Consider the following 208,585-nt stretch of genomic DNA (forward strand, 5'->3'; position numbering starts at 1 on the left):
CGGTGGCCGCTGCTGTGGCCCTAGAGAACCTGCGTATTCTTGAAGAAGAAAACGTATTGGATCACGTCCGGAACGTGGCTGCGCCCTATCTCAAGGAGAAATGGGAAGCGCTGACGGACCACCCACTGGTCGGAGAAGCGAAGATTGTCGGTATGATGGGGTCCATTGCCCTGACACCGAATAAAGAAACGCGCGCAGCCTTCGACTCCGATGCAGGCACTGTTGGCTTCATCTGTCGTGAGCGTTGCTTTGCCAACAATCTGGTGATGCGTCATGTAGGCGACCGGATGATTATCTCGCCGCCGCTGGTGATCACACCGGAAGAAATCGACACGCTGATCGCACGAGCGACCAAATCACTGGACGAGTGTTATGCCGAACTTCAGGCACAAGACCTGCTGAAATCTGCAACTTGATCACTCAGTTTGGTGATTCGAATTCATCACAAGGGGCCCTGCGTGGCCCCTTTTTTATGCATTCGTCTAAAAAAAACCTCGCCAGCCCTGTTGTACTCACCGGTAAAATTACCCCAATATGACGCAAAAGAGCTAGTTTGGGTCGCAAAACTACCGGGTGCATCGAGTGATCGTCCCAGAGTGTTAAGAAACCCACTGCGAAGCTGAACCGGACATATGCGTGCCGGTTGCACAGTGGAACGGCACTGTGCTTACACTAAGTCATCAAGAGCGGAGCAAATCCGCCACAAATAAGAACATAAACGGGGAGCCTGATTTGGCCGATGCGTCGAATACTGACGCGTTCGTTGAATTCGAACGCGTGCAAAAGAGCTATGACGGTGAGACACTCGTCGTCAAAGATCTAAACCTCACCATGCCCAAGGGCGAATTCCTGACCATGCTGGGACCGTCGGGGTCGGGAAAGACAACATGTCTGATGATGCTGGCAGGTTTTGAAACCGCCACTCACGGCGACATCCGGCTGGGCGGGGTGTCGATCAACAACATTCCACCGCACAAACGTGGCATCGGGATGGTGTTCCAGAATTACGCCCTGTTTCCACATATGACGATTGCCGAGAACCTCAGCTTCCCGCTCGAGGTACGCAAACTGGGCAAGTCCGAGCGCGAAGCAAAAGTCAAACGCGCGCTCGATATGGTGGAGATGGGGGACTTCGGAGGCCGCCGCCCAGCGCAGCTCTCCGGTGGTCAGCAACAGCGTGTCGCCCTTGCACGCGCGCTGGTGTTTGAACCCGAATTGGTGCTGATGGACGAGCCTCTCGGGGCGCTCGACAAGCAGCTGCGTGAAAAAATGCAGTTCGAAATCACCCACTTGGCGCACCAGTTGGGGATCACCACAGTTTATGTGACCCACGACCAAACCGAAGCGCTGACCATGTCGGACCGCGTTGCCGTGTTCAACGATGGTCGCATTCAGCAGCTCGCACCGCCGGACCAATTGTATGAAGAGCCTGCGAACAGTTTCGTGGCGCAGTTCATCGGCGAGAACAACACGCTTGAAGGTGTGATCAAGGAAATTGGCGAAGGCCGTGCCTTGGTGCAGCTCGATGGTGGTGAGTTGATTGATGCCATGCCCATCAACGTGTCCGAGGTCGGTCAGCGCACCCGTGTGTCGATCCGCCCGGAACGTGTGGAATATAATAAGGAACGCCTGCAGGAAGGCGTACATACGCTCAAGGCCGAAGTGTTGGAGTTCATCTATATGGGTGACATCTTCCGCACTCGCCTGCGTGTGGCGGGCAATGATGAGTTCATCATCAAGACCCGGAACGCCCCTGATCAGGTTCGTCTTCAGCCCGGCCAGCAGATTGAAATCGGCTGGCTGCCCGAAGACTGCCGCGCTCTGGACGCTTGATCGCGTCCGGCAGCGCATCGGAACCCCCGGCGAAAAAAAACGGATCGGGGGACCCACATCGGAAACTCAAACTAAAAGATTCAGTGTCTCAACAAGGAGAATACACTATGAAATTGCGTAACCTGTCGGCTCTGGCCGCCACGACCGCACTCTGCGCGCCGATGGCTTTGGCTGCGGATATGGCGAATGAAATGACCCTGGTGTCCTGGGGCGGTGCCTACCAGCAGAGCCAATTGAAAGCTTACGTTGAGCCTTATCTGGAAATGAATCCCGACGTGACCGTTGTCTGGGATGAGAGCTCTGCTGAAGCCACCGCAAAGCTGCGGGCGATGTCCGAAGCGGGTAACGTCACCTGGGATCTGGTTGACGTCGTCGCTTCTGATGCGATGCGCCTGTGCGACGAAGGTCTGGCGATGGAAATCGACCCGGACGAAGACCTCGCTGCGGCTCCCGACGGAACCTCTGCGTCTGACGACTTCGGTGACCTGCTTGTCTCTGACTGCTTTGTTCCGCAGATCGTTTACTCCACCACATTCGGCTACCGCACCGATTTGGTAGGTGACACGGCGCCCAGCTCCGTTTGCGACGTGTTCGACCTCGAAGCCTTCCCGGGCAAGCGTGCGCTGCAGAAGCGTCCGATCGACAACATGGAATGGGCTTTGTTCTGCGACGGCGTTGCCAAGGACGAGATCTATGACGTTCTGGGCACCGACGAAGGCGTGGCCCGTGCGCTCGCCAAGCTCGACACCATCAAAGACAGCGTTGTCTGGTGGACTGCTGGTGCGGAAACCCCGCAGCTGCTGGCCGATGGCGAAGTCGTCATGGGCTCCACCTTCAACGGCCGTCTGTTCTCTGCGATTGCTGAGCAGGACCAGCCCATCGGCATGCTTTGGGACATGCAGTCGTTCGATCTGGATGGCTGGATCGTACCGGAAGGCCTGCCGGAAGATCGTAAAGCGCGCGTGATGGACTTCCTGAAGTTCGCCACAGACACCCAGCGTCTGGCCGATCAGGCGAAATACATCTCCTACGGTCCTGCGCGTGCATCCTCTGCACCGCTGGTGGGTAAGCACGAAGAACTGGGTATCGACATGGCACCGCATATGCCGACCGACCCGGCCAACGCGACCAACGTGCACATCTATGACTACGAGTGGTGGGCAGACAACCGCGACGATATGGACGCAAAGTTCCAGGCGTGGCTGGCTCAATAATCTCTCGCACGTAATGTGAGTACGGATCCGGGAGGGGGCCGGGCATTCTGGCCCTCTCTCCACCAAAGATAAAAATAATACCCGCACCAACACCCCGGGGGGCTCCCTTAAATGAGCGACACAACCGATACCGGACCGGTCCTTGCTGCAGATGGCACGCCGCTAAAGCGTAGCCTCGCACGGGCGCTCCGGATGCAGAAGATGCGCGCGCTGGCCTTGATCGCACCGCTCCTTCTCTTTGTTCTGCTGACATTCATTCTCCCGATCGGCGACATGTTGTTCCGATCAGTTGAGAACAGCATCGTCTCTGAGACGCTGCCGCGCACAACCGCAGCGGTGCAAACCTATGACGCTGACGGCGGCGAGGCACCGCCAGAGTCGACGTTTGACGCTTTGGCCTACGATCTGGTTGTCGCCGCCGAAAAGAAGGTCCACACCCGTGTCGGATCGCGTCTGAACTATGAGAACGCGGGTATCTCCTCGCTGTTTCGCAAGGCAGGCCGCAAAGTCGATGACATGGGCGAGGTCTATCTGGACCAATTCGTTGAGCTAGACCCGGCGTGGGAAGAACCGCAGGCGCTGATTGCGCTTTTTGCAGATCCAAGCTGGGCTGCATCGGCCGGTGGCGAAGATGAACCCCGGTTTGAGTATTCTTCCGCTGCGGCCGAGGTTCTGCCCGGCGCGACGGATGCTTATACTGCGTGGGCGCGCACTATTCAGACAGAAGATCAGGACAGCCCGACCAAAGAGGAGCCATGGGCGCCGGTCTATATGGCGCTGTACCATGATCTCGCGGACAACCCCGATGCTGCCTCTGCGTTTGAAGGAGACACTGCTGCACGTCTTGCAGCTGCCGCAGCAGCGATCCAGTCGCCCGAGTGGCAAACCATGTCTACCCGCGATGCATTTGTGGACATTGACGAGGATTGGGCAGATCCGGAAGTTTGGCGCACCATCAAGACCTACTCCAGCAAGTACACGAACGGTTACTTCCTGAATGCAGCTGATTTTCAGAAAGGCCATGACGGTCCTGAACTGCGCCCTGAGCTCCAGCGCATCTACGGTACATTGTTCCTGCGCACCATGATCATGTCGCTTGCTATCACGGTCAGCTGTATCGTGCTTGGCTATCCGGTGGCATGGATTTTGGCGAATCTGCCGTCGCGCACCGCGAACGTTCTCATGATCTTGGTGCTGCTGCCGTTCTGGACCTCACTATTGGTGCGGACATCGGCGTGGAAAGTCATGTTGCAGCAACAGGGTGTTATCAATGACGTTCTGGTTTGGCTGGGCATCGTAGCAGACAATGACCGTCTGGTGATGATCAACAACCAATTCGGTACCATTGTGGCGATGACCCACATCCTGCTGCCGTTTATGATCCTGCCGATGTATTCGGTGATGCAGACAATTAACCCGTCTTATTTGCGGGCTGCAAAATCGCTGGGGGCGACCAATTGGACGGCTTTCTGGCGGGTGTACTTTCCGCAGTCGGTACCGGGCATCGGGGCGGGTTCAATCCTCGTCTTCATTCTGGCCATCGGTTACTACATCACGCCGGAACTGGTCGGTGGTACGAAGGGCGTGTTCATCTCGAACCGGATCGCCTTCCACATCTCGCAGTCTCTTAACTGGGGTCTTGCGGCGGCACTGGGCACGATCCTCCTCGTGGTGGTTCTGCTGCTCTACTGGGCCTACGACAAGATCGTCGGCATCGACAATGTGAAGCTGGGATAAGAAAACATGGCACTTACACCTGTTCAAAACCAAACTCCCGCTTTCACCGCCGCAGTGGCGGCCGGCGCTGGGGCCTTCTTTGGCCTCTTCGTCGGCACGGCTCAGGGATCGGGCTTTCTGGGCCTGATTATCGGGGCGGTCCTTCTGGGCGTCCTCGGCTTTGTCTTCACGTCGCTCACCGCACAGGAAAAACCGATCCGCTGGGCTGTTCTGGCCGTCTTTGCGGTAGCAGGATTTTTCGTCGGCGGGTTTCCTGCTCTGGTGATTGGCGCGCTTTTTGGGTGGTTCACGGGCTGGTTCATCTTCTGGCTCGCAACCTCGCGCTACCGCGCCACTCTTGCTCCCTATCTGACACCGGGGCAGGTGTTGTGGCACTACAGCTTTCGGGTGATTTGTGGCGCGATCTTCGTGTTCCTGATCACGCCAATCCTCGTGGTGATGCCGCTGTCGTTCAACGCGGAGAACTTCTTTACCTTCACGCCCGAGATGCTGCGGTTTGATCCCGAAGGTTATTCGCTGAAGCACTATCGTGACTTCTTCACCAACGCGGACTGGCAACAGGCGCTTTGGAATTCGCTTTCGATTGCTCCGATGGCGACGCTTCTGTCGGTGGGCTTTGGTACTCTGGCCGCCATCGGCCTGAGCCAGCCGCATGTGCCCTTCCGTCGTGCGATTATGGCGATCCTGATCTCACCGATGATCGTGCCACTGATCATCTCTGCTGCGGGCATGTACTTCTTCTACAGCCGCATCGGTTTGCAGGGCACGTATTTTGGCGTTGTGTTGGCGCACGCCGCGCTGGGCATTCCCTTTGTGATCATCACTGTGACCGCGACGCTTGTGGGCTTTGATCGCTCTCTGACACGTGCGGCCGCAAACATGGGGGCTGGTCCTGTCACCACGTTTTTCCGGGTGCAGATGCCGCTCATCCTGCCGGGTGTGATCTCTGGCGGTCTGTTTGCATTCATCACCTCCTTCGACGAGGTGGTTGTGGTGCTCTTTGTTGGCTCTGCTGGGCAGAAAACGCTGCCATGGCAGATGTTTACTGGTTTGCGCGAACAGATCTCTCCCACAATCCTTGCGGTGGCGACTATTCTGGTTGTGATCTCGATCTGCCTGCTTACGACAGTGGAAATGCTGCGGCGGCGCAGTGAGCGACTGCGCGGCATGAGCCCGAGCTGACCTACCTCACGACAAGAAAGAAGCCCCGCCATCGAGCGGGGCTTTTTTCGTATCGCGCCGGATTGGGGTGTTACCGGAGCTTTTCCAACAGGGTCAGCGAGGCATAACCATCTGGCATCAGTCCCTTTGCGCTCTGATAGGCGCGCACGGCGGCCACTGTATTGGGGCCTATGCGGCCATCAACGCCATCCGTGCTAAATCCGGCGCGTGTCAGACGTTGTTGCAACTCTTTACGCTCCGAGAACGTTAGCGCCCGGTCGCCGCGTGGCCAGCTGCCTTTGATCTTCTCGCCACCTTTCAGCCGATCACTCAAGTGACCGACACCGATGACATAGGCATCCGCCGTGTTGTATCGCTCGATCACCGAGAAGTTCTTGAAAATCATGAAGGCTGCGCCCTTGCCACCTGCAGGCAGCAGGATTGACGCGTCGCCGTGATTTTCCACGGGCTGCCCATTCATCGCGCGCACGCCGAGTTTTACCCAGTCCGCCGGACTCTTTTTGATTTTGCGATTGGCGAGTGTAAAATCAAAATCGCGCGGCAAAACGACTTCGACTCCCCATGGCTGGCCTGTGACCCATCCGAATTTTTTCAGATAAGCAGCGGTGGAGGCCAGTGCGTCGGTGGGCGTGTCCGACCAGATGTCACGTTTGCCGTCACCGGTGAAATCCACCGCATAGTCGAGGTAGGATGTGGGCATAAATTGCGTGTGCCCCATCGCTCCCGCCCAGCTGCCGGTCATGGATCGTGGGTCCACATCTCCCGCCTGCAGGATCTTTAGCGCGGCAATCAGTTGTTGCTCAAAGAAAGCACCGCGCCGCCCGTCATAAGCCAGCGTTGCCAACGAGCGGATGATATCCATGTCCCCTCGGAAAGTGCCGTAACTGCTTTCCAATCCCCAGACCGCAACAACGATCTCCTTGTCGACACCATAGTGTTTCTCGATCTGTTGTAGCTTGGCTTGGTGGTCACGTAGCGCCTTACTGCCATTGCTGACCCGGCTGTCCGAGGCCGCACTGTCGAGGTATTCCCAGATTGTCTTGCTGAATTCAGACTGGTTACGATCGCGCTTGATGACAGAGGGGTCATAGGTCACCCCTTCAAACGCGCGCCGGAGTGTCGATGCGCTGATGCCCTGCGCTTGCGCGCGCACCTGGAACTCCTTGATCCACGCCGGAAAGCCTGCGCTACCACTGGTTTCACCCGCAGTCGCAAGCGCCTTCTCGGCAGCCGTCGCCACATTCGTACGGGCGACAGGTCGCAACGTGGTTGCCGAGGCAAGCTGTATCGGAGCTGCCGCATCACTACTGTCTACTGCAGGGCGCTCCAACGGTCGTGGTGTGCCCTGCAATTCGATCTTGTTTTCAGTCGCTGCCAGCGCCGCACCTGCGGGTAAAACGGCCCCGAGCCACAGCGCTGTCCTTATCCAGCTGCGCATAATCAACCTCAACACCTGCTCTGTTTCTTGTCTCAACTGTAACGCGAGAGGCGTCGGTGCAAAAGCGCTCTGATGCGACAGCGCCTACCTCAGCATAGCCTCGCCGGTCAGCTGTAGGTCTGATTGCGCAAATGTTCGAGTGCCTCGCGGTAGAGTCTGACGCGGTGGGGCCGAAAGGAGGTCTCAGTCACCACCAATGCGCGCATGCGGTCCAGACGAAACACACGGAAGTCCTGCCGTAACAGGCACCATGCGATCAGGACTGAGGACTTGTCGAAATAGACAAGCCCAAGCGGTTTTACCTGCCTTTGGGTCGCGTCGCCTTTGGCATCCACATAATCAAACCCAACTTGGCGCTCATCCCATGTTGCCTGCCTTAGCACTGCGGCGTCCACCATCGGGGTGAGGGGAGGGGCAAAGCTATGTGCCGAAAGTACAGCGTGTTGCAGCCTGTCGGCCTGACTTTGCGGCAGGCGGGCGCGAAGCTTTCTGAGGGCGGTCCGGGCTGCCTCTGCCAGATCGGGATCACCCTTTTGTTGAACCTCGCACAGACCCAAGACCAGGGCCTCCAGCTCTGTGGCTCCAAATCCGAGCGGTGGCAGAGTCGCATCCTCAATCAGAGTGAACCCAAATCCTGCGGCCCCGTCGATCACGGCACCCAAAGCCCGAAGCGTATCGATATCGCGGTGAATGGTCCGACCCGAAACGCCAAGATCCCGTGCGAGTTGCTCCGCTGTCACTGGTGGTGGCAGCTGGCGCAGGGTCTGCATCAGACGAAAGAGGCGTTCTGTCTTGGTCATCTGTTAAGTGTGCCGTCTCCTAATGACAAAATCTGTCAATAGGCCCGTGTAGCACATCCTCATCACATCCCAAATGGAGAGAGATGATGTTGACCCTATTAACCCACGGTGGTGGCGACGGTTTTTACAGCTACAGCATGTTTTGTACAAAAGCGGCGCTGCTGCTGCAGATGTCTGGTGAAGATTGGCAACGGCAGGATGTGCACAACCCTGCTGAACTCGCACGGATGCCCCATACAAAACTGCCGGTGGTGCGTGATGACACCAGCACATTGATCCCGGACAGCGAAGGTATCCGTCGTTTCCTTGAGGACCGGGGCGCAGAGTTCGATGCAGGGCTCAGTGCTGTCCAAAAGGGTCAATCACGCGCGCTCATCCGCATGGTGGACGAGTCGCTGTGGTTGCAGCTTATGTGTGCCCGTTGGCTCGAAGATGACGGCTGGGCGGGGATGCTGCAGACGGTTTTTGCCGGTGTGCCGGAAGAACCAGTAAATGGTTTTCGCGCCAAAGTTTTGGACGGTCTGCACTTCACGGGGCATTCGCGGTTCGACCGGGCGGAGCGTTTGAAGCGGCTGGAGCAGGATTTAACGGCGATTGAGAGTATCTTGGGCGATCAGCGTTTCTTGTTTGGAGATCAGATGACCGCCGCCGATTGTTCTACCGCGCCGATGATTGAGGCCCTGTCCCGTGCACCTGCTGCGCCGCAGGCAGTAGAGGTGACGCAGCGCCACGGTAAACTCTTGGCCTATGTTTCCCGCGTGATGGAGCAGGGCGCGCTGACACTCCCGCAGGCGGCGTAAGTTTGGCGCAGTTGATGACACCTGATAGGGGCCGGGGGCGCTCCCGCGCGTCGCCTTTGCATTGAAATACAAGGGCGCCCCTTGGCCGGGCAGGCCGCGCCGAAGGCGCGGCCTGCCCCCCGGCGATCCGCAAAGCGGAGCGCAATACCTCAGGTGCGAATCGCAGACACGGGCAACGCGAGCCGGTTACTTGCGTTTTCGGGTCACCTTGCGTTTTACCTTGGCTGCCTTGTGCTTTGATTTTGCGGCCTTGCTGCGAGACACGGTACGGCCCGCCGGGCTACGTCGGCGGCCGCCTTTGCCAGCATCGCCGCGCCCTTTTGGCAGTTCCGCATCTTCAAGGGCCAGCAATTCCAGCTCCAACCCGCCGGTCACCGGTGCAGCTTGGGTCAGGCGCACCGTTACCCGTTGGCCGATGGCGATGATCAATCCGGTGTCAGATCCCATCAATGTGCCAGCCTGTGCGTCAAAATGGAAATACTCCCGTCCGATTGAGCGCACTGGCACCAGCCCGTCGGCCCCGGTTTCATCCAGTTTCACAAAGGCGCCAAAGCGGGCGATGCCCGAGATTCGACCGGTGAATTCATTGCCCACGCGTTCCGCCAGATAGGATGCAAGATAGCGGTCCGTGGTATCACGCTCCGCCAGCATCGAGCGCCGCTCGGTCGCGGAAATATGGGTCGCGGTGTCCTCCAGCCGCTCGATCTCGTCAACCGAAAGCCCGTCTTTGCCCCAGCCATGGGCCGTTATCAGGGCGCGGTGCACGATCAGGTCAGCATAGCGGCGGATCGGTGAAGTAAAATGCGCATAGTTGCGCAGCGCGAGACCAAAATGGCCGAAATTCTCCGGGTAGTAATAGGCCTGCTGCATCGACCGCAGCGTGGAGATGTTAATCAGCTCCGCATCATCGGTCCCCGCCGCGGCATTCAGCAATGCGTTCAGGTGCCGCGTTTGCAGCACTTGTCCTTTAGCAAGGTTCAGACCCGCCGCCAGCGCCGTGTCGCGCAGCGCGTCCAGTTTGTCCTGAGCGGGTTCTTCATGCACCCGGAACAACAGCGGCTGGCGCTTTTTGATCAGGGTTTCGGCGGCAGCCACATTGGCCAGCACCATGAATTCTTCGATCAGCCGGTGCGCATCGAGGCGGTCGCGGAAATTGACCGAGGCAACCTTGCCTTTGTCGTCGAGCACGATCTTGCGCTCTGGCAGGTCGAGATCCAGTGGCTGGCGCGCAGCACGGGCGGCTTTTAACGCTTCGTAGGCGGCATAAAGTGGTTTTATGACGTCTTCCAGGAACGGCTCCGTGCGCGCGGTGACGCGACCATCCATGGCATCTTGCACCTCGCCGTAGTGCAAGGAGGCCTGCGATTTCATCAGGCCGCGTACAAACCGGTGCGCGATCTTGTTGCCCTCGGCGTCGATCTGCATGCGCACTGCCAGACAGGGACGTGGCACCCCCTCGTGCAGAGAGCAGAGATCGCCCGAAAGCCGGTCTGGCAACATCGGTACCACCCGATCAGGGAAGTAGCTGGAATTGCCGCGTTTGCGTGCTTCGCGGTCCAGTGCCGAACCGGGTGTCACATATGCCGCGACATCGGCGATCGCGACCCAGATCACATGGCCACCTGGGTTCTTGGGGTCCTCATCCGCATGGGCAAAGCAGGCGTCGTCGTGGTCGCGGGCATCGGCAGGATCGATGGTAATCAGCGGCAGGTCGCGCAGATCTTCGCGCCCCTTGAGGCCCATTGGCTTGGCGCTGTCAGCCTCGGCAACAACCGCATCGGGGAAGTGATCGGGAATGCCATGCTGGTGGATTGCGATCAGCGACACCGCCTTGGGAGCGGACGGATCGCCGAGCCGTTCGACAATACGCGCTTTGGGCAAACCCATGCGGGCCTTTGGTCCGGCAAGCTCTGCTTCGACCAATTCGCCGTCCTTCGCGCCATGCGTGTTTGCTTCGGGCACTTGCCACTCGTTGGAACCCGCCTTGTCGATGGGAACAATGCGCCCACCTTCTGACCCCTGGCGATAAATACCCAGAATGCGCTTCGGGTTGGTCCCGATACGCCGGATCAGACGGGCCTCATAGTTGTGATCCTCTTCTTGCACCACGGTCAGGCGTGCAAGGATACGGTCGCCTTCACCCAAAGCCGGATCAGACGCACGTGGGATTACCATCACGATAGGTTCAACCCCTTCGCCGTGCCATTCCAGCGGCTGGGCAAAGAGGTCGCCATTGTCATCAGGGGCTTTGACAAGCAGGACTGTAACCGGCGGCAAACGATCCGGATCGGTGTAACTGCGCTTGCGTTTTTCCAGATGCCCTTCGGCCTCCAATTCCTTCAGAACGCGCTTGAGGTCGATCCGCTCAGCGCCCTTGATGCCAAAAGCCTTGGCAATGTCACGTTTAGAAGTCTGGGTCGGGTGGGCGGAGATCCATTCCAGAATCTCGGCCTTTGTGGGTATACGCGCCATAGCTCTGCCGTAGCATGGCGCGCAGGGGACGTCATGCTCAAAAGATCAAACACTTTCTGGGTATACGCACTCCGAGCCTTTGACCCGGTGCAGTCGGATGAAAGCCCTATAAGGGCTTCACCATATCCCGGTGATCTATGCCCGCATCGAGATAAACAGGTCCGTAGACCTCAAATCCAAGTTTCTCATAAAAGCCAATGGCATGCGTCTGCGCACCGAGTTTGGCTCGGGTGATCCCAGCTTGGTTTCGGGCAACATTGACACAGGCCTCAATCAGTTTTGCACCAAGCCCTGTACCGCGCGCAGTTTTTACCACACAGACCCGCCCGATCTTGGCGGTGTCATCCTGAAACACGATCCGTGCGGTTCCCACGGGAGTGTCATCCTGCAACGCCAACAGATGCGTAGCGGTGTCATCCAGCGCGTCACGTTCTTCTTCGACCGGAACGCCTTGCTCATCCACAAAAACCTCAAACCGCAGCTTCAGACAGGCTTCGAGATCCTGCGTCACGTCAATCGAAAGGCTCATGCGAAATAATCCGTCAAAATGCGAGTGTAGATAGATTTCAGCTGGTGGATTTGCGCCACTTCGACGTTCTCATCCACCTGATGCATGGTTTTGCCCACAAGGCCAAACTCCACCACCGGGCAGTGCGCCTTGACGAAACGCGCGTCGGATGTGCCGCCGGTGGTCGATAGTTCTGGCACTTGGTTGGTTTCGGTCTGCACTGCCTTTGAGACTAGTTCCGACAGATCGCCGGGAGGGGTGATAAAACTCTCGCCAGAGATCTGGACCTTCATTTCGACCTTGAGGCCAAACTCTTCGGCTATTTTGTCTGCTTCGCTTTGTAGCCAGTCAGTGAGCGATGCGCCCGAGTGGAGATCATTGAAGCGGATATTGACTGCTGCTCGGCCTTGGGCGGGGATCACATTGGTTGCAGGATTGCCGGTATCAATGGTGACGATGGCCAGTGTTGAAGCGTCAAAATGCTCGGATCCCTCGTCAAGTTGATGACTACCGAGCCGATCCATCAGGCGCGACAGGCCATTCAGCGGATTGTTGGCGCGGTGTGGATAGGCTGAATGGCCTTGCACGCCGGTTACCGTGAACCATGCGGTCATAGAGCCACGGCGGCCGATTTTGATCATCTCCCCCATGTGGTTCGGGCAGGTGGGTTCACCCACCAGACAGACGGACATTTTTTCGCCTGCCTGATCCATGTAATCGAGCAAAGCGGTGGTTCCATCTACGGCGTCGCCTTCTTCATCGCCGGTGATGATCAGAACGACCGCGCCGTCGGGCGGTGTCTCGCGCACAAAGTCGATGGCGGCGGCGGCAAAGGCGGCAACGCCCGACTTCATGTCGGTGGTGCCCCGTCCATACATCACCCCCTCCACGACTTCGGCGCCAAACGGGTCATGAGTCCACGCGGCGGCGTCACCGACAGGAACGACATCGGTGTGGCCATTAAAGCCGAATGTCTTTGCGTGGCCTTTGTCGCCCCAGCGTGCAAAGAGGTTGGAGACCTCTCCCCGGTCCACCCGCGTACAGGCGAAGCCTGCGCTGCTTAGCAGGCGTTCCAGCAGCACCAGAGCGCCGCCCTCAGTGGGGGTGACCGAAGGGCAGCGCACAAGGTCTGCGGTCAACTGGACGGGATCGATGGCGGTCATGCGGGGTCCTCCTGAAATATCGAAGATGACCTAGCGCGAATTGACGTAGAGGTGCAATTGCCATCGCTATGTGCTGGAACCTGTGGCGGAAATGCTCGTGTGGTCGTATCCCAAACAATCGCGCTCCTGACAGGACCGCTAGGGCGTGCTAGCATGGGCGGAATAACAGACCGAGGCATGGAACGGGACGGCGACAAGATCGCCCGGACGTGCGACGAGCAGGATTACAAAACGAACAGATGTGCGCCGTTGAATCTCCGATTCACCGATGAAACTTGCCGCATCCTTTCTGACCTGCGCCGCGCGGCGTCCCTGACCGGGAACATCGGAACTGAAACTGAGGGACGCCCCGGGCACCAAAAAGGCCGATTAACGTGCCGCCCGGGGCACGACATTGACGCGCGGCGAGGTGCATAATGGCAGGTGACAGACGGCAAGATGACGGCGCCCCCAAGGGTACGCAAGAATGAGCTGGCTGGGCCTGTGGCATCGCGAGGCGCAGTATTTTGACCCGGCCGGGCTGACACCGCAGGGGGAGCATAGCTGCCTTTTGCTGCGCGAAGCTGATGCGCTTTTGGCGCGCGGTGCGCTCGTGCTTGAGGTCAGCCTGCCCGAGCTTCGTAAACCCGAACCCCTGATCCTGTTTGAGCGGGGTGGCGACTGGCCGATGCGCTTTCAGCTGTCGGCAGTTCCGGGTGGCGGTATCAATTTGGTGCTGGAGCAATATGGCGCGGTTTTGCACAAGACAGTAAATCCCACCAAGCGAGGGCGGGCAGACCGGGTGCGTCTGACCTATAACTGGGACGCTCCGGCGTTTTGTGGTCAGTTGGCGCTTGAGTGGCCAGAGGGGGGACGCGCAGAGATTGCGGATATTCCATCACCGCGTCCATGGCGACTCGCGGATGTGCAAGCTCTGCTAGAGGGAGCTCCGCAAAGCTATATTGCGCCGGGTGTTGAATATATCGCGCTGTCGTCAAAGCCAGAGCCGGTTGGCCCCATGCCGGGGCTGTTTGCCGACACGCCCGTCGAGACGGAAACCGGTCTGCGCCCAATCGGGGAGGTGCGCCGGGGGGATCTCTTGCGCTGTGCCAATGGTGATTTGGTTCCCGTGTTGCATATGATCGAGCGTGAAGTGCCTGCATACGGCAGTTTTTGCCCTGTCAGGCTGCGTGCGCCTTACTTTGGCCTAATGCAGGATATCACTGCTGCGCCTTTCCAACGGATGGTGCTGACAGGGTCGGAGGTTGAATATCTCTTTGGCTGCGAGGCAGTGCTCGCTCCGGCGGAAATGCTTGCGGCAACGCGAACTGCCAGTCGGGTGACACCGTCGGGGCCGCTGGTCACATACATTCAGGTTGTTCTACCGGGACATGAGGTTCCGGTCGCCGCAGGTTTGGGGGTGGAGAGCCTGTTTTTGGGCCGCATCCGGCGCGACCGCTCCGCGCTTGCTGCGAGTCTTTTGTCAGACTTGGATCGCAATGCGCTTCCTGAGCATGCCCAGCCTCGGTACCCTGTCGTGCGCGCGTTTGATGCCGCAATCCTTGCAGAACATCGCACCGCCTGAGCACTGGGGGCTTGAAAAATCGCCCACAGCCCCTCTAAGGCAGACTCACTGTTTATAGCGAGATCCGCTCCATGACCCTGCGTTCCTTCTGGTTCTGTTTCATCACCTTGTTGATGACCCTGCCCGCCCTGCCGCTCCGTGCACAGGAAGTGGTGGTGAATACTGTGACGCGTCCGCCATTTTCGATGCCAGTTGGCGGGCAAGAGGCGGGGTTCACAATGGACCTTCTGCGCGAGGTTTCACGTCGACTGGGATGGGATACTCAGATTAACCGGGTCGACAGTTTTGCTCAGATGCTAGAAGAGGTTGAGCGCGGCGAAGCGGATATGGCTGCAGCCAATATCTCAATCACTGCGAGCCGTGAGGCTGTGATGGATTTCAGCCAGCCAATTTTTGAAAGCGGTCTGCAGATCATGCTTCATCAGGAGGACGTATCTGAACCGAGCCTGATGTCAGCACTGCTGTCGTGGGATCTCTTTGCAGCCATTGGTATCGCCTTTGTGCTCTTGTTGGTGGGCGGCATGCTGATGTGGGTGTTTGAACGCCGCGCACAGCCCTATTTCGATCGACCGCTCAAGGATGCATGGTTTCCATCCTTTTGGTGGGCGCTCAATCTGGTGGTCAACGGTGGCTTCGAAGAACGTGTGCCGCGCAGCTTTCTGGGCCGCATCTTCGGCGTTCTTTTGGTCTTGTCTTCGCTGTTCGTGGTTTCGGTTTTTGTGGCCAAGATCACTGCTGCGATGACGGTTGAGGCGATCAACGGGTCGGTGAACTCGGTCAATGACCTCTATGGCAAACGGGTTGGAACCATTCAGGGATCAACCGCCGCCGGGTTCCTGGACCGTCGTGAAATCGACTATGTTGCCTTTCCGGGGCTCGACAAAATGCTGGAGGATTTCGAGCAGGGTGAAACACGGATCGTTGTGTTCGACGCACCGGTGCTCAATCACTATGTGAGAACCGATGGGGCCGGGATTGGGCATGTGATGGGGCGCAAGTTCCTGACCGAATACTATGGCATCATTTTCCCGCAGGGGTCCGAAATGGTGGAGCCGTTCAACCGCGCACTGCTTGAGATGCAGGAAGACGGTAGCTACGAGACGATCTATCGTAAGTGGTTCGGGCGCAGATCCTGATCTCGCATGACCTGCGGGTCCGTTACGCTGGCGCACCCAGCGTAACTTGTATTTGATAGCTGTGTTGTGTTCCGTCAGTGCGGCGCGTTGCTGTCGTCGATAGCGCTCAGCTCATCGCCAAAAAACGGCGTCATCTGAGCGACGATCACAGCATTCTCATCCAAAGCGCGTTGCATGAGATCGCGTTCTTCCTGAGGGATATCATGCCCTTCGGCTTCACGCTCGGCAATGGTGCCATAGCCGGTCACATCCAGCGGAGCAGTATCTGCCTGCTTGAGGATCGCAACGGTTTCGCGCACGGCTTCGGCTTCATCAACGCCTGAGGCATATACCATGAGGGCAGCGCCGGTGGCGTCCTGCGGCAGGCCATCGCCCTCTTTGCGGCCGATTTGAACAAGCAAGGTATAGACCTGCTGACGGGAGGGCTTTTTCTGTGTCATGGGCCTGAATTAGACGGGAGCGCCGGGTAAGGTCAAACCAATTTGTTTACAAATCGACAGGGAATTTGCCACAATTTGACCACCTTTCAGAGTCAAATTCGCCACGCGCTAATTTTGCGCAGGGTGAAGACGTAAATTTTGGGTGAGAGCGTTATGCCAACGGCTCAAGAACTACCAATTGATACCAGTGCTAGCGCTGAACAAATGGCTGAGGCCATTTTTGGCAACGGCATTGAAATCGAGTCAGCTAGCTATACCGGTGCGAGCAGCGCATCCGGTATTTATAGCAATGGCGATACAATTGCTCCGGGGGTAACCCCCTCGGATACCGGTGTAATCCTGTCTACTGGACGGGCAACCGACTTTACCAACAGTTCGGGCAGCACCAATACGAATACCTCGTCGGGGCGATCGACAAGTCACGGCACCGCAGGGGATTCGGACTTAGACGCGATTGCAGGTGGCACCACATATGACGCCGCCGTGTTTGAGGCAGACTTCGTACCCGAAGGCTCAAACCTGACGATGCAATTTGTTTTTTCGTCGGAAGAATACCTCGAATATGTCAATTCTGGGTATAACGATGCGGTCTCGGTCTGGGTCAATGGTGTCGAGGCGCAGTTGGTGGTGGGTGATGGCAACGTCACCATCAACAACATCAACAATACGTCCAATCAGGATCTCTATGTTGATAACCCGGCTGGTTCTGATCCGTATAACACCGAGATGGACGGGTTTACCGTTACTCTAAAGCTGACAGCGCCGGTAAACCCCGGGGTCACAAACCACATCAAGATTGCCATCGCTGACGGTGGCGATGCGTCTTATGATTCCAACCTCTTGATTGCAGGAGACTCGGTTCAGACTGCACTGGTCGCTGGTGACGATGAGGTGACGGTACAGGAAGGCGATTCCACCACCCTCGACGTGCTGTCGAACGACGATCAAAGCAACGGCGCGCAGCTTACGATCACCCATATTAACAACCAGCCGGTGACGGCAGGCAGCTCGGTAACGCTGGCGAATGGTGAAATTATCACCCTAAACGCTGATGGCACTCTCGAGATCACCGGTCAGGCAGATGTGGATGAGGACGAAACCTCGGTTTTCACCTACACAGTTGCAGATGACGAAGGAAACACCGACGTCGGGTTTGTCGATCTGACAACCACCCCCTGTTTCGTCGCCGGGACGTTGATCGACACATCTGATGGGCCTGTAGCGGTCGAAGAACTTGAAGTCGGTATGACGGTTCTAACCCGCGACAATGGTGGCCAGAAGCTGCGCTGGATCGGACGCAGTACGCGCACAGCTTTCGGCAAGCACGCTCCGGTGCGTATCGCTGCCAATGCGTTGGGCCGTCATGACGCAATTGAGCTTTCACCCAGTCATCGCGTGTTGCTGTGTTCGGCAACGGCCGAGATGCTCTTTGGACAGGAAGAGGTGCTGGTTCCGGCACATCATCTAATCAACGACAAAACCATTCAGCGCCGCGCGGATGGGCAGATTGTGACCTACTTCCATCTCCTGTTCGATCAGCATGAAATCATCCGCGGCAACGGTCTGGAAAGCGAAAGCTACCATCCGGGTGCCGCCAGTCTTGGCGGGTTGGATGCCGAGACGCGGGCAGAGTTTTTCGATCTGATGGGCGACAAATGGCAAACTTATCAGAACATGAAACGCCCGACGCTCAAATCATATGAAACGCGTGCGTTGCTTGGAGAGGGTTAGTAACGGCTGCGCATGCGGTAGCCGGGATGAAAGCTCATTCGGGCGAAGGTCACGGGCTGCTCTTGAAACCAGGTGGAACGCTCCATCTGAAACAGTGAAGTGCCCGTGGCGCAGGCCATATAATCCGCAATTTTAGCGTCCGCTGCGCTGGCAAAGAAGCTAACCTCCGCATTGGAGAACGGCACCGCAGCCAGCAGCCACTCACCCGGAGGCGTTTCGGAAAAATCTGCCGTTTCACTGTCAGGAACTGCAGCAATATTGATCCAGCGATCCTCAAAATGAAAGGGCTGGCCGTCCGCGTAATGCATCACTTCCATGTGCAAAACCCGCGTGTCGACAGGCAAGTTCATTTGAGAGCTGAGCCACCCGGGCGCAGCCTGTATTTTGCGGGACACCAGCGCATAGCGATAGGTGGCGTTGCGCTCCTCCACAAGACGGCGGGTGGTGGCGATTTCCAGTTTGGCTTGTTTGACCGGGAGCGTCGCAACACGCGTGCCGCTCTTGCGCTTGCGATCAAGAATGCCGCGGTCTGCAAGTTCGCGTAGTGCGCGGTTGACAGTGGCACGAGCGCAGCCAAACTCTTCTGCCAGATCGGCCTCGGTCGGCAGGAGCGCGCCCTGATCCCAGACCCTTGCCTCAATCCGGCGCATAACCTCGTCACGCACATCCTGAAAGCTGGTTTTCTTCTGTTGTTGCACTTCAGGGCTCCGCGCTGAATAATAACTCTGGCTAAATGCCATTATGTCTGCATTAAATCGCACTTGTAAAGGAGAGCCCATGCGCTTTGACGCTGCGCAGATCGAACCGATGCCATGGAAGAACAGTGGCGGCACCACGCGAGAGCTTGCGGTGCGCGAAGGGGCGGACGGCCTAATCTGGCGTCTGAGCCTTGCGGAGATTGCGCAAAATGGGCCGTTTTCTGCGTTTCCTGGGCTGTGGCGTGTCCATACCATCATCGCAGGCCAAGGGCTGCGTTTGCACAGCACAGACGCAGAGCGAGAGGCCAAGCCGTTGATACCGCTGGAGTTTGACGGAGGTTTGGCATTGGAGGCACAGTTGATTGATGGCCCGTGCCGCGCCGTGAACGTGATCCTTGACCCTCGGTACGTGCAGGTGAAAGCACAGGTGCATCAAGGGGCCTTTGCAGGGCAGGCGGGTGATCTGGCCTTTGTGATCGACGGCGCGTTGCACCTTGGCTCGGATCACTTCGTCGCCGCGCAAGGCTGCGAGCTGGAGGCACCGGCCCAAGGTGTAGTCGAGGGCACGGTGCTGCATGTTCAGATCAAAGCTTTGCGAGAAGCGATGTGATTGCCGTTCGGTAGGTTTTGACGATGGCGTCACGGGCGATGTGGCGCCCTTCTTGCACCATGTGACGACCAGCCGCCCAGACATCGGTGATGGTCTGGTCGTCAGCGGCAAAACACAACCCATCCAGAATTTGCGCCTCTGGCAAGCCAAACAGGGCGGGATGGTTGCGGTCAATTGCCACGAGATCCGCAAGCGCGCCAACCTCCAGCCGTCCGGCGTTGCGGCCAAGCGCCTGTGCCCCACCCTGGGCCGCGCCCAGATAGAGCGTTTCACCGACGGAGCCTTCGTGGGGAACCAGCACGTTGCGCGCCAGATCGCGGAGGCGTTGTGAGTATTCAAGCGTGCGCAACTCTTCTACCAATGAGATCCGCACGTTAGAATCGGAGCCAACGCCAAAGCGCCCGGCCTCCGCCAGAAACTCCGGTCCATTGAAGGGGCCATCGCCGAGGTTTGCCTCTGTCACGGGGCAGAGGCCCGCCACTGCGCCGGATCTTGCCATCCGCCGGGTCTCCTCGTCCGTCATATGGGTGGCGTGGATCAGGCACCATTGGTCATCGACGGGTGCATTCGCGAGCAGCCATTCCACCGGGCGCGCGCCGAGCCATGCCTTGATCTCGGCCACCTCGCGCGGTTGTTCGGCGATGTGGATGTGGATGGGGTTTCCGGCGGCGACCGGCAACACCGCAGCAAGATCCTCGGGGCAGGTGGCCCGCAAGGAATGCGGCGCGATACCGACGCGCGTGTCGCCCCCGAGCTCTTGCGCCGCATCGCGGGCCTCGGTGACAAGACGCGAAAAACGCTCAACATCATTGCCAAACCGCAGCTGCCCGCCCGCAAGTGGCTGTTTTTCCGCACCGCCGTAGGTGTAGAGCACGGGCAGATGTGTGAGGCCGATGCCGGTGTGTTGAGCGCCCGCCATCACCCGCTGGCTGAGTTCGGTGAGGCTCTCATAGGGCGCACCGCCGGGCTGATGATGGACATAGTGGAATTCACCCACAGAAGCATAGCCAGCCTCCAGCATCTCCATGAAGGTCAGCGCCGCCACGGCCTCGTATTGTTCGGGGGTGAGGTGGTCGAGGAAGCGATACATCAGCTCCCGCCATGTCCAGAAACTGTCCTGCCCACCCGCGCGGTACTCCGTGCGGCCAGCCATGGCGCGCTGAAAGCTATGTGAATGCAAGTTCGCAAGCGCCGGCAGCAAGACATCAACGCGCGTATCGCCGGGTGCGGCGGTGGCCGCGCTCTCAATACGTGTGATGCTGCCGCCTTCAACGGTCAGGCGCACGTCCTGAACCCAGCCCTCGGGCAGGCAGGCGGTTGCGGCAAAAATTGTCTGCATCTGGCCCTCTTATGTATAGACATAATGAGAATAAGCGCATACCGTTTATGGAGCAAGAGGATTCTGAGGGGGCGAGATGCGCGACAAATACGTGTTGAGTGGAGCCAGGCTGGCAACGATGGAGCCGGGCGCGCCATATGGGATGATCGAAGCGGGGGCGGTCGCCATCGATCGCGCTGCAATCGTCTGGTGCGGTCCTGAAGACTCCCTTCCCGCGGAGTATAAGAATTGGCCGCATGAGGATCTGGGCGGACGGCTGGTGACGCCGGGGCTGATCGATTGCCATACGCATATTGTCTTTGGCGGTGACCGCGCGGGCGAGTTTGAGATGCGCCTCAATGGGGCGAGCTATGAGGAAGTCGCAAAGGCGGGTGGCGGTATCGTATCCACGGTGACGGCGACTCGGTCGGCGGATCTGGACGCACTTGTTGCTGGTGCGCTGCCCCGTCTGGATGCGCTGCTTGCTGAGGGGGTGACCTCGGTCGAGGTAAAATCCGGCTATGGGCTTGATCGCGACACCGAGCTTAACATGCTGCGCGCGGCGCGCCGTTTGGGCGAACTGCGGGATGTAACGGTCAAGACCACCTTCCTCGGCGCGCATGCGGTCCCGGCGGAGTATGCGGATCGTGCGGATGAATATCTGGATGAGGTCTGCCTGCCGACCTTGCGCGCTGCATATGCCGAGGGACTGGTGGATGCGGTGGATGGCTTCTGTGAGGGCATCGCCTTTTCTGCCGAACAGATGGCGCGTGTCTTTGATGTTGCAGCCGAGCTGGGTCTGCCGGTGAAGCTCCACGCTGAACAGTTGTCCCATCAAGGGGGCAGCAAGCTGGCGGCGGACCGCGGCGCCTTGTCCGTCGATCACGTGGAATACGCGACCGAGGAAGACGCCCGAGCGATGGCGGCCTCCGGGTCTGTTGCCGTGCTCTTGCCCGGTGCTTTCTACACGATCCGGGAAACGCAATTGCCACCGATGGAGCATTTCCGCGCCCATGGCGTGCCCATTGCTTTGGCGACCGATTGTAACCCCGGTTCCTCACCGCTGACCTCGTTGCTCCTGACGCTCAACATGGGCTGCACCCTGTTCCGGCTGACACCCGAAGAGGCATTGGCAGGGGTAACGACACATGCGGCCCGCGCGCTGGGCCTCTCGGATCGGGGACGTATCGCGCCAGGTCTGCGCGCAGATCTTGTGGTCTGGGACGTCGCCCGCCCGGCAGAGCTAGCCTATCGCATTGGATTTAACCCGCTGCATGCCCGCGTCATCGGCGGCAAACTGGAGGTTCGCACATGATTGAGATGATCCCCGGCACCGTAACCCTCGCCACGTTGGAGCAGATCTGGCGCAATGGCACCCCCGCACGTCTGGCAGCCTCTGCCCGCGCAGGTGTCGAAGCGGCAGCCGCGATGGTGGCCGAGGCAGCGGCAGGTGAGGCGCCCGTCTATGGCATCAACACCGGATTTGGCAAACTGGCCTCGACCAAGATCGCATCCGAAGATACCGCGACACTTCAGCGGAACCTGATCCTCAGCCATTCCTGCGGCGTCGGTGAGCCATTGGCCGAAGACAAAGTGCGGTTGATGATGGTGTTGAAGCTCTTGTCGCTTGGACGCGGTGCCTCAGGTGTGCGCTGGTTGGTGATCAATCAAATCGAGGAGATGCTGGCCCGTGGCGTGACCCCGGTTGTGCCGTCGCAAGGATCTGTGGGCGCATCGGGCGACCTTGCTCCGCTGGCGCATATGACGGCGGCAATGATTGGTGAGGGTGAGGCGACGTTTGAAGGCGAACGTCTGTCCGGAGCCGAAGCGCTGAAACGCGCCGGCCTGCACCCTATCGTGTTGGGGCCGAAAGAAGGCCTCGGCCTGATCAACGGAACGCAGTTCTCGACCGCTTGCGCGCTGGCTGGGCTGTTTCAGGCGCTGGATCTGGCGCGGGCATCCATGGCAATTGCGTCTCTGACGACCGATGCGATCATGGGTTCTACCGCACCGCTGGTGGCCGACATCCACACGCTGCGTGGTCATGCGGGGCAGATCGATGTGGCGCAGGTGATGCGCGACATCATGGATGGGTCGGAAATTCGGGAAAGCCACCGTGAGGGCGACACCCGCGTACAAGATCCCTATTGCATCCGCTGTCAGCCGCAGGTGGTGGGCGCGGCGCTTGACGTGCTGCGCATGGCTGCGCGCACGCTGGAGATTGAGGCCAACGCAGTGACCGATAACCCGCTGGTGCTGGTCGAGGCCGGACGAATTGTTTCGGGCGGCAACTTCCACGCCGAATATGTGGGTTTTGCCGCCGATCAGATTGCGCTCGCCGTGGCAGAGATAGGCGCGATTGCGCAGCGCCGGGTGGCCTTGATGGTCGATCCGACCCTGAGCCACGATCTGCCGCCCTTCCTGACGCCGAACCCCGGCCTGAACTCCGGTTTCATGATCGCGGAGGTCACCACCGCCGCGCTGATGAGCGAGAACAAGCATCTGGCTAACCCCTGCGTGACCGATTCCACGCCGACTTCTGCCAACCAGGAAGATCATGTATCGATGGCGGCCCACGGCGCGCTGCGCCTAGCGAAGATGACAGCGAACCTCTCGGTGATCCTCGGCGTGGAAATGCTCTGCGCCGCGCAGGGTGTGGAGGCGCGCGCGCCGCTCAAAACCTCCGCCCGGTTGCAGGATTTGCTGACCATGCTGCGCGGTGAAATCCCCAGCCTGGGCGAAGACCGCTACCTCGCGCCTGAGATCGAAGCCGCCAGCGCCGTGGTGCGCGCCGGTCGCGTGGCCGAGGCCGCAGGTGTGGAGGTCGCGATATGATCGAGGTCACGCAAGGTTCCTCACCGCTGGTCCTTGGTCTGCCGCATACGGGGACCGAGGTGCCTGCAGAGGTTGCCAAGGATCTGAACGACCGTGGTCTTGGTCTTGCCGATACGGACTGGCATATTCACGACCTTTATGCGGATCTGGTGGAGGGTGTGACCACCGTGCGCACCCCCATCCATCGCTATGTGATCGACGTGAACCGTGATCCCGCAGGCGTCAGCCTCTATCCCGGTCAGAACACCACCACGCTGGTGCCGCTGACAGACTTTGATGGCAACCCGATCTGGACTCGTGAGCCGGATGAGACGGAAATCGCCCGCCGCCGCGAGACCTATCACGCGCCCTATCATGCCGCGCTCACGGCAGAGATGGAGCGGGTTGCAGGCATCCACGGCTTTGCCATTCTGTATGATTGCCACTCGATCCGGGGTGACATTCCGTTCCTGTTTGATGGCCGCCTGCCGGATTTCAACGTCGGTACCAACCTCGGCACCACCTGCGCGCGCGATCTTGAGGTGATGGTCTTCAATCACTGTCAGCGTGCAGAAGGGTATTCTTCTGTGCTGAACGGTCGTTTCAAGGGGGGCTGGACCACGCGCCACTATGGCCGTCCCAATGAGGGCTGGCACGCGATCCAGATGGAACTCGCCCAAGCCACCTATTGCGACGAGACCCCGCCTTGGAGCTATGACCCCGCACGCGCCGACCGGCTGCGCACACATCTGACCCAAATTCTCACCGATCTGACTGAATGGAGGCCCGCATGAGCGATCCCCGCAAGAACACCCGCGACATCTATCCGGCCACTGGCACCGAGATCACCGCAAAGTCCTGGCTGACCGAGGCACCAATCCGGATGCTGATGAACAACCTGCACCCTGATGTGGCTGAAAATCCGCATGAGTTGGTGGTCTACGGCGGCATTGGCCGCGCCGCACGCACCTGGAAGGATTTCGACCTGATCGTCGAAACGCTAAAGAATCTGGATGAAGATCAGACCTTGATGGTGCAGTCGGGTAAGCCTGTTGGCGTTTTCCAGACCCACAAGGACGCGCCCCGCGTGCTGATCGCCAACTCGAACCTGGTGCCGCATTGGGCCAATTGGGACCACTTCAACGAGCTCGATAAAAAAGGCCTGATGATGTACGGCCAGATGACCGCCGGGTCCTGGATCTACATCGGCACCCAAGGCATCGTGCAGGGCACCTATGAGACCTTCGCCGAGGCAGGTCGTCAGCACTATGGTGGCGATCTCACGGGTAAATGGATTTTGACCGGCGGCCTCGGCGGCATGGGCGGCGCGCAGCCGCTGGCGGCTGTTTTTGCTGGTGCCTGCTGTCTGGCGGTGGAGTGTAACCCTGACTCGATCGATTTCCGCCTGCGGACCAAATACCTCGACGAAAAGGCCGAGACGCTGGACGAGGCGCTGGAGATGATCGACCGCTGGACCAAGGCGGGCGAGGCGAAATCCGTGGGCCTGTTGGGCAATGCGGCGGATGTCTTTGCCGAACTGGTGGAGCGCGCCAAAGCGGGCGGCATGCGCCCCGATATCGTCACAGACCAGACCTCTGCACATGACCCGGTCAATGGCTACCTGCCGCAGGGCTGGACCATGGCAGAGTGGAAAGAGAAACGCGAGACCGACAAAAAGGCAGTCGAGAAAGCCGCGCGTGCCTCGATGCGGGCGCAAGTTGAGGCGATGGTGGCGTTCCACGATATGGGCGTCCCAACAGTCGACTACGGCAACAATATCCGTCAGATGGCGCTGGAAGAGGGCTTTGAGAACGCCTTTGCCTTCCCCGGTTTTGTGCCCGCCTATATCCGCCCGCTGTTCTGCCAGGGCATCGGCCCGTTCCGCTGGTGTGCGCTGTCGGGTGATCCCGAGGACATCAAGAAGACCGACGCCAAGATGAAGGAGCTGTTCCCCGAGAACGAGCACCTGCATCGCTGGCTCGACATGGCGGATGAGCGGATCGCCTTCCAAGGCCTGCCGGCGCGGATCTGCTGGATTGGTCTGGGCGACCGCCACAAGGCTGGCCTCGCGTTCAACGAGATGGTGCGCAATGGCGAGTTGTCCGCGCCGGTTGTGATTGGCCGCGACCACCTCGACTCTGGTTCTGTGGCATCGCCGAACCGTGAAACTGAGGCGATGATGGATGGTTCTGACGCGGTGTCGGATTGGCCGCTGTTGAATGCACTGCTGAACACCGCATCTGGTGCGACATGGGTGTCGCTGCACCACGGCGGCGGCGTCGGCATGGGCTTTTCGCAGCACTCCGGTGTGGTGATCTGCTGTGACGGGACCGAGGACGCAGATCGTCGCATCGGTCGGGTTCTGTGGAACGATCCGGCCACCGGTGTCATGCGTCATGCGGATGCGGGATACGAGATCGCCAAAGACTGCGCCAAAGAGCATGGTTTGAACCTCCCCGGCATCCTCGGATGATAAGACTGTCGCAAGAGGGATCACCCTCTTGCGCATATGCATGAGGCTTGTACTCGTGCGCTCAAAGAGGGGTCTGAGTTGCCAGCCACCAGGTTGTGCCACTCGGCCCCTTTATGCCGCCACGGATATCGTCGCTGCCCCGTTTGCGAAGTGGCTCCTGAATGATCTCTCCTCCAGCAGCGACGGCGCGATCAAATGTGGTCTGCACGTCAGGGACGTAAAGATGCACATGTGCGTCATTGTCATCGGCATCAGGTAAGCCACCGATCATGATGATACTGTCATCAATCCGCACTTCGGCGTGCATTAAACTGCCATCCTGATGATCATAGCGGCGTAATAAATGCGCGTGAAACACCGTTTGCAGAAATGATATCGTGCCTTCCGGGTCGTGGCAGACGAGGTAGGGGCTTAGCGAGGGGTAGTCTGTGGGTTTCCAAGACTCGGACATTGGTGTGCCTCCTTCAGCCTATTTCAGCCGGGCGGTTATTGACGGCCCACTCAATAATCTACCGTAACTTTAATAATATTCTACAGAAACAATAATTTGAGAAATAAAAAAACAGGCAGCCGAAGCTGCCTGCCATATCACTTGCTTGTGATGGGTCCGCTTTTGATGCGGATTTAGTCGCGCAGAAGCTCGTTGATACCGGTCTTGGAGCGAGTCTTTTCGTCCACGCGCTTCACGATCACGGCGCAATAGAGATTGACGCCATTCTTGGATGGCATGGAACCTGCGACCACGACGGAATAGGGCGGTACTTCGCCGTACATTACTTCGCCGGTTTCGCGGTCAACGATCTTGGTGGACTGGCCGATAAAGACCCCCATGCCGAGCACGGAACCTTCGCGCACGATCACACCTTCGACCACTTCAGAACGCGCGCCGATAAAGCAGTTGTCCTCAATGATGGTGGGACCAGCCTGCATCGGTTCCAGAACGCCGCCGATACCGACACCGCCAGAGAGGTGCACGCCTTTGCCGATCTGCGCGCAGGAGCCGACTGTGGCCCAGGTATCAACCATGGTGCCTTCGTCGACATAGGCGCCGAGATTCACGAAAGACGGCATCAGTACCACACCGGGAGCAATATAGGCGGATTTGCGGACGATGCAGTTCGGCACCGCGCGGAAGCCTGCGGATTGCCAGTCAGACGCCTCCCAGCCCTTAAACTTGCTGTCGACCTTGTCCCACCAGCCAGAGCCCTGCGGGCCGCCGGATTGCTCTTCCATGTCTTTCAGACGAAAGCCCAGCAATACGGCTTTTTTTGCCCACTGGTTCACGTGCCAGTCACCGCTGTCCTGTTTTTCCGCCACACGCAGTTTGCCGCTGTCGAGTGCGGCGAGTGTTGCCTCAATGGCGTCGCGGGTTTCGCCTTTGGTGGCGGGGGTGATGGTGTCACGGGCCTCCCAGGCGGCCTCGATTGCGGTTTCCAGCTGCGCGTTGGACATGTGTTCCGGCTCCGGGTTTTTGTTGGATTCGGGCGCTTATAGCCGCAAAAGCCAGATGCGTCATGCCCTGAACACGCCCATACGCGCGGGCGAAGCGGCAGGTAAGCAGATGTGTGGGGGCTATCTTTAGCTGACCCGCCGCAGGTGGCGGCGCAGGATATCGCAGGCCAGTGTCAAATCCTGTGCCCTGACAGCCTCCAGTAGAGCTGCATGATCGCTGTCTGGGCGCGATACCCAACGGTCACGCCAATAGGCAAAGAGATGCCGGGCCGCAGTGATATGAAGGTCTTCGATCGATGACAGCAGTCGTGGCATCGCACAAGGCACGAGCAATGCAAAATGAAACCGGCGATTGCAGCGATCCCAAGTGATCATGTCACGCGCGGCGTCGCAGGCGATGCGGGCTGCGTCCACTTCTGCCAACGTCTGATCATCATGGCGGGGCAGGGCATGCGTCAGAGCCAGAACCTCCAAGGCAACCCGCATTTCGATCACTTCTCGGATCTCTGTCGGTTCCAGCTCGGTGACACGCATGCCCTTGTGGGGCACTGATTTTGCAAGCCCTTTTGCTTCCAGTCGCAAGAAAGCTTCGCGTACCGGCACATGGCTCACTTCATAATCGCGCGCGATATGGTCCTGCCGCAGTTTCTCACCCGCGGGCAGATCGCCGGTCACGATCCGTTCCATCAAGGCGCGAAATATCTTGTCGACTGCGGTTTCACTCATGTCCGTTCGATAGGGGGCGATGACCAATGCCGCAAGACTTTCCGGCCCTTAGGTGAAGGAGACATCAAGTTGTGTGGCGGGATCGCTTAGGGGTTCAGGGTCAATATTGCCACCGCACAAGAGCACCGCGACTTTTTCACCACGTGCGGGCAGATACGCGCCGCACATCAATGCGGCCAGAGCCGTGGCCCCTGCAGGCTCCACCAGCAGGCGATGATCGCGCCAGAGCGCATGTTGTGCCGCTTCAATGGCGGCATCCGGAACAATTACGCTAGGCGTGCGCGCGTTGTGAGCAAGATCAAAACAGATATCGCCGATCCGCCGAGCGCCCAGCGCATTGGCGGCAATACCACTAACATCAACATTTGTGGGCTTACCTGCCATCAGGGCTGCTTTTAGTGCGCAGGACGTAGCAGGTTCCACCGCAACCACTTTGCGACGGTTCTCAAACCACCCCAATGCGCCTCCAATGAGACCGCCGCCACCAACCGCGATCAGCACGGTGTCTGCATCTAGCCCTTGCTCTTCCCATTCCGCAAAAAGAGTACCCTGTCCCGCGACCGTCGCGGGCGCATCATAAGCATGGATCTGCATGGCACCTGTCTGCAATTCCCAATCCTGTGCGGCCTCCAGCGCATTTGCATAGGCTCCGGGAACAACCTCCAGATCCGCACCTGTCGAGCGGATCAGGTCGATCTTTGTCTGTCCGGCAATTTCCGGCACGTAGATCTTGGCATTGTGCCCTAATGCCCGCGCAGCAAAGGCGACGGCCGCGCCATGATTGCCGCCAGATGCTGCAACCAGACCGGCCTCGGGGACGGGATTTGACAGCAACGTATTGAATGCGCCGCGTGCCTTAAAGCTGCCCGCATGTTGAAGATGTTCGAGCTTCAACTCTACCGGAAAGGCGAGGCCGAAGCTCTGCACCGAGACGGTTGGGGTTTCCACCACATGCGCGGCAATTCTGTTGTGCGCGCCGGAAATCTGGGTTGTCCAATCCATCGTCGTACCTCGTCTCAGTGCGTTTGCGGCGAACCCTAGGGAAATGCTCGCAGGAGGCAAGGGGATAGATGACAGGATTTGAGCGCTGGCCTGAGCAAGGCGCTCGGGCTATGACAGGGTCTGACCTTTTGGATCAAAGAACAGGCAAGATTTGATATGAGTGACGACCGCAATAGCCGTTTCCCCGATGCCCGCGCAGACCGTAGCCGCGCCGAACATGTACCCGTTACGCCGCAGACCCAGTCGCCAGTCTATCAGCTAGCCTTCGCGGATGAGGGTTTTTTGTGCCGTGAGGAACTGCGCCCAGTGCGGTTGCAGTTGGAACTGTTGAAGCCGCAGCTGATGCTTGATGAAAAAGGCATCGAGAGCACCGTCGTGATGTTCGGCGGCGCTCGCATACCGGCCCCTCGCGACAAGGATAAGGCGCGTACTCAGACGCTCGCGGATCTTAGTCATTTCTATGATGAGGCACGCGAGTTCGCGCGCAAGATGACCGAGAAGTCCAAGGCTTCTGGCGGGCGTCGTCATGTTGTTGTGACAGGGGGCGGACCCGGTGTGATGGAGGCTGGAAACCGTGGCGCGGTAGATGCCGAAGGTGAATCCATCGGGCTCAATATCGTGTTGCCACACGAGCAGGCTCCGAATGAATTTGTCACACCTGAACTTTGCTTCAACTTCCACTATTTTGCGATCCGCAAGATGCATTTCCTGATGCGGGCGGAGGCGATCTGCGTCTTTCCGGGTGGATTTGGCACCCTAGATGAGCTGTTTGAGGCGCTGACGCTGATCCAGACCGGTCGCATGGAACCGGTGCCGTTCCTGCTCTTTGGTCGCAGTTTCTGGGAGAAGATCATCAATTGGGAGGCGCTGGCGGATGCGGGCACTATCTCCGAGCAGGATCTTGATCTGTTTAAATTTGTCGAAAGTGCAGATGAGGCGATTGAGGCGATTGATGCATGGAACCCGGTCCCTGCACGTCAAAACTTGCCCGGTCGCGAGCGCTAAGCGTCACCGCTATACCTGAAATTTGGTCGCAAGAGCAGCGACAGACGACCGCGCGCCGGGCCCATGGGGCCCGGCGCGCGGGTCCGCCCGAAAGGGCGGAAACCTATGGCCAAAAGTCGTTTTCCCTTGTGGGTGGGATGGGAACGTTTGTGGGAACGTCGGGAGCGCGTTAGACCATAAGAATTTGGAAAACCTGACGACCGATCAGTTCATATCCGCAGGCAAAATACCGACGGCTTCACCGCGCGGCAGACGTGTCAGCACCTGTGCACCGTCTTCGTCGCGGATGGCATATCCATAGCCACGCAGGCGAAATTGCCATTCACGCGGGCTCAGTGCTTTACGCCGTTCCTCACGCACCAACGAGAGAATACCATCATCCATTTGCGCGATCTGCTGTCCAATCATCATTCTGCCCTTTGCTCTATTTGCTGTCCGGAGATTGTTTCCGTGTACTGTTTCTGATTCTGAGACTGTCGGCCTCAGGTGGCGCAAATTTTGCTAAAATTGGGAAAGAATAAGGCGCTACGATTATTCGCAGCGCCTCGAAGGATCTCAGTTGTGTTGGCAAGGCTCAGCTTTGGCCCATGCCCGCCTCGGCTTCGATCTGTTTACGACTCTTGCGAGCGCGTTCGGTGGCGGATTTCAACTGACCGCAGGCCGCCATGATGTCATCACCACGCGTCTTGCGGATCGGTGAGGCGTAACCGGCCTGATAGATGATGTTCGCGAAGGCCCGGATACGGTTGTTTGACGACCGTTTGTAGGGCGCTCCGGGCCACTCATTGAAGGGAATGAGGTTGATCTTTGCCGGGATGTTGTAGCGTTTGATATGCTCCAACAGCCGGTGCGCATCCTCATCAGAGTCATTCACCCCATCCAGCATCACATACTCAAAGGTGATCCGCTCGGAGTTCGACACTTTGGGATAATTCGCCAAGGACTGCAAAAGCTCATCAATGTTCCAGCGCCGGTTGATTGGCACCAGCACATCGCGCACCTCATCGGTGGTGGCGTGGAACGAGATCGCCAACAAGCAGCCAATCTCTTCCGCGGTACGGGCGATTTCGGGCACCACGCCTGAGGTCGACAGGGTAATGCGACGGCGTGACAGCGATATCCCTTCGGGGTCCATCGCAATCTTCATCGCATCACGCACGTTTTCAAAATTATAGAGAGGCTCGCCCATGCCCATCAGCACAATGTTGGACAACAGACGAGTCTCGTCTTTGGGCGCGCCGGGCGTCGGCCATTCCTCCAGATCATCACGCGCCATCATCACCTGACCGATGATCTCAGCGGGCGTCAGATTGCGCACCAGCTTCTGGGTGCCAGTGTGACAGAAGGAACAGGTCAGCGTACATCCCACCTGCGACGAAATACACAGCGTCCCGCGATCATCTTCTGGGATGTAGACCACTTCGACCTCATGGCCGCCATTGATCCGCACCAGATATTTTCGGGTGCCATCGGTTGAGACTTGTTTGGACACAACCTCAGGAATGCGGATCTCGAATGTTTCCTCAAGCTGGGCGCGATACGCCTTGGCGAGGTTGGTCATCTCAGAGAAATCACGCACGCCCCACTGATAAATCCACTGCCAGATCTGTCCGACCCGCATCTTCGCCTGTTTTTCCGGCGTGCCATGCTCCATCAGCACTTCCCGCATGCGGTCACGGGTCAGGCCGACAAGGTTTATCTTGCCACCTTCCGGCTCCTTGCGAGGCAGGGTCAGAACATCTTGGGTGATCGGCGCTGAGGCTGTCATGAGACGGGTCTCGCTGGCTTGTGTCAAAACGGGGCTGGATGCGGCTCTATATAGGAGATCGGCCCAAGATCAAAAGGATTCTCGTTCAACCCTGCTATGCATGGGGCAACAGGCACGTATCTCTTCTAACCCAAAATATCCCGGAGCGCGAGGCAGCGCCTCGCAAAAGAAAACGGCGAAGCCCGCGCTTCGCCGCCTCATGTAGGTGTTGATCGCTTGCGCCTCAGCCGGAACAGCGCTTTTCTGCGTCTTCAATCGCTGCAGTGAAGCCAAGCAAAGAGAAGGTATCTTTGGTTTGCGTCCCCCGCGAGGATCGTGCGGTTAGCGATGCATCTGATCCCCGCTTCATCGCGGTGATGATCTTGGCATCATCGGTCGGCGTTGCAGGCCATGCCCATTCCCCTTCGGTGAACAGCTCAAATTCGGAATCACCGATTTTCATATTCACCGTAGAACCGGGGGCGAAAGGATAGCCTCCGGTAAAGGTAACCTGACCTTTGTTGCCGCCATCCGGGCGATAAAACACAAACAGTCGAATTTCACTGCGACGCACGGCGACCACGCGGCCATCGCGGGTGTTTACCGTTTCTTTCGGTGCCGAGACGCCTATGCACTCGCGCGGAGAGGTCTCTTCAAAGACGCTCCAATCCACATGCGCACCCACGCGGTTATCTGTCGTTGCTTGCTGTGCGCTTGCGGTGGTGGCCATGCCAGCCAGCATAAGCGCGCCTGCTAAGCGACGGAGTTTCAATGCCATACGTCCCGCCTCCAAGACTGTCTTCCTCAATTGTCTCCGGGCCTTGTGTGCGGTGTTTTGCACACCGTCTGTGCCCATGCCTCATGATCCTTGACACAAGCATATTAGCGGAACGAGGGCCATGCGCAATTGCTGGGTTTGGCAGGTTTTTGCCGCCTTTTCCTTGAAAAGCCGGGGTTTTGAATGTCTGCTGCGATTAAAATTCCTAAAAACAAAGAGCCAAGCCTATGACCAGCCCGATCGCCCCTGCACCTTTTACCGAAATTTGGCGGGGTAGCCTGCTCGAAAGCCAGCACCTCGGCCATGCCGTGATCTGCAACGGCAAAGGGGAGGTTGTGCGCGTTTGGGGCAACCCGGAACAGGTGATCTATCCACGCAGTTCCTGCAAAATGGTACAGGCACTTCCGCTTTTGACCTCGGGGGCTGCGGCGCGCTACGGGTTGACGCGCGAGCAGCTCGCGCTGGCTTGTGCCTCTCATAACGGCGCGCGCATCCACATTGACCGGGTCAGCAATTGGCTTGAACAATTGGACCTCAGTGAGGGTGACCTGCGTTGTGGCGCACAGAAACCGCGTGATAGTGAAGTGCTGCATAGTCTTATCAAACATGACGACAGCCCGTGCCAAATCCACAACAACTGCTCGGGGAAGCACGCAGGTTTCCTAACGCTCTCTCAGCACTTGGGAGCGGGATCTGAGTATGTGGAGATCGACCACCCGGTACAGCAGGCCTGCCAAGAGGCGTTTGAAGAAGCCACCGGCGAGACCAGCCCCACATATGGCATAGACGGGTGCTCTGCGCCTAATTTTGCATGCAGCATTACAGGACTTGCGCGCGCCATGGGCTGGTTTGCTTCGGCACATACCCGCAACGGGCGCGCTGATGATGCGGCGGTACAGTTGCGCGAAGCCATGGCACTGCATCCGGAGTTGGTGGCTGGCGAAGGTCGCGCCTGCACGGCCTTGATGCGGGATATGGGCGGTAAGGTCTCCGTAAAAACAGGGGCGGAGGGCGTGTTTGTTGCCATCCTCCCCGAGCAAGAGCTGGGGATTGCACTGAAAGTCGTGGATGGCACCACGCGCGCGGCTGAGAACGCGATCACAACCCTACTGGTGAGCCTTGGCGCGCTCGATGGCAACAGCCCCTCGGCGAAGTCCTATATGAGTGCGCCAATTACCAATTGGAACGGCATCCACTGTGGGGAAATGCGACCCGCCGCTGGCCTGCAGTTCTAACTGTCCAGATTTTGCAGGTTACAGAAGATCCCAGATCAGTTTCAGGGCAAGGGTGACGGTCGTCAGAACCAACAGCGGCTTGATCACCTTTGCCCCCTGTTTTTGGGCAAGTCCCGCTCCAACTCGCGCACCTGCGATCTGAGCAAGACCCATGGCGAGGCCGGTGAACCACCACGGTGTTGCCACAACCGCAAAAGCCGCCAGTGCGCCCGCGTTTGATGCGAAGTTCAACAGCTTTGTGTGCGCGGTCGCCTTGAGCACTCCGTAGCCTGCAAGCCCCACAAAGGCGAGCATATAGAAACTGCCCGCACCGGGACCGAGCAAACCGTCATAGGCTGCACAGAGGGGCACCAGGGTGGCCGCAAAGACTGCAGGCGACAAACGGCGTGCGCGGTCCACATCGTTCAGCCCCTTCTTGGTGGCAAAAAACACTGCGATTCCGATCAAAAGGACCGGCAGGGCATAGCGGATCAGATCGACCGGCAGCACCGACACCAAAAGCGCCCCGCCGATGGAGGCGAAAAACGCGATTACCGCAGGTTTCCATTGTGTACCAAGGTCCACATGGCCGCCGCGGGCATAGGTGATCGCCGCCGTGGCCGCGCCAAACAGCCCCTGGATCTTGTTGGTTGCAAGCGCCGTGACCGGGTTGGCGCCTGCAATGAGCAGGACGGGCACTGTGATGAGCCCGCCGCCACCGGCGACCGCGTCAATAAAACCAGCGGCAAAGCCCGCTGCCATCAACAGCAGCAGCACCTCGAAGGTGACTTCGAACATTTAATTATCCTTTGAAATCGTCCCGGCTGTAGCCCTGCACATACAAAAGAGCCGTCAGATCGCCGTGATTGATGCGGATGTTGCACTCTGCCGCGACCGAGGGTTTGGCGTGCAGCGCCACGCCAGCCCCCGCACGGGTCAACATGCCAAGATCATTGGCCCCATCACCAACCGCAATCACGTCTGCCTCAGAAATACCAAGGCGCGCAGTGATTTGTTCCAGCGCTTCGACCTTGGCCTCGCGGCCAAGAATCGGGTGGCCCACCTCGCCTGTCAGCGTGCCCTCTGCGACGATCAGAGTATTGGCGCGGTTTTCGTCAAATCCCAGTTCCGCCGCGACACGCGCGGTAAAGGCGGTAAATCCCCCAGAAACCAGCGCCGCATATGCCCCATCGGCTTTCATCGTCGCCAAGAGTGCGCGGCCCCCCGGCATAAAGGTGATGCGGTTGTCCAGAACCTCAGAGATCACAGATTCGGAAAGGCCCTTGAGCAATCCCACACGCTCGGTCAGCGCGCCCTCGAAATCCAATTCGCCATTCATCGCGCGGGCGGTGATGTCTTTGACCCGTGCGCCAACACCGGCTTCATCCGCCAGCTCGTCGATGCACTCCTGCTGGATCATGGTCGAGTCCATGTCTGCCAGAAGCATCTTCTTGCGCCGTCCCTCAGTGAATTGCAGCACCAGATCGACGCTCATGCCTTGCAGATCGTTCCAGACCTCCCATTGATTGTCGGGAAGCGCTTCCAGCGTGAACTCCGCCGCAATGCCGGGGTTCAGCCAATGGGCCTTACCCCCGCCCCAAGCGTTCCTCAGCGACTCGACGAGTGAAGGTTCCAGCGTCGGATTGGCAGGGTTCACGAGCAGGGTGGCGACATGCATGGGTGTTCTCCGTTCAAGGCGGGTTGTCTTCTCTTAACGAGGGCTTACCCGTGGCACCAGCCCGGAGGGGCAAGGGGCATAAAAGTTTCCGATTGGCGTCATTCGGGGTCGCAAAATTTTCCCAAAGCGGCGCAAACGGTCGATTTTCCCAGTTGCGCGGAATCGCACCCCCGCATATCGCTGTCGGTGGGACACCCCTCCCCAACGAGGGGCGCTTATCTGGAAGGGTAGCATTTATGGCTATTGCACAACCGGCATCGCGGCCGGCCAATCCGCGTTTTTCTTCTGGCCCCTGCGCCAAACCCCCCACCTATGATCTGTCCAAACTCGCTGGCGCGCCTCTGGGTCGCAGCCACCGCGCTGCTGTTGGCAAGGAAAAGCTCCTCGCCGCCATCGAAGGCACCCGCGAGGTTCTGGGCATTCCCGCAGACTACAAGATCGGCATCGTGCCTGCGTCCGACACTGGCGCGGTCGAGATGGCGATGTGGAACCTGCTGGGTGAGCGCAAAGTTGAGATGCTCGCCTGGGAAAGCTTTGGCGCAGGCTGGGTCACCGATGTGGTGAAGCAGCTGAAAATCGACGCTGAGGTCAAGACCGCCGACTATGGCGACATCGTCGATCTCGCGACGGTGGACCCCGATAATGATGTGGTTTTCACATGGAACGGCACCACCTCCGGCGTGCGGGTTCCCAATGGCGACTGGATCAATAACGACCGCGAAGGTCTGACAATATGTGACGCGACCTCTGCGGCCTTCGCGCAGGAACTGCCATGGCAGAAGCTGGATGTGACGACCTTCTCCTGGCAAAAGGTGCTGGGCGGCGAAGCGGCACATGGCGTGATCGTCCTCAGCCCCCGCGCAGTCGAGCGCCTGGAGAGCTATACGCCCGCATGGCCGCTGCCGAAAATCTTCCGCCTGACCAAGGGTGGCAAACTGATCGACGGTATTTTCACCGGTGCAACTATCAACACGCCGTCGATGCTGGCGGTTGAGGACTATCTGTTCGCGCTCGATTGGGCGCGGTCGGTGGGCGGCCTTGAGGGGTTGATTGGTCGGGCCAATGCCAATGCCAATGCGATCCACGCCTTTGCCTATGCCAACGACTGGATTGAAAACCTCGCCAATGATCCGGCGACGCGCTCCAACACCTCTGTGTGTCTGAAGTTCACCGACAAGCGGATCAAGGACGGTGCGAGCTTTGCCAAGGCTGTGGCCAAGCGGCTGGAGGCCGAGGGCATCGCCTACGATATCGGTGCTTACCGGGACGCGCCTGCCGGTCTGCGGATCTGGTGTGGCGGCACGGTCCAGACGGCCGACATCGAGGCCATGCTGCCGTGGCTCGCATGGGCCTTTGAGGCCGAGATCGCCGCGCAAGGCTAAAGGATAGCGTCTGGGCGTCAGCCCAGGCTGCACCCAACCACTCCCGCTATTCCAGGCCGCCCCTCGGCCCCCGCAGACAAAGGACCAATGCAAATGGCCCCCAAAGTACTCATCTCCGACAAACTCTCGGACGCCGCCGTTCAGATCTTCCGTGACCGCGGCATTGACGTGGATTTCCTGCCCGACGTGGGCAAGGACAAAGAAAAGCTGGCTGAAATCATCGGCCAATATGATGGCCTCGCGATCCGCTCCGCCACCAAAGTGACGCCGACCATTCTGGAAAACGCCACCAACCTCAAGGTGATTGGCCGTGCCGGGATCGGCACCGACAACATCGACAAGGAAGCTGCGTCGAAGAAGGGTGTGATCGTCATGAACACTCCCTTCGGCAACATGATCACCACCGCCGAACATGCGATTGCGATGATGTTCGCCGTTGCGCGACAGGTCCCCGAGGCCTCTGCCTCGACCCATGCGGGCAAGTGGGAAAAGTCCAAATTCATGGGCGTTGAGCTGACCGGCAAGACCCTCGGCGTGATTGGCGCTGGCAACATTGGTGGCATCGTCTGCGACCGCGCCCGGGGCCTGAAGATGAAGGTTGTGGCCTATGATCCGTTCCTATCCGAGGAAAAGGCCAAGAAGATGCAGGTCGAAAAGGTCGAACTGGACGAACTGCTCGCGCGCGCCGATTTCATCACTCTCCATGTGCCGCTGACCGAGCAGACCAAGAATATCCTGAGCCGCGAAAACATCTCCAAAACCAAGAAGGGCGTGCGCATCATCAACTGTGCCCGTGGTGGTCTGGTGGACGAAGATGCACTGGCCGAAGCACTGACCTCGGGTCATGTTGCAGGGGCGGCCTTTGATGTGTTCTCTGTGGAACCGGCTAAGGAAAACCCTCTGTTCAACCTGCCCAATGTAGTTTGCACACCGCACCTTGGGGCCGCAACAACTGAGGCGCAGGAAAACGTGGCGCTGCAAGTCGCGGACCAGATGGCAAACTATCTGCTGACCGGTGCGGTGGAAAACGCACTCAACATGCCATCAGTGACTGCTGAAGAAGCCAAAGTTATGGGTCCGTGGATCAAACTGGCTGACCATCTCGGTGCTTTTGCAGGCCAGATGACGGATGAGCCGATCACTGCGATCAATGTGCTCTATGATGGTGTCGCGGCAGACATGAACCTCGATGCGCTGAACTGTTCGGTGGTCGCGGGCATCATGAAAAAGGTGAACCCTGATGTGAACATGGTCTCCGCGCCTGTGGTTGCCAAAGAACGCGGTATCCAGATATCCACCACCAATCAGGACAAATCCGGCTCGTTCGATGGTTACATCAAGGTGACCGTGGTGACGGCCAAACGCGAGCGTTCCGTCGCGGGCACCGTCTTCTCCGATGGCAAGCCGCGCTTCATCCAGATCAAGGGCATCAATATCGACGCCGAAGTGGGCGCGCACATGCTCTACACCACCAACAAGGACGTTCCGGGCATCATCGGTACCTTGGGGCAGACCCTTGGTGATATGGATGTGAACATCGCCAACTTTACGCTGGGCCGGAATGAGGTTGGCGGCGAGGCAATCGCGCTTCTTTATGTGGATGCAGAAGTTCCAGCCGATGCACGCGCGAAACTGGCGGAGACTGGGTATTTCACCCAGATCAAACCGCTGGCATTCGACGTCGCCTGAACCGGGTGATTTGAAAAGAATGCGGGCTCATCGAAGGATGGGCCCGTTTTTTGTATTAAATACCTGTTTTTACTTGCCCTGACGCGCCCGCGCGCCATTGTGGCGGCAAATGGCCTCGGACGCATTTACTCCGGTGCGATGACCGCCTCTGACTGCAGACAACCGAAAGACGCCTCTCCTATGACCAAACCTATCTACGCAATCGGTGACATTCACGGACAGACCGAACAGCTTGAGCGCGCGTTGGAGCTGATCACCGTGGATGGTGGTGCTGAGGCGGAGGTGGTCTTTGTGGGCGACTATGTGGACCGCGGTCCTGACAGCCGGGGTGTTATTGATCGTTTGATGCAAGGTCAGGCCGACGGCCGCAATTGGACCTGCCTCAAGGGCAATCATGACCGTATGTTTACCTGGTTTATGGAAGATTTTCCGCGAGAAGACCCGCATCTTCCGGTTGAGCTCTATTATTTACAGGAACGCATCGGCGGCGCGCAGACGCTGGCCTCCTATGGTGTGGACTGCGGCCCGAGTGATCGTAAATCCCGTGTGCATGAGGCCGCACGCGCGGCAGTTCCTGCTCAACATTTGGCTTGGATCGATTCGTTGCCTCTGTCCCATCAGGCAGGTGAGCAGTTCTTTGTGCATGCAGGTATTCGCCCGGGTGTGCCACTGAAGGAGCAGACCGAGCACGATATGCTATGGATTCGGCAGGGGTTTCTTGAGAACACCGAGAGCCACCCGCATCTGATCGTACATGGGCACACTGCAGAGAAATGTCCGGTTCATTATGGCAATCGTGTCGATATTGACTGTGGGGCAGGGTACGGGCGTACCCTCGTGCCCGTGGTGTTCGAAGGGGATAAGGCATGGTGCCTGACCTCCGAGGGGCGCAAACCACTGGAACCTCGCCAGTCATAGGGCACGGCACACGCCAGAAGCGATTTTGCGAGAGAATTGTTGTTACGACACCCGTAAAGGTTGTATAACGATGTGCGTGGCTAACGCGCTGTTCCTTTGTAGCCCCCTGCAAGCAGGATCCCCTGTCTTCAGCGGCGTTTAGTTATGCTTCACGTTGTCCTTACTGTGGCAGGCACCCCGGATCGGGGTTGCCTGCCTCTTTTCGTTTGAACGCGGACTAACGCCCAGTCCAATCCAACACGACCTTACCGCTTTGGCCTGACTTCATGGCTGTAAAGCCCTGCCCGAAATCATCAACAGAAAAGCGGTGAGTGATTACTTTGCTTACATCGAGACCGTTTTGCAGCATGGCGATCATCTTGTACCAGGTTTCGAACATCTCGCGGCCATAGACGCCTTTGATAGTGATCGCCTTAAAGACGATGCGCGACCAATCGACCGGGGATTTGCCCGGTGGAATCCCAAGAAGTGCGATCTTGCCACCCATCACTAGGGCCTCAACCATTTGGTCCAGCGCCTGCTGGTTGCCGGACATCTCAAGCCCGACGTCAAAGCCTTCTTTCAGACCCAGCTCGTGCTTCACGTCATTCAGGTCTTCCTTGGCCACGTTGACGGTACGCACCCGCGCGACCTGTTCCGCCAATGCCAGACGGTCACCGTTCACATCCGTGATGACCACATGTCGCGCCCCGGCGTGGCGGGCGACGGCTGCTGCCATAATGCCGATGGGGCCTGCGCCGGTGATCAGCACATCTTCACCCAGCAAATCAAAGCTCAGCGCGGTATGCACGGCATTGCCCAGCGGGTCGAGGATCGCGCCAATTTCATCCGGAATGTCGTCAGGCAGGGGCACCACATTAAACGCGGGAAGGCGCAGATATTGCGCAAATGCGCCTTGCTCGTTGACCCCGATCCCGCGGGTGCCCGGATCAAGGTGAAACTTGCCAGAGCGTGACTGACGGCTCTCGGTGCCGATCAGATGCCCCTCGCCCGAGCAACGCTGCCCGACCGAGAGCCCGGTCACGTTCCGCCCCAGCTCCACGATCTCGCCTGCGAATTCATGGCCGGTAATCATCGGCACGGGCACGGTATGTGCGGCCCAATCGTCCCAGTTCCAGATGTGAATGTCGGTGCCGCAAATGCCGGTTTTGTTGACCTTGATCAGAACATCATCCGGCCCGATGTCCGGTACCGGCGCCTGCACCATCCAGAGACCCTCTTCGGGTTTGGATTTTTCAAGGGCTTTCATTGTGTTGGGCAGCATGTCAGATCACTCCACAGGCTTTGCCCGCACGCTCAAACGCGCCGAGGGCTCGGGTTAATTCTTCACGGGTCAGTGCGGCATTCATCTGGGTGCGGATGCGGGCCTGGCCCTTGGGCACGACGGGAAAGAAGAAGCCGGAGACATAGACGCCTTCGTCAAAGAGTTTGGTTGCCATGGCTTGTGCGAGCTTGGCGTCTCCCAGCATCACCGGGATGATCGGGTGTTCGCCGGGCAGCAGGTCGAACCCCAGTTCGGTCAGGCCCTCACGCCAGAATTTAGCGTTCTCGAACAGCTGCTTGCGGAGATCCTCGCCCTCTTCAACCAGACGAATTGCTTCCAGTCCCGCCGCCACGACCGCAGGCGGCAACGAGTTTGAAAACAGATAGGGCCGTGCGCGCTGACGCAACAGGTCAATCACCGGTTGCGGTCCGGCGATATAGCCGCCAATCGCACCGCCCAGCGCCTTGCCCAGTGTGCCGGTCAGGATGTCGACGTCGACACCAAAATGATCCGGCGTGCCGGCCCCATGCGGCCCCATGAACCCCGTCGCATGACAGTCATCGACCATAACCACCGCATCATAACGGTCGGCTATTTCGCGGATTGCAGGCAGGTTGGCCAGATAACCATCCATGGAAAACACGCCATCGGTGGCCACCATGACGTGGCGTGCACCAGCTGCACGGGCGTCTTTCAGCTTGGCCTCCAGATCTGCCATGTCGTTGTTGGCATAGCGGTAGCGCTGCGCCTTGCAGAGGCGGATGCCGTCGATGATGGAAGCGTGGTTCAGACTGTCGGAGACAATCGCATCCTCTGGCCCAAGCAAGGGTTCGAACAGCCCGCCATTGGCGTCAAAACAGGCGGCAAACAGGATCGAATCGTCCTTGCCCAGGAATTTTGCAATGCGCTGCTCCAGCTCGCGGTGCAGATCCAGCGTGCCGCAGATGAAACGGACCGAAGCCATACCATAGCCCTTGTCGTCCATCACAGTCTTTGCAGCGGCAATCAGATCTGGATGATCGGCCAAGCCAAGATAGTTGTTGGCACAGAGGTTGATGACCGCGCGGTCGCCCACCCGGATCTCGCCGCCCTGAGGCGAGGTGATCATTCGTTCGTGCTTGTAAAGACCATCGGCTTCGATCTGCGTCAGGGTTTCGCTGATGTGGCTGAGGAAAGCATTGGACATGAGCACGACTCCGGTTGTTTTCCGAAGTCTGTCATAGTGGACATGTGTCCGTAAAGGTGGAATTTCACCTTTGCGGAAAAAAATCCGTGATTGCGGAATTTATATCTTCTAACTGAAAATATCCCGGGGTGAATTGGCCGCGAGGCCAAGAGGGGCCGCGCCCCTCAACTGTTCTTCACAATCAGGAATACACGCGCAGCGCCGTCCGGGGCGGCAATCGCGTGCGAAACATCGGCCGCATAGCGGGCTGTATCTCCCGGCGAGAGGCGATCCTCAGCCGTACCGGAGGTCAAGACAACCGTTCCCTCCAAGACCGTCAGTTGCTCCCGAGTGCCGGGCGCATGGGGTTGGCTGATCAAGGCCCCTCCAGCAGCAAAGCTGATGTCATAGACCTCATGCCCGCCGACATCTTCAGGCGGAGACAGGATGGCGATGGTGCATTGCGCGGCCTTGCTGTCGATCACCGGCACATCCCGCGCGCGCAGAACATCGATGCGGTCCACCGTTTCGCTGGCCTCCAACAGTCCGGCGAAATCCACCTGAAGCGCGCGGGTGAGATTCCAAAGTGTTGCGATCGTGGGAGAGCTCTCCCCCCGTTCGATCTGGCTCACCATTGAGCGGCTGACTCCGGAAAGGTTCGCCACCGCCTCTAGGCTCAACCCTTGTGCCCGGCGTGCCTCTTTCAGGCGGGCGGGCAAAAGGGTCAGGATATCGTCTGTTGTGTCCGTCATGACGGAAGTAGTGGCGCGCGCCGCAGTGGCTGTCAATGACGGGACGTCCTGCGGGACAGGTTTATGCTGCGGGTGCATACTGGCGCAAACGGACATGAGGAGTGAGACATGACGGATATCGTGATTTTGGACGGCGCGCGCACGGCGATTGGTGCCTTTGGTGGCGCATTGGCACAAACTGCGCCGATCGATCTGGGCGCGACGGTGGCCAAGGCAGCAATGGAGCGTTCCGGTGTTGAGCCTGCGCAAATCGGCACCGTGGTCTACGGCCATGTCATCAACACCGAGCCGCGCGACATGTATTTGTCGCGGGTGGCCGCGATGCAGGCAGGTATTCCCGAAACCACACCGGCGATGAATGTGAACCGGCTGTGTGGATCGGGCGCGCAAGCAATTGTTTCGGGCATTCAGGCCTTGATGCTGGGAGACGCGGAGTTCGCGCTTACGGGTGGTTCCGAGAACATGTCGCGCAGTCCTTTCATCACGCCTTCGACCCGCTGGGGGCAAAAAATGGGCGATGTGAAATCGCTCGACATGATGCTGGGCGCGCTCAATTGCCCCTTTGGGACTGGCCATATGGGGGTGACGGCAGAGAATGTCGCAGACGAGCATGAGATCACCCGTGAACAGATGGACGAATTTGCCATGGCCAGCCAGACCCGCGCTGCAGCGGCGATTGAGGCGAGCTATTTCCAAAGCCAGATTGTACCGGTCGAGGTAAAAATCAAACGCGATATGGTGCCGTTTGAAGTGGACGAGCACCCCAAAGCCACCTCTCTGGAAGCGCTCGCAGGCCTGCGCCCGGTGTTTCAGAAGGATGGCCGTGTCACGGCGGGCAATGCGTCGGGGATCAACGATGGCGCAGCGGCACTGGTGCTGGCAACCGGTGAGGCGGCGGAGAAGGCCGGTCTGAAACCCAAGGCACGCGTTCTGGGGTATGCCCATGCGGGCGTGCGGCCCGAGGTAATGGGCGTTGGTCCGATTCCGGCGGTGGAGCAGCTGCTGAAGCGCATCGATATGACCGTCGGGGATTTCGATCTCATCGAGTCAAACGAGGCCTTTGCAGCACAGGCACTGGCGGTGAACAAAGTGCTCGGGCTGGACGCCGCCAAAGTGAACCCCAATGGCGGTGCGATCGCATTGGGGCATCCGGTGGGGGCAACCGGAGCCATCATTACCGTCAAGGCGCTGTATGAGCTGGAACGCACGGGCGGTCGCCGGGCGATCATCACCATGTGTATCGGTGGTGGTCAGGGTATTGCACTGGCAGTCGAGCGTCTTTGACCTGATCGGGCGGAGGGGCGTTGCCCCTCTGCGCTGGCGCGCATTCACCCCAGGATATTTTAGGTTAGAAGAGGGTGCTGATATCGTCGGCACCCTCTTTTGTTATATTGCATGCGTGATGATGAGAGTGGCGAGGACACCAACAGCTGCGCCCGCGGCTGCGGCACGTTTCCAAGGGCGACGAGCAGATTTGTCTTCAGGTTCCTGCGCCTGGGCGATCAGGGCACGTTCCACCAAAGTCGGCAGGCGCGGGCCAAAGCGGGCCAAGACCAGCGCGGTCTTGCCCAGATCAGACGCGATAGCGCGGGGACCGATGGAGGATTTGATGTAGTCCTCCACCACCGGTTTTGCGACATCCCAGATGTTGATGCGCGGATCGAGCGAGCGGGCGACGCCTTCGACCACCACCATGGTGCGCTGCAACAGGATCAACTCGGTACGGGTTTCCATGCCGAAGCGTTCTGTCACCTCAAAGAGGTAATTCAAGAGCCGCCCCATGGAGATATGAGTGGCGTCCATGCCAAAGATTGGCTCGCCTACTGCACGCAGGGCGCGGGCGAACTCGTCCACATCCTGCGTGGCGGGTACATAGCCTGCCTCGAAATGGACCTCGGCCACGCGTTGATAGTCGCGTTTGATGAAACCATAGAGGATCTCGGCATAGACCCGGCGAGTATAAAGGTCGATATGGCCCATGATGCCAAAATCATAGGCAATGATGTCGCCATTGGCGGCGACCTTCATATTGCCTTGGTGCATGTCAGCATGGAAATACCCGTCGCGCAGCGCATGGTTCAGGAACAGGGACAAAACCCGTTCACCCAGCGCGTGACGGTCGTGGCCCGCGGCGTCCAGCGCGTCATTGTCGCCAATCGGCAACCCGTCGGCCCAGCCCAGTGTCATTACCCGGCGGGCCGAGTAATTCCACAGCACTGGCGGAAGTTGGAAGCCCGCGTCATTGGAGGTGTTATCCGCGAACTCTGAGGCGGCCGCACTTTCAAGGCGCAGATCCAATTCGCCACGGACAACGCCATCGAAGTGGGTGATCACATCCATGGGGCGCAGACGTTTGGCGCCGGGTGCGAAAAGTTCAGCAATGCGGGCGGCAAAGTAGAATGCATCCACATCCTTGCGGAAGGCACGCTCAACACCGGGGCGCAAAACCTTGACGGCGACGTCCTGACCGGTCTCTGTCAGGCGGGCGCGATGGACCTGCGCGATGGAAGCCGCAGCGATAGGTTCGGAGAATTCCGTGAAAATCTCATCGACCGGGCGGCCCAGTTCCTTGGCGACCTCTGCCATGGCGACTTCGCGCGGGAAGGGGGGGAGTTTGTCCTGCAAGACACGCAACTGCCGCGCCATATCCTCGCCAACCACGTCGGGGCGGGTTGAGAGCACCTGACCGAATTTAATGTAGGCGGGTCCCAATGCAGTGATCGCGCGGGTTGCCGGTGGCATGGATGGGTCGCCCTTGTAGCCTAGCCACTGGAAAGGCCAGCCAAGTGTATAGGCCACCATGCGCAAAGGGGCTGGCGCGTCAAAGGCGTCGAGTACCACATTCATGGCGCCAGTGCGCACCATAGTCGCGCCTGTGCGGATCAGGCGGATGATATTGTGAGGTCCGCGCATCGATCAGATCTTCCAGCCCGAGTGCAGAGCGGCAATGCCCATCGACATGTTGCGGTATTTGGCATTTTCAAACCCGGCCTGTTTTACCATTCCGAGGAATGTGTCTTGATCCGGGAAGTTGCGGATCGATTCCACGAGATATTGATAACTGTCATAGTCACCTGCGATCATCTGCCCCATTCGCGGGATCACGTTGAAGCTATAGAGATCATAGAGTTTTTGCAGCCCGTCGTTGGGCAATTGGCTGAACTCCAGCACCATCAGGCGTCCGCCGGGTTTCAGGACGCGGTAGGCTTCGTTCAGGGCTTCTTGCGGGCGGGTCACATTCCGAATTCCGAAAGAAATAGTATAGACGTCGAAGGTGTTATCTTTGAACGGCAGCGCCATTGCGTCGCCGGTCACCCAGTCCAAACTCTCGGCCATTTGTTCGGCCTCTGCCCGTTTGCGACCCTCTTCCAGCATCGGTGTGGTCAGATCAAGCACGGTGGAGTGACCGTAGCCTGCACGTTTTAGGAAACGGAAGGAGATGTCGCCGGTGCCGCCCGCCACATCCAGCAGACGCTGACCGGGGCGCGGCGCGAGCCAGTCCATCATTGCATCCTTCCAGATTCGGTGGATGCCGACGCTCATCACATCGTTCATGATGTCATATTTCGAGGCAACGGAGTTGAAGACCCCCTGAACCCGGCCTGCCTTTTCGTGCTCCGGCACGGTTTCAAAGCCGAAATGGGTGGTGCTGTCAGATTTCTCGGTCATTGGCCTTGTCGTCCTCGCAGTTTCGCACTTGTTATAGAGCGCTCACGGGGCGGCACAATGCGCCCTTCTGTCAGGGGAGTCCTCTAATGCCTGAATTGCCCGAGGTCGAGACGGTGATGCGGGGCCTGCAACCCTCTATGGAGGGGGAGGTCATCACCCGCGCCGATGTGAACCGGCCCGATTTGCGCTGGCCTTTTCCGGATCGTATGGCGGACCGGCTATCGGGGCGCAGGGTGCTGTCGATGCGACGGCGGTCGAAATACATCCTTGCTGACCTTGATAGCGGCGAGACGCTCTTGGTTCACCTTGGTATGTCAGGGCGGATGACGGTATCGGGTGACCCGCTTGGCCAGTTTGTGCATGCGCATCCGCAAATCGCCAAACATGATCATGTGGTCTTTCACATGGAAAATGGCGCGCGGGTCACTTTTAATGATCCTCGCCGCTTTGGTGCGATGGACCTGCTGGATACGGCGACAGCCGACAGTCACAAGCTGCTTGCGGTGCTGGGACCGGAGCCTTTGGGGAACGATTTCCATGAAAATCACCTTGTCACAGCCTTCAAGGGCCGCAAGACGCCCGTGAAATCCGCGCTGCTCGATCAGGGAATCATCGCGGGCCTTGGCAATATCTATGTCTGTGAGACGCTTTTCCGTGCGGGCATTTCGCCACGTCGCGAAGTTGGAAAAATCAGCGCGCCGCGCGTTGCAGCGCTGGTTCCTATCATTCGTCAAGTGTTGCTAGACGCGATTGCAGCGGGGGGATCGTCGCTCAAGGATTTTCGCCAAGCCAATGGCGAACTTGGATATTTTCAACATACCTTTGATGTATACGGGCGCGAAGGAGAGCCTTGCCGACGGGCTGGCTGTGGGGGGACAGTCTCTCGAATCACCCAATCCGGGCGGTCGTCCTTCTACTGTGGCAAATGCCAAAGATAGCTTGAAAGCGAGAGCCGCCGTGATAATGACTCTGGTTCAGGAGAAACAACCGAAAGCGAATTGTCATGGCCTATGAGACGATCAACGTCGATACTCAGGACCACGTCTGCCTCATCAAGCTGAACCGGCCTGAAGCGTTGAACGCGCTCAATTCCGTCCTTCTGGGCGAGTTGTGTGCCGCTTTGGAAGAAGCGGACGCCAGCGACAAAGTGCGCTGCATCGTGCTGACCGGCTCGGAAAAAGCCTTTGCAGCGGGCGCCGACATCAAAGAGATGTCGGAGATGAGCTATGTCGACGTATTCACGTCGAATCTTTTTGCCGACACCAATGATCGGATTTCGGCCATCCGCAAACCGATTATCGCGGCTGTATCCGGCTACGCGCTGGGCGGGGGCTGCGAGGTTGCCATGATGTGTGATTTCATCATCGCAGCAGAAACCGCAAAGTTCGGCCAACCCGAGATCAACCTCGGTGTGATCGCAGGCATGGGCGGTACTCAGCGCCTGACCCGGTTTGTCGGGAAGTCGAAGTCGATGGATATGAATCTGACGGGCCGCTTCATGACTGCCGAAGAGGCGGAGCGGGCTGGTCTGGTGTCGCGCGTGGTTCCGGCCAAGAAACTGATCGAAGAGGCGATGGCCGCGGCCAATAAGATCGCCGAGAAATCAGTTCTGACCTCGATTGCCGCCAAGGAGGCAGTCAATCGCGCGTATGAATTGCCGCTGAGCGAGGGCATGCTCTTTGAACGGCGGGTCTTCCATTCCATGTTTGCAACGGAAGACCAGAAGGAAGGTATGGCAGCTTTCCTAGAAAAGCGCGAAGCGCAGTTCCGGGACAAGTAACCAGATTTGGTGAGGCTCTGTGCCGATGCAAATGACGTCGCACGGGCCCCACTGATATCTAAAATACTATGGCCTCCGGTTAGATAGCGAAGTTTGAAAACGGGCCCGCGGGCCCGTTTTTTGCATTCTCCTCGGCGAGACACTCCAAGAAACGGTGTTTCAAGGGATCGCTTGCGCTTTGTGCGCGAATCCAGTAATGACCACCGTCATACATGCGCGTGCAGCCCGCTTAGGCTAGAATCACGACCGGTGATCCGATCCGGGTTCGGCTGGCATTCGCCATAATTGAACACTACGAACTCGAAGATAAGGTCACCACACCATGGCAAACACTCCTCAGGCTAAGAAGCGCGCACGTCAGAACGAAAAGCGCTTTGCCATCAACAAAGCTCGTCGTTCGCGCATCCGCACCTACCTGCGTAAAGTCGAAGAAGCCATCGCATCCGGCGACAAAGAAGCTGCAACCGCAGCTCTGCGTGCGGCTCAGCCCGAACTGATGCGCGGCGTGACCAAAGGCGTTTACCACAAAAACACCGCGTCCCGTAAAATCTCCCGCCTGTCTGCGCGGGTGAAAGCGCTGGGCTAACGCTCTTCTTACGCTGGCCAGTCCGGCGATTCTGATGTCGCGCCACTAGCGGCGTTGATCCAGATTTCAACATGAAAAAGCACCGCTGATGGCGGTGCTTTTTTGTTTGAAGGATTCCGGTCACTTCTGACGAGTCGCAGAGATTCTTTGTCGTCCAAGCCCGAGTCAACATCATAGTTTCGTTGCCGCTCTATGTCCGAAATTGCTACCACTGTTGCAGCGATTCATTCGCTGGGGGGACAGGCTGCTCGCGACAACTCTGACGGGCATTAGAGTTGTTATAGCCGGTGATCTGCGCGCTGCGCGTGGCACCGGAACAATGAAGTATAAGGCGTAGTGCGCCGCGCACTTCACGTTAGGCATCTGTCTCATTCAGTGAATTAAGGGCGAACGTTTTTTCGTTGCGGCCATTTTGTGTGTTGCCGCACGTTACATGACGTTGTTTTCGGTTATCGAAACACGTGAAGGTCAGTTTGCATGCAGGCTGGCGACGTTCTTTCTGTGCCCGATCGTGACCGGATTGTTCTGAGCAGAACAGCCGGACTGGGACGAAACGATAGGCCGAAAATCCGGCCATAACACAGGATGCGTGAGGCGCAGCATGACAGACGACACATGGGGTCTACTAAGAAAACGTTTGCTAAAGACGGTCGGGCAGAACAACTTTACAACATGGATTGAGCCGCTTGAGCTGGATCAGGTCGACGGAGGCGTGGCAACATTCCACGTGCCCACCAATTTTATGGGCAACTACGTCAGCCAGAACTTTGCAGATCTGATTCTGCATGAGTTCAACAAATCGGGGGAACCTGTGCAGCGACTGGCCTTCAAGGTTGCCGCAAACTCTCCAACCCGTCCGGTGCAGCCGACGGTGTCCGAAGCTATCGAAGAGCCTACTCCTGCTCCGACAACCATTGTGGATCAGGGGACCACTCAGGAAGGAAGCGCCTCTGTGAAATCGCCGCTGGAAGAACTGCAGGCGGCGCCTTTGGATCCGCGTTTCACCTTCGACAGCTTTGTTGTCGGCAAACCCAACGAATTGGCGCATGCTGCCGCGCGCCGCGTCGGTGAGGGTGGTCCTGTGACATTTAACCCGCTGGTGCTTTATGGCGGTGTGGGCCTTGGTAAAACGCACCTGATGCACGCCATCGCGTGGGAGCTGAAAGAGCGCAATCCGGAACTGAACGTTCTGTATCTGTCAGCAGAACAGTTCATGTACCGCTTTGTGCAGGCTCTGCGTGAGCGCAAGATGATGGACTTTAAACACCTTTTCCGCTCGGTGGACGTGTTGATGGTGGATGACGTTCAGTTCATCGCTGGCAAGGATTCCACGCAGGAAGAGTTCTTCCACACTTTCAATGCGCTGGTGGACCAGAACAAGCAGATCATCATTTCCGCAGATCGCGCACCCGGCGAGATCAAGGATCTTGAGGATCGCGTGAAATCGCGCCTGCAATGCGGTCTCGTGGTGGATTTGCACCCGACCGATTATGAGCTGCGTCTAGGAATTCTACAGACCAAGGTGCAACAGAACCGCAAGAACTATCCGGATCTGAAAATCGCAGATGGTGTGCTGGAACTGCTCGCGCATCGCATCTCGACCAATGTACGGGTTCTCGAAGGGGCGCTGACTCGTCTGTTCGCCTTTGCCTCCCTCGTAGGTCGTGAGATCGACATGGACCTGACCCAGGATTGTCTGGCGGATGTGTTGCGTGCTTCCGAGCGCAAAATCACCGTCGAGGAAATCCAGCGCAAGGTCTCGGAATACTACAATATCCGCATGTCCGACATCATCGGTCCCAAGCGTCTGCGGTCTTATGCACGGCCGCGTCAGGTGGCGATGTACCTGTGCAAGCAGTTGACCAGCCGCTCGCTGCCAGAGATCGGCCGTCGCTTTGGTGGCCGTGACCACACTACAGTGATGCACGGTGTACGCCGCATCGAAGAGCTCAAGACCATCGACGGGCAGATCGCCGAAGACGTCGAAATGCTGCGTCGTTCGCTCGAGGCGTAACGACAAACTTAGATCGGCAGGCTGCGCCTCAACCCCGCCTGCCAAGAGATCACGGCCCCGGATGCCCACCGGGGCCGTTCTTATTTTGCAAGCGGCAAATCTGATGCATCTTTGACTGTTTTGTGACTTTGTGGGCAGGCATGTCGCTCTGCTCTTGACGCCCCTCTCATTCCCTTGGAGAAATCAATAAAAAACCTTGTGTTGAGGGGCAGGAAGGTTAATCTGCCGTTCCGCTCGAACCACATGTTTCCAAAGACTGCCAGCCGAAGAGGATAGAGGGAAATGAAGATCAGCATTGAACGCGCAACGCTTCTGAAGGCTGTGGCCCAAGCGCAGTCGGTGGTTGAGCGCCGCAACACCATTCCGATCCTCGCAAATGTCCTCATCGAGGCCGAGGGCAGTGATGTGATGTTCCGCGCCACCGACCTTGATATTGAGGTGGTCGACAAAGCGCCCGCTCAGGTAGAGCGTGCTGGTGCCACTACAGTTGCCGCCACCACCTTGCATGAGATTGTCCGCAAACTCCCCGATGGGGCGCTGGTGACGCTCAATGCGGATGCTGCGACCGGTCGCTTGACCGTCGAGGCCGGCCGGTCGAACTTCTCGCTGGCAACCCTGCCGCGCGAGGACTTTCCGGTGATGGCCACATCGGAGTATCACTCCAACTTCACCGCCAACGCTGCGGTGCTGCGAAGACTGTTTGATAAATCGAAGTTTGCCATCTCCACTGAGGAGACCCGCTACTATTTGAACGGTGTCTATATGCATGTGGCCACCGGCGAGAACGGTGGTAAAGCCCTGCGTTGTGTGGCGACCGATGGCCACCGTCTGGCGCGCATTGATGCGGACCTGCCGATAGGGGCCGAGGATATGCCCGGCGTCATCGTTCCGCGCAAAACCGTGGGCGAGCTGCGCAAGCTTCTGGATGATGATGAGATGGACATCGCTGTGTCTGTGTCGGAAACCAAGGTGAGGTTTGCGACGCCGAACATCACCCTGACCTCGAAGGTCATCGATGGTACCTTCCCTGACTACACTCGCGTTATTCCGGTCGGCAACACCCGCCGTCTTGAAGTGGATGCGAGCGAGTTTGCAAAGGCAGTGGACCGGGTTGCAACCGTGTCTTCGGAACGCTCTCGCGCCGTGAAGCTGCAACTGGATGAGGATCGTTTGGTCCTGTCGGTGAACGCACCAGACAGCGGTGCCGCAGAAGAAGAGCTTGCTGTAGCTTATAGCGACGAGCGGCTGGAGATTGGTTTTAACGCCAAATACCTCCTTGAGATCGCCAATCAGGTGGATCGTGAAAACGCCGTGTTTATGTTCAACTCCTCTGGCGATCCGACCTTGATGCGCGAAGGCAGCGACGAGAGCGCGGTCTATGTGGTCATGCCGATGCGCGTCTGACGCATCGTTGGAACGGGCCTGACGGCCCGGCCTCCGGCGGAGGTATTTTGGAAAAGATGAAGGCCCGTGCTGGCACTGACCTCCCTGTTCATGTCTCATTTCCGCTCGCATCTGCGGGCGGATTTGCATTTGGATGCACGCCCCGTCGCCATCCACGGCAACAATGGTGCGGGCAAAACCAATATCCTTGAGGCAGTGTCTCTGTTTTCGCCCGGACGTGGGATCAGGCGGGCGTCCGCTGCGGATATGGCGCGCCAACCGGAGGCTCTGGGCTGGAAGCTGAAGGGACTGTTGCAAACCACCGGTCCGACCTTTGAGGTTGAGACCTCATCAGAAGGTGGTAACGCCCGACAGGTAAAGATCGACAACAAAGCGGCCAGTCAGGTTGCCTTGGGGCGCATAGCGCGGGTGGTCTGGCTCATTCCGGCGATGGATCGGTTGTGGATCGAAGGGGCAGAGGGGCGGCGGCGGTTTCTGGACCGTATCGCGCTCAGCTTTGACCCCGATCATGCCGAGGCGACGCTGGCCTATGAAAAAGCGATGCGAGAACGCAACCGCCTGCTGAAGGACAATGTGCGCGATGCGGCATGGTATCGGGTGCTGGAAGGGCAGATGGCCGAAGCCGGATTTCGCATTCATCAGACCCGTGTAGATGCGGTGTCGCGGCTGACAGCCGCGCAAAAGGAAGCGGAAACCGCTTTTCCGGTGGCGGAGCTACAGCTCATTCAGGCTGAAGGTGAGATGCCCGAAAGTGCTGATGATCTCCGCGCTGCACTGGATGCGGGGCGTGCGCGGGATCTGGCGGTTGGGCGGACGTTGGTGGGGCCGCATCGCAGTGACCTGATGGGGGCGTATGCGGCCAAGGGCCTACCTGCCAAGGATTGCTCCACTGGTGAGCAGAAGGCGCTGTTGGTGTCGCTAATCCTTGCCAATGCGCGTGCCCTACAAGCCGAAGAAGGGTCCGTGCCAATCCTGCTGTTGGACGAGGTTGCGGCGCATCTTGACGGGAATCGGCGGGCGGCGCTCTATGATGAAATTTGCGCTTTGGGGACACAGGCGTGGATGACAGGAACCGGCCCTGAGTTGTTTCAGGAGCTCGGGGATCGCGCCCAGCATTTGGAAGTCGTTGACCAGAATGGTCTGAGTGAAGTGGTTCAAGAATGACATTAACGGCTTGGGATCTGGCGATCTATGCAGGCGCGGTATTCGTCCTGTTTCTGACGCCGGGTCCGGTTTGGCTCGCGCTTGTTGCACGCTCCATGTCAGGCGGATTTCACGCGGGCTGGCCGTTGGCGCTGGGCGTCGCAGTCGGAGACATGTTCTGGCCGCTCATCGCGGTGATCGGGGTCAGCTCCCTCTCGGCAGCATCCGAGCAGATTGCGCTGGTTTTGAAAGGTGTTGCCGTTCTTATGTTTCTGGTGATGGGGATCAGCACCATTCGCAGCGCTGGAACGCCTATTTCGGGCAACAATCGTTTGACCAAACCGGGCAGATGGGCGGGGTTATTAGCGGGCGTCATCGTGATCCTTGGCAATCCAAAGGCTGCGCTTTTCTACATGGGGATCTTGCCGGGCTTTTTTGACTTATCAGCGGTAACGCCAAGCGACATGGCCGCGATAATCGGTGTGTCCATGGTCGTTCCAATGCTTGGCAATGTGATTTTGGCTGGATTTGTGAGCAAGGTTCGAGTGCTCTTGTCCTCGCCCACGGCGTTGAGGCGGATGAACCTTGGCGCAGGCTACCTGCTGATTGCAGTGGCCTGCATCATTCCTTTCACGTGAGTAGCCACTGTTCCAGATAAGGAACAAGTGCCTCTGCCGGAGGCGGCAAATCGCCATGCTCCATGCAGAACCCCGTGGCCAGCACATGGTTTAAAAAGGCCTGTATCCCTTCGGCCAAAAATTCCGGATTGGCATCGCCGCGCAATGTGCCAGCGGCCTGCATCTGAGAGATCCACCCCGTGAACATCGAAATCTGGCGAAGGAAGCCTTGGGTAACGACCTCGTCTACCTCCGCGCCGGTGGTGCCGGAATAGCGCAGCAGCAGGTCAAAAATCATCCGGTCTTGGGAGATGAAATCCAATAATAGCGAGAGCCGTTGTGCGATCTCGGCAGGCGTTTTCGGGGCGGGAGCGGCGTCCATGTCCTCTATGTGACGCATCACCTGGGCCCCCAGAATCACCGCAAGTAATCCGTCTTTGTCGCCGAAATGGGAAAAGAATGTTCCCTTAGCGACGCCTGCACGGGCCACGACATCCTCAACCCGCAAGGCAGATACGCCATTGGCATCGATGAGGTCCTCGGCAACCGATAAGAGCTTTGCCCTTGTTTCCAATCGGCGTTTTTGTGGCGCACGGGTCATGAGCACATATCTCCTGCACAAAAATAATGACCTCGGTCAATATAATAATTGACCATGGTCAATTATTCGGTCTTTAAGTTGACCGAAGTCACATTTTGCTATGCGGAGCCTCTCATGTCCACGCGAAAGATCATCATTCTGAATGGCCATCCCGGTCAGACGTCACTCAATAAATCCCTCGCGGATCAATATCTGCAGGCGGCTGAAAAAGCCGGTCACGAGGTGCGCTATCACGACCTGTCGCAAATGCAGTTTGATATGGATTTTGGTCAAGGAGGCTATCAAAATACAAAACCACTTGAGGTTGATTTGCAGAACTTTGTGTCGGATTTGCAGTGGGCCGAACATCTGGTCCTCACCACGCCGCTGTGGTGGGGTGCGTTCCCGGCAAAACTCAAAGGGTTGTTTGATCGCGCGCTTTTGCCGGGACAGGCTTTTGATACCCGGAACACCTCTTCTTTGGGCTTGCCTGCTCCCATGCTGTCAGGAAAAACCGCGCGTGTCCTGATGACGTCAGATACACCGGCGTGGTTCCTGCGACTGTCTTACGGCAACGCGATCAAGAAAATCCTGTCGCGGCAAATCCTCGGTTTTGTCGGGATTAAACCGGTGCGTTACACCAGTTTCGCCCCAGCGTCAGAACCTAAGCCGGGGCAGGTGGAAAACTGGCAGAAAACAGTGACGGAACTTGGTCGAGCCGCTGCGTGATTCTGCCAAGAAAAAAGGGGGGTTGCGCGTGACATCCCCCCCCGGAACGCGTATAAAATCCGAAAGCAAGAATAGGATGACGTGAATGTCCGAAAACGAGCAAGCTCCGACAGAATATGGCGCAGATTCCATCAAAGTTCTCAAGGGGTTGGAGGCCGTGCGCAAACGGCCTGGCATGTACATCGGCGACACCGACGACGGCTCCGGTTTGCACCACATGGTCTATGAGGTCGTGGACAACGGTATCGACGAGGCGCTGGCGGGACATGCGGACCGTGTAACGGTCACAATCCACGCGGATTCCAGCGTTTCAGTAAGCGATAACGGACGCGGTATCCCGGTCGACATTCACGCTGAGGAAGGCGTCTCTGCGGCCGAGGTCATCATGACCCAGCTCCACGCGGGCGGGAAATTTGACAGCAATTCCTACAAGGTTTCTGGCGGTCTGCACGGGGTGGGCGTTTCGGTTGTGAACGCGCTCTCTGATTGGCTGGAACTACGTATCTGGCGCAGCGGCAAAGAACACGTGGCGCGTTTTGAACGCGGTGACACGGTGAAGCATTTGACCGTTGTGGGCGACTGCGGTGATCGCACGGGAACCGAAGTGCGCTTCCTTGCTTCGACCGACACGTTCTCTAACCTCGAATATTCCTTCGAGACGCTGGAAAAGCGTTTGCGGGAACTGGCTTTCCTGAACTCTGGCGTGCGTATTGTTGTTACGGACGAACGCCCGGCAGAGCGGCTTGAGAGTGAGCTGTTCTATGAGGGCGGCGTCAATGAGTTCGTCAAATATCTTGACCGCTCAAAGACGCCCGTGATGGACGCGCCGATCTACATTAAAGGCGAAAAAGACGACATCGGCATCGAGATCGCTATGTGGTGGAATGACAGCTACCACGAGACGGTGCTGCCTTTTACCAACAACATTCCCCAGCGCGACGGTGGTACCCATGTGGCGGGCTTCCGCGGTGCGCTGACCCGCACCATCAACAACTATGCACAATCCTCTGGGATTGCCAAAAAGGAAAAGGTCTCCTTCACTGGCGATGATGCGCGCGAAGGTTTGACCTGTGTGCTGTCGGTAAAAGTACCGGACCCGAAATTTTCCTCTCAGACCAAGGATAAGCTTGTCTCTTCCGAGGTACGCCCGGTGGTAGAGAGCCTAATGGGTGAAAAACTCGCCGAGTGGTTCGAAGAAAATCCCCAAGTGGCCAAGCAGGTCGTCGGCAAAATCATCGAGGCCGCACTGGCCCGAGAAGCAGCGCGCAAGGCCCGCGAACTCACCCGCCGCAAAACCGCGATGGACGTGAATTTCCTTGCAGGCAAGCTCAAGGATTGTTCCGAGAAAGACCCCTCAAAGACCGAAGTCTTCCTCGTCGAGGGTGACTCTGCGGGCGGCTCTGCGCAAACCGGACGCGATCGTCAGACACAGGCCATCCTGCCCCTGAAAGGTAAGATCCTCAACGTGGAGCGTGCCCGGTTTGACCGGATGCTTGGCAGCCAAGAGATTGGCAACCTTGTGATGGCGCTTGGCACCGGCATTGGGCGCGACGAGTTCAACATCGAGAAACTGCGCTACCACAAGATCGTCATCATGACCGACGCGGACGTCGATGGTGCGCACATCCGAACACTCCTCCTCACCTTCTTCTATCGCCAGATGCCGGAGCTGATTGAAGGGGGCTATCTCTATATCGCGCAGCCGCCGCTTTACAAAGTGAGCCGTGGCAAGTCCGAAGTCTACCTGAAGGATCAGGCGGCGATGGAGGAATACCTTATCAATCAAGGGGTTGATGGAGCTATTCTGCGCCTCGGAGATGGATCTGAGATCGCTGGTCAAGACCTGACCCGTGTGGTGGATGAGGCGCGCCGCCTAAATCGTCTGCTGGATGCGTTCCCGACCCATTATCCGCGTCACATCCTTGAGCAGGCCGCGATTGCAGGTGCCTTCGTGCCGGGTGCTGTGGACAGCGATCTGCAGGGCGTCGCCGATAAAGTTGCAACCCGCCTTGACCTGATTGCGCTGGAATATGAGCGCGGCTGGCAAGGGCGCATCACGCAGGATCATGGCATCCGTCTGGCACGTATCTTGCGCGGTGTGGAAGAGGTCCGCACGCTGGATGGGCCGATGCTGCGCTCTGGTGAAGCGCGCAAGACAGGCAGCTTCACCAAATCCTTGCAAGAGATTTATGGTGCACCGGCCGTGCTGCACCGCAAGGATCGCCAGCAAGCCATCTACGGACCGCTTGATCTGCTGAAGGCCATTCTGGAAGAAGGCGAAAAGGGCCTGACGTTGCAGCGTTACAAAGGTCTGGGCGAGATGAACCCGGATCAGCTGTGGGAAACCACATTGGACCCGGATGCCCGGACCCTGTTGCAAGTGCGCGTGGACGATATGATCGAAGCGGATGATCTCTTCACCAAACTGATGGGTGACGTGGTCGAGCCGCGCCGAGAGTTCATTCAGAAAAACGCGCTGAGCGTGGAAAATCTGGACTTCTAAAGCAGCCCTTCGGAGCGAAAGGACAACTCGTCCGAGGCCCCGATGATCAAGTGGTCATGTAAGGTGATGCCAAGCGCGTCCAGTGCGGCCTCTACCTTGCGGGTCATAGCAATATCTGCCTGCGAGGGCGTGGGGTCGCCTGAAGGGTGATTGTGCACTAAAATCAGGGCGCTGGAATTGAGTTCCAGCGCCCGTTTTGCAACCTCGCGCGGATATACAGGCACATGATCGACCGTGCCGCGTCCTTGTTCTTCATCCGCGATCAGGACGTTTTTACGATCCAGATAGAGCACTCGGAACTGCTCGGTTTCGCGATGGGCCATAGCAGTGTGGCAATAATCCAAAAGCGCGTCCCAGCTTGCTATCACTTGCCGCTGCATCACCTTTGCGCGTGCCATGCGCTGCGCGGTAGCCTCGAGGATCTTGAGATCGCAGATCACCGCCTGACCGATGCCCTGTACCTCTGATAACCGTTCTGGCGAAGCGGATAGCACGCGATTAAAGTCGCCAAACTGTGTCAGCAACTGATGCGCCAAGGGTTTGACATCTCTGCGTGGGATGGAGCGAAACAGGATCAACTCAAGGAGTTCATAGTCAGGCAATGCTGCTGCCCCCCCGCTCATGAAGCGGGCGCGCAGGCGGGCGCGATGATCCTTGATGTAGGACGGCAGACGACCCTGTGGCGCTGGAAGGGCAGGGGCTTCATCACTATCCCCAGCCCGCTCCCCAAAGAGGGGCAGCATCTGTTCCTCAAAGCGGCCCGATTTTCCCATATCGCCATCGTGCCGCCATTTTGGTTATCGAGGCGTTAATATGCGGGGCGCGGATCGTGAGGCTAGCAAAAAGAAAAACGCCCCGAAGGGCGTTTTGCAGGTTGAGACGGGCCCGAAGGCCCGTCGGTTGGGCCCAGATCAGCCCTTCATGCCGTCCCAGAAGCTTTTGACCGAGGAGAAGAAGCTGCGGGTTTCAGGGTTGGTGTTTTCCTCTGAAATCTCGTCAAACTCCTTCAGGATCTCCTTCTGGCGAGGGGTCAGGTTAACCGGGGTTTCCACAGCAAGCTCGATGAACATGTCTCCGGTTCCCCCGCCCCGTAGTGCGGGCATGCCTTTGCCTCGCAAACGCATCTGGCGTCCAGACTGGCTGCCTTCTGGGATCTGTACACGGCCTCGTCCCCCGTCGATGGTGGGAACCTCTATGGCACCGCCCAGCGCTGCTTTGGCCATGGAAACCGGCACGCGGCAGTGGAGATTGTTGCCTTCACGCTCAAACAGCTCGTGGCGCGCGACCTCAATAAAGATATAAAGATCGCCCGGAGGGCCACCGCGCAGGCCTGCTTCACCTTCACCGGCAAGGCGGATGCGCGTGCCGGTTTCCACACCTGCCGGGATGTTCACGGAAAGCGAACGATCCTTTTCAACCCGGCCGTGACCATGGCAGGTCTTGCACGGGTTTTTGATCATCTGACCGAGGCCGGAGCATGTCGGACAGGTGCGTTCAACTGTGAAAAAGCCCTGCTGTGCGCGCACTTTACCCATGCCCGAACAGGTCGGGCATGTCGTCGGCTCTGCGCCGCCCTCAGCACCGGTGCCGTCACAGGACGTACAGCTGACCGAAGTCGGCACGTTGATGGTCTTGTGCAGCCCGGCAAACGCCTCCTCTAGGGAGAGGCGCAGGTTGTAGCGCAGATCTGCACCGCGGGTTGCCCGTTGCCGTGCTCCGCCGCGGCCACCGCCACCACCCATGAAGTCGCCAAAGAGATCATCGAAGACATCGGAGAAGGCAGAGGAGAAATCTCCTCCGGGATGCCCACCTGCGCGACCGCCGCCACCACCCATGCCGTTTTCAAATGCGGCATGACCATAGCGATCATAGGCGGCCTTGCGCTCTGGATCTTTTAGAACGTCATAGGCTTCATTGGCTTCTTTGAACTGTGCTTCTGCATCTGGATTGTCCGCATTGCGGTCCGGGTGCAGTTCCTTGGCTTTCTTGCGAAAGCCTTTCTTGATTTCGTCGGCGCTTGCCCCCTTAGAGACACCGAGCACCTCGTAATAGTCACGTTTTGACATCGGAATATCCCTTCTGCCTCAACGAAAGAGGGCCGGTCCGGGGTCGGACCGGCCCATCTTTGGCCAAGGTGCAGCCTTAGCGCTTGTTGTCGTCCAGATCCTCAAACTCGGCATCGACGATGTCGTCGTCGGACCCTGCAGAGGAACCTTCGTCAGCGGCGGTCGGCTCGTCAGAGTCGCCGTCTTCGGCCTGAGCCTTATAGATGGCTTCGCCAAGACGCATAGCAGCCTCGGTGACGTTCTGGATGCCGGATTTGATTTTCTCGGCATTGGCCTTATCGCCCTCGAGGTCGTCCTTGAGCGCGGCAATGGCCAGTTCGATCGCCTCAATCGTGGAGGGGTCAACCTTGTCGCCGTGATCTTCGATCGATTTCTCGGTCGAGTGGATCAGGCTTTCGGCCTGGTTGCGTGCTTCAATGAGCTCACGACGTTCCTTGTCCGCCTCGGCATTGTCCTCGGCGTCCTTGACCATCTTTTCGATGTCCTCGTCAGAGAGACCGCCGGATGCCTGAATGGTGATGTTCTGCTCTTTGCCAGTGCCTTTGTCCTTGGCAGAGACCGAGACGATACCATTGGCGTCGATGTCGAAGGTCACCTCGATCTGTGGCATGCCACGCGGTGCGGGCGGGATGTCTTCGAGATTGAACTGACCGAGCATCTTGTTGTCGGCCGCCATCTCGCGCTCACCCTGGAACACGCGAATGGTCACAGCATTCTGGTTGTCTTCGGCAGTGGAGAAGACCTGCGACTTTTTCGTCGGGATGGTGGTGTTGCGGTCGATCAGACGGGTGAAGACACCGCCGAGGGTCTCAATGCCCAGGGACAGTGGGGTCACGTCGAGAAGAACAACATCCTTCACGTCGCCTTGCAGAACACCGGCCTGAATGGCGGCACCCATGGCAACCACTTCGTCAGGGTTCACACCCTTGTGCGGCTCCTTGCCGAAGAATTTGGTCACCTCTTCGATGACTTTCGGCATGCGGGTCATACCACCGACCAGAACAACCTCGTCGATGTCGGACGCGGACAGGCCAGCATCCTTCAGCGCGGCGGCGCAAGGCTTCATGGAGTTCTTGATCAGGTCGCCAACGAGGGTCTCCAGCTTCGCGCGGGTCAGCTTCATCACCATGTGAAGCGGCTGGCCGGTCGAAGAATCCATCGAGATGAACGGCTGGTTGATCTCGGTCTGGCTGGAGGAGGACAGCTCGATCTTGGCTTTTTCGGCGGCCTCTTTCAGACGCTGCAGCGCCATCTTGTCTTTAGTCAGATCAACGCCGTGCTCTTTTTTGAACTCATCCGCGAGGTAGTTCACGATGCGCATGTCGAAGTCTTCACCGCCGAGGAACGTGTCACCGTTGGTGGATTTCACTTCAAACAGGCCATCGTCGATCTCGAGGATGGTAACGTCAAAGGTACCGCCACCAAGGTCATAGACTGCGATGGTCTGAGTTTCGGCTTTGTCGAGACCATAGGCAAGCGCAGCCGCGGTCGGCTCGTTGATGATGCGCAGCACTTCGAGGCCAGCAATCTTGCCGGCGTCTTTGGTGGCCTGACGCTGGGCGTCGTTAAAATACGCTGGAACGGTGATGACCGCCTGCGTCACTTCTTCACCAAGATAGCTCTCGGCGGTTTCTTTCATCTTACCGAGGATGAAAGCGGAAATCTGGGAGGGGGAGTACTTCTCGGATTTGGCTTCTACCCAAGCGTCTCCGTTACCGCCGTCGATCACGTTGAACGGCAGGTTCTTTTTGTCTTTGGCGAGGTCGCTGTCGTCGAACCGGCGGCCAATCAGGCGCTTCACACCAAAAATGGTGTTGTCCGGGTTGGTCACGGCCTGACGTTTTGCAGGCTGGCCAACAAGGCGCTCTTCATCGGTGAAGGCGACGATGGAGGGGGTGGTGCGTGCACCTTCTGCGTTCTCAATCACGCGGGGTTGAGAGCCGTCCATGATGGCGACGCAGGAGTTGGTGGTACCGAGGTCAATCCCGATCACTTTGCTCATTGTGTTCGATCCCTTTTACTTCACAAGGCGATTACCCGAAGCCGAAACCCGTTTTGGCATTCCGGCCCCGATTCAGTTGCGATAGGGTCTGCACCCGACCGCTTCCCGGCGTATATAGGGAGCGAAAATCACCCCTGCAACCGCGCGATTGCCCAGTCATAGGCAATTGTGGGCGGTTTTGCGACAAACAGAGTGAAGATTGGGTAAATGGCACGGCTCAAGGTGCGCGGATTCGAAATTCACAAGGGTTTTCTCGCCGCCGAAGCGCAGCGGGAGTTGATTCAGGCGTTGCGCCCGGTGTTGCGTGCAGCGCCATTGTTTTCGCCAGAAGTCCCCGGGGGCGGTCAGATGTCGGTTCGCATGACCTCTGCTGGTACCTATGGGTGGTTCAGCGACAAAAGCGGGTATCGGTACGCAGATCGCCACCCTTCGGGGCAGGCATGGCCGGAGATTCCGGCCGAAGTCCTGAAAATCTGGGCTAAGCTCATTGACCGGGATCGAATGCCGGATTGCTGTCTGTTCAACTATTATGGCGAAGGCGCTCGCATGGGCCTGCATCAGGACAAAGACGAAGCGGATTTTTCCTATCCGGTGGTGTCGATATCTTTGGGTGATGACGGCTTGCTGCGTGTTGGGGGCACGTCACGCAAAGAGAAGACGGAATCGATCTGGCTCAACTCTGGCGACGTTGTGGTAATGGGAGGGGATGCGCGTCTGGCCTATCATGGGGTGGATCGCATTCGGTTTCGCTCCTCCCGGCTATTGCCGAAAGGCGGTCGCGTGAACCTCACACTGAGAGTTGTGACCTGAGCGGCAAGGCGCGTATATCAGCGCTTTGCACCCCAACTGAGCGACACCGAGCGACGTGTGTAAAATTCGCCCATAAGCCCCAGCACAAGGAAGATAAGTGTGAGCCACACAGTATATTCCCACCATGTGACGTGAGGGTTGTAGTTGATAAAAATATAGCCACGCGCCTGATCGATCGTGTGGAACAGCGGATTCCAGATGAACATTGGCAACATGTATCCGGGGAGCGTGTTTGCCAAAACCATTTTGCCTGAAAACAACATGTTAGAGCGCTGATAGATCGTGGAGATGATCCCAATTGCACCCGGCAGCCAGGGTTTCAATACATAAAGAACCAGCCCGATTGCCGCGCCAGAGGCCCATGACAGGAGCATCATTCCAAACGCCGGAATGGGCTCCTCGATATGGATCGGGGTAAAGGCCACGTGATAGGCAAACAGAATAATCAGCATCGACAACACCTGTAGATACAGCGCCCCAAGCGCAGCCGACAGGATGGCGATCGTGGTGTTCATCGGGGCGTGCTGCATCATCGGGCTTGATGCCCCTTCGGCCCCCACGACCGCACCCACTGTTTTGGTATGGGTCATGAACAGGAATACGCCAGACATCATGTAAAGGAGGAAGTCGCCGCGGATCGCAGCGCCTTTGATGCCCATCACAGTGAACATGAAGTAGAAGAACATCACAAACATCACCGACTGGACGATATTTGTGCCGAGGGCCATGAATGCGTTGTTATGTTTCGACCGGACACTCCTCACCACCGAGTGAAAGACAACTTCACTCAGCGTGATGGCGCGTGAAAGCGACGATTTATCGGTACGATAACGAAACATGGCCTCAGGATTCAGCAGTATGTGGCTTATTCTCGCATGGATTTCTTGCTGATCCATTGCGAAGTAAGCATAAGAAGCACAAATCTTTGTGGCAATATGTGGGTCTTCGGGAGGTCTTCGAGTGAATTATGACGATCTGGTTGTGGTGATGCGGCGTCTGGCACTGGAGGCCGGAGACAAGATCATGGAGATCTACAATGCGGATGACTTCGAGGTAAAACAGAAGTCCGACGACAGCCCGGTGACTGCCGCCGATGAGGCCGCCGATGCCTTGATCTCCGCAGGCTTGCGGGCGGCATTTCCGGGTGTGTTACTGGTGACTGAGGAACAGGCAGAGTCTCACAGCGCCAAGGGCGACACTTTCCTGATCGTCGATCCGTTGGATGGCACCAAAGAATTCATCAATCGGCGCGGTGATTTTACCGTCAATATCGCTTACGTCGAAGCAGGTGTGCCGACCCGTGGCGTGGTCTATGCGCCCGCGCGCGAACGGATGTTCTACACGCTCGCAGATGGCTCTTCTGTCGAGGAAAAAGGCCCCTTTGCAAAAGATGTTGCTGGTGAGACCGTCGCCCTTCGCGTTGCCGACAGTGATAACAACGCATTGCTGGTCGTTGCGTCGAAATCTCATCGTGATCAGGTGACGGACGATTACATCAACAAATACAATGTCAAAGACACCCGCAGTGCCGGCTCGTCTCTCAAGTTTTGCCTTGTGGCTACCGGTGAGGCGGATCTCTACCCACGGGTTGGTCGCACGATGGAGTGGGACACTGCAGCCGGTCACGCCGTTTTGAATGGGGCCGGTGGTACGGTGGTGCGTTTTGATGACCACAGCCCGCTGCGTTACGGCAAAGAAGGTTTCGCAAACCCGTTCTTCATCGCTCATGCGCCCGCCGTCGAGTTAAAAGAGGCATAAATGTCCGTCCTGATTGTGATCCCGGCGCGCTATGCGTCCACCCGTTACCCGGGTAAACCGCTCGCGGAACTCACTGGTGCAACCGGCAAAACGCGCACCTTGATTGAACGCTCTTGGCGCGCAGCCTGTGATGTTGACGGCGTGGACCGCGTGGTGGTCGCGACGGACGACGACCGCATTAAGGAGGCCGCTGAAGGGTTCGGGGCGGAGGTGGTTATGACCTCAACTGAGTGCGCCAATGGGACCGAACGCTGTGCAGAAGCGCATGCGGCATTGGGCGGAAACTTTGAGGTGGTCGTGAACCTGCAGGGTGACGCACCGCTGACGCCGCCATGGTTCATCGAGGACTTAGTAAACGGGTTGAAAGCTGCACCTGATATGGGGCTCGCCACACCTGTACTGCGGTGCGATGGCGCGACGCTCAACAGTTTGCTGCAGGATCGCCGAGAGGGGCGGGTTGGCGGCACCACTGCGGTTTTTGCCGCAGATCACAGCGCACTTTACTTCTCTAAGGAGGTAATCCCTTACCAGTCAGGTGCTTATGAGGATGCCGACGACACCCCTGTGTTCCATCATGTCGGCGTTTATGCCTACCGCCCGGATGCGCTTGCGGCTTATCCGGATTGGCCGGTGGGGCCGCTGGAAACACTTGAGGGGCTAGAACAGCTGCGCTTTCTTGAGAACGGGCGCAAGATCCTGTGTGTGGTTGTTGAGGCACGGGGGCGCGAGTTCTGGGAACTCAACAACCCACAAGACATGCCGAAAATTGAATCAATGATGCTAAAGATGGGGCTGGAATAGGCGAATTTGCGCAAAACTGGTTTAAATAACCGGTGCTGGCCTGAAACTTATGACGCAGTTTGGGGTTCACCCTTCAGTCGTCATGAAACTGTGGTTGAAGGGGTGACGTCTGTCGGTCCGGGTCAACTTCGATAAAAATTGAGAGTTTGAATGCCTAGAAAAGTAACAAAAGCTATTTTCCCCGTGGCGGGCCTCGGCACGCGCTTCCTTCCGGCAACAAAATCGGTGCCAAAGGAGATTATGACTCTCGTTGACCGACCGCTGGTGCAATACGCAATCGATGAGGCGCGTGCTGCTGGCATCAAGGAATTTATCTTTGTCACCTCGCGCGGCAAGGGCGCTCTCGAAGACTATTTTGACCACGCACCTGTTCTGGAGCAGGAACTTCGCAAAAAGGGCAAGGATGAGCTGCTCGAAGTTCTTAAATCTACCAACATGGATTCTGGTGCGATCGCCTATATCCGCCAGCACAAGGCGCTTGGTTTGGGGCACGCAGTATGGTGTGCCCGTCGCTTGATCGGAGATGAGCCTTTTGCTGTAATGCTGCCCGACGATGTGATTGCTGCAGAAAAACCCTGTTTGCAGCAGATGGTTGAGGCTTACGAGGAAACTGGCGGCAACATGGTTGCGGCGATGGAAGTCGCGCCGGAGAAAACCTCATCATACGGTATTCTGGACGTCAAAGACAGCAACGACGCTGTGGTTTCGGTGAACGGGATGGTCGAAAAACCCAAGAGCGCAGACGCGCCCTCAAATCTTGCGGTGATCGGGCGTTACATCCTGTCACCTTCGGTGCTGAATAACCTCAACAAGCGCAAACAGGGTGCCGGTGGTGAAATTCAGCTGACCGATGCAATCGCCGAGGATATTGCGCGCGACGTTCCGGTCTATGGCTATCGCTTTAATGGGCGCCGTTTTGACTGCGGTTCGAAATCCGGGTTCCTGCAGGCGACGGTTGCCTTTGCACTGGAGCGCGAAGAACTGCGTGATGACCTGATGGAGTATATCTCCACTGTGGTACCTTCACGCAGCGCTGCGGAATAAGTGGCGCTTCACTCCCCGAATTTAGGCCCGCCCCTTTTGCGGGGCGGCTTTTTCTTGAGCGTTCCTGACACAGATTTCATCTAGGAGGCAGGCGAGAGTGACCTATGTATTGGTGACGGGAGGAGCGGGCTACATCGGCTCCCATGCGTGTAAGGCACTCAAACAGGCAGGCTATACGCCTGTCACATACGACAATTTGGTGACCGGCTGGCAGGATGCTGTCAAATTCGGCCCCTTTGAGCAGGGCGACTTGACGGATCGAACCCGCCTTGATGAAGTGTTTGCCCGCTATCAACCCGTTGCGGTCATGCACTTTGCCGCCCTCAGCCAAGTGGGCGAGGCGATGTCAGAGCCGGGGCGCTATTGGGCCAATAATGTTGGTGGCTCCTTGTGTTTGATCGAGGCGGCAGTTGCTGCCGGATGTCTGGATTTCGTCTTCTCCTCCACCTGTGCCACTTACGGCGAACATGACAATGTGGTGTTGGATGAAAACACGCCGCAACAGCCGCTGAATGCCTATGGAGCGTCAAAACGCGCGGTTGAGGATATCCTGAGGGACTTCGAGGCCGCCTATGGGCTGCGCAGTGTGATCTTTCGCTATTTTAACGTGGCGGGTGCAGATCCGGAGGCCGAGGTCGGGGAATTCCATCAGCCAGAAACGCATTTGGTGCCACTGATGATCCAAGCCATAAAGGGCGAGCGCGCGGCGCTCACCGTATTTGGCACCGACTATGACACGCCGGACGGCACCTGCATTCGTGATTATGTCCATGTTTGCGATTTGGTCGATGCTCATATCCTTGGTCTTAAATGGCTTGAGGAAGGCAAAGGCAGCCGTGTTTTCAATCTAGGCACCGGAAGCGGATTTTCCGTAAAGGAAGTGCTGTCGCATTCTCGGGCCGTTACCAACACCGAAGTGCCCCATGTGATTGGAGAGCGCCGCGCCGGTGATTGCACCAAACTGGTGTCCGGGTCTGTTCGCGCGGGTCATGAACTGGGCTGGGAGCCAAAACGCTCCACCCTGGATCAGATGATTGCCGATGCGTGGCGCTGGCATCAAAGCGGCCATTACGAGCGTTAATATGACTGCGCCGCAGCTGCCTCCGATCTCGCTTATGTCAGCCTATCGGCTGCGTATAAAGCGGCGGCGGTATCTGTGGCGTGCCTTTCGGGCACGTCGAGATCTGCGCTCCATTGCGGACAACACGGCCCATATTGCGCAAAATGATATCCTCGTCGTGGTTGTTTTGCGCAATGAGTCCCTACGCTTGCCTTATTTTCTGGACCACTACCGAAGACTTGGCGCGGCGCATTTTCTTGTGGTGGATAATGCCAGCGACGATGGCAGCTTCGCGCTGTTGCAACGCGAAGCACAGCGTGGGGACCTGTCTCTGTGGCAGGCGGATGGCAGCTATCGTGACAGCCGTTTTGGTCTGGATTGGTCAGGCTGGCTCTTGATGCATTTCGGTCATCGCCATTGGTGCCTCACCGTGGATGTGGATGAGTTGCTGGTTTACCCCGAGATGGACCAGATGCCGCTCCCTATGTTGACCGACCGGCTTGAACAGATTGGGCAGACGGGGTTTGGCGCGTTGATGCTTGACCTCTACCCGAAAGGGCCATTGGGGGCGCAGGACTACCGCGCCGGACAGGATCCGACAGAGGTACTTCGGTGGTTTGACGAAGCCCCCTATCGCGCGGTGCGGCAGGCCCCGCAGGGCAACCTCTGGCTTCAGGGTGGCGCACGTGAGCGCGCGTTTTTTAGCAATACGCCCGAACGCAGTCCAACGCTGAACAAGATCCCCTTGATCCGCTGGCACTGGCGCTATGCCTATACCAATTCGACCCACGCGCTTTTGCCGCGGGCGTTAAACGCGCTCTATGATGGCGTAAAAGGGCAGCTGCCCTCAGGCGTATTGCTCCATACGAAGTTTCTACCCGAAGTGGTCGGAAAAGCGGCAGTTGAACGCAACCGCGCTGAACATTTCCACACACCGTCGATGTTTGACGGCTACTACACACAGATTGAAGCCCGACCCGACCTCTGGCACCCTGAGGCGCAGCAATACCGTACGCCGGAGCAACTGGCGGACCTGGGGCTTTGTCGGGGTTTTGACGAAGATGTCATAAGCCTACCCTCGCGGCGTAACCAATTCTAAACGCATTGTTTCCTAATCGTGGACATGACATATTAATGCGAACTTGCGCGGGTTGAGGCGACCGGCGCCTGTATCGGGGTCTTGGGGCAGATTCCGGAGAGCGGGGACACTGAATTGGGGCTTTGGGACTCTTACCGTATGCGGATCAGGCGCAAGCGCCGGCTTCTGCGTGCGTTAAGGAAATCTCGAAATTTACGTTGCGTGCAAAACAACACAGGTCGCATCCGTCCCGGTGATATTTTGCTCGTCTGCACCTTTCGCAACGAGCAGATCCGACTGCCTTACTTTCTGCAGTATTATCGCAGCCTCGGGGTGAATCACTTCCTGTTTATCGACAATGGGTCAAGCGACGGTGCGCAGGGCTATTTGTCGGGCATGGGAGACGTCTCTGTCTGGAATGCACGCGGCAGCTATAAGCGGGCCACTTTCGGCGTCGATTGGGTCAATGCGTTGTTGCGCAAATACGGCCATGACCACTGGTGCCTTGTCGTCGACGCTGATGAGCTGTTCGTCTATCCGTTTTGCGATACGCGCCCGGTGCGCGCGCTGACAGATTGGCTGGACAGTTCGCAAATTCGCAGCTTTTCCGCGATGCTTCTGGATGTCTATCCCAAGGGGCGCATTGACGAGGTGCCTTACCAGCCGGGGCAGGATCCGCTGGACATTGCCCATTGGTTCGACAGCGGAAATTACACGATCACGCGAAATGCGCGCTACGGCAACCTGTGGATACAGGGTGGCCCGCGTGCGCGGGTGTTTTTTGCTGACCGACCTAAGCTAGCACCTGCGCTGAATAAAATCCCATTGGTCAAATGGGATCGTCGCTACGCCTATGTCAGCTCGACCCATATGCTTTTGCCGCGTGGTCTCAATCAGGTTTATGAAACCGATGGCGGCGAAAAAGCCAGCGGCATCCTGATGCACACGAAATTCCTCAACACTTTCACCGCCAAGGCCGAAGAGGAACTCAAACGCCGACAGCATTACGCGGGCTCCATTGAATATACGGCCTACGCCAAAACAGCCGACGCCGCGCCTGAGCTGTGGTGCAAGTGGAGCGAAAAATACATCAACTGGCGCCAGTTGGAGATCCTCGGCCTGATGTCCAAAGGGAACTGGGCATGAGTAACGTCGGCGTCATCATGCTGGTGCACACGGCTTTGGACCGCGCGGAACAGGTTGTGCGGCATTGGACGGCCTCAGGCTGCCCCGTGGTATTGCATGTAGACCGACAGGTAGACCGAAAGGTGTTTCAGGCGTTTTGCGCGCGCCTGAAGAACGATCCATTGGTACGGTTTTCACGCCGTCATCGCTGCGAATGGGGCACATGGGGGATCGTCGAAGCCTCTCAATGTGCGTCTGAGTTAATGCTTTCAGAGTTTGCTGATGTGGATCATGTCTACTTGGCATCCGGTTCTTGCTTGCCTTTGCGCCCCGTTCAGGAATTGCAGACCTATCTGGCAGCACGGCCTGATATCGACTTTATCGAGAGCGCCACAACTGCGGATGTCCCTTGGATCGTGGGCGGTCTCAGCACTGAACGCTTTACCTTGCGGTTCCCGTTCTCGTGGAAAAAACGCCGCAGATTGTTTGACGGCTATGTGCGGTTGCAACGTAGGCTGAAACTGCGCCGCCGTATCCCAGCCGGGCTGGTACCGCATATGGGAAGCCAATGGTGGTGCCTAACCCGTCGCACCCTCACGGCTATTCTCACAGATGCGGACCGGGCGCGATATGACGCCTATTTTCGCCACGTCTGGATACCGGACGAGAGCTACTATCAGACCCTCGCACGCCTGCATTCCGACAATATCGAGAGCCGTTCCCTGACGCTGTCGAAATTTGACTATCAGGGCAAACCGCATGTTTTTTACGACGACCATTTGCAATTGTTGCGTCGCTCGGATTGCTTTGTCGCGCGCAAGATCTGGCCCCATGCGGAGCGGCTTTATCAGGCGTTCCTGTCGCCCACAGCCGCCGATATCAACCGCACCGAACCAAATCCGGGCAAGATCGACCGGATCTTTGCCAAGGCGGTAGAGCGGCGCACGCGGGGGCGTAAGGGCCTCTATATGCAGAGCCGCTACCCCGCAAAAGGAGTTGAAAATCAACAGACCTGCGGGGCCTATTCGATGTTTCAGGGCTTCTCAGAGCTGTTTGAAGACTTTGAAAGCTGGCTTGCACGCGCCACGGGTGCACGGGTGCATGGTCATCTCTTCGCCCCAGAGCGGGCAGAGTTTTCCGGCGGACAGAAATTGTTCAATGGCTGTCTCAGTGACAGTGCATTGCACCGCGACCGCAATCCACAAAGCTTTCTCACCAATTTGATCTGGAACACCCGGGGCGAACGTCAGTGTTTTCAGTTTGGCCCACGCGACACTCAGGCGGCCAACTGGTTCATTGCGCAGGACAGCAATGCGCAAATCTCGGTGATTTCCGGGGCGTGGTCTGTGTCGTTGTTCAAGACCAATCGCAGCTTTGCGGATCTACGTCGTGAGGCGGCTAAGTTGCAGCGAATTGAAGCGGAGCATCTGAAAATCCTGCGCGGACGCTGGACCAACGCGCGTATTCGGGTCTGGAGTATGGCGGAGTTCATTGAGGCCCCGATGGAGAACCTGCAAACTATTATTGATGAAATCGGTCCAATCTCGCGCAGCCATATCGCAGAGGCTCCGCGTATGGTGGATCTGACCGGCTTTGGCCAGTTTCTGCAAAACCTGAAAAATCAGGGAATGCATCCCTATCTGATGGGCGATTTCCCCACCACACCCGCACCGGCGCGCCCTGCGCGCCCGATGCGCAAAACCTATGTTGTGAAGTAGTCAGATGCCCGGCAGTTTTACCTCCTTTGTGGTGCTTGCAGAGATGCGCACCGGTTCGAATTTTCTCGAGGCGAACCTCAATGCGCTTGAGGGGGTGACTTGCCATGGCGAGGCGTTTAACCCGCATTTCATCGGCTACCCCAATTCCACAGAGATCCTTGGTATCTCGCAACAGCGGCGCGAGGATGACCCGCACCAGCTTTTGGCGGCGATCCGTGATGACGCAGACCTAGGTGGATTTCGCTATTTTCATGATCACGATCCCCGCATCCTTGATACGATCCTTGATGATCCGCAGGTGGCAAAGATCATCCTGACCCGTAATCCGCTCGATAGTTATGTGTCGTGGAAGATCGCGCAGGCCACAGGGCAGTGGAAGCTTACCAATGTTAAGCGGCGCAAAGATGCCAAAGCCATATTTGATACAGAGGAATTTGGCGAACATGTAGATCGGCTGCAGGAGTTTCAGGTCGCTGTGTTGAACCATCTGCAGCGCAGTGGCCAGACCGCGTTTTATATCGCTTATGAGGATCTTCAGGACCTTGATGTAATGAACGGGTTGGCGGCGTGGCTGGGGGTTCCTGCGCGCTTAGATGCGCTGGATGACAAGCTAAAACGCCAGAACCCGGCGCCAGTGATCTCTAAAGTCAAAAACCCGGACGAAATGATCGGTGCGCTTTCGGGAATGGATCGGTTTAACCTGACACGCACCCCGAATTTTGAACCGCGCCGTGGGCCTGCAGTTCCGGGATATGTCGCGGGTGTGGTAACGCCGATCCTCTATATGCCCGTCCGCAATGGTCTGGAGACGCATGTGACCAACTGGATGGGTGGGCTTGATAAAGTTTCTGCTGATGGGCTGATCACCGGGATGAACCAAAAGCAGTTGCGGCAATGGCGACATAGCAACCCGGGCTATCGCAGCTTTACCGTGGTGCGTCACCCTTTGGCGCGTGCGCATGATGTCTTTTGCACCAAGATCCTGTCGCGCGGTCCGGGCACGATGAAACAGATCCGAAATACGCTGCGGCGGCAGTTTAATCTCGAGATCCCGCAGGAAAACCCGGATGAGAGCTATACCCGCCCGATGCATCGTGCCGCGTTCGAGCAGTTCCTGACCTTTCTCAAGGCCAATCTCGCGGGGCAGACTGCGATCAGAGTGGACGCGCGCTGGGCCAGTCAGGCGCAGATTATCAGCGGTTTTGCAGACCTTGGTGCTCCCGATCTGATCCTGCGTGAGGATGAACTGGTAGAGGATTTACCGTGGCTGGCACGCAAGCTCGGACGAATGGCTCCGGGCGATGTGCCACCTGTGCCTGATGATCGGCCCATTGCGCTTGCTGATATCTATGATGAAAAGCTCGAAGCTCTCTGTCGCGCGGTTTATGCGCGCGACTATCTGACCTTCGGTTTTGAGGATTGGGCACGACCCGAGGGCTGAAACCTGAACAGGTCGCCGATCTAAGCGGCCTGAACCGACTGACTCTCAGTGAGAATAGTATGTAAGGTCGCCGGGTCCGGGTTGGCCCGCAATTTGGTGCAAAAGCTCTGCTCACGTAGGGTCCGTGACACCAAAGCAAGGGCTTTCAGGTGCTCAACACCCGCATCTACCGGTGCGAGCAGGGCAAAGACAATATCTACGGGTTGGCGATCCACCGCGCCGAAATCCAGTGGTTTTTCCAAGGAAATAAAGACACCAACAACGCGGTCAATCCCGTCGAGGCGCGCGTGGGGCAGGGCGACGCCATGTCCCACACCGGTTGGTCCGAGGCTCTCTCGATCGAGAAGCGCTTCGACAGTAAGTTGGGCTTTTAACCCGTAGGCTGCTTGCGCAACTTCAGCCACTTCCTGAAACAGGCGCTTTTTGCTCGACGCCGCTCCGATAACACGGACGGCCTCCTGCTTGAGGATGTTCGAAATCTGCATTGCCACTGCTCCATTCGGGGTGAAGGGGCCTTATCCTGGCCCCTTCGCAATTCAATCAGGGATCGATCCAGCCGATGTTGCCATCTTCGCGCCGATACACCACGTTCAGTCCGTCTTTACCTTCGTTGCGGAACACCAGAACGGGAGAGCCAGCAAGCTCCATCTGCATGACGGCCTCACCCACCGACAGCGATGGGATCTTGGTTTCCATCTCCGCCACGATAATGGGCTGCAGCGAGTCCGGCTCCACGTCGGATTCCACTTCTTCAGACGCGAGGATATACGAGCTAGCCCCCATAAGTTCAACCGGCTCGGCCCGATCGCGGTGATGGTCCTTCAACCGCCGCTTGTAACGGCGTAGCTGTTTGTCCATCTTTTCAAGGCAGGCCTCAAAAGACGCATAGATCTCAGTAGCATGAGCCTTTGCCTGACAGGTAAGCCCGGTGGACAGGTGCACGATTGCTTCGCAGACAAATTCATGCGCGTTGCGGGAGAAAACGACCTGAGCATCAGTCGGTCGGCCTGCGTATTTCTCCAAGACCGCACTTAGCTCCGTCTCTACGTGAGTTTGCAGAGATTCGCCGATGTCGATCTGTTTTCCGCTGACTTTGTAACGCATGTGATCTCCTTTTTGTGTTGCCTGGGTCCGCACAGCAGGGTGCGAAGTGTGTGCACAGTCTGTTTCAGGATCGCCAGGAAGGATGGGCACAATGTGCAGCATGCAGAAAGCGGTACCCCGAAATCGGGATTGCCAGGTAGACTGCAGCGGGTTGCACATGTGCCATACGTCAATTCGATGACAAAGCCCGCACGGAGTCAATGCAATTCAGCGTGCATTTTGCGGGGGTAGACAACTTGTCGGCGAGCCCTCGCCAAATGAGAGCGTTAAGTGATCGTATGACCACCATTATATGCCCAAAGACCAGTGGACACAGCCAAGGTCAGGAAATGCGGAAGTTGTCACCAAGATAGACCCGCCGGACGTTTTCGTTCTCGACTACCTCAGAGGGGCTGCCAGACATTAGTACTTGTCCGTCGTGCAGGATATAGGCCCGATCAACGATTTCCAGCGTTTCGCGAACGTTGTGATCCGTGATCAAAACGCCGATGCCTCGTGTCTTGAGGTCCGCCACAAGATTCCGGATGTCGCCGACAGAAATCGGGTCAACGCCCGCAAAAGGCTCATCAAGAAGCAGATATTTTGGATCAGCCGCAAGGCAGCGTGCGATCTCCACCCGGCGGCGTTCCCCCCCCGACAGAGCCAGCGCAGGGGCGCGACGCAGATGTTCGATAGAGAAATCCGAGAGCAGTTCTTCGAGGCGTTCACGGCGTTTGTGGTCATCAGAGACCGCAATATCCAATACCGCTGAGATATTGTCCTCGACCGAGAGGCCGCGAAAGATCGACATTTCCTGCGGCAGATAGCCGATACCCATGCGCGCGCGGCGATACATCGGCAATGAGGTGACATTCTGGCCGTCAAGCGTAACCCGCCCGGCCTCAGGAAAGACCAGACCGGCGATGGTGTAAAAACTGGTGGTCTTGCCAGAGCCATTCGGCCCCAGCAGTGCCACCACTTCACCGCGGTTGAGTTCCATCGACACGTCGCGGATCACCACGCGTTTGCGATAGCTCTTGCGCATCTTTTCAATGCGCAGCCCGGACGAGCCGGAGGTGACTTCTAACTTTGGTTTGGCCATCAGTTGCCGCCACTGCCCGGAAGAGTGGTACGGACGCGACCGCTCAGTGTGGCGTTTCCGGTGGTGATATTGACTGTCATCTGTTCTGCGCCCAGCGTATTGCCCTGTTGGGTCAAAAGCACATCGCCGCGCATCACTACGGTGCCGCTCTCAATGGTGTAATCGGCCTCGCGCGCCTCGGCGGCATCCTCGCCGCTGACCAGCAACACATTGCCGCGCGCCTCCAGGCGTTCGATCCCGTTGCCCTCAGCCCGTCTGACCACCAGAACATTGTCCGCACTCAGGCGCATCTCGCCTTGAATGATCAACACGCTACCGGTCAGCAATGCAGAGCCATCTTCCTGATTTACGCTCATATTGTCGGAGGTAATGTCGACTGGTTGCGACGTGTCCGTCTGCAGCACCCCAAAGGACACACCTGTCCCCTGCGCCATCAGGGCGGGGGCATGCACAAGGGCTGTCAAACCAAAGAGAATAACAAATGTCAGTCGTCGCACGGGTTATCTTTCTACTTTTGCAGGATCGTACACCAGCTTTACGCCTTCCGTGAACTCTATATGTACCGGGGCGTTCTTCGAATCCGTGAAGATCCGCATCGTTCCGGCGCTAAAATCTCCCATTGGCCCCTCTGCGGTAACAGCGCCGGGGCTGATCACCTCCAGACCGCTGAGCTGTGCATTCAACCGCTCGGTTTCAACACGGGTTCCATCGGGGGTCAAAATCCGCACATTGCCCATCAATATGGCGCTGTCCTGATCCGGGCGAATGGAGCCGCTGTCCGAGAGCATCAGAATACGGCGGCCCTCGGTGGTGAGGATCTCCGCTTCGAGGTCGCTGGCAGAGGCCCCTTCGCCACCACCGCCGGGCAACGCCTTGGTGGCGGCAATGGTAATTTCCTGCCCGGTGGCCGTTGTGCCGGTAAAGAAGGGAGCGGTCACCTGCTGGCCGCGCAGCCGGTTTTCCAGCTCAAAATCCGCAAATGGGATCGAGGGGTCGGTATTGATGGTCCGCGAGATCAAAAACAGCGTCGACAGCAGCGCCAGTGCGGCCAGCGGTAGCGCAACCTTGAGATAAGAGACGACGCGTGAATAGCGATCCATGGCTGTGTCTCCTCTCTGTTATCGTGTTGCTATTAATGCCGCACTCAATGCGTGATACGGCGAGATGACGTCAGGAATGGGCGAAAATATCGGTATCCGGCCAGCCAGCCAGATCCAGTCGTGCGCGGGTTGGCAGAAAATCAAAACAGGCTTGCGCCAGATCGCTGCGCCCTTCGCGGGCCAGCCGTAGATCCAGAGCGTCGCGCAGCCGGTGCAGGTGCAACACATCCGAAGCCGCATAGTCCATCTGCGCCCGAGTGAGCGTGTCCGCACCCCAGTCGCTCATCTGCTGCTGCTTGGAGATATCCTGTCCCAGCAGATCCTGTGTCAGGTTCTTCAGCCCATGACGGTCGGTGTAGGTTCGTACCAATCGGCTGGCGATCTTGGTGCAGTAAACTGGCGCGGTCAGTGCGCCAAAGCGGTGGTAAAGTGCCGCAATGTCAAACCGACCGTAATGAAACAGCTTCAGCACGTCCGGGTTGGTCAGCATTGAGGTCAGGTTCGGTGCTTCGGTCTGATCTTTGCTGATCTGCACCAGATGTGCATCTCCATCGCCGCCCGACATTTGCACCACACACAGGCGGTCGCGATGCGGGTTCAGACCCATGGTTTCGCAGTCAATGGCAACCACGGGGCCCAGATCGACAGAATCCGGAAGGTCGTTCTGGTATAGATGCGTGGCCACGTCGCGGTCCCTGATCTGGCTGTGTGATGTGAATTGAGATCGACATAGGCGCTTTGGATGGTGAACTCAACAGGCTCGCCCCTCCGGAACAGTGGGAAAGCGCGCATCTCGATCCCATTATCGCCCGACGCATTGCTCCCTGTGGTGTTGTATATCGTGAAATGCTAATGTCAGGCAGCCAGATTGAGTCCTCAGTCCAGCCTGTTGTTCGTATTCTCGCGCGTCATTGTCTGCGCGAATACCTGTAAGGCCTGAGGAAGTTATGAGTTTTCACCCCCGTATGATGGCTGCCATTCATGGCTTTACGCCACTTTCTGACAGCAGCACGTTTTCCGCAGACGGCTTAGCGGTGGATTGTTGGCATGTCCGCAACAGCGCTCATGCGGGCGGGCATTACGTGTCACGTCATCCCCGTTTTGTGATCATGCGCGATGGGTATCGCATCCCACTGAGCGAGACCCGAGATGGTGATCTGCAGCATTGCGCCGCCTGTTTTGTCCCCGCAGGCATGGAGGTCTGGAGTAAGATCGCGCAACCCGGCACGTTGCGCCACATGGATATCCATGTGTCACAGGATCGGCTGCATGGTTTAATGGGACGTCCGCCCGAAACTATTGCTCCATTCTTCCTGCGCGATTTACGTACCATCAGCCCTTTGGTTCAAATGCTGGCGGACCCTGACCGACCGGAACCACTGCGCGAGAAGCTTGCTGATTGCATTATTCTGGAGCTTCTCAATCAGCGTTCGACGCAACGTGAGATTGTCTCAGATACGCATGTGGTGGGCCGTCTGCAGGGGTATGTCCGTCAAAACCTCGACCGCAAGATCGGAGTTGATGACATGGCCGCTGATGTTGGCTTGTCACGCAGCCAGCTCAATCGCGTGATGCGCCGCACGTCTGGCCTGTCGCCATACCGCTGGGTCTTGGCGCAACGCATCGAGCATGCCAAAGCGCAGCTTGCGAGTGGGCAGAGCTTTGCCGAGGTGGCATTGCATTCGGGGTTTGCGGATCAGGCCCACTTCAACCGGGTGTTCAAATCCCTGACCGGGCAGGTGCCCAGCGATTGGATGAATGAACCAACCCAATCAGTTTCTGCGCCGATCCTACAAGACCGCACCTCCTGACTTGATCTATGGAACCGCACCCGCCCGCCCCACGGACCACAGTATTCGGGAACCGCAGGCCACGGGCCTAGCGTATCGAAACGAAACAGGGGCGCTCCATGCCAGTGCAAAAAACTCTATTCAGGTCGGATGTGTTCTGCATGTCGGCCACAGCCCTCCTCCTGTGTAGCGCAACATCTGCATCGTCTCAGACGACAGATGAGGATGTAATCGTTCTACAGGACATCAACGTGGCCTATACCGAAAGCGCCACCGGGCCGGTCAATGGAACTGTGAATCCGCTCACGGCAACGGGCGGCAAGGTTCCACTTGAGGTAAACCGGGTGCCGCAGTCGATCTCGGTATTGGGACGCCAAGAGATCGAGACCTTTTCCGCCTCGCAAGTCAGCGAAGCCCTGCGTTACACCGCAGGCGTCACCACAGAGGTTTTCGGCAACGATCAGGACTACGACTGGATTCGCGTGCGCGGCTTTCAGGCCGACCAGACGGGAGTCTACCTCGACAATGCCCAGAACCTCGCGTTTGCGTTCGGATCTTTCTTTATCGACCCCTATACGCTAGAGCGCATCGAGGTGCTTCGTGGACCATCCTCGGCCCTATATGGGGGGTCTAATCCCGGCGGTATTCTGAATTACGTGTCCAAACGTCCGGGCGGACATATGGGCGAACTGTCCCTTAGTATCAATGATGCGGGGCAGAGCAGTCTGGCATTTGACTATGGCGAGGACCTGAGCGCGGATCGTGCCTTTCGCCTAACCGGGCGCTTGCAGGCGGGTGACAGTTATGACGATCTGAATTCCGGCTGGCGTGGCACCTTGGCGGGTGGTTTCAAGATGGCGCTTGATACGGGCACCGAAATTACCCTGCTCGCAAATCTCCATAAGGCGGATGAGCAACATAACGGCAGCACCTTTCTGCCCTATTATGGCACTGTCGTGCCCACCGCAGAATTTGGCTATATCGACCCTGGCGCCAACTTCTCCGACCCGAACTGGGACAGCTATCGCCGTGATCAGGCTACCGTTTCTGCAATCGTTGAGCATGAGTTCGCCAATGGGTTTACCCTGACCGGGATTACGCGCTTGGGATATGCCTCGGTCGAGGAGTCTTATTACTACCCCTATGGCTACGCAGGCTATGCACTGCAACCAGCGGACCCCAATGGCACCCTCAGCCTTATCGCCTTTGAGCATGACACCACGGTACGCAGTGCACAGGCGGATATCCGGTATTTCGGTCGCGTGAGCACCGGCGATGCAGAACATAATCTGCTCTTGGGTCTGGATGCGCGCCGCTACCAACTGGACGAAGTTCAGGCTTCTGGCTTTGGCTCCAACACGGTGGTGAAACCCACCGCGCCGGGCACGCCCATGACCTCGGTATATCAGGACGCGCTGACCACCCAGACACAGGTTGGTCTTTATCTGCAAGACCAGATCACTTTTGCGAGCGGCCTGATCCTTACCGGGAACCTTCGCCACGACTGGGTGGAAACAAAGCAAGACGGCAGCGCTGGGTTTGAACGCTCCGATAGTGAGACCTCCTATCGCGCGGCCGCAGCTTATGAGTTTGCCAATGGTTTCACGCCCTACCTGAGTTATGCGAGCTTCTTTAACCCGCTGATCTCCTCACCCGCGAACGGCGTTACCATGCCCGAGCAGGGCAACCAGCTTGAGCTGGGGTTCAAGTGGATGCCTGCGGGGGGGAATTTCAGCCTCGCCGGGGCGATTTTCCAGATCGATCAGGAAAACGTGGTCACGGGCGCATGGCCGACTTTTGACCAACTCGGAGAGGTGCGCATGCGCGGGGTGGAACTGGAAGCAGCCTATGATTTTGGCAATGGTCTGCATCTGCGCGGTGCTGCAACCAAGCTTGATGCAGAGATCACTGCGGACAGCAATTCCAGCCTGATCGGGCTGTCTCCGACACTGGTGCCGGAGCTGGAGTTGAGCCTTTTGGCAGAGTATGAATTTAGCACACCGCAGTTGAATGGATTGCGTATCGGCGCAGGTCTGCGTCATCGCGGTGCCAGTCAGGCAAATGCTGCCAATACGCTGCAGGTTCCAAGTGCCACACTCTATGATGCCTATGTCAGTTATGGCTTTAACAATGGCATAGATATGCGCCTGGCGATCACCAACCTTGCAGATGATGCATATGTAACTGGGTGCCAAACGGCCTATGTCTGTTCTTATGGGGGCGGTCGTGAGGCAACCCTGACGTTCGTAAAGTCCTTTTGATCACAACATGTTACCGGCTTGATAGGAGCGTCCGTTTGGGCGCTCCTTTTGTATTTGTGATCGAGATGTGCCCCGAGGGCATGTCAGTGAACAGCCGTCAGAAAGGCTTGCCAAGCGCGTAAGGCTTTGTTTTGTCCAAGAGTCGCCGGACATAGCCGGCAACGCCACAGAGAGCAAAACGCGCATGCTAACTGCCAAACGCAAAAGCGCGGAGCGACGCCAGACCTTCGTGATTGTGGGTCTTGGAAACTTCGGAACTACCGTCGCCCGAGAATTGAGCCGCTTCGGCAATCATGTGATCGGGGTAGACTGCAACGAAGCCCGAGTCAGCCAATGCGCTGATGAGCTGTCTCAAGCCCTAATAATCGATGCCCGTGATGATCTTGCCCTGCGACAGGCCGGGATTGCGGATTGTGACGTGGCGCTGGTCGCCATGGGATCGGATCTGGAGGCCTCCATCCTTGCGGCCATCAACCTGAAAACCATCGGTGTGCCTGTGGTCTGGGCCAAGGCGACCACCAAGACTCATCACCGCATTCTCAGTAAGCTGAAGGTGGACCGGATCATCCACCCAGAGGTCGACGTGGGCATGCACATCGCGCAGGTTCTCCACAACCCATTGGTGCGTGATTATGTTAGCCTTGGAAATGGCTATCATGTGGTGAACTTTAAGATCCCGCAGTCGCTGGAAGGCAAGGCACTGGTGGATATCCCCTACGCTTCAGGCCACAATCTACGCTGCATCGGCGTGATGCGCGGGACTGAGTTTCTTGGTCAGGACGGTTCTGACTGTACCCTTGCGCAGGATGATCTGTTGATCCTGCTGGGCAAACGCTCTGACTTGCGCAATTTTGCAGCGAGCCTGTCGTGAAACTTCCCACAATCAAGACCGCTTCGCCGGTTGAGCGCGGGCTGCCGCCGCCATTGATTTTGGCTCTTCTTTACTTTTCCAGCATCTTTGTCGGGGCGCTGCTCTTGTGGATGCCAATGTCGCATACCGGTGCGGTCGGATTCGGCGATGCGTTTTTCACCTCTGCCTCGGCTGTGACGGTGACGGGGCTGGCGGTTGTCGATACCGGCAGTGATCTTACCGTGATCGGGCAGGTTATCTTGGCCTTGCTCATCCAGCTCGGTGGATTGGGGTTGATGGCTTTTGCGGTCCTGTTGTTGTCGGCGCTGGGCCTCCCGGTCGGCTTGCCACAACGGCTGGTGCTACGAGAAGATCTCAACCAGCGTTCCCTTGGCGGGCTGGCGATCATCGTGCGGACAATCATGCTGGTGGCATTGGTGTGCGAACTGGCCGGAGCCGCAATTTTGTCTTTTGTATTTGTGCCGGACCTAGGCTGGCCGATGGGGCTATGGCATGCGGTGTTTCACAGCATTTCAGCCTTCAATAACGCAGGTTTTGCGCTCTATTCCGATAGTCTTTCGGGCTATGTTAATGACCCGATCATCAATTTGACCATCCCGGCGCTGTTCATTCTCGGGGGGCTGGGCTTTGTTGTGGTGGGGGATCTGGTGCGGGCGCGGTCGTGGCGGCGGCTCAATCTCCACAGTAAATTGATGCTGACGGGTACCTTGTCGCTGATCCTTTTGGGGTGGGTGGGTTTTGCCGCGCTTGAATGGACAAATCCGGCGACGCTTGGTGGTTTGCCGGACACGGCCAGTCGTCTTTGGGCCAGTTGGTTTCAAGCGGTGACCCCGCGCACAGCCGGTTTCAACACAATCGACACAGGCGGTATGCACGACAGCACCACACTTATGACCATGTCGCTGATGCTGGTGGGGGGTGGCAGCACCTCCACGGCGGGTGGCATCAAGGTGACCACGCTCATCGTTCTGTTGATCGGCACTGTTGCATTCTTTCGCCGCCAAACCGCGCTGCACGTCTTTGGTCGCAGCCTCGGGGTGGAGGATGTGATGAAAGTGATGGCGCTGACCACCATCAGCATATTCATCGTGTTGGCGGGGATCTTTTTGATCTCGATTTCTCATGACGAAGAGTTTCTGGACCTTGCGTTCGAAGCCACCTCTGCCTTTGGAACAGTTGGTCTTTCGCGTGGTGCCACTGGGGAACTTGATGGCTTTGGCCGGGCGGTGATCATCGCGATCATGTTCCTGGGCCGAGTTGGGCCTCTGACGCTTGGGTTTTTCCTTGCGACCCACAGCAGGCCACGGGTGCGGTATCCCAAAGGCGATGTGTATCTCGGCTAAACGCGCCCTTGAAATCGCCGCATTCCACCGTCGGGGCGCGGCGGTTTCCTGCCGCAGTTGGCGGAATTTCGCTCTTCTTTTGGTTGAGCCTGCTTCTGGGCTGGAACGCCCTGCGCGATCTGAGTAGGTGAGCGCGGCCCGGATTGACCGGCGCATGACTATCACCACTGATTTATAGGCTATTGTTATGAAAACGAAACTTGCCGCACTCGCACTGACCGTTGCGTTCTCCGCACCTGCTCTTGCTGAGGAGTGCACCGCGGAACTTGCACAGGCGAAATCCATGGAAGTAAACGCAGGTCTGCAGAAGTTGGCAGCCAAGGATCCGCAGCGCATGCAGGAAGTGGCCACCGAGATGATGGAGAAATCCGCCATGTTCGAAAACGCCGAGGACCTGTCCGAAGTGTGCGAGTATTACGATGGTCTGCTGGAAGAAATGAATTCCTAAGCGACGAAGATGCGCCTGCGGAGAATGCTTCCGCAGGCGTTCCCGCAAAGATGCGGACCTTGATTGGCGCTGCCGTTAATAACGCCCGCCCACGCGCCACGTGCTGAGGCAAACTGATACCACACGCGATGCTTTGCGAGATGGTCAGGCCCTCCTCTCCTCAAAATCAGAGATCTTAAACCGGCTGGCCACTGGTCCAGTCGATGCACCTGTTTGTCTGCTCGCCGATTGACAGCCCGCGCCAAACCTGTTTTTATTTTATTAGCCGAAATAAATATGTGCACGATCATGAGAGACGTGTGCGTCTGGCGATTGGGAGGACATCTTATGTTTCTTGGTCTTGACGTGGGAACGTCGGGGCTGCGCGCGTTGCTGGCCGATGAGGGTGGCAATGTCATTGGCGTGGCGGATGCAGCTTATGGGGTCTCGCATCCACGTACCGGATGGAGCGAACAGGATCCGCAGGACTGGATCTCCGCCTGTCAGACCGCGATTGCAGCGCTGCGTCGGGACCACCCGACCGAGCTGGCTGCCCTGCGCGGCATTGGTCTCAGCGGCCACATGCACGGGGCCACTCTGCTGGATGCCGCAGGTAAGGTTCTGCGCCCCTGTATCCTGTGGAACGACACGCGTTCGGCTGCCGAGGCGGCCCAGCTGGATGGCACAAAAGGCGTGCGGGATCTGTCGGGCAATATCGTGTTTCCCGGATTCACCGCGCCGAAACTGGCGTGGGTCAAAGCGCACGAGCCGGAGAAATTTGCTCAGGTCGCCAAGGTGCTGCTTCCCAAGGATTATCTGCGCTACTGGCTGACCGGTGCCTATGTCTCTGACATGTCAGACAGCGCCGGGACGTCGTGGCTCGATGTGGGCGCGCGGGATTGGTCGGACCAGCTGCTGGAAGTGTCCGGCATGCGCCGCGACCAGATGCCCGATCTCGTCGAAGGTTCCGCCGCCGGTGGCGACTTGCGTGACGCGCTTTGCGATGAATGGGGCATCGACGGTCCGGTGGTTGTCGCCGGGGGCGGTGGCGACAACGCGGTTGCCGCCTGCGGGGCCGGGTGTTTCCGTGAAGGTGAGGGCTTTGTGAGCCTTGGCACCTCCGGCGTGCTCCTGGCCGCAAAAGCCGCTTACAAACCTGACCCGGCCTCGGCTGTGCATACCTTCTGCCACGCGGTGCCGGATACGTGGTATCAGATGGGGGTGATCCTTGCGGCGACGGACTGTCTCAATTGGCTGTCGCGCACGCTTGGGCAGACCCCTGCGACATTGGCGGGACTGTTGCCGGATCAGGTCACGGGTCCGTCTTCGGTGACGTTCCTGCCCTATCTTTCTGGCGAGCGCACACCGCATAACGATGCCCGCATTCGCGCCACGCTTGCAGGGCTTGATATTGGCGATGGCCCGGCAGAGCTGACACAAGCGGTGATGGAGGGTGTGGCCTTTGCCCTGCGCGATTGCCTTGAGGCGCTCAAGGGCACCGACACCAACCTCACGCGCCTGCTTGCAGTGGGGGGCGGCACCCGGTCGCCCTATTGGGTGGAAACCCTCGCCACCGTTCTTGGCGTGTCCCTCGACATGCCCGACAAGGGCGAGTTTGGCGCGGCATTGGGCGCTGCCCGTCTGGCGATGACGGCCACCGGCGCCGACATTTCCGCCGTGATGACTGCACCACCCATCGCCCACACCATTGATCCCCGCAGCGACCTGACCGAGGCCTATGATGCCTCCTACGCCCGCTATCGCGCGCTCTATCCCAACATGAAGGCACTGATGACATGACCACCGGCTTCTTTGGCGACGTTTCCAAAATCCAATATGAAGGCGCAGACAGCACCAACCCGCTGGCCTTTCGCCACTACAACCCCGACGAGGTGATCCTCGGCAAGCGGATGGAAGAACATCTGCGCTTTGCCACCTGCTACTGGCACAACTTCGTGTGGCCGGGCGGCGATCCGTTTGGCGGCCAGACCTTTGACCGCCCATGGTTCAAGGACACGATGGAGGCTGCCAAGCTCAAGGCCGATGTGGCGTTTGAGATGTTCACCCTGCTGCAGTCGCCCTTCTACTGTTTCCACGACGCGGATGTGCGGCCGGAGGGGGCGAATTTTGCGGAAAACACTCGCAACCTGAATGAGATCGTCGAGTATTTCGCGCAAAAGCAGGAAGAAACTGGCGTCAAACTGCTCTGGGGCACCGCCAACCTGTTTTCCAACGCGCGGTTTATGTCGGGGGCGTCGACCAACCCGGATCCGGATGTCTTTGCCTTCTCGGCGGCGACCATCAAGACCTGCATGGATGCAACACATCGTCTCGGCGGCGAGAACTACGTGCTCTGGGGGGGGCGTGAGGGCTATGAGACGCTGCTGAACACCGATCTTGCGCAAGAAGATCAGCAGATGGGCCGCATGCTCAACATGGTGGTCGAGTACAAACACAAGATCGGCTTCAAGGGTGCGATTCTGGTGGAGCCGAAACCGCAGGAACCTTCCAAACACCAGTACGACTACGACGCGGCGACCGTCTATGGCTTCCTCAAGCGCCACGGGTTGGAAAACGAGGTCAAACTGAACCTGGAGCAGGGGCATGCGATCCTTGCGGGACATTCGTTCGAGCACGAGATTGCCACAGCGCAGGCGCTGGGCGTCTTTGGTTCGATTGACATGAACCGCAACGATTACCAGTCCGGTTGGGACACCGATCAATTCCCGAACAACACACCGGAGGTGGCTCTGGCCTATTACCATATCCTGAAACACGGTGGTTTTACCTCGGGCGGCACCAATTTTGATGCCAAGCTGCGCCGCCAGTCCATCGACCCGGAGGATCTGCTAATGGCGCATATCGGCGGCATGGACATCTGTGCCCGTGGGTTCAAGGCCGCTGCGGCGATGATCGAGGACGGCACATTGGATCAGTTCGTCACCGACCGCTACGCCGGATGGCAGCGGGACGATGCGCAGGATATGCTCTCGGGCAAGTTGTCACTGGACGACATCGCAAAGCGGGTCGAGGCCGATGACATCAACCCCAAACCGCGGTCCGGGCGGCAGGAATATCTGGAAAACGTCATCAACCGGTTTGTCTGAATGAGCAATGCGCAGATTGTGGATCACGGCCTCCACCAAGGCTACATGCTGAAAGAGGCGCGGCTGCACAGCGCGGGCCTCTCCGTCAGCCTGCTGAACTTTGGTGCCGTGACCCGCGATCTGCGTTTTTTGCAGGGCAACCGCCCGCTGATCCTCGGGTTTGAGGATCCGACTGCCTATCTGTACAACCCGGGCTATCTCGGCGTGATTGCGGGCCGCGTGGCCGGGCGGATCAAAAACGCGCGCTTTGCGCTCAATGGGCAGAGCTACCAACTCGACGCCAATGAAGGTGATACGCTGCTGCATGGCGGGGCACAGGGGCTTTCTCATGTGTGTTGGGAGCTTGAGCTGCTCTCTGACGCCAGCGCGCGCCTGCGCCACCACTCACCGGAGGGTGAGGCGGGGTTCCCCGGTGCAGTGGATGTGTCGCTGACCGTCACGCTTGAGGGGCTGGCGATTACCTATGACATGCGGGCGGACGTGAGCGCACCAACCCCGATCAGCCTCGCGCAGCACAACTATTATAATCTGGCAGGGGGCGCGCAGCCGGTCCGCGATCACCGCTTGCAGGTGGACGCCAGCAGCCTTCTTGTGTTGGATGATGCCAATGTCCCGACCGGTGAAATCGCGGCGCTGGATGGCAGCCATCATGACCTTCGGCTGGGGCGCAGTTTTGCCGACCTCGACCCGGAACACCGAGGCAGCGATGTGGCGCTTGTGTTCGACACCTGCCGTGATCCGCAATTGCCGGTGGCGACACTGACTGCACCGGATGGGCTGCAGATGCGGATCGTAAGCGATCAGCCCTGCGCGCAGGTCTACACCGCTGCCACCTTGCCGGAGCAACCCGGTGCCTTGCGAGGGCAACGGATCGGCCTCGCCATGGGTGTCTGTATTGAGCCGCAGGGCTTTCCCAACGCGGTAAACCTGCCACAGTTTCCCAACGTGATTGCGACCCCGGATCACCCCTACCGGCAACGCCTGCGCCTTGAATTCGGGTGGGACTGATGCACCGGATGATCGCGCTTGCCCTGTTTGGAGCCACGACCGCACAGGCAGATATGCGCCCTGACCTTGGCCCGCGCCCGCAGTTCCCCGCACCGGATATGGCGGCGGTGGAGCTGGGGCAGCTGTTGTTCTACGACCCGATCCTGTCGGGCAATCGCAACATCTCTTGCGCCACTTGCCATCACCCGCGCTTTGGCACCGGCGATGGGCTGTCGCTGGGTTTGGGCGAGGGCGGCATCGGCCTCGGACCCGAGCGGCGCGCTGATCCCGCCAACCTGCCCGAGCAGCGCATCCCGCGAAATGCGCCGGGGCTGTGGAACCTTGGTGCACCGGAATTCACCGTGATGTTTCACGATGGGCGGCTGGAGGATAACCCTGAACACCCCGGCGGTATCCGCACCCCCTTGGGCGATGATATGGTCGCTGGCTTTGACGACGCGCTTGCCGCACAGGCGATGTTCCCGGTGCTCTCTGCCGATGAGATGGCCGGGCATTACTCGGAAAACGAGGTCGCAGAGGCGGTGCGGCTGGGGCAACTGTCCACACCGGGTGGCGCATGGGACCGGATCGCCGCACGTGTCGAGGCCATTCCCGCCTATCGCGCTGGTTTTGATGTGGTGCTGGGGGAGGGCGCGCCCATCACCTTTGTCGACATCGGCAATATGCTTGCGGATTTCATTCGGTTCGAGTGGCGCGCCGATATGAGCCCCTTTGATGCCTATATGCTGGGGCAGGGCGATCTGCCCGCGCCCGCCTTGCACGGAATGGAGCTATTTTACGGCAAGGCCAATTGCAGCCAGTGCCACTCCGGCTGGTTTCAGACCGATCATGATTTTCACACGCTTGCGGTGCCGCAGATCGGGCCGGGCAAGGCGGCTCGGTTTGAAACCCACAACCGCGATGAAGGCCGCATCCGCGTCACAGGCAAATCACAGGATGCCTTTGCCTTTCGTACGCCCTCTTTGCGAAACGTGAGCCTCACTGCGCCATATGGCCATTCTGGTGCTTATACCACGCTGGAGGGGGTGGTGCAGCACCACATGTCGCCTGAACAGTCCTTAAATGCGTATGACACAACAGAAGCCATACTTCCCAATCTGGACGGGGCGGAAGACTGGAATATTCAACAAAACTCACAAGAACGCGCTGCGCTCATTGCAGCTGTGGATGTGCCGCCGATATCACTTACGCCAGATGAAGTGGCTGATATTGTGGCCTTTTTACGGGCGCTGACCGATGAGGACGCGGCAGCGGGGCGGCTCGGGGTGCCCGAAAGCGTTCCCAGCGGGTTGCGCGTGGATCGTTGAACGCAGTTTCCTTAACCCTGTACCACAGCGACACCTACCGTCAGTAAGGATCTCTAGAGGAGCCACTCCACCGGTAATATTCCGATCACTGCAATCGCGATTTGTTGAAACCACGTCGCGCCCGGCTCTTCTTGGTAGATAACGGTTTCTTGGTCCTTCAGCGGTTCTTGCCACACCATTTTACCCTCGGGCGTGAGCGCGGGCTGATAGGTAATGGTCTCCAAAGGACCATCAAAGCCCGCATTCACCCGACCGGCGAGCGTGGGGCTTTCGATCAAAAAGCCCATTTCACAATTCAGGATTGCCGATCTTGGGTCGAAATTAAACGATCCGATAAAAATACGCTCCCCATCCACCGCAAATGTCTTTGCGTGGAGACTGGCCCCAGACAACCCGAAGGGTTTGACTTGCATGTCAGCCTCAGGGGACATCTCACCGCGTAGTTTCAACTCATAGAGCGATACATCCGCTTCGAGCAACTCCCGCCGGTATCGCGTGTACCCAGAATGCACCATTAGGACGTCGGTTGTATTCATCGCATTGGTTAGCACACGCACATCAACGCCGGCGGCGGCCAAACCTGCGAGATATTCGGTCCCCCTGCGTCCGGGCACGAAATAGGCTGAGACCACGTCCATGCGCCTCTCGACTTCGCCCAAAATTTCGCCGAGACGGCTGATCATCAACTGGTCAGGGGTGGCTATTCCCAGCCCTTTAACCGGGTCATCTGCCACCAGTTGCACTGTCGTCCATTCCATCGGCATTTCCCCCCGCGCAAATCGATCCGCGCTGCTTTGAATATTGCCGATGAGGGTGAGTGCCTCTGGGCTTTGCATCACGTCCGTAACGCGCGCCTCAAACGCGGGTAGATCACCTGTGCCATCAACGATTGTCTCTAGCTCGAACACAGATGCGCTGTTCCAATACTCATCAAAAACCTGAGCGGTTTCCGGTACCACCTGCCCTGCTGCCAGCACGTCCATATCGATGTAGAAGCTGCCTGCACCGGCGTCGAAATACTCATCCCCAATGTTGCGTCCACCGATGATCGCAACCGACCCATCCACAATGAAGGATTTATTGTGCATCCGTCGGTTCATGCGGAAGAAATCGAAGGCGTATCCAAGGAGTTTGGGCTGGCGGACGGTTGAAGGGTTAAAGAGCCTGATTTCAAAGTTTTCCTGTGCGTTCAGGGTGGCCATGATGTCGTCAAGTCCGGGCACACCATTGTCGTCCAAGAGCAGACGCACGCGAACTCCGCGCGCTGCGGCATCCAGTAACGCACTGAGCAACATGATCCCGGAGGTGTCATTGTGCCAGATGTAATACTGCGCATCGATGGACTGTTCAGCGACCGCGGCGAGTTCAATTCTACTCGCTAAAGCGTCATGACCATTTTGCAGCGCGATGACACCTGTCTGACCACTATGAGCGGCACTGGCTTGTGTCACGGCGGCACCGATCTGCGTGTCGCGACTTGCGGCAATTGCCTTGCTTGCGGGGCGATCTGACAGGTCAGGCAGGGGGAATGCAATTCGTGCCAGCATGACCAACACGGCCAAGAAAATACCAAAGGCAGCAAGTTTTCGAAAAAAGCGTTTCATGACCTCAACCTAGCACCGAATATCACATGGCCTGCATCCCTATTTTGATAGTCCAAATATAGGCAGATGTCTCCCTTGGAGCATACCAAGGCAGTCTCGGCGCTCTTTCCATGTTCGAAGAGGGGTCTGCAGTTCCACCGTAATCCAATTTATGATTTCCTTATGTTATAAATGTCTGGCGTAATCGGGTCTCGCAGTGCCTGTTGTCAGGGAGCAAAGGGTCTAATGCCATTGTAGGCGGCGCAAAGACAGAATTTGAGTGACGCGCCATCTGCAAACTCGAGGAATGCGTATGTCAGCCAGTCTCGAGAGCAGGGCTTTCGGGCCGAAGTACATAGAATGTCGCGATGCGTCCGACCAAATGACACCCTCAGCGAGCTACTTCTCCGAGGGTTTCTTCGAAAAACGTAAGGTACGATACGAGGAACCAGACGCCCAATGACTGAACTCTTTTTGATCGTTCTCGTTGCCTTTGCTGCTTACTCCCTTTTCAGTAAAGCGATTGATCGAAGCCTTTTGACGTTGCCAATTTTGTTTACTGGTCTTGGCTTGGCACTTTCTGCCCCACTTCAGAACGCACTGCCGGGTGATGTGATCCATGAGGGTAAGAAGGGCCTCGCTGAGGTGACTTTGATCCTCGTGCTGTTTTCAGATGCGAGCCACGTACGATTTCGCAAGCTCGTGATGGACTGGCAGTATCCCACGCGCATGCTGGTCATTGGTCTGCCGCTCACGATTGCGCTGGGGACCGCAGTGGCATTTTGGCTAAACCCGACCTCTGGTCTGGCCGTCGCATTGCTTACGGCGGCTGTGCTGACGCCTACCGATGCGGCGCTGGGGCAATCTGTTGTCAACAGCCCGGATGTTCCCGACCGGTTGGCGCAAACGATCAATATTGAGAGCGGGTTGAACGATGGGCTGGTATTACCCTTTGTGCTTACGGGGGCAATTCTGGCCTCTGCTGTCGGCGGAGAAGCTAATACCGATGGGCTGGCACTTGAGGCGCTGATCGAAGTGATCCTTGGTCCGCTGGCAGGAATTGCGGTGGGGTGGACTGCTGCCAAGATGATGGATTGGGCGCAGAACCGCGATGTGATGCTGGAAGCGGCGGGCGCGATCGTATTTTTGGTCACGGCCTTCGCCGCCTATCTCTTGGCGGTTGCAATCCACGGCAACGGCTTCATAGCCGCTTTTGTCGCAGGGATGGTTTTTGGCAACTCCTATCGTCACAATATTCACTTCATCAGCGAGTTTATGGAGGGCGCTGGGCAATTGCTCACCATGGCTGCGTTCTTGGTTTTTGGGGCATTTCTTTTGCCTGACGGATTGGCACACGCGGGCATGTCCACAGTGATACTTGCGCTCTTGTTTTTGACAGTGGTGCGCGTGGTCCCAATCTTTCTATCCCTGTCGGGCAGTGGGTTGGCGACCAGAGAAAAGCTATTTCTTGGCTGGTTTGGCCCGCGTGGGCTGGCCTCAATCCTGTTCACCCTGTTGATGATGGATCAATTTGATATTCCAAACGAAGAAGAATTGCTGGCCTGTGTGACATTGACGGTGGGCCTGTCGATCCTGTTGCATGGGCTGACGTCTACGCCACTCGCCACGCGGATTGGTCGAATGGGCGGCAAAACCGATCAGTAGCCGCATCACGGTGATCTAATGGGTGCAGGGCCGGTTGATTGCTTTGCTAGCCCTGCACCTATGCTTAGTCCGCCGCCACTGTGGCGACGCGGTTTGCTGACGCGTTCAACAGCTGCATTGTGTAGTCATGCGCGGTTTTGCCGGCGCGCATATCCTCGATGCTGAGGATCTCCACAATCTCACCATTTCGCATCACCGCTGCCGCATCACACATATGCGCCACTACTGCGAGGTCATGCGAAACCATCACATAAGTCAGGTCATGCTCGGCTTGCAGATCCTTCAGCAGATTGAGGATTTCGGCCTGCACCGAAACATCCAGCGCCGATGTAGGCTCATCCAGCAGCAGGATTTTTGGGTTTGGCGCGAGCGCACGGGCAATGGCGACACGCTGGCGCTGCCCGCCCGAGAGCTGATGCGGATAGCGAAAGCGAAACGCAGGTCCAAGACCGACATCCTTCAGCAGCTGGTCGACCCGGTCGTTGATGTCCTTGAACCCATGCAGCCGTAGGGTTTCCGACAGCACCTGATCGACCGATTGGCGCGGATGCAGTGACGCATAAGGATCCTGAAACACCATCTGCACCGTCTTGTAAAACGCCCGGTCGCGCTTGGCCCCGAGCGGCTGGCCAGCCACGGTCATCTCGCCTTCCCAATAGGGCGCAAGGCCGGTGATCGCCTTCAGGATCGTGGATTTGCCCGACCCGGACTCCCCCACAAGACCAAAGCTCGCGCCGCTTTCCACCGCAAAAGTCGCACTTTTGACGGCGTGAAAGAGGTTGTGACTGTCCCCAAAGTAGACGTTCAACCCTTTGATATCGATGGCTGTGCTCATGGCCTGCCCTCCACGCTTGCGGCGTCTCGCCATTGGGGGTCGCGATCCAGCACCTGTAGCCGCGCCTTCGGCTGATCGAACCGCGGCAACGACCCCAAGAGCCCCTGAGTATAGGGATGTTGAGCCTCATGAAGCTTATCCGCATCGCAGACTTCGATGATGCGGCCCGCATACATAATCAGCACCCGGTCGCAGAACTGAGACACCAGATTGAGGTCGTGACTGATGAAAATCAGCCCCATGCCACGTTCGCGCACCAGCTTGTCCATGATCGACAGAACCTGCCCCTGCACGGAAACATCCAGCGCCGATGTAGGTTCATCCGCGATCAATATTTCCGGGTTCGGGATCAGCATCATCGCGATCATGATGCGTTGACCCATGCCGCCGGACATCTCGTGCGGATAGGCCTTCATCACCCGTTCGGGGTCACGGATCGACACCGCCTCCAGCATCTCGATGGCCTTCATGCGGGCCTCTGCCCTGCTGGCCTTGGCATGCAAGCGATAAGCCTCGATGATCTGATCGCCCACCGTGACAACCGGGTTGAGCGAGAATTTGGGATCTTGCATCACCATGGAGATCTTCTCTCCCCGCACCTTGCGCATGTCACGCTCAGACAGGTCCAGAAGGTTGGTCTCATGTAGGTTGATATGGCCGGCCTCGACAATGCCGGGTTTGCGGATCAGGCGCAGGATCGCGCGCCCGGTCATGGATTTGCCGGACCCGCTTTCCCCCACAATGCCAAGCCGTTCCTTACCGAGCGAAAAGCTCACCCCGCGCACCGCATCGAACATGCCGCTGCGGGTCGGGAACTTCACCCAGAGGTTTTCAATGTCCAGAAGCGTGCTCATGAGCTGCTGTCCTTTGGATCAAGCACATCGCGCAGACCATCCCCCAACAGGTTGAAGGCCAGCGAAACGGCAAAAATGGCAAGACCGGGCATGGTGGCGACCCACCAGTAATCCAGAATGAACCGACGCCCCTCGGAAATCATCGCGCCCCATTCGGGGCTTGGAGGTTGCGCACCAAGACCCAGAAAGCCAAGGCCCGCCGCCGCCAAAATGATCCCCGCCATATCCAGCGTCACCCGCACGATCAGCGAACTGATGCACAGCGGCCATATATGTTTGGTGATAATCAGAAGCGGCCCCGCCCCTTGCAACCGGATCGCGCTGATGAAATCCGACGAACGGATGGTCAAGGTTTCAGCCCGCGCCAGACGCGCATAAGGTGGCCACGCGGTGAGCGAGATTGCCAGCACCGCATTCTCGATCCCGGCGCCTAGCGCCGCCACAAAGGCCAGCGCCAGCACAAGGCGGGGAAATGCGAGGAAAATATCTGTCACCCGCATCAGCACGATATCGACCCATCCGCCCGCGTACCCGGAAACGGTTCCGACCAGCAGACCGACAATGGGCGCGATCATCGCCACCAGCGCGACGATGTAAAGCGTGATCCGCGCCCCCCAGATCAAACGGCTCAGGATGTCCCGACCCAGTGAATCCGTCCCGAGGATATGGCCCTCGGTGCCCAAGGGCTGCAACCTGTTCCCTAGATCCTGATAATAGGGATCATGCGGCGCAAGCAGCGGCGCGAATATGGCAACGCCAACCAGCAGCACAATGATGGCAAGCCCCGCCATCGCCATGTGATTGGCCCGTAATGTCAGCCAACCCTTGTAATATGCGGCCAGTCTGGCCTGACGGCGCGACGTGGGTGTCTCTGACAAAAGCCACTCTCGAAGTGTCATGCTCTGGATGCTCATTTCGACCTCGGATCAAAGACTTTGTAGAGGAGGTCGGAAAAGACATTGAGAACGATAAACACCAGCCCCACAACGACAGTGCCGCCAAGCACCGCGTTCATATCTGCCGAAAGCAATGCCGTGGTGATGTAGTTCCCGATCCCCGGCCACGAGAAGATGATCTCGGTCAGAACCGACCCTTCCAGAAGGTTCGCATAAGACAGGGCGATCACCGTGATGAGCTGCACGCGAATGTTCTTGAACGCATGATGCATAACCACGGCCCATTCGCTCATGCCTTTGACACGTGCGGTGGTGATATATTCTGCCGAGAGCTGCTCCAGCATAAAAGAGCGCGTCATCCGGCTGATGTAGGCCAGCGAGTAATAGCCCAAGATGGATGCGGGCAGCACGATATGGGAAAAGGCATCCCAAAAGGCACCCCAGTCACCTGCGATAATCGAATCCACTAGGATCATGCCAGTGACCGATGGGATCATATCTTCGTAGAAGATCCCTTGCCGTCCGGGGCCGCCGACCCAGCCGAGCATGCCATAAAACAGCAAAAGCCCCATCAGACCCAGCCAGAAAATCGGCATCGAATAGCCCACAAGTGCGACCACCCGGGCGATCTGATCGACCCAGCTCCCCCGGCGTACAGCTGCGATGACCCCAAGGGGTATGCCGAGCACACAGCCGAAGATGATGCCGATGGTTGCCAGCTCAAACGTGGCGGGAAAGACACGCGCGATGTCTTGTGACACCGGGCGCGCGGTCAGGAGTGATTTGCCGAAATCGCCCTGCAACACATCCCCGACGTAGTAGAAAAACTGAACAATGAGCGAACGATCAAGGCCGAGCTCTTGATAGACGGCATTGTATTGTTCTTCGCTTGCCCGTTCGCCAACAACCGCCAGAACCGGATCAATCGGCATGACGCGCCCGATCAGGAAGGTGACGAACAAAAGCCCGAGCATGGTGATCGACACGGAAAGCAGGGTAATCCCCATGCTTCGCGCCCATGGGGGAAGAGGCAGCCAGGGCTGCCTCTTCGGGACGTTGCTGTAGAACGCCATCTTACTTGGTCACGTCCCAATACGCCGCAGCGGTGATCGCGCCGCCAAGGTTCAGGCCCTCGACATTTTCACTAATGCCGGCCTGTTCGACCAATTGGAACATGATTGCAAAGGGTGAGGTTTCACGGAACTGAGCCTGAATTTGGTGATACATCTCAGCACGCTTTTCAGTGTCGCCTTCAACCACAGCCGCTTCGACCTCGGTGGTCAGCCCACCGGTGTCCCATGCATTGCGCCATGCCAAGAGACCGGTGGCGTTGGCCTCATCAGAGTTGTCTGGATTGTAAGCAAAGGTGCCCGCATTGGTCTGCGGATCAGGGTAATCCGGACCCCATGCGCCGAGGTAGATATCCAACTCACGCGCCCGGTATTTCCCAAGGATCTGCTTGCCGGTGCCCACCTCAAGGTTCAGCTTGATGCCTGCCTGTGCAAAGGTGTTTTGCAACGATTGTGCAATTTCCAGCCGCTCTTGTGCTTCGCGCACACCCACGGTCAGCTCCATGCCTTCAGGCACGCCCGCCTCTGCCAGCAGTTCTTTGGCTTTTTCCAGATTGAGCGAGAACGGATTTTCATCCACCGCACCCAGATAGGTTTTGGGCAGGAAATTCTGGTGCTTCACATACCAGTTTTTGAGAAAGCTGTTTTCCATCCCATCATAGTCGATCAGGTACTTCAGCGCCTGACGCACCTGTGGCTTCGACAGTTCGGGGTGTTTCTGGTTGAAAGACACATACATCAGACGGCCACGCATCTCGCGCTGAACTCCGACACCCTCGACGCCGTCAAGGCCATCCACATCAGCGGGCGTCAGGTCACGCGCCACGTCGACATCGCCGCGCTCCAGCATCAGGCGCTGGGTCGCGCTTTCCTGAACGTGACGCACGATAACGCGCTGCATCGCAGGTGCGCCATCGTAGTAATCCGGGTTGGCAGTCAGCGTAACGCTTTCCTTGGGTTTCCAAGAGGACAGCGTGTAGGGGCCGGACCCAGCAGAGTTGGTCATCAGCCACTCGTTGCCCATATCGCCGTCTTTTTCGTGCTCCATCACCAGTTTTTCGTCGACAATTGCGCCCAGCGTTGCCGTCAGGCAGTTCAAGACAAACGAAGTCGCATAGCGTTTGTCGGTGGTGATCGACAGAGTGTTGCCGTCGACAGTGATGACGTCATCCACGTTTTCAGGTGTGAAACCAAATTGCGTCAGGATAAACGCAGGCGTTTTGTTCAGTTTGACAACCCGTCGGAGCGAGAAGGCCGCATCCTCTGCGCGCACGGGATTGCCGGAATGGAATTTCACGCCCTCACGCATGGTGAAAGTAATCGTCTTGCCATCTTCTGAGACTGTCCAGCTTTCTGCCAGATCGGGCTGATAACCTGCCTCGAGATTGGACGGGTCGAAATTCACCAGCTTGCCGTAGATATTGCGAATGACGTCTGCGCCCGCAAACTCAAAACTCTGGGCTGGATCGAGCGTGGTGATGTCGTCGATGCGATTAGCGATCACCAGCATATTGTCTGGCGTGGCGGATAATGCTGGCAGTGCTGTGACCCCCATGGCAAGCCCCAGAGCCGCCGAGCTAATCAGTCTTGTAAACGCGTTCATGTAATGAACTCCCTGTTTGTGATTTGGTTATTATGGTGCCGATTTTTTATTCGGCTTTTTGTTATTCTCCCCAGGTTTCCCCGAGGACACGCAGCCAGTTTTCATGGCAGAGTTTCTTCATCAGTGCGGCATCATAGCCGCGCTGGATCATGGCCTCGCGCAAGGCAGGCAATCCCGCGATGGTGCCGATTTCTGCTGGTACTGTCGCACCGTCAAAATCGGAACCCATGCCAACCCGGTCTTCACCCACTTCCGCAATCAGATAGTCCAGATGATCGAGCATTCGTGAAATTGGCGTGTTCTCGTCCATCCGCCCGTCCTCTCGCAGGAAAGCGACGGCAAAGTTCAGTCCCACAATCCCGTCACTATCGCGGATCGCATGCAATTGGCGGTCTGAGAGATTGCGGCTGTGGCGCGTCAGGGCCCCGGCATTCGAATGTGTTGCAACCAAGGGCGCGTCGCTGATGCGGGCGACATCCCAAAAGCCTGCTTCGTTCATATGCGACAGATCGATCATTATCCGCAGTTCGTTGCAGCGTTTGATCAGGCGAATGCCGTCGGGCGTCAGCCCTTCGCCAGTGTCACCACTGGAAGGAAAGCGAAACGGTACACCATGCCCAAACAACGTCGGGCGGCTCCAGACAGGCCCCAGCGAGCGTAGGCCCGCCGCATGTAGAACCTCCAGCGTGTTGAACTCCGGGTCGATCGCTTCGGCGCCTTCCATATGCAGGATCGCGGCCATACGACCCTCTTTCATGGCGGCACGAATATCTGCGGTGGAACGGCAGATGCGCACAGCGCCCCGGCGCTCCAACTCGATCAAGATTGTGGCCTGAGACAAGGCAACCTTGATCGCGTCTTGCCAGTCTACCATCGCAGGCAGAGGCAAGTCATAGGCATCCTTCATCATCTCATCATCATGAGAAAGTGAGTCCCCGCCCGGAATGAAGATTGCGAAAAAACCGCCCGCAAATCCCCCGGTTTGGGCTTTCTGGACATCAATCTGACGCCCTCCTCCCCCTAAAACCCCTGCATCGTCCAAGCTCACATCGCCATTATGAAGGCGCAGCAGGAGATCGTTGTGACCGTCGAAAATCAGCGGTGTTTTCATTGTCCACCCAGTAAATATGCTCCCCCAACGCAGTGCATTGTCGCACGCTACGGGGGCTGTCGTTTTTATGTGATCGGTAACTTATAGTAAAACCTGCTCGAAGTTTCTTCACTTGGCAAGGATAGAGCGGGAGTCGTCGCGCAACTGAATGGCTGCCAGCCTCTTGCAAAGGCGATCAGCTGCGGCTGATTTCGACGGGTAGTTTGCTGGACGATTTCATTTCTTTAAGCGACAGGTTGGATCGAATGCTGGTCACACCCGGTAGTTGGCGCAGCGTTGTGTCAATAAACCGGCTGTAGTCATCCAGATCGCGCGCCACCACGACCAACAGGAAATCGTCCGCCCCAGTCGTGTTGTGACAGGCGAGGATGTTGGGAGTGATCTCTACGATACGCTGGAACTCAGCGGTGGCCGCTTGATCGTGCTCTGAACAGCTGAGCTGAACAAACGCCATGACACCAAGGCCCAGCTTGCGACGATTGAGATTGGCTTGATAGCCTTCGATAATGCCACTCTCTTCCAGCCGTTTTAGCCGACGCCAGCAGGGTGTCTCGCTCATCGACAGATGCTCAGCCAGACGGGCATTGGTCATGCGGCCATCCTCCTGCAGCAGAGACAGTATCTTGGCGTTCGCGGCATCAATATCGGGCATGGGGCAGAAACCTCAGCGTTGTTTCTGAATTCGAGTGGGTTCTGCCTCATTTTGTTTCAGATCAGAGGAGATTGGCAAAGTAATTTTGCGGTCACGGGGTAGAGTAACCCCAATCAAAGCGCGTTACAGAAGGGTCAGCCGCGATGAAAGCCGTCCTCTACGAGAAATTCGAACAGGCTCCAAAGGTCGTCTCAGTGGATGATCCGACGCCAGAACCTGATGGTGTGGTCATCAAGGTGGAGGCAACTGGTGTGTGCCGATCAGATTGGCATGGTTGGATGGGGCACGACAGCGACATTGATCTGCCACATGTACCCGGTCACGAATTGGCAGGCGTGATCGAAGCGGTGGGCAGGAGCGTGACCAACTGGAAGGTCGGTGATCGTGTGACAGTGCCATTCATTTCGGCCTGCGGTTCATGTCCAGAATGTCACGCAGGCCAGCAGCAGGTATGCCTCAATCAGCAGCAACCGGGGTTTACGCACTGGGGGTCATTTGCGGAGTACGTTGGCATTCATCAGGCGGACCTGAATGTAGTGGCGCTGCCGGATGTCATGGATTTTGCGACCGCCGCGAGCCTTGGCTGCCGTTTCGCAACCTCATTTCGAGCAGTCGTCGATCAGGGTAAAGTTGGCGCTGGACAATGGGTTGCGGTGCATGGCTGCGGCGGAGTGGGTTTGTCGGCCGTCATGATCGCCCATGCAGTTGGGGCAAATGTCATCGCCATTGATATAGACGATGACAAACTGGCGCTCGCCAGAGAGCTTGGTGCGGTTGCCGCCATCAACGGTGCTCAGGTGGCGGATGTGGCTGAGGCGGTGATCGAATTGACCCGTGGCGGCGCGCATGTCTCCTTGGACGCATTGGGGCATCCGGTGACTTGCTTCAATTCGATCCAGAATTTGCGCCCGCGTGGTAAACACGTCCAGGTGGGCCTTATGTTGGGTGCACATAGCTCCCCTCAGGTTCCGATGGCAAAAGTGATTGGGCAGGAGTTGGAAATCCTCGGGTCTCACGGGATGCAAGCGCATCGCTATGGTGCCATGCTGGATATGATCGGTTCGGGAAAACTTGATCCAAAGAAACTTGTGGGTCGTGAAATCAGCCTTGAAGAAGCCCCATCAGCGTTGATGAATATGGATAAATTCCAGTCAGTTGGCGCGACCGTCATCACTCGGTTTTGAGCATGTGATTGACGGCACACTGTCGGGTCTCGGCCTCTGCAAATACAGGCCCTTGGTCCGGTACAAAACCCAATTCGGATTAGAATGCATCCTTCGACACGTCACATGTGGCCCGATGATGTGGCCACAGCTTGTGCTTTGATATTTTAAGATCGGCCCGCAGTGGGGCCGATCACAGGCTTTGTCAGGTTAAGCCGGTTCTGAGTTTTTGTAGCTCAGTAATGGCTTTCCAGTCAGAACTCTCTCAGGCCCGGCCGTTTCCCGATGGTGATGTGATCGATATCCTCATTGCGGAACCCCCGGATGAGTGAGGGGATCATCATGAACACGAGGCAGAAGATCGGCAGTCCGACCACAGTGATGACCTGTTGCAAAGCCGTAAGCCCCAGATCACCGGCCAGTATCAGCAGCATAGCGGCCACCAACCCCTCTGAGACGCCCCAGAACACGCGCTGTTGGACCGGTCCGGGCTTGGAAGAGCCGGTACAGAGCATGTCGACCACCAGAGAGGCCGAGTCAGATGAGGTGGCAAAGAAGATCGCAACCACCAACACCGCAATGCCCTGCACAAAAGTGGCGAAGGGAAAGTTTTCAAAGAACGCAAACATGGCAAGTGGGACAGATTCGGAAACAGCTGCACTCAGTGCTCCGGCCTGATCACCCAATGCTGCACGGGCGGCGACACCAAGGCCGTCGATTTCCATGGCCTGCCAGCCGAAGATGGAGAACCACACCAAGGTAAAGAGCGAAGGTGCCATCAGGACACCGAACACGAACTCACGAATGGTGCGCCCCCGCGAGATACGCGCCACAAACAGGCCGATGAAGGGCGACCATGTCACAGTCCACGCCCAATAGAATACAGTCCAGCTGCCCTGCCAGCCCCAGTCGCCGTTATCTGGATTGGTATTGGCGAGCATGTCGTTCCAAAAGGCGAGCCTCGGCAAGTTGCTGAGATAGAGGCCGAGCGTTTCGACCATGCCGCGCAAGAGGAACAGCGTCGATCCGGTCACCAGCACAAACACCATCAGGCCAACCGCCATCCCGATGTTGATGTTGGAGAGCAGCTTCACCCCTTTGTCGAGGCCGGCCACGATCGAGATTACTGCAACCCCGGTGAGTACCGCGAGAATGGCGACCTTGAGCGGCACACCCGCATCCCAGCCAAAGAGCGCGGACAGGCCTGCCGCAATTTGTGATGAACCAAGGCCCAGCGATACGGCGACACCGAACAAAGTGCCAAGAATAGAAACGATATCAATGGCTTTGCCCCATGGGCCATAGATGCGCTCTCTGAGCAGCGGATAGAAAACCGAACTCACACGTACAGGCAGATCATAACGGTTGATGAAATAGGCAAAGGCCAGCCCCGGAAGGGCGAAGATGGTCCATGTGTGCAAGCCCAGATGGTAGATCGCGATGGACATCGCATCGCGCGCGGCCTCTTCGGAATGGGGTGCAACCCCCGGCAGTGGCGGGTTGGAGAAATGGCTGATGGGTTCAGCGACACCCCAGAACATCAAAACGGTGCCGATCCCACCGGCAAACAGCATGGTGAACCATGACAGGCTGGAATAGTCCGGTCGACAGTCCCGCGGCCCCAGGCGGATATGGCCGTGGCGGCTCATCGCGGCCCAGATCAAAAAGCCGAGCCAGACGTTGACACCTAGTATGAAAAACCAGCCAAGCCGCGAAACAATCCATGCGCGCCCCACTGCAAAGGCGTTGCCGATCTCTTCGGGAGCGATCACCAGAGCGAGCACAAATAGGGCTGTAAAAATGGCGGAGATGAAGAAAATATATGGGTCGGTCCTGAGGCCGAGGCGTTTTATCAATCCCTGCATCCAATGATCCCTTTGTTCTATAAATCAACTATTGGCGCCTAATGGAGGCGCGTTGACCTAACGCAGACGTGAACAAAATAGTTCCACCTAAGGGCGAAATTTCTGGATGCGCAGAGCGCGCCCAAAATACCGAAAGCCTTCGGGTGGGGTGTCCGGATTTTAGCGATAGAAAAGGGTGGCTCTAATCCACGCCCCACCATTGCAGAGTTTGTTCGCAATGATAGCGGATCGCATCGGTTGCAGCGGTGGTGTCCCCGCTCTGCAATGCTTCAATAATCGCAAGATGCTCTTCCATTGCGGACACAATCCGCACCTGAAGGAAAGGGCGCACATTCTGGATAATGGCAATACGCATGCGATTGGCGCTATAAGCCGCTGCCAATTGTGGATTATTCAACCCCGCCGCCAGATAGTCATGCAGTGACAAATCAATCCCGATTGCTTGCGGCGGCAGATCGCTGGCAGTGTTATTTGCGGCAGCGTCGCGAAGAGTCTCATGTTGCGCACGCAAAGTATCCAACCCGGTCAGATCGCCCTGCTGAATCCGCCTGCGTGCGCCTTCCTGATCAAGCACCATCCGAAAGTCGAGACAGTCACGGATCGTTTCAGAGCGGGCTTCCATCACCTGTACACCGCGCTTGGGCCATGTGGTCAACAGCCCTTGTGAGCACGCCTGTTTCACGGCCTCACGAGTCGCGGCAAGGGGAAACTCAAGGATCTCAACCAGTTGAGACATAGACAGAAATTGCCCGTCGCGCAGAGTGCCGTTGCGGAGCGCATCCCAAAGCGCCTCTTGTGCCTGCTCTGCTAGAAGCTGGCCGTCCTGCATCTGGTTCATCGACAGACCCTCATGCGGTATTTCCTAGAGTTCCCTTAAGGTCCTACCTAAAATTTTTTATAGTGTAATTTCTAGAATACCTTCTAACATGTCAGTTGCAAGCTCAATAATCGCATGAATGAGGGGCCCGCTTGACGGTCGCCCGGGCACGGGGCTTTAGGGAGAAAAACATGACCGCAACTGATGAAATACATGTGACCAGCGGCGATACGCTGGACCCGGACGGCAATACACTCAACCCTGTTGGCAAGGATGAAAAAACCTGGGGCTGGTTTGCCATTTTCAACATCTGGGCAAATGATGTGCAGTCGCTCTTTGGCTACTCATTGGTGGCGTCGTTGTTCATCTCCTATGGGGTTGGCGGCTGGACAGCGTTTGCAGCGCTGATCGCCTCTGGGGTCTTTGTGATGTGGATGGTGAATCTCTCCGGCGCTGCGGGTGAGAAATATGGCATTCCTTACCCGGTGCTGGCGCGCGCGAGCCTCGGTACACAGGGCGCGAAGCTGCCTGCAGTATTGCGCGCAACGGTTGCGGTGTTCTGGTATGGGGTGCAGGTCTATTTTGCCTCAACCGCATTGGCGCTGTTGATCCGGTCGATTACCGGCCTTGGCGGAGGTGCGGAGATACTGGGCCTCACAGGGATCGACTGGATTTCGTTTGTGATGGTCTGGGTGTTTCACATCGTGATCTTCTGGCGTGGCATGGGCTGGGTAGAGACCTTCCTCAATATCGCGGGGCCGTTTGTCTATCTGGTCATGATCGGGTTGCTGGCTGTACTTTGGCAGCGCTCGGATGGGCAGCTTCTGGCGGCGACGGCTACCATCTTTGCCAATCCAGAGGGCACTTTCTGGACTGAATTCAAAGGGTTTATTGCCATCGTTGGCACGATGGTCGCCTATTTCGCGGCGGTGATGATCAACTTCAGCGATTTCTCCCGCTACGCCAAGGACAAGCCAACGATGGTGCTCGGAAATCTTGCGGGGTTGCCCTTCAACATGATCCTGTTCTCAGCATTGGCCCTGTTGACGACCGGTGGTGCGGCGGTGGTTTACGGCGAGGCGATCATCAACCCGGCTGAAATTGTGGAGCGCACGGACAGTGTGCTGCTGGGCATCATCGCAGCGATCACCTTCTTTGCGGCAACAGTGGGCATCAACCTCGTGGCAAATTTCATCCCTGCGGTGAATGGTATTGCCAACCTGTCCCCGGAAAAGATCAGCTTTCGCAAAGCGGGCCTGATTACATCGGTGTTTGCGCTGGTCATTGGCGGTTTCTGGACCAGTTTTATTAGTCAGTTCGGCATCGGCGGTTTTGTGAATACACTCGGCGCAACGCTCGCCCCGATCTTTGGGATCATGATCGTGGATTACTACGTCCACCGCAAAGAACAGCTGTACGTAGATGATCTCTATAACATGGATGGCGGCACCTATCATTACAACGAGGGTTGGAACGGTGCAGCGGTCAAGGCCTTTGGGCTGGCGGCGATCTTCTCTGTCGCAACCGTCTGGGTGCCTTGGTTTGCCTTCCTGTCAGGCTACAACTGGGTAATTGGCGCGCTTCTGGGGGGCGTGGTCTACCACATGCTCGCCCGCGACCACGTCACGCGCTAAGCTTGGGGTATTAATTATGCGGGCCGGTGAGAGGGATCTCACCGGCCCGCTTATTTGTTTCACGCAGCACTCAGCCTTGAATAGCTCCCATTTCGGGCAAGGAGTTCCGCATGGGTGCCCACTTCGACAATGCGCCCGGCTTCCATCACGGCGATATGATCCGCATCGCGGATCGTGCTGAGCCGATGGGCGATCACAAATGTCGTGCGCCCCACCGCGAGATCTTCGAGGGCTCGTTGGATCTGGCGTTCGGTCTCGGTATCAAGTGCGGAAGTGGCCTCATCCAGAATGAGGATCGGCGGGTTGCGCAGGAAAATCCGGGCGATGGCCACACGTTGTTTCTGCCCGCCCGAGAGCGTTACGCCCCGTTCGCCCACGATAGTATCAAGCCCGTCTGGCAATTGGTCGATCATATCGCTCAGGCGGGCTTTTTCGGCGGCGAGACGGATTTCTTCTTCGGTGGCGTCCAATCGGCCATAGGCGATATTTTCGCGCAGCGTGCCGCCAAACAGGAATACATCCTGACTGACGATCCCGATCTGCGTGCGCAAGGAGCGCAAAGTAAGCGTGCGAATATCATGCCCGTCGATCAGCACCCGGCCAGACTGGGGTTCATAGAATCGGGGCACCAGCGCCAATAGCGACGTCTTGCCCGCGCCGGACGGGCCGACAAAGGCCACGGTTTCGCCAGCGGCGACATCAAGCGAGATCCCGTCGAGCACCGGGCGCTCTTGGTCATAGCCGAATGTCACGTTTTCAAAATGAACTGCGCCGCGCAAATCGGGGGCAGGGCGGGCATCGGGGCTGTCTTCCACCTCTGGCTCAATGGCCAGAAGCTCCAGATATCGTTTGAACCCGGCAATCCCACGTGGGTAAAGTTCGATCACGGCAGCGATTTTTTCGAGTGGGCGAAAGAACAGCCCGACCAGCAACAGGAAGGCGACAAAGCCGCCGGTTGTCAGTTCTCCGCGCAGCACGAAGATTGCGCCTGCCACCATCACCAGAACCTGCACAAAGCGCATGCCCATGTAGTTGATGGTCGAGGAGGCGGCCATGACCCTATAGGCCGCAAGCTTGGTGTCGCGGTAGCGGGCGTTGTCGTCGGCAAAGAGGCGCTTTTCATGCTCTTCATTGGCAAAGGCCTGCACCACGCGAATACCACCGACATTTTCCTCAAGGCGAATATTGAAATCCGCGACGCGAGAATAGATCGCCTGCCATGTGCGCGTCATGCGCCCACCAAAGACCATTACGATAATTACGCAGAGCGGGAAAATCGTCGCGGTAATGAGCGCAAGACGCATGTCGATCATCAGCATCATGAGAAACGCGCCGATAAAGGTCATAAGCGCAACAAAGAGATCTTCGGGGCCGTGGTGTGCAACCTCGCCGATTTCCTCCAGATCGCGGGTGACGCGCGCGACCAGTTTGCCGGTGCGGACTTTGTCAAAATAGGAAAACGACAGCCGTTGCAGCTGGTCAAAGGCTTTGCGACGCATCTCGGTTTCGATGTTGATGCCCAGCTTGTGCCCCCAGTAGATCACAATGGCCATCAATCCGGAGTTGACCAGATAGATAGCCAGCAGGCCAATCGCGGCTAGAACCGTGAGCCACAAATCGCCACGCGGGAGCAAAACATCGATAAAACCTTTGATGGCCACAGGGAACGCGAGCTCCAACAAGCCAGAAGCGACGGCGCAGCCAAAATCGAGAAAGAACAAGGTCTTCCACGGGCGATAATAGTCGAAAAACTGTCGGATCATGGCGGTGTATTTCTATGTCAAATGCGTGAGGGCGGTTTCAATCCCGGCATCGCTATACGTGTTTTGCAAGAGTGGCACCATAGGCGCGTCTGCTGCAACTGTGAGGGATCTGTGCAGACGCAGGCACGCATCATGTCTGGTGATGAGCGGCAGGACGTGGGATGTAGGGGCTGCGGGCATATGCTTCCGGCAGATCCCACATCACGAAGGCAAGCAAGAGGCAAAAGCATGCAGGACTGGGATGCGGTCGTGATCGGTGGTGGCCCGGCCGGGTTAATGGCTGCGGGCGAAATCGCACGTCTGGGGCACCGGGTTCTGTTGGTTGAGGCCAAGCCCTCACCGGCCCGCAAATTCCTGATGGCAGGGAAATCCGGCCTGAACCTGACCAAGGACGAACCTTGTGAGGCTTTGTTGGCGCATTACCGTGAAGCAGCGGAGTGGCTGGGGCCGATGATCCGGGCTTTTGATGCAGCCGCTGTGCAGGATTGGGCGCGTGGATTGGGGCAGGAGCTGTTTACAGGCTCTACCGGGCGGGTCTTTCCTACCGTTATGAAAGGATCGCCTCTGTTGCGGGCGTGGCTCGCGGAATTGGACAGTCATGGCGTGACCCGGCAGCTTGGCTGGCGTTGGAGCGGTTGGCAGGACGGGCAACTGAAGTTTGAAACCGTCGCAGGGCCACAGTTTATTCGCGCGCGTGCGACCATACTTGCGCTGGGCGGAGCAAGCTGGGCGCGGCTTGGGTCCGACGGCGCATGGGCGGCGACATTGGCGGCACGCGGTGTGGCGCTCGCTCCGTTTCAGCCTTCGAATGCTGCGCTTTCGATCTCGTGGAGCGACCACATGACCCCGCATTTCGGAGCGGCGCTCAAGGCGGTGGCGTGGCAGGCGGGTGATCTGCAGGGACGCGGCGAGGCGGCGCTTGCAAAGCGCGGCATTGAGGGCGGCGGACTATACGCGCTGACACCTGCGCTGCGCGAAGGGAATGACTTGTTCGTAGATCTTGCACCGGATCTGACTGAAGATGACCTTGCAACACGTCTGGCGCGACCGCGCGGCAAGGCCAGCTGGGCCAACCATATGCGCCGGGTGCTGAAGATCACTCCAGTAAAAATGGCCTTGTTGCAGGAGTTTGGCCGCCCGCTCCCGCAGGATGCGCAGGAACTGGCGCGCGTCATCAAACATCTGCCAGTGCGTCACGCAGGCTTACGCCCGATAGATGAGGCGATCTCGACTGCGGGCGGTGTACGCCGTGATGCCCTTGATGACGGTCTAATGCTAAAAGCGATCCCCGGCACGTTCTGCGCCGGGGAAATGCTGGATTGGGATGCACCTACAGGCGGCTATCTACTGACTGCCTGCTTTGCCACCGGGCGCTGGGCCGGGCAGGCGGCTGCACGTTACTTGGCCAGTTCTGCAACACGCTGAAAGGCAGGACGTGCGCGCATGCGTTTGCCATAATCTAGCAGGGCTTCGCTCTCGACATCGAAATTCGCGCCCCGTGCCCAATTGAGACAGTGAGTGAGCAGAATATCAGCGATCGTGAATTGATCGCCTGCGATAAACTCATCTGTCAGCCGGGACTCAACCCGTTTTATCGAGTTGGAAAATTCCCACCGCAGCGAGGTTTTGACCTCTGGAACCCGGTGCTCTTCGGGCAGGACAAAGGTGTGACGGGCAGCGGCCCAGAGGATCGCGTCCATCTCGTCATTTATCATATTGGTGATCGAGTCCTGTTTGGCGCGTGCCAAGGTGCCCGCAGGCGCCGTCAGAGCCCCATGTTTGTCCGCCAAATAAGTGATGATCGCGATGGAATCGGTGATGCTTTCACCGGACTCGATCAAAACCGGGATCTTGCCCGAAGGGTTGGCAGCCCGGGCTTCATCGCTTTGTGGCTTTGCCGGGGTCAACTCATAGGCTTGCCCCAGTTCTTCCAGCGCCCAGAGCACTCGAAAGGTGCGGGTCAGTGGGAAGCCGATCACTTTATACATGAAAATTCTCCTCGCTCGCTTGCGGGCAGGTTTGCTGCGAGTGCGAGAAAGGTCAAGCGCTGCGTCACATCCTGACGCCGTGCAGTTCAGCGTGACCGAGCCAACATGGCCAACCGGATCATTGCACGTTCGGTCAGTGCCTGTGCCGGTGCACTTTGCCCGGCGGAGCGCAGTTGCAGGTCGGTATCGGTCAGAATCGTCAGCGCGTTTTGCAGCTTTTGCGCCCCCCAGCCCTGCGCCTGTCGCAGCATGCGGTCGCGCCGTTTGCCATATAGAGGCGGGCGTAAGCCGCCGATGCCCTGCGCGGGACCGCCGGGGTGGGCAGCGATGGTGTAAAGCGTGCGAAAATGCCGGGTCGCCCCGATACAGAGTGTCACCGCATTGGTGCCTTGTGCCTGTAGTCGGCGTAACACGGGACCAATATCGGTGCTGCGCCCTTCGGCCACTACATTCAGCAGATCATCCAATGCGGCCTCGGTGGATTGCGGTGCGACCGCGCCGATGTCTTCCAACGTTAGCGGTGTGTTATCGCCATGTTTATAGAGGCTCAGCTTTTCGATCATGCGGGAGAAATCGCCGGGGCCGATCTCATTGGCGATATCCGTCAGCGCCGACATGCTGTCACCGGGCACATCGCGCATGCCTGCTTCGCCCAAGATGCGCTCGATTTCGGCGCGCGAGGGCGGATCGTCATAAATGCCCGTAGCGTAAGCGTTGGTATGGGTTTCAAAGGCTTTGCGCAGCTTGGACGACGCCTTGAGCTGCCCGGCCGTGACCACGATTTGCGCGTCACCCGGCTGCCATTCCTGCAAGGCAGTGGTGATCGCCGGGGTTGCGGTGTCATTGGCATCCTCGACAAACACTGCGCGGATGCCGGGAAAGAAGCCCACCGCCTTGACCGCGTCCAGCAACTGGGCCGGGTCTTTGCGCAGATCACTTGCGGGCATGCGTGTAAGGCGCATCTCCTCTTCGGCACCGGGGCCAAGGAGGGCGGCCAGCATCTGCTGACGTTTGAGCGAAACACGCATCGCGTCCGCGCCGTAAATCAACAGCCCGGTCTTGCCGGGGTCGGGGCGGGCGAAATAGCCCTCGGCCTCGCGCGGGCTGAGTTTCATGTGCCGGTCGTCGTGCCCAATCCGGGCACCGCATAAAGTCGGGTCACGATCTGATCGGCGAGAATCACCATCAGGCGTTCGTGTGCGTCTGTCTCAGAGGCGAGGGTTTGCACCGTGGTGCCGCTGGCGGAATAGCCCGAGAAATTCTCGACCTCACCGCTGGCCACGATCTGCCCGTCCGACAGGCGCACGAGGCTGTAGCCTGCGGTTCCTGTCAGAGAATAGCGGGTGATGCTGCCCTCTGCGGTGATCGCTTGGCCGACTTCTTCGGTATCAAGGGTCAGATCCATACGATAGGTCGGAGCCCCGGTACGACCCAACCGGGTTTCTAGCCTGCGCACAAAGTAATAGGCGTCGGTATCGCGCGGGGCGCCAATGGTCTCTGGGGCTTGAAACGCGATCTGGCCGCGCAGCGCAGTGCCTGCGCCATTGGGACCATAGACCGGCTCAAACCCGCAGGCCGAAAGGCTGGCGCCAAGTGGCAGCGCCAGCGTGAATTTCAGGAATTTGCGTCGGTCAGGCAACGACATTGACGATCCGCCCCGGTACAACGATCACCTTCTTGGGTGCGGCACCTTCCAACACCCGCTGCACAGCTTCATGCGCCAGCGCCAGTTTTTCAACCTCTGCCTTGTCGAGATCCTTGGCAACGGTCAATTCACCGCGTCGTTTGCCATTCACCTGAATGGGCAGGGTCACGGTGTCCTCGACCAGCATCGATTCATCCGCGACCGGCCAGGGGGCATTGGCAATCAGACCTTCGCCACCCTGATGCGCCCAGATATCCTCGGACAGGTGCGGGGTCATCGGCGACATCAGCTGCGCCAAAGTCTTGATGGCTTGCTTTTGTACCGCGGCGCTGGCCTTGGATTTCGACAGCGTGTTGGTGAAGCCATAAAGCTTGGCGATGGCGGCATTGAAGCCAAAGCTCTCGACCCCCAGCGTCACATCACGGATCGCCTTATGCATCTCGCGCAAGAGATCCTCGTCGCCTTCGCCCTTGGCATCCGGGTCCATCTCGCCAATGCGATCACAGAGGTTCCAGACCCGGTTCAGGTGCTTATAGGCGGCTTCGGCGCCAGAGGCGGTCCATTCCACATCCCGTTCAGGCGGCGAATCGGACAGAACAAACCAGCGGGCGGTATCGGCGCCGTAGGTCGAGATGATCGCCAACGGGTCGACCACGTTGTTCTTGGACTTGGACATCTTGGCAGAGGGGATCACCTTGATCTGTTCGCCGGTCTCTTTGACGAAGACACCGCCGTCGCGCTCCTCGACCTCGCTCGGGTAGTGGTAGATCGCGCGGCCGTTATCGTCCTTGCGTTCGGCATTCTCATAGATCGCGTGTGTCACCATGCCCTGCGTGAAGAGCGCGTCAAACGGCTCTTTGGCGCTTTCGGGCAGATGGCCGCAGATGTGCATCGCGCGGGCAAAGAAGCGCGAATAGAGCAGGTGGAGAATCGCATGCTCGATGCCGCCGATATATTGGTCGACGTTCATCCAGTAGCTGGCCGCCTCCAGATCGGTCGGTGTTTCGGCGCGCGGTGCGGTGAAACGGGCGAAATACCAGCTGGAGTCCACGAAGGTATCCATCGTGTCCGTTTCTCGCTGGGCGGGCTTGCCACAGTTGGGGCAGGCGCAGTTGCGCCAGCTTGGGTGACGGTCCAGCGGGTTGCCGGGGACCGAGAAATCAATCGCCTTGCCGTCCTCGTCGTAAGGCAGCGCGATGGGCAGGTTCTCTTTCTTTTCCGGCACCACGCCGCAATCGGGGCAGTGGACGACAGGGATCGGGCAGCCCCAGTAACGCTGACGGGACAGACCCCAGTCGCGCAGGCGGAATTTGGTGACGCCTTCGCCCCAGCCTTCGGCCTCGGCCTTGTCGACAGCGGTGTTGACACCCTCTTCGCCGGTTTGTTCCTCCGCACCTGCAAAGCCGCGCACATAGCGGACTTTCTCGGCTTTGGTGGGCACATAGGCCTCGGTCAGAGCGTCGGCACCTGAGACCGGTTCCATCACCGGAATGATCGGCAGGTCGTATTTGGTGGCGAATTCAAAGTCGCGCTGGTCATGCGCCGGGCAGGCAAAGATCGCGCCGGTGCCGTAATCCATCAGGATGAAGTTGGCGATCCAGACCGGCAGCTCCCAGTTCGGGTCCAGCGGGTGCTTAACCCGCAATCCGGTGTCGTAGCCCAGCTTCTCGGCTGTTTCGATCGCCTCTTCGGTGGTGCCGCCCTTGCGGCATTCCGCAACAAAGTCTGCAACCTCTTGCGATTCGGCCTCAAGCTGCTTGGCAATCGGGTGATCCGGCGAGATGCCCACAAAGCTCGCGCCCATCAGCGTGTCGGGGCGAGTCGTATAGACCTCGATCGCCTCACCGCCATCGGTGCGCTCAAAGCTGAACTGAAGGCCACGCGATTTGCCAATCCAGTTTTCCTGCATCAGGCGGACCTTGGCGGGCCAGTTCTCCAGCCCGTCGAGTGCGCCCAGCAGCTCGTCTGAGTAGTCAGAGATCTTGAAGAACCACTGCGTGAGTTCGCGCCGTTCCACCAACGCACCAGAGCGCCAGCCACGCCCAGCCTCGACCTGCTCATTGGCCAGAACGGTCATGTCTACGGGATCCCAGTTGACCACGGCGTTCTTGCGGTAGACCAAACCTTTTTCAAGGAAATCAAGGAACAAGGCCTGCTGCTGGCCGTAGTATTCGGGATCGCAGGTGGCGAACATGCGCGACCAGTCGAGCGAGAGGCCCAGCGGCTTCATCTGCTCGACCATCGTGTCGATGTTCGAATAGGTCCAGTCCTTGGGGTGCCCGCCCGACGCCATCGCGGCGTTTTCCGCAGGCATGCCGAAAGCGTCAAACCCCATCGGGTGCAGCACGTTATGGCCGGTGGACAGCTTGTAGCGCGCGATCACGTCGCCCATCGTGTAGTTGCGCACATGGCCCATGTGCAGCTTGCCGGATGGGTAGGGGAACATCTCCAGCACATAGTACTTGGGTTTGCTATGATCTTCGTTCGCTTGGAAAATGGCGGCCTCTTCCCAGGCTTTTTGCCATTTGGCTTCGATGTCCGAGGCTTCGTAACGCGACATGTGAGCGGTCCTTTAGACTAAAAACGCCGGGCTTTAGACCCGGCGCTTCTGATACGTGGTATTCTTGTTGGGTTCCAGTGCAGAGGCGTCAGATCTTCTTGTCGGCCATGCGTAGCTGACGCGCACGAGAGAGAATCGCATCCTCTACGGCGCGCGCGGTTGCAGAGCTGACAGCGCCACCGCGGCTTTGGAGCGCGACATTGAGGGCGCGCGCCTCAAGTGCGGGGTCTTTGATGTGAATCGTTGCGCGATAGGCGCGACCGCCACCGGGCGGTGTGCCGTAACCTGTGATGATAACGCCAGTGAAGGGGTCAACGGACTGAACCGGCAGGAAATCAAGCACATCAAGGCTCGCGGCCCAAAGGTAGCGATTCACCTGAACGCGCTGCTCGCTTTTGCGCGGACCGAAGGCTTCCCAGATTGTGGTCTTGTCGTCTTTGGCCTCACGCCCTTCGCCAGCGAGGACGATCGTATCGGACTTATCGACTTCTGTGCTGGTGTCGAGCGAACGGAATGCACCGCAAGAGGCTGTGACAGCCAGCGCTGAAAGAAGGAAAAAGGTCTTGATACCACGCATATTGACCGGGCCCGCTCCTGAATTTGCAGTTGAACTACTCCTAGACAAGCGGGCATGCGCCAACAAGCCTATTCTTTTAAAGACTCGTTTCTGCTGTGTTTTCGCGGGGCTTGTGCCGAAACGGACTGTGGCCTCGATGCATCATTTGGTTGATGAATGGTTTTCAGCTTTCAGCACACGCTTGCTTCATGACCCCAAAACGAGCGAGAGGATGTGCGTACTTGAGGAGCGAAGTGGCGTCAGCCGATTGCTTCTTTGGAAATTCAAACCCGAGGGAAAACCATGAAAAAGATTCTCTTCGCTTCGACCGCACTGGTCGCGACCGCAGGCGTCGCAGCAGCAGAAATCACCATCGGCGGCTCCGCACGCTTTGGTCTTGCATACGACGAGTCCCAAGCTGATGAGACCCGCATCGAACAGCGTATGCGCGTTAACATCACCGGCATCGCGGAAACCGACGCTGGCGTGAAGCTGGAAGCACGCTTCCGTCTTGAAGCCAACGAAGACTCCCATGCAAACGACATCTCCGGTCGTGGCCCGGGCGCAGCTGGTTTCGCAGTGTCCTATGGTGGTCTGCGTGTTGACGTAGGTAACGTGTCCAACGTTCTGGACTCCGGTGACCAGGTTGACTACTACGGCTACGGCATCGGCTTCACTTCATTCCTGGAAGCGAACTCCAACTTCAACGGCCCGGCAACCGGTTTTGGTGCTGACAGCAAAGACTTCACCACCATTAAAGCTCGTTACACCGTTGGTGACTTCTCTGCATCCGTTTCTTACAAAGAGACCCGCGCGCAGGCAGCAGTAGCGGTTTCCCCCGGTGTTGGTGGCTCCCTTGCAGTTGCAGCTGACGAAGAATGGCAGCTGGGTCTGGGCTACACCCTGGCAAACGGCATGGCGATCGGCGCAGTTTACTCTGACACCGACTCCGCAGGCGACTACTGGGTTCTGGGCCTGAACGGCACCGCAGGCGCAGTTGGCTACACCGTAATGGTTGGCGACGGCGACAACCAGCAGGACGTGTCCGTGTCCGCATCCATCAACTACGAAGTGTCCTCCGCGACTTCCATCCGCGCACTGGTTGCTGACGGTGGTGTGACCGGCGCAGACACCGCATACGGTCTCGGCTTCCGCCACGGCCTCGGCGGTGGTGTGACCCTCGCAGGTGGTGTTGGTTCCGACTCCTCCGGCAACACTCTGGCAGACCTCGGTGTGTCCTTCTCCTTCTAATTGGAGAACGGAACCACTCGGTTCTTGGGGCGGGCTCTTCGGAGCTCGCCCTTTTCTTTTGTGCGTAAACAGTGTTTTGTTCGGCCAAACAGCCCCCTAGCTAAACGAGGCCGAGATGTCGCTGAGTGAGATCAAATCCCGCATTGCCGCCGCTGAAACCGCTGCGGGTCGCGCGCCCGGATCAGCAGAACTGATCGCCGTGTCCAAAGTGCAGCCCAACGAGCGGGTTGAAGCTGTCCTTGAGGAAGGGCACAGGATTTTTGGAGAGAACCGCGTACAGGAAGCGGCGGGCAAATGGCCCGAATTTCGTGAAAAATTCTCAGATGTGGACCTACACCTCATTGGCCCCCTGCAAACCAACAAAGCACGGCAGGCGATGGAATTGGTCAACGCCATCCATTCCGTAGATCGTCCGAAACTGGCTACAACGCTTGCGCGCCTCGCTCAGGAGCTTGGGCACTGCCCGGAGCTGTTTATTCAGGTCAATACCGGTGAAGAAGAGCAGAAAGCGGGTATCCTGCCCAAGGACTCTGATGGCTTCATTCAGGAATGCCGCGCGCTTGACCTGCCGATCAAGGGGCTGATGTGCATCCCGCCGGTGGATGAAGAGCCAAGCCTGCATTTTGCGCTGCTCGCCAAAATCGCCGAGCGCAACGGGTTGAGCGGACTCTCCATGGGTATGAGTGGAGATTTTGAGAGCGCCATTGCGCTTGGTGCCACCCATGTGCGGGTCGGCTCGGCAATCTTTGGGGAGCGCGCCTATTCAGCGTGACTGCACGATGACCCGAGCGCCCGGTTGTAGGCGCTCGGCAATCCAGCGCAGGTTTTGGCGTGAAAAGGCAATGCAGCCTTCTGTTGGATAGCCGGGCCTTCGCCATTGATGCAGAAAGACCGCCGAGCCGCGCCCTTTGACGGAGTTGGGCCAGTTCCAATCCGTAACCAACACCAGATCATAGAGCGGATCGGCGCGGCGCAAGGTCTCATGACTGAAAGCGTAAGGCGCGCGCACCATGTGATTATAGTCCTGCGCTTCGCCATCATCCGACCACAGATCACCGGGGAGAATCGGTGTGGCCCAATCCTGCGGCGCTGGGATACGGTCCGGGCGATATAGCATGCCGACAATGCGGTGAGTGCCCACAGGTGTGGCCCCGTCGCCTTCGCGTTTGTTTGGCGCAATGCCCCCTTTGCCGATAGTGCAGGGAAATCTCCGCCCCATGAAACGCAGTCCGTTTGGGGTTAAAACCAGATCCGAAGGGGTCATAACATGTGGCCCGATTTGCTGGCTTTGGTTGCGAGGTAATGGCGGTTGAACTCGTTTTCGCCAACTTTCAGCGGAACCCGTTCCACCACCGTGATGCCGGTTTTCTCCATCATTGCAATCTTGCCGGGGTTGTTTGTCATCAGCCGGACAGATGAAAACCCCAGTTCGCGCAGGATCGAAGCCCCGAGTCGGAAATCGCGCTCGTCATCCTCAAATCCAAGCCGGTGATTGGCCTCAACTGTGTCAAAGCCCTGATCCTGCAGGGAATAAGCGCGCATCTTATTGGCGAGGCCAATGCCGCGTCCCTCTTGGTTGAGATACAACAGCACGCCTGCGCCCTCCGTTCCCATTTGCCCCAGAGCACCGCGCAGTTGCGGCCCGCAGTCGCATTTGAGCGAACCGAGCACGTCACCGGTAAAGCAGGCAGAATGAAGCCGAGCCAGAACCGGCGTATTTCGGTCCGGGCGCCCGATCTCGATTGCGTAATGTTCTTCACCGCCATCCTCGGGACGGAAGATGTGCAAGCGCCCGGCTTGCGATGCCTCCATCGGCAGGCGCGCAGCTGCAACCGGATGTAGCGGCGAGCTTTTATTAAGGAGCGGCTCAGTAGCGGATTGGGGCAGGAGAGTCAAATCGTGTTTGAGGGCAAAGTCTCCTGCATTTTCTAGGGCGACATAGACGGTCGCAGGCAGGAGGCGCGCGGATTTCACCAATGCGATGGCAAGGCGGGGGAGCGTCGCATCACCGCTGCGCGCACTCGTCAGTGGTCCCTTCATCGGCGTCTGCAGGTCATCTGCCGGGTCAGCAATGGCCTCAATCCAGCCAAGCTCCACATCTGTCGGAACGGCGATCCGCGCGATGTCCTCGTCATAGACGCGAGCCTTTAACGTGGCGGCACGCCGCGCGGTCAATGCGAGCGACACTTGCCCCAAATCGCGCAGATCTGCGAGGCGGGCAGCACTCAGGCTTTCGACCGCGATTGCAAGAATAGCGGTGTCACCTGTGGTCAGGATCACCGGTAATCCCATCCTCAGATCCACTCTGGCACGGGCAATCCGCTCCAGCATTGTCGGCAATAGGCTCATCAGGTCTTGGTTCCCGGCTGTAACATCAGGAGCCTACTCCTATGCTCAATTGCTGCAAAAGTGAAATATTTCCGCCTCAGAGGACACGTCGACGTGAAGCGATCACCGCGAAGCTTGTTCTTTCGTGAGCTTGCGCACATCTGTGAAAACAAGACACCAGGAGAGACCCGATGGCCCAGTTGAAGAAAATCCTGCTCGTTGATGATGACGAGGATCTGCGCGAGGCGCTGAGCGAACAGCTTGTTATGACCGAAGATTTCGACGTCTTCGAGGCTGGCGACGGGCAGCGCGCGATGGAACGCGCCAAGGAAGCGATCTACGATCTGATCATCCTTGATGTGGGCCTTCCGGACACTGATGGGCGCGAATTGTGCCGTTTGATGCGCAAACAAGGCGTGAAGTCTCCGATCCTGATGCTCACTGGGCACGACAGTGATGCGGACACGATTTTGGGCCTCGATGCGGGTGCCAACGACTATGTCACGAAACCGTTCAAGTTCCCGGTCCTCTTGGCACGTATCCGCGCCCAGTTGCGCCAGCACGAACAATCCGAAGACGCGGTTTTTGTGTTGGGGCCCTATACGTTCAAACCTGCGATGAAGATCCTGATCACCGAGGACGAGCGCAAAATTCGTCTGACGGAGAAGGAAACCAACATCCTGAAGTTCCTCTACCGCTCCAACGACGGCGTGGTGCCCCGCGACGTTTTGTTGCATGAGGTCTGGGGTTACAACGCAGGGGTTACAACGCATACCCTAGAGACCCATATATACCGTCTACGCCAGAAGATTGAGCCCGACCCGTCGAATGCGAGACTTCTTGTGACGGAATCAGGCGGTTACCGGTTGGTGGCCTAAGCGACAATCAGGTGCGGAACAAGTTTCGACCACACACGTTATACGGTCGAACCACACGAGAGATCCCGCGCATATCCGGGTCATGATATGCATCCTCCCTGTTGGACTGGCCGGGCTTCGTGCCCGGCCTTTTTTTGTGCCGTGTCAGGCTGTGCGGTGCAAAACGCGCAGGCGGCTCTCGAACTCACCACGATCCACGTAGCATCCGTGTAGGTGGCGATAGCCTGTTTGCGGATCAAAGGCGTCACGCCCGTGCAGGATGCGGCGATTGTCAAATACCACCATCTCTCCGCCCCTGAGCTTGAGTGTCACGAGGTATTCAGGCGACCGCGTCATAATCATAAACTGCCGATAGGCTCGGTAGTAGCGCTGCATCAAGGCGGGTTCGAGGTCGAAGATATCCGCCAGATGGGCGTTAAAACAGATCTCGATCACGCGGCCCTCTTCGTCGAGGTTGATGACCTTCTTGCGGTTGCGAATGTCGGTCTCATGATCGTGAAAGCGAAACGGGACCGAGACGGTGGAGAGCAGCTCAAAACTCTCGGGATCTTGGTCGCGCAGGTCCTCGGCGATGGCGTAGCCGTCACAAAACAGCGAGCCACCCCCGACAGCCTCATTGGCGAGGCAGTGCAGGAACTGAAACCCCGGCGGTAGCTCCTGATTGGTCAGATCCGTGTGCAGGGGCAGAGCGATCGGTGTGTAGGCGAGGTTGTTGGGATTGGGTTTGGATTTCACCTCAAACGTGACGCCAAAATTTGTCTGCCGCAGAAAGCCGATGCGGCGCGCGACCTCCATGCCGGCCTCGGTTGTGTCCGCAAGCCCTTCGACGATCGAGACGCCGATGATCTGGGTTTGCTCCAGCCAGTCCCGCAGCATGCGGTCCGAGGCCAACACCTCCTGCGCCGCGACGCGGGGTATGCCGTTTGCGCCCAGATCACTGCGCCAGGATTGAAACCCTGTGTGGGCCGGATCGGATACGCGTGTGCCCGGCACATACGCGCGCAACCAAGCCAAATCAAAGCGACTGCTGCTCTGGGACTCATCCTGCCAGTGAGCCACGAGATGCGAGCCTGAGATCGCAACGGATGCTGCGGTGAGGTCGGGTGGGATCGCGGAGAGATCGGTGACCCGCTCCTGTGTGTCGGGGTGAAACCCGGCGGGGTCATTGTCGCGCAACCAGATATAGGGGTAGCGGGCGGATGTGCCATCGGTGAAAGAGACGAGAACGCATGCGTCCTCGGGCTGCAAAACGGCCTGTGCCATGAGAATCCTCCTGGCGTTTGGGATGCTAATTGTGGTGGAAACGCCCCGTCAGGGCGCAGCATCAGGTGCCGGTGGCGGCCACCAGTCATAGGCCTTTTTGTAGGGGTGTCCGGGGCGTTGCCCCAATACCGGTACCATGGGTTTGGCCAGTTCGTTCGTGGGTTGCTCTTGTCAATGTAAAGTATGTGGCACCGCCCTTTGCAAGCAAATTCACGGCGTGGTGATTGCGCAGGAAACCGCATTCACCCCACTGGTATCTTGGGCAGAGCGCAGGCAATATCCCCACAAACACTTGCCAGAGATAGAGAGCCCGCATGTCCTTTACCCTTGCCACATGGAACATCAACTCCGTGCGTCTGCGCGAACCGATTGTCATCAAGCTGCTGCAAGAAGAAGGGCCGGATGTGCTCTGCCTGCAAGAGTGCAAAAGCCCGGTCGAGAAGATCCCGATGGAGGCATTCCGCGAGTTGGGCTATCAGCACATGATTGCACGCGGGCAAAAGGGCTATAATGGCGTCGCGATCCTGTCACGGCTGCCGATCGAGGATGTGGGCGACAAGGATTTTGCCAGCCTCGGCCATGCCCGCCATGTGGCGGGGCGGCTGGAAAACGGTGTGACCATCCACAATTTCTATGTGCCCGCTGGCGGTGACGAGCCGGATCGCGAGAAAAACGTGAAATTCGGCCAGAAGCTCGACTATCTGACCGAGATGCGGGACTGGTTCCATGCGGACCGGCCCGAGAAGTCGGTGCTGGTCGGGGATCTCAATATCGCGCCGCGCGAGGATGATGTCTGGGACCACAAGAAACTGTTGAAGGTGGTGAGCCACACGCCGATCGAGGTGGAGCATCTGGCGCAGGTGATGGAGGCGGGCGGCTGGGCCGATGTCACGCGCAAGGATATCCCCGAAGGGCAGCTTTATAGCTGGTGGAGCTATCGGGCCAAGGACTGGGACGCCGCCGACAAGGGGCGCAGGCTGGACCATGTCTGGACCACGCCCGACATCACCAACGCCACGCACTCCAGCCGCATCCTGCGCGACGCGCGCGGGTGGGAAAAGCCAAGTGATCACGCGCCGGTTTTTGCGACGTTTGATCTCTGAGATCCGGGATCAAAGGTCGGGGAGGCTCCCGCCAAAAGGCGCGCGCCCCAAGGGGCGCGCATTTTTGTTGGGCCGAGCGCCGCACCTGCCGGTGCGGCGTGCGCAAGACGCACGCTTGACGCAAAACTCATCCCTTGGTTTTCCGGCGCTGAAATCGCATATAGGGCGCAAGCAAGACTCGAAAAGGAGTGCAGAGCAATGATGGACATTCTGGGCGGTGGAGCCAATGCGGCCCCTGCGGGCGATCTCATCAAGGATGTGACCGAAGAGACCTTCATGGCTGAGGTGGTCGATGCCTCCATGGAAGTTCCGGTCATCGTGGATTTCTGGGCACCGTGGTGTGGCCCCTGCAAGACGCTGGGCCCGATGCTGGAGGCGGCAGTGACCAAGGCCAAAGGCGCGGTCAAAATGGCCAAGATCAACGTCGATGAAAATCAGCGTCTGGCCGCTGCACTCGCGCAGCAGGGGCTGCCGCTTCAGTCAATTCCGACGGTGGTCGGGTTCTATCAGGGCCGTCCCGTGGACATGTTCCAAGGTGCGCTGCCGCAATCTGAAATCGACGCTTTCCTGCAAAAGCTTGCAGAGGCCGCGGGCAGCACTGCCGATGGTGGCCTCGGCGAGGCCATCGAGACCGCTGAGCAGATGCTGGAAGAAGGCGCGGCTCAGGACGCAGCGCAAGTCTTTGCCGCGATCCTTGGCGAAGACGACAAGAACGCCGCGGCCTACAGCGGCCTTGCACGTTGTCACGTCGCGCTGGGGGAACTTGATCAGGCCGAAGCGGTGCTGAACGGCGCACCTGCCGAGATTTCCACCGCAGCCGAAATTGAAGCCGCGCATGCCCAGATTGAACTGGCACGGCAGGCGGAAAACGCAGGTCCCGTGGCGGAGCTGCGTGCGGCGGTTGACGCCAACCCAGATGACCATCAGGCCCGGTTCGATCTGGCACAGGCGCTGCACGCCGCAGGTGAGGCTGAGGCCGCAGTGAATGAACTGCTGGAGCTGTTCCGGCGTGATCGCGAGTGGAATGAGGGTGCGGCCAAGGCCCAGCTCTTCACCATTTTCGAGGCCCTGAAGCCGAATGATCCGGTGGTGCTGAATGGCCGCCGCAAACTGAGTTCTATGATATTTGCCTGACGCGATCGCGGCGCTAGGTTCTCAGTCATGATAAAAGCCGCAGACCTGCCGGATACGATCCCTGTCTTCCCTTTGCCCGGAGCACTCTTGCTGCCTCGGGCAAAGCTACCTCTGCATATCTTCGAGCCGCGCTATTTGCAGATGCTTGAGGATGCGCTCAAAACACGGCATCGGGTCATCGGGATGATCCAGCCCTGTGGTTCCCGTAATGCGGACAGCTCGGGCTTGCACGCTATTGGCTGTGCCGGGCGCGTGACCCAGTTTTCCGAGACCGAGGACGGGCGGTACTTCATCACGCTTTGTGGCCTTTCGCGGTTTCGTGTGAAGGCAGAGGTGGAGGGGTTCACCCCTTATCGGCGCTGTTCTGTCGATTGGAACGGGTTTGATGCGGACCTTGGTCAGACTGAGCGCGACGAAGGGTTTGATCGCGCGGCCTTGATGGGGCTCTTAGGGCGCTATCTGGATGCACGCGGGATGTCGACGGATTGGGGCGTGCTGGACGAGGCGGGCGATGAGCTTTTGGTAAATTCGCTGTCCATGCTTCTGGATTTTGAACCCGAGGACAAGCAGGCTCTGCTAGAGGCACCAAGCCTGACAACCCGGCGTGAAACGCTGGTCACATTGATGGAGTTCGCTCTACGCGGCGGCTCGCTTGAGGAAAAACTGCAATGAATGACACAACACCTGCTTTTGACCGGCACATGCTGGAGGCGCTCGTGTGCCCGGTTACTCAGACGGTGCTGGAATATGACGCCGAGGCGCAGGAGCTGATTTCGCGGCCTGCAAACCTTGCCTTTCCGATCCGCAACGGTATCCCCGTGATGCTGACGGATGAGGCGCGCCCGCTGGAGTAACCTTGCACCGGGCGCGCGGTCAGAGCGGGCGCCCGCGCAACAGACGCGGCAGATCCCCCGAGAGCCCTGCGGCTTCGCGCACGAAACCCCGACGCAGGCTCGGCAGCGCATTGGTCAGACCGAGGCCGAGGTCACGGGTGGCACGCAGGATCGGATTGTCATTGGAAAACAGCTTGTTGAACACATCTGTCGCCAGTGCCAAGGACGTCGTGTCAAACCGCCGCCACTGCTGATACCGCGCCAGCACAAGCGGGCTTGCGATGTCCTCACCGCGCCGCGCGGCATCCGTCAGCACTTCGGCAAGGCTCGCAATATCGCGCAGACCGGCATTGAGTCCCTGACCCGCGATCGGATGCAATCCATGTGCCGCATCCCCGACCAGGGCCAACCGTTCGCCGTAGAACGCATTGGCAAGGCTCAGTTTCAGCGGATAGCTGAAGCGTTTTCCCTCTAGCCCGATCTCTCCGAGAAATGACCCAAATCGCGGGCGCAGCACGGTGAGGTAGTCCTCATCCGAGAGTGCTTGAATGCGCGCAGCCTCTGCGTGGGTTTCGCTCCAGACGATGGAACTGCGATTGCCGGGTAGGGGCAGGATCGCCAGCGGCCCCGGCGGCATGAAGAACTGATGCGCGATGCCGTCGTGCGGCTGCGCGTGCGAGATGGCGCAGACCAGCGCGGTCTGGCCATAGTCCCAGCCCATGCGCTTGATACCTGCGCGTTCTGCGGTGCCGCTTTGGCGACCGTCCGCGCCCACCAAAAGCGCGCCAGAAAGCTGCGAGCCATCCTCAAGCGTCACGGTAACCGCATCTGTGCTGACGGTCTGGGCGATCACCCGCTGACCAGAGATTTGCGTGATCTTAGGTTCGGCATCCAGCGCCTCCAACAGGGCGCGGCGCAAGTAGCGGTCCTCGACCATGTAACCCATCGGGCCTTCATCCAGATCGCTTTCTTCAAAATGCAAAAAAAGCGGTGAGGGGCCGCGTCCGGCGATACCGTCACTGACTTTGATTTCATTCATCGGCTGCGCGTGAGCCTCTATGCGCGACCACACTCCGATCTGTTGCAAAAGCCGCGCAGAGGCGAGCGCCAGCGCGTAGGAACGGCCATCAAAATCGGCATCCTCGCGGGTCGGCGCGGGCAGCGCATCAATCAGCGTCATAGAATGTCCGGCCTGCGCCAGCGCAAGGGCGAGCGAGGGGCCGTTCAGGCCGCCGCCCACGATCAGGATATCACGCATATCAGTCATGCCTCGCAATATGCGCCCTAAGGTGGAATTGTCCATGCCATTGTCCAGAGGCACGCTGCCGCAGTCCGCACATTGAGCGCTGAATGAATGCACGGGATTGTGCGGCCTCGGTGCTCTCGTTACGGTGGCGGCAAATGGAAATCTGCCCCGTCACGGGGATCATAAGAAGGCACACGCGATGCAGGATTGGCTGACCATGAGCGCCGCGCAACTGGGCCGCGGTATCGCCGCGGGAGAGATCGACCCGGTGGCACTGACAGAGACTTATCTGGCGGCGATCGACAGCCACCCCGAGACTGCGCGAATCTACACGAAAGTTACCCGGGAGCGTGCTTTGTCTGAGGCTAAGGCCGCGCAAGAACGCGCAAAATCCGGCTTGCGCCGCTCGCCGCTCGACGGTGTTCCGCTCAGTTGGAAGGATCTGTTCGACAGTGCCGGGGTGGAAACCGAATCTGGCTCTGACCTTCTGAAGGGGCGGGTGCCAGATCACGATGCGCTGGTTCTGGAGAACGCAACCGCGCTGGGGTCTGTGTGCCTTGGTAAAACCCATATGAGTGAGCTGGCGTTTTCTGGCCTCGGTCTCAACCCGATTAAGGCCACACCGCCCTGCGTCAATGACCCCGAGGCGGTGCCCGGCGGGTCGTCGTCCGGTGCCGCGGCTTCGGTGGCCTTTGGACTGGCGGCGGGTGCGATTGGGTCTGATACCGGCGGGTCGGTGCGGATCCCGTCGGCGTGGAATGATCTTGTGGGCCTCAAAACCACCTCTGGCCGCGTCAGTCTTGAGGGCGTTGTTCCCTTGTGTCTGAAATTCGACACCATCGGTCCACTGGCCCGTACGGTCGAGGACGCGGCACTGATGCTGGCGCTGATTGAGGGATCGGCCACCGCACCGGATCTGCGCGGTGCCACGGTTGAGGGCAAGCGATTTGCGGATCTTCAAACCGTGGCGCAGGACAACCTCGCCCCCGAGGTTGCCGCCGCACATGCTGTGGCGCTGGACAAGCTGCGCGAAGGCGGAGCGGAGATCGTCCCGCTTGAGGTGCCAGAGCTGCCTGATGCCATGGCGCTTTCGGCGATCCTTTTCACCACCGAGGCCTATGGCCTGTGGAAAGATGTGATTGAATCCGCGCCAGACCTGATGTTCCCGGAAATCCTTGCCCGGTTCCGTTCGGGGGCGGAGTTCTCTGGTGCGGATTACGTGGCAGCATGGGCTAAACTTGAACAGGTGCGCATGGTTTGGGATCAGGCCGTTGCAGGCTTTGACGCGGTGCTGGCTCCTGCGGCGCCGATCCTGCCACCGAATCTGGCCCGCCTGCAGAGCGATCATGACTACTACGTCACCTCGAATTTGATGGCGCTCAGGAACACCCGCATCGGCAACCTGATGGGCGTGTGTGCGCTCTCACTGCCCACGGGCACACCAAGTTGCGGATTGCAAGTGATCGGCCAGCCCGATTGCGAAGAGGCGCTGTTGCGTATTGGCGCGGGCGTTGAGGCTGCACTGGCCTGAAAGACACACTGTTGCACCCGCGCCATCAGCGGGTGGACGCATGCCCGTTTGGCCTGTAACTTACGGGGCAAACGGGGCGATTACGATCCCGGTATTGAGGCACAGACATGAAGTTTCCTGAGCGGTTTGCCCATCTGCCGCCCTACGCGTTCCCGCGTTTGCGTGCGCTTCTTGACCATCACGCGCCCGGTGGCGACGTGGTGCAATTGACTATTGGCGAACCAAAACACGAATTTCCCGCATGGGTCACCGATGTGATCGTGGAGAATGCCTCTGCGTTCAACAACTACCCGCAAAACGAGGGCACCGACGAGTTGCGCGGTGCGATGGCGGACTGGGCGGCGCAGCGCTATGGCGTGACGCTTGATCCGGCGACCCGGCTCATGGCCCTCAACGGCACTCGCGAGGGGCTTTATAATGCGGCCATGGCGCTCTGCCCCGAGGAAAAGAATGGCCAGCGGCCAGTGGTTCTGATCCCGAACCCGTTTTACCAGGTCTATATGATCGCAGCGATTTCAGTGGCGGCGGAGCCGGTGTTTGTGCCCGCAACCGAAGAGACCGGCCACCTGCCGGATTATGCCTCTCTGCCCGAGGATGTGCTGAACCGCACCGCCGTGGCCTATATCTGCTCGCCCGCGAACCCGCAGGGCGCGGTGGCCTCGCGCGCCTACTGGCAGCAGTTGATCGCGTTGGCAGAGAAGTACGATTTCAAGATCTTCGCGGATGAGTGCTACTCAGAGATTTATCGTGATGAGGCCCCCGTCGGAGCGCTCACCGTCGCAGATGAAATGGGTGCAGACCCGGAGCGGGTGGTTCTGTTCAACTCGCTCTCCAAACGCTCGAACTTGCCGGGGCTGCGCTCTGGTTTGCTGGCCGGTGGTCCCGAAACACTGGTGCAGGTGAAGAAGCTGCGCGCCTATTCCGGTGCGCCGATGCCCGGTCCCTTGCAGGCCGCAGCCGCGAAGGTCTGGGCCGATGAGACGCATGTGGTTGAGAACCGCGCGCTTTATCAGGAAAAATACCGCATCGCGGACGAGGTGTTTGCAGGGCTGAACGGATACATGTCACCCGAGGCAGGGTTCTTTTTGTGGCTGCCGGTTGAGGATGGCGAGGCAGCAACACTGAAACTCTGGCAGGAAACCGGTGTGCGGGTGTTGCCCGGTGCGTTTCTGGCGCAAGGCGAAGGCGCGGCAAACCCCGGACATGGATACATCCGCGTGGCGCTTGTTGCGCCCGAGGAGCAGACACGCACGGCGCTGCAGTCGCTGCGCGATTGTCTTTATTGAACTGATATAAATGCCTGCTTCCGCCAATGCGGGGGCAGGCCAAAAGCAAGACGAAACACCCGTGGGGCTGATCCAAGAGCGAAACAGCCGATGCCCCACGCGAGCGAACCGAGGTAGGCATGGCATTTCAAACCCGCAGCAGGAATCCCCTCCTGGACAGCAACATGCAGGCGGCCATTGAAAAGCGTGGCAAGGAGCTGATCGGGCTTCTGCTGATTGGCGTTGGCCTGTTGGTGGCTGCGATCATTGGCTCTTATACGCCGGATGACAGCAACTGGATGGTCTCCACCGATGCGCCGGTGCAGAACATGCTGGGCCAGACTGGCGCGACAATTGCCTTTTTGCTGATCACCTTCCTTGGCAAGGGATCTTGGGCGATTGCCGTGTTCCTGTTTGCATGGGGAACACGTTTCCTGCTGCACAAGGGCGAGGGGCGCATCCTGTGGCCTGCGTTGATGCTGGTGTTCTGGCTCATCGTGGTGGCGCTGCATTTTGAAACGCTGGTTCCGGACGAGGAATGGCGCGCGTTCCACAATTCCGGCCTTGGCGGTATGATCGGCAATACAGCCCTTGGCGGCCTGTTGGCGCTTCTGCCCTTTGGGCTGGCCTTTCTGGTGAAATCGCTGTCGTTTCTGACGGCTGTTGCGATGATCGCGCTGGGCGCTTTCGTACTCGGGTTTTCACGGGATGAGTTGAAGCGTATCGGACGTTTCCTGCTGCTGGGCGTGCTGCTGGCCTATGATATGATTGCACGTCTTCTGGGTCGCAGCGCTAGTGGCGGGCTTCAGGCTGCGCGCACATGGCAGCATCGCCGTGCAGAGCGCCGCGCCGAGGTCATCGACTGTGAGGACGATGCTCTGGTCTACAGCGAGCCGATGGAGCCGAGCAGCTTCACCCGCGCAGAGCCGCAGTTTGGCCTGCATGCGCCTGCACCGACTCCGCAGCCGCAGCCTGCTGCTGCACCTGTCGTTGAGGAACGTGGTGGACTACTGAGTCGCGCGACGAACCTCATTCGCCGCGCAGAGCCGGTAGAGATGCCGGAGCCCGAACTTGTGGAACAACAACCTGTTGTCGACGTGCAGCAGGCCCCGGGTGATGAGCGTATTGCACAGAAGATTGCCAACGCGGTGCGTATCCGTCGTGCCCAAACCACACCGCCAGAGCCAGATCCCAATCTGCCGCTCACCAAAGGACGTGGCAAACGCCCGGAGCCGTTGATCTTTAACGCACCCGCTCAAACGGCAGCAGAGCCGCCGATTTCTGCGCCCGCGCAACAGATTCCAACCGCGCCGACGATTACCAGCGTGATCCCACAGGCACCAACCCTCGAGGAAACCACGACCTCGTCGCCTGAGACCTTCTTTGTGGATGAGGTGCCGACTGAAGATCTGCCAGAAGAACCGGTTGCAACCATGCCCTCCGCGCCTGTGGCAGAGGCTGCGCCGCGCGTTCAAATCACGCCGCGTACTGACCCTGCCCCGGCAGAGCATGCACCCGTGGAACGTGCTGCAATGAACATTCCTGTGGCAGAGCCGCGCAAGGCCGTGGTCGAACAGCCCCAGCGCAAACCGGTTCAACCTTCGACCCGCGCCAAGGCCGAAGCGCAACCGAACCTCTTCAAAGAAGATAACAGCGATTTTGAATTGCCGCCGCTGTCTCTGCTGACCAACCCGACAGCAATCGAACGTCATCACCTGAGCGATGAGGCTCTGGAAGAAAACGCTCGCATGCTGGAAACGGTTCTGGATGATTATGGCGTCAAAGGTGAGATCGTCTCGGTGCGCCCCGGCCCCGTCGTCACCATGTATGAGCTGGAGCCAGCACCGGGTCTCAAAGCCTCGCGTGTGATCGGTCTGGCCGATGACATCGCGCGCTCCATGTCAGCCTTGTCAGCGCGGGTTTCGACCGTGCCCGGCCGGACGGTGATCGGGATCGAGCTGCCGAACGAGAACCGCGAAAAAGTGGTGCTGCGCGAAATCCTCGCCAGCCGTGACTTTGGCGATGGCAACCAAAACCTGCCGCTGGCCTTGGGCAAGGATATTGGCGGCGACAGCATGGTCGCCAATCTCGCCAAGATGCCTCACCTGCTGATCGCGGGGACCACCGGTTCCGGTAAATCGGTGGCGATCAACACGATGATCCTGTCGCTTCTCTATAAGCTCACGCCAGAGGAATGCCGCCTGATCATGATCGACCCGAAGATGCTGGAGCTTTCCGTCTATGACGGCATCCCGCATCTGCTCTCTCCGGTTGTGACCGACCCGAAAAAAGCGGTTGTGGCGCTGAAATGGGTCGTGGGCGAGATGGAAGACCGCTATCGCAAGATGTCCAAAATGGGCGTGCGCAATATCGCGGGCTACAATGGCCGCGTCTCTGAGGCGCTAGCCAAAGGCGAGATGTTCAGCCGTACCGTGCAGACCGGGTTTGACGACGACACCGGCGAGCCCGTGTTTGAGACCGAAGAGTTCGAGCCCAAGAAACTGCCCTATATCGTCGTGATCGTCGACGAGATGGCCGACCTGATGATGGTTGCGGGCAAGGAGATCGAGGCCTGCATCCAGCGTTTGGCGCAGATGGCGCGCGCCTCGGGTATTCACCTCATCATGGCCACGCAGCGACCTTCCGTGGACGTCATCACCGGCACCATCAAGGCAAACTTCCCGACGCGGATTTCCTTTCAGGTGACCTCCAAGGTCGACAGCCGCACCATCCTTGGTGAGATGGGGGCTGAACAGCTCCTCGGGATGGGCGATATGCTTTATATGGCAGGCGGGGCCAAGATCACCCGGTGCCACGGCCCGTTTGTGTCCGATGAAGAGGTCGAAGAGGTGGTGAACCACCTGAAACAATTCGGTCCCCCCGATTACGTCGGCGGCGTGCTGGATGGCCCTGACGATGAAAAAGCGGAAAACATCGACGCGGTGCTGGGCCTCAATACGGGCGGCAACACCAATGGCGAGGATGCGCTCTATGATCAGGCGGTTGGAATCGTCATCAAAGATCGCAAATGTTCGACCTCTTACATCCAGCGAAAGCTCGGTATCGGATATAACAAGGCCGCGAGGTTGGTGGAGCAGATGGAGGAAGAAGGTCTCGTATCTGCCGCAAACCACGTTGGTAAAAGGGAAATTCTCGTTCCCGAGCAATAGGCGACAAAAGGCCGGGCGCTCTGCCCGGCCTCTTCACTTTGGATCACACACGCATATCTTCTAAGTCATGAAACAGTTTGTCTTTGCTCTTGCGCTCGGCGTAACCACTCTGGCCTCTACCGTTGCAACTGCGGCGGAGAAGCTGAGTCTGAATGAGATTTCGGCCTATCTGAACAGTTTTGCCACCGCGCAGGCAGACTTCACACAGGTGAATGACGACGGCAGCCTGTCGACGGGCCAGCTGTACCTGCGCAGACCGGGCAAAGTACGGTTTGAGTATGCAAACAACGGCGGGCTTGTGCTAGCAGAAGCAGGGACCGTGGCGATCATGGACCCCAAATCCAACCAGCCACCTGAAACCTACCCGCTGAGCCGTACGCCGCTTTCGATTATTCTGGCCCGCAATGTAAACTTGGGCCGGGCGAATATGGTGGTGGGGCACGGGTTTGACGGTGTGTCGACCATTGTGCGCGCGCATGATCCCAAAGCGCCAGAGAATGGCAGTATCGAGATGATGTTCACGGACAATCCAGTGCAGTTGCGCAAATGGGTTATTCATGGTGGCTCTGGTGAGGAGACCACTGTGATCCTCGGCGACATGAAGACAGGGATGTCCTTCCCCTCTAGCTTGTTCAGCATTTCGCGCCCCAAACGTGACCGCTGAAACGTAAACTGCCCCGAACCTATTGGGCGCGGGGCAGTAAAATCAGAATATTCGGTGCTTCAGCGCAGCTTGCGACAATTGCTCAACTGGACCTGATAGGCGTTTGAGCGTGCCTCGACCTTGTTGGCTACATTCAACAGCCATGTTTTTCTGCTGAAGGTGCCACGGGCATAGCCAGCGTGACCCTCATGATAGGCTAGATACTGGTTGCGAGCATCCGTGAGCGGGATGCCGTTGCGCTGGAAGCTGCGCGTCATGTACCAACCCATAAAATCGGTCGCGTCTTCGATCTTGTCGCGCCGCGCTCTGCGGCGACCGGTATCTTTCTTATAGTCTTCCCACGTGCCATCCAGCGCCTGACCGTATCCGTAAGCGCTTGATACGCGGCCCATAGGAATGACGCCCAAAGTGTATTTCTGCGGGGTGCGGGCGTTGCCGATAAAGCGGCTTTCTTGGTGGATGGTGGCCATCTGCACATGGATGGGCACACCCCAGCGGCGTTCAGTGTCTTGGAACGCACGCAGGTATTTCGGGCGCTCCGCCACGATGCTACAGGCATTGTCCAAATCCCGAGGGGGAGAATTGTAGCCTCCACCGCAGGCGGCCAATGCCAACAAGAGCGCCAGGGCACTTATGATTCTGCTCATTGCCTCTGCCTTTTGATTTTTTTGGCAGCTTAACCAATCACGCCAAGAGAGAAAATCCCTTTTGAAATGCGGTAACATTTCGCGCGGATTTCAGAAAATACGTTTGAAATTATCGGCTTGCCGAACTGTAAAACGCAGTCGGACAGACTGTTTCTGCAAAATTTCCGCGCCAAGGTTGGACATTCAATGCCGGAAAACGCTAGTACAGGGAAAGAAGAGGGCCGACAAACATGCTGAAAACGCGCGCAAAATATAATCTTGGCCAGGTCGTCCGTCATCGCAAGCACCCGTTTCGCGGTGTTGTCTTCGATGTGGATCCCGAGTTTGCAAATACCGAAGAATGGTATGAAGCGATTCCCGAAGAAAGCCGCCCCGCCAAGGAACAGCCCTATTACCACCTGCTCGCTGAAAACGATCAGACCTATTACGTTGCCTATGTCTCAGAGCAAAATCTGGTGGCAGATTACTCCGGCGAACCTGTGAGCCATCCGGATTTGCATGAAATGTTCACCGGCTTTGATGACGGCAACTATCAACTGCAATATCAGCTGAACTGAAGCGGGACGCCGGGATAACCCGGCATCCCTCAAAACTTAGTAACCGAGCGCGCAGCCATCTTTGCGCGGATCGCTTGCGCCTTCCAGAACACCGGTGTCGTGAATATGGATTGCCTGCGAGCCGCCAATCGCGGTTTCGGGCACCTCGACCTTGTGCCCCATCTCAGACAGCTCGGCGCGCACGGCATCGCTGTAGCCACGTTCGACTTTGAACGTGCCACCATCGGAAAACGCGCGCGGTGCATCCATCGCGGCTTGCGGCTCCATGCCGAAGTCGCGCAGGTTTGACACAAACCGCGCGTGCCCGTTTGGCTGATAGGCGCCGCCCATGACACCAAACGGCATGGTCACACGACCGTTCTCTGCCAGCATCGCGGGAATGATCGTGTGCATTGGGCGTTTGCCACCAGCCAGCTCATTTGCATGTCCGGGCTCAAGGCAGAATCCCGCACCTCGGTTTTGTAGCAAGATGCCGAACTTTTCGGAGGCAATGCCGGAGCCAAACCCATGAAAAATTGAGTAGATCAGGGACACGGCCATGCGGTCCTTATCAACCACTGTGATGTATATGGTGTCCTTGTGGACCGCTTCGCTCACCTCACGTGGGGCGGCCATGGCGCGTTTCGGGTCGATCAATGCGGCGAGGTTCGCAGCCGTTTCCGGTGCCAGCATGTGATCCAGTCGGGACATATGCTCAGGATCGGCGATAAAGCGGTTGCGCGCGTCATAGGCGAGCTTTGCTGCCTCGGCTTCAATATGGGCACGCTCCGCGCCAAAGGGATCCATCGCCGCGATGTCGAAATGCTTCAGGATATTGAGCATCAGGATAGCGGTCGCGCCCTGACCGTTGGGCGGGTGCTCCAACAGGTCGACGCCTTTGTAATGGCCCGACACCGGATCGGTGGCGGTGGCTTGGGTCGCTGCGAAATCTTCGGCAGTGTGAACGCCACCCTGTTGGGTGAGAGCTGCGATCATGTCCTCCGCAATCTCGCCGCTGTAAAAGGCATCGCGGCCCTCGCGGGCGATGCGGCGCAGCACTTCGGCCTGACCCGGTGCGCGGAAGATCTCGCCCACGCGTGGCAGGCGTCCATTGACCAGATATGTGTCGCGGGCGCTGCCCTGAAGGGTGCCGGCGTCATTCCCCCAGTCAAAGGCCACACGCGGCGCGACGGGCACGCCTTCTTCGGCGTAGTGAATGGCTGGGGCCAACACGGCATCGAGGCCGATTTTACCTTCGGTTTCAGACAGATGACAAAAGGCGTCGATCGCGCCGGGGATCGTGACAGCATCGGCAGTATTCAGGGGCACCGTTTGCAGGCCGCGCGCACGCAATGCCGACGCCTCTGCCGCCTTGGGCGCGCGTCCAGAGCCATTCAGCGCCCGTACTGTGTTTTCGCCTGCACGATTGTAAAGAACAAAACAATCGCCGCCGATCCCAGTCATCTGTGGTTCGCAGATACCGAGCAAAACAGCCCCAGCGATCGCAGCATCCATGGCGTTGCCGCCGCGCTTTAGAATATCGATGGCGACCTGTGCGGCCAGCGGATGTGATGTGGCGCAGATGCCGTTTTGCGCGAAGACCGCAGAGCGGCCCGGTGTCTGGAAATCACGCATTCCTGTCCTCCTCTTTTGCGGCGAGCGTAGAGGTCCTGCGGATCGAGGCAATGGCAAAACGCAAATGCTGCGTGAAGTTGGCGTGCAAAAGAGGGATAGGTTTGAGGACTATAGCCCCGACGCCACGCGCTTGGTGGGGGCAAATTACACGACGCCGGGGCAAGCTAAATAGTCCAGCTCTGTGTTGATGTTTCGCGCAGCATTGGGGCCTTCATTTGCCGCCAATGTGGCAGAAATGCGGTGGGCGATCGGTGGGTGTCGTGAAGTTTCTAAAATCCTACCGGCCGCATCTGCTGGGAAGGCCCTACTGTGTCAGCTGGATCTCGAAACACAGCGACAACTGGTTGTTGTCAGTATTGCGCTGGTACTGGATGTCGCTTGCAAGTTCGCGGATCAAAAACCAGCCAAAGCCTCCTTCGGGCAGATCGTCGAGCGGCATGTTGGGATCCACATGTGCAGGTTTGCCCTCGGGAAGTTTTGCATCTGGAAATGGTGCGCCTGCATCGCGAATTTCCACCCACAAACGGTCTGGGTGTAGATTGCAGCGGATCAAAACATCGCCCGTCGCGCTTTCGGCATACGCGTGCTCGACGACATTATTCACCGCCTCGGCGAGGGCGATCTGCACCTCGTCAACCCGGGTATCTGCGATACCCATGTCCTTCAACCGTTGAACCACCGAGACAACGCCGCGTCTGGCGTCTATCTCGGTCGCCTTGAAGGAACAGGCGAAAGTCTCAACCATGAATTTTGGTCCTCAAAGACGATCCCGGCAGTATCAATTCGCGGCGTGCTCTGGATCGAGCGCGTCCTGAAGTGTGTCATAAAGGTTAAAGACAGTGTCCATGCGTGTCAGGCGGAACACCTTGTCGACCATTGGCGTCAGGCCAGCGAGATCCAGTTTGCGCTCTTTGCCGAGTTGCTTCATCGCGGCGACGATTGCGCCCAACCCGCTGGAGTCAATAAAATCCACATGAGACAGGTCAAGAATCACGCGCTCTGGACCGGCTTCGGTCTCTGTACGCATGTCTTCCTTGAATTGAATCGCCATCGCTGCGTCAATGCGCTGGGCATTCACGGTCACGACTTGTGCACCACCTGCTTCCGTGCTCGTAAGGCTCATGAGAGTGTTCCTCGGCTCGTCATACTTGGAACTCACCCTAGACCTTAAATGTTATCATTCAGTATGGATAGTGCCGACAATTGGAGGAGTTAAGAGAATGACCAAGATCGTGATCGCGGGGGCGGCCCGGACGCCGATGGGCGGATTTCAGGGGATGTATGAGAATGTGAGCGCGGCGGATCTCGGCGGAGCGGCGATCAAGGCTGCGCTGGAACGGTCCGGTGCTACAACTGTGGATGAGGTTCTGATGGGCTGCGTCTTGCCTGCAGGGCAGGGGCAGGCTCCGGCACGGCAAGCGGGATTTGCCGCAGGCCTTGGCGAGGACGTCCCGGCCACCACTCTCAACAAGATGTGCGGCTCGGGGATGAAAGCCGCGATGATAGCCTACGATCAGATCGCACTTGGCCATACGGATGTGATGGTTGCGGGTGGAATGGAGAGCATGACCAACGCGCCATACCTGCTGCCTAAGATGCGCGGTGGTGCGCGGATTGGGCATGGTCAGGTCATTGATCACATGTTCCTCGACGGTCTTGAAGACGCCTATGATAAGGGCCGTTTGATGGGCACATTTGCCGAAGATTGCGCCGAGCATTACCAGTTCACCCGCGAAGAGCAGGATGAATTTGCGCTGGGGTCGCTGTCAAATGCGTTGGCGGCACAAGAAAGCGGCGCGTTTGAGGGCGAACTGACTGAAGTTACAGTGAAAACCCGCAAAGGCGCGGTCGTGACCGACGCCGATGAACAGCCCAAATCTGCCCGCCCTGACAAGATCCCGACGCTGAAACCTGCCTTCCGTGAGGGCGGCACTGTAACAGCGGCCAATTCCTCGTCGATTTCGGATGGTGCCGCAGCGCTCGTGTTGGCGTCTGAGGAGGCCGCTGCAGCCCGTGGACTGCAGGTGCGCGGCCATATTTTGGGTCACGCCAGCCACGCGCAGGCACCGGGCTGGTTCACCACCGCCCCCGTTCCCGCGGCGCGAAAGCTGATGGCGCAGATCGGTTGGGACGTCGAGGATGTGGACCTTTGGGAGGTGAACGAAGCCTTTGCCGTGGTGCCGATGGCATTCATGCGCGAGATGGGAATCCCGCGTGAGAAAGTGAACGTAAATGGCGGCGCCTGTGCGTTGGGTCACCCCATCGGCGCGTCTGGTGCGCGCATCATGGTGACGCTTTTGAACGCCTTGGAAAAACGTGGCCTCAAGCGCGGTATCGCCGCAATCTGTATCGGCGGCGGCGAAGGCACAGCCATCGCGATTGAGCGCGCCTGATCTGAGGGCACGCATAATGGCGGCGCAAAAGATGCGCCGCTTTTTACCTATCTGGAGGGCGCGACCCTTCCTCAATATTTGAAAAGGCAAATGTCCCATGCGGGTGAATTACGAGGATCTGTCCAAGACAGTGGCGGCGCTGACCGAGGGAGAAACGGATGAAGTCGCCCTGATGGCCACCGTGGCGTGCGAGCTCCATCACGCGGACGATCGGTTCGACTGGACCGGATTTTACCGCGTGACAGAGCCTGAGGTGCTGAAAATCGGCCCCTATCAGGGGGGGCACGGCTGTCTGGTGATCCCTTTTGCGCGCGGTGTCTGCGGCGCGGCGGCGCGTCTGAACGAGACGCAGCTTGTTGATGATGTCGAGGCCTTCCCCGGCCATATCGCCTGTTCGTCCTCGACCCGTTCGGAAATCGTCCTGCCCGTGCGCAACAAGGCGGGCGAGGTAATTGGGGTGCTGGACATCGACAGCAACCAGCCCGCTGCGTTCGATCAAGAAGATCAGGCGGCGCTTGAGAGCTTGCTGGATGCAGTTTTTGGCAGCCTCCCTGCCGCCAAATGATAGGATCACTCGCTCGTGAGCTTTGACGCTTGGATCGTTTTTACTCTCTTCTGGATCGCCTTTGTCACCACGCCGGGACCAAATGCGGTGAATTGCATTTCCAACGGGATGAACCTTGGCTTTGGTAAGGCGATGCTCGGGGTGCTGGCAATTCTGACGCAAGCGAGCGCCTTTCTGGTTCTCTCAGCACTGGGCGTGACGGCTTTGATTGCGGCGTCACCGACCGCGTTTTTTATCGCAAAGCTGGTGGGGGCGGGGTTTTTGATTTTCTTAGGCATTCGCGGCTGGCGAAATGCCAGAAAACCAGTGCCCACTGCCGCGCGCCCGGCGCGGCATGTTTATTTACACGCGCTCGCCATCGCCACCATCAACCCAAAGAGCGTTGCAGGCTATCTCGCGGCGTTTTCGCAGTTTGTGCAGCCTGATGTGCCGATCTGGTCGCAGATGGTGGTGATCATGCCCACCGCACTCACGCTGACGGCGCTCAGTTATACGGGGTTCACATTGCTGGGTGTCGTGATGGGGCGCGCAGCACTGGCCGCCGTTTTCAACGTCTGGATACGCCGGGTCTTGGCAGTCTGTTTCATCATCTATGGGATACTTCTCGGGGCCAGCAGCACCCCCAGCCCCCAAGCTGGACCCTGAACCCACCCCTTCGCGCTTGACTGTTTAACAATCTTGGCGGCTTCGCTAGGGTCCAGATATTACCAGCTCGCCAGCAAGGCGAAGCAATTACAGGGGTGGAAAGAATGATTAAAGGTCACTGCTTGTGCGGCAATATCGCGTTTGAGACTGCTGCCACACCGGAAGGGCCATCCATGTGCCACTGTGGTCAATGCCGCCGTCAGTCCGGTGGTATTTGGTCATCGGCCTATGTTGCAGATGATGCGTTGACGATCACCGGCGACGTCAGCTGGTACGCCTCAAGCGCGCAAGCAAAGCGCGGCTTTTGCGCCAAATGCGGATCTTTTCTATTTTGGAAGGCCCATGATGAGGACACCACCAGCTTTGCCCTTGGTGCCGTCACCAACCCCACAACAGTGACGCTGGAAAAGCATATCTTTGTCGCTGACAAAGGCGATTACTATGAAATTGCCGACGGTCTGCCTCAGCGCGATTGAGACCGGTTGCCTTTGTGGCATTCCTTCACTGATGTTCATGCCTGTGAATTCCGCATTGCGAATGTGAAGGGCAGGTAACCCGACAGGGCGATATTTTGCTTTATACGTTAAGCAGTTGCGGGCAGATTGCCCGAGCACGAATCGACGTTGAGGGAGAATGTCCATGCGCACGAAACCCGAGAATGTGGACACCCCCCAAGGTCTTGCTTTTGCGCTGACAGCCTATGTCATGTGGGGCTTTCTGCCGCTCTATATGAAGATGCTCGCTCATATTCCGCCGACAGAGGTGGTGGCTCACCGCGTGATCTGGTCCGTGCCGATCGCCGGGGTGTTACTGCTGCTTTTGGGACGTATGGGAGACTTGAAGGCTGCGTTGCGCAGTCCACGCGTTCTGCTGATGGGCTGTGTGACCGCGGCCTTTGTGTCGGTGAACTGGGGCATTTACGTCTGGTCGGTCGGCTCAGGCTATGCGCTGGAGGCTGCGCTTGGCTACTATATCAACCCGCTGTTTTCTATTGCTTTGGGGGCGCTGTTGTTGGGAGAGCGGCTGACCCGCGCCCAGATGGTGGCTGTGGGGCTTGCGACACTGGCGGTGATTATTCTGACGGTGGAAACCGGTCGTTTGCCGCTTGCGGCGCTGGGGCTGACTGTCTCGTGGGGTTTTTACGCCTTCTTCAAAAAGTCGCTGCCCATCGGGCCAAATCAGGGGTTTTTGCTAGAGGTTCTGATCCTCACCATTCCGGCGCTGGGGTATATTATCTACCTGACCGCCACCGGGCAGAGCCACTTTGCCAATGTGCGGTTTGATACGCTGTTGCTGCTGGGCTGCGGTGTGGTGACGGCGGTGCCGCTGATCATCTACGCCAATGGCGCAAAGCTCCTGAAGCTCTCAACCATTGCGATCCTGCAATATATTGCGCCGACCATGATCTTTCTGGTTGCGGTCTTCGTGTTCAAGGAACCCTTTGGCGGTGCGCGCATGGTGGCCTTCCCGCTGATCTGGGCGGCGTTGGTGATCTATTCAGTGTCCTTGCTGCGCGAAATGCGGCGCAAGGGGCGAGAGGCGCTTACCGAGGCAGCGCCTGCTCGCGAACCTTAAGGCGCGGGGTCAGTTGCTGACGCAATCGCGCAGGATCAGATCGGCATTTTCTTGCGGGCCATAGGCAATCAATGCGTCGTTGCCCTTGCCGTGCAACTCATAAGGGCGGTTCTCATCGCGCGACCGGTACCGCATGCCGGAGCCCGAAACCACTTGCGTCATCACCACTTGCTGCCCATCCAGTTGCGCGATGGCCAGCGACTCGCCTGCCTCAGTGTTGATAAACACCACCGGCACGCGCACTCCGCGTTCGCATGTGTACTCGGTCTGGATCGTCGAAAGCGTGGTGTCCGCGGGAACAGCCGTCTCAGCGAGGGCCGGCATAGCCAATGCGGCGACCGGCACAGCGAGAATAAAACGAAACATGGTGCAATCCTGTTAAATATCTGGTGGTCAAACCCACCCCGCAGCAGAGGTAAGTGGCCGCACTGACAGCGGCAATTCAACTTTTCTTGTAGGGCGCGCATTTGCTGACCGCGCCCCAACGTGGCCTCTCGGGAAATGCGCGGTACAGTTCATCTTGCCCTTATGCCGGCGCGGCGCTAGGCAGCGGGCATGACGGTATCCAGTGAGTATTGCCCCCCGAGCGACCCGCTCGACATCCTGCATCACGATGCGCAAATCCTTGTGGTCAACAAACCCGCAGGGCTTTTGTCCGTGCCGGGCAAAGGAGAGCATCTGTCAGACTGTTTGATCAGCCGTATTCAGGCCGCTTTTCCTGAGGCGCTTTTGGTGCATCGGCTCGACCGCGACACGTCAGGGGTCATGGTCTTTGCGATGACCGCGCATGCCCAGCGTCATCTGGGACTGCAATTTGAAAAACGCATGACCAAGAAAACCTACGTTGCCCGTCTGACTGGCAAGCTGGAGCCGCGTTCGGGGACTGTTGATTTGCCGCTGATCGTGGATTGGCCCAATCGTCCGCTGCAAAAAGTCTGCAAGGAAACCGGCAAGCCTGCCCATACCGACTGGAAGGTCATAAGCCACGGCGAGGAGGAGACGCGCGTGCGGCTTCAGCCCAAAACAGGCCGGTCGCATCAGTTGCGGGTTCATATGCAGTCGCTTGGCCATCCGATCCTTGGGGATCCTCTTTACGCAAGTGGCGCAGCGCGGGATTATCCGCGTATGATGCTGCATTCCGAAGAGCTACGCCTCAAACACCCCGAGGGCGGTGCTTCGCAGAAGTTTCGGGCTAAGGCGCCGTTTTAATCGTGGCCTTGGGCTGCGTGCGAAAATGCCGGGGCGTTTGGCCGGTGACTTTACGAAATTCGCGCTGAAAATGGGCCTGATCTGCGTAGCCACAGCAGAACCCGATCTCGGCAAGACTTGTGGCGCTGCGTCGGAGCATCTGTGAGGCAAGATCCGTGCGCATATGGCGCAACGTGGCGGAAAAACTGCCCCCTTCAGCCAGTAAATACCGCTGTAGGCTCCGGGTTGAGAGGCCAAGCGCTGCTGCCGTATCCTCCAGCCGCCACGCCCGTGCAGGATCGATTGCGATCAACCGGTGCAGATGGTCGCTGAGCCTCTCAGACTCGCCGGTATCAATGGCAGGGAGCGCCGGTACGTCTTGCCAGCGGATCTCTCCTTCGCGAGAGGTGCGCACCTCTAGCCCCGCACGTTCCATCAGCGCATGCAAGACGATCAGCTGCGCTTCAATATCTTGTCGGCCTGCGGATGGATCGGCTTTGAGGTGGAGCTTGTTTTCATCCAGTCCCTCCAGATGCATCCGTGACGTGATGGCGCAATACCGTTGCAGGCGGAGGAACTTGCCACAGATCACGCTAGGGTCAGGGATCGAGGTGATGGTACGCACCACGATTGTCTTTGATAGCGCCAGAGCCCCTCGGATGTCATCGGGCGTTGCGTCGCTGGCAACATTGAGCCCCAATGCGGCACGGAAATCCATTTTGTACCTCCCGGCACGTGCCGGCCTTCTGTGTTCCTAAAAACAAATCTAACAAATCGCCAACCTTCCGGTAGCCGCAGCAAGCCTTGCAAGTTTGAGTGAATGTTTGAAGACAAATCTATGTGTAGTGCAGGACAATAAAAAAGAACCGCCCCAAAGGGCGGCTCCAATCGCGATATGTAACGGTCAGGCTTCTGGCGTCCAGCCGCCTACGGCTTTGACTTCCATAAAGTCCTCCAGCCCCCAGACGCCACCTTCGCGGCCATTGCCGGACTGTTTCATGCCGCCAAAGGGGGCACCGGCGCTGCGGGATTTGCCGTTCATCTCCACCATGCCGGAGCGCAACACCCGCGCCAGGCGGTTTGCGCGCGCACCGTCCTGCGTCTGCACGTAGTTGGTCAGGCCGTAAGGCGTGTCATTGGCGATCTCTACCGCTTCTTCCTCGGTTTCGAACGGGATGATGGTCATAACCGGGCCAAAGATCTCTTCACGCGCAATGGTCATCTGATTGTTCACATCGGCAAAGATCGTGGGCTTCACATAGTAGCCCTTGTTCAACCCGTCGGGGCGACCGGTGCCACCAGCGACCAGACGCGCACCCTCGTCGATACCCTTCTGGATCAGATCCTGGATCTTGGTCCACTGAAGTTCATTGACCACGGGGCCGATATGGCGACCTTCCTGTGACGCGGGGCCGACTTCGACCTTATTGGCCACTGCGGCGGCTTCTTCGACCACGCGGTCGTAGATGCCCTTTTGCACCAGCATGCGGGAGGGCGCGTTACAGCTCTGGCCGGTGTTCTGCATCATGTGCAGCACGCCGCGCTTCACGGCCTTTTCATCGGCGTCGTCAAACACAAGGTTCGCCCCTTTGCCGCCCAGTTCCAGATGCACCTTCTTTAGCGTGTCCGCTGCCGCCTTAGAGATCGCGGTGCCCGCGCGGGTGGAGCCGGTGAAGGACACCATATCCACATCCGGATGCGACGAAAGCTGGGTGCCAACGCCCGCACCATCACCATTCACAAGGTTGAACACACCTGCAGGGAAACCTGCTTCATCCACCATTTCCGCAAAGATCATCGCGTTGAGCGGGCTTTGCTCAGACGGTTTCAAAACCATGGTACAACCCGCAATCGCGGCAGCGCCAAATTTAAGCGTGATCTGGTTCATCGGCCAGTTCCATGGGGTAATCAGCGCCGCGACGCCGACAGCCTCATAGATGATGCGGTCATTGGGGGCGTGATCGCCAAGGGGGCGTTCGAACTGGAAATTCTTCGCGGCCTCGATAAAGCCGTTCAGGTGCCATGTGCCTGCACCCACCTGACTGGAGCGCGACAGATCGATGGGGGCACCCATCTCGGTGGACATGGCCTGCGCCAGATCCTCGGCGCGGCTGTTGTAGATGCCGATCAGCTTTTCCACCAGCGCGATGCGCTCTGACGGTGGGGTGGCCATCCAGCCGGGCAGGGCGGCCTTGGCGGCAGCAACAGCGGCATCCGTGTCAGCCTGGCTGCCCAGCGAAATCACCGTGCAGGGGTCTTCGGTGGATGGATCGATAACGGCACAGTCATTGGCTGCCGAGGGCTGAACCCACTGGCCATTGATGTAGAATTCGCGTTTCTCAAGCATGGTAGGCTCCCTGATCGAGGCTTGGAATTTGGCCGATTGGCGGCCATCTGGCGCCACTGTGTCAGCGCCGGTGCTGCGCGGCAAGTCAGATTTTTGATCAAATTCTGAAATCACGCATACTCCTGCCAACACGCCGGTAAGCTGCGACAAATTCAAAGGCAGGCGGGCTATGCCCTTTAACCCCCGGAGAAAGCGAGTAGGGTTGCCTCAGCGATTCACGCGACTTCAGACAAGAGGAGCACTCAAATGGGTTTGCGTATTAACGACGTAGTGCCGAATTTCACGGCTGAGACCGATCAGGGAACCATCACCTTTCACGACTGGATTGGTGACAGCTGGGCGATCCTGTTCTCGCACCCCAAGGATTTCACTCCGGTCTGCACCACCGAGTTTTCCGCTGTGGCGCAGCTCTCTGAGGAGTGGGCCGCACGGAACACCAAAGTCATTGGCGTGTCCGTCGACAGCGCCGAGGATCACCGCAAGTGGAAAGGTGATATTGAGAGCTATGGTAAGGCCTCCGCTGGCTTCCCGATCATCGCAGATGAGGGGCTTGCGGTATCAAAGGCATTCGACATGCTGCCCGCCGAAGCCTACCTGCCCGATGGCCGCACACCTGCCGACAGCGCCACCGTGCGCTCCGTCTTCATCATCGGCCCGGATAAGCAACTGAAGCTCTCAATGACCTACCCGATGACTGTGGGGCGGAACTTTGCCGAGATTCTGCGGGCGCTGGACGGTTTGCAAATGTCCGGCAAGGGCGTTGCAACCCCCGCAAACTGGGTGCCCGGCGAAGATGTGATCATCCCGCCTTCGGTCTCCAATGAAGATGCAAAAGCGAAGTTTGGCGAGTTCGAGACCATCTTCCCTTACCTGCGCAAAACAAAAGCGCCGCAGTAAGCCGGTCGTTCGAGACCCAAAGAAAAGACAAAAGCCATCGCAACCGCTGCGATGGCTTTTTGGTTCTGGATCAGCCCAAGCGCGTACCCTTACGGGGTTGGTTGAAACGGGCGTTTTGCGTCCTGTGCATTTCGTGCGTTCCAGATGCCACGTAGATAAGCCCAGTTTTTTGCCCGTTTGCGACGGGACAGTAGTGTCACCGGGGATAGCAACTGTGCGAGTGCCTCTCGCAATGCAGTGCCAAAGGCGTTGGGCATGCCATGTTTGCGGCAGGCATACACACGGGATTGCCCCATGTACCATGCCTTCAGCGCGGCTGTCTGGGGCGACCTCACAGTCGATTCACCAAACAGATGGACAACTTCTGCCGTCGTCACCAACCGCAATGCGCCACAGCTTTTTTGCAGGCGCAGGCTGAGATCATCATCTTCGTGATAGAGAAAAATGTTGGGGTCGAACCCCTGCACCCGTTCAAAGGCTGTCCGCCGCACAAAGATTGCCGACCCCTGCAACACTGGAAGCTCGCAGTCAGCTTGTGCTGAATCCCGTGACAGCCATTGGGATTTGGCAAGAAGTTTACTGCGCCGTTTGAAGGCGATCTTGCCGTTGCCCTCTCGCAGACGCGGGTTAAAGGCGCAGGCCTCAGGGTGGGCATCCGCCGCTGCCAGCAACGCATCCACTGCGCCGGGCGTAAGCTGCGCGTCTGGATTGACGAAAAAGAGAAACTCGCTCGTTGCCTGCGCAGCCCCGAGATTACAGCCCGGTCCAAACCCGATGTTGCGTTCCGATATGATCAGTTCTGCACCATAGTGTTCGGTCAATGCGCGCGTCGCGCTCGGGTCATTGGAACCATTGTCCACCACAATGCAGGTCACATCCTCTGGGACCGACGCCAGCAGCGTCGGCAGAACCGCAGCAGAATTATAGGCAACAGTGACGAGCGTAACGCGGGTCATATCGTCCCTTTCAGTGCATCGGGGGGAAGGCCATAAAAAATGCCCGGGAGACATCGCTCCCGGGCACCTTATGTCAGATCAGACTGTCGTGGGACAGATCTTACTCTGCATCTTCTTTCTTCTCGGCGACGATCTCTTCGCCGGTTTCCTGATCCACAACTTTCATGGACAGGCGCACCTTGCCGCGATCGTCAAAGCCCAGGAGCTTCACTTTCACTTCCTGACCTTCCTTCAGCACATCGCTGGGGTGGTTCAGGCGGCGGTTTTCGATCTGGGATACGTGCACCAGACCATCGCGCTTACCAAAGAAGTTCACGAAGGCGCCAAAGTCGACGATCTTCACAACCTTACCGGTGTAAACTGCGCCTTCTTCCGGCTCTGCCACGATCGCGTAGATCATGTCATAGGCCTTCTGAATGGCTTCGCCGTTTGCGGAGGCAATCTTGATCACGCCATCGTCGTTGATGTCGACCTTGGCACCGGAGACTTCAACGATCTCGCGGATGACTTTGCCGCCGGAACCGATGACTTCGCGGATCTTGTCGGTCGGAACCTGCATGGTTTCGATGCGCGGTGCGTGCTGCGAGAACTCGGACGCTTCGGTCAGCGATTTTGCCATCTCACCAAGGATGTGCAGACGACCCGCTTTGGCCTGAGCCAGCGCGTTTTTCATGATTTCAGGCGTGATGCCTGCAACCTTGATGTCCATCTGCAAGGAGGTGATGCCTGCTTCGGTACCCGCAACCTTGAAGTCCATGTCGCCGAGGTGATCCTCGTCGCCAAGAATATCGGTCAGGATGCCGTAGGAGCCGTCGTCCTCCAGCACGAGGCCCATGGCCACACCGGCAACCGGTGCTTTCAGCGGCACACCTGCGTCCATCATCGACAGCGAACCACCACAGACCGAAGCCATGGAGGAAGAGCCGTTCGATTCGGTGATCTCGGAGACCACGCGGATGGTGTAGGGGAAGTCGGTCGGTGCTGGCAGAACCGCCTGCAGCGCGCGCCATGCCAGCTTGCCGTGGCCGATTTCACGACGACCGGGCGAGCCCACGCGGCCTACTTCACCAACCGAGTAGGGGGGGAAGTTGTAGTGCAGCAGGAAGTTCGATTTGAAATTGCCGTGCAGCGCATCAATGAACTGCTCATCGTCGCCGGTGCCCAGCGTGGTCACCACGAGACCCTGCGTTTCGCCACGGGTGAACAGAGCAGAACCGTGTGTACGCGGCAGAAGGCCGGTCTGGCACTCAATCGCGCGGACCTGATCCAGAGCACGACCGTCGATGCGGCGACCATTCTTCACAACGTCGCCCCGCAGAACAACGGATTCGAGCTTTTTCAGCGCGGAGCTGAGGTTGCCGTCTTCCCGCTGCTCTTCGGTCAGGGATGCGATGATCTCTTCTTTGGCAGCGCCAACAGCAGCAACGCGTTCCTGCTTGTCAGAGATCGCATAGGCTGCGCGCATCTTCTCTTCGCCCGCTGCTTTAACGGCAGCATAGAGGTCGGAGTAATCCGGCGGGGTGAAGTCGAACGGCTCTTTTGCGGTTTCTTCCGCGAGCGAGACGATCAGGTCGATGACCGGCTGGATCTGCTCATGTGCGAAGGTCACAGCGCCGAGCATTTCTTCTTCGGTCAGCTCGTAAGCCTCGGATTCGACCATCATCACGGCGTCTTTGGTGCCTGCAACAACAAGGTCCAGACGCTGCTCGGGGTTGAGGCGCAGGTCCTGCATGTCGTCGACGGTCGGGTTCAGGATGTACTCGCCATCCTCGTAACCGACGCGCGCACCCGCGATCGGACCCATGAACGGCACGCCAGAGATGGTCAGCGCCGCGGAGGCAGCGATCATCGCGACGATGTCGGGGTCATTGACCAGATCGTGGGACAGCACGGTGCACATCACCAGAACTTCGTTTTTGAAGCCGGGAACGAACAGCGGGCGGATCGGACGGTCGATCAGACGTGCAGTCAGCGTCTCTTTTTCAGTCGGACGCGCTTCACGTTTGAAAAAGCCGCCCGGAATCTTACCGGCGGCGTAGTATTTTTCCTGGTAGTGCACGGTCAGCGGAAAGAAATCCTGACCGGGCTTTTGTTCGCGAGCGTAGGTCACGTTGGCCATGACCGAGGTTTCGCCGAGGGTCGCGATCACGGTGCCATCTGCCTGGCGCGCAACCTTACCGGTTTCCAGTGTGAGCGTTTCTTCGCCCCACTGCATTGTTTTCGTCGTTACGTTGAACATCTATCGTATCCTAAGTCGGAGCGCTCCCAGGCGTATCCCGGGTCTCCTAATTGCGTGGCGGCCCCATTGCCGCCGACCCTTATGCTATCTTTCTTTCGCGTGCCGGGGTCTGGGCACATCGTCTCAGATAGTTCCGCCCATACATGAGTTCGTTGCAGAAAGAAAGTGTTCGCTTGCGATGCGCCGCGCGGGATTAAGCGCGAGCGCTGCGGTTCAGGGTCTTACGTTCGGCGGCATCCAGCCGTGCCAAGGCGGCCTCTGGCGACAGGCCGTCACGGCGCGCGGCTTGCCAGATGCGCTGGCAGGACTGCGCGGACCAGGGCAATGCGGCCTCCTGCAGCCATGCGCGCAAAGGTGCGGGCAGACGATCATAAGCCGCCATTGGGTCCTCGCGCCTGCGCCGGGTAGGCAGTGCGACTGCCCCCCGGTTGCCGTTCTTATCCCGACGTCGCATGGTTACGCCGCCTGATCGCTGCGCCGCCACTGCGGGAAGGGATCGGCCAGATCCGCGTAGTCCGGCAGAGTCTCGGCCGTTGCTTCGGGGACCAGGCAAGCATCCAATGTGGATTTGATCGCGGGCCAGTCGATGCCTGCCCCGATGAACACCAGTTCCTGACGGCGATCGCCAAAGGGCTCCTGCCAATGCGCCTGCATATAGTCGCGCGCCTGCTGGTGGGTCGGCCAGCGTTCGGCAGGTACGGAGGCCCACCATGTCCCCAAGGGCGCCACGCTTGATAGCGCCCCAGCGAGCGAGAATTCCGCCACCCACTCGGGGCGGGTGGCAACCCAGAAATGGCCTTTGGCGCGGATCACGCCGGGCAGATTGCCGTTTAGCACCGCATGTAGTTTGTTTGGGTCAAAAGGTGCGCGTGCACGATAGACAAAGGACGCGATGCCGTATTCTTCGGTCTCCGGCACATGATCGGCAAAGCCGTATAGCTCCTTGGCCCACATCGGGTGCTCGTGTGCCTTTTCAAAATCAAACAGCTTGGTGTCGAGGATCTTGTCGGCAGGCACTTCGCTGAAATCGGTCTCGATGATCTCGGCATCGGCGTTGAGGCTGCGGATGATCTTGCGCGCGGCGTCTACTTGTTCGGGGCTGGCAAGGCTCACCTTGTTCAGCACCACCACATCCGCAAATTCCATCTGATCGGTCAGCAGATGCACGAGGGAGCGCTCGTCCTCTTCGCCCAGCGTTTCGCCTCGGTCTGCCAGCAGGTCGTGGCTGGCAAAATCGTTCAGCAGGTTCACCGCGTCGACCACCGTGACCATTGTGTCGAGACGCGCCACATCGGAGAGGCTCTCTCCCTCGGCATCGCGAAAATCAAAGGTTGCAGCGACGGGCAGCGGTTCCGAGATCCCGGTGGATTCGATCAGCAAGTAATCAAACCGCTGTTCAGCAGCGAGGCGACGCACCTCCGCCAAGAGGTCATCGCGCAGGGTGCAGCAGATGCAGCCGTTTGACATTTCCACCAGCGTTTCCTCGGTCTGGCTCAGGTCTGCGCCACCTTCGCGCACCAGATCGGCGTCGATGTTGACCTCGCTCATATCGTTCACGATCACCGCCACCCGGCGGCCTTCGCGATTGTTGAGGATACGGTTCAGAAGCGTCGTTTTGCCCGCTCCGAGAAAGCCAGAGAGGACGGTAACGGGAAGGCGGGGATCGGACATCTGCGACTCCTGTGTGAAATGTTATAATGTAACAATCACGAAGTGCAGAAAGAGGCAAGCCCCCTGAAATGAAAAACCGCGCCCCCAATTCAAGGGGCGCGGTGTGTTCGTTCACGGTCAGATGCAGATCAGAACCGCAGGCGCGCGGTCAATCCGATGGTGCGACCCGGCTCATTGAGCGGCACGACGCGGCTGTTATCAAGCCCATCCGCGCTGCGGCTGTAATAGGTCTCATCAAACAGGTTGCGCACGTCCAGTCGCAGTTCGAGATTGTCGTAGCGGGCGGGTGTGTAGCTTGCATAGAGATTCACAACCTCATAGCTCGGCAATTCCGGTGTGGTGTCGTCGTTGCTGAGTGCGATCTGTGCAGATCCACCAACGCGCCATTGCGGTGTCAGCTCCATTCCCGTTTCAAGCGCGATGATATGCCCCAGCGGACGGCCGAGATAATAGGCGGTGGAGGTGATGGTCGCATCATCCACCTCAACATCCGCGTAGGTCCAGTTCACCCGCGCAAACCCATTGGCCCAGCTGTATTGCAGGGAGGTATCAATCCCGCGGCTCTTCAGATCAGACAGCTCTCCGCGCGCACCACCCGAGGGCAGAACGGCTGCGATATCGTCGACCTCCGTCTGGAAGAGTGCCGCGCTTGCTTTCCAGGTGCCATTGTCAAACCGGACCCCGAGACGCGCAGATTTCGCACGAGAGGACGTGAAGCCTGTATAATCCCAAGGCGTGAAGAAATTCACCAGACCTGCTTCACCGAGTTCATAGCCGCCCCAGGTCGACGCAAGGCCTGCATTCAGCGACCAGGTGTCAGAGAGGCGCACATCCACCGTGCCATTGATGCTGACGCCGGTATCGGAGAATTTGGTGCCGTCAGCGCCAGTAAATTGCTGACTGTCGATCCGCGCGCCGTAGCTGATCGAGAACGTGTCGTTCAGATCCTGACGGGCCTGCGCAAAGACGCCAGTATTGCGTAGCGTCTCTCCGCCGCCACTGCCAAATGCGCCGCCGGTGCGTCCCTCAGCCGTCTCGCGGAAGAAATCCAAACCGGCCGTCAGATTGCCGCCGGCAATGTCAAAGCGGTTCTTGAACGTCGCGCTAAAGCTGGAGTTCACCCCATAAGAGCCAATCGCGTCGATTTCCTGCTTGTTGTAGCTCAGCTGGATCTCGGGGTTCCACATCCCGCTGGCTTGCGTGTTGCTATAGCCCAGCGTGTAGGAGGTGCGCCGGGAAAGCGCCTCAATGAGAACGCTCGGACCAGTGGTGAGGCCGCCAAAATCGGGACGGATAAAATAGACACCCCCCGGTCCCGGCTGCGCGCTGCGCGGGCCGCTGTCTTCGGTGCGCGAGGCTGCGAATTCGAACCGGTGACCTTCAAGGCTCTCATAGGCGACTTTGCCCACATAATCCGTCAGCTCCGCGCGGGTGCCAAGGACGACCACGCCGTCGCCATCTTCATAGTCGTCGCTGCTGCGGCGGGTGTGGCTCAGCACATATTCGAAACCGCCGTTGATGCCGTAGATGGTCAGCGAGCCGTCTTGACTGTTGGCGTTGCTGTCGGTCGACAGGCGCAGGCGGCCCCCAAAGGTGTCACCCGCTTCCAGCAGGTCGCGTGCATCCTTGGTTTCATAAGCGATTGAGCCTGCGACAGCGCCAGCACCTGCATCTGCGGGGGCCAGACCTTTGCTGACTTCGACACGTTTCAGAAGCTCAGGATCAAGCAGCACATTGCCGGTATGGTGAAAGGCGGATTTGTTCTGCCGCGCGCCGTCGATGGTGACGGACAGAAGGCTTTCTTCGATCCCGTTCACATAGACCTTTTGCGCGATTGCCGCGCCGCCGCCCGTGGTGATCGCACTTTCCCCCACAAAGACATCTTTGGTGGAGGAGGGGTTGCGCGCCTCGATCTCGTCTTCGGTGATTTCGTCATTGCCCAGAAGGGTCTGAGCATCTGCGGCCTCGACCCGAATCTCTTCGAGTTCGATAACGCCACTGGCGTCCTGAGCCCCTGCCGTCGTGGCAAAAGGCATCGCAGTTGTCAGCAGCAGGGCTGTCAGTTTTTTGGTGGAGATGCGCTGCATCTTGTGTCTGTCCCTCTACAATTTGTGTCATTGCGGGGGACGGGACGAAGGATCGACCCTACCTGGCTAGAGTTCGCTCGATTTATGATAAGGCGACAAATGCAGCAATTGTGATTTTTTGCCCGTGACCATCGCCCGTGACCTCTGGGCAACACATCTGCCGCACTGCGGGTGCCGCATAAAAAACGCCCGCACCTGCAAGAGGGCGGGCGTTTCTTGACCGAAGTCCTGAGTAGCGTCTTAGCGACGAATGCCCAGTTTCTTGATCAGGTCCTGATAGCGCGCTTCTTCTTTACCCTTCAGGTAGTCCAGCAGCTTACGGCGCTGAGCAACCATCTTCAGAAGGCCACGACGACCGTGGTTGTCCTTCTTGTGGGTTTTGAAGTGCTCGGTGAGCGTGTTGATGCGCGAGGTCAGGATTGCGACCTGGACTTCCGGAGAACCGGTGTCGCCCTCTTTGGTCGCGAATTCTTTCATCAGGCGTGTTTTTTCTTCTGCAGTAATCGACATCGGGGTCTCCTTCGTAAGGTTAAAGTGGATGGCGCAGGCCGGGATGTCGTCCAGCGCAGGCCCATGGAGAGTCCCGAGGCGGTGTTGATTCCACTTCGGGATGCGGGTGATTACGGAATTCGGCTCCGTTTTGCAAAGGAAATCCACAGCACAGGCGTGTCGTGCTGGCGGAGATCGTCTTGACGGGTATCGGCGGGCTGACTAGACGCGCTTTCAGGTTGAGCACGAGAGAGCCATGAAATTTATCCGTTAGCGAAGATTGCAGTGAATGCCACATCGACCGTTCAGCTCTGACCGGTCGAGAATTCAAACTGCTACAATCGGAGCGCAAGAGACAGTCTCTTGCGGATAAAACCTATGGAAAAATCTCAACCCGTTCAGGGGCATCTCTGCCGTGATGGCTTTAAACTCGGCTATCAAATTGAAGGGGAAGGCGACCCGCTGCTAGTCATCGGCAGTCATGTCTTCTATCCACGTGTGTTCTCAAAGGATTTGCGCCGCACGCGCAAGCTGATCTTTGTCGATCATCGTGGGTTTGCGCATGCAGACCGCGTTCTCGAGCCGCACGATTGCACGCTTGAGACCATCATGGACGACCTATCGGCCCTTTGCAGCGCGCTTAATTTGACGCGCGTGGATGTGTTGGGGCATTCCGGTCACGGGTATATGGCGCTGGAGTTTGCACGTTGCCGTCCGGATCTGGTTCGCAAAACCGTGGTCGTGGCCACCGGCCCCAGCCACGCGCCGGAACATATGGCGTATGGAGAGCGCATCTGGAAGATGCTGGCCGCGCCGGAGCGAAAACTACGGCTGACGCGGGATCTGGAGGTTATGCAACACCGCATCGAAAGTGAGCCCGAACAGAGGTTCATTTGGATGTGCCTCGGCCTTGCTGCCCGCAGTTGGTTTAACCCCTGTTTTGATGCCACGGATCTCTGGCAGGGGGTACAGGTCAACATGCCGGTTTTTGACGCCCTTTGGGGAGGGGCGTTTTCCAATTTCGATGCGGCAGGCGCGCTGCTGGCGTTAGAGCAACCGCCCCTGATCTGTCTGGGGCGTCATGATTACCTCGTGGCGCCGGTAGAGACGTGGTTGCCTCTTGTGCCTGCGAACAATCCACCGGAGTTTGCTTTGTTCGAACGCAGCAGCCACACGCCGCCATTGGAAGAGCCGGAGTTGTTCAATGATGTTTTGCAAAGATATTTGGAGTGAGTACTGAGATCCGTGGGCAACTGATCTGGTGTTTCTGAGTGCTGTCCCACGCGCATAACTTCAACTCCGGGAGAACTCCCGCCCATGTTCGTGTCCTCACGGACCCATCACATGGTTGGGCCCCGCGCCGCGCTGGCCTGAAAGGCCAGCGCGGCGCGGGGCGCTTTGGGCAAAGCCCAAAGCGAAACATCTCAAATTACGACGCCGTAATGTGCGGATGATACATCAATTGGCTAGATATGGTGCTATTCGCCACAGAGACGAATGGGAGCGATTGACTACTGAGGGAGTGGCAAATGCGCGACGTCGCCATCATCGGCTTCTACCAGCAAGATATCATCAGCCGTCAATGCCTCGGCTCCTGTAAGGCGCATGGCTATCTCTCCATCCAGACGCAGAATCGTCTCGCCGGGGGCATCGGGATCCGGTTCCAATTCCAGATCCGGCACGCCCTGATCGCCATCGTAAACCAGCAGCAACTGGTCCTCAGCAGTGTCGAAGTCGATTAACTCGACTGTGCCTGCTGCGATCCAATCTCCCAGAAGAATTTGATCTGCACCATCTCCCCCGGTCACGACGTCTGAGGCACCCGCGATCAGCGTGTCGTCACCGTCGCCGCCGTTCACAAAATCCTTCTCCGCACCGTCATCTGCTCCACTCACCACATCATTGCCGCGCCCCCCAAAGAGCGCGTCTTCCCCGGTGCCACCAAACACCATATCATCGTCGTCATTGCCATGGACTGCATCATTGCCCGCGCCCCCTCGGACAAGGTCATTGCCGGAACCGCCATACAGGGTGTCGTCGCCCTCATCCCCTTGAATACGGTCCGTGCCCAGTCCCCCCAGAAGAGAGTCATTGCCTGCGCCTCCCGCAAGCGAATCCTGGCCCGTCCCTCCGTTCAATGTGTCGTCGTCATCGCCGCCTTCCAACGTGTCTTGACCTTCGCCGCCATAGAGGTCGTCATCGCCCGCCCCTCCTTCGAGGCTATCATCGCCGCCAAAGCCATTGATCTGGTCGTCGCCCCCCAAACCAAGCAGCGCGTCATTCGCATCGCTGCCCGACATGTGATCAAGTTCATCAGAGCCGATCAGAACACCGCCATCCTCGATCCCGCCATCCTGGGGCGTATCGGTTTCAGCGTCGCCAGAACCTGTGGTGGACACGTCTTCTGTCGGGTCTTCGTCGGCCTGCCCGCCGGATAAAAATACCTCTGGCGAGACAATCGTACTACCGGAGGTGTCTGCCTCTGCGGTCACGTCGTTGTCTTCTGTTTCCTCGTCGTCGGATTCAAAATCGATCATGATCGCGCTGCCCACGGCGACGATCCCAAGAATACTGGCCAACCACAACACCGAACTGGTCCACTTCGTTTTAAACACACTCAACCGGGGTCGAGAGTGCCACAATTATGTGGTCAAAATCCAAACAAAACGGGAACATCGGTTAATGAAACCCTTATAGGTCAACATCTTGCTGCCAAAGCAAGGGCTTCTGCGCATAAGAGATATAGAGCGGGTGTTTGGGGTGGCCGGCTTTGCTTAGGCCCAGGTGGTGCAAAGGGCGGCCTGTTGCGCGCAGCCTTGCAGCAACGTCGGGGCCTTGATTGCGATGCGCGCCATGGGTGCCCCACGCACAGATTACCATGTCCGCCCAATCCACCCCGGCAAGCAACACGGACATATTCTCCGGCCCTTCCGGATCGCAGGCCGCACGCATGTCGCGCGGATCGGTGGCGCGATAAGCAAAGATATTGGTGGCCTGAAACCCGCCAAACCCCAACGCCCGTGCGCGCCTCTCGCAGCGCTCGATGGTGGGGTCGTTTTGGACTTCGGTGGCTTTGGATGGGTTGAGCATCACAAACATCACCTTTTGCCCATGAGGCTCCCAGACGCGTGTCAGGCTGTAGCGATAGGTTTCGCAGTCCGAATAAAGGGCGGTGGAGGGCGCGTCGCCCTTGATGTGATGGCGGGTGATCATGGTGAGGGTTTTGGCGTATCGCTGCGCGCAGCGCAATTCCCTATGGAAATGGTCTGGTCTCGCGGTCGAATTGCTGCATGAGTAGGTCAACGCATGTGACCCATTGTTTCGCGTGCGAAACAATGGGTCAGCGTGTTTTCCCTATCATTTACATGATGTTAACGGATGTGCCGCGGAGGTGATGAACCTGCGTGTTGCCGTATCAATCCTGATTGAACACCCGCGATGGATGCAATTCACCTGCCTTGTAGATCCCCACGGCAACCGCTTTGCCCTCTAGCGACGCCCAGGCCTCATCGCCATATTCAACGTCCGATGCGATCACCATGCCGGGGTTACCGTTTCTGAGCCGGGTTGCCCCTTCAGGCGTACATTTCAGTTCCGGTAGGTCCGCAAGCCCTTCCTCGAGCGGCCGCAGGAACTGGTCGATCTCGGGCGACTTTGCCAGATCGTCAATCTGTTCCAGCGAGACGCCGTCCTCGGCATCAAACGGGCCGGACCAGATCCGCCGTAGCTCCTGTACGTGACCAAGGCAGCCAAGTTTCTCGCCCAGATCTCTGGCAATGGACCGCACGTAACCACCTTTGCCGCAAGTCATTTCCAGCATCACGTGGTCCGCATCAGGGCGGTCCAGCATCACCAGTTCCTCTACCCAGAGTGGGCGGGAGGACAGCTCGACCTCTTCGCCATTGCGGGCGAGTTTATAGGCGCGCTGGCCGTCGACCTTCACGGCTGAAAACTTCGGCGGCACCTGCTGGATTTCGCCAATAAACCCAAGCAGGGCCTCTTTGATGCCTTCATCCGAGGGGCGCTCGCCAGAGGTCGCAATCACCTCTCCTTCGGCGTCATCGGTGTTGGTCGCAGCCCCCAACGTCACTGTGAACGTATAGGCTTTCATGGCGTCGGTGATGAAGGGAACGGTCTTGGTTGCCTCGCCCAGAGCGACGGCCAGAACGCCGGTGGCTTCGGGGTCGAGCGTGCCAGCGTGACCGGCCTTTTTGGCGTCAAACGCCCAGCGGACCTTGTTGACTACGGCGGTCGACGTGAGGCCTGCGGGTTTGTCCACCACCAGCCAGCCGGAAATGTCGCGTCCCTTGCGTTTGCGTCCCATGAATGTCCTCTGATCTGTCGGATAAGGCGCGCGAGGTAGCCTAGGACGCGAGGGCTGTCAATTCTGCAGCGCGTCTGCGTCGTCCCCTGCGATATCCTCAACCACGCCAACCACAGGCCCCATCATGAACCCGGCATCGGAGCGATCTAGGTCGGGCGCGTGCAGACGTGAGATATTGCCATCAAAATAGAGCGCCTGCGGCAGGCCGAGGTGATCGCGAAACAGACTCGCGAAATCATAGAAATTTACCGTGTTGCGCGAGATCGCAAAAACCACGCGGCGGCCATCGGCACTGGTGCCAACACCATTGCGGATATAGCGAGAATCGCTGTCCCGCAGGAATTTCGGGTGCAACGCGCCGTCGATGACCAGCATTGGCCCCGATTGAGTGGCGCTCTTGCAGGTGGTGGCGCTGGCCCCAAAGGTGAGTGTCTCGATCACATCGGCGCGCCCGTCGCGCAGGCAAAAGACGCCATTGGGCACGAGACCGAAATTGCCGGGACCGGGATTGGTGACCAGCCGCATTTCCTCGTTGCCATCCTCAAGATAAAGCCCGACCGGGGAGCGATCCGTGTGATACATCCCCGCGTTGGTGGCAAAGGAGAGTGTTTTTCCTTCGGCTGACAGACGCTCTTCGATGGTGGAGAAATGCCCCATCACTGCGCCTGTGTCATCGCGCAGGAACAGGCGTAATTCTTCGCGGCTGGCATCCACTTCGCACAGGGAATAGCGATTGCCTTGATAGCTCTCGTCGCGGCATTCCACTGCCGCCGCCTGACCAGCCCAAAGGGTAAACCCCAGCGGCAGGCTCAACAGTAACGAGGCCCGCATCGCCTCAGTCCTCCAGATCGCGACGCACCGCGTCCTGATTGAACAGGCGGCGGGTGTCATCCATCCGGTCAAATGTCTCGTCGATCTGAAACCGCAGATCTGGGGTGAACTTCAGCCCGGTCTTCTTGCCTATCGCCCGACGCAGCTCGCTCTTGTTGCGCGCCAGAAGTTGCAGCACGTCCTCCTGCCCTTTGCCACCCAAGGGCAGGACATAGGCGGTCGCGATTTTGAGATCCGGCGAGGTGCGCACCTCACCGACGGTGATAGACAGACGGTTCAGCTCCGGGTCGTGGATGTCGCCACGGGCCAGCACCTCAGAGAGTGTGCGGCGAATAACCTCGCCCACACGAAGCTGACGCTGAGAAGGACCGGGACCGTCGTGAAATTTGTTCTTAGCCATGAGACTCGATCTATGCCGAAAGCCGCCCTTTGCCAAGCGGTCCTCGTCAGGGTAGGAGAAATCCAGCGGATAGTCCAATCAGAGAGTAAAGCCATGACGGATAAACCAGGGATCGTGATCACCGGCGCTTCGGGGCGCATGGGGCAAATGTTGATCAAGACGGTGCTGGAAAGCGACAAGGCCGAGCTTGCAGGCGTGGTGGAGCGTGAAGGTCACGATTGGGTCGGTCAGGACATTGGCATCGCCATGGGCGGTGCGGCGCTTGGCGTGGCAGTCACCGACGATGCACTGGCGGCGTTCTCTGAAGCGCAGGCGGTGATTGATTTCACCGCACCCGAGGCCACGATTGCCTTTTCCAAGCTGGCCGCACAGGCAGGCTGCGTCCATGTGATTGGCACCACCGGCATGAGTGATGCGCAGATCGCAGCATTGGACCCTGCCGCCCGCGACACCGTATTGGTGCGGGCGGGCAATATGTCGCTTGGGGTGAACCTTTTGGTGCAATTGACCAAAAAGGTCGCGGCGGCCCTTGATGAGGAATTCGATATTGAGGTCATTGAGGCGCACCACCATCACAAGGTCGATGCGCCCTCCGGTACGGCCTTGATGCTGGGTGAAGCAGCGGCTGAGGGCCGAGGTGTCAAACTAGCCGATGTCGCGGACCGGGGCCGGGACGGCATCACTGGGGCGCGCAAGAAAGGCGACATCGGCTTCACCGCCATTCGCGGCGGCGACATTGTGGGCGAACATGATGTGCTGTTTGCGGCGGCTGGCGAACGGATCGTCCTGCGCCATATGGCGACTGATCGTGCGATATTTGCACGCGGGGCGCTCAAGGCCGCGCTTTGGGGACAGGGCAAAGCAGCCGGTGCCTATGACATGATCGATGTGCTTGGCTTGTGAGGATCATAGGCCGCCCCTAGGGGCGGCTGCCTCCGGCGGAGGTATTTGAAAAAAGATGATGCGCTCATCGCTCTTCTAACCTGAAATATCCCGGGGTGAGCGCCCAAAAGGGCGCGAGGGGCAGCGCCCCTGATCCGCTAAACTCAAAAATCAATCGCAATGCCTTTTTTCTCCCAATCACCATAGCGAGCGGGATCGGGGCCATCACGCCCCCCCAGTTCAGTTGGCTGAGGATGTTGCGCCTCACGGGCCTTGCGGCGTTCTTCTGCCTCGGCAAGGGCGCGTTGGGCGGCTGCGGGCAGTTCCTTTGCCCGTTGGGATTCGGGGGCGTCACTCATGGGGGCTTCTCCGCAGGGTGGGTTTCTTTATTCTGACACCATGATATACGCCCGCGTCCGCTATGGACAAGCCGATCCCCGATCAGGAGCCATCCCCCATGTCCGACCGCCCCACATCTGCCTCTGACGCACGCCGTGCGGCTGTGACGCTTCTTGATAAGGTTCTGGGCGAGGGGCTTTTGCTTGCAGAGTGTCAAACGCAGGTGCTGGAGCGGCTGGAGCCTGCGGATCGCGCGCGCGCGCAGAGATTGGCGCTGGAAGTGCTGCGTTCCCTCGAACGCGCGGATCGGGTGCTGGCGAAACATCTGCGCAAGCCCCCCGCGCTTCATGTCAGAAACGCATTGCGTCTGGGAACGGTGGAGCTGTGTTCTGGTGGGGCTGCGCATGGGGTGGTGAACGATATCGTCAATCTGGTGGCGCGTCATCGCCGTCACGCACAGCTCAAGGGGCTGGTCAACGCGGTTCTGCGCAAAGTGGCGACGGATGGCCCGACCGAGTGGGCCAAACTGCGCGTGCCACGATTGCCAAAATGGCTGCGCAGCCCGTTGGCGCAAGCATGGGGCAGTGATGCGATGCTTGCCATCGAGGCCGCGCATTTGAAGGGCGCTCCGCTTGATCTGAGCTTTAAACCGGGCGCGGATCTCTCGGCGTTGGGGGGCAAGCCAACCCCGACAGGTAGTTTGCGATTGGATGACGCGGGGCAGGTCTCGGCATTGCCGGGCTATGAGCAAGGCGATTGGTGGGTGCAGGACGCAGCCGCAGCGCTTCCTGCCCGTTTGATCCATGCGCAGGCAGGTGAACGGGTGCTCGATCTCTGTGCGGCACCGGGGGGCAAGACGTTGCAGATGGCCGCGGCGGGGGCCGATGTGACGGCGGTTGATATATCCGAGGGCCGTCTGGCGCGTCTGCAAGAGAACCTGACCCGCACCGGGTTTTCGGCGCATGTGATCGCGGGTGATGTGCTTGCGCAGAAGGGGCAATATGATGCGGTTCTGCTGGATGCGCCCTGTTCCGCGACAGGCACCATCCGCCGCCACCCGGATCTGCCTCACGCTAAGGATGGCGCCGGTTTTGGCGCCTTGATCGAGTTGCAGGCGCAGATGCTGGCGCATGCGTGGACATTGGTGCGGCCCGGCGGGCGGCTGGTCTATTGCACCTGTTCTTTGTTGCCGGATGAGGGCGAGTGCCAGATCGAAGATGCATTGGAGATGTTCCCCGAGGCCCGGATCGGCGACAGGGTTCAAATACTCGAAGGCATTGATCCGGCGTGGATCACCGAGGAAGGCGGCCTGCGTCTTCGGCCGGATTACTGGCCCGAGATCGGAGGCATGGACGGGTTCTACATGGCGGAACTCATCAAGGCTGAGCATTAATCGCAACGATCAGAACCGCCACCGCCTGCGCCCGAAGGGCGCCGGGCCCAACGGGAGCGGATCATCTCTGCATGATCCGGCGACGGGCGGGAGAGTTTGCCGTGATGCCCCACAGAGGGCAGAGAGCGCATGACACCCGGCGGCAGGCGCGTTATCCTCTGGCCAAAACGCCAAAGGCGTGTGAGGCAAGAGTGCATGTCCAGATATGATCGAATGGCCAGTCGCGGCACGCGGCTGCTGAACCGTTATACCGCCTGGAAGGCGCGCAAGCAGCCTGCGGCCACGGGGTTTGTTTCCCAGCCGGAGCCGCGCACTATTGGCAGTTTCGCGCGTGGGCGGCAGCTCGTTGCGGGGAACCTGTTGTTTGCGGGGTATCTGGTTGAAAGCGACACCACGGGACTATGGGATGTGGACGCGCCTGATTTTGCCTTTGAGGCAGAGCGGCAGGGCTGCACATGGCTGGACGATCTGGCTGCCGTGGGAGATCTCAGGGCGCGCAAGAAGGCGCAGCATTGGGTCTGGGGTTGGATTGATGAGTTCGGCAAGGGCGCGGGTCCCGGTTGGTCGCCGGATCTGACCGGGCGGCGGGTGATTCGATGGATCAACCACGCGCTATTTCTGTTGAGTGGTCAGGACAAAACCACCTCTGACGCCTTTTACCGCTCACTGTCCCAGCAAACCTGGTTCCTCGCGCAGCGCTGGAAGGGGGCATCCCCCGGCTTGCCACGCTTTGAGGCGCTGACCGGACTGATTTATGCAGGGCTTGCGCTCAAAGGCTGCGAGGACTTGGCGGACCCGGCGGTCAAAGCGCTCTCTCAGGATTGTGCGGTTCTGATCAATGCCGATGGGGGCCTGCCCACCCGCAATCCCGAAGAACTGCTGGATGTGTTCACGCTGCTCACTTGGGCGGCGGCTGCGCTGCATGAGGCGGGGCGGTCTGTGCCGCGCGAGCATCACGCAGCCTTGGATCGGATCGCGCCGACATTGCGTGCCCTGCGTCACAGCGATGGCGCATTGGCGCGGTTTCATGGCGGTGGGCGTGGACAGGAGGGCTGGCTCGATCATGCGCTGGCCGCCTCGCATGTTCCGGCAAGAGCGTATGAAGGGCTGGCAATGGGGTTTGCGCGGCTTTCGGCGCGGCGCACCTCGATCATTGTCGATGCCAATGTGCCGCCGGTTGGCAAGGCATCGTATAATGCGCATGCCTCCACATTGGCGTTCGAGCTGACCTCGGGGCGACGCCCGTTGATCGTGAACTGCGGCGCGGGCGAGAACTTCGGGCTGGAGTGGCGTCGAGCCGGGCGGGCCACGCCGTCGCATTCCGCTTTGTGTGTGGAGGGGCATTCCAGCGCGCGGCTGGCCGCACCACAGAAAGGCACCGGCCATGAGTTCCTGATCGAGCCCCCCACCGAGGTGCCGATCGAGCGGGACGATCTGGATGACGGCTATCGTTTTCAAGGTGCCCATGATGGCTATGCCAAACATTTTGGTGTGACGGTGGCGCGGTCACTGGAACTGTCGGTGGATGGGCGCACTGTTGCTGGCGAAGACATGGTGCTGGCGCTGGATGGTGCGGCCAAGAAACGCTTTGATAAGGCGCTGGATGCAGGCGGCCTGAAGGGCATCGGCTATGATTTACGGTTCCATTTGCACCCGGATGTGGACGCAGCCCTTGACTTAGGGGGCGCGGCAGTATCCATGGCGCTCAAGAGTGGGGAAATCTGGGTATTCCGTCACGATGGTCAATGCGACCTGAAGCTGGAAACCAGCGTTTACCTGGAAAAAACCCGCTTGAAGCCGCGTCAATCGCTGCAAATTGTCCTGTCGGGCCGGGCCATTCAATACGCGACCCAGATCCGCTGGACCCTCAGCAAGGCGCAGGAAACGGCCGTGGCCGTGCGCGATCTGGCCCGCGACGAACCCATGGCTTACGAAGAGTGAACCTGAACAAGGATTCTGACACCGATGACCGACCTCCACCCCGTCCGCCGCGCCCTTCTGTCCGTCTCTGACAAAACCGGGCTGATCGAGCTGGGCAAATCCCTCGCTGAGCGCGGGGTTGAACTGCTCTCGACCGGTGGCACTGCAAAAGCGCTGCGTGATGCGGGTCTCGCCGTTCGGGATGTCTCTGATGTGACCGGCTTTCCGGAAATGATGGACGGTCGTGTGAAAACCCTGCATCCAATGGTGCATGGCGGTCTGCTGGCGCTGCGCGACAATGACGCCCATGTGGCGGCGATGACCGAGCATGGCATCGGCGAGATCGACCTGTTGGTGGTGAACCTTTACCCGTTTGAAGCGGCGCTGAAGCGGGGCGCGGCCTATGACGAAATGATCGAGAACATCGACATTGGCGGCCCCGCGATGATCCGCGCGGCGGCCAAGAACCACGCGTTCGTCAACACCGTGGTCGATGTCGAAGACTACGGCGTGCTGCTGGAAGAGCTGGACCAGAACGACGGCCAGACCTCCTTTGCCTTCCGTCAGTGGCTGGCGCAGAACGCCTATGCGCGCACGGCTGCCTATGATGCCGCCGTTTCAAACTGGATGGCCGGTGCGATTGGCCTTGAGGCACCGCGCCGCCGCGCTTTTGCCGGTCAGATTGCACAGACGCTGCGCTATGGTGAGAACCCGCACCAGGACGCGGCCTTCTACACCGATGGCACCGAGCGCGTTGGCGTGGCGACCGCCCAGCAGTTGCAGGGCAAGGAACTCTCCTACAACAACATCAACGACACCGATGCGGCCTTTGAACTGGTGAGTGAATTCGCACCTGCCGACGGCCCGGCTGTGGCGATCATCAAACACGCCAACCCCTGCGGCGTGGCGCGCGGCGCAACCCTGCTGGAGGCCTATAACAAGGCGTTCGACTGCGACCGCACCTCTGCCTTTGGCGGCATTGTGGCGCTCAATATGCCGCTTGACGCGGCAACCGCCGAGGCGATCACCCAGATCTTTACCGAAGTGGTGATTGCGCCGGGGGCCTCTGATGAGGCCAAGGCCATCTTTGCGGCGAAGAAAAACTTACGCCTGCTGATCACCGATGGCTTGCCCAATCCGCAGGACGCAGGTCTGACCACCCGTCAGGTCTCTGGCGGGATGCTGGTGCAGGACAAGGACGTTGGCCACCGCGCCATGGATGACCTCAAGGTGGTGACCGAAAAAGCGCCGACCGATGAGCAAATGGCGGATCTGCTGTTTGCGTGGAAAGTCGCCAAACACGTGAAATCCAACGCGATTGTCTATGTGAAAGACGGCCAGACCGTTGGCGTCGGCGCCGGTCAGATGAGTCGCGTGGACTCGGCCACGATCGCAGGCGTCAAGGCGCAGCGGATGGCGGATGCGATGGAGCTGCCAGAAAGCCTTGCCAAAGGTTCTGCCGTGGCTTCGGATGCGTTTTTCCCCTTTGCGGATGGTCTGATGGAAGCGGCGGCAAATGGCGCAACCTGCGTCATTCAGCCCGGTGGGTCGATGCGCGATGATGAGGTCATCAAGGCCGCGAATGAAGCGGGCCTTGCGATGGTCTTCACCGGCATGCGCCACTTCCGTCACTGATCCCGGAGCAGTTTGATATGCGGAGCTACGCGCTATACTTTGCGGCCCTCTTTGCGCTGATCGTTGATCAGGCCACCAAGATCGGGGTCGTGTTCGGCCTTGATCTGGTGAACCTGCTGCGCATTGACGTGGCTCCGCCGCTCCTGAACTTTCGCTACGGCGAAAATCGGGGCATCAACTTTGGACTGTTCAACGATGGTGGCGACTCCAGCCGCTGGATCTTGATCGCGATCTCGCTGGTGATCTGTGCTGCGGTGTTCATATGGGTGCGCCGCAGCCATTCAAACAGCCGGATGATGCTCATCAGTGCCGGGCTGGTGATTGGCGGCGCGCTGGGCAACGTACTGGATCGGGTGCTGTACGGCTATGTGCTGGACTTCCTGAATATGTCCTGCTGCGGGTTCAATAACCCTTATGTGTTTAACGTCGCCGATATATTTGTTTTTGGTGGTGCGGCGGGGTTGATCCTGTTTGAGGGGCGGGCGAAAAAGCCCGCGTGACCTCCTGCGTGATTTGCGCTAGAGGTGTTGAGAACGTCTGAAGCGCGGGGCTCTGGCATCTCGCTTCAACTCATTGATAACGCATGTCTGAGGCGCGCTTAACGGGTTCTGACTGTTGCGCGACATGCACGAGAAGGACCGCGCCCCATGCGCTTTGTGACTGCACCGATCATCTTGAGTTCCGTTCTGCTGGTGGCTGCTTGTGCCAACAAGCCGCTGCATGATCTTGATGCACGTCGCAACACGCCGGACGAGTTCCTCGTGCTGCCCAACAAGCCGCTGGAACAACCCGAAAGCTATGCCGCACTGCCGCAACCGACCCCCGGTGGCAGCAATCGCACCGACCGCAACCCGCAGGCCGAGGCCATCGTGGCGCTGGGCGGGCGACCCAGCGGTGCGGGTATTCCGGCCTCTGATGGCGCACTGGTGACAGCCGCAAGCCGCCACGGCGTGCAGGGCGACATTCGGGAAACGCTGACTGCTGAGGATACAAAGCGGCGCAAGCGGGCGGGTATCCTCGCCAATATCAAGCTCTTCCCCGTGGATCGCTACGCTGAAACCTACGAGCGAGAAGCACTCGATCCGCAAGATGTTAGCACAGCCTACCGTCGCGCCGGGGTTCCGACCCCGTCTTCACCGCCAAAAGGCGAATAATCCTTCACAATTTCGGCAAACCGTCTTGTGGCTGACGGTCGGCACCGTAATTTGATGCGCAGCAGGCCAAAACGACTCTGCGCCGGGCCGTGCCATTGCGCGCGCTCGGGGGACCGATCTGGAGGATAGAACATATGACATCTGAGGCAGCGATTCCGTCCGGGCTGCGGGCCAGCTGGCGGGGTGCGCTTTGTGCCCTTGTGATGGCAGCGGGCCTTGGCGCGCCTGTGCTTTCCGCGCAGGAGGCGTCTCCGGCAAGTGACGCGGCACCTAAATCCGAGCAAACCGGCGTTGAGATGGTCACCACCTTCACGCTTGAGAACGGGATGATGGTGGTGGTGGTCGAAGATCATCGCGCCCCTGTGGTGCAGCATATGGTCTGGTATCGTGCGGGCTCTGCCGATGAGCCCGTGGGGCAAAGCGGTGTTGCCCACTTCCTCGAACACCTTCTGTTCAAGGGCACCGATACGCTGGACGCGGGCGAGCTGTCGGCGACAGTTGCGCGTAACGGTGGTCGCGACAATGCCTTCACCAGCTATGATTACACGGCTTATTTTCAGCGTGTTGCAGCAGATCGGCTGGAGCTGATGATGCAGATGGAAGCGGATAGGATGCGCAATCTGCGCCTCACTGAGACCGATATCGTGACCGAGCGCGAGGTGATCCTCGAAGAACGCAACCAGCGCACCGACAATGATCCCACTGCATTGTTTCGTGAACAGATGCGGGCGGTGCAATACCTGAACCATCGGTACAGTCAGCCGGTGATCGGCTGGCGGCACGAGATGGAAACCCTGTCGATGGAGGACGCACTATCCTACTACGGCACCTATTACGCGCCCAATAACGCAATCCTTGTGGTGTCTGGTGATGTGAAACCCGACGAGGTGCGCAAGCTCGCCGAGACCTACTATGGTGTGATCCCGGCCAATCCAGATCTTCCGGAACGGTTGCGCAGCGAGGAGCCACCGCAAACCGCAGCGCGGCGTCTGACTTTTGCCGATGCGCGGGTCTCGCAACCTTATGTACAGCGATCCTATCTGGCGCCTGAGCGTGACAGCGGCAGTCAGGAAAAGGCCGCTGCGCTCTATCTGCTCTCGCAGCTCCTGGGTGGGGGAACCACATCCTATCTGGCCAATGCACTACAGTTTGAACAGCAACTGGCGGTTTATACGGCGGCCTTCTATTCTGGTGTGTCGCTGGATGACACCACCTTTGATTTTGTGATTGTCCCCGCTGATGGGGTGACCCTCGAAGAGGCCGAGGCGGCGCTTGATCGCAGCGTGCAGCAGTTCCTCGCGACAGGTGTCGATAGCCAAAAGCTTGAGCGTATCAAGCTGCAGCTGCGCGCCTCAGAAATCTATGCTCGGGACGATGTGGACCGCATTGCCAACCGCTATGGCCGCGCGCTCACCTCGGGGCTGACGGTTGAGGATGTGCAGGATTGGCCGCGCGTGCTGCAATCTATCACTGAGGATGAGATTATTGCCGTCGCCCGCGAGGTATTGCGGCCCGAGGCATCTGTCACCGGTTACCTGATCCAAAGCCAGCAGGAGGCTGACCAATGAGCCGGAATATAACATCCGCCCGCGCGCGCGCAGTTGATCTGCGCCCGCTAAAACGTGCCATTCTGGCGCTGTTGGTTGGGGTTGCAGTGCTTTTTGCCGCGCAGATGGCGCGGGCTGAGATCGACATCAAAGAAGTCACATCTCCCGGCGGGATTAAGGCGTGGCTGGTCGAAGATCACAGCATTCCCTTCTCTGCCTTGGAACTGCGGTTTCGCGGCGGCACATCACTGGACGCACCCGGCAAACGCGGGGCCGTGCATCTGATGGGCGGCCTGTTGGAAGAGGGAGCAGGAGAACTGCGCGCGCAGGACTACGCCCGCGCTGTGGAGGCTTTGGCGGCCAATTTTTCTTATGACGCCGACAAGGACATGGTCGCGATCTCCGCCAGTTTTCTGACCGAAAACCGCGATGAGGTGATGGAGCTTTTGCGCCAGACCATTCAAGAGCCACGTTTCGATCAGGATGCGCTGGACCGCGTGCGGGCACAGGTTCTGGTGGGGCTGCGCTCTGATCAGACCGATCCCAATGCGATTGCGGGCAAGACCTTTGGTAAGCTGGCATTTGGCGACCACCCTTATGGCTCCGATGGTAAGGGCACGGTGGAGAGCGTCTCGGCGCTGACCCGTCAGGACATGTTTGCCGCCCATGAGGCTGTTTTTTCCCGTGACCGTCTGTACGTAAGCGCGGTTGGTGATATCACACCCGAAGAGCTGGGCGCGCTGCTGGACGAATTGCTGGGCGATTTGCCCGCCGAGGGGGCGCCGATGCCCGGCCCGGCAGAGGTGCTGCTGACAGGTGGCACCACGGTAGTGCCCTTTGCCACGCCGCAGTCTGTGGCGCTCTTCGGGCAGAAGGGGATCGACCGTAATGATCCGGATTTCTTTGCCGCTTATGTGCTGAACCAGATCCTCGGTGGTGGATCATTTGAGACGCGCCTGATGCAGGAAGTGCGCACCAAACGCGGCCTCACCTATGGAGCCTATAGCTATTTGGTGCCGCGTGATCTGGCCTCGACCTACATGGGATCTTTTGCCTCTGCCAATGAGAAGATGGCAGAAGCGGTCGGCGTTGTGCGCGACCAGTGGCAGGCCTTGGTGGACGGCGGTGTGACCGAAGCGGAGCTGCAGGATGCCAAGACCTATCTGACCGGGGCCTATCCTTTGCGCTTCAACGGCAATAGTCAGATCGCTGCGATCCTTGTGTCGATGCAGATGGATGACCTGCCCACCGACTATGTGGTCACCCGCAACGAAAAGGTTGAGGCGGTGACCCTGGATGACGTGAACCGGATCGCCAAAGAGCTGCTGGACCCCGAGGGGCTGCGGTTCGTGGTGGTTGGAGAGCCCGAAGGGCTGAAGTCTACGAACTAAGCACTGGGCAAACATCCCTGAAACAAAAACGGCGCGGTTCCAAATGGGAGCCGCGCCGTTTTTTCTGTGTTGGGGACGAAGTGTTACTCGCCGTAGGGAATCCACACGGTTTTCACTTCGGTTGCGGCCTGCAAGAAGCGTTTGGATTGGTCGCGCGACCAGTCAAAGGCGCGGCCATTGTTGACCCATGTGCGCTTGAGATTGCCAGCAGATGCGGCCTCGATCATCTTTGACAGGTCGGTGGAAGAGAAGCTCCAGACCGCGTCGATATCGAGATGTTTGGCCATAGTGTCGCCAAGGTCCTTGTGCGCGCCGGTAAGGATATTCACCACACCCGCAGGGACATCTGACGTCTCAAGCACCTGATAGAGGTCGGTGGCCGCCAACGGGAAGGCCTGAGACGCCGCCAGCACCACACGGTTGCCCATCGCAATTGCAGGGGCCATCGCCGAAATCAGACCCAGAAGCGGGGCTTCATCGGCGCAGAGAACACCAATGGTGCCAACCGGTTCTTTCATGCCAAGCGCGACGCCCCGGATTGGCACGCCATGCGCCAGCCCGTCGTATTTATCGGCCCATGCAGCAGCAGAAAACAGCCGTTGCAGCGAGGCTTCGACCTCCACTGTGCCGTCGCCTTTGCCTGTCATCGCATCAATGCGGGCGGCGAATTCACCCGCACGAGCTGCGAGGTTTTCGGCCAGATAATAGAGGATCTGCGCCCGCAAGTGCCCGGTGGTCTTGGCCCAGCCTTTGGCGGCGTTTGCGGCCTCAACCGCGTTACGGACGTCCTTGCGGCTGCCAGCGCCGACGTGGCCCAGCAGGTCGCCTTTGGGGCCGTAGACGGATTTGGAATAGCCGCTGTCGGGGCGGGTTTGTTTGCCACCGATGAACATCTTGGCGGTGCGGTCGATGCCCGCGGGTGCCGCACCTTTGTCGTCGCCTTCAAAGGCCCCAACAGGGTTCAGCGTGTCCAACGCGCCTGTGGGTTTGGTGTAGGCCATCAGGCCTTCGACGCCACCTTCGCGGCCAAAGCCGCTTTCGCGTACGCCGCCAAAGGGGGCGGCGGCGTCGAACATATTGGTGCCATTGACCCAGACCACGCCCGCAACCAGTTTAGGTGCGATATCGAGGGCGAGGTTCACGTTCTCGGTCCAGAGTGTCGCGGCCAACCCGTAGTGGGTGTTGTTCGCCAGTTCGACAGCCTCAGCAGGGGTGCGGAAGGTGGTAGAGACCAGCACCGGGCCAAAGATCTCTTCCTGCATCAACGTATCAGCGGGTGAGAGGCCCTCAATGAGGGTGGGCGGGAAGAAGCAGCCCTTGGCAGGCATATTAACTGCGGTTTGATGCACGGTGCAGTTTTTCGCAGAGGCGACCATGCGGGTGATTTCCGCATGTTGAACCGGATCCACCACTGCGCCCACATCGATGCATTTGTCGAGCGGATCACCCAGACGCAGGGTTTTCATCCGCGCGCGCAGTTTCTGGTGGAAGCGTTCTGCGACACCTTCCTGCACCAAAAGGCGCGACCCGGCGCAGCAGACCTGACCTTGATTGAACCAGATCGCATCCACCAGCCCCTCAATGGCGCTGTCCAGATCGGCGTCGTCAAACACGATGTAGGGGCTCTTGCCGCCCAACTCCAGGGTCAACGCCTTGCCGGTGCCTGCAGTTGCTTCGCGGATCTTGCGCCCCACCGAGGTGGAGCCGGTAAAGGCGATTTTGTCCACGTCCGCATTAACGATCATTTCGCCCACGGCACCATCGCCGGTAATGATGTTCACAACGCCCTTGGGCAGGCCCGCCTGACGGCAGATGTCGGCAAACAGCAGCGCGGTGAGCGACGTATATTCAGCCGGTTTCAGGACCACCGTGTTGCCCATCGCCAGCGCGGGCGCGACTTTCCATGCCAGCATCAGGAGCGGGAAGTTCCACGGGATGATCTGACCGCAGACGCCAAGCGCCTCCCGACCCGACATTTCCTCATCCATCAGCTGCGCGTGGCCTGCGTGATGGTAGAAATGACGCTGCACCAGCGGAATATCGATGTCGCGGCTCTCGCGGATCGGCTTGCCGTTGTCGAGTGTTTCGAGCACCGCAAAGAGGCGGCTGTGCTTTTGCAAAAGACGCGCAATGGCATAGAGATATGTCGCACGGCCAGAGCCACCCATCGCGGCCCAAGCCCCTTGCGCGGCGCGGGCAGCTTTGACAGCGGCGTCTACGTCTTTTTGTGTCGCTTGCGTCAGCTCTGCCAGTACCTCGCCGGTTGCGGGGTTTTTGCTCTCGAAGGTTTGGCCCGGAGCGGTGAAGCTACCATTGATAAAGTGACCGAACTGGCTTCCCTGATCGACCAGCCAAGCGAGGGCCTCTGCGGCGCTTTCGGGGGCGGGGCCATAGTCCATGGTGTCAAAAATCTCTTTGATTGTCATCTATTGGTCCTCACGCCATCGGGTGGCGGTAGCCAGCGGAGTAAGCGCCGGTCACATGGTGTTCGAGCTGACGTTCGATATCGCCCAGCAGGCTGGATGCGCCAAAGCGGAAGAGGTCCGGTTGCAGCCAGCGGTTGCCCAGTTCCTCTTTCATCAGGCTGAGGTAAACTAGGGCATCCTTGGCCTTGGAGATGCCGCCTGCGGGCTTGTAGCCGACATGGAAACCAGTGCGTTCATAGTAGTCGCGAATGGCACGGATCATCACCAGCGAAACCGGTAGGGTGGCATTCACCCCTTCCTTGCCGGTAGAGGTCTTGATGAAATCTGCACCCGCCATCATGCAGATCATTGAGGCCCGCGCGACATTGCGCAGGGTGCCAAGTTCACCGGTGGCGAGGATGGCCTTTACATGGGCATCCCCACACGCCTCGCGGAAGGCTTTCATCTCATCATAGAGCGCCTGCCAGTTGCCCGAAAGAACGTGGCGGCGCGAAATCACGATGTCGATCTCCTTGGCACCAGCCCGCACGCTCTCGCGGATTTCTTCGACCCGCAGGTGGAAGGGCGAAAGACCTGCCGGAAACCCGGTAGAGACGGCTGCAACAGGGATCTGGGTGCCATGAAGCGCTCGCACGGCAGCAGGGATCATGTCGTGGTAGACGCAGACCGCACCCGTGGTGAGGCTGTCCATCCCCAGTGCTGACAGGATGTCTGCGCGCACGGGTTGGCGCGCCTTGGCGCAAAGGCGGCGGACGCGGGCCTCGGTGTCGTCGCCTGAAAGCGTCGTGAGGTCGATCAGGCTGATTGCCTTTAGCAGCCACGCGGCCTGATAGTCCTTCTTGACCGAGCGACGACCGGGCAGGCTGGCACAGCAGCGTTCGATTGCGGAGGTATTTGCCTCAAGGCCCAGAGCCCAATCCAGATCGAGCGCGATGCCGGGGTTGCGGGGCAGATCGCTGTGGGTCGCACCCTGAGGGGCGGCAGATTGCGCGGCAGGCGGTGTGGCCTTGCTGGTCGGGTTGGCAGCGGAGGTGTTCGGCGGCTGCGTGCCGTCTTCTGCAGTTTGGCTGTCCATTTGTGGGAGTCCTCGAACGTTTCACACCCAAAATCGCATGCCACCCCGCTTTGATGCAAGGTTTCCCAAAGGTTTTCCCGTTCCATTTTTTACCAAGAGGACAAAAATCAAAGATATTGTGAGAATAATTCTCATTTTCATTGACGAAGTTGAGAATCGTTCTCATATTGCGGGTAGGCGAAACGAGAATCTTGCGGGCAGGGAGCACCTTTATGCTGAACCGACGTCACACTCTTCTGGGTATGGGGGCCATGGTGGCCCTTGCTGCGAAACCTGTTGCAGCCTCTGACGGACCACTGACGGTGGTGGCGACCACCGGGATGATTGCCGATGCAGCCCGTCAAATCGGTGCTGCGGAGGTCGAGGTGACCGCCTTGATGGGAGCGGGTGTTGATCCGCACGCCTATCGCCAGACCCGCAGCGATATTGCTGCGATGACCCGTGCAGATCTGGTGTTGTGGCACGGTTTGTACCTTGAGGCGCAGATGGAGGATTTCTTCCACTCGCTCGCACGTAAGCGCGAGGTTGTGGCAGTGGCCGAAGCGATGCCAAAGGACCTGCTGCGTGGCCATGATGATTACGCCGATAAATACGACCCGCACGTCTGGATGAGCCCGGAGCTGTGGAAGCATGTGGTACGCGAAGTGGCACGCGCCCTCACCGAGGCACGCCCGGAATCTGCGGATCTGTTTGCAGCCAATTTGGAGCGGCATTTAGGGGAATTGGATCGCCTGTCCGACTACGGTCGCAAAGTTGTGGCCGGGGTGCCAGACAGCAACCGTGTGTTGGTCACCGCGCATGATGCCTTTGGCTATTTTGGTCGCGACTACGGCTTTGAGGTGTTAGGCATTCAGGGCATCTCGACGCAGTCAGAGGCCGGTTTGAACCGGATTGGCGCGTTGGTCGACGTATTGGTAGAGCGCCAAATTAAGGCCGTGTTTGTCGAGACCTCAGTCGCGGATCGCTCCATGCGCGCATTGATGGAAGGGGCGGCGGCCAAAGGGCATGACGTCGTGATCGGCGGCGAGCTGTTTTCGGACGCCATGGGTCAGGATGGGACCTATGAGGCCACCTATGTCGGTATGCTCGATCACAACTTTACCACCATCGCCGGTGCGCTGGGCGCGGATGTGCCCACCGGCGGTATGGACGGCAAACTCGGGGCAGGTCACTAACATGCAACTTTCACTTGCCAGCCAGAACGGTCAGACCGCACGAGAGGAAGGGCTGGACCAAAGCCCGCTCGCGATCCGCGGTCTGACCGTCAGCTACGGCGAAAAACCGGCAGTTTTTTCCGTTGATATGACCGTGGTGCCGGGGCAGATGACTGCAATCATCGGGCCAAACGGTGCTGGCAAATCCACACTCCTGAAAGCGGCGCTGGGCATTGTGCCGCCGGTGTCGGGCCGGGTGCAGGTGTTTGGCCGTCCGCTGGATCATCAGCGCGCGCGCATCGCCTATGTGCCCCAACGCGCCTCGGTCGATTGGGATTTCCCGACGCGGGTGATCGATGTGGTGATGATGGGGCTATACCGCGAGTTAGGGCTGCTGGGGCGCATTCGCGGCACCCATCACAAGATCGCGCGAGACTGTCTGGAACGTGTCGGGATGAGCGAGTTTGCCGAGCGACAGATTGGTCAGCTTTCCGGCGGTCAGCAACAGCGGGTGTTTCTTGCGCGCGCACTGGCGCAGGGGGCGGATCTCTACTTGCTGGATGAACCGTTTGCAGGCGTGGATGCGGCAACGGAAAAGGCCATTATTGGCGTGCTCAAGGCCCTGAGGGCCGAAGGCAAAACGGTTGTTGTGGTGCATCACGACTTGGCGACGGTGCAGGACTATTTCGACAATGTCTTCCTGATCAATACCCGCAAAGTTGCCGAGGGCGCTGTGGCGGAAGCCTTTACGCCGGAGAGTTTGCAAGCAGCCTATGGTGGCCGGCTGGCAACGGCACAGATCGAACAGATCGTGCGGCCAGCGTGAGTGGTGAAATACCAATCCAGAAAGAGAAAGGCGGAGCATGCTGATCGACGCACTGTTCCTGCAATTAGGGTATAACGCCACATTGGTGGCGATCGGAGCGGCGCTGTTGGGCGCAGCTTCGGGGATCACGGGCACCTTCCTGTTCCTGCGCAAGCGCGCGCTGGTATCGGATGCCGTGAGCCATGCCACCCTGCCCGGCGTCTGCGTTGCGTTCCTGGTCCTCGTGGCGCTGGGTGGGGATGGCCGCAATCTTGCAGGGTTGCTTATCGGTTCTGCGGTGTCGGCTGGCATCGGGCTTTGGTGCATGAACTGGCTGACACGCAACACGCGGCTGGCCGAAGATGCCGCGATTGGCGCGGTGCTCTCGGTGTTTTTTGGTTTCGGCGTGGTGTTGCTGACGGTCATTCAAACGCTGGGGGTCGGACGCCAGGCCGGGCTCGAGGGGTTCTTGTTGGGCTCCACCGCAGGCATGCTTTATTCTGATGCACTGGTGATTGCGGCAGGCGGTGCGGCGGTGCTGTTTCTGATACTGCTGACGCGACGCCCCATGACAATGGTGGCTTTTGACCCCGAATATGCCGCCGCGCGCGGCCTGCCGGTCGACAAGGTCGACATGCTGATGATGGGTCTGGTGATGGCTGTGACGGTGGTGGGTCTCAAGGTGGTGGGGCTGATCCTCATCGTGGCGCTGCTGATTATCCCGCCAGTCACCGCCCGTTTCTGGACGGAGCGCGCGGATCAGGTGGTGATTCTTGCCGGTGTTCTGGGGGCGGTGGCCGCCTATCTGGGGGCGGCAATCTCGGCGTCTGCCCCGAACCTGCCGACAGGGCCGATCATTGTATTAATGAGCTTTGCGCTTTTTGCTCTGTCACTGCTGGTTGCGCCGAACCGAGGTGTGTTGGCTGCGGTCCTTCGGCATCAAAAATTCCAACGCCGGGTGCATATTCGTCAGGGTCTTCTGGCACTTGCACAAGATCAGACGATCTACGAACCCCTCACGCTGCGGCTGCTGAGTAAGCGCGGGTTGGTGCGGGCAGATGGTGTGGCCACAAAAGCAGGCCGGGCGCGAGCGGCCAAGGCGCTTCGCGATGAACATCGCTGGGACATTCTGCGCCGCGATCAGGCGCAAGAGGCCGCCGCCGCGCTCTATGATGGTCTCCGCGAGATTGAAACTGTCCTGACGCCAGATCAGATCGCCGAGATTGACCGTAAGATCAGCACTCCAAAGGAGGCCTGTTAGATGGGCAGCGAATTTGTCACCCTCTCTCTTACGCCGCTTTTGATCGGGATCTTTGCGGCGGTGGCTTGCGCACTGCCGGGGAACTTTTTGCTCTTGCGTAAACAGGCACTGATTGGTGACGCGATCAGCCATGTGGCTTTGCCGGGCATCGTCGTGGCGTTCCTGCTGACCGGCGCAATTTCCACCTGGCCGATGATGCTGGGTGCGGCAGGCGCAGCGGTGGTCGCGGTTGTGATGATCGAAGGTATCCGCCGTTTGGGCCGGATCGAGCCCGGAGCGGCGATGGGTGTTGTCTTCACCACACTCTTTGCGGCGGGTGTTTTGCTCTTGGAACAGAGCGACACCTCCTCGGTGCATCTGGATGTGGAACACGCGCTTTACGGCAATCTGGAGAGCCTGATCTGGCTAGACGGCACAGGCTGGGGGTCGCTTCTGGACCCCGAGGCACTGGCCTATCTGCCGGTGGAACTGCCTCGCATGGCAGCGACGCTGGTGGTGGTTGCTGGCTTTATCGCGCTGTTCTGGCGACCTTTGAAGATTTCAACCTTTGACGAAGGCTTCGCCCGCACCATGGGGATGCGAACGGACTTGCTGGGTCTGGCGCTGGTCATCACAGCCGCGATTGCAGCGGTGGCGGCCTTTGATGCGGTGGGGTCGATCATCGTGATCGCAATGTTCATCTGCCCACCCGCAGCGGCGCGAATGATGACCAATCGGTTGGAGGTGCAGATCGCGTGGAGCGTCGTCTTTGCCACTCTGTCGGCGATCATCGGCTATGTATTTGCAGGGTATGGACCGATCTGGATCGGCATGGGCGATGCGGTGAGTGCTGCGGGTATGATCGCGACCGTATCAGGTCTGATCCTCGCAATTACGGCCTTGGTTGGCCCCTGTCGAGCCCGTGCCGGAGCGCCGTCCGGCGTGTAGTTGCCGAACGTCTGAGACACGTTGTAGGCGCTGTTCGGAGCACGTATTCTGGGTGGCAGAATCGTGCGCCCTCATGCTAAATCTTGGGTCATGGCTACACTCGACCCCCAAATCAGCGAAAACTCAGTGCAACAGGCGACCGAGGCTCATCGGCCTGTCATTCGCCAGCTTGATGACAGCGCCATCAACCGCATTGCGGCGGGTGAGGTGGTTGAGCGCCCGGCTTCTGCCGTCAAGGAATTGGTGGAGAACGCCATCGACGCAGGGGCGACCCGCATCACGGTAGAGATTGCTGACGGCGGGAAGACCCTGATCCGGGTGATCGACAACGGCTGTGGCATGACACCCGAGGATCTGCCGCTGGCACTGTCACGCCATGCAACGTCGAAAATCGACGGCTCGGATCTTCTGAACATCCACACCTTTGGATTTCGCGGCGAGGCCCTGCCCAGTTTGGGTGCGGTCGGGCGGCTCACCATCACGAGCCGGGCCGAAGGGTGCGATGCGGCTCAGATCCGCGTCGCGGGTGGGCATCTGGAGCCGGTCAAACCGGCAGCGCTGCGGCAGGGCACAATTGTGGAGCTGCGCGATCTGTTCTTTGCGACGCCTGCACGGCTGAAGTTCATGCGCACAGACCGGGCCGAAACGCAGGCGATTTCCGACACGGTGAAGCGACTTGCGATGGCCGAGCCTGCCGTGGGCTTCACCCTGCGCGATGTCTCTGGCGGAGGTGAAGGGCGCGTGACGTTCCGCGCCGATCCCATGAGCGGCGATCTTTTTGATGCGCTGCATGGGCGGCTAGCGCATGTGATTGGTCGCGAATTTGCGGAGAACGCGCTGAAGATCGACGCGACGCGCGAGGGCATCCGCCTTTATGGCTATGCGGCGCTGCCGACCTATTCGCGCGGGGCTGCGGTGACGCAGTTCCTGTTCGTGAACACGCGGCCGGTGAAGGACAAGATGCTCACAGGCGCGCTTCGGGCGGCCTATATGGACTTCCTCAGCCGTGATCGCCACCCTGCAGCGGCGTTGTTTATTGATTGCGATCCGACTCTGGTGGATGTGAACGTCCACCCGGCAAAATCGGAGGTGCGGTTTCGCGATCCCGGACTGGCGCGGGGCTTAATTGTCTCATCGTTGCGCCATGCGCTGGCGGAGGCCGGGCATCGTGCCTCCAGCACTGTGGCGGGGGCGACCTTGGGCGCAATGCGGCCCGAGCAACCCACCGTGACGGGGGCGCCGAGGGTCTATCAGATGGATCGGCCATCCCTGGGCGCACGCAACAGTTCTTACGCGGCGCAAGCCCCCGGTCAGCCGCCCGCACCGTCCTATCCTGCGCCGCCACCGGCGGAATCTGCCGGGTTTGCCGAGATGTCTTGCGCCTACAGTGGCCGTCTGGTCGAAGACGCTGCAGCGGAGCCAGAAGCGCACCCGGTAGAGGATCTGCCTTTGGGCGCGGCGCGCGGGCAGGTGCATGAGAATTACATCATTGCTCAGACCCGCGACGGTATGGTGATCGTCGACCAACACGCCGCGCACGAACGATTGGTCTATGAAAAACTCAAACATCAGATGGCCGAGAATGGCGTTGCGACCCAAGGCCTTTTGATCCCCGAGATTGTCGAACTCTCGGATGGCGATTGCGCGCGCCTGCTGGGTGTAGCCGACGATCTGGCGAAATTCGGTCTCGGGATCGAAGCCTTTGGCGGCAGTGCCGTGGCCGTGCGCGAAACCCCGGCCATCTTGGGCGAGGTCAATGCCGAGGCGATGATCCGCGACATTCTGGATGAACTGGCCGATCAGGGCGAGAGCCAGCTGGTGCAGGCGCGACTGGAGGCGATCCTGTCGCGTGTGGCCTGCCATGGCTCAATCCGGTCCGGTCGACGGATGCGCGGCGAGGAGATGAACGCGCTTTTGCGCGAGATGGAGGCGACGCCGCATTCCGGCCAATGCAATCATGGCCGTCCAACCTATGTTGAACTCAAACTCGCTGACATCGAACGCCTGTTTGGTCGCAGCTAAAGGAACCCCGGATGGACGGCACGGACATTGCCATCGCGAATATGGACAGTCTGGAAATGATCCTGCTGGGGGCCGCAGTGGGGGTGGTCCTGCTATTTGCGCTCCTGATCCAGTCGATGCGCAACTCTGCCCGCGCGGCGCGTGCGATTGAACCGTTGACCCATCAAATGAGCACGCTGGGGCAGGTGGCGCAGCAGTTATCCTCCGGCCAGGAGGCGCTGCGGGGCAATCTGCAGACGGTGTCTGACACCCAAGCCAATGCGCAGTTGCAGATCCTGCAAACCATGGAAGCGCGGCTGGGCGACGTGCAGCAACGGATGAATGACCGGCTGGCCGACAACGCCATGAGGCAAGCGCGGGCCATGACAGAGATGCAGGAGCGCATGACCGAGAGCCTGCACGGCAACGCCAAGCGCACCGCCACCTCGCTCACGCAGTTGCAGGAACGGCTTGCGGTGATCGACAAGGCGCAGGACAATATCACCAAACTGTCAGGCGATGTCTTGTCCTTGCAGGATATCCTGTCGAACAAGCAGACCCGCGGGGCCTTTGGAGAGATCCAGCTCAATGACATCGTGTCAAAGGCGCTTCCCAGCGATGCCTATGCGTTTCAATACACGCTCTCGAACGGCAAGCGGGCGGACTGTCTGATCCATCTGCCCAACCCGCCGGGGCCGATCGTGATCGACAGCAAGTTCCCGTTGGAACCCTATGAGGCGCTGCGCAATGCCGAGACCCAAGAGGCCCGTGCGCAGGCGGCGCGGCTCCTGAAGGGGGCGTTGCGCAAGCATATCCGCGACATTTCGGAGAAATACATCCTTGATGGGGAAACCGCCGACGGGGCGCTGATGTTTCTGCCCTCTGAGGCTGTTTATGCGGAGTTACATGCGAATTTCTCTGACGTGGTGCGCGAAGGATTTTCGCTCAAGGTCTGGATCGTGTCACCCACCACCTGCATGGCGACCCTCAACACCATGCGTGCAATCCTGAAAGATGCGCGCATGCGCGAACAGGCCGGTGCAATCCGCACAGAGCTGGGTCTGCTGCACAAGGATGTGGAGCGTCTCGGCGACCGGGTTGGCAATCTGGACCGGCATTTCAGCCAAGCGCAGAAGGATATCGCCGACATCAAGATCAGCGCCGACAAGGCCGGACGACGGGCCCAGCGGCTTGATAATTTCGACTTTGAGGAACTGAGCCCCGATAGCATGGCTCAGGTGGTGGCGCTGGAGCGCCCGGGCGAATGATCCGGCTGGCACGTCGCCGGATGGCGCCGGATGCGGCGCTGTTGCGCGAAGCAGAGCTCAGGGCGGAAAAGGTCGTCTCTATCCTGCGGATCTTTGTGGCGCTGGGGTTGATGGTGGTTTTCTTCCTAGCGGTGGGAGAACCCCCGGCTGAGATTGCCGACTTTCTGCGCAAACAGTGGATCTTTGCGATCCTGTCGATGGTGTCATATCTTTTGTTGGGGGTGTTCAGCCTGTGGCTGGCCCGCAGCGGGCGGTTTCGGCGCTGGATGGTCTGGCCGGTTGTGACGCTCGATTGCCTGTTCATGCTGGTGAATGCATGGGTGGGATTGGAGAATGTCTCCATGCCCGGCGCGCTGACATTCCTGTTGCCACCTACATGGCTGGTGCCGGTGGTTCTGGCCTTTGCAGTGTTGCGGTTTAATCCTTATTTGCAGGCCTATTGCGTGGCCCTGATCGTTGGGGGCTTGGGATACCTGAGCTTTGTCAGCGATGTGACTGTGTCGCCAGAGATAGCCAATCGCCTGAAGCATCTGGTGTCGGTGCCGCCCAATATTGTGCGGCTGACCATGATTTTGCTGGCGGGCGTGGTTTTGGTGGTGGCCGCGGCGGCGTTGCGGGATCTGTTGCATCGCGCGCTGATCGAGACAGAAAAGCGCCTGCTGCTGACGCGCTATTTGCCTGCGCGGCTGGCGAACCGGGTGCAGGGTGAAAACCTTGACGATATGCGTCAGGAGCAGCGGCAGGACATGGGAGTGATGTTCGTGGACATTCGCGGCTTCACCTCTTGGGCTGAAGGACGTGATCCTGCCGAGGTGGGGGGCTTTGTGACAGAGTACCGTATCCGCGTGCAAAAAGCGGCGCGTGAGACCGGTGGTATGGTGGACAAGTTCATCGGGGACGGTGCGATGTTATTGTTTGACGGCGAGGGCGCGCCCCATCGCGCGCTGGACTGCGCGCGGCGTCTCTCTGATGAAATGTACGACTGGTCTGATGCGCGTCAGAAAGAAGGACGTAGCGCGGTGCATGTGGGGATCGGGCTGCATTGGGGCGAGGTGTTTTCCGGCGTGGTCGGTGATGAGGACCGGCTGGAGTACACTGCGCTCGGCGACACGGTGAACATCGCGGCGCGACTGGAGCAGATGACCAAGACCTGTGAAATGGAGATCATCGTATCGGACGCGGTTCTTGAGGCGGCAGGGGAGCCCGCGCGCGAGGACTGGATTGCGCTGGAACCGGCGCCCTTGCGCGGGCGCAGCCAGCCACTTGCCCTCTTTGGGCGCAAGGAGCGCATGCGTGAGCCCGGTGTGGCCTGATTTGCTGTAGATCAAGGTCGCGGCCTGCGATGGGTGTCACTGTTGCGGTACCCGATAGCTTCATGGAAGGACGCGCAGGATGGTCGAGATTGCAAGCAACAAGGCGGAACAGGTCGCGCTGATGGCGCGTGAGATCGAGCGTGCGGAACCTGAGCTGCGCGCCTTCATTGCCGACATGAATGAAGATGAGCAGGCGGAGCTTGTGGCTCTGGTCTGGGTGGGGCGCGGTGTTTTTGAGGCGGAGGAGTTTGGTCAGGCGGTGGCCACGGCGCGCGCCGAGAAAACCACGCCAACCGAGGATTATCTCCTCGCGACCCCGAACCTTGCCTATGACATTGAGGCGGGATTGGAGGCGCTGGGCGTTGATGTGACCGCCGCCGCCGAGGATGTCATGGGGCGGTAAATAACAAGAGAAAGTCCCGCCAGATCTCTCTGGCGGGACTCTCTTGAGTTCACTGATTTCAGGAGCGGTGTGACACCACCTGAAGGTGCTGGGCCAGCGCGCCGATCCGACCCATCCAGCTGTCGACAAGCGCCGGATCACTCGGCGCGGCGCTGACGCCGGGGGTGATCTTGCCGTTCATCGCGGCCTCGATGGCATAGGACACCGGATAGGACACCAGACGCGCCATGGCGCTGCCGCGCTCGTCGCCCCATGCGTCCATCACATAGGTCTTGTGCCATTTGGTCTGGCCGTCTTTTTCCGCCTTGAGGTCCACGCAGAGCACCACACGATCCGGCTCGCCCTCGTCATAGGCGTTCTCATCCCAGAACTGGTCGGACATTTCCTTGAGCCGGGCATCGCCTTCGGGGCCTTCAAGTGTTTCGACCTCTTTGAAGACATCCGCCCAGGCCTCGGTCCAGCCATCCAGACGCAGGGTGCCGCGCACGAAGGTTTTGACCTTCCAGTCCTTGTCAAAGTGGTATTGCGCCATGAAGGGCAGGCTGTCGCGGTTGGGATAAACCTCAAAGCTCTCCGGCGTGGCCAGAGGCGCGTCATAGGTGGAGATTGCGTCCCAAGGGCGTGCCACGTCGAGGACCTCAAAATCGCGGATCGAACGTGAGGGGGACCGCAGGGCCTTGAGCACGCCCAGAGGCGACCAGCTGAACTTGTAGCGGAAGGGATTTGGGGTTTTGGGGATGCCGCCGCAATAGGACAGAAAGCTGACCTCATTGTCGGGGTCGAAGGCGGGGGATTCCGCATATTCGGCCACCAAGGCATGCGCCATCAGGTGATCAATGCCCGGATCAAGCCCGACCTCATTGACCAGCGCGACGCCTGCGTCCTTGGCTTTCCGATCCAGCGCCCGCATCTCCGGCGAGATATAGGAGGAGGACACAAAATGCGCGCCATTGTTGATGGCGAGTTCTGCCAGTTCTACATGCCAGTCGCCGGGCAGCATCGAGACCACCACGTCAGCGGGGCTGAGGAGTTCCGACAGACGCGCGATGGAAAACTTGTGGATGTTGGTGGTGAGGTCGCCAACAGCCTCGGCGGCTTTTTCGGGTGTACGGTTCCAGACGGCCACGTCGTGGCCCGCTTCAAGCAGGCGACGCAGGCCGGGAATCGCGGAGAGGCCAGTGCCGCACCAGTGAATAGTCATAGTTGTTCTCCTTCGTCCGGGCAGGCTGGTTAGCCCGCCACATGTTCGTCAAAGACTGCCTTGGCCCGGCCCCAGACACCCGCATCCAGATCGGACAGGGTCAAGAGGCTGGCCAGCAGTTGGTCTGCATAATCCTCGGAGCTCTCGGCGGGTAGCATCGAGGGCAGGTTGTCGATGGCCATCACATCCAGCACCGGGGCGTTGGCAACACGCAGCACAGGTGCGTCCCATGTGGTGGCACGGGAATAGACCGGAACCGGATTGTAGTCGCTGTCAGGATCGCAGGCCACATCACCAATTGCGGTGAGCTTACGGTCGGCCTGAAGCGCGTCTTGCGGCACAAACACAGGTGTGCCGGGGCGCGCGAAGATGCAGTTCAGGAACAGATCGTGGTTGAGGATCTCGGGAAACGGCCCGCCGCTAGCGGTCTCTTTCATATCCCACTTTGTGACCGTGACGCCCATCGCCTCGCAGAGGTCCGCCGCGCCAGTACCCACGCGCCCCAGGGCTCCGATGACAATGGCTGTGGGACGCTCAGCGCCGGATGCATCCAGCTCATCCCCCAGATCAGAGAGCAGAGCGTCCTTGTCTTTGTAGACACCAACCGGGCCACAGACTTCACCGCGTTGTTGCGCGGCCCATGCCTTGAGTGTCACGGCAGCCCCCGCATAGCCCGCCCAGTAGCCAAAGGCGGCAACCCGGCGTCCGGTCTCGTCCACAAGATATTCCAGATCATACAGCGCCCCGCCACCCTCGCGGAACCGTCGCAAAAGCTCCTTGCCGGAATGCTGGCCCTTGAAGGCATGGCCGAACATGATGTGGCGATGGGGCAGAGGGGTGCCGTCCTCGGGCAGTTCTTTCAGGCCAAAGATGATCGCGTCGCGCGGCGCATCTGGCCAGGAGTTTTCTGCCGCAATCTCGCAGCCTGCGTCGATGTAGCCTTGCAGCGGGATGGCGCGGCTGTGGCTGTCTTCGACGGTGACGCGAATGCCTGCGTCCAACAGGGCTTTGGCCCCCGCAGGCGTCAGCCCCACGCGATCCTCGTTCGGGCGTTGCTCGGCCCGGACCCAGAGATGTGTCATAGTCTTGTCCTTCAAAGCATATCTTTGGCGCGCACAGCTTTGACGCTGTCGCGTGCTTCCATTGCCTCCATAAAGGCTTGGAGTTTTGGAAAGCCCGTAAGCTTGACCCCGTCGCCTTCCAGCCAGGTGCTGATCACGTAGAGGTAGCAATCGGCGAGGCTCAGCGAGTCACCCAGAACAAACGGGCCGCGTAGGCCGTGGTTGCAGATGTACTCGCAGGAGGCAGCCATCGTTTCGGGCACTTTGCGGGTCATGTCCTTGAACGAGGCGGGATTGGAGGCCCATCGCGCGCCGCGCAGTTTGTGGGCATGGTTCACATGCATGGTGGAGGCAAGATAGAACATCACCTCGCGCATGCGGGCTACTCGGACCGGATCGGTGGGGCGCAATCCGGCATCAGGGGCCAGATCGGCAATATACTCCAACAGCGCACCGGTCTCTGTGAGGATACCGCCTTCGACCACCAAAGCCGGCACGCGGCCCTTCGGGTTGATCTGATGATAGGCTTTGGTCGTTTGCTGTTTTTCGGCAAAATCGATCTTTATGGCCTCATAGGCGAGGCCAGCCTCTTCGAGCGCGATGGCGACCGCAATGGAGATGGTGTGGGGCGCGTAGTAAAGTTGCATGGCTGTCTCCTGTGCGGGGATTTCAGAGGTGGGTGCGCGCGTATTGCCGGTCCGGCTCTTCCAGATGCGGCACCGCATTAAAGAGGACCGGCGCATGGATCCCACCGATATTGTGCAAACGGTGCAGCGAGGTGTTCATGATCGCCAGCGCCATACGCGCGGTTGCTGCCGTATCGAGCCCCAGACATTGACGCATCACCATGGAGATCAGCCCGCCTGATGTGACCACCAATGCGGGGCCTTCACCTTCTGCGATCTCTGCGAGTGCGGCTTTGGTTCGGGATTCAAAATCACGCCAGCTTTCTGGCGGGGCGCCGATCTTGTCGGCCTCCCACGCGGCAAAAACCTGTGGGAGATGGGCGACAAATCCCTCGCGTTCTTGCGGGATCGGCAGGCCGTGCTGGGCTTCCATCCTCTGTGCGAGGGTGAAATATTCCATCTCGTTGAGGCGGGGGTCACGGATCAATTGCCCCGCATCAAAGCCCATGGTGCGGGCGGTTTCTTCGTGCCGGGTCAGGGTGCCGCAATAGATGCGGGCGTAGTGGTCCTTACAGTTGCGCAGATAGTTACCCAGCCATTGGGCCTGCTGATGACCAAGGGCGCTCAGCTTGTCGTAGCTGGCTTCATCCCGTGCTCCGGTATTGGCCTGGCCGTGGCGGACCAGCGTTATCTCTGACATGCGCGCCCCTTCGATCCTGTTGCAGAAGTACTAGGGGAGGGGCGTCCGGGTTAAAAGGGTCAAACTGCATTGGGTGTGAGCGCGCGGTGAGCGACGCGCCAGATGCAGGCAGTCGAAACTGTGGCGCTCAGGCGCGGTCGTAGCCGCGTTTCAACATCCGGTGACGATGGCGGTCTGCCGCGACGGAGGCCTCGCGCAGATTGCCGAAGATGTTGATTGTTGAGCACCCCTTGCCCCCTTTGATGCCCCACTCCCGCAAGAGCGAGACCTCGTCAAAGAGGTTCATCGCCAGTTCGATCCGGTAGAACCGGGCGGGGCGGGTTTGCGCATGGTTATAGAGCAGACAGGTGGTCATATTGTCTTTTTACGCCAGCCGAATCACCGCTGCAAGAGGCGGGGGCCCTCCCGCCCGTCGCCAGAGGAGAAATCTCCTCCGCTCCCGTTGGGCCCGGCGCCGCGCCTATGGCGCGGCTTGACCGCTTGCCCGGCCGGGCAAGCGCTCGGCCCAACGCTGCCAAGGGGGTTTGCCGCAGGCAAGGCACCTGCAGGGGCGGGAGCGCCCCCTCGTGATCAGGGTATCCGTTTCGCCAATAAGTGATCAGCTCCAGCTGACATCGCCCAGAAAAATATAGCCTGCGCCATAGATGGTTTTGATGAGGCGCGGGTTCTTGGGGTCCTCGCGCAGTTTTGTGCGCAGGCGCGAGACCCGCACATCCATGGCGCGGTCGAAACTGTCGCCCGCCCCTCCGCCCAGACGTTCCATCATCTGTGTGCGCGAGATCAGCCGCTTTGGGCTTTCCAGAAACAGCCTGAGCACCTCGCCTTCAGCGTGGGAAAAGGCTGTCTCGCCTCCGTTCTCATCCTCAAGCGCGTAGCGGTCGAAATGTGCGGTCCAGCCTGAGAATTGTGCGCGATCCCCGGATGGCGTTTGACCACTACGCGGCGTGTCGCGCAGGCGCACCCGGATGCGCGCGACGACCTCGGCGGGATCAAATGGCTTGGTGATGTAATCATCCGCCCCCAGCTCCAGCCCTGTTACCCGATCCTGCACCTGTGCCCGGCCCGAGATGATGATGACGCTGGCGCCCTGTTCCAGCGCCAGCCGATGAACCAAAGCCAGCCCGTCGGTGTCGGGCAGTGACAGATCCACCAGACAGACATCCGGCGTCACCCGTTTGAGCGCCGCCTCGAAATCGCGCGCGCGGGAAAAGCTCTGCGTGCGATAGCCCGCGTCTTCCAGTGTCTCGGTCAACAGCTGGCGGATCTCGGGCTCATCATCGAGGATTGTCACGAGCGGGGATTGATTGGCATCACGCATGGTCGGCCTTTTGTTGCAGGAGCGCCATCAGATGGGGGCTTTCAAAGGGTTTGGGCAACAGCGGCGCAGAGGCCAATGCCGCGCGGTAAAGCGGGTCCGTGTGGGGCAGGGAGGTCATCAACACGACCGGCGGCGCGTCTGGCCCGAGCCGCGCACAGAGATCGACACCAGTGGCCTCGCCCTCAAGTTTAATGTCCGACAGGATCAGCGCGATCCCCTCCACATCGGCCAGTAGTGCTATGGCCTCGTCCACGCTGGTGGCCTCAATCACCGAATATCCAAGGTCCATCAACACTTGCCGGTAGGTCGCCCGGAGTGCGTCGCTGTCCTCCACCAACAGAGCAATGCCGCCCGCTGCCATGGGCGCTGGGCGGTGGGGCAGGCGCAAGGTGACCATGGCACCTGACACTGTGTTGCTGATGCGAATGTCACCGCCGGCGGATTTCACCATGTCATAGACCATCGACAGCCCGAGGCCCGAGCCTTCCTGACCTTTGGTGGTGAAAAATGGATTGAGCGCGTTTTCAAGGGCTTGCGTGGAAAACCCCGGACCTGTGTCATTCACGGAGAACTCAATCCATGTTTGCCCGACCAAATGGGCGGCAACAGTGATTTGTCCACTGGTGCCGCAGGCGTCACGGGCATTCAGGATCAGGTTCAAAAGCGCATCCTGCAACCGGCCCGGATCAAGAAGGAACCGACCCTCGCCAGTATTATCCAGCACGCTGAGGCCAATGCCCTGTGGCAGTGAGGGCGTGGCGAGGATTTTCATCTCCTCCAGCAGCGCGTGCAAATCAGTGGCTTGCGGGCGCAATCCCCGGTGACTTGTCATCTCCGCCATTCGGTCCAGCAGACGCCCCCCACGTCGTGCGGCCGATAGCGTGGCCTCAACCAGCTCGCCAGCACCTTCGGGCAGAGAAATACGGGCCAGACGGGTCTGCATACCAAGGATAATAGTCAGCAGATTGGAGAAATCATGCGCCAGACCGCTGGTCATCTGTGCCGCGATTTCACGTTTGCGGGCCTGTTGCAGTGCGACACGGGTTTGGGTTTCCTCGGTCACGTCCATCGACAGGATAAAGACGCCGCCCTCATTGTCGGGCGTAAAGGCCACCCGCAGGCGGCGGCTGTCGTGATCCTCCGTGAACTCAAACACCGGGCTTTCGCCCTGATAGGCGGCGTCCAGATGCGGGGCAATGCGGCCATATGCGGCTGGCCCCAGGGCGTCAGCAATATGTTCGCCAAGAATATCGGAGGGGCGCCCGGGAAACACCTTGTTCAGACGCCCGTTGGTGAAGGTGTAATATCCCTCCGGGTCCACATGGGCGATATGCGCGGGCATCATTTCGGTGGTCAGGCGCGTGCGGGCCTCGGTCTGGGTGAGTTGACGCTTGGTTTCCTCCAGCGTGGTGATGGTCGCGGCCAGCTTGCGGTTGGTGGCCGAAAGCTCTTCGGTGTAGCTCATCACCTGATCCGAGAGTTCCTCGGACCGGGCGCGCAGCAATTCCTCGACCCGTTTGGTACGGGTGATGTCAGTGTAAACGGTCACCCAGCCGCCCTGCGGCAGGGGCGCGCCCTCGATCGAAATCACATGCCCATTGGCGCGCTGGCGTTCGACATAATGAGGCACAAAGGCGCGGGCCTGATCGACACGCAGTTGCACGAAGGACTCGATGTCATCAATAGGGCCATAATCGCCCTGCTCCGCAATGAAGCGGATGGTGTCCCTGAAGGTGGCACCGACCTTGATCAATTCGGGGGGCAGAGAGAACATTTCCTGAAAGCGATGGTTGCAGGCGGCGAGGCGCAAATCACTGTCATAGATCGACATCGCCTGCGCAATCAGGTTGAGTCCGGCGTCAATCATCGCCATTCGCTGTGCTGTGGTTTGTTTCATTTGAGCTCCCCACGTATGGGCTAGCAGCTTGCGCAGCATTGGCAAAGCGGCTTCTTGCGCCGGTCGGCTCGGCCCCAGCGTCGCATTTTCGCGACCTTGTTACAATTCGATAGGTTTCAGAAATCATCGCGAAAAACTTGCTTTGTTACAAAGGAGCAGTCCTAATGCGGACATAAGGATCGCACGCCGCACCTGTGGGAGAAGCGATCAATCCGGTCGGGGAGGACCGGATATGGGAGGAGTAAATACGTGTCTCAGACCGCTGCGCAGACATCGTCTGGCGCCGGGCAGCTTATGTCTGTTCCGGCCCTGCTGGAGAGAAACGCAACTGTCCATGCCAACCGCCCGGCCTACCGGGAAAAGGAGTTTGGCATCTGGCAAAGCTGGACCTGGAAGCAAACCGCCGAGGAAATCGAGGCGCTTGCACTGGGTCTGTTGAACCTCGGCGTGGCTGAGGGAGATTTTATCGCCATTATCGGTCGCAACCGGCCTTCGCTCTATTGGTCGATGGTTGCGGCGCAAAGTGTTGGCGCGGTGCCGGTGCCTGTCTATCAGGATTCCAGCGCCGAAGAGATGGCCTATGTGCTTGATCACTGTGGTGCGGCCTATGTGATCGCCGGCGATCAGGAGCAGGTCGACAAGGTCATCGAGGTCAAGGACCAACTGACCAACCTCAAGCACATGATCTACGTGGACCCGAAGGGCCTGCGCAAATACGACCATCACCAGTTGCATCAATATAGCCACGTGCAGGAACAGGGACGTGCCGCGCGCGATGAATTCAGCGATGATCTGGCGGCGCGCAAAGCCAAGCTCACTTATGATTCCATCTGCGTGATGCTCTATACGTCGGGCACCACCGGGCGGCCCAAGGGCGTGGTGCTCTCCAATCGCAATGTTGTCGAGAGCGCCAAGAACGTGAGCATGTTCGACAAGCTCACCGAAAAAGAAGACATCCTGTCCTATCTGCCGATGGCCTGGGTGGGGGATTTCATCTTTTCGCTGGGGCAGTCCTACTGGTGCGGGTTCTGTGTCAATTGCCCCGAGAGCGAAGACACCATGATGACCGATCTGCGTGAGATCGGTCCAACCTATTTCTTTGCACCGCCGCGCGTTTTTGAGGGTCAGCTGACCAATGTGATGATCCGCATGGAAGACGCAGGAAAGCTGAAGCAGAAGATGTTTCATCACTTCTTGGCCCATGCCAAGAAAGTCGGCGGTCTGATCCTGGATGGCAAACCCGTCGGCATGATGGACCGGTTGAAGTATCGCCTTGGGGATCTCTTGGTCTACGGTCCCCTGAAGGATACGCTTGGCTATGGCCGTATCCGTGTCGGCTATACGGCGGGGGAGGCGATCGGGCCGGAGATTTTTGATTTCTACCGCTCGCTGGGGATCAACCTCAAACAGCTTTATGGTCAGACAGAGGCCACGGTATTCATCACCGTGCAGCCCGATGGCGAAGTGCGCGCCGATACCGTGGGCGTGCCTGCGCCAGATGTGGAGATCAAGATCGACGACAAGGGCGAGATCCATTACCGCTCGCCGGGCACTTTTGTCGAATACTACAAGAACGCGGAAGCCACCGCCTCGACCAAGGACGCCGAGGGGTGGGTCGCCACGGGCGATGCGGGCTTTATCGAGGAAAGTTCCGGCCATCTGCGGATTATCGACCGGGCCAAGGATGTTGGCAAAATGGCCAGCGGCGCGATGTTTGCGCCGAAATACGTCGAGAACAAGCTGAAGTTCTATCCGGATATTCTGGAGGCGGTGCTGTTTGGCAATGGCCGCGACCGTTGTGTGGCCTTCATCAACATCGACCTCACGGCGGTGGGCAACTGGGCGGAGCGCAACAATATCGCCTATGCCTCCTATCAGGAGCTGGCCGGTCATCCGCGCGTGCTGGAGACTATCCGGAACCATGTGGAGGCAGTGAATGCCTCGGTGGCGCAGGATGAGATGCTGTCGGGCTGTCAGGTGCATCGCTTTGTGGTGCTGCACAAGGAACTAGACGCAGATGATGGTGAAATGACGCGGACCCGCAAAGTGCGCCGTCGCATCGTCGAGGAGAAATTCGCCGACATTATTGCCGCGCTTTATGATGGCTCCGAGCAGATCTCGACCCGGACCGAAGTGACCTATGAAGACGGTCGCAAAGGCGCGATCAGTGCGACGCTGACCTGTGTGGATGCGAAGGTGCAATCACCCATGGCGCAGCAGGTGGCAGCGGAATGACGGCTTTGACGACGCTCGTGCAGGCAAGCTGCACATCGCCCCGCCCGCCGTCCCGTCTGGCGCGAAATTCCAAAGGAGTGGCCCATGCTTGATGCGGCTGAGAGCTATGTGACCGAGGATGGCCGCACCATTGGCGGCGTGGTCATGGAGATGAAGAACATCACCCTGCGCTTTGGCGGCGTGGTGGCGATCAAGGATATCTCCTTTGACATCCGCGAAGGGGAAATCCGCGCGATCATCGGCCCGAACGGTGCCGGTAAATCCTCGATGCTGAACGTGATTTCGGGTTTTTACGTGCCGCAAGAAGGCGAGGTCTGGTTTCATGGGGCCAAACGCCCCCCGATGAAACCCTATGAGGTGGCCCGGCAGGGGATCGCGCGTACGTTCCAGAATATCGCGCTGTTCGATGGTATGAGCGTGCTCGACAACGTGATGACCGGCCGGTTGAACTACATGAAGGCGGGCATGTTCCAGCAGGCCTTCTGGAAGGGCCGCGCCGAGAAAGAAGAGGTCGAGAACCGCGAAGTCGTGGAAAAGATCATCGACTTTCTTGAAATTCAGGCGATCCGCAAAACGCCCGTCGCGCGCCTGCCCTATGGTCTGAAGAAACGCGTCGAACTGGCCCGCGCATTGGCGGCAGAGCCGAAGCTGTTGCTGCTGGATGAGCCGATGGCCGGCATGAATGTCGAGGAAAAAGAGGACATGTCCCGCTTTATTCTCGATGTGAACGACGAGTTTGGCACCACCATTGCCCTGATTGAGCACGATATGGGCGTGGTCATGGACCTGTCTGATCGGGTGGTGGTGATGGATTACGGCAAGAAGATTGGCGATGGCACACCGGACGAAGTGCGCAACAACCAAGACGTCATCGACGCCTATCTGGGGGTGTCTCATGACTGATCTCGCCTGCACAATTGTAATGAACAAGGAGGCGGACCATGCCTGATCAACTGATCTTTGCCATGGAAGTGACGCTGAACGGGCTGATGGCCGGGGTGCTCTATGCGCTGGTCGCGCTGGGCTTCGTGCTGATCTACAAGGCCTCTGGTATCTTCAACTACGCCCAAGGCGTGATGGCGCTGTTTGCGGCCATGACGCTGGTGGGGATCATGCAGGGGCAGGTGCCGTTTTCGCATGTGATCAACGCGGTCTTTGGCGGCCATATCACCCATTTTGGCTGGACGGTTCCCTCATTCGTCGCAATCCTGATGACGGTTGCGGTGATGGTTCTGTTGGCGTGGCTGGTGCAGGTCCTCGTGATGAAACACCTCGTGGGGCAAGAGCCGATCATCCTCTTTATGGCCACCATCGGGCTTGCCTATTTCCTCGAAGGTGTGGCGGATCTGATGTGGGGGTCCGAGATCAAGACGCTTGATGTGGGCCTGCCACAAGGGATCAACCTCTGGATTGACGAGACGACCTTTGGGATCTTCGGGTACGGCTTCTTTATCGACAATCTCGATATCGTGGCGACGGTCATCGCAGCGCTTCTGGTCACCGGCCTCGTGTTGTTCAGCCAATACACCAAGCAAGGCCGGGCCATGCGCGCGGTGGCGGATGATCACCAGGCGGCGCTGTCGGTGGGGATTTCGCTGAACTTCATCTGGGTGCTGGTCTGGTCGGTTGCGGGATTTGTCGCGCTGGTTGCCGGCATCATGTGGGGCACAAAATCTGGCGTGCAGTTCTCGCTGTCGCTGATCGCGCTCAAGGCCCTGCCAGTGCTGATGCTGGGTGGTTTCACCTCGATCCCCGGGGCCATTGTGGGCGGGCTGATCATCGGCGTGGGCGAGAAACTCTTTGAGTTCCTCATCGGCCCGATGGTGGGCGGTGCCACCGAGAACTGGTTTGCCTATGTTCTGGCGCTGATTTTCCTCGTGTTCCGCCCACAGGGCCTCTTTGGCGAGAAGATCATTGAGCGGGTTTGAGGCGCATATCCTCCCCCCCTCCGGCGGTGTGCAGACTCAGTTCTGCATCCGCTGGAAGGCGGCGATGACCACGGCGGCGAAGACCGTGACTGCGAGCGTCAATGCAATGGTGATATCCCCAATCAGCCGTCCGATGAGGAAGGTCATCAAGCCTGCGGCGCAGAGCCCCACGAGAATAAGCCCCCAGAAGAACGACATGTCATGGCTCTCGGCAGGATCCGACTGCGGAGCCACCATCGGTGCGGCGCGGCGCGCGGAGGACGTGGCGGCCGGGCGTGGCCTTGGACGCGCCGCTTTCGCTGCAGCAGCGCCACGCGCACGCGGTCCGGCGGGTTCTACCTCGGCATCTTCGACCATCGACAATAGCTTTGACCGGGCATCGGCATATTGCGCATCGGTCAGGTCACCTCGTTTCCGTGCAGCATCCAGCTGCCGGAGTCTCTCCAGCATTACGGTCATATCACCCACTCACTTTTCCCACGCGCAACGTGCTGGTGAGATTGGGGCAAAATGTGGCGAAACGCGGAAACCTGACGAAATGGTTAACGGAGAGGCCCTGTTATGAGCAAGCTGATCGCTGTGCTGAACGTCATTGCGTGGTCTGGATTCTGGGCCTTTGGCTACCTTGCGCTGACGGGCGAGGGGTACTCCACCGGGCAGATCACCATCGCGACCCTGTTGGCGGCACTGGGTCTGTTTGGTGGGCTCTTCGCCTATCTGAAACTTGTGCGGATCTCAGAGCGCAAAGGCTACGCGAAACCCTCTAACCGCATGACTCGCGGTCAGCGGGATGAGGCACAGTCCAACTGGGGAGAGGTCTGATGCAGAACGATAAATTCAAAGAAGGGAGCCTCTGAGCCATGTTCTACCGTGAAGCCGGGGATTTCAAACTCTCCTATGTCGAGGACAGTCAGACCTTTCCGATCAAATTCGACCGCTACCGCTATTATGCGGTGCTGGCCGTGGCCTTTGGTGTGGTGCCGTTTCTGGTCAATGACTACTGGGTCAATGCGATCCTGTTGCCCTTCCTGATCTACGCGATCGCGGCGATCGGGCTGAACATCCTTGTTGGTTACTGCGGGCAGGTCTCGCTGGGCACCGGGGGCTTCATGGCGGTGGGCGCTTACGCTTGCTACAAGCTGATGACGGCCTTTCCCGAGGTGTCCATGTTCATCCACGTGTTACTGGCGGGGGGAATCACCGGGCTGGTCTGTGTGCTGTTTGGTTTGCCCAGTTTGCGCATCAAGGGCTTTTACCTTGCGGTGGCAACCTTGGCGGCGCAGTTCTTTCTGGTCTGGCTCTTCAACCGGGTGCCGTGGTTCTACAACTACTCGGCCTCTGGCCAGATCAACGCACCGGAACGGGACGTGTTTGGCATTATCATCACCGGCCCCAATGCACCGGCTTGGGCGACCTATATGTTCTGTCTGATTTTCCTGACCTTCTGCGCCATTATGGCTCGCAATCTGACACGGGGCACCCAAGGGCGTACGTGGATGGCGATCCGCGACATGGACATTGCGGCTGAAATCATCGGCGTGAACCCCCTGAAGGCAAAAATGACAGCCTTTGCAGTCTCGGGCTTTTTTGTCGGCATCTCCGGGGCGCTGTTCTTCTCGGTCTATCTCGGCGCGGTCGAGGTCGGTGAGGCCTTTGGCATCAACAAGTCGTTCCTCGTGCTGTTCATGGTCATCATCGGCGGATTGGGATCGATCTTTGGCTCTTTTGCGGGCGCTGCATTTCTGGTGCTGCTGCCGGTGATCCTCAAGGTCGTAGGCGTCGACTGGCTGGGCTGGCCCACGGATATCGTGGCGCATTTCCAGCTGGTGATTGTTGGCGCGCTGATCATCACGTTCCTGATCCTTGAGCCGCATGGCCTTGCGCAGCTCTGGCGCGTTGCCAAAGAAAAACTGCGTCTCTGGCCGTTCCCGCACTAGCGAGCAGGATCACAAGACATTCGCCGGGGGCGGCAAGAGGAGGTCGGCCCCGAACTATAAAAACATCGGAAAAATTCAGGGAGGATGACACCCGATGAAACTGAAACTGACGAGCGTGGCGCTGAGTGCGCTGATTGCAGCAAGCCCCGCAATGGCCGATCTGGTCTTCCCGGATCTGAGCTACCGCACCGGCCCCTATGCAGCGGGCGGCATTCCGTTCTCTGATGGCTATAACGACTATTTCACCCTTGTGAATGAGCGCGACGGTGGCATCGGGGGCGTCAAGGCGCGCGTGATCGAATGTGAAACTGGCTACAACACCGAAAAAGGTGTGGAATGCTATGAATCCACCAAGGGCGAAGGGGCTCTGATTTATCAGCCACTCTCCACCGGGATCACCTACCAGTTGATCCCTAAAGTGACCGCAGATGGCATCCCGCTTCACACCATGGGCTACGGTCGCACCTCTGCCGCCAACGGCAGGGTGTTCTCCAACGTCTTCAACTATCCGGCCAACTATTGGGACGGCGCGTCCGGTGTGATCAATCACCTGCTGGAAGAAAACGCAGGCGACCTCAACGGCAAGAAAATTGCGCTGGTCTATCACAACTCTGCGTATGGCAAGGAGCCGATCCGCACGCTGGAAGAACTGGGCAAAAAGCACGGTTTTGAGTTGAGCCTGCTGCCGGTTGACCATCCCGGCCAAGAGCAGAAATCGCAGTGGTTGCAGATCCGCCGTGATCGCCCCGATTACGTCGTGATGTGGGGTTGGGGTGTGATGAACCAGGTGGCTATTCAAGAAGCCGCCAACATCCGCTTCCCGATGGAAAACTTCATCGGCGTCTGGTGGTCTGGTTCGGATCACGATGTGATCCCCGCAGGGGCCAAGGCAGATGGCTACAAGGCTGTGACCTTCCACAACGTGGGCGATGACTTCCCGGTGTTTGATGACATGCGCAAATATGTCGTCGACAAAGGTCTCGCGGCAGGTGCCGGCGATCAGGTTGGCAAGGTTGCCTATAACCGCGGTATGTATGCAGCGATGCTGGCGGTCGAAGCTGCCAAAACCGCGCAGGAAATCCACGGCACCGCCGAGATCGACGCGTCCATGATGCGCGACGGGATGGAAGCGCTCTCCATCACAGCCGAGAAGATGGACGCTCTTGGCATGGCGAACTTTGGTCCGGCCTTTAACGTCAGCTGTGAAAACCACGGTGGCCCCGGTTTGGTGGGTGTGACCCAGTGGGACGCCGATACGCAGACGTGGTCTCTGATCTCGGGCTTTAACCCGACGGACCGCGAGGTGATCGGCACGTTGGTGGCAGAGGATTCTGCATCCTACGCGGCTGAGAACAACATCGAAGAGCGCTGCAACTAAGCGCCCCTCGCGCCGGGGCTTCGGCTCCGGCGCGGACCAAGAGATTTACCCGATGTGGCGGAACCGACCACATCTGATCCGTCCCGAGCGGACGCTGGCGAAAGGATAGCTGTCGAGATGCTGGATGCGGCCAACTCCACAGACGTGCAGGCGGAAACACTGCTTGAGGTCAACAATATCGAGGTGATCTACAATCACGTGATCCTTGTGCTGAAAGGTGTCAGCCTGAATGTGCCCAAAGGCGGCATCACCGCATTGCTGGGTGGCAATGGGGCGGGCAAGACCACGACACTAAAGGCGATTTCCAACCTGCTTCATTCCGAACGCGGCGAGGTGACAAAAGGCTCCGTGCGCTATCGTGGTAAGGATGTCCACGAGCAGGATCCCGCAGAGCTGGTAAAGACCGGCGTTATCCAGGTGATGGAAGGCCGCCATTGCTTTGAGCATCTGACAGTCGAGGAGAACCTCCTGACGGGCGCCTATACACGCGGCGATAGCAACGCCAAGATCCAAGAAGATCTTGAGATGGTCTACACCTACTTTCCGCGCCTGAAGGAACGTCGCAAAAGTCAGGCTGGCTACACCTCCGGTGGGGAGCAGCAGATGGTGGCCATGGGGCGCGCCCTGATGAGCCGCCCGGAAACGATCCTGCTGGATGAGCCCTCCATGGGGCTGGCACCACAGTTGGTGGAGCAGATCTTTGAGATTGTGAAATCCATCAATGAAAACGAAGGCGTGACCTTCTTGTTGGCTGAGCAGAATACCAACGTGGCATTGCGCTATGCCCACTATGGTTACATTCTGGAATCCGGGCGCGTGGTGATGGACGGCCCTGCAGCAGATTTGCGTGAAAACCCTGATGTAAAAGAATTTTACCTTGGTATGTCCGAAGAAGGCCGCAAGAGTTTCCGCGATGTGCGTTCCTATCGCCGTCGCAAAAGGTGGTTGAGCTAAGGCGGGGAGGGACGAGATGACTTTTTTTGATAAACTGGAAACCCGCAGTGCCGAAGAACGCGCCGCAGATCTGGCGACGCTTTTGCCGGAACAGATCGCACGGGCCAAATCCGCCCCCGGTTTTGCCGCCCTGTTCGCGGATGTAGACCCGGCAAAGATCACCTCAGTGGAGGCGCTGGCATCATTGCCCGTTCTGCGCAAAGCGGATTTGAGCGCGGCGCAGGCCGCACAGCCGCCCTTTGGTGGGTTTACCGTAAAACCCGCACACGGCTTTGCCCATATCTTCCAATCTCCGGGGCCGATTTACGAACCCGGTGGCGTGGATCATGACTGGTGGCGCATGGGGCGTTTTCTGCATGCGGCGGGCGTGGGGCCCGGAGATGTGGTGCAAAACTGCTTTGGCTATCACCTGACACCGGCTGGGATGATCTTTGAAAATGGTGCCCGCACGGTGGGGGCTTCTGTTCTGCCTGCGGGGACCGGTCAGACCGAACTGCAGGTCACGGCGGCGCGCGACGTGGGGGCGACGACCTATGCAGGAACGCCCGATTATCTCAAGGTGATTCTGGACAAGGCGGAGGCCATGGGCGTCGAACTGGGCTTCAAAAAGGCGGCGGTTGGAGGTGGCGCATTGTTCCCAAGCCTGCGTCAGGACTATGCGGATCGCGGCATTTCCTGCCTGCAATGCTATGCCACGGCGGATCTGGGCAATATCGCCTATGAGAGCGCCGCCATGGAGGGCATGATCGTCGATGAGCAGGTCATCGTCGAAATCGTCACCCCCGGCACCGGCACCCCGGTTGCACCGGGCGAGGTGGGCGAAGTTGTGGTCACGACGCTGAACCGGGATTACCCGCTGATCCGTTTTGCCACCGGCGATATGAGCGCAGTCATGCCCGGTCAGAGCCCCTGTGGCCGCACCAATATGCGCATCAAGGGCTGGATGGGCCGCGCGGACCAGACCACCAAGATCAAGGGGATGTTTGTGCGCCCCGAGCAGGTGGCCGCACTGGTCGACAAACACGACGAGATCGTCAAAGCCCGCGTCGTTGCATCGCGCAGTGGCGAGATGGATGTAATGACCGTTCGCATCGAGGCCAATGGTGGCGATGAGATCACCTTTGCCCGATCTGTCGTGGATGTGCTGAAGCTCAAGGGCAGCGTGGACATTGTGGCACCGGGTACGCTGCCCAAAGATGGCTTGGTGATCGAGGACCAGCGCAGCTACGACTGACGAGGTTTCTCTGGTACAGCGATAGGAGCCGCCGCTGCCGACATGCCGTCGCAGCGGCGGTTTCGCGCTGGAATTTCCGACAAAAATGCTTCAAACAGGGCCGACTCTGTTTGAAGGCAGGATGAATGACGCAAGCAAGCCAAACCCAAGTGCCAGTGACCCGTCGCAGACCCACTGCCCGCGTCAAAGACGCGCGCAGGTTTCAGGTGGTGGCGTGGTGTGTCGCTCTTGCCTGTTTGCTGCCGATGGCCGCCGTTGCGATCGCCGCGATGACAGGTGGCGTGGATACCATCACTCATCTCGGGCAAACTGTGCTGCCGCGATATGCGCGCACGACGATCTATCTGGTCCTGCTGGTGTCGCTGGGCACATTCTCCATCGGGGTAGGGGCCGCATGGCTGGTGACGATGACCCGCTTTCCGGGGGTGCGGTTTTTTGAGGTGGCCTTGGTGCTGCCGCTGGCGTTTCCAGCTTATGTTCTGGCCTATGGCTATACCTTTTTGCTGGATCATCCCGGCGTTGTGCAGACCACATTGCGCGAGGTGACAGGCTGGGGACCGCGTGACTATTGGTTCCCGGAAATCCGGTCGCTTGGCGGGGCCGCGCTGATGTTGGTTCTGGTCCTTTACCCTTACGTCTATTTGCTGGCGCGCGCCGCATTCCTGCAACAAAGCTCCTCTGCGTTCTTGGCAGCGCGCGCACTGGGGGACAGTTCTTGGCGCGCGTTTTGGCGTGTCAGCCTGCCGATGGCGCGGCCCGCTGTGGCATCGGGCGTTTTGCTCACGGTGATGGAAACCATCGCAGATTACGGCACGGTCGCCTATTTTGGCGTGCAGACCTTTGCCACCGGTATCTACACAAGCTGGTTTTCCCTCGCGGATCGTGCGGGGGCTGCGCAACTGGCGCTGTGCCTTCTCGGTTTTGCATTGATGCTTGCGGTGGCAGAACGACTTAGCCGGGGGCGCGCGCGCTATCATCACGCGGGCAAGCAGCAGGCTGCACTGCCACCTGCGACACTATCGGGCACAAAGGCCACCGGGGCGATAATCCTCTGTGCGCTGCCGGTTGTGTTTGGCTTTCTTGTACCTCTGGTGAGCCTCACATTGATGGGGCTGAACTCTGAGCAGAACCTTCTGAGCCGTCGTTATATTGCGTTTATCACCAACTCTCTGACGCTCGCCAGCACGGCCGCACTTGTGACGTTGCTCGCGGCTGTGAGCCTTGGGTTCTATCAGCGTTTGCAGCCGGGGCGGGTGTCGAGCACAGCGGCCAATATCTCTCGCCTTGGCTATGCCGTGCCAGGTGGCGTGATTGCGGTTGGTCTGATGGTGCCCTTCGCCGCATTCGACAATGCTCTGGATGCATGGATGCAGGCCAATTTTGGTCTGCGCACCGGGTTGCTGGTGACGGGGTCAATTTGGCTCTTGGTGGTCGCGTATATGGTGCGGTTTATGGCGGCGGCGCTTGGCGCGTATGAGGGCGGGCAAGCCACGGTACACGCCAATATGGACGCCGCCGCTCGCTCGCTCGGGCAAAGCCCGCTGGGCATGCTGCGCCGCGTTCACCTGCCGATCCTGACACCAAGCCTGCTGACGGCGTTGTTGATCGTCTTTGTTGATGTGATGAAAGAACTACCAGCAACCTTGATTATGCGCCCGTTCAATTTCGACACCCTTGCGGTGCAGGCGCATCGACTGGCCGCGGATGAACGGCTGGAGGGGGCTGCGGTGCCGTCCCTCGTGATTATGGCTGTCGGGTTATTGCCGGTGATCTTGGTTTGCCGTCAGGTTCGGCGTCGTAGCTGAGCGGAGCCTTAGCGACCGGCCCACCAAGCCTCGATTTGGGCGTGGCTGACCCGTTGCGCCGGTCCAAGCGCAACCAGCACCGTCTCCTCCGCATCGCAGCGGCGGGCTTCGACATGGCGCCCCACGATATGAAGCTCATAGGCGCCGCCAGAGGTCAGCACAAACCCCTTCATCCGATAAAGCCCCTCAGGCCGCTCGGCGAGTTTATCGCCCAATGCGCGACGGTCGATGATTTCGGTGCTGCGGTGCTGCCAGCTTACATATCCCGGATGTGAAACGAGGCTTTTACCGCGCGGCAGCGGGGTGATGTCAAACAGCAGACGGGACAATTCAATGTCAGCGGTGCGGGTTGGTGTGCGAGCACCCAGCGCGCTCAGTTCGGCAACCAAAGCATCGTTCGGGGCCTCATCCTGCTTGCTGATCAAGACCAGATCAGCCGCCCGGATTTGCTGCGATACTTGCGGCTTGAGCAGCGGGTCATCCATCAGTGCGGCAAAGTTTGATCCGTCCACGACCGTCACGATGCCAGCATAACTCAGGCGACTGTCGCTCAACAGCGCATTGGCAATGGTCACGGGTTCAGCGATGCCACTTGCCTCGATCAGGATGTGATCTGGCTGCGGTGTGCGGGACAGCACGTCATTGACGCTCACCGCGAGATCATCCCCGAGCGAGCAGCAGACGCATCCATTGGTGAGAGCGACGCTATCGACGCTTTCATCCGCGATCAGCGCGGCGTCGATGTTGATACTGCCGAAGTCGTTGATCAGGACCGACAGGCGCAGCCCGTGGTCCTCGCCAAGAAGGGAGTTGATCAGCGTGGTTTTCCCCGCGCCGAGATATCCGCTGATGATTGTAACCGGAATGCGCATCAGGCCGTGCCCTCGCGCATAAAATGCAACGCAAACGGCATGTCAGCCGAGCTCCCCATTGTGTGAGATTGCAAACTCTTCGTCTTGCTTGGCGCAACTCTATAGGTCGTGGGAAGTGACCGGTCCAGACAAACCTTGGGCGGGATACCTACCAGGTATACCCACGCGAGGCTTGGCCTCTGATTTTGCACGAGAATTGTGCGACGGTTCAATTTTTTGTTATGCTGTTTTGCGCATGTTTTGGCGGCTCCAGTTTTGAAAATCCGTGAAACCGTGACGAATCTCTGGTGGTCTCGAAGGCTGTTTAGCCCCCTGCCAAGGGATTGAGCGCAAAGAAAAAGGGCGCAGCCAAGACTGCGCCCCCTCTGGTCGAGTGCCTGAGAGAATTACTCCCAGCCAACCTCGTTAAAGATCTTCTGTGCGGTCGGGACGTTCTTGGCCACCTTGGACAGGTCGACATCATCCGCTTTGAACTCGCCGAGTTTTGCCACGCTTTCAGACTTGCTGACGCCCGGAACGGCCGGGAATTCATCGTTGCCGCCCGAGAAGTACTGCTGTGCCTGATCGGACGCGAGATACTCGAGGAACTTGATTGCATTTTCACGGTTCGGGGCGTTTGCTGCGACACCCGCGCCCGAAAGGTTCATATGCGCGCCTTCCGCGTCCTGTGCCGGGAAGACTACGCCGATTTTTTCGATGTCAGCGGAGAGACCTTTGACGTCTTTGCGCAGGGCACGAGCGAAATAGTAGGTGTTGGCGATCGACACATCGCATTCGCCGGAGATCAGGCCGCGCAGCTGGTCGGTGTCACCGCCCTGTGGGTCACGGGCAAAGTTCGCGACGATGCCTTCTGCCCATTTACGGGCTTCTTCTTCACCGTGGTTCTCGATGATCGCGGACAGCAGCGTCTGCGAATAGACGTTGGAGGACGAACGGTGACAGACCATACCTTTGTATTCGGGCTTTGCCAGATCCATGTAGGTTGCGGGCGGGTTGGTCACGTCTGCTTTGTCATAAAACACGATGCGCGCGCGCTGCGAGAAGCCGAACCACTGGTTGTCGCTGTCTTGCAGGTTGGCGGGGATGCGCTCTTCGAGAACCTTGCTGTCGATGGACTGCAGAACACCTGCATCCTTCGCGCGCTCAAGGCGGGAGGTGTCGACGGTGATCAGCACGTCCGCAGGGGAGTTTGCGCCTTCGGCCTGAATGCGGGCGATCAGTTCGTCCGCTTTGCCTTCGATGCGATTGATGGTGATACCTGTGGCTTCCTCAAAATCAGAGTAGAGGCGCTCGTCAGTGTCGTAGTGGCGGGACGAGTATAGGTTGACCACACCGTCAGCAACGGCAGTGGTGGCAAGGCTCGCGGCGATTACAGTAGTGAAGACTTTGGTTTTCATGTGATTTCCATCCTCGTGAATGTCGCTAGTCCCTGGGTCATGCCTCGTCGGCCAATTCCCAAGTTGTTTAGTCAATTACTATATTGAAGACCAAATGTAAGGGGTAACCGATTAATTCTGTCAGAAAAGTTATTCGACACCCGCAACATGCCGACACAGCCGATGACATCGGTGGTTTCGAGGGGCAGGGGCACATGTTGAATGCGCTAGGCCCAAAAAACAAAAAACCGCATCCGGAGATGCGGTTTTTCGGAGCCTCAAAGAGGCGTCTGATGCTAAGTGCTCAGCCTTGGCGTGCTTTGAACTTGCGCTGCGTCTTGTTGATGACGTAAACGCGGCCCTTGCGACGCACAACCCGGCAGTCACGGTGCCGGTTCTTCAGCGAGCGGAGCGAGTTCTTGACCTTCATGGTCTCTCTCCTTTTCTGCGGCGCGAACCAGCGCCTGGGTTAGCGGGGCGTTCTGAACCGAAGTTCAAAACAGCGAAATCATGGTGGGCGGTACAAGGATCGAACTTGTGACCCCTTCGATGTCAACGAAGTGCTCTACCGCTGAGCTAACCGCCCATGATACCAACTCAAAACAAATTTCGCTGCGCCGAGTGGCGCATCGCTTCGCGTCGGTGAAGGGGTCTATAAAAGGAGTCGATTGTGGGCGCAAGAGCTTTTGCCACAGAAATATAAACTCTATGCTGGGAATCTCAGGCGGGAAGGCGGAGCTGGCATGTCAGGTCAGGCATATTCTATTGAGATGCCGCAAGGGTGGCAGTCACCAGTGGTGATTGCGTCTCCTCATAGCGGGTCAAATTATCCAAAAACCTTTGTTTCTCAGTCGATTCTGGATGCAAAGCGGCTGCGCAGCAGTGAGGATGCCTTTGTTGATCTACTGTTCGCGGCAGCGCCCCGGTTGGGCATGCCATTACTGGCAGCAAAAATGCCGCGGGCCTATGTGGACCTCAACCGCTCCTCAGAGGAGCTCGATCCTGCCCTGATCGAAGGTGCACGCAGGCGCGGACAGAATCCCCGTGTGGCCTCCGGATTGGGTGTGATTCCTCGCGTGGTGTCGAACGGACGTGCGATTTATAGCGGCAAAATCACCATGCAGGAGGCGCGTATGCGAATCGATGACTATTGGTTCCCGTATCATACGGCCTTGCAGCGGTTGTTGAATGCAGCCCACACCCGCTTTGGCGAGGCGATTTTGATCGATTGTCACTCAATGCCCCATGAGGCTATCGAAAATTGTTCGCCCCAGCGTGAAAAGCGACCCGAGATTGTGCTGGGAGATCGCTTTGGCGCAGCGGCGGATGGTTCCATCGTCGATGAGATTGAAGCTGCGTTTGCCGAGGCTGGGTTTCGCGTCGCGCGCAACAGCCCCTTTGCGGGGGCCTATATCACCCAAACCTATGGTCGCCCATTTCGGCAACAGCATGCGATTCAGGTCGAGATCGACCGCTCTCTTTATATGGATGAGGCCAATATCGCGCCTAACGCCGAATTTGAGGCGATCCGTGCGCGTATCACGCAGGCGTTGCAGCGGATATCTGGTTTGCGAAAGGATCAAAAGCCGATGGCGGCCGAGTAGGCTCAGGCCTTAGCGAAGGGCGCGCCCTTTCAGAATCGCCTCTTTGCCAAAGCGTTTGCGAATCTCATCGGCGGCGCGTTCTGCGCTGGCCCGTTTGGCGGCATTGGGATCCAAGAGATCACCTGTGGTATCGGCTTCGGTCTCGGGGACCAGTTCACTGATGCCACACCCCAGCAGACGAAACGGCCCCTGACTCACGGTCTGGTTCAGCAAATGCCGCGCGGTGCGGTAGATCTGATCGGCAAATTGTGTCGGGCTGTGAAGCGACTGCCGCCGTGTGAGGGTGGAGTGGTTCGCACGCTTCAGCTTGAGCGTCACCACCCGTCCTGCCAGCCCTTTTGCCTTAGCCCGGTCTGAGACTTGCTCGGCCAATCGCCACAGATGCCCGTCCAAGACATCAATATGCATGGTGTCCGAAAAGAAGGTCGTCTCTTTCGAGATCGATTTGACAGGATTGCGGGCAGACACCTTGCGGCGGTCCTCTCCGCGCGCCAAATGCCACAGCCGGTCGCCCATGCTGCCGAATCTGTCATTCAAGTCGCGCCGATCCCAGCGCAAGAGGTCGGAGAACGCACGGATGCCTGCTTTTTCAAGGGAAGCCTGTGCAGCAGGACCGATGCCCCAGATCAGGCGCACAGGTTTGTCATGCAAAAATTCGACTGTTTCAGCTTCGCCTATCACTGAGAAACCGCGCGGCTTATCTAAGTCAGACGCGACTTTGGCGAGGAATTTGTTGTGGCTGAGGCCAATAGAGCCTGTGACGCCCAGTTCGTCTTTCATGCGCTTCACAAGGCGTGCCAGCATCACTGCGGGCGGGGCACCATGCAGGCGCTCGGTGCCGGAGAGATCCATAAATGCCTCATCTAGCGAGAGCGGCTCCACCTCGGGAGTGAGTTCATCCATCATCGCGCGAATGGCGCGGCTGGTTTCTGCATACGCCTCCATACGCGGTTTAATCACCACCGCATCGGGGCAGAGCTTGAGCGCCTGAAACATCGGCATCGCCGAACGCACACCACGAATGCGCGCCACGTAGCACGCAGTAGACACAACGCCGCGATGGCCACCGCCAATGATCACTGGTTTGTCGGCCAACTCAGGGTTGTCGCGTTTTTCAACACTTGCATAAAACGCATCACAATCCATATGCGCGATAGAGAGTGTGAAAAGTTCGTCATGCTGCTTGATACGGGGGCTGCGACACGATGGGCAGCGTTGCGGACCGCGTGGCTGCGTGCCGGGATTGAAACAATGCAGGCAGTCGCGACAAAGGGCAGGCATGATGTGCTCGGGCAAGGCAAAAACGGGGGTGTGCACCGATGTCATTCCCGTTAGCGTGCAGGCATTGCAAACAGGCGCACCGGCGCAGAGTTGGATTGTATCATGAGCTTTAAGGGAGCGAAACTGCTGCTGTTTCTCGGGCCACGGCTGTTGGTGATTCTGCGAGACCAGAAGGCGGATATCCCCTTTCCCGGCTACTGGGATTTCCCTGGCGGCGGACGCGAAGGCGACGAGACAGCGCAGGCCTGTGCATTGCGTGAAACCCGCGAAGAAGTGGGGCTGATCGTGCCCAAAGCCGCCATTCACTACAGCCGCCGTTACCCGCGACCTGATGGCGCCACATGGTTCTTTGCCGCCGAGATCTCAGCGCGCAGCGTCGATGACATCCGCTTTGGCGATGAGGGCCAGCGCTGGGATTTGATGAACCCGGATGAATACGCGGCGCACCCTCTGGGCATCCCGCGATTCAAGGTAAGGTTGCAAGATTACCTGCAAAGTTGCCGTGGTGGCCCCAGTGATTGATGGGAAGAAAGGCAGCTTCCTCAAAGAGGATTGGCTGCTAAATTCAGCGTTTTCAAAAGAAAGCCCCCGCACAATTGGCGGGGGAAGGTGACGTTTCTCAGGAAGAGGTAAACGTCAGGGGAGTGTCTCAACCCCAGAATCGACTATTTGGGCCAGTTTCGCAAAGGTTGAGGGCATGTATGGGGGGATTTAACGGTGCGCCCTGTGCTTTCAATGTCACGGAGCATGCATTCAATATTTCAAATCGAGCCTCATATGGGCTCGATTTGTTCTTTGATCGCTACGGGTTGCAGCAAGATAACACGTTGGGTTTACGCTAGAGAGCGAGACACGCCCGTGCGTTTCATTTGCGCTTGTTTTTTAGGCACGCCCACGGATTGAGGGTGAACAGTGCCCGTCAGCCCTGATTTGGGGTCTGTGCTTGCGGGCTGTTCATTTCATTGATGATGGCTTCGGCTGCAAGGCGCGGCGCTTCGGCCTGCCAGATCGGTCGGCCAACCACGATGTGGTCGACGCCGGATGCCAGCGCTTGCGCAGGTGTCGTGACACGTTTTTGATCGCCCAGATCGGCCCCAACCGGGCGCACACCCGGTGTCACGATCAGTTTGCCCTCGGCTTCGGGCAAAGCACGGATCAAGGCGGCCTCTTGCGGGCTTGCGATTACGCCATCCGCACCGGCGGCCAAGGCGTTGCCTGCGCGTTCCTGCACCAGATCCTTGATTGCGCCGGATTTAATCAACGCCCCGTCAAGGTCCTCGCGATCCAGAGAGGTGAGAATGGTCACGGCGAGGATTTTCAGGTCTTTGGCCGCGGCGCCCTCTTTGGCGGCGCTGACCACGTAAGGATCTCCATGCACCGTGAGGAAGTCGAGGTCGAACTGGGCAATGCCCCGCACAGCGTTTTCCACGGTGGCGCCAATGTCAAAGAGCTTCATGTCGAGGAAGATCTTCTTGCCGAGTTCCTGTTTCAACTCATTGGCCAGCGCGAGGCCGCCACCGGTCAGCATGCCCAACCCGATCTTATAGAATGAGACAGCATCTCCGAGTTGCTCTGCCAGCTTTAAGCCAGCAATGGCATTTGGAACATCCATGGCAACGATCAGGCGGTCATCGGCGAGGGGGCTGGTCATTTTGAATACTCCGGTTTGCTGCGCTGGGTCGCGCCTTCCTACTGCCTCCGGCCTGTGTCGAAAAGGGTGCATGGCGGCTTTTTGCGAGGCTTGATTAGGGTCAAGGTTCGTCAACTTCTGATGTGGTACTGAGGGACTTGAAGATGGGGCGCAAATGCCCACATCTTTATCCGAGGCCCACACCGATCCTGTGCTGCTAAGCGGGCGGGGTCATGCGAGGGGCGCTTATGAAGAGGAGAAGAAGATGGACTTGAACAAGTTCACTGAACGGGCGCGTGGTTTTGTGCAGGCTGCCCAGACTATTGCATTGCGCGAAGGTCACCAACGGCTGACGCCGGAACATATTCTCAAGGCATTGCTGGACGACGACCAGGGCATGGCGGCGAACCTGATCACCCATGCAGGTGGGAATATGGCGCGCGTCAGCGAGGCCGTGGAAACCGCCATTGGCAAGTTGCCAAAGGTCTCTGGTGATGCAAGCCAGATTTATCTGGATGGGCAGACCGCCAAGGTTCTGGATGAAGCTGGCAAGGTCGCTGAAAAAGCGGGCGACAGTTTTATCCCGGTCGAACGTCTGCTGACAGCACTGGCGCTGGTGAAATCCAAGGCCAAAGAGGCATTGGATGCAGGTGGTGTGTCTGCGCAAAAGCTGAATGAGGCGATCAACGATGTGCGTAAAGGCCGAACCGCAGATACGGCGACGGCCGAAGATACCTATGAGGCGCTGAAGAAATACACGCTCGACCTGACGGAGCGCGCACGTGAAGGCAAGATCGACCCGATTATTGGTCGCGACGACGAAATCCGCCGCGCCATGCAGGTGCTGTCGCGTCGGACCAAGAACAACCCCGTGATGATTGGTGAGCCGGGCGTGGGTAAAACCGCGATTGCCGAAGGCATGGCCCTGCGCATCGTAAACGGCGACGTGCCGGAGAGCCTCAAGGACAAACGCCTGCTGGCGCTCGATATGGGCGCGCTCATTGCGGGTGCGAAGTATCGCGGCGAGTTTGAGGAGCGTCTCAAGGGGATTCTCAACGAAGTCACCGATGCGGCGGGTGAAATCATTCTGTTCATCGACGAGATGCACACGCTTGTGGGCGCGGGTAAATCCGATGGCGCAATGGATGCGGCAAACCTCATCAAACCGGCGCTGGCGCGGGGAGAGTTGCACTGTATCGGTGCGACCACGCTCGACGAATACCGCAAGTACGTGGAAAAGGACGCAGCCCTTGCGCGCCGCTTCCAGCCCGTCATGGTGACCGAGCCAACGGTGGAAGACACGATCTCCATCCTGCGTGGCATCAAGGAAAAATACGAGCTGCACCACGGTGTGCGCATCGCGGATGCGGCGCTGGTATCTGCGGCGACGCTGTCAAACCGCTACATCACCGACCGATTCCTGCCCGACAAGGCGATCGACCTTGTGGATGAGGCAGCATCACGTCTGCGCATGGAGGTGGACTCCAAGCCCGAAGAGCTGGACGCGCTTGATCGTCAGATCCTGCAAATGCAGATCGAGGAAGAGGCGCTGAAGCTGGAGGATGATGCGGCGTCGAAGGACCGTCTGGACCATCTCCAGAAGGAACTGGCGGATCTTCAGGAGCGCTCCAGCGAGATGACGGCGCAATGGCAGGCCGAACGCGACAAGCTCGCCTCGGCGCGTGATCTGAAAGAGCAGTTGGATCGCGCTCGTGCGGAACTGGACATCGCCAAGCGCGAAGGCAACCTCGCAAAGGCGGGTGAGCTCTCTTATGGCGTCATTCCGGGATTGGAAAAGCAGCTCTCGGAAGCGGAACAGAAAGAAGAGCAGGGCCTGATGGTCGAGGAAGCGGTGCGGCCAGAACAGATCGCAGCCGTGGTTGAGCGCTGGACCGGTATCCCGACCTCCAAGATGCTGGAGGGCGAGCGTGAGAAGCTCTTGCGGATGGAAGATGGTCTGCACAAGCGCGTCATCGGCCAGAATGCGGCCGTGACGGCTGTGGCAAACGCGGTGCGCCGGGCGCGCGCGGGGCTCAATGATGAGAACCGTCCGCTGGGGTCGTTCCTGTTCCTCGGGCCGACCGGCGTGGGGAAAACAGAGCTCACTAAGGCTGTGGCCGAGTTCCTCTTTGACGATGACAGCGCCATGGTGCGCATCGATATGTCGGAGTTCATGGAGAAACACGCGGTCGCACGTCTGATCGGCGCGCCTCCGGGCTATGTCGGTTACGACGAAGGCGGCGTGCTGACGGAGGCCGTGCGGCGCAGGCCCTATCAGGTGGTGCTGTTCGACGAGGTCGAAAAAGCGCATCCAGATGTGTTCAACGTGCTCTTGCAGGTGCTTGACGATGGGATGCTGACGGATGGTCAGGGTCGGACCGTGGATTTCAAGCAGACGCTGATTATCCTGACGTCGAACCTCGGTGCACAGGCGTTGAGCCAGTTGCCGGATGGTGCGGATGCGGCGGATGCCAAGCGCGACGTGATGGACGCGGTGCGGGCGCATTTCCGGCCCGAGTTCCTGAACCGTCTAGATGAGACCGTGATTTTTGATCGCCTCGCGCGGCAGGACATGGACGGTATCGTCGAAATTCAGCTGCGGCGTCTGGCCAAACGGCTGGCGCAGCGCAAGATCACGCTTGAGCTGGATGACGGTGCCAAGACATGGCTCGCGGATGAGGGCTATGACCCTGTGTTCGGTGCGCGTCCGCTCAAGCGCGTGATCCAGCGTGCCTTGCAGAACCCGCTGGCCGAGGCCTTGTTGGCCGGAGACATCAAGGATGGTGAGACCGTTCCTGTTTCCGCGGGCGCTGAGGGTCTGGTGATCGGGGATCGTGTCGGCAGCTCTGACCGGCCGAGACCGGATGATGCCGTGGTGCATTGATCGCCCTGATAGAATGGTCATGGGTCGCCCTGCCGGGGCGGCCCTTTTTTGCAAATATAGAGGTCTCGTGATCGGCGGTGCGGCAAACGTCATCCGCCTGTCATGGATCAACATGTTATAGCTGAGTGCAGCCAGGTCCAAATGGGCCGCGCAATTTGAGTACGGAAAGGAAGTGCGATGGGTTTTGCGATGAATGCGGTGTCGATCCTCGCGGTGGTGTTTATCTGCTTGATTGGCGTGTTTGGCCTCGTCGGGCTTGTGATGTTCATTTCTGATCGAACGCAGACGCAGGATGCCATTCGGCGCAACTATCCGGTCCTTGGGCGCTTTCGCCATCTGTTCAGCACTTTGGGAGAATTCTTCCGTCAGTACTTCTTTGCGATGGACCGTGAGGAGCTGCCCTTCAACCGGGCGCAGCGGGAATGGATCGCGCGCGCCTGTGCCGGGGTGACAAATACGGTTGCCTTCGGCTCCACCCGCAACACATCCGTGCCGGGCACGCCGATCTTTGTGAACGCGCCCTTTCCACCGCTGGACGATCAATCCGCCTTGACCGAGCCGATGCTGATCGGCCCCACCGCGCGCGTCCCTTATAATGCACCATCGTTCTTCAATATCTCGGGCATGAGCTACGGGGCCTTGTCGCGCCCCGCTGTGACGGCCCTCAGTCGTGGCGCGCGCGAGGCAGGTGTCTGGCTCAATACGGGCGAGGGCGGCCTCAGCCCGTTTCACCTTGATGGGGGCTGCGACATCGTTTTTCAGATCGGGACCGCCAAATACGGGGTCCGCGATGCGGCGGGCAATCTCAGCGATACGCGCCTGAAGGAAATCTCCGAGATCCCGCAGGTGAGGATGTTCGAACTGAAGCTCGCGCAGGGCGCAAAGCCCGGCAAGGGGGGCATCCTGCCAGCGGCCAAGGTCAATGCCGAGATCGCCGAAATTCGTGGTATTACTGAGGGCGAAGCGAGCATTTCCCCCAACCGTCACCTTGATATCGCAAATTATGACGAACTCTTGGATATGGTGGCGCGGGTCCGTGAGATCACAGGCAAACCCGTCGGCATCAAAACTGTCGCAGGCTCCGAAGTCGCCCTGCGCGAGATGTTCCTGAACTTCGCCGCACGTCCCGATGATGTGCCGGATTTCATCACCATCGACGGTGGCGAAGGTGGCACCGGGGCGGCGCCCATGCCGCTGATCGATCTTGTGGGCATGTCCGTGCGCGAGGCGCTGCCGATGGTGTGCAATCTGCGCGATGAGTATGGTTTCAAGGAGCGCATTCGCCTCATCTCCAGCGGCAAGCTGGTCAATCCGGGCGATGTCGCCTGGGCGCTGGCGGCGGGCGCGGATTTTGTGACCTCTGCACGGGGCTTCATGTTCTCTTTGGGCTGCATTCAGGCGCTTAAATGCAATCGTAACACCTGCCCGACCGGCATCACCACCCACGACCCGCGCTTTCAGCAGGGGCTTGTGGTTGAGGATAAATACCTGAAGGTCGCCCGCTATGCCCGCGAGGTGATTCACGAGGTGGAGACCATCGCCCATTCGGTCGGTGTGGATGAGCCGCGCAAGATGCGCCGCCGTCACATGCGCATCGTGCAGGAGGATGGCTCATCGCGGCCGATGAATGAGATCCTGCCAAGTTACAGTGCTGTCGCGGAGATGTGAGAGGATATGTTTTTGCCCTGAGGCCTTGGGGCGTTACCTCATGGGACAACCCGACTTGAAGGAGCGCACATATGGCCCACCGCTGGCAGAACGACCTGACCCACAGCGACATCACGCCCGAACCCCTGTTCTGGAACCGGCGCAAGATCCTCGCCGGGCTTGGCGGCGTTGGACTTGGCAGCATTGGGGCGGGGCTTGCACAGGCCGAGGCGGAGAGCCTTGATCCCAACACATGGGAAGAGGTCACGTCTTACTGCAACTTCTATGAGTTCGGCACCGGCAAGACCGATCCTGCCACATATGCAGGCGAGATGACGACATCCCCCTGGGAGGTCGAGATCGACGGTATGGTCGATAACCCCGGCACCTATGGGTTTGAGCAGATCCTGTCGGAAATGACCTTGGAAGAACGGATCTACCGGTTCCGCTGTGTTGAGGCTTGGTCCATGGTGATCCCATGGCAAGGGTTTGAGCTGGCCGACCTCTTGAATGTGGCCGGTGTGCAGGAAGGCGCGAAATACGTCGCCTTTGAAACGCTCCTGCGTCCGGATGAAATGCCGGGCACTCGCTACCCGGTTCTGGATTGGCCCTACCGCGAGGGCCTGCGGCTGGATGAGGCGATGCATCCGCTGACCCTGATGGCGACGGGGATCTTCGGAAAACCACTGCCGAACCAGAACGGCGCCCCTCTGCGTCTGGTGGTGCCGTGGAAATACGGCTTCAAGTCGATCAAATCGGTGGTGAAGATCACCCTCACGGATCAAGAGCCGCCCACCAGCTGGAACATGGCCAACGCACGCGAATACGGCTTTTACAGCAATGTGAACCCGGAGGTGGATCACCCGCGTTGGAGTCAGGCCACAGAGCGCCGCATCGGTGGCGGGTTGTTCTCGCGCCGTCAGCCGACCCTGATGTTCAATGGCTACGATAAGGAGGTCGCATCCCTCTATGAAGGTCTGGATCTGACAAAGAACTTCTGATGGATCTTGCGACACTGAATTCCGCTCTGCGCTGGGTGCCGTCGTGGCTCATATATATATGTGGGCTGGCACCGGCGGTCTGGCTGTTCTGGCAGGGCCTCACAGGCGGGCTTGGCGTGGAGCCGATCAAGGCACTGGAGCATCGCTACGGAGAGTTGGCACTTCAGTTCTTTATTGCCTCGCTTGCCGTGACACCGTTGCGGCGCTTCCTGGGGGTGAACCTCATGATGCATCGCCGGGCCTTGGGACTTTTGTGCTTTGCCTATGTTGTCTGTCACCTGCTGGTGTGGCTGCTGCTGGACGTGCAGATCCCGAGCCAGATCGTCGCTGATATCGCCAAGCGTCCCTATATCACGGTCGGTATGGCCGCCTTTGTGCTGCTCATCCCATTGGCGGTGACCTCAAACACGGCCTCTATTCGCAAACTCGGGCCGCGATGGCGCAAGCTCCACCGACTCGCCTACCCGGCAGCACTCTTGGCAGCACTGCACTTTGTGTTGCTCGCGAAAGGGTTTCAGATCGAACCGCTGCTGTATTTGGGCGGAATCAGTCTGCTTTTGCTGCTCAGGTTGAAACTCCCGGTCCCGCGACGGGCCTGAGCGCAGCGGAATCTCTTCGCACCGCTTCACGATTCCACGCTCAGGGCCGGATTTGTACACGAGAAGGCTGGGATCTCGTGCGGGATCAGGGGTGTCGGAGAGGTCTCGCAGAAGTTTATCTCTATGAAAACATGTGGTTTTG

General features: G+C 58.7%; 189 protein-coding genes and 1 tRNA gene (1 of these 190 running past the window's edge). 102 read left to right on the forward strand and 88 right to left on the reverse strand.

The features are described 5' to 3' along the window. The 5 genes from UB90_RS06025 to UB90_RS06045 all read left to right on the forward strand — a co-directional run. Positions 1-416: the end of an aspartate aminotransferase family protein gene (locus UB90_RS06025; RefSeq protein ID WP_065325518.1), read on the forward strand. It extends 982 nt beyond the left edge of the window; the window shows 416 of its 1,398 coding nt (coding positions 983-1,398); the start codon falls outside the window, past its left edge; the stop codon is at positions 414-416. A gap of 316 nt (positions 417-732) precedes the next feature. Continuing rightward, the gene (locus tag UB90_RS06030; RefSeq protein ID WP_009177852.1) at positions 733-1,833 is read left to right on the forward strand and encodes an ABC transporter ATP-binding protein; all 1,101 of its coding nucleotides are present in this window, start codon (positions 733-735) and stop codon (positions 1,831-1,833) included. 107 nt (positions 1,834-1,940) lie between these two features. Beyond that, positions 1,941-3,047, forward strand: coding sequence for an extracellular solute-binding protein (locus tag UB90_RS06035; RefSeq protein WP_065325517.1), 1,107 nt, complete (start codon positions 1,941-1,943; stop codon positions 3,045-3,047). 111 nt (positions 3,048-3,158) lie between these two features. Then, positions 3,159-4,784, forward strand: coding sequence for an ABC transporter permease (locus tag UB90_RS06040; RefSeq protein ID WP_065325516.1), 1,626 nt, complete (start codon positions 3,159-3,161; stop codon positions 4,782-4,784). Between the two features lie 6 nt (positions 4,785-4,790). Further along, positions 4,791-5,966, forward strand: a complete 1,176-nt coding sequence (locus UB90_RS06045; protein WP_065325515.1) for an ABC transporter permease — start codon at positions 4,791-4,793, stop codon at positions 5,964-5,966. A 70-nt stretch (positions 5,967-6,036) separates the two neighbouring features. Here UB90_RS06045 and UB90_RS06050 read toward each other — a convergent pair whose 3' ends face one another. After that, on the reverse strand, positions 6,037-7,404 hold the full coding sequence (locus UB90_RS06050) for a lytic murein transglycosylase (protein ID WP_065325514.1): 1,368 nt from the start codon (positions 7,402-7,404) through the stop codon (positions 6,037-6,039). 107 nt (positions 7,405-7,511) lie between these two features. Next, the gene (locus UB90_RS06055) at positions 7,512-8,204 is read right to left on the reverse strand and encodes a helix-turn-helix transcriptional regulator (RefSeq protein WP_065325513.1); all 693 of its coding nucleotides are present in this window, start codon (positions 8,202-8,204) and stop codon (positions 7,512-7,514) included. Positions 8,205-8,290: 86 nt separating this feature from the next. Between UB90_RS06055 and UB90_RS06060 the strand changes: the two genes are divergently transcribed. After that, complete coding sequence (locus tag UB90_RS06060; RefSeq protein WP_065325512.1) at positions 8,291-9,004, forward strand: glutathione S-transferase family protein; 714 nt, start codon at positions 8,291-8,293, stop codon at positions 9,002-9,004. Between the two features lie 186 nt (positions 9,005-9,190). Here the strand turns inward: UB90_RS06060 and rnr are convergent, their stop codons facing one another. The 3 genes from rnr to dapE all read right to left on the reverse strand — a co-directional run bounded on the left by rnr (position 9,191) and on the right by dapE (position 13,147). Continuing rightward, entirely contained in the window at positions 9,191-11,476 is a 2,286-nt protein-coding gene (gene rnr, locus UB90_RS06065; protein WP_065325511.1) for a ribonuclease R, read from the reverse strand. Positions 11,477-11,582: 106 nt separating this feature from the next. Next, positions 11,583-12,005, reverse strand: coding sequence for a GNAT family N-acetyltransferase (locus UB90_RS06070; protein WP_065325510.1), 423 nt, complete (start codon positions 12,003-12,005; stop codon positions 11,583-11,585). After that, positions 12,002-13,147, reverse strand: a complete 1,146-nt coding sequence (dapE, locus tag UB90_RS06075) for a succinyl-diaminopimelate desuccinylase (protein WP_065325509.1) — start codon at positions 13,145-13,147, stop codon at positions 12,002-12,004. Before dapE ends, UB90_RS06070 begins: the two co-directional genes overlap by 4 nt. A gap of 466 nt (positions 13,148-13,613) precedes the next feature. Here dapE and UB90_RS06080 point away from each other — a divergent pair, with 466 nt between their 5' ends. Further along, positions 13,614-14,711, forward strand: coding sequence for a Hint domain-containing protein (locus UB90_RS06080; protein ID WP_065325508.1), 1,098 nt, complete (start codon positions 13,614-13,616; stop codon positions 14,709-14,711). A 71-nt stretch (positions 14,712-14,782) separates the two neighbouring features. After that, entirely contained in the window at positions 14,783-15,847 is a 1,065-nt protein-coding gene (locus tag UB90_RS06085; RefSeq protein WP_009178173.1) for a transporter substrate-binding domain-containing protein, read from the forward strand. Positions 15,848-15,921: 74 nt separating this feature from the next. Here the strand turns inward: UB90_RS06085 and UB90_RS06090 are convergent, their stop codons facing one another. Next, positions 15,922-16,287, reverse strand: coding sequence for a hypothetical protein (locus UB90_RS06090; RefSeq protein WP_009177674.1), 366 nt, complete (start codon positions 16,285-16,287; stop codon positions 15,922-15,924). A gap of 153 nt (positions 16,288-16,440) precedes the next feature. On the opposite strand from UB90_RS06090, the gene UB90_RS06095 reads away from it, so the two are divergent. After that, positions 16,441-18,018 (forward strand): choice-of-anchor L domain-containing protein, encoded by a 1,578-nt coding sequence (locus UB90_RS06095; protein WP_065325507.1) that lies wholly within the window; start codon positions 16,441-16,443, stop codon positions 18,016-18,018. On the opposite strand, the gene UB90_RS06100 is transcribed toward UB90_RS06095, so the two are convergent. Then, positions 18,015-18,758: a GntR family transcriptional regulator gene (locus UB90_RS06100; protein WP_065325506.1), complete on the reverse strand. Its 744-nt coding sequence runs from the start codon at positions 18,756-18,758 to the stop codon at positions 18,015-18,017. The genes UB90_RS06095 and UB90_RS06100 overlap by 4 nt on opposite strands. A gap of 37 nt (positions 18,759-18,795) precedes the next feature. Between UB90_RS06100 and UB90_RS06105 the strand changes: the two genes are divergently transcribed. After that, the gene (locus UB90_RS06105; RefSeq protein WP_065325505.1) at positions 18,796-19,326 is read left to right on the forward strand and encodes a HutD/Ves family protein; all 531 of its coding nucleotides are present in this window, start codon (positions 18,796-18,798) and stop codon (positions 19,324-19,326) included. Here UB90_RS06105 and UB90_RS06110 read toward each other — a convergent pair. Next, positions 19,301-20,665: a formimidoylglutamate deiminase gene (locus tag UB90_RS06110; RefSeq protein ID WP_065325504.1), complete on the reverse strand. Its 1,365-nt coding sequence runs from the start codon at positions 20,663-20,665 to the stop codon at positions 19,301-19,303. The two genes, UB90_RS06105 and UB90_RS06110, sit on opposite strands and share 26 nt — an antisense overlap. A 76-nt stretch (positions 20,666-20,741) precedes the next feature. Here UB90_RS06110 and hutI point away from each other — a divergent pair, with 76 nt between their 5' ends. The 4 genes from hutI to hutU are packed head-to-tail and all read left to right on the forward strand — an operon-like array spanning position 20,742 to position 25,931. Next, entirely contained in the window at positions 20,742-21,959 is a 1,218-nt protein-coding gene (gene hutI, locus UB90_RS06115) for an imidazolonepropionase (RefSeq protein ID WP_065325503.1), read from the forward strand. Then, positions 21,956-23,479, forward strand: coding sequence for a histidine ammonia-lyase (hutH, locus tag UB90_RS06120; protein WP_065325502.1), 1,524 nt, complete (start codon positions 21,956-21,958; stop codon positions 23,477-23,479). The genes hutI and hutH overlap by 4 nt, the downstream gene beginning before the upstream one ends. Further along, positions 23,476-24,252 carry an N-formylglutamate deformylase gene (hutG, locus tag UB90_RS06125; protein ID WP_065325501.1) on the forward strand — a complete coding sequence of 259 codons (777 nt, stop codon included), beginning with the start codon at positions 23,476-23,478 and terminating at the stop codon, positions 24,250-24,252. The genes hutH and hutG overlap by 4 nt, the downstream gene beginning before the upstream one ends. Continuing rightward, on the forward strand, positions 24,249-25,931 hold the full coding sequence (gene hutU / locus UB90_RS06130) for a urocanate hydratase (protein WP_065325500.1): 1,683 nt from the start codon (positions 24,249-24,251) through the stop codon (positions 25,929-25,931). The genes hutG and hutU overlap by 4 nt, the downstream gene beginning before the upstream one ends. Before the next feature lie 61 nt (positions 25,932-25,992). Here the strand turns inward: hutU and UB90_RS06135 are convergent, their stop codons facing one another. From UB90_RS06135 to UB90_RS06150, 4 genes are all read right to left on the reverse strand, one after another. Next, a complete protein-coding gene (locus tag UB90_RS06135; protein ID WP_065325499.1) occupies positions 25,993-26,382 on the reverse strand; it encodes a VOC family protein in 390 nt (129 codons plus the stop codon). Between the two features lie 173 nt (positions 26,383-26,555). Next, positions 26,556-27,383 carry a 2,3,4,5-tetrahydropyridine-2,6-dicarboxylate N-succinyltransferase gene (dapD, locus tag UB90_RS06140; protein WP_009178109.1) on the reverse strand — a complete coding sequence of 276 codons (828 nt, stop codon included), beginning with the start codon at positions 27,381-27,383 and terminating at the stop codon, positions 26,556-26,558. Positions 27,384-27,509: 126 nt separating this feature from the next. After that, positions 27,510-28,109: a GntR family transcriptional regulator gene (locus UB90_RS06145; RefSeq protein ID WP_204161364.1), complete on the reverse strand. Its 600-nt coding sequence runs from the start codon at positions 28,107-28,109 to the stop codon at positions 27,510-27,512. Positions 28,110-28,157: 48 nt separating this feature from the next. Further along, complete coding sequence (locus tag UB90_RS06150; protein WP_005641578.1) at positions 28,158-29,111, reverse strand: threonine/serine dehydratase; 954 nt, start codon at positions 29,109-29,111, stop codon at positions 28,158-28,160. A 156-nt stretch (positions 29,112-29,267) separates the two neighbouring features. Here UB90_RS06150 and UB90_RS06155 point away from each other — a divergent pair, with 156 nt between their 5' ends. After that, positions 29,268-30,116: an LOG family protein gene (locus UB90_RS06155; protein WP_009177592.1), complete on the forward strand. Its 849-nt coding sequence runs from the start codon at positions 29,268-29,270 to the stop codon at positions 30,114-30,116. A gap of 204 nt (positions 30,117-30,320) precedes the next feature. Here the strand turns inward: UB90_RS06155 and UB90_RS06160 are convergent, their stop codons facing one another. The 3 genes from UB90_RS06160 to UB90_RS06170 form a co-directional block, all read right to left on the reverse strand. Further along, positions 30,321-30,527, reverse strand: coding sequence for a hypothetical protein (locus UB90_RS06160; protein WP_065325497.1), 207 nt, complete (start codon positions 30,525-30,527; stop codon positions 30,321-30,323). 163 nt (positions 30,528-30,690) lie between these two features. Then, positions 30,691-31,884 carry a dual-specificity RNA methyltransferase RlmN gene (rlmN, locus tag UB90_RS06165; RefSeq protein ID WP_065325496.1) on the reverse strand — a complete coding sequence of 398 codons (1,194 nt, stop codon included), beginning with the start codon at positions 31,882-31,884 and terminating at the stop codon, positions 30,691-30,693. A 223-nt stretch (positions 31,885-32,107) separates the two neighbouring features. After that, complete coding sequence (locus UB90_RS06170; RefSeq protein ID WP_005608792.1) at positions 32,108-32,641, reverse strand: invasion associated locus B family protein; 534 nt, start codon at positions 32,639-32,641, stop codon at positions 32,108-32,110. Between the two features lie 227 nt (positions 32,642-32,868). Here UB90_RS06170 and UB90_RS06175 point away from each other — a divergent pair, with 227 nt between their 5' ends. Next, positions 32,869-33,876, forward strand: coding sequence for an asparaginase (locus UB90_RS06175; protein WP_065325495.1), 1,008 nt, complete (start codon positions 32,869-32,871; stop codon positions 33,874-33,876). A gap of 18 nt (positions 33,877-33,894) precedes the next feature. On the opposite strand, the gene UB90_RS06180 is transcribed toward UB90_RS06175, so the two are convergent. Together UB90_RS06180 and serB are read right to left on the reverse strand one after the other, a co-directional pair. After that, complete coding sequence (locus UB90_RS06180) at positions 33,895-34,653, reverse strand: TSUP family transporter (RefSeq protein WP_065325494.1); 759 nt, start codon at positions 34,651-34,653, stop codon at positions 33,895-33,897. A 4-nt stretch (positions 34,654-34,657) separates the two neighbouring features. Beyond that, a complete protein-coding gene (serB, locus tag UB90_RS06185; protein WP_065331913.1) occupies positions 34,658-35,533 on the reverse strand; it encodes a phosphoserine phosphatase SerB in 876 nt (291 codons plus the stop codon). A gap of 236 nt (positions 35,534-35,769) precedes the next feature. On the opposite strand from serB, the gene UB90_RS06190 reads away from it, so the two are divergent. From UB90_RS06190 to UB90_RS06200, 3 genes are all read left to right on the forward strand, one after another. Further along, on the forward strand, positions 35,770-36,915 hold the full coding sequence (locus UB90_RS06190; protein WP_065325492.1) for a phosphoserine transaminase: 1,146 nt from the start codon (positions 35,770-35,772) through the stop codon (positions 36,913-36,915). A gap of 93 nt (positions 36,916-37,008) precedes the next feature. After that, a complete protein-coding gene (serA, locus tag UB90_RS06195; protein ID WP_065325623.1) occupies positions 37,009-38,604 on the forward strand; it encodes a phosphoglycerate dehydrogenase in 1,596 nt (531 codons plus the stop codon). Positions 38,605-38,784: 180 nt separating this feature from the next. Continuing rightward, positions 38,785-39,522 carry a metallophosphoesterase family protein gene (locus tag UB90_RS06200; protein ID WP_065325491.1) on the forward strand — a complete coding sequence of 246 codons (738 nt, stop codon included), beginning with the start codon at positions 38,785-38,787 and terminating at the stop codon, positions 39,520-39,522. Between the two features lie 217 nt (positions 39,523-39,739). Here the strand turns inward: UB90_RS06200 and tdh are convergent, their stop codons facing one another. From tdh to UB90_RS06215, 3 genes are all read right to left on the reverse strand, one after another. After that, positions 39,740-40,771, reverse strand: coding sequence for an L-threonine 3-dehydrogenase (tdh, locus tag UB90_RS06205; RefSeq protein ID WP_065325622.1), 1,032 nt, complete (start codon positions 40,769-40,771; stop codon positions 39,740-39,742). Between the two features lie 16 nt (positions 40,772-40,787). Next, positions 40,788-41,972 carry a glycine C-acetyltransferase gene (locus UB90_RS06210; protein WP_065325490.1) on the reverse strand — a complete coding sequence of 395 codons (1,185 nt, stop codon included), beginning with the start codon at positions 41,970-41,972 and terminating at the stop codon, positions 40,788-40,790. Between the two features lie 164 nt (positions 41,973-42,136). Continuing rightward, positions 42,137-42,703, reverse strand: a complete 567-nt coding sequence (locus UB90_RS06215) for a helix-turn-helix domain-containing protein (protein WP_005608813.1) — start codon at positions 42,701-42,703, stop codon at positions 42,137-42,139. Between the two features lie 108 nt (positions 42,704-42,811). Between UB90_RS06215 and UB90_RS06220 the strand changes: the two genes are divergently transcribed. Beyond that, positions 42,812-43,987, forward strand: coding sequence for an acetyl-CoA C-acyltransferase family protein (locus tag UB90_RS06220; protein ID WP_065325489.1), 1,176 nt, complete (start codon positions 42,812-42,814; stop codon positions 43,985-43,987). Between the two features lie 102 nt (positions 43,988-44,089). Here UB90_RS06220 and ubiB read toward each other — a convergent pair whose 3' ends face one another. Both ubiB and ubiE read right to left on the reverse strand, forming a co-directional pair. After that, the gene (ubiB, locus tag UB90_RS06225) at positions 44,090-45,616 is read right to left on the reverse strand and encodes a 2-polyprenylphenol 6-hydroxylase (RefSeq protein ID WP_065325488.1); all 1,527 of its coding nucleotides are present in this window, start codon (positions 45,614-45,616) and stop codon (positions 44,090-44,092) included. Between the two features lie 3 nt (positions 45,617-45,619). Next, entirely contained in the window at positions 45,620-46,372 is a 753-nt protein-coding gene (gene ubiE / locus UB90_RS06230) for a bifunctional demethylmenaquinone methyltransferase/2-methoxy-6-polyprenyl-1,4-benzoquinol methylase UbiE (protein WP_005608820.1), read from the reverse strand. Positions 46,373-46,458: 86 nt separating this feature from the next. Here ubiE and mutM point away from each other — a divergent pair, with 86 nt between their 5' ends. The 7 genes from mutM (at position 46,459) to UB90_RS06265 (ending at position 53,937) form a co-directional block, all read left to right on the forward strand. Further along, on the forward strand, positions 46,459-47,310 hold the full coding sequence (gene mutM / locus UB90_RS06235; RefSeq protein WP_065325487.1) for a bifunctional DNA-formamidopyrimidine glycosylase/DNA-(apurinic or apyrimidinic site) lyase: 852 nt from the start codon (positions 46,459-46,461) through the stop codon (positions 47,308-47,310). A 65-nt stretch (positions 47,311-47,375) separates the two neighbouring features. Beyond that, positions 47,376-48,152, forward strand: coding sequence for an enoyl-CoA hydratase (locus UB90_RS06240; protein WP_005608826.1), 777 nt, complete (start codon positions 47,376-47,378; stop codon positions 48,150-48,152). A gap of 322 nt (positions 48,153-48,474) precedes the next feature. Further along, positions 48,475-48,738, forward strand: a complete 264-nt coding sequence (rpsT, locus tag UB90_RS06245) for a 30S ribosomal protein S20 (protein WP_005608828.1) — start codon at positions 48,475-48,477, stop codon at positions 48,736-48,738. 601 nt (positions 48,739-49,339) lie between these two features. After that, the gene (dnaA, locus tag UB90_RS06250; protein ID WP_065321455.1) at positions 49,340-50,752 is read left to right on the forward strand and encodes a chromosomal replication initiator protein DnaA; all 1,413 of its coding nucleotides are present in this window, start codon (positions 49,340-49,342) and stop codon (positions 50,750-50,752) included. A gap of 282 nt (positions 50,753-51,034) precedes the next feature. Then, positions 51,035-52,156 (forward strand): DNA polymerase III subunit beta, encoded by a 1,122-nt coding sequence (gene dnaN / locus UB90_RS06255; RefSeq protein WP_065325486.1) that lies wholly within the window; start codon positions 51,035-51,037, stop codon positions 52,154-52,156. A 66-nt stretch (positions 52,157-52,222) separates the two neighbouring features. Further along, entirely contained in the window at positions 52,223-53,320 is a 1,098-nt protein-coding gene (recF, locus tag UB90_RS06260) for a DNA replication/repair protein RecF (RefSeq protein WP_065325485.1), read from the forward strand. Next, positions 53,317-53,937 (forward strand): LysE family translocator, encoded by a 621-nt coding sequence (locus UB90_RS06265; protein ID WP_065325484.1) that lies wholly within the window; start codon positions 53,317-53,319, stop codon positions 53,935-53,937. The genes recF and UB90_RS06265 overlap by 4 nt, the downstream gene beginning before the upstream one ends. Here the strand turns inward: UB90_RS06265 and UB90_RS06270 are convergent. Then, positions 53,930-54,517 (reverse strand): TetR/AcrR family transcriptional regulator, encoded by a 588-nt coding sequence (locus tag UB90_RS06270; RefSeq protein WP_065325483.1) that lies wholly within the window; start codon positions 54,515-54,517, stop codon positions 53,930-53,932. The two genes, UB90_RS06265 and UB90_RS06270, sit on opposite strands and share 8 nt — an antisense overlap. A 114-nt stretch (positions 54,518-54,631) precedes the next feature. On the opposite strand from UB90_RS06270, the gene UB90_RS06275 reads away from it, so the two are divergent. Together UB90_RS06275 and gyrB are read left to right on the forward strand one after the other, a co-directional pair. After that, positions 54,632-55,225 (forward strand): NAD(P)H-dependent oxidoreductase, encoded by a 594-nt coding sequence (locus UB90_RS06275; RefSeq protein ID WP_065325621.1) that lies wholly within the window; start codon positions 54,632-54,634, stop codon positions 55,223-55,225. Positions 55,226-55,310: 85 nt separating this feature from the next. Then, positions 55,311-57,728 carry a DNA topoisomerase (ATP-hydrolyzing) subunit B gene (gyrB, locus tag UB90_RS06280; protein WP_065325482.1) on the forward strand — a complete coding sequence of 806 codons (2,418 nt, stop codon included), beginning with the start codon at positions 55,311-55,313 and terminating at the stop codon, positions 57,726-57,728. Here the strand turns inward: gyrB and radC are convergent. From radC to dnaK, 3 genes are all read right to left on the reverse strand, one after another. Then, complete coding sequence (radC, locus tag UB90_RS06285; protein WP_065325481.1) at positions 57,725-58,501, reverse strand: RadC family protein; 777 nt, start codon at positions 58,499-58,501, stop codon at positions 57,725-57,727. The two genes, gyrB and radC, sit on opposite strands and share 4 nt — an antisense overlap. Positions 58,502-58,639: 138 nt before the next feature. After that, positions 58,640-59,794, reverse strand: a complete 1,155-nt coding sequence (gene dnaJ / locus UB90_RS06290; RefSeq protein ID WP_065325480.1) for a molecular chaperone DnaJ — start codon at positions 59,792-59,794, stop codon at positions 58,640-58,642. Between the two features lie 76 nt (positions 59,795-59,870). Then, on the reverse strand, positions 59,871-61,796 hold the full coding sequence (gene dnaK / locus UB90_RS06295) for a molecular chaperone DnaK (RefSeq protein WP_009177440.1): 1,926 nt from the start codon (positions 61,794-61,796) through the stop codon (positions 59,871-59,873). A 207-nt stretch (positions 61,797-62,003) separates the two neighbouring features. Between dnaK and UB90_RS06300 the strand changes: the two genes are divergently transcribed. Continuing rightward, complete coding sequence (locus UB90_RS06300) at positions 62,004-62,606, forward strand: alpha-ketoglutarate-dependent dioxygenase AlkB family protein (protein WP_065325479.1); 603 nt, start codon at positions 62,004-62,006, stop codon at positions 62,604-62,606. A gap of 17 nt (positions 62,607-62,623) precedes the next feature. Here the strand turns inward: UB90_RS06300 and UB90_RS06305 are convergent, their stop codons facing one another. After that, positions 62,624-63,445: an ABC transporter permease gene (locus UB90_RS06305; RefSeq protein ID WP_065325478.1), complete on the reverse strand. Its 822-nt coding sequence runs from the start codon at positions 63,443-63,445 to the stop codon at positions 62,624-62,626. Between the two features lie 121 nt (positions 63,446-63,566). Between UB90_RS06305 and cysQ the strand changes: the two genes are divergently transcribed. The 8 genes from cysQ (at position 63,567) to UB90_RS06345 (ending at position 72,631) form a co-directional block, all read left to right on the forward strand. Continuing rightward, positions 63,567-64,364 (forward strand): 3'(2'),5'-bisphosphate nucleotidase CysQ, encoded by a 798-nt coding sequence (gene cysQ / locus UB90_RS06310; protein WP_065325477.1) that lies wholly within the window; start codon positions 63,567-63,569, stop codon positions 64,362-64,364. Continuing rightward, complete coding sequence (locus UB90_RS06315; protein WP_065325476.1) at positions 64,365-65,165, forward strand: 3-deoxy-manno-octulosonate cytidylyltransferase; 801 nt, start codon at positions 64,365-64,367, stop codon at positions 65,163-65,165. A gap of 150 nt (positions 65,166-65,315) precedes the next feature. Further along, positions 65,316-66,209, forward strand: coding sequence for a UTP--glucose-1-phosphate uridylyltransferase GalU (gene galU / locus UB90_RS06320; RefSeq protein WP_009177675.1), 894 nt, complete (start codon positions 65,316-65,318; stop codon positions 66,207-66,209). Between the two features lie 97 nt (positions 66,210-66,306). Next, a complete protein-coding gene (galE, locus tag UB90_RS06325) occupies positions 66,307-67,290 on the forward strand; it encodes a UDP-glucose 4-epimerase GalE (RefSeq protein WP_065325475.1) in 984 nt (327 codons plus the stop codon). Between the two features lies 1 nt (position 67,291). Then, positions 67,292-68,368, forward strand: a complete 1,077-nt coding sequence (locus UB90_RS06330; RefSeq protein ID WP_065325474.1) for a glycosyltransferase family 2 protein — start codon at positions 67,292-67,294, stop codon at positions 68,366-68,368. A gap of 138 nt (positions 68,369-68,506) precedes the next feature. After that, positions 68,507-69,493, forward strand: a complete 987-nt coding sequence (locus UB90_RS06335) for a glycosyltransferase family 2 protein (RefSeq protein WP_065321465.1) — start codon at positions 68,507-68,509, stop codon at positions 69,491-69,493. Continuing rightward, a complete protein-coding gene (locus UB90_RS06340) occupies positions 69,490-71,190 on the forward strand; it encodes a DUF5927 domain-containing protein (protein ID WP_065325473.1) in 1,701 nt (566 codons plus the stop codon). Before UB90_RS06335 ends, UB90_RS06340 begins: the two co-directional genes overlap by 4 nt. Positions 71,191-71,194: 4 nt before the next feature. After that, positions 71,195-72,631 carry a sulfotransferase family 2 domain-containing protein gene (locus tag UB90_RS06345; protein WP_065325472.1) on the forward strand — a complete coding sequence of 479 codons (1,437 nt, stop codon included), beginning with the start codon at positions 71,195-71,197 and terminating at the stop codon, positions 72,629-72,631. Positions 72,632-72,651: 20 nt separating this feature from the next. Here the strand turns inward: UB90_RS06345 and UB90_RS06350 are convergent, their stop codons facing one another. The 6 genes from UB90_RS06350 to UB90_RS06375 all read right to left on the reverse strand — a co-directional run bounded on the left by UB90_RS06350 (position 72,652) and on the right by UB90_RS06375 (position 76,601). Further along, positions 72,652-73,116, reverse strand: a complete 465-nt coding sequence (locus UB90_RS06350; protein ID WP_005608874.1) for a PTS sugar transporter subunit IIA — start codon at positions 73,114-73,116, stop codon at positions 72,652-72,654. A gap of 55 nt (positions 73,117-73,171) precedes the next feature. Then, on the reverse strand, positions 73,172-73,735 hold the full coding sequence (gene hpf, locus UB90_RS06355; protein ID WP_005608877.1) for a ribosome hibernation-promoting factor, HPF/YfiA family: 564 nt from the start codon (positions 73,733-73,735) through the stop codon (positions 73,172-73,174). A 322-nt stretch (positions 73,736-74,057) separates the two neighbouring features. Then, positions 74,058-74,816 carry an LPS export ABC transporter ATP-binding protein gene (lptB, locus tag UB90_RS06360; protein ID WP_005608879.1) on the reverse strand — a complete coding sequence of 253 codons (759 nt, stop codon included), beginning with the start codon at positions 74,814-74,816 and terminating at the stop codon, positions 74,058-74,060. Then, the gene (locus UB90_RS06365) at positions 74,816-75,313 is read right to left on the reverse strand and encodes an LptA/OstA family protein (RefSeq protein WP_081285531.1); all 498 of its coding nucleotides are present in this window, start codon (positions 75,311-75,313) and stop codon (positions 74,816-74,818) included. Before UB90_RS06365 ends, lptB begins: the two co-directional genes overlap by 1 nt. A 3-nt stretch (positions 75,314-75,316) precedes the next feature. Next, entirely contained in the window at positions 75,317-75,916 is a 600-nt protein-coding gene (locus UB90_RS06370; protein WP_005608886.1) for an LptA/OstA family protein, read from the reverse strand. 70 nt (positions 75,917-75,986) lie between these two features. Then, positions 75,987-76,601 (reverse strand): ribonuclease D, encoded by a 615-nt coding sequence (locus UB90_RS06375; protein ID WP_005608890.1) that lies wholly within the window; start codon positions 76,599-76,601, stop codon positions 75,987-75,989. A gap of 262 nt (positions 76,602-76,863) precedes the next feature. Between UB90_RS06375 and UB90_RS06380 the strand changes: the two genes are divergently transcribed. The 9 genes from UB90_RS06380 (at position 76,864) to UB90_RS06420 (ending at position 88,030) form a co-directional block, all read left to right on the forward strand. Continuing rightward, positions 76,864-77,727, forward strand: coding sequence for an AraC family transcriptional regulator (locus UB90_RS06380; protein ID WP_065325471.1), 864 nt, complete (start codon positions 76,864-76,866; stop codon positions 77,725-77,727). Positions 77,728-77,867: 140 nt separating this feature from the next. Beyond that, positions 77,868-79,967 (forward strand): TonB-dependent siderophore receptor, encoded by a 2,100-nt coding sequence (locus UB90_RS06385; RefSeq protein WP_227512119.1) that lies wholly within the window; start codon positions 77,868-77,870, stop codon positions 79,965-79,967. 184 nt (positions 79,968-80,151) lie between these two features. Next, a complete protein-coding gene (locus UB90_RS06390) occupies positions 80,152-80,838 on the forward strand; it encodes a potassium channel family protein (RefSeq protein WP_005608897.1) in 687 nt (228 codons plus the stop codon). Further along, positions 80,835-82,181, forward strand: a complete 1,347-nt coding sequence (locus UB90_RS06395) for a TrkH family potassium uptake protein (protein ID WP_081285532.1) — start codon at positions 80,835-80,837, stop codon at positions 82,179-82,181. The genes UB90_RS06390 and UB90_RS06395 overlap by 4 nt, the downstream gene beginning before the upstream one ends. Before the next feature lie 187 nt (positions 82,182-82,368). Beyond that, the gene (locus UB90_RS06400; protein WP_005608901.1) at positions 82,369-82,629 is read left to right on the forward strand and encodes a hypothetical protein; all 261 of its coding nucleotides are present in this window, start codon (positions 82,369-82,371) and stop codon (positions 82,627-82,629) included. A 327-nt stretch (positions 82,630-82,956) separates the two neighbouring features. Next, a complete protein-coding gene (gene xylB / locus UB90_RS06405) occupies positions 82,957-84,408 on the forward strand; it encodes a xylulokinase (RefSeq protein WP_065325469.1) in 1,452 nt (483 codons plus the stop codon). Further along, entirely contained in the window at positions 84,405-85,715 is a 1,311-nt protein-coding gene (xylA, locus tag UB90_RS06410; protein WP_065325468.1) for a xylose isomerase, read from the forward strand. Before xylB ends, xylA begins: the two co-directional genes overlap by 4 nt. After that, positions 85,716-86,723, forward strand: a complete 1,008-nt coding sequence (locus UB90_RS06415) for an aldose epimerase family protein (RefSeq protein ID WP_065325467.1) — start codon at positions 85,716-85,718, stop codon at positions 86,721-86,723. Continuing rightward, positions 86,723-88,030, forward strand: coding sequence for a cytochrome c peroxidase (locus tag UB90_RS06420; RefSeq protein WP_065325466.1), 1,308 nt, complete (start codon positions 86,723-86,725; stop codon positions 88,028-88,030). Before UB90_RS06415 ends, UB90_RS06420 begins: the two co-directional genes overlap by 1 nt. Before the next feature lie 53 nt (positions 88,031-88,083). Here the strand turns inward: UB90_RS06420 and UB90_RS06425 are convergent, their stop codons facing one another. After that, complete coding sequence (locus UB90_RS06425) at positions 88,084-89,634, reverse strand: phospholipase D family protein (RefSeq protein ID WP_065325465.1); 1,551 nt, start codon at positions 89,632-89,634, stop codon at positions 88,084-88,086. Positions 89,635-90,072: 438 nt separating this feature from the next. On the opposite strand from UB90_RS06425, the gene UB90_RS06430 reads away from it, so the two are divergent. Beyond that, positions 90,073-91,278, forward strand: a complete 1,206-nt coding sequence (locus UB90_RS06430) for a cation:proton antiporter (protein WP_065325464.1) — start codon at positions 90,073-90,075, stop codon at positions 91,276-91,278. Positions 91,279-91,342: 64 nt separating this feature from the next. On the opposite strand, the gene UB90_RS06435 is transcribed toward UB90_RS06430, so the two are convergent. From UB90_RS06435 to UB90_RS06465, 7 genes are all read right to left on the reverse strand, one after another. Further along, complete coding sequence (locus UB90_RS06435) at positions 91,343-92,113, reverse strand: ABC transporter ATP-binding protein (RefSeq protein WP_065325463.1); 771 nt, start codon at positions 92,111-92,113, stop codon at positions 91,343-91,345. Continuing rightward, the gene (locus UB90_RS06440) at positions 92,110-92,967 is read right to left on the reverse strand and encodes an ABC transporter ATP-binding protein (RefSeq protein WP_065325462.1); all 858 of its coding nucleotides are present in this window, start codon (positions 92,965-92,967) and stop codon (positions 92,110-92,112) included. Before UB90_RS06440 ends, UB90_RS06435 begins: the two co-directional genes overlap by 4 nt. Further along, positions 92,964-93,881 carry an ABC transporter permease gene (locus UB90_RS06445; RefSeq protein ID WP_005622884.1) on the reverse strand — a complete coding sequence of 306 codons (918 nt, stop codon included), beginning with the start codon at positions 93,879-93,881 and terminating at the stop codon, positions 92,964-92,966. The genes UB90_RS06440 and UB90_RS06445 overlap by 4 nt, the downstream gene beginning before the upstream one ends. Next, positions 93,878-94,870 carry an ABC transporter permease gene (locus UB90_RS06450; protein ID WP_081285533.1) on the reverse strand — a complete coding sequence of 331 codons (993 nt, stop codon included), beginning with the start codon at positions 94,868-94,870 and terminating at the stop codon, positions 93,878-93,880. The genes UB90_RS06445 and UB90_RS06450 overlap by 4 nt, the downstream gene beginning before the upstream one ends. A gap of 67 nt (positions 94,871-94,937) precedes the next feature. Then, the gene (locus UB90_RS06455; protein WP_065325460.1) at positions 94,938-96,536 is read right to left on the reverse strand and encodes an ABC transporter substrate-binding protein; all 1,599 of its coding nucleotides are present in this window, start codon (positions 96,534-96,536) and stop codon (positions 94,938-94,940) included. A gap of 61 nt (positions 96,537-96,597) precedes the next feature. Further along, positions 96,598-97,647, reverse strand: a complete 1,050-nt coding sequence (locus UB90_RS06460; protein WP_065325459.1) for a dipeptidase — start codon at positions 97,645-97,647, stop codon at positions 96,598-96,600. 175 nt (positions 97,648-97,822) lie between these two features. Continuing rightward, positions 97,823-98,299, reverse strand: coding sequence for an Lrp/AsnC family transcriptional regulator (locus UB90_RS06465; protein ID WP_065325458.1), 477 nt, complete (start codon positions 98,297-98,299; stop codon positions 97,823-97,825). A 143-nt stretch (positions 98,300-98,442) separates the two neighbouring features. On the opposite strand from UB90_RS06465, the gene UB90_RS06470 reads away from it, so the two are divergent. Beyond that, a complete protein-coding gene (locus tag UB90_RS06470) occupies positions 98,443-99,483 on the forward strand; it encodes a zinc-dependent alcohol dehydrogenase family protein (protein WP_065325457.1) in 1,041 nt (346 codons plus the stop codon). Positions 99,484-99,716: 233 nt separating this feature from the next. Here the strand turns inward: UB90_RS06470 and UB90_RS06475 are convergent, their stop codons facing one another. Beyond that, a complete protein-coding gene (locus UB90_RS06475; RefSeq protein WP_009177408.1) occupies positions 99,717-101,327 on the reverse strand; it encodes a BCCT family transporter in 1,611 nt (536 codons plus the stop codon). A 181-nt stretch (positions 101,328-101,508) separates the two neighbouring features. Further along, positions 101,509-102,165, reverse strand: coding sequence for a GntR family transcriptional regulator (locus UB90_RS06480; protein ID WP_065325456.1), 657 nt, complete (start codon positions 102,163-102,165; stop codon positions 101,509-101,511). A 170-nt stretch (positions 102,166-102,335) separates the two neighbouring features. Here UB90_RS06480 and UB90_RS06485 point away from each other — a divergent pair, with 170 nt between their 5' ends. Further along, positions 102,336-103,778: an NCS1 family nucleobase:cation symporter-1 gene (locus UB90_RS06485; protein WP_065325455.1), complete on the forward strand. Its 1,443-nt coding sequence runs from the start codon at positions 102,336-102,338 to the stop codon at positions 103,776-103,778. 59 nt (positions 103,779-103,837) lie between these two features. Here UB90_RS06485 and UB90_RS06490 read toward each other — a convergent pair whose 3' ends face one another. Further along, positions 103,838-105,541 carry an ABC transporter ATP-binding protein gene (locus UB90_RS06490; protein WP_065325454.1) on the reverse strand — a complete coding sequence of 568 codons (1,704 nt, stop codon included), beginning with the start codon at positions 105,539-105,541 and terminating at the stop codon, positions 103,838-103,840. A gap of 228 nt (positions 105,542-105,769) precedes the next feature. Here UB90_RS06490 and UB90_RS06495 point away from each other — a divergent pair, with 228 nt between their 5' ends. After that, a complete protein-coding gene (locus UB90_RS06495; RefSeq protein WP_065325453.1) occupies positions 105,770-106,966 on the forward strand; it encodes a TIGR03862 family flavoprotein in 1,197 nt (398 codons plus the stop codon). On the opposite strand, the gene UB90_RS06500 is transcribed toward UB90_RS06495, so the two are convergent. The 5 genes from UB90_RS06500 to UB90_RS06520 form a co-directional block, all read right to left on the reverse strand. Then, the gene (locus UB90_RS06500) at positions 106,939-107,529 is read right to left on the reverse strand and encodes a glutathione S-transferase family protein (RefSeq protein WP_065325452.1); all 591 of its coding nucleotides are present in this window, start codon (positions 107,527-107,529) and stop codon (positions 106,939-106,941) included. The two genes, UB90_RS06495 and UB90_RS06500, sit on opposite strands and share 28 nt — an antisense overlap. Positions 107,530-107,615: 86 nt before the next feature. Then, positions 107,616-108,644 (reverse strand): DNA polymerase III subunit delta, encoded by a 1,029-nt coding sequence (gene holA, locus UB90_RS06505; RefSeq protein WP_065325451.1) that lies wholly within the window; start codon positions 108,642-108,644, stop codon positions 107,616-107,618. Continuing rightward, entirely contained in the window at positions 108,641-109,174 is a 534-nt protein-coding gene (gene lptE, locus UB90_RS06510) for an LPS assembly lipoprotein LptE (RefSeq protein WP_065325450.1), read from the reverse strand. Before lptE ends, holA begins: the two co-directional genes overlap by 4 nt. Next, entirely contained in the window at positions 109,161-111,734 is a 2,574-nt protein-coding gene (leuS, locus tag UB90_RS06515) for a leucine--tRNA ligase (RefSeq protein ID WP_065325449.1), read from the reverse strand. Before leuS ends, lptE begins: the two co-directional genes overlap by 14 nt. Before the next feature lie 88 nt (positions 111,735-111,822). Beyond that, the gene (locus tag UB90_RS06520) at positions 111,823-112,311 is read right to left on the reverse strand and encodes a DUF3576 domain-containing protein (protein ID WP_065325448.1); all 489 of its coding nucleotides are present in this window, start codon (positions 112,309-112,311) and stop codon (positions 111,823-111,825) included. Positions 112,312-112,593: 282 nt separating this feature from the next. On the opposite strand from UB90_RS06520, the gene UB90_RS06525 reads away from it, so the two are divergent. Continuing rightward, positions 112,594-113,541 carry a porin gene (locus UB90_RS06525; protein WP_065325447.1) on the forward strand — a complete coding sequence of 316 codons (948 nt, stop codon included), beginning with the start codon at positions 112,594-112,596 and terminating at the stop codon, positions 113,539-113,541. Between the two features lie 115 nt (positions 113,542-113,656). Continuing rightward, positions 113,657-114,313 carry a YggS family pyridoxal phosphate-dependent enzyme gene (locus UB90_RS06530; RefSeq protein ID WP_065325446.1) on the forward strand — a complete coding sequence of 219 codons (657 nt, stop codon included), beginning with the start codon at positions 113,657-113,659 and terminating at the stop codon, positions 114,311-114,313. On the opposite strand, the gene UB90_RS06535 is transcribed toward UB90_RS06530, so the two are convergent. After that, a complete protein-coding gene (locus UB90_RS06535; RefSeq protein ID WP_065325445.1) occupies positions 114,305-114,805 on the reverse strand; it encodes a L,D-transpeptidase family protein in 501 nt (166 codons plus the stop codon). The genes UB90_RS06530 and UB90_RS06535 overlap by 9 nt on opposite strands. Further along, positions 114,802-115,890 carry a GTP cyclohydrolase II gene (ribA, locus tag UB90_RS06540; RefSeq protein ID WP_065325444.1) on the reverse strand — a complete coding sequence of 363 codons (1,089 nt, stop codon included), beginning with the start codon at positions 115,888-115,890 and terminating at the stop codon, positions 114,802-114,804. Before ribA ends, UB90_RS06535 begins: the two co-directional genes overlap by 4 nt. Before the next feature lie 170 nt (positions 115,891-116,060). On the opposite strand from ribA, the gene UB90_RS06545 reads away from it, so the two are divergent. After that, complete coding sequence (locus UB90_RS06545) at positions 116,061-116,747, forward strand: response regulator transcription factor (protein ID WP_065325443.1); 687 nt, start codon at positions 116,061-116,063, stop codon at positions 116,745-116,747. Positions 116,748-116,891: 144 nt separating this feature from the next. On the opposite strand, the gene UB90_RS06550 is transcribed toward UB90_RS06545, so the two are convergent. After that, entirely contained in the window at positions 116,892-118,010 is a 1,119-nt protein-coding gene (locus UB90_RS06550) for a TauD/TfdA family dioxygenase (RefSeq protein ID WP_065325442.1), read from the reverse strand. Between the two features lie 314 nt (positions 118,011-118,324). On the opposite strand from UB90_RS06550, the gene UB90_RS06555 reads away from it, so the two are divergent. From UB90_RS06555 to UB90_RS06570, 4 genes are all read left to right on the forward strand, one after another. Next, positions 118,325-119,113 carry an exodeoxyribonuclease III gene (locus UB90_RS06555; protein WP_065325441.1) on the forward strand — a complete coding sequence of 263 codons (789 nt, stop codon included), beginning with the start codon at positions 118,325-118,327 and terminating at the stop codon, positions 119,111-119,113. A 198-nt stretch (positions 119,114-119,311) separates the two neighbouring features. After that, positions 119,312-120,247, forward strand: coding sequence for a thioredoxin family protein (locus tag UB90_RS06560; RefSeq protein ID WP_065325440.1), 936 nt, complete (start codon positions 119,312-119,314; stop codon positions 120,245-120,247). Between the two features lie 27 nt (positions 120,248-120,274). After that, positions 120,275-120,919, forward strand: a complete 645-nt coding sequence (locus tag UB90_RS06565; protein WP_065325439.1) for an LON peptidase substrate-binding domain-containing protein — start codon at positions 120,275-120,277, stop codon at positions 120,917-120,919. Next, the gene (locus UB90_RS06570; protein ID WP_005617162.1) at positions 120,916-121,101 is read left to right on the forward strand and encodes a Trm112 family protein; all 186 of its coding nucleotides are present in this window, start codon (positions 120,916-120,918) and stop codon (positions 121,099-121,101) included. Before UB90_RS06565 ends, UB90_RS06570 begins: the two co-directional genes overlap by 4 nt. Positions 121,102-121,120: 19 nt before the next feature. Here UB90_RS06570 and UB90_RS06575 read toward each other — a convergent pair whose 3' ends face one another. Then, entirely contained in the window at positions 121,121-122,347 is a 1,227-nt protein-coding gene (locus UB90_RS06575) for an FAD-dependent monooxygenase (protein WP_065325438.1), read from the reverse strand. 178 nt (positions 122,348-122,525) lie between these two features. On the opposite strand from UB90_RS06575, the gene UB90_RS06580 reads away from it, so the two are divergent. The 4 genes from UB90_RS06580 (at position 122,526) to UB90_RS06595 (ending at position 128,956) form a co-directional block, all read left to right on the forward strand. Then, entirely contained in the window at positions 122,526-123,857 is a 1,332-nt protein-coding gene (locus UB90_RS06580) for an amidase (RefSeq protein WP_065325437.1), read from the forward strand. 107 nt (positions 123,858-123,964) lie between these two features. Further along, complete coding sequence (locus UB90_RS06585) at positions 123,965-125,143, forward strand: aminotransferase class I/II-fold pyridoxal phosphate-dependent enzyme (protein ID WP_065325436.1); 1,179 nt, start codon at positions 123,965-123,967, stop codon at positions 125,141-125,143. A 119-nt stretch (positions 125,144-125,262) separates the two neighbouring features. Further along, complete coding sequence (locus UB90_RS06590) at positions 125,263-128,292, forward strand: DNA translocase FtsK (RefSeq protein ID WP_065325435.1); 3,030 nt, start codon at positions 125,263-125,265, stop codon at positions 128,290-128,292. Between the two features lie 67 nt (positions 128,293-128,359). Next, positions 128,360-128,956: a LolA family protein gene (locus UB90_RS06595; protein ID WP_065325434.1), complete on the forward strand. Its 597-nt coding sequence runs from the start codon at positions 128,360-128,362 to the stop codon at positions 128,954-128,956. Positions 128,957-129,015: 59 nt separating this feature from the next. Here the strand turns inward: UB90_RS06595 and UB90_RS06600 are convergent, their stop codons facing one another. Then, positions 129,016-129,603: a transglycosylase SLT domain-containing protein gene (locus tag UB90_RS06600; RefSeq protein WP_065325619.1), complete on the reverse strand. Its 588-nt coding sequence runs from the start codon at positions 129,601-129,603 to the stop codon at positions 129,016-129,018. Between the two features lie 230 nt (positions 129,604-129,833). Between UB90_RS06600 and hspQ the strand changes: the two genes are divergently transcribed. Next, a complete protein-coding gene (hspQ, locus tag UB90_RS06605; protein ID WP_005616823.1) occupies positions 129,834-130,160 on the forward strand; it encodes a heat shock protein HspQ in 327 nt (108 codons plus the stop codon). A 36-nt stretch (positions 130,161-130,196) separates the two neighbouring features. Here hspQ and UB90_RS06610 read toward each other — a convergent pair whose 3' ends face one another. The 3 genes from UB90_RS06610 to UB90_RS06620 form a co-directional block, all read right to left on the reverse strand. Next, positions 130,197-131,774, reverse strand: coding sequence for a gamma-glutamyltransferase family protein (locus UB90_RS06610; RefSeq protein WP_065325433.1), 1,578 nt, complete (start codon positions 131,772-131,774; stop codon positions 130,197-130,199). A 304-nt stretch (positions 131,775-132,078) separates the two neighbouring features. Continuing rightward, complete coding sequence (locus UB90_RS06615) at positions 132,079-132,519, reverse strand: ATP-binding protein (RefSeq protein WP_005616828.1); 441 nt, start codon at positions 132,517-132,519, stop codon at positions 132,079-132,081. A gap of 33 nt (positions 132,520-132,552) precedes the next feature. Next, positions 132,553-132,897 carry an STAS domain-containing protein gene (locus UB90_RS06620; RefSeq protein WP_005616829.1) on the reverse strand — a complete coding sequence of 115 codons (345 nt, stop codon included), beginning with the start codon at positions 132,895-132,897 and terminating at the stop codon, positions 132,553-132,555. A gap of 97 nt (positions 132,898-132,994) precedes the next feature. Between UB90_RS06620 and UB90_RS06625 the strand changes: the two genes are divergently transcribed. The 5 genes from UB90_RS06625 to rarD all read left to right on the forward strand — a co-directional run bounded on the left by UB90_RS06625 (position 132,995) and on the right by rarD (position 136,952). After that, the gene (locus tag UB90_RS06625) at positions 132,995-134,167 is read left to right on the forward strand and encodes a thiolase family protein (protein ID WP_065325432.1); all 1,173 of its coding nucleotides are present in this window, start codon (positions 132,995-132,997) and stop codon (positions 134,165-134,167) included. A 97-nt stretch (positions 134,168-134,264) separates the two neighbouring features. Continuing rightward, complete coding sequence (locus UB90_RS06630; protein WP_065321505.1) at positions 134,265-134,732, forward strand: GAF domain-containing protein; 468 nt, start codon at positions 134,265-134,267, stop codon at positions 134,730-134,732. Between the two features lie 15 nt (positions 134,733-134,747). Beyond that, positions 134,748-135,377, forward strand: coding sequence for a LysE family translocator (locus tag UB90_RS06635; protein WP_005616836.1), 630 nt, complete (start codon positions 134,748-134,750; stop codon positions 135,375-135,377). A 104-nt stretch (positions 135,378-135,481) separates the two neighbouring features. Continuing rightward, positions 135,482-135,853 (forward strand): GFA family protein, encoded by a 372-nt coding sequence (locus UB90_RS06640; RefSeq protein WP_039983301.1) that lies wholly within the window; start codon positions 135,482-135,484, stop codon positions 135,851-135,853. Between the two features lie 163 nt (positions 135,854-136,016). Then, a complete protein-coding gene (rarD, locus tag UB90_RS06645) occupies positions 136,017-136,952 on the forward strand; it encodes an EamA family transporter RarD (protein ID WP_065325431.1) in 936 nt (311 codons plus the stop codon). Positions 136,953-136,961: 9 nt separating this feature from the next. Here the strand turns inward: rarD and UB90_RS06650 are convergent, their stop codons facing one another. Further along, positions 136,962-137,318, reverse strand: a complete 357-nt coding sequence (locus UB90_RS06650) for an MliC family protein (protein ID WP_065325430.1) — start codon at positions 137,316-137,318, stop codon at positions 136,962-136,964. 189 nt (positions 137,319-137,507) lie between these two features. On the opposite strand from UB90_RS06650, the gene UB90_RS06655 reads away from it, so the two are divergent. Continuing rightward, positions 137,508-138,161, forward strand: coding sequence for an RluA family pseudouridine synthase (locus tag UB90_RS06655; protein WP_065325429.1), 654 nt, complete (start codon positions 137,508-137,510; stop codon positions 138,159-138,161). Here UB90_RS06655 and UB90_RS06660 read toward each other — a convergent pair. Together UB90_RS06660 and UB90_RS06665 are read right to left on the reverse strand one after the other, a co-directional pair. After that, entirely contained in the window at positions 138,145-138,858 is a 714-nt protein-coding gene (locus UB90_RS06660; RefSeq protein WP_065325428.1) for a helix-turn-helix transcriptional regulator, read from the reverse strand. The two genes, UB90_RS06655 and UB90_RS06660, sit on opposite strands and share 17 nt — an antisense overlap. A gap of 186 nt (positions 138,859-139,044) precedes the next feature. After that, a complete protein-coding gene (locus UB90_RS06665; RefSeq protein WP_065325618.1) occupies positions 139,045-140,487 on the reverse strand; it encodes an aldehyde dehydrogenase family protein in 1,443 nt (480 codons plus the stop codon). A 246-nt stretch (positions 140,488-140,733) separates the two neighbouring features. On the opposite strand from UB90_RS06665, the gene UB90_RS06670 reads away from it, so the two are divergent. Beyond that, a complete protein-coding gene (locus UB90_RS06670) occupies positions 140,734-141,384 on the forward strand; it encodes a peroxiredoxin (protein ID WP_009177442.1) in 651 nt (216 codons plus the stop codon). Positions 141,385-141,473: 89 nt separating this feature from the next. Here the strand turns inward: UB90_RS06670 and UB90_RS06675 are convergent, their stop codons facing one another. From UB90_RS06675 to rpsO, 6 genes are all read right to left on the reverse strand, one after another. Further along, positions 141,474-142,340, reverse strand: a complete 867-nt coding sequence (locus UB90_RS06675; RefSeq protein ID WP_065325427.1) for a glycosyltransferase family 2 protein — start codon at positions 142,338-142,340, stop codon at positions 141,474-141,476. 100 nt (positions 142,341-142,440) lie between these two features. Then, positions 142,441-144,579 carry a polyribonucleotide nucleotidyltransferase gene (pnp, locus tag UB90_RS06680; protein WP_009177771.1) on the reverse strand — a complete coding sequence of 713 codons (2,139 nt, stop codon included), beginning with the start codon at positions 144,577-144,579 and terminating at the stop codon, positions 142,441-142,443. Positions 144,580-144,772: 193 nt separating this feature from the next. Beyond that, positions 144,773-145,033 (reverse strand): DUF6525 family protein, encoded by a 261-nt coding sequence (locus UB90_RS06685; RefSeq protein ID WP_227512120.1) that lies wholly within the window; start codon positions 145,031-145,033, stop codon positions 144,773-144,775. Positions 145,034-145,035: 2 nt separating this feature from the next. Next, positions 145,036-146,250: a zinc metallochaperone GTPase ZigA gene (zigA, locus tag UB90_RS06690; protein WP_065325425.1), complete on the reverse strand. Its 1,215-nt coding sequence runs from the start codon at positions 146,248-146,250 to the stop codon at positions 145,036-145,038. 128 nt (positions 146,251-146,378) lie between these two features. Then, positions 146,379-148,337 carry a TonB-dependent receptor gene (locus tag UB90_RS06695; protein ID WP_065325424.1) on the reverse strand — a complete coding sequence of 653 codons (1,959 nt, stop codon included), beginning with the start codon at positions 148,335-148,337 and terminating at the stop codon, positions 146,379-146,381. A gap of 240 nt (positions 148,338-148,577) precedes the next feature. Continuing rightward, a complete protein-coding gene (rpsO, locus tag UB90_RS06700; RefSeq protein ID WP_005607207.1) occupies positions 148,578-148,847 on the reverse strand; it encodes a 30S ribosomal protein S15 in 270 nt (89 codons plus the stop codon). Positions 148,848-149,204: 357 nt separating this feature from the next. Between rpsO and UB90_RS06705 the strand changes: the two genes are divergently transcribed. Continuing rightward, the gene (locus UB90_RS06705) at positions 149,205-150,059 is read left to right on the forward strand and encodes an alpha/beta fold hydrolase (protein WP_065325423.1); all 855 of its coding nucleotides are present in this window, start codon (positions 149,205-149,207) and stop codon (positions 150,057-150,059) included. Between the two features lie 278 nt (positions 150,060-150,337). On the opposite strand, the gene UB90_RS06710 is transcribed toward UB90_RS06705, so the two are convergent. From UB90_RS06710 to rbfA, 5 genes are all read right to left on the reverse strand, one after another. Further along, entirely contained in the window at positions 150,338-151,414 is a 1,077-nt protein-coding gene (locus UB90_RS06710; RefSeq protein ID WP_065325422.1) for a calcium-binding protein, read from the reverse strand. Between the two features lie 103 nt (positions 151,415-151,517). Further along, on the reverse strand, positions 151,518-152,039 hold the full coding sequence (locus tag UB90_RS06715) for a DUF1643 domain-containing protein (RefSeq protein ID WP_065325617.1): 522 nt from the start codon (positions 152,037-152,039) through the stop codon (positions 151,518-151,520). 202 nt (positions 152,040-152,241) lie between these two features. Next, positions 152,242-153,150 (reverse strand): tRNA pseudouridine(55) synthase TruB, encoded by a 909-nt coding sequence (truB, locus tag UB90_RS06720; RefSeq protein WP_065325421.1) that lies wholly within the window; start codon positions 153,148-153,150, stop codon positions 152,242-152,244. 57 nt (positions 153,151-153,207) lie between these two features. Beyond that, positions 153,208-153,981, reverse strand: a complete 774-nt coding sequence (locus UB90_RS06725) for a phosphodiester glycosidase family protein (RefSeq protein WP_009177514.1) — start codon at positions 153,979-153,981, stop codon at positions 153,208-153,210. Positions 153,982-153,985: 4 nt separating this feature from the next. Then, positions 153,986-154,381: a 30S ribosome-binding factor RbfA gene (gene rbfA, locus UB90_RS06730; RefSeq protein WP_005636729.1), complete on the reverse strand. Its 396-nt coding sequence runs from the start codon at positions 154,379-154,381 to the stop codon at positions 153,986-153,988. A 93-nt stretch (positions 154,382-154,474) separates the two neighbouring features. On the opposite strand from rbfA, the gene dapB reads away from it, so the two are divergent. Further along, positions 154,475-155,284, forward strand: a complete 810-nt coding sequence (dapB, locus tag UB90_RS06735; RefSeq protein WP_005636732.1) for a 4-hydroxy-tetrahydrodipicolinate reductase — start codon at positions 154,475-154,477, stop codon at positions 155,282-155,284. Positions 155,285-155,427: 143 nt separating this feature from the next. On the opposite strand, the gene UB90_RS06740 is transcribed toward dapB, so the two are convergent. Beyond that, positions 155,428-155,622, reverse strand: coding sequence for a DUF1674 domain-containing protein (locus UB90_RS06740; RefSeq protein WP_065325420.1), 195 nt, complete (start codon positions 155,620-155,622; stop codon positions 155,428-155,430). Positions 155,623-155,720: 98 nt separating this feature from the next. Here UB90_RS06740 and UB90_RS06745 point away from each other — a divergent pair, with 98 nt between their 5' ends. The 7 genes from UB90_RS06745 to UB90_RS06775 all read left to right on the forward strand — a co-directional run bounded on the left by UB90_RS06745 (position 155,721) and on the right by UB90_RS06775 (position 164,642). Then, entirely contained in the window at positions 155,721-156,995 is a 1,275-nt protein-coding gene (locus UB90_RS06745; RefSeq protein ID WP_065325419.1) for an RsmB/NOP family class I SAM-dependent RNA methyltransferase, read from the forward strand. 195 nt (positions 156,996-157,190) lie between these two features. Next, positions 157,191-158,936 (forward strand): heparinase II/III family protein, encoded by a 1,746-nt coding sequence (locus UB90_RS06750; protein WP_065325418.1) that lies wholly within the window; start codon positions 157,191-157,193, stop codon positions 158,934-158,936. Between the two features lie 24 nt (positions 158,937-158,960). Further along, positions 158,961-160,550: a bifunctional phosphoribosylaminoimidazolecarboxamide formyltransferase/IMP cyclohydrolase gene (gene purH / locus UB90_RS06755; RefSeq protein ID WP_009177399.1), complete on the forward strand. Its 1,590-nt coding sequence runs from the start codon at positions 158,961-158,963 to the stop codon at positions 160,548-160,550. 17 nt (positions 160,551-160,567) lie between these two features. Further along, positions 160,568-161,050 carry a signal peptidase II gene (gene lspA, locus UB90_RS06760; RefSeq protein WP_009177921.1) on the forward strand — a complete coding sequence of 161 codons (483 nt, stop codon included), beginning with the start codon at positions 160,568-160,570 and terminating at the stop codon, positions 161,048-161,050. 147 nt (positions 161,051-161,197) lie between these two features. Next, positions 161,198-161,704, forward strand: a complete 507-nt coding sequence (locus tag UB90_RS06765) for a DUF3035 domain-containing protein (protein ID WP_009177511.1) — start codon at positions 161,198-161,200, stop codon at positions 161,702-161,704. A 134-nt stretch (positions 161,705-161,838) separates the two neighbouring features. Then, the gene (locus tag UB90_RS06770) at positions 161,839-163,272 is read left to right on the forward strand and encodes a M16 family metallopeptidase (protein WP_081285536.1); all 1,434 of its coding nucleotides are present in this window, start codon (positions 161,839-161,841) and stop codon (positions 163,270-163,272) included. After that, entirely contained in the window at positions 163,269-164,642 is a 1,374-nt protein-coding gene (locus tag UB90_RS06775; protein ID WP_065331914.1) for a M16 family metallopeptidase, read from the forward strand. Before UB90_RS06770 ends, UB90_RS06775 begins: the two co-directional genes overlap by 4 nt. A gap of 83 nt (positions 164,643-164,725) precedes the next feature. Here UB90_RS06775 and UB90_RS06780 read toward each other — a convergent pair whose 3' ends face one another. After that, on the reverse strand, positions 164,726-167,068 hold the full coding sequence (locus tag UB90_RS06780) for an aldehyde dehydrogenase family protein (protein ID WP_065325416.1): 2,343 nt from the start codon (positions 167,066-167,068) through the stop codon (positions 164,726-164,728). Positions 167,069-167,078: 10 nt separating this feature from the next. Continuing rightward, positions 167,079-168,143: a deoxyribose-phosphate aldolase gene (deoC, locus tag UB90_RS06785; protein ID WP_227512121.1), complete on the reverse strand. Its 1,065-nt coding sequence runs from the start codon at positions 168,141-168,143 to the stop codon at positions 167,079-167,081. 212 nt (positions 168,144-168,355) lie between these two features. On the opposite strand from deoC, the gene UB90_RS06790 reads away from it, so the two are divergent. From UB90_RS06790 to UB90_RS06825, 8 genes are all read left to right on the forward strand, one after another. After that, positions 168,356-169,318 (forward strand): metal ABC transporter solute-binding protein, Zn/Mn family, encoded by a 963-nt coding sequence (locus tag UB90_RS06790; protein ID WP_065325415.1) that lies wholly within the window; start codon positions 168,356-168,358, stop codon positions 169,316-169,318. 1 nt (position 169,319) lies between these two features. Then, positions 169,320-170,123, forward strand: a complete 804-nt coding sequence (locus tag UB90_RS06795; protein WP_065325414.1) for a metal ABC transporter ATP-binding protein — start codon at positions 169,320-169,322, stop codon at positions 170,121-170,123. Between the two features lie 37 nt (positions 170,124-170,160). Further along, positions 170,161-171,363, forward strand: a complete 1,203-nt coding sequence (locus UB90_RS06800) for a metal ABC transporter permease (protein WP_005649054.1) — start codon at positions 170,161-170,163, stop codon at positions 171,361-171,363. After that, the gene (locus UB90_RS06805) at positions 171,364-172,290 is read left to right on the forward strand and encodes a metal ABC transporter permease (protein ID WP_065325413.1); all 927 of its coding nucleotides are present in this window, start codon (positions 171,364-171,366) and stop codon (positions 172,288-172,290) included. Positions 172,291-172,380: 90 nt separating this feature from the next. Continuing rightward, entirely contained in the window at positions 172,381-174,312 is a 1,932-nt protein-coding gene (gene mutL / locus UB90_RS06810; protein WP_065325412.1) for a DNA mismatch repair endonuclease MutL, read from the forward strand. 11 nt (positions 174,313-174,323) lie between these two features. Next, positions 174,324-175,559 carry a DNA recombination protein RmuC gene (locus tag UB90_RS06815; RefSeq protein ID WP_065325411.1) on the forward strand — a complete coding sequence of 412 codons (1,236 nt, stop codon included), beginning with the start codon at positions 174,324-174,326 and terminating at the stop codon, positions 175,557-175,559. After that, entirely contained in the window at positions 175,556-176,872 is a 1,317-nt protein-coding gene (locus tag UB90_RS06820; RefSeq protein WP_065325410.1) for an adenylate/guanylate cyclase domain-containing protein, read from the forward strand. Before UB90_RS06815 ends, UB90_RS06820 begins: the two co-directional genes overlap by 4 nt. Positions 176,873-176,951: 79 nt before the next feature. Then, the gene (locus tag UB90_RS06825; RefSeq protein ID WP_009177776.1) at positions 176,952-177,275 is read left to right on the forward strand and encodes a DUF3775 domain-containing protein; all 324 of its coding nucleotides are present in this window, start codon (positions 176,952-176,954) and stop codon (positions 177,273-177,275) included. Positions 177,276-177,333: 58 nt separating this feature from the next. On the opposite strand, the gene UB90_RS06830 is transcribed toward UB90_RS06825, so the two are convergent. The 7 genes from UB90_RS06830 to UB90_RS06860 all read right to left on the reverse strand — a co-directional run bounded on the left by UB90_RS06830 (position 177,334) and on the right by UB90_RS06860 (position 184,078). Beyond that, a complete protein-coding gene (locus tag UB90_RS06830) occupies positions 177,334-178,476 on the reverse strand; it encodes a saccharopine dehydrogenase family protein (RefSeq protein ID WP_065325409.1) in 1,143 nt (380 codons plus the stop codon). Positions 178,477-178,505: 29 nt separating this feature from the next. Then, on the reverse strand, positions 178,506-179,558 hold the full coding sequence (locus UB90_RS06835) for a saccharopine dehydrogenase (protein WP_065325408.1): 1,053 nt from the start codon (positions 179,556-179,558) through the stop codon (positions 178,506-178,508). Between the two features lie 11 nt (positions 179,559-179,569). Then, positions 179,570-180,184 carry a glutathione S-transferase family protein gene (locus UB90_RS06840; protein WP_065325407.1) on the reverse strand — a complete coding sequence of 205 codons (615 nt, stop codon included), beginning with the start codon at positions 180,182-180,184 and terminating at the stop codon, positions 179,570-179,572. Between the two features lie 22 nt (positions 180,185-180,206). Next, positions 180,207-180,863, reverse strand: a complete 657-nt coding sequence (locus UB90_RS06845; RefSeq protein WP_065325406.1) for a histidine phosphatase family protein — start codon at positions 180,861-180,863, stop codon at positions 180,207-180,209. A 127-nt stretch (positions 180,864-180,990) separates the two neighbouring features. Continuing rightward, a complete protein-coding gene (locus tag UB90_RS06850) occupies positions 180,991-181,218 on the reverse strand; it encodes a WGR domain-containing protein (protein WP_009177464.1) in 228 nt (75 codons plus the stop codon). 243 nt (positions 181,219-181,461) lie between these two features. Then, a complete protein-coding gene (locus UB90_RS06855; protein ID WP_065325405.1) occupies positions 181,462-182,181 on the reverse strand; it encodes a response regulator transcription factor in 720 nt (239 codons plus the stop codon). Beyond that, positions 182,174-184,078, reverse strand: a complete 1,905-nt coding sequence (locus UB90_RS06860) for a hybrid sensor histidine kinase/response regulator (RefSeq protein WP_065325404.1) — start codon at positions 184,076-184,078, stop codon at positions 182,174-182,176. Before UB90_RS06860 ends, UB90_RS06855 begins: the two co-directional genes overlap by 8 nt. A 294-nt stretch (positions 184,079-184,372) precedes the next feature. On the opposite strand from UB90_RS06860, the gene UB90_RS06865 reads away from it, so the two are divergent. The 3 genes from UB90_RS06865 to UB90_RS06875 all read left to right on the forward strand — a co-directional run bounded on the left by UB90_RS06865 (position 184,373) and on the right by UB90_RS06875 (position 188,241). Continuing rightward, positions 184,373-186,313: an AMP-binding protein gene (locus tag UB90_RS06865; protein WP_065325403.1), complete on the forward strand. Its 1,941-nt coding sequence runs from the start codon at positions 184,373-184,375 to the stop codon at positions 186,311-186,313. 84 nt (positions 186,314-186,397) lie between these two features. Further along, positions 186,398-187,216, forward strand: a complete 819-nt coding sequence (locus UB90_RS06870; RefSeq protein ID WP_005659446.1) for an ABC transporter ATP-binding protein — start codon at positions 186,398-186,400, stop codon at positions 187,214-187,216. A gap of 38 nt (positions 187,217-187,254) precedes the next feature. Beyond that, positions 187,255-188,241: a branched-chain amino acid ABC transporter permease gene (locus UB90_RS06875; RefSeq protein ID WP_009178274.1), complete on the forward strand. Its 987-nt coding sequence runs from the start codon at positions 187,255-187,257 to the stop codon at positions 188,239-188,241. Between the two features lie 36 nt (positions 188,242-188,277). Here the strand turns inward: UB90_RS06875 and UB90_RS06880 are convergent, their stop codons facing one another. After that, positions 188,278-188,700: an SHOCT domain-containing protein gene (locus tag UB90_RS06880; RefSeq protein ID WP_065325402.1), complete on the reverse strand. Its 423-nt coding sequence runs from the start codon at positions 188,698-188,700 to the stop codon at positions 188,278-188,280. Between the two features lie 102 nt (positions 188,701-188,802). Between UB90_RS06880 and UB90_RS06885 the strand changes: the two genes are divergently transcribed. From UB90_RS06885 to UB90_RS06910, 6 genes are all read left to right on the forward strand, one after another. Further along, entirely contained in the window at positions 188,803-189,063 is a 261-nt protein-coding gene (locus UB90_RS06885) for a hypothetical protein (RefSeq protein WP_065325401.1), read from the forward strand. Between the two features lie 38 nt (positions 189,064-189,101). Next, positions 189,102-190,178, forward strand: a complete 1,077-nt coding sequence (locus tag UB90_RS06890; protein WP_005625524.1) for a branched-chain amino acid ABC transporter permease — start codon at positions 189,102-189,104, stop codon at positions 190,176-190,178. 94 nt (positions 190,179-190,272) lie between these two features. Then, a complete protein-coding gene (locus tag UB90_RS06895; protein WP_065325400.1) occupies positions 190,273-191,556 on the forward strand; it encodes an ABC transporter substrate-binding protein in 1,284 nt (427 codons plus the stop codon). Between the two features lie 117 nt (positions 191,557-191,673). Continuing rightward, the gene (locus UB90_RS06900; RefSeq protein ID WP_009177989.1) at positions 191,674-192,510 is read left to right on the forward strand and encodes an ABC transporter ATP-binding protein; all 837 of its coding nucleotides are present in this window, start codon (positions 191,674-191,676) and stop codon (positions 192,508-192,510) included. A 16-nt stretch (positions 192,511-192,526) separates the two neighbouring features. After that, positions 192,527-193,744: a phenylacetate--CoA ligase family protein gene (locus UB90_RS06905; RefSeq protein WP_065325399.1), complete on the forward strand. Its 1,218-nt coding sequence runs from the start codon at positions 192,527-192,529 to the stop codon at positions 193,742-193,744. Between the two features lie 125 nt (positions 193,745-193,869). Then, entirely contained in the window at positions 193,870-195,549 is a 1,680-nt protein-coding gene (locus UB90_RS06910) for an ABC transporter permease (RefSeq protein ID WP_110613668.1), read from the forward strand. Between the two features lie 8 nt (positions 195,550-195,557). On the opposite strand, the gene UB90_RS06915 is transcribed toward UB90_RS06910, so the two are convergent. The 4 genes from UB90_RS06915 to UB90_RS06930 all read right to left on the reverse strand — a co-directional run bounded on the left by UB90_RS06915 (position 195,558) and on the right by UB90_RS06930 (position 198,383). Further along, a complete protein-coding gene (locus UB90_RS06915) occupies positions 195,558-196,421 on the reverse strand; it encodes a CobW family GTP-binding protein (RefSeq protein ID WP_193600303.1) in 864 nt (287 codons plus the stop codon). 386 nt (positions 196,422-196,807) lie between these two features. After that, positions 196,808-197,818 (reverse strand): Fe(3+) ABC transporter substrate-binding protein, encoded by a 1,011-nt coding sequence (locus UB90_RS06920; protein ID WP_065325397.1) that lies wholly within the window; start codon positions 197,816-197,818, stop codon positions 196,808-196,810. 283 nt (positions 197,819-198,101) lie between these two features. Next, positions 198,102-198,227, reverse strand: coding sequence for a type B 50S ribosomal protein L36 (gene ykgO, locus UB90_RS06925; RefSeq protein WP_005648635.1), 126 nt, complete (start codon positions 198,225-198,227; stop codon positions 198,102-198,104). Positions 198,228-198,308: 81 nt separating this feature from the next. Further along, a tRNA-Val gene (locus UB90_RS06930) sits at positions 198,309-198,383 on the reverse strand. Positions 198,384-198,540: 157 nt separating this feature from the next. Between UB90_RS06930 and UB90_RS06935 the strand changes: the two genes are divergently transcribed. Next, positions 198,541-199,401, forward strand: a complete 861-nt coding sequence (locus tag UB90_RS06935) for an N-formylglutamate amidohydrolase (protein ID WP_065325396.1) — start codon at positions 198,541-198,543, stop codon at positions 199,399-199,401. Between the two features lie 9 nt (positions 199,402-199,410). Here the strand turns inward: UB90_RS06935 and UB90_RS06940 are convergent, their stop codons facing one another. Further along, on the reverse strand, positions 199,411-200,682 hold the full coding sequence (locus UB90_RS06940; RefSeq protein WP_074712530.1) for a DNA polymerase IV: 1,272 nt from the start codon (positions 200,680-200,682) through the stop codon (positions 199,411-199,413). Positions 200,683-200,784: 102 nt separating this feature from the next. Here UB90_RS06940 and UB90_RS06945 point away from each other — a divergent pair, with 102 nt between their 5' ends. Continuing rightward, on the forward strand, positions 200,785-201,204 hold the full coding sequence (locus UB90_RS06945; protein ID WP_065325394.1) for an NUDIX domain-containing protein: 420 nt from the start codon (positions 200,785-200,787) through the stop codon (positions 201,202-201,204). Between the two features lie 397 nt (positions 201,205-201,601). On the opposite strand, the gene pyrF is transcribed toward UB90_RS06945, so the two are convergent. After that, on the reverse strand, positions 201,602-202,333 hold the full coding sequence (gene pyrF, locus UB90_RS06950; RefSeq protein ID WP_065325393.1) for an orotidine-5'-phosphate decarboxylase: 732 nt from the start codon (positions 202,331-202,333) through the stop codon (positions 201,602-201,604). A gap of 244 nt (positions 202,334-202,577) precedes the next feature. On the opposite strand from pyrF, the gene clpB reads away from it, so the two are divergent. The 4 genes from clpB to msrQ all read left to right on the forward strand — a co-directional run bounded on the left by clpB (position 202,578) and on the right by msrQ (position 208,443). After that, on the forward strand, positions 202,578-205,196 hold the full coding sequence (clpB, locus tag UB90_RS06955; RefSeq protein WP_065325392.1) for an ATP-dependent chaperone ClpB: 2,619 nt from the start codon (positions 202,578-202,580) through the stop codon (positions 205,194-205,196). 177 nt (positions 205,197-205,373) lie between these two features. Then, positions 205,374-206,864: an FMN-binding glutamate synthase family protein gene (locus tag UB90_RS06960; protein WP_065325391.1), complete on the forward strand. Its 1,491-nt coding sequence runs from the start codon at positions 205,374-205,376 to the stop codon at positions 206,862-206,864. 71 nt (positions 206,865-206,935) lie between these two features. After that, positions 206,936-207,844, forward strand: a complete 909-nt coding sequence (msrP, locus tag UB90_RS06965) for a protein-methionine-sulfoxide reductase catalytic subunit MsrP (protein ID WP_065325390.1) — start codon at positions 206,936-206,938, stop codon at positions 207,842-207,844. Beyond that, a complete protein-coding gene (gene msrQ, locus UB90_RS06970) occupies positions 207,844-208,443 on the forward strand; it encodes a protein-methionine-sulfoxide reductase heme-binding subunit MsrQ (protein ID WP_065325389.1) in 600 nt (199 codons plus the stop codon). Before msrP ends, msrQ begins: the two co-directional genes overlap by 1 nt. Positions 208,444-208,585: the final 142 nt, after the last annotated feature.

This window comes from Tritonibacter mobilis (assembly GCF_001681715.1).
GTDB classification, from domain to species: Bacteria; Pseudomonadota; Alphaproteobacteria; order Rhodobacterales; family Rhodobacteraceae; genus Epibacterium; species Epibacterium mobile.

Excerpts from the sequence above, each read along its gene's own strand:
- UB90_RS06520 (WP_065325448.1), bottom strand. The coding sequence starts at position 112,311 with ATGCGTGGTATCAAGACCTTTTTCCTTCTTTCAGCGCTGGCTGTCACA.
- UB90_RS06585 (WP_065325436.1), top strand. The coding sequence starts at position 123,965 with ATGAAGTTTCCTGAGCGGTTTGCCCATCTGCCGCCCTACGCGTTCCCG.
- UB90_RS06170 (WP_005608792.1), bottom strand. The coding sequence starts at position 32,641 with ATGGCATTGAAACTCCGTCGCTTAGCAGGCGCGCTTATGCTGGCTGGC.
- UB90_RS06625 (WP_065325432.1), top strand. The coding sequence starts at position 132,995 with ATGACCAAGATCGTGATCGCGGGGGCGGCCCGGACGCCGATGGGCGGA.
- UB90_RS06825 (WP_009177776.1), top strand. The coding sequence starts at position 176,952 with ATGGTCGAGATTGCAAGCAACAAGGCGGAACAGGTCGCGCTGATGGCG.
- serB (WP_065331913.1), bottom strand. The coding sequence starts at position 35,533 with ATGCATGTCGCCACCCTGCTCGTGAACCCTGCCAATCCGACGCTGGAA.
- truB (WP_065325421.1), bottom strand. The coding sequence starts at position 153,150 with ATGGGACGCAAACGCAAGGGACGCGACATTTCCGGCTGGCTGGTGGTG.
- UB90_RS06400 (WP_005608901.1), top strand. The coding sequence starts at position 82,369 with ATGAAAACGAAACTTGCCGCACTCGCACTGACCGTTGCGTTCTCCGCA.
- UB90_RS06610 (WP_065325433.1), bottom strand. The coding sequence starts at position 131,774 with ATGCGTGATTTCCAGACACCGGGCCGCTCTGCGGTCTTCGCGCAAAAC.
- UB90_RS06960 (WP_065325391.1), top strand. The coding sequence starts at position 205,374 with ATGGGTTTTGCGATGAATGCGGTGTCGATCCTCGCGGTGGTGTTTATC.
- UB90_RS06380 (WP_065325471.1), top strand. The coding sequence starts at position 76,864 with ATGAGTTTTCACCCCCGTATGATGGCTGCCATTCATGGCTTTACGCCA.
- UB90_RS06790 (WP_065325415.1), top strand. The coding sequence starts at position 168,356 with ATGCTGAACCGACGTCACACTCTTCTGGGTATGGGGGCCATGGTGGCC.
- UB90_RS06495 (WP_065325453.1), top strand. The coding sequence starts at position 105,770 with ATGCAGGACTGGGATGCGGTCGTGATCGGTGGTGGCCCGGCCGGGTTA.
- UB90_RS06805 (WP_065325413.1), top strand. The coding sequence starts at position 171,364 with ATGGGCAGCGAATTTGTCACCCTCTCTCTTACGCCGCTTTTGATCGGG.
- pnp (WP_009177771.1), bottom strand. The coding sequence starts at position 144,579 with ATGTTCAACGTAACGACGAAAACAATGCAGTGGGGCGAAGAAACGCTC.
- UB90_RS06175 (WP_065325495.1), top strand. The coding sequence starts at position 32,869 with ATGACCAGCCCGATCGCCCCTGCACCTTTTACCGAAATTTGGCGGGGT.
- UB90_RS06800 (WP_005649054.1), top strand. The coding sequence starts at position 170,161 with ATGCTGATCGACGCACTGTTCCTGCAATTAGGGTATAACGCCACATTG.
- radC (WP_065325481.1), bottom strand. The coding sequence starts at position 58,501 with ATGGGAAAATCGGGCCGCTTTGAGGAACAGATGCTGCCCCTCTTTGGG.
- UB90_RS06080 (WP_065325508.1), top strand. The coding sequence starts at position 13,614 with ATGAGCTGGCTGGGCCTGTGGCATCGCGAGGCGCAGTATTTTGACCCG.
- lptE (WP_065325450.1), bottom strand. The coding sequence starts at position 109,174 with ATGTCGTTGCCTGACCGACGCAAATTCCTGAAATTCACGCTGGCGCTG.
- UB90_RS06550 (WP_065325442.1), bottom strand. The coding sequence starts at position 118,010 with ATGGCACAGGCCGTTTTGCAGCCCGAGGACGCATGCGTTCTCGTCTCT.
- xylA (WP_065325468.1), top strand. The coding sequence starts at position 84,405 with ATGACCACCGGCTTCTTTGGCGACGTTTCCAAAATCCAATATGAAGGC.
- lptB (WP_005608879.1), bottom strand. The coding sequence starts at position 74,816 with ATGGCCAAACCAAAGTTAGAAGTCACCTCCGGCTCGTCCGGGCTGCGC.
- rarD (WP_065325431.1), top strand. The coding sequence starts at position 136,017 with ATGCGCACGAAACCCGAGAATGTGGACACCCCCCAAGGTCTTGCTTTT.
- UB90_RS06815 (WP_065325411.1), top strand. The coding sequence starts at position 174,324 with ATGGACGGCACGGACATTGCCATCGCGAATATGGACAGTCTGGAAATG.
- UB90_RS06430 (WP_065325464.1), top strand. The coding sequence starts at position 90,073 with ATGACTGAACTCTTTTTGATCGTTCTCGTTGCCTTTGCTGCTTACTCC.
- dapB (WP_005636732.1), top strand. The coding sequence starts at position 154,475 with ATGACGGATAAACCAGGGATCGTGATCACCGGCGCTTCGGGGCGCATG.
- serA (WP_065325623.1), top strand. The coding sequence starts at position 37,009 with ATGGCCCCCAAAGTACTCATCTCCGACAAACTCTCGGACGCCGCCGTT.
- UB90_RS06870 (WP_005659446.1), top strand. The coding sequence starts at position 186,398 with ATGCTTGATGCGGCTGAGAGCTATGTGACCGAGGATGGCCGCACCATT.
- dapE (WP_065325509.1), bottom strand. The coding sequence starts at position 13,147 with ATGACCGCCATCGATCCCGTCCAGTTGACCGCAGACCTTGTGCGCTGC.
- UB90_RS06390 (WP_005608897.1), top strand. The coding sequence starts at position 80,152 with ATGCTAACTGCCAAACGCAAAAGCGCGGAGCGACGCCAGACCTTCGTG.
- UB90_RS06220 (WP_065325489.1), top strand. The coding sequence starts at position 42,812 with ATGACGGATATCGTGATTTTGGACGGCGCGCGCACGGCGATTGGTGCC.
- UB90_RS06420 (WP_065325466.1), top strand. The coding sequence starts at position 86,723 with ATGCACCGGATGATCGCGCTTGCCCTGTTTGGAGCCACGACCGCACAG.
- UB90_RS06275 (WP_065325621.1), top strand. The coding sequence starts at position 54,632 with ATGTCCACGCGAAAGATCATCATTCTGAATGGCCATCCCGGTCAGACG.
- UB90_RS06830 (WP_065325409.1), bottom strand. The coding sequence starts at position 178,476 with ATGACTATTCACTGGTGCGGCACTGGCCTCTCCGCGATTCCCGGCCTG.
- UB90_RS06765 (WP_009177511.1), top strand. The coding sequence starts at position 161,198 with ATGCGCTTTGTGACTGCACCGATCATCTTGAGTTCCGTTCTGCTGGTG.
- ribA (WP_065325444.1), bottom strand. The coding sequence starts at position 115,890 with ATGAGCCTATTGCCGACAATGCTGGAGCGGATTGCCCGTGCCAGAGTG.
- dnaN (WP_065325486.1), top strand. The coding sequence starts at position 51,035 with ATGAAGATCAGCATTGAACGCGCAACGCTTCTGAAGGCTGTGGCCCAA.
- UB90_RS06665 (WP_065325618.1), bottom strand. The coding sequence starts at position 140,487 with ATGCTTGAGAAACGCGAATTCTACATCAATGGCCAGTGGGTTCAGCCC.
- UB90_RS06655 (WP_065325429.1), top strand. The coding sequence starts at position 137,508 with ATGACGGTATCCAGTGAGTATTGCCCCCCGAGCGACCCGCTCGACATC.
- xylB (WP_065325469.1), top strand. The coding sequence starts at position 82,957 with ATGTTTCTTGGTCTTGACGTGGGAACGTCGGGGCTGCGCGCGTTGCTG.
- UB90_RS06055 (WP_065325513.1), bottom strand. The coding sequence starts at position 8,204 with ATGACCAAGACAGAACGCCTCTTTCGTCTGATGCAGACCCTGCGCCAG.
- holA (WP_065325451.1), bottom strand. The coding sequence starts at position 108,644 with ATGAAACTCAGCCCGCGCGAGGCCGAGGGCTATTTCGCCCGCCCCGAC.
- zigA (WP_065325425.1), bottom strand. The coding sequence starts at position 146,250 with ATGTCCGATCCCCGCCTTCCCGTTACCGTCCTCTCTGGCTTTCTCGGA.
- UB90_RS06860 (WP_065325404.1), bottom strand. The coding sequence starts at position 184,078 with ATGAAACAAACCACAGCACAGCGAATGGCGATGATTGACGCCGGACTC.
- UB90_RS06865 (WP_065325403.1), top strand. The coding sequence starts at position 184,373 with ATGTCTGTTCCGGCCCTGCTGGAGAGAAACGCAACTGTCCATGCCAAC.
- UB90_RS06210 (WP_065325490.1), bottom strand. The coding sequence starts at position 41,972 with ATGTCCAATGCTTTCCTCAGCCACATCAGCGAAACCCTGACGCAGATC.
- UB90_RS06795 (WP_065325414.1), top strand. The coding sequence starts at position 169,320 with ATGCAACTTTCACTTGCCAGCCAGAACGGTCAGACCGCACGAGAGGAA.
- UB90_RS06940 (WP_074712530.1), bottom strand. The coding sequence starts at position 200,682 with ATGCCTGCCCTTTGTCGCGACTGCCTGCATTGTTTCAATCCCGGCACG.
- UB90_RS06525 (WP_065325447.1), top strand. The coding sequence starts at position 112,594 with ATGAAAAAGATTCTCTTCGCTTCGACCGCACTGGTCGCGACCGCAGGC.
- UB90_RS06105 (WP_065325505.1), top strand. The coding sequence starts at position 18,796 with ATGCGCTTTGACGCTGCGCAGATCGAACCGATGCCATGGAAGAACAGT.
- UB90_RS06085 (WP_009178173.1), top strand. The coding sequence starts at position 14,783 with ATGACCCTGCGTTCCTTCTGGTTCTGTTTCATCACCTTGTTGATGACC.
- UB90_RS06200 (WP_065325491.1), top strand. The coding sequence starts at position 38,785 with ATGACCAAACCTATCTACGCAATCGGTGACATTCACGGACAGACCGAA.
- UB90_RS06670 (WP_009177442.1), top strand. The coding sequence starts at position 140,734 with ATGGGTTTGCGTATTAACGACGTAGTGCCGAATTTCACGGCTGAGACC.
- UB90_RS06110 (WP_065325504.1), bottom strand. The coding sequence starts at position 20,665 with ATGCAGACAATTTTTGCCGCAACCGCCTGCCTGCCCGAGGGCTGGGTT.
- mutM (WP_065325487.1), top strand. The coding sequence starts at position 46,459 with ATGCCTGAATTGCCCGAGGTCGAGACGGTGATGCGGGGCCTGCAACCC.
- UB90_RS06885 (WP_065325401.1), top strand. The coding sequence starts at position 188,803 with ATGAGCAAGCTGATCGCTGTGCTGAACGTCATTGCGTGGTCTGGATTC.
- UB90_RS06305 (WP_065325478.1), bottom strand. The coding sequence starts at position 63,445 with ATGTTTCGTTATCGTACCGATAAATCGTCGCTTTCACGCGCCATCACG.
- UB90_RS06695 (WP_065325424.1), bottom strand. The coding sequence starts at position 148,337 with ATGCAGCGCATCTCCACCAAAAAACTGACAGCCCTGCTGCTGACAACT.
- UB90_RS06500 (WP_065325452.1), bottom strand. The coding sequence starts at position 107,529 with ATGTATAAAGTGATCGGCTTCCCACTGACCCGCACCTTTCGAGTGCTC.
- UB90_RS06035 (WP_065325517.1), top strand. The coding sequence starts at position 1,941 with ATGAAATTGCGTAACCTGTCGGCTCTGGCCGCCACGACCGCACTCTGC.
- UB90_RS06600 (WP_065325619.1), bottom strand. The coding sequence starts at position 129,603 with ATGAGCAGAATCATAAGTGCCCTGGCGCTCTTGTTGGCATTGGCCGCC.
- UB90_RS06090 (WP_009177674.1), bottom strand. The coding sequence starts at position 16,287 with ATGACACAGAAAAAGCCCTCCCGTCAGCAGGTCTATACCTTGCTTGTT.
- UB90_RS06150 (WP_005641578.1), bottom strand. The coding sequence starts at position 29,111 with ATGGATTGGACAACCCAGATTTCCGGCGCGCACAACAGAATTGCCGCG.
- UB90_RS06910 (WP_110613668.1), top strand. The coding sequence starts at position 193,870 with ATGACGCAAGCAAGCCAAACCCAAGTGCCAGTGACCCGTCGCAGACCC.
- UB90_RS06740 (WP_065325420.1), bottom strand. The coding sequence starts at position 155,622 with ATGAGTGACGCCCCCGAATCCCAACGGGCAAAGGAACTGCCCGCAGCC.
- UB90_RS06385 (WP_227512119.1), top strand. The coding sequence starts at position 77,868 with ATGTCGGCCACAGCCCTCCTCCTGTGTAGCGCAACATCTGCATCGTCT.
- UB90_RS06460 (WP_065325459.1), bottom strand. The coding sequence starts at position 97,647 with ATGAAAACACCGCTGATTTTCGACGGTCACAACGATCTCCTGCTGCGC.
- UB90_RS06240 (WP_005608826.1), top strand. The coding sequence starts at position 47,376 with ATGGCCTATGAGACGATCAACGTCGATACTCAGGACCACGTCTGCCTC.
- UB90_RS06595 (WP_065325434.1), top strand. The coding sequence starts at position 128,360 with ATGAAACAGTTTGTCTTTGCTCTTGCGCTCGGCGTAACCACTCTGGCC.
- UB90_RS06900 (WP_009177989.1), top strand. The coding sequence starts at position 191,674 with ATGCTGGATGCGGCCAACTCCACAGACGTGCAGGCGGAAACACTGCTT.
- UB90_RS06475 (WP_009177408.1), bottom strand. The coding sequence starts at position 101,327 with ATGCAGGGATTGATAAAACGCCTCGGCCTCAGGACCGACCCATATATT.
- pyrF (WP_065325393.1), bottom strand. The coding sequence starts at position 202,333 with ATGACCAGCCCCCTCGCCGATGACCGCCTGATCGTTGCCATGGATGTT.
- UB90_RS06465 (WP_065325458.1), bottom strand. The coding sequence starts at position 98,299 with ATGCCCGATATTGATGCCGCGAACGCCAAGATACTGTCTCTGCTGCAG.
- UB90_RS06575 (WP_065325438.1), bottom strand. The coding sequence starts at position 122,347 with ATGACTGATATGCGTGATATCCTGATCGTGGGCGGCGGCCTGAACGGC.
- UB90_RS06875 (WP_009178274.1), top strand. The coding sequence starts at position 187,255 with ATGCCTGATCAACTGATCTTTGCCATGGAAGTGACGCTGAACGGGCTG.
- tdh (WP_065325622.1), bottom strand. The coding sequence starts at position 40,771 with ATGAAAGCCCTTGAAAAATCCAAACCCGAAGAGGGTCTCTGGATGGTG.
- UB90_RS06820 (WP_065325410.1), top strand. The coding sequence starts at position 175,556 with ATGATCCGGCTGGCACGTCGCCGGATGGCGCCGGATGCGGCGCTGTTG.
- UB90_RS06530 (WP_065325446.1), top strand. The coding sequence starts at position 113,657 with ATGTCGCTGAGTGAGATCAAATCCCGCATTGCCGCCGCTGAAACCGCT.
- UB90_RS06265 (WP_065325484.1), top strand. The coding sequence starts at position 53,317 with ATGACATTAACGGCTTGGGATCTGGCGATCTATGCAGGCGCGGTATTC.
- clpB (WP_065325392.1), top strand. The coding sequence starts at position 202,578 with ATGGACTTGAACAAGTTCACTGAACGGGCGCGTGGTTTTGTGCAGGCT.
- UB90_RS06850 (WP_009177464.1), bottom strand. The coding sequence starts at position 181,218 with ATGACCACCTGTCTGCTCTATAACCATGCGCAAACCCGCCCCGCCCGG.
- UB90_RS06640 (WP_039983301.1), top strand. The coding sequence starts at position 135,482 with ATGATTAAAGGTCACTGCTTGTGCGGCAATATCGCGTTTGAGACTGCT.
- UB90_RS06715 (WP_065325617.1), bottom strand. The coding sequence starts at position 152,039 with ATGATCACCCGCCATCACATCAAGGGCGACGCGCCCTCCACCGCCCTT.
- UB90_RS06155 (WP_009177592.1), top strand. The coding sequence starts at position 29,268 with ATGAGTGACGACCGCAATAGCCGTTTCCCCGATGCCCGCGCAGACCGT.
- UB90_RS06330 (WP_065325474.1), top strand. The coding sequence starts at position 67,292 with ATGACTGCGCCGCAGCTGCCTCCGATCTCGCTTATGTCAGCCTATCGG.
- UB90_RS06560 (WP_065325440.1), top strand. The coding sequence starts at position 119,312 with ATGATGGACATTCTGGGCGGTGGAGCCAATGCGGCCCCTGCGGGCGAT.
- UB90_RS06725 (WP_009177514.1), bottom strand. The coding sequence starts at position 153,981 with ATGCGGGCCTCGTTACTGTTGAGCCTGCCGCTGGGGTTTACCCTTTGG.
- hutH (WP_065325502.1), top strand. The coding sequence starts at position 21,956 with ATGATTGAGATGATCCCCGGCACCGTAACCCTCGCCACGTTGGAGCAG.
- UB90_RS06485 (WP_065325455.1), top strand. The coding sequence starts at position 102,336 with ATGACCGCAACTGATGAAATACATGTGACCAGCGGCGATACGCTGGAC.
- UB90_RS06555 (WP_065325441.1), top strand. The coding sequence starts at position 118,325 with ATGTCCTTTACCCTTGCCACATGGAACATCAACTCCGTGCGTCTGCGC.
- UB90_RS06070 (WP_065325510.1), bottom strand. The coding sequence starts at position 12,005 with ATGAGCCTTTCGATTGACGTGACGCAGGATCTCGAAGCCTGTCTGAAG.
- UB90_RS06780 (WP_065325416.1), bottom strand. The coding sequence starts at position 167,068 with ATGACAATCAAAGAGATTTTTGACACCATGGACTATGGCCCCGCCCCC.
- UB90_RS06905 (WP_065325399.1), top strand. The coding sequence starts at position 192,527 with ATGACTTTTTTTGATAAACTGGAAACCCGCAGTGCCGAAGAACGCGCC.
- UB90_RS06435 (WP_065325463.1), bottom strand. The coding sequence starts at position 92,113 with ATGAGCACAGCCATCGATATCAAAGGGTTGAACGTCTACTTTGGGGAC.
- mutL (WP_065325412.1), top strand. The coding sequence starts at position 172,381 with ATGGCTACACTCGACCCCCAAATCAGCGAAAACTCAGTGCAACAGGCG.
- UB90_RS06750 (WP_065325418.1), top strand. The coding sequence starts at position 157,191 with ATGTCCAGATATGATCGAATGGCCAGTCGCGGCACGCGGCTGCTGAAC.
- UB90_RS06050 (WP_065325514.1), bottom strand. The coding sequence starts at position 7,404 with ATGCGCAGCTGGATAAGGACAGCGCTGTGGCTCGGGGCCGTTTTACCC.
- hutG (WP_065325501.1), top strand. The coding sequence starts at position 23,476 with ATGATCGAGGTCACGCAAGGTTCCTCACCGCTGGTCCTTGGTCTGCCG.
- UB90_RS06945 (WP_065325394.1), top strand. The coding sequence starts at position 200,785 with ATGAGCTTTAAGGGAGCGAAACTGCTGCTGTTTCTCGGGCCACGGCTG.
- UB90_RS06345 (WP_065325472.1), top strand. The coding sequence starts at position 71,195 with ATGCCCGGCAGTTTTACCTCCTTTGTGGTGCTTGCAGAGATGCGCACC.
- UB90_RS06180 (WP_065325494.1), bottom strand. The coding sequence starts at position 34,653 with ATGTTCGAAGTCACCTTCGAGGTGCTGCTGCTGTTGATGGCAGCGGGC.
- UB90_RS06425 (WP_065325465.1), bottom strand. The coding sequence starts at position 89,634 with ATGAAACGCTTTTTTCGAAAACTTGCTGCCTTTGGTATTTTCTTGGCC.
- UB90_RS06470 (WP_065325457.1), top strand. The coding sequence starts at position 98,443 with ATGAAAGCCGTCCTCTACGAGAAATTCGAACAGGCTCCAAAGGTCGTC.
- UB90_RS06705 (WP_065325423.1), top strand. The coding sequence starts at position 149,205 with ATGGAAAAATCTCAACCCGTTCAGGGGCATCTCTGCCGTGATGGCTTT.
- dnaK (WP_009177440.1), bottom strand. The coding sequence starts at position 61,796 with ATGAGCAAAGTGATCGGGATTGACCTCGGTACCACCAACTCCTGCGTC.
- UB90_RS06045 (WP_065325515.1), top strand. The coding sequence starts at position 4,791 with ATGGCACTTACACCTGTTCAAAACCAAACTCCCGCTTTCACCGCCGCA.
- ykgO (WP_005648635.1), bottom strand. The coding sequence starts at position 198,227 with ATGAAGGTCAAGAACTCGCTCCGCTCGCTGAAGAACCGGCACCGTGAC.
- UB90_RS06650 (WP_065325430.1), bottom strand. The coding sequence starts at position 137,318 with ATGTTTCGTTTTATTCTCGCTGTGCCGGTCGCCGCATTGGCTATGCCG.
- UB90_RS06415 (WP_065325467.1), top strand. The coding sequence starts at position 85,716 with ATGAGCAATGCGCAGATTGTGGATCACGGCCTCCACCAAGGCTACATG.
- UB90_RS06615 (WP_005616828.1), bottom strand. The coding sequence starts at position 132,519 with ATGGTTGAGACTTTCGCCTGTTCCTTCAAGGCGACCGAGATAGACGCC.
- UB90_RS06095 (WP_065325507.1), top strand. The coding sequence starts at position 16,441 with ATGCCAACGGCTCAAGAACTACCAATTGATACCAGTGCTAGCGCTGAA.
- UB90_RS06335 (WP_065321465.1), top strand. The coding sequence starts at position 68,507 with ATGCGGATCAGGCGCAAGCGCCGGCTTCTGCGTGCGTTAAGGAAATCT.
- hspQ (WP_005616823.1), top strand. The coding sequence starts at position 129,834 with ATGCTGAAAACGCGCGCAAAATATAATCTTGGCCAGGTCGTCCGTCAT.
- UB90_RS06100 (WP_065325506.1), bottom strand. The coding sequence starts at position 18,758 with ATGGCATTTAGCCAGAGTTATTATTCAGCGCGGAGCCCTGAAGTGCAA.
- UB90_RS06590 (WP_065325435.1), top strand. The coding sequence starts at position 125,263 with ATGGCATTTCAAACCCGCAGCAGGAATCCCCTCCTGGACAGCAACATG.
- lspA (WP_009177921.1), top strand. The coding sequence starts at position 160,568 with ATGCGGAGCTACGCGCTATACTTTGCGGCCCTCTTTGCGCTGATCGTT.
- UB90_RS06675 (WP_065325427.1), bottom strand. The coding sequence starts at position 142,340 with ATGACCCGCGTTACGCTCGTCACTGTTGCCTATAATTCTGCTGCGGTT.
- UB90_RS06440 (WP_065325462.1), bottom strand. The coding sequence starts at position 92,967 with ATGAGCACGCTTCTGGACATTGAAAACCTCTGGGTGAAGTTCCCGACC.
- UB90_RS06215 (WP_005608813.1), bottom strand. The coding sequence starts at position 42,703 with ATGACGGACACAACAGACGATATCCTGACCCTTTTGCCCGCCCGCCTG.
- UB90_RS06480 (WP_065325456.1), bottom strand. The coding sequence starts at position 102,165 with ATGAACCAGATGCAGGACGGCCAGCTTCTAGCAGAGCAGGCACAAGAG.
- UB90_RS06890 (WP_005625524.1), top strand. The coding sequence starts at position 189,102 with ATGTTCTACCGTGAAGCCGGGGATTTCAAACTCTCCTATGTCGAGGAC.
- rpsO (WP_005607207.1), bottom strand. The coding sequence starts at position 148,847 with ATGTCGATTACTGCAGAAGAAAAAACACGCCTGATGAAAGAATTCGCG.
- UB90_RS06370 (WP_005608886.1), bottom strand. The coding sequence starts at position 75,916 with ATGGATCGCTATTCACGCGTCGTCTCTTATCTCAAGGTTGCGCTACCG.
- UB90_RS06630 (WP_065321505.1), top strand. The coding sequence starts at position 134,265 with ATGCGGGTGAATTACGAGGATCTGTCCAAGACAGTGGCGGCGCTGACC.
- UB90_RS06060 (WP_065325512.1), top strand. The coding sequence starts at position 8,291 with ATGTTGACCCTATTAACCCACGGTGGTGGCGACGGTTTTTACAGCTAC.
- dnaA (WP_065321455.1), top strand. The coding sequence starts at position 49,340 with ATGACAGACGACACATGGGGTCTACTAAGAAAACGTTTGCTAAAGACG.
- UB90_RS06135 (WP_065325499.1), bottom strand. The coding sequence starts at position 26,382 with ATGTCCGAGTCTTGGAAACCCACAGACTACCCCTCGCTAAGCCCCTAC.
- UB90_RS06455 (WP_065325460.1), bottom strand. The coding sequence starts at position 96,536 with ATGAACGCGTTTACAAGACTGATTAGCTCGGCGGCTCTGGGGCTTGCC.
- rnr (WP_065325511.1), bottom strand. The coding sequence starts at position 11,476 with ATGGCGCGTATACCCACAAAGGCCGAGATTCTGGAATGGATCTCCGCC.
- deoC (WP_227512121.1), bottom strand. The coding sequence starts at position 168,143 with ATGGACAGCCAAACTGCAGAAGACGGCACGCAGCCGCCGAACACCTCC.
- msrP (WP_065325390.1), top strand. The coding sequence starts at position 206,936 with ATGGCCCACCGCTGGCAGAACGACCTGACCCACAGCGACATCACGCCC.
- hpf (WP_005608877.1), bottom strand. The coding sequence starts at position 73,735 with ATGCGTTACAAAGTCAGCGGAAAACAGATCGACATCGGCGAATCTCTG.
- UB90_RS06270 (WP_065325483.1), bottom strand. The coding sequence starts at position 54,517 with ATGACCCGTGCGCCACAAAAACGCCGATTGGAAACAAGGGCAAAGCTC.
- UB90_RS06935 (WP_065325396.1), top strand. The coding sequence starts at position 198,541 with ATGTCAGGTCAGGCATATTCTATTGAGATGCCGCAAGGGTGGCAGTCA.
- UB90_RS06445 (WP_005622884.1), bottom strand. The coding sequence starts at position 93,881 with ATGAGCATCCAGAGCATGACACTTCGAGAGTGGCTTTTGTCAGAGACA.
- UB90_RS06490 (WP_065325454.1), bottom strand. The coding sequence starts at position 105,541 with ATGATCCGACAGTTTTTCGACTATTATCGCCCGTGGAAGACCTTGTTC.
- UB90_RS06840 (WP_065325407.1), bottom strand. The coding sequence starts at position 180,184 with ATGCAACTTTACTACGCGCCCCACACCATCTCCATTGCGGTCGCCATC.
- gyrB (WP_065325482.1), top strand. The coding sequence starts at position 55,311 with ATGTCCGAAAACGAGCAAGCTCCGACAGAATATGGCGCAGATTCCATC.
- purH (WP_009177399.1), top strand. The coding sequence starts at position 158,961 with ATGACCGACCTCCACCCCGTCCGCCGCGCCCTTCTGTCCGTCTCTGAC.
- UB90_RS06570 (WP_005617162.1), top strand. The coding sequence starts at position 120,916 with ATGAATGACACAACACCTGCTTTTGACCGGCACATGCTGGAGGCGCTC.
- galU (WP_009177675.1), top strand. The coding sequence starts at position 65,316 with ATGCCTAGAAAAGTAACAAAAGCTATTTTCCCCGTGGCGGGCCTCGGC.
- UB90_RS06565 (WP_065325439.1), top strand. The coding sequence starts at position 120,275 with ATGATAAAAGCCGCAGACCTGCCGGATACGATCCCTGTCTTCCCTTTG.
- UB90_RS06895 (WP_065325400.1), top strand. The coding sequence starts at position 190,273 with ATGAAACTGAAACTGACGAGCGTGGCGCTGAGTGCGCTGATTGCAGCA.
- UB90_RS06340 (WP_065325473.1), top strand. The coding sequence starts at position 69,490 with ATGAGTAACGTCGGCGTCATCATGCTGGTGCACACGGCTTTGGACCGC.
- UB90_RS06040 (WP_065325516.1), top strand. The coding sequence starts at position 3,159 with ATGAGCGACACAACCGATACCGGACCGGTCCTTGCTGCAGATGGCACG.
- UB90_RS06835 (WP_065325408.1), bottom strand. The coding sequence starts at position 179,558 with ATGACACATCTCTGGGTCCGGGCCGAGCAACGCCCGAACGAGGATCGC.
- rlmN (WP_065325496.1), bottom strand. The coding sequence starts at position 31,884 with ATGACAGCCTCAGCGCCGATCACCCAAGATGTTCTGACCCTGCCTCGC.
- UB90_RS06315 (WP_065325476.1), top strand. The coding sequence starts at position 64,365 with ATGTCCGTCCTGATTGTGATCCCGGCGCGCTATGCGTCCACCCGTTAC.
- hutU (WP_065325500.1), top strand. The coding sequence starts at position 24,249 with ATGAGCGATCCCCGCAAGAACACCCGCGACATCTATCCGGCCACTGGC.
- UB90_RS06660 (WP_065325428.1), bottom strand. The coding sequence starts at position 138,858 with ATGGATTTCCGTGCCGCATTGGGGCTCAATGTTGCCAGCGACGCAACG.
- msrQ (WP_065325389.1), top strand. The coding sequence starts at position 207,844 with ATGGATCTTGCGACACTGAATTCCGCTCTGCGCTGGGTGCCGTCGTGG.
- UB90_RS06545 (WP_065325443.1), top strand. The coding sequence starts at position 116,061 with ATGGCCCAGTTGAAGAAAATCCTGCTCGTTGATGATGACGAGGATCTG.
- UB90_RS06880 (WP_065325402.1), bottom strand. The coding sequence starts at position 188,700 with ATGACCGTAATGCTGGAGAGACTCCGGCAGCTGGATGCTGCACGGAAA.
- UB90_RS06300 (WP_065325479.1), top strand. The coding sequence starts at position 62,004 with ATGGCACGGCTCAAGGTGCGCGGATTCGAAATTCACAAGGGTTTTCTC.
- UB90_RS06845 (WP_065325406.1), bottom strand. The coding sequence starts at position 180,863 with ATGTCAGAGATAACGCTGGTCCGCCACGGCCAGGCCAATACCGGAGCA.
- hutI (WP_065325503.1), top strand. The coding sequence starts at position 20,742 with ATGCGCGACAAATACGTGTTGAGTGGAGCCAGGCTGGCAACGATGGAG.
- UB90_RS06685 (WP_227512120.1), bottom strand. The coding sequence starts at position 145,033 with ATGCGACGTCGGGATAAGAACGGCAACCGGGGGGCAGTCGCACTGCCT.
- leuS (WP_065325449.1), bottom strand. The coding sequence starts at position 111,734 with ATGTCGCGTTACGAAGCCTCGGACATCGAAGCCAAATGGCAAAAAGCC.
- UB90_RS06160 (WP_065325497.1), bottom strand. The coding sequence starts at position 30,527 with ATGATGATTGGACAGCAGATCGCGCAAATGGATGATGGTATTCTCTCG.
- UB90_RS06190 (WP_065325492.1), top strand. The coding sequence starts at position 35,770 with ATGGCTATTGCACAACCGGCATCGCGGCCGGCCAATCCGCGTTTTTCT.
- dnaJ (WP_065325480.1), bottom strand. The coding sequence starts at position 59,794 with ATGTCAAAACGTGACTATTACGAGGTGCTCGGTGTCTCTAAGGGGGCA.
- UB90_RS06745 (WP_065325419.1), top strand. The coding sequence starts at position 155,721 with ATGTCCGACCGCCCCACATCTGCCTCTGACGCACGCCGTGCGGCTGTG.
- UB90_RS06350 (WP_005608874.1), bottom strand. The coding sequence starts at position 73,116 with ATGCAGATTTCGAACATCCTCAAGCAGGAGGCCGTCCGTGTTATCGGA.
- UB90_RS06915 (WP_193600303.1), bottom strand. The coding sequence starts at position 196,421 with ATGCGCATTCCGGTTACAATCATCAGCGGATATCTCGGCGCGGGGAAA.
- rbfA (WP_005636729.1), bottom strand. The coding sequence starts at position 154,381 with ATGGCTAAGAACAAATTTCACGACGGTCCCGGTCCTTCTCAGCGTCAG.
- UB90_RS06580 (WP_065325437.1), top strand. The coding sequence starts at position 122,526 with ATGCAGGATTGGCTGACCATGAGCGCCGCGCAACTGGGCCGCGGTATC.
- ubiB (WP_065325488.1), bottom strand. The coding sequence starts at position 45,616 with ATGCGCGGACCTCACAATATCATCCGCCTGATCCGCACAGGCGCGACT.
- UB90_RS06770 (WP_081285536.1), top strand. The coding sequence starts at position 161,839 with ATGACATCTGAGGCAGCGATTCCGTCCGGGCTGCGGGCCAGCTGGCGG.
- UB90_RS06855 (WP_065325405.1), bottom strand. The coding sequence starts at position 182,181 with ATGCGTGATGCCAATCAATCCCCGCTCGTGACAATCCTCGATGATGAG.
- UB90_RS06620 (WP_005616829.1), bottom strand. The coding sequence starts at position 132,897 with ATGAGCCTTACGAGCACGGAAGCAGGTGGTGCACAAGTCGTGACCGTG.
- UB90_RS06775 (WP_065331914.1), top strand. The coding sequence starts at position 163,269 with ATGAGCCGGAATATAACATCCGCCCGCGCGCGCGCAGTTGATCTGCGC.
- ubiE (WP_005608820.1), bottom strand. The coding sequence starts at position 46,372 with ATGACCGAGAAATCTGACAGCACCACCCATTTCGGCTTTGAAACCGTG.
- UB90_RS06145 (WP_204161364.1), bottom strand. The coding sequence starts at position 28,109 with ATGAGTGAAACCGCAGTCGACAAGATATTTCGCGCCTTGATGGAACGG.
- UB90_RS06535 (WP_065325445.1), bottom strand. The coding sequence starts at position 114,805 with ATGACCCCTTCGGATCTGGTTTTAACCCCAAACGGACTGCGTTTCATG.
- rpsT (WP_005608828.1), top strand. The coding sequence starts at position 48,475 with ATGGCAAACACTCCTCAGGCTAAGAAGCGCGCACGTCAGAACGAAAAG.
- dapD (WP_009178109.1), bottom strand. The coding sequence starts at position 27,383 with ATGTCCAACGCGCAGCTGGAAACCGCAATCGAGGCCGCCTGGGAGGCC.
- UB90_RS06920 (WP_065325397.1), bottom strand. The coding sequence starts at position 197,818 with ATGAAAACCAAAGTCTTCACTACTGTAATCGCCGCGAGCCTTGCCACC.
- UB90_RS06450 (WP_081285533.1), bottom strand. The coding sequence starts at position 94,870 with ATGGGGATTACCCTGCTTTCCGTGTCGATCACCATGCTCGGGCTTTTG.